This window comes from Bacillus sp. TH22 (assembly GCF_016651015.1).
Classification (GTDB): Bacteria; Bacillota; Bacilli; order Bacillales; family Bacillaceae_G; genus Bacillus_A; species Bacillus_A mycoides.
Genome location: NZ_JAEKER010000001.1, coordinates 4,162,067 through 4,392,752, shown reverse-complemented (window position 1 = coordinate 4,392,752; position 230,686 = coordinate 4,162,067). Strand labels below are relative to the sequence as shown.

Genomic DNA, 230,686 nt, shown 5'->3' with positions numbered 1-230,686 from the left:
ATTACTCTCCCTCCGTAACATCCGAGATTGCTTTATATAAAATGCGTAACATCTCATCAATCTCAGCCACCGTAGATGCAAGAGGAGGCATAAATACAATCGTATTACCGAGTGGTCGCAAAATCATGCCCAGCTCTCTTGAACGTTTACATACTTGAACGCCGACTCTTTCTGTCCATTCAAACGATTCTTTCATTTCCTTATTCTTCACAAGTTCAATACCAACCATTAGCCCACACTGACGAATATCTCCTACGTGCTTATATTCATTAAGATCTTCTAATTGTGCCGCTACATATTCTGCTTTATACGCAACATTTTCTATTAAATTAGTTTTTTCATATAGTTCTAAATTTGCAATTGCTACGGCACACCCTAACGGATTCCCTGTATAACTATGACCATGGAAAAACGTTTTTTGTTCTTCATAGCCTCCTAAAAAGGCATTATAAATTTCATCTGTCGTTACCGTAATTGCCACTGGTAAATAACCACCTGTTAAACCTTTTCCGGCTGTTAAAATGTCTGGCGTTACATCCTCGTGTTCACATGCAAACATTTTCCCGGTACGCCCAAATCCAGTCGCTACCTCATCTGTAATAAATAATACATTGTATTTTGTACATAAATCGCGAAGCCCTTTTAAGTATCCTTTTGGCATTGTAATCATCCCACCAGCACCTTGCATTAATGGCTCCACAATAATAGCTGCTACTTCTTCATGTTTTTCTTGTAGCATTTCTTCCATTTCTTCTAAATGTTTCTTTACAATTTGTTCCTTATTATCTCCATAAGGAGAACGATATGTATATGGATACGGCATTTTAATTGCCTCAAATAATAGTGAACTATACACTTGGTGAAACAAGTCTATTGCTCCTACTGAAACAGCACCTATCGTATCACCGTGATATGCTTCTTTTAATGTAACAAATCTTTGTTTTTTCGGTTTTCCTTTATGCTGCCAATATTGAAAGGCCATCTTAATTGCAATTTCAACGGCGCTAGAACCAGAGTCTGAATAGAATACTTTCTTCAAACCTTCTGGTACAACTTCAATTATTTTTTCTGCTAATAAAATAGATGGAACGTTAGCAAGTCCTAGCATAGTAGAATGAGCAATTTTATTTAATTGCTCGCGAATTGCCTCATCTAGTTCTGGTACTTGATGCCCATGAACATTTAACCAAATAGATGAAACACCGTCCCAATATTCATTTCCATTTACATCGTATAGCTTTCTTCCCTCTCCACGTTCAATAATGACAGGATCTTCTTCTAAATAATCTTTCATTTGTGTAAATGGGTGCCATACGTAATCTTTATTCTTCTTCGATAATTCTTCATATGTATAAGACGATTTTTCACTCGTGTTACTATTAATAGCCACAATTGTCACCCCTAATGTTAACTCATTTATAAATATAGTTAACATTAAAAACAAATGACTGTCAATTATTTTTAAATAAAATAATTCTCAAAAAAGAACAACTTATCATACGATAAGTTGTTCTACTTTCCATGTTGTATCTTTCCAATTTCTAAAATAATCTCTTCATCTTTTTTTCCTTCTGTATCAATTCCAAGTTGCTTAGCATGCTCAATTAACAAATCATGGCGCTGCTCAAATCTAGCGGTATCTACTTCTTTTGTAACCTCTTCTTTTGTTTTCCCCTCAGTAGAAACTCCTAGTTTAGTAGCTGCTTTTTCCATCGATTTCTTCTCTTCAGTTTCTTTCACTTTCTTCACTTCTGACTGCTGTATTTGCTTTTGTTTCGACTGCTCTGATTCAGCTGCAAAAGCTGTGTAAATTCCAGCACTTCCGCCAACGACTAGTAAGGTGGTAAAAAGAATTATTTTTTTCTTCACTCTTTCCTCCCCTTTCAAATTCATTATAACGCACATTTTTACAGTATGAAAAACATTTCTCCTTTATTTCCCTAAAAAAATATCGAATGTTTTTATTGACATGTATGATGAATATATGATAAAAATTTAACTAACATCATATGAATCGGCGTTGATAGGATTTAGTAGTATTTCGTTTTCTGATTTCAGAGAGCTGGTGGTCGGTGCGAACCAGTACAGAGCGATTTATGAATTACCCCCTGGAGCTTCTTTTACGAAACGTGAGGAGTAGTGAAAGACGGTTTAGACCGTTATGTCTAAAGAGTGGTGAAATGAAACTGTTTCACAATTTAGGGTGGTACCGCGAATTTTTCGTCCCTGCATATATTGCAGGGGCGTTTTTATTTTATGAGCGCATATCATATGACCCTTTATTTTGTGATACATTCCTTTCACAAGCTAGGGTGGTACCGCGATTTCTTCGTCCCTGCATAATTATATGCAGGGGCGTTTTTTTATCCAATCATTTCCGTATCATATTGAGATGTTGACAATTACTGGTAATTTGTCACAAAATTCTAAATTCTAGAAGGAAATATACAATATTGGCGAATTTTATATAAAAAAGAGCTATTTTAGATTACTTAGGAGGGAAAAACAATGGTTTCAAAAATTGAATCTGTTCTTTTAACATTATTTATCTTTTTCTGTATTGGCTTTAGTGTTATCCAATTAGAAGTTTCACCACACATCCCAATCTTATTTGGTATCGTTCTTTTATTAGCATTTGGATTTATGAAAAAAATCTCTTGGTCTACTATGGAAAAAGGGATGATCAGTAGTATTTCAGCTGGTATTCCATCTATTTTTATTTTCTTACTTGTGGGCGTATTAATTAGTGTTTGGATCGCTGCTGGAACAATTCCAACTTTAATGGTATACGGCTTCCAGCTTGTATCTCCTAAAATTTTCGTCCCAACCGTTTTTGTTGTTTGTGCAATTGTTGGAACAAGTATCGGTAGTGCCTTTACAACTGCCGCAACTGTAGGACTTGCCTTTATGGGAATGGGTAGTGCTCTCGGGTACGATCCAGCTCTGATCGCTGGTGCAATTATTTCTGGTGCATTCTTTGGAGATAAAATGTCTCCTTTATCTGATACAACAAACTTAGCTCCTGCTGTAACGGGTGTAGATTTATTTGAGCATATTCGTAACATGCTTTGGACAACAGTTCCTGCTTTCATTATTGCTTTTATCGCATTTTTCATTTTAGGAAGCGGTATTAGTGGAGACGTTGACTTCACAAACTTTATTAGCACGTTAGAAAAAAACACAACGATTTCTATCGTTACACTTATTCCAATTTTATTACTGTTCCTATTCGCATTTAAAAAGGTTCCAGCAGTTCCAACATTGCTTGCAGGAATTGTTGTAGGAATTATTATTCTCTTTATTTTTAAACCTAGCACTTCTTTAGCTGATTTAATGAAAATTATGCAAGACGGCTACGTTTCTAAAACTGGTATTAAAGACATTGATAGCTTACTATCTCGCGGTGGTCTACAAAGTATGATGATGTCGATTGCTCTTATTTTCCTAGCTCTTTGTATGGGAGGATTATTACAAGGAATGGGTATTATAGCGCAGCTGATGAATATTATCTCTAGCTTTGTAAAAAATAGCACACGCTTAATTATTTCTACTGCTTCAACTGCAATTGGTGTAAACTTCCTACTTGGCGAACAATACTTATCAATCGTTTTAACAGGACAAGCATTCGCTAACAAATACGATGAAGTCGGTTTAGAACGTCGTAATTTATCACGCGTATTAGAAGATGCAGGTACAGTTATTAACCCGCTCGTACCATGGGGTGTAAGTGGCGTATTCTTAACAAACGTCCTTAGCGTTCCAACATTCGATTACCTTCCATACGCAATCTTCTGTTTAGCTTGCCCAGTCTTAACGATTATCGTCGGCTTTACTGGATTTGGCCTTTCATGGAAGAAAGAAAAAACAGTACCAGTTTCATAATATAATAAAAAGGATTACCTTAATCGGTAATCCTTTTTATATTTCTCCGCTATCTATTCGCTTTCTTTCTTCTAAATAACATAAGTAATCCCGCTCCAACAAACGCCAGACCTGCTCCAATTGTAGAAGCAACACTTGTACCTGTTTTCGGTAAATCACGTTCTTCTTTATTTTCACTTACAGTTGTTGTTTCTTTTGAGTTTTGATTATCCGTTGTAGTTTGTCCAGATCCTGTATTATTTCCATCTTGTTTTGGTTCATTTCCATTATTGCCTTCACCTGTTGGTGGTGTCGTTGGATTTTCTCCGTTATTGCCTTCACCTGTTGGCGGTGTTGTTGGATTCTCTCCGTTATTGCCTTCACCTGTTGGTGGTGTCGTTGGATTCTCTCCGTTATTGCCTTCACCTGTTGGCGGTATCGTTGGATTCTCTCCACCAGTTTCCTTATCATCATTCTTCTTCGTTATATCAATTGCATATTTAGCAAATTCATTTTCAGATGGTCCAACATATGATATCTTTCCATCTTTCTTTATATGGTTTTGTGCATTTGGTGAAGAATCAAATGTTGTATTTAATTTATCTGCAACAATCGGCTTAAATGTCCAGTTTTGATCTGCTGCTGGATCAATAATTGGTGTTTCTTGCATATATTTCACAATGATTTGACGTGTTTCATCTTGTGATTGGTATACAACTTCCCCTTTACTTACACCAGGGAACGTTTGGCTACTTCCACGATAGTTATTTGTAGCGACGATGAACTCTTGATTATCAGCTACTGGCTTCCCTTCATACGTCATATTTATAATACGATTCGTATTTGCATTTACAACTTTTCCATCTCTATCGTATTTCGCCGGTTGTGTTACATCAATTTCGTATTTTAAGCCATCTAAAATATCAAAGTTATATGTAGGATAGCCTATATTTACTAACGGCTGTTCTTCTGTTTTCTTTGAATCAATTTGATTAAACTGACCTGCAGACATTTCAAGCCATTCTTTCACTTGTGCCCCATTTACTTTTACAGCATATAATGTATTTGGATATACATATAAATCCGCTACGTTTTTAATTGCTAATGTGCCTGCTGGAATATCCGTATAATATGTAGCACCGTTTCGGCCACCCGCTTTAAATGGTGCCCCTGCAGATAAAACTGGAATTCCTTTATATTTGCTATACTGTCCATTTTCAGCAAATAACTTTTCTACATACCATTTTTGTGCATTTGTCACAAGTTGTACAGAAGGATCATCTTGTACTAATGAAAAATAACTATTAATTGGTGCTGTCGTTTCACCTACAGCTGTATTTACATAATCGATTGTCGCTTGATGATCATCTTTAATTTCATTAACTAGTTTTTGATCAGATTCTACTAATGGATTACCTTTACTATCAGCAATCGGACGAAGTTGCGGCTTAGACTGATCTTTTTGTACTTCCCATTTTCCATTTACCTTTTTCAATTGCATATCAATAATACCTAAGTTACTACCAAAAACACCAGGCATTACAACTGGAACACCATTAAATACGTCCTTCACTTCAGTATGTGAATGTCCCATTAATACTGCATCTACGCCAGGAACTTCTGTCGCTAAATAAAACGATGCATTTTCCATTCCTTCGTTGTATCCACTCTTATCAACACCTGAATGCGCTAGTGCAACTATAATATCCGCACCTTGCGCCTTCATTTCCGGAACTAATTTTTTCGCTGTTTGCACAATATCTTTTGCTTTTACTTTTCCTTCTAAATTCGCTTTATCCCAATTCATAACTTGAGGTGGAACAAATCCCATTACACCAATTTTCACCTTTTGTTTTTGACCTGATTCATCCACTACTTCTTTCTCAAAAATATGATATGGTTTATCAAAGTAATGCTTGTCATTCTCATCATTACCATCATGATCATCTATATAAACATTTGAGTTAATAACAGGGAACTTAGTTTTTTTAATCACTGACTTTAAATAATCTAAACCGTAGTTAAATTCATGATTCCCAAGAGAGATGACGTCATACTTCATTAAATTCATTACACGATATAATGGATGGACATAGTTAGGATCAACAGAATTCTCCTTCTCCTGATCTTTTATTTTATTCGCTACATAATCTCCAAGCGGTGTCCCTTGTAATGCATCTCCATCATCAAATAGGACAGAGTTTTTCGCTTCTTCACGTGCTTTATTAACGAGTGTTGCAGTTTGCACAAGACCTACTTTATTATCTGTTTTCGTTTGATAATAATCGTAATTCATTAAGTTAACGTGAATATCCGATGTTTCTAGAATTCGTAAGTTAACTGTATTCTCCCCAGCTTTTTCCTCTGCATGAGCTGTTGTTGGCAATACTTGCGGTGCTATAACACCAATAGCAAGTGTTGCTCCAGCTAGCATTTTTTTTGACTTTTTCACAAAAAATCCCCCTTATACAATTACCCCAAAATAATGAAATGAATCTCTATCAGTCTCTAACCACATACCTTTTTACTTCTATTAGAGCGATGATTTTCACTTTATCTGACATTATCATATATAAAGTTCTTTCGTATCGTCAATATTTTTTGACAAACTTCAACAAATTTTCTGTAAAGTTATTGTAAACTTTTCATAAACATATAATATGCCCTTACATTACTTATACTGCTGAATATGATACAATTACCAATTACAAGGAGGATGAATTTATGAAAAAAGTCATCTTAACAATTGTTTGTCTCCTCCTTCTAATCATTTCTTGTTCTAATTTTGAAAAGAACGATGAGACAAAACAAAAAGAAACTGAAGGAAAAGCAGAAAAAACATCTGCTCCGAGTTGGATTTATAAGCAAACGAATGACTCTTTTTATCACCTCGTATTAGGTGATTCACTTGCAAAAGGATATGGATCTACACAAGGGGGATTTGCCGAATTAGCTTCTAAACAATTAGAAGGACAAATTCATAAACCAATTAGGGTAGAAAACCTCGGTGTAAATGGTCTCACTACAGATCGTCTCGTTAAAAAAGTCCAGTCAGAAGAAGTTCAACAAAAAATTAGGGAAGCAAATATAATTACTATTAATATTGGAGCAAATAATTTATTCCGCTTAAATCGTGATGTAGGTGTTATAGATGGTATTAAAATGTTAAATAAAGAAAAAGCCCGTTTTGAAACGGATGTAAAAAACATTGTAAAGACCGTTCGAGATCAAAATCCGAATGCTTTACTCATTCTATCTGAACTCTATAACCCTTTACAACTAGATGACTCCATCGCAAGTTATGCAGATATGTTTTTAGATGGTTGGAATGATTCTATTTATTCTATTTCAAAAGCACATCAACCGTCGATTGTTTTACCAATTCGCAAATTAATATCGAAGGATAAAAAAGATTTACTATTTGACCAAGTACACCCAAATGATAACGGTTATACGATTATTGCCAATACATTTACAAAGCAAGTGTTATCCTACAAATATTAAGGCTACCATGAAACAATTCTATTTTTATACCTTGTCTTTTTTGTTACAATGATAGTGGAAGGGGGCCGTTATATGGAATCACGCGAGTGGGAACGTATTGTTGATCATCTTCTTTCGCTAGTGCCTCTTTTTTATCGCAAATTTATGCTTCCTGGAGAGTTTTCTTCTCAAAGACATATGCCGCCATCACATACGCAAGTGTTACTGCTTTTGCATGAAAATGGTACATTAGCAGTTTCAGAAATTGGCAAGCGGCTAGCGATTTCACGGCCTAACATGACCCCTCTATTAAACAAACTTATTCAAGAAGAGCTAATAGAGCGTCATTATAGCGAAAAAGATCGAAGGGTCATTTTAATTTCCCTAACAACTGAAGGGAAAATGTTAGTAAGTCAGTATCAGCAATTCATTTTAGGCAAACTAAAAGAAAATTTTCAAACATTATCTGAGGAAGAGCGCGAAAAGCTCATTTATTCTCTTAAAACCATTCAAAATTTAATTTTGAAAACAAACGCATAAAGCTGCTTCTAAATAGAAGCAGCTTTATGATTCGTAATAATTACCATAGTATACATTTGAATACGGCCATGTCATTAAATATGGTTTTTGTTCTTGCGTAGGCTGTTGTTGTGGCATTTGTGGCATTTGTGGCATTTGTGGTATTTGCTGTAATTGTTGTTGTCGATATAATTCGTATTGTCTACTCATATCATAAACCGGATAATAATTTACATATGGGTATACTTGCGGTACGTAATAATAATACATTCATTCTCTCCCCCTTTTTCTTAAACATATTCAAAGGAGAAAATGAATGTGACATTCTTTATATTTGAACAAGTGGTTCTCTCACTTGTTTCTTTCTTTTCTTCAAACGTAACTTACGATTCTTTTCATATAAATAATGCACAACGAAATATGAAATTACCCCAAACACAATTCCTATTATCGTCATACCAATTAATACATACACTTCACTCTGTAATAAGCTCTTTAACATCGTAAAAATATGGATCGAAAACAAATCTGATATCGTAAATGGTTCATGATGTATTTTCTGTACATGAAATGGGTAAATCATTTTTCCTAGCGCATAAGCAAACGGAAATAAAAATACTGGGAGAAACAATATTTTCCCAATAATATTACCAATGACTGCGGCTGGAAAAGATCCCTTTGCTAACCTGACAATTGGATAAAATATTAAATATACGAGCGATGCCGTATAAATCACCAACATTTCTAAACCAAATCCAATAGCAAAACCTAGTGACACTTTCTTTGCTCCTTCTGGCGATCGAAGCAACTTAAAATATTGAAACTTTAATATTCTCCACATTCGCTGAAAAAACGAATATGTTTTCTTAGTTGTTTTCAAATTCATCATCTCTTTAACTATATTTTTTATCTAGTATGTCCTTACATGATATGAAAAATAAAATTAGTTTTCTCTTTTTATTATAAATGATATAGAGATAATTAACTAAATATACATCCGACATTTCCATATAAAAAAACCTCCCTTTTAGGAAGGCTCTTCTATATTTTTAAATAAACTCACTAATAAAGCTTTTTGCGCGTGCAACCTGTTACCAGCTTGCTCAAAAACGATAGACTGTGGCCCATCTATAATCTCTCCAGTTACTTCTTCTTCACGATGAGCAGGCAGGCAGTGCAGGAAACGATATGTTTGCTTTGCATGTATAACAAGCTCTTTATTTACTTGGAAAGGCTGGAATAAAGTATATTTTTCTGCTTCTCCTTCTTGGCCCATACTCATCCAAACATCAGTATAAATAAAATCTGCTCCACTTACCGCTAATTCAGGATTATGCAAAATCTCAATTTCAGCCCCTGTTTCATCAGCAATCGCTAATGCTTTTTTAACAATTTCTTCATTCGGCTCATACCCCACAGGCGTTGCCACAGTCATATTCATCCCGACTTTTGCACTCGCTAGCAATAGTGAATGACATACATTATTCCCATCACCTACATAAGCTAATTTAACTCCTTTAAACGTATGAACTTCTTCATATATCGTCATTAAATCTGCCAACGCTTGGCAAGGATGATGATCATCAGTTAAACCGTTAATAACTGGGATACTGGACTCTTTTGCAAGCTCCTCTACATCCGCATGCGAAAATGTGCGTATCATAATTCCATCAATATAATGAGATAGTACTTTCGCAGTATCTGACACCGTTTCTCCTCTGCCAATTTGCATCTCTTTTCCACTTAAAAACATTCCATGTCCTCCGAGCTGTACCATTCCTGCTTCAAAAGAAACGCGAGTACGGGTTGAATGTTTATCAAAAATGAGACCTAATATTTTCCCTTGTAATAAAGGCTCCTGCTTGTTCTTTTTTAAATATATAGCGAACTCAATTAAAGAAATGATTTCTTCTTGCGTCAATTCTTCTAACGTTAAAAGATCTTTCGTATTTAATTTCGGTACTTGTACAGTTGACATGAAATTTCCCCCTTATATTATTGATGCATTTTTTGTACAAACCACTCTTTTTATCATATATATTGCCTGTTCTAGCTCTTCATTCGTTACAATAAGTGGTGGTAATAGTCTTATAACATTAGGCCCTGCTTGTAATACGAGAAGTCCTGCTTTTTCTAGTTGTTCTATGACATTTGCAACCTCATGCTTACATTCGATTCCAATCATAAGTCCCTTACCACGAATATTTTGAACACATTCAACGTGTCGTAATTCTTCTTGCAATTTCTTTAATACGTACTCGCCCTTTTCCTGTACCTCTTTAAAAAACGATTGTTCCTTAATGAATTGCAATACTTCTTTCGCTGCAGTCATAGCAATATAATTCCCACCGAAAGTTGAACCGTGTGACCCGGCAGTAAAAGAAGAACCTAGTTCTTTTCGGCCAATCATCGCTCCAACTGGAATACCATTCCCAAGCGCCTTTGCGATGGTAACGATATCAGGAACTATTCCCATTTGCTCATAAGCGAATAGTGTTCCTGTTCTGCCTATTCCAGTTTGTACTTCATCTATAATAAAAAGAGCATTGTACTGATTACATAGTTTTTCAATTTCCTTCAAAAAGGATGGATCAGCTAATATTACTCCTCCTTCTCCTTGAATAACTTCTACCATTACCGCCGCAACTTCTTCATTCATTACTTCCTCTAATGCTCGTATGTCGTTAAATAGTATATGTAAAAAAGACGGAAGTAATGGACCGAATCCTTCTTTCACTTTATCTTGTCCTGTTGCACTCATCGTTCCAAATGTTCTCCCGTGGAAAGATTGCTCACATGTTACTACGAGAGATTTCCCAGTATGCTTACGTGCTAGTTTTAAAGCCGCTTCATTTGCCTCCGCCCCGCTATTACAAAAAAACACATGATCTAATGCTGTATCTTCTGTTAATAATGATGCGACCTCTTCTTGTAAGGAGTTCGTAAATAAGTTAGATATATGCCATATATTTCCAAGTTGCTTTTCTACTGCCTTTACAACCGTAGGATGACAATGTCCTAAGTTACATACTCCAATACCAGAAGTGAAATCTAAATATTGCTCACCACTTTTATCAATAACTTTCGCCCCATTGCCCTTTAGAAATTCAATTTCTCTTCTTCCATATGTTTGAAAAAGATGGCTTGTCATACGATACTCACCCCTTTTGTTACCGTAGTTCCAACACACTCTCCTGTAACCTCAGTAAAATCCTTTGTACCATTTACGATACTAGCCTTTTTCACTCCCATTTTTAACGATGTAAGTGCCGCCTGTACTTTCGGAATCATTCCACCTGTAATGACGCCTTGTTCTATAAAAGTAAGAATTTCATATTCATCCGTTTTCTTTACCAATCTTCCTTCGTGTAACACTCCATCTACGTCCGTTATAAAAATGAGTTCTTTTGCAGATAGTGCGGCTGCAATTCCAGCTGCAGCGGTATCTGCATTTATGTTATAAACCTCATTACCATTTATCCCAATTGGGGCAATGACAGGAATATAATTCATATCTATCAACCCTTTCAATAGGGCTGTTTCTACATAACTTACTTCTCCTACATACCCTATCGCTTCGCCAACAGGTTGAACTTGAAGTAAATTACCGTCACATCCTGAAAGCCCCACCGCAAGTAAATCATGTTTTTGTAAATTCATTACGAATTTTTTATTCGTACTTCCGCATAGCACCATTTGAACAACATCCATAACCTCTTTCGGCGTTACTCTTAATCCATCTTTCTTTTCTATCTCGATATTAGAGTCTTCTAACTTGGCATCAATTTCTGGGCCACCGCCATGGACAATAACAACCTTATACTTATTTTGCAATTTCTTTATACAATCAAAAAAGACACTATTTAATCGATTCAACATGCTACCGCCACATTTAACTACAATATAATCACTCATCTTCTCTCTCCTTATGTACGATAACAAGCATTTATTTTCACATATTCATAACTTAAGTCGCAGCCCCAAGCTGATCCCGTTTCATCTCCTAAATGTAAACACACATCAATTTTTATTTCATGTTCTTGTAATTTCTTTGTCATTTCCTCTTCAGAAAACATTTGAGGCTCACTATTTTTTAATACGGCGATAGATTGAAGAGTGATATCAATTGTATTTGGGTTAATAATTACTTCACTCTGTCCAGTACTACTAATAATTCGTCCCCAATTTGGGTCCTCACCGTATATCGCTGTTTTCACAAGACTGGAACCGACTATTTGTTTTGCAATTTTCTTTGCTTCTTCATTTGTTCTAGCCCCTAACACGTTTACTTCTATTAACTTCGTAGCACCTTCACCATCTTGTGCAATTTTTTTCGCTAAATCTTCACATACCTTTTGTAAAGCAACTACGAAAGTTTCCCAGTCTTCATGTTCCATATTCATCGTTTTCGTTTCTGATAATCCACTTGCCATAACGATGACCATATCATTTGTAGAAGTATCTCCGTCCACCGTAATTTGATTAAACGTATGATTCGTAATTTGTGATAATGCTGTTTGCAATACTTCATGCTCTATATTGGCGTCTGTTGTAATAAAACTAAGCATCGTTGCCATATTCGGCTTGATCATCCCTGAGCCTTTTGCGACCCCAGCAATGATCACTGCTTCCCCATCAATTATCATCTCATAGCAAGTTTCTTTCGTTATAAGATCTGTCGTTAAAATTGCTTCACAAAAAGAATAAGCTTCACTTACTTCCTTTGTTGGCACAAGAGATTCAATTCCCTTTCGAATGATATCCATCGGTAAAGGTACTCCAATTACACCTGTTGAAGCGACTGCGACGTACTTTTCTTTTACTCCAAAGTGTTCCGCTCCTAATGTTCGCATCTCATAAGCATCTTGCAATCCTTTCATCCCCGTACAAGCATTTGCATTGCCGCTATTTACAACAATTGCTTGTAATATCCCTTCTGCTGCTATGCTATCCTTCGTTACTTGCAACGGCGCTGCTTGTATTTGATTTGTTGTATACACAGCAGCACATGATGCTGGCACCTCACAAACGATTGCACCCATATCCTTTTTCACCTTTTTCAGACCATTTGCAGTACCGATTGCCAAAAAGCCTTTTGGTGTAACAATTGAACCATTTGCTAATTTTGTAATAGACGATGCTTTAATCATAATTTCCCCCTTATGGATAAAGCGGCATATACTGTAAACCCGTTGTCTCTTCTAGTCCCGCTAATAAATTTGCATTTTGAACTGCTTGCCCTGCCGCACCTTTCATCATATTGTCTATAACAGAAACGACCGTAACTCTTTCTGTTCTTTCATCGTAAGCTATCCCAATATCACAATAATTTGAGCCCCTTACTTCTTTCGGACTTGGAAATTCTCCTTGCGAGCGAACTCGAACGAAAGCTGAGTATTCATACGTTTCTTCATACAACTTTTGAAGTTGCTCTATTTTCATTTCCTCTTTCACTTTCGCATAAAGTGTAATCATAATCCCTCGTGATATCGGTATTAAATGTGTACTAAACGTGATTGGCTTCGTTTCACGATTCCACTCTGCAAGCATTTGCTCAATCTCAGGAACGTGCTGATGCTGATTAACTTTATAAATGTGTAAGTTATCGTATAGCTCAGGAAAGTGAGTCATTGTTGTTGGCGTTTTGCCCGCTCCAGATACTCCTGATTTCGCATCAATAATAATCGAAGCTTCTTCAATCATGCCGCTACGTACTAACGGCGCTACCGCTAATAATGCAGCTGTAGCAAAACATCCTGGGTTTGCAATTAAATTTGCATTTTGGATCTCAGGCCTTTTCCATTCACTTAATCCATATACTGCTTTCCTAAGAAATTCTTCCTGTGCAGCTGGCCTTTTATACCACAATTCATATGACGAGGGATCTATCATACGAAAGTCTCCAGATAGGTCAATTACTTTTAAACCTACTGCCAATAATTTTGGTGTTAACTCTGCCGATACTCCCGCTGGAGTTGCTAAAAATACAATTTCAGCTTCCTTCTCTATTTTCTCCGCATCAATTTCTTGTAACGTATGGACAAGAACATTTCGAAAATGCGGGTATACATTTGTTATAAATTCACCGACTTGTGAAAAAGAATGGAGAGATGCTATCGAAAAATATGGATGTTGCTCTAATAACCGAATTAACTCAATACCTCCATATCCAGTTGCTCCAATAATTGCGACTTTCATAAGCTCCTCCTCATATCTATTCTTTAAATTAAGTTTGATTATAATATTGCATAATTATAAAGTCAATTAAATATTTATAATTTTTAAAAACTTCAAAATATCAACCTCGCTATAAAAGAAATATACACAAGTGGATTTTTATGCAAAAATAGTGCATAGTAGTGTTTTCATTTCACTTCAAGTACAATAAAACAATACATGTATACATACAGGCGGGGAAAAACATGAATAAAAAATTAATTGAGAAAATGATTATAAAAAGTTTTCGGCAATATCAATGTAATCCTGTTTCAAAAGAGGATCAGGAAATGCTAATTAAACATATTCAAATGATAATTCATTTAAATACTGAAATTGATGTATACGAGGCTGTTGAGGATATCGTTTACGATTATGTAACTGGAATATAAAAAATAGGAGATTTCCATATGGAAATCTCCTATTTTTTACTTAATGATTTGCCTGCAACGCGTTCAAATAAACCTGGGAATAATGCGTAGAGCTTTGGCCCCATTCCCATCCACTTCGGCAAGTTTACTTCACGTTTTTTCGTTTGCATCGCCTTTACGATTTGTTCTGCTACATATGTTGGTTTTAACATGTAACGTCCCATATTTTTCACATATGTACCTGATTGATCGGCTATTTCAAAAAAGTTCGTATCTATCGGTCCTGGGTTAATTGCTGTTACATATACATTTGTGTTAGATAACTCCATACGTAAACTATTCGTAAATCCTAATACAGCGTGTTTTGTTGCTGCATAAGCACTCGACTTCGGAGTTGCAATTTTTCCAGCCAATGAAGCAATATTAATAATTTGTCCTTCGTTCCTTTTTACCATATTAGGTAATACCGCTTTCGTACAAGCTACTAATCCAAATACATTTACTTGAAACATATCCTTTACTTCATCCATTGAAGCATCTTCAAACGTTTTAAAAATACCAAACCCAGCATTATTTACCAATATATCAATACGTCCTACTTCTTGTAATACCTTTGAAAAAACAGATTGTACTTTCGTTTCTTCACTTACATCTAATACATAGTAATAGCAAGGCGTATTATAAGTTACTTTAATTTTGTCCGCTAATGCTTGTAGCTTCTCTTCTGTTCGAGCCATTAATACCGGCGTCGCCCCTTGCTCTGCAACCTGCATTGCCACTTGCTCTCCAATTCCACTAGAAGCACCTGTAATGACGATTACTTTTTCTTGTAAACGTCCCGTCATTGCTGTCACCTACTTTGCATAATAAATCAATTGTTGTGAAGATTCATCAATCATCACCTGTTGATTATATGCTAAAAAGTCTAATTGTCCAACAGTTTCTGAGATAGTAAGTGGTAATTGCTCTTTATATAATACCGGAAATAGTTTTACACACACCTCAAATGCTGTCATTGGCTTTTCCTTTAATAGTTCAAGCACTTTAAAAGCACGTGTCTCTTGCTTTTGTAATCTTGTTTCAATAAGTTGTTTCACATTCAGAACATCTTCCCCATGCCCTGATAAAATCCGTGAAATATTCATTTCACTTAAACGTTTTAACGTTTGATTGTACTGCAATAAGGGATGCGCTCTTTCTGTTTGCCCTTCATATGGTGGTTCTAATATTGGATTTGAAGAAATATGACTAATGAGAGCATCCCCACCAATTAATATTCCATCAGATTCTCTATATAATGAAATATGAGTGGAAGCATGACCCGGGGTTTCAATCACTGTAAATCCAGGTAACGAATCTATACGATCTCCCTCTCTCACGGTATGTGTTAACGATCTATTACAAGAATATTTAAGTGTCTTCGTCGTCAATAACGCCTCACCATTCAGAAATACTGCTGGAACGCCGAACTGCAAGGCTGTCTCTTTAAAAAATTCATGATACCTCTTTAAAAATTCAGCATTCTGTGTAATCCACGGTTCATTCCAAGGATGTCCGATAATCTTTACTTTTTCAGAAAATGTATTTAAAAGTCCGCAATGATCCGCATGGTGATGCGTAATCACTACCGTTTCAATATCTTCTATCTTATATCCTAATGCACCTAATTGACTTTCTAGTGCTTTCTTTGCTTCTTCTGTATTTGTCCCTGTATCAATTAACGTTAATGTTTCTCCCTCAACTAAAAACACATTCACTGTCTCAACTGCAAATGGAACAGGAATCTCCATTCGATGAATCGCCGTCATGCTTAGCCCCCCTGTCTTTTTCCGGTTCAAAAATGAATACCTCTTCAGTTTACAACTTCCCTATAAATTTGTCATTATTTTCAGATAAAAAGAGGTCTTTTCCATAAAAAAACGAATGTATGTACATTTATAAGTATTTCTAACCAAATTTAAAGGAGGCACATCATGTCTATGCAAAACATTTCCTTTCTCGGTGCAGGCTCTATTGCCGAAGCGATTATTGGTGGCTTATTAAACGCAAATGTTGTTAAGGGAGAACACGTCACTGTAAGTAATCGTTCTAACGAGACAAGATTACAGGAGTTACATAAAAAATACGGTGTCAAAGGTACACATTATAAAAAGGAATTACTTGCTGATGCAAATATTCTTTTTCTAGCTATGAAGCCAAAAGATGTCGCAGAAGCGCTTATTCCTCTTAAAGAATACATAAATAATGACTTGCTTATTATTTCGTTATTAGCAGGTGTTTCTGCTCATTCAATTAGAAACCTACTTCAAAAAGACGTTCCGATTATTCGTGCAATGCCAAATACATCTGCAGCCATTTTAAAATCCGCTACCGCTATCTCACCTTCAGAACACACAACGGAGGAACATATTCGCACTGCAACATCTTTATTTGAAACGATTGGTCTCGTCTCTGTTGTAGAAGAAGAAGATATGCATGCTATCACTGCATTATCTGGAAGTGGACCAGCTTATATTTATTACGTGGTAGAGGCACTGGAAGAGGCAGCAAAAAAAATTGGTTTAAAAGAAGATGTTGCAAAATCTCTTATTCTTCAGACGATGATTGGTTCTGCTGAAATGCTAAAAGCAAGCGAAAAACACCCTTCTATTTTGCGAAAAGAAATTACTTCTCCTGGCGGAACAACTGAAGCAGGTATTGAAGTATTAAAGGAGCATAATTTTCAACAAGCATTAATCTCATGTATTACACAAGCAACGAAACGATCACACGATCTTGGAAAAACATTAGAAGAAATAGCAAAAGAAAAATAAAAAACGGAGCTCAACTTTATTTGAGCTCCGTTTTTACTTTAATCATATGATATGCTTTTAGTTATTACTCTTACCAAAAATCTCTTCTTGCAAACGACGACCTGTCGGTGTTGCTGCAAGGCCACCTTCTGCTGTTTCACGAAGTGCTACTGGCATCGTTTGTCCAATTCTAAACATCGCCTCAATGACTTCATCACATGGAATTGTACTAGTTACACCAGCTAATGATAAATCAGCTGAAATCATGGCATTCGCAGCTCCTGCTGCATTACGTTTTACACAAGGTACTTCTACAAGCCCTGCAACAGGATCACATACTAAACCAAGCATATTCTTTAATGAAATCGCCATCGCTGTAGCTGCTTGATCTTGTGTTCCACCAGCCATCTCAACTGCTGCTGCAGCTGCCATTCCACTTGCTGAACCTACTTCAGCTTGGCAACCTCCTGCCGCGCCAGAAATACAAGCATTATTCGCAACAACCATACCGAAAGCTCCTGCTGTAAATAAAAATTCAATCATTTCTTCGCGTGTCGGCTGTAATTTTTCTTGTAGTGCAAACAGTACACCTGGCACTGTTCCAGCAGATCCTGCTGTTGGTGTTGCACAAATAATTCCCATCGCCGCATTTACTTCATTTGTCGCAACAGCTTTACTCACTGCGTCCAAAATTGTATCTCCAGATAAACCTTTTCCACTCTGCATATACGCTTGGACTTTCACAGCATCCCCGCCAGTTAAACCAGTCGGTGATTTTACACCACGAATACCGCGTTCTACTGCTTGTTCCATCACGACTAAGTTCTTTTCCATTCCAGCAATTACTTCTTCACGTGAGATATTTCTTGTTTGCATTTCACATTGAATCATAATTTCTGCGATTTTTACATTTTGCTCTTTAGCTTGCGCCACTAGTTCCGCTGCGTTCCGAAACATGGTGTGTCCCCCCTGCAATTAATCCATAATAGTTACTTGACAAATATTTTGTTGCCCATTTATTTCCGCAATTACTTCATCTGCTAATAATTCATCTGTTTCAATGACCATAAGCGCTCTTCTTCCTTTTTCTTTACGAGAAACACTCATTGTACTTATGTTAATCTCATGCTTAGCAAGGATTGAAGCTACAGCTGCGATAGCACCAAAGCGATCGTTATTTACAATAAGTAGTGCTGGACTCGTGCCTGTTAATTGAAGATCGAATCCGTTTAATTCTACAACTTCAATTTTACCGCCACCAATTGAGCAAGCAACAACTTCAATTTCCTCTTCACCTTTATACAGACGAATTTTCGCTGTATTTGGATGCGGAGCATTTGCATCTTCTTCAATGAATTCCACTTCAATCCCGCGTTCTTTTGCAATATCTAACGCACTTGGAATACGTAAATCATCTGTTTCAAATCCTAGTATTCCACCGATTAGCGCTACATCCGTACCGTGACCACGGTATGTTTTTGCAAATGAACCATATAATGAAATGCTAACTCTCTCTGGTTCATGACGAAACAGCTGACGAGCAACTTGCCCCATTCTTGCCGCGCCTGCTGTATGTGAACTTGATGGACCAATCATAACCGGACCAATAATATCAAACACTGAGCGATACTTCATCATAACTCCCCCTAAACCTCTATGAAAAAATTATTTACTATTCTATTAAGCTACCGAATCGGTTGCTGTTCCAGTCGTACCACGAATTTGTTCCGCTGTAAGAATTGGATAGTTTTTGAATAACAGTGAAGCAATATATCCTGAAATAATACCAGTTATAATAATAAATAAGAAACTTAGCATTACCTGCATTTAAAAATAATATAAGATAGTCCACAATAAAGTCTGGTAGCAATCCAAAGTTTAACACAGAACCCCCTACAAGCATAGCATAAACAAGTGAAACTCCCATTGCTTTCATACCTTTTGATATTTTAAAGCTAAAAAGGGAAAAAAGACTTAGTACAAATAATAGTAATATCCTTCCTATTATAATTTCCATGTTGCTCTCTCACGATTTAGTCAACTTCACTTGTTATGACAAATGGCTAAAACGCATGTAGCCTACAATAAAGTGAAACTTTAATCAGTGGGGGTTTTGTCCATCCCCCACTGATTATTAGCCCACACCAATCGGGCTTTTACGGGCAGTTATCTCCCACCTAACTTCCTCGCATTCGCCGAATTCTGAGGTGGGAGTCTTACTGTCCGCAAATAGCGGGATAAATTATAATCTGCCCTCATTATAGCTTGTTTTTAATAAAACGCTTACTTTTAATGAATTTTAAAAGTTCTGAATAAAAATCCATTTTTGCTACTTGTACCAATCGTATGTCGTCTGACTTATATAACAGTTTTTCTAAATAATCGTTATTATGTATTTTTATCCTATATCTTCACATCATTAAAACTTTCTGTGTCATCCTATATAAAAACAAAATGATAACAGTTTTATTTTTAATTTTTTTAGAAATAAAAAAAATGGCAACCTATCGTCACCATTTTTTCACAACATTATTATCTTTCTACTGGAAATGATTTTAAATCCGTAGCTATTTCTGTATTAGAAAATAGCTCTCTTGCCTCTTTCAATAATTCCTTATATGTATCTCCTTGATAACGAGAACTAATATGAGTCAATATTAAGCGTTTTGCATTTGCCTGAACTGCAATACTCGCAGCTTGCTTAGATGTGGAATGAAAATAATCATACGCTTGTTGTTCATCTTCTGCCGCAAAAGTTGCTTCATGAACAAGTACGTCAGCATCTTGCGCAAGCTCTCTACTCGCTTCGCAATATCGTGTATCGCCTAAAATTGTAATAACTCTTCCTTTTTGAGGCGGGCCAATAAAATCTTTTCCATCTAACACTGTGCCATTCTCTAATTCAACTACTTCACCATCTTTTAAGCGTTTAAAAACTGGACCAGGTTTCACACCCATTCCCAGTAACTTATCCACTAAAAGAGCTCCCTGTATATCTTTCTCTACAATTCGATATCCGAAGCATTCAATTCCATGTGATAACCTTTTTGTTTCTACACAAAATTCATTATCCTCAAACACAATACCTTCTTCCGTAATCTCAACGATTTCAAGTGGATATTTAACATGTGTCGTACTTACTAATAATGCCACTTCAATAAATTGTTTAATTCCTTTTGGTCCATACACTGTTAAAGGTGTAGTCCCTCCTTGAAACGAACGGCTTCCTAATAAACCAGGCAACCCAAAAATATGATCACCATGTAAATGCGTAATAAATATTTTTTCAATGCGGCGTGGACGTACTGATGTATGCAATATTTGATGTTGCGTCGCCTCGCCACAATCAAATAACCAAGTCTGTCCTCGTTCTTCTAGCAATTGCAGAGCAATTGCTGAAACATTCCTTCCTTTCGAAGGAACACCTGCACCAGTTCCTAAAAATACAAATTCCACTTTCTTTCCTCCAGCTCTTTATATAATCTACCTTTCATCTTACGGAATGTTATTTCAAATGGCAAATCGAATTTACATAACCAATCATCTAGACAACTATATAACACGAACGTTATAATTAAAAACTTAGTAATCGTTCGTGTTTTGTGTTAAAATGATTATACTACATTTTAAGGGAGCGTTTTATTATGAAAGAAGTATTTCGTTTACAAACTGATTTTTCATCTTCATTTGATCGCTGGGTAAGTTCTTTCGTTTCTGATCACCCAGCACAATTAGAATGGACGACTTTAAAAGAATTAATCCATGAATATACAACAACACATACAAATGATTCGTTACCAACATATATTTCTTCAGCTTTAACATATTACGCACAACGCGTTTCAACAACAAGTAATTCAGAGATTGTTATTTTTGAAAATGCTACAATCTCGTAATCTAAAATAAAAAAGCACTGATTACAGTGCTTTTTTATTTTTACTTATTTAACAACCAGTCATCTTCTGTCCAAAAATCTGTATACATACTCCGATCAAATTCATCTAAAATTATCTTTTCACTTGATTTATTAAATAATCCTTTTACTTGTAGCACAATTGAAACAACTATATTGTATCTTTTTTGTAAATATCTTTTCTTTATTTAATATCTATAAGTAAAACAGTTGTTATTGCTTGAAAAACTTTGTGTAATGATATGTTTTACAAGATATTTGTTAAAAAGTTATAGCTAATATTAAAGAAATATTAATATTTGTAAATCTATATATATTATTTTATTTCATGTGCTATATTTTTTAAGGGCTTACAAGTAAAAGAATAGGAGGAGTATAAATGAAAAAAATAACGGTTCTAACTTTAACAGCAGGAATAGCCTTATCAAGCTTTGCAGCATCAGCAGCAGCAAAGTCTAATCATGAAGATAGACCCTGGTCAAATGTATATCGTGTTTACAGTCCTAATGATGAAACACCATCTCAACCCTCATATAATAAAACGGCTTATTATATGAGGGTTGACAACATGTCGGGATTAGATGGATATTTCAATGCCTGGGCTGCATTAAAAGATGGTACTGATGTTTCGGATGGTCATTCATACAAAATGCGTGATGGTCAAGAAGAATTCTTATACAATTTAGCAGTTGAGAAATATAATTCTGGTATCAAGGTTAAAATTGATACCAGAAGATGGGCTGAGGGTACAGCAAGTGGTGTTTGGAGCCCGGATAGTATTCGTAAATAATTATATGAAAAATGAACTTATAAATATAATACTTTATATTCTTGTAAGCCTTTCCTCGTAACATTACATATTTTAAATGTTACGAGGAGTATATTTGAATTTTTAAGAGGTGAAACATGGGTACTTATTTTAATGAAAGAATGAATAATAGGAATTTTTATTTTTCGCTTATGTTAGGAATAGCCTTATCTTGTGTATATATATTATATTATGTAATTCCACTAGCCGATAAAAAGGATGTTATCTTCACTCCATATACAACTTGGATGGGAATTAATAGTATTGTAACACCTTCCTTTTTATTTTTCTTTATACTTCCAGTGATTGCAAGTTTACCTAGTTCATCGATCTTTCAGGAAGATAAAAAAAATGGATCTTTTTTGTTTGTAATTATAAGAAGTAATTATAAAATGTATTTTCTTAAGCTGTTTAGTAAAACCTTTTTTATCGGTGGCTTTGTTGTTATTATTCCATTGATTTTAAACATTTTTTTATCATTTATGTTTCTTCCAAATGTAAATCCTGACGAAGTTTTAAATTCCAATATAGGGATGTATGAGCGAGCGACCTTTTTTATTAACATTTATTTCACTCATCCTTTTATTCATATGATGTTATATACAGTTATTGCTTTTGTTTATGGAGGAGCATTTGCTTTGTTTTCTCTTAGTATGTCCTTTTATGCCAAGCATACTTTTGTAACTTTATTAAGTGCTTTTTTATTACAACTTTTTTTAATGATAATTAATTTATTTTATCCTATGCCCCTCGCTCCTATATATTTCTTATCTGAATCCCATATATATCATGGAGCCAATATTATTGTTTCTATTTTAGTGTTAATAGGGATTTTTATTTTATCGATAATTTTATTTTTAAGAGGAGTAAAAAGACATGTTATTTTATAGCCTTTTGAAAATGTATTTATTAGAGTTGTTTCAAAAACGATGGTTATTTGTGATTAATATTTTATTTCTTATAGTTGGTGTGTCTATTCACCTCATTAGATCATTTTACTTTTTATCTAATGATTCTTTGTTTTCATTTCTTAGTACTTCAAGAGATATGAAAATAGTGTTATTTAGTTATCTTCCATTATTGTTACTTTTTTTCTATTCATTTAATTATACGGATAAGAATGTTTATATGTATTTTAGACATAAAACTCGTCAATCATATTGTTTTCATTTAATCATAAAAATTGTAAGTCTAACAATCATCTATTCAAGTATCTATCTGTTAATTGTAGGAATTAATTTTTTTATTGTAAAAGAAAAAATAGTGATTTGGTTGCTCACATCTTCAAGTTGGTTAGTAATTACATATTTTATAGTATCGTTATGGCTAGTAACTGTAGCAATATGTATTTTTGCACAAATACTAGTTTTTTTCATTAAAAATAAAGCTATTTGTATTTTTACTATCTACTTCCTTATTACGATAGATCAGTTGTTAGAAAAAAATATAATTTCTCTTTATTTTGGTCAAAAGGTTTGATTTTTCAAGAAAAAGATTGGTTTCTAATAGATATAATCTTGATGAAATTGGCTTTTATGTTAGGGATTATTAGTATTTCATTTGCTATATTGAATATTTGTTTACACCGGATGGACTTATATAACGGAAGTGATTAATTACGATGAAAAATAGTGTTTTTTATAAATTATTAAAAAGGGATTTAATATTAAGCATTCATATTATGAAATTAAGATTGATAATAGTATTTATTGTTTATAGTGCATTGGTGGGGGGAGCGGCATTTTTATTAAAGCAATCAGCCCAGTATAGAGAGCTACCTTCAAATGCTATAACGGTTCTTGATGTTTTATATGAATTACTAAAAGGGATATCTTTTAAAGAAGTTGAAATGGGGCGATTCCAGCTTCCAGTAACATGGCTTATATTACAATTATCTTATTGTTTTATATTAGGTACTTATGTAAGAGCTGATTTTATACAACAGACACCGTATCTTTTAGCCAGGAAAGTATCTAGGTATCAAGTATTGTTTAGCAAATTTATTAGTACAGGTATACTAACTATTTGTATAACTTTATTATTTTATATTGCCGTGTTCTTCTGGGGAGGTATTTTTTGTTCTTATCAATTTAACTGGGGGATATATACAGAAAATATTAATCCTAAAATTTATAATCATTTAAAAGAAACCATTTTTGTTATAAAAAGCTTTACTTTACAACTAATAACATCTTCCTTATTAGTTTGGGTTTATTTAATTGTGTCTACTAAATTTAAAAGTGTTATTTCATATATAGTGATTATAGTGATTATTACCATGACTATATTTATACCGGTTATATGTAATCCGTTCGATAGTATGTTAATTCGTAAAAATTTATTTTACGTTAATAATGAACATTTTCTATATTCTATTTCCTATTTTCTTTTGTGCGCTTTTTTTCTATGGATAAGTGGTTATTGGGTAGGGAAAACATTTGAATTTGTTAATAGAAAGGATGATTCTGATGATATACATTGAGGCCAAGCATGTTTCTAAAATGCTAAAAGGTAATATTATTTTAAATGATGTTAATTTTGAATTAGAAAAGGGAAAGATTTATGGTTTTAAAGGGAGAAATGGTTCAGGTAAAACAATGCTTTTTAGAGCTTTATTAGGATTGATGAAAATAGATAGTGGTGAAATATTAATAGATAGAAAAATAATTGGTATTGATCATCCGTTTCCTGAAAATACAGGCATTATCATTGAATATCCAGGATTCATTCCAGACTATACAGGATTTAAAAACTTAAAACTATTAGCTTCTATTCAAAATAAAATAACGGATAAAACAATTAGTGAAACAATGGAGCTCGTAGGATTAAATCCAGAAGATAAAAGAAAAGTAAAAAAATATTCACTTGGAATGAAACAAAGATTGGGTATAGCACAAGCAATTATGGAAGATCCTAAGTTATTAATTTTAGATGAGCCTACAAACGCTTTAGATGAAAATGGAATTAGGGATATAACTAAAATCTTATTAGATTTAAAGTCTACAGGTACAACTATATTAGTTGCGAGTCATGATAGTGAAACATTAAATTTAATTGCAGACAGAATATTCCTAGTTGAAAATGGTAAAGTATCACTATCCTCAGAGATGTAGAGGGAGAAAGATATGAATAAAAAACGATATGTTTTTATGATTATTTGTACATTTTTTATATTAGGGGCATGTTGGAGATATCAGGTAGTAAATAATTTAAATGAATCTTATATTGTGAAATCAGAGAATATTAATCTAGGTCAATCATTTAATACAGATATATTTAAATTTAGCATTAATTCTTTCAAGAAGAAACAAGTAATTGATGATAATGGAAATAAAGAAATTCATTACCTTTTTGATATTGAGGCAACAAATAACACTCAAACGGAACAAACAATTTTTACAGATTTGCATATATTGGCACCTTTAAAAGGAGTTAATAAGACGAATGGAATGTTTAATGAGAGTACAAAGAAAACTATAGTTTCATGGGAGAGGTTACAAAACCATAAAGGCATTGCAACAATGAAAATGAGGGAAAGTTGGGGCGTTGCACTTAATACACCTGCGAAATTAGTATATCTAGGAGAAAAAGATGGTAAGAGAATAAAATACATATTAGATTTACCTAACAATTAAAGGCCTAATTCGATTGTTGATTGCTGAATGAGATAAAATCACCTTTTCGATTAGATGGTTTGTAATATATGACCTAGCTCTTACTATTAAACAAAGAAAATATTCCTACTGTGGTGCAAATATGAAAAATATACGTTATCAATCTAAAAATGCCAATAGAGCCCCGAAAGAGGTTCTATTGGCATTTTAGATTTTAACAAATCCTTTAAGGCAAAAAAGTATAAAAATACTTTTTTACCTCTCTCATCCATGCTCATTTGTGTAATAATCGTTCCATCTACGTTTAAATAATTTTCTCCATGAGAACATAAATCTTCTCGCTCATTAAACAACCACTTCTGATTCTCAGATATTTATTATAAAATTTGGCGGTTTCATTATACATGCACCTCTTACAAAACATTTATTTTCCCACATTATCTATAAACAACATAACCCACTCCATTCCATATATCCATTATAAATCTATTTAATTTTTCAAAAAAACAGATTAAAAAGATATTGACACTACGATTTTACAGTGCTAACATTCAACTTGTAATTGAATATGGTCTCTGTTAGGTGAGGCTCCTGTATAGAGAAACGCTGCTGCCCAAAAATGTCGAGAGACGCCAATGGGTCAACAGGAAAGGTCGGAATGAAGGCCTTTCTTAACGTAGCTGGTTTCAGTACCTATGCTATACAGTGCTAAAACTCAACGAGGGAGAGGTGCGTATGTTTTGTCATACACAAAAACTGTTTTTACCTATGTTTACTAACAGTCTTTGTTGTTGACTCTTTTTGACTACGAATTCAGACCTTTACTCGTTTTGAGTAAAGGTCTTTTTTATATCTTTATGCACCCTACTATGAAACAAACATAGCATATTCAGAAACTACTAATTGTACGGAGGTGAGGAACAGTGGCAAGTGATGATTCGGCCCAGATACCCATATGTTTTACATTTATATTTCATCATGTAGGTAGGAAAGAAGCTGTTCCTCCCTGTTTAAAATAGTCGAGTAACAGATTGTTTCCTCCTTCATGAAAGAGGAGGAACTACCAATGTTAAATTTACAAAGACAAGAAACGAAGCATGCTTACGATCAAGATAGCATGAAAGCAAATAACGAATTATTAGTGGAAGTTGCAACAAAGGATGTAAACTCTGCGTTAAAACTCTTAGAAACAACACAAGATGGACTCTCTAAACAAGAAGCGTCTCGTAGACTTTCTTTATATGGTCCGAACGAAATCGCTCATAATAAAACATTGCCGTGGTACATTCAATTTCTGCTGGCATTTAAAAATCCATTTATTTTTGTTTTGTTAGCTCTTGGAGCACTCTCTTTTTTCACAGATGATATACAAGGAACAATTGTCGTATCTGTAATGGTACTGCTAAGTGCAACGATTCGCTTTTTACAAGAATTCCGCTCTCAGAAAGCGGCGGATAAGTTAAAGGCTATGGTTCGAACAACTGCGAGTGTCTTTAGAATAGATGGATTTGTACACGAAACAAAAAACGTAACAAATTTAAATCGAAATTACACAACAGAAATTCCAATTGAAGAACTTGTACCTGGCGATATTATTTCACTTTCAGCTGGTGATATCGTGCCAGCTGATGTGCGTATTTTATCCGCAAAAGATTTATTTGTTAATCAGTCTTCTTTAACCGGGGAAGCACTTCCTGTAGAAAAATACGAAAACTGCTACCATACGGAAAATAAACATATATTACCGAAAAACATGAAAAAAAATTACAATCCGCTCGATATGGAAAACCTTTGCTTTATGGGTACAAATATTGTTAGCGGTAGCGCAAAAGCTGTTGTTGTTTCAACTAGTACGGATACGTATTTCGGCTCTTTAGCAAAAAAGGTTATCGGAAAACGTGCAGAAACAAACTTTGATAAAGGCGTAAACAAAGTAAGTTGGCTCTTAATCACATTCATGCTTATTATGGCACCCATCGTCCTTCTCATTAATGGATTCACAAAAGGAGATTGGCAAGAAGCTTTTTTCTTTGCTATTGCTGTTGCAGTTGGCCTTACACCTGAAATGCTGCCAATGATTGTAACTGCTAATTTAGCTAAAGGCGCCGTGAACATGTCTAAACAAAAAGTAATTGTAAAACAGCTCAACTCAATTCAAAACTTAGGTGCTATGAACATTCTTTGCACAGATAAAACTGGAACTTTAACAGAAGATAAAGTTGTCCTAGTTCGTCATTTAGATCCTAACGGAAATGAATGCGATCGTGTATTACACTTTGCCTATTTAAATAGCTTCTATCAAACTGGATTGAAAAATTTAATAGATAAAGCTGTTATTGAACATACAGAGGAGAACCATAAATTTGATCCATCAGCTTTTCAAAAGCTAGATGAAATTCCATTCGATTTTGCTCGGCGTCGCATGTCTGTCATCGTGAAAAATATTTTAGGTGAACATACAATGGTTTGTAAAGGTGCCGTAGAAGAAATTTTATCAATTTGTAACTACACTGAAGTTGATGGACAAATTGTCCCTCTCACTGAAGAAATGAGAGTAAATGTAAAACATCTTAGCGAAACTTTAAATAGTGAAGGAATGCGTGTCATCGCTGTAGCATACAAGAACGATAACAAACCTTATCATAAAGCTTATGCAGTACAAGATGAATCCGCTATGATCCTTACTGGATATATCGGCTTTTTAGATCCACCTAAACCATCTGCTGCTTCTGCAATTCAAGCATTGCAAAAACATGGCGTACAAGTGAAAATCTTAACAGGCGATAACGAAATTGTTACAAAAAAAGTTTGTAAAGAAGTGGGATTAAATATAGGTGAGCCTGTCCTCGGTTACGAAATTGATTCTTTACCAGATAAAACATTAGCAACACTGGCAGAAGAAACAACAGTGTTCGCAAAACTAAATCCAATGCAAAAGTCCCGCATCATTCGCGTATTGCAAGGTAATGGTCATACTGTAGGTTATATGGGGGATGGTATTAACGATGCCGTTGCACTACGTGATGCTGATGTTGGAATATCTGTTGATACTGCTACTGACATTGCAAAAGAATCTTCCGATATTATTTTACTTGAAAAAAGTTTAACTATATTAGAAGCAGGTATTTTAGAAGGACGCACTACTTTCGGCAATATTTTAAAATATATAAAAATGACAGCTAGCTCTAACTTTGGAAATGTATTTAGTGTATTAGTGGCAAGTGCTTTCATTCCATTTTTACCGATGCTTGCAATTCATCTCTTAATTCAAAACTTACTTTATGATATTTCACAACTTTCAATTCCATGGGATAAAATGGATAAGGAATTTCTAGAGAAGCCTAGAAAATGGGATACTGCAAACTTGCGTAACTTCATTATTTGCATCGGTCCAATTAGCTCTATATTCGATATTATCACATTCGTTGTCATGTGGAATGTGTTCGGTGCAAATACACCTGGAGAACAATCGCTATTCCAATCTGGTTGGTTTGTCGTTGGGTTGCTAACTCAAACATTAATTGTCCATATGATTAGAACACAGAAAATTCCGTTCATTCAAAGTACAGCATCAATACCAGTTCTTATATTAACCGCTTGTATTATGGCAATCGGAATTTACATTCCATTCTCACCACTTGGTGCAGCAATTGGTTTACAAGCATTACCACTAAGCTACTTCCCGTGGCTCATAGGAATATTATTAGGTTATGCTTTCTTAACACAATTCCTGAAAAAGCTTTATATTAAAAAATTCCACAGCTGGTTGTAAAAATGAGAATGAGTGGGTATTTCTCACTCATTCTCAAAAAATATAACATGTACTTATATGTATGGAGGTAACCATGATGATATGGTATGACATCGTATTAAGGTTATTTATAGCAATTATTGTAGGAGCTTGCATCGGAATGGAAAGACAATGGAGACATCGAATGGCTGGATCCTCTCTTCCATCTAAAAAAGAAGGGTTTAAATCTCTAAAACCTTCTACATAAACTTATTTTCTAATTTTTGCTGAAACGACTTTTCTTGCTTACGCAATAATTGACTACCTCTCTGTAAAAGAGGTGTTCCATACTTTTCATTAATTTGATCAATAACAGCAAGTAACGGCTCTTCTTTCGCATCTTCTTCGAATGAAAACAAATCTAACTGTTTCACTGATTCTGTCTTCCACTCTAATTCAGTAGCTGTAACACCTAACAGACGAACAGAATCACCATCCCAGTGTTGCTTCCATAAACGTGATGCTGCTTGGAAAATAACCCGTTCTTCCCATATTGCATTTTTCAATTGTTTACTCCGTGTTACCGTGCGACGATCATGGTATTTAATCATAATTTGAATGTTATAACTAACGAGAGTTCGTTTTTGTAGCCTTTTGCTTACTGATTTCGATAATCTTTCTAACATATCAAGTAATTCTTTTTCTTCGTCCATATCCTTTGAGAAAGTCATCGAATTTCCAACGCTTTTATGTTGTCCCATTTGATTCGGATCAACTTCCCTGTCATCCATACCTTTTGCACGTTTTTGTAAATCAACACCGTGCTTTCCAATTTTAGCGCGAATGATATGCTCGTCTCCTTTTGCTAACTGTTCAATTGTATGTATATGAATGTCTTTTAGTTTTTCAGCTGTTTTCTCTCCGATTCCATGCATCTCTGCAACTGATCGTGGCCAAATAATTTCTGGGATATCACGTTTTCGAAGTACTGTAATTCCAAGAGGTTTTTTCATATCTGAAGCAGTCTTTGCTAGGAAAAGGTTTGGGGCAATCCCAATGCTACATGGAAGCTGTAACTCTGTTAGTAACGCTTGTTGAATCATCTTCGCTATTTCAAGAGGCGAACCGAGCGCATAGCAATCTGTAATATCTAAATACCCTTCATCTATAGAAAACGGTTGTATTTTTTCTGTAAAACGGGAAAGAATTTGAAACATTTGAAATGAAGCTTCTCGATATAATGTAAAATTAGGGTGCCTCACAACTAATTGCGGGCATAATCGCTTCGCTTCCCATAGAGGCATCGTCGTACGTATTCCATATTCTCTCGCCTCATAACTACATGTTATGATAATCCCTTTTCTCTCTTTTTCATTCCCCGCAATCGCTAATGGCTTTCCTTGTAATGATGGGTCATGAGCAATTTCAACAGATGCGAAAAAACAATTCATATCTACATGTAAAATAACACGTCCATTTTTCGGATACATTTCTCGCATACTACTCACCCCTTAAAGAACATTTGTTCCTTCATTATATCAAATTTCTTTACACGTTATAATAATTATTGGTTTTTCTCTATCTATTTTTTGCTATACTGTACGTAACAAATGGATATTATTGTAAAGTAGGTGAATCGTTATGAAACAACATAATAAACTCAATTATGTATTTATTATTATTATAGTAATCCTTGCGATTAATTATTTGTTACTTCCCCTTTTTAACATTAACATTTACGCTTTAGGAATCTTCTCTCATTTCATACGTTTTACAACAACTTATGTACTTCCGTGGGTCTTCTTATATTGGCTTATCCGCCTTGTGAAAGCAATTGAATCAAAATAAAAAAAGACGTGTAAACCATAATTGGTTCACACGTCTTTTTGACTTTATTACTTACTTCGCTACTTCTTCGATAATAGCTACAACTAATTCTGCTGTTTTCGCTAATTCTTCAACAGGAATTTTTTCATTTGTTGTATGAATTTCTTCATAACCAACTGCTAAGTTAACTGTTGGGATACCATGTCCTGCGATTACGTTCGCATCACTTCCGCCACCACTTTGGTGAAGAGAAGGCGTACGACCAATGTTTTCAGCTGCACGTTTCGCAACTTCTACAACGTGATCACCAGCAGCAAACTTAAATCCTGGATACATAACGTTTACTTCAACGTCTGCATGACCACCCATTTCTTTTGCAGTTGTTTCAAATGCTTCTTTCATTTTTGCAACTTGTGCTTCCATTTTTTCATTTATTAAAGAACGAGCTTCTGCAAAGATTTGAACATGATCGCAAACGATATTTGTTTGTGTACCACCTTCAAAACGTCCAATATTTGCAGTTGTTTCAGAATCGATACGACCAAGTGGCATCTTTGCGATTGCTTTTGCTGCGATAGTAATTGCAGATACACCTTTTTCTGGTGCTACGCCAGCATGAGCTGTTTTCCCGCGAATAATCGTATTCACTTTCGCTTGTGTTGGCGCTGCAACTACAATTTCACCAACTTTTCCATCACTATCTAATGCATAACCATATTTTGCTGTAATGCGCTCGCGATCTAACGCTTTTGCGCCAATAAGACCAGATTCTTCTCCAACTGTAATAATAAATTCAATTTTACCATGAGGAATGTTTTTCTCTTTTAAGACACGAATTGCTTCAAACATAGATGCTAATCCAGCTTTGTCATCGGCTCCTAAAATTGTAGTACCATCTGATACGATATATCCATCTTTAATAGAAGGCTTAATTCCATTACCAGGAACTACTGTATCCATATGAGAAGTGAAATAAATTGTATCAACACCGTCTTTTGTTGCTGGTAAAGTACAAATTAAGTTACCTGCACCATGACCAGTCACACCCATCGTGTCATCCTCAAATACTTCTACACCTAAAGCAGTAAATTTCTCTGTTAACACTTTGCAAATTTCTGCTTCAAATTTCGTTTCAGAATCTACTTGTACTAACTCCATAAATTCATTTACTAAACGTTCTTGATTAATCATAAGACTGCGCCTCCTGCACTACCATTATGTATGTAACAACATTAATTATAACAGAATTTCGCAAAAGTTTCGAAATACAAGACAAAAAACAGATGGTTAACACATCTAGATACCCATCTGCCTTCTATTACTCGTTTAACAATACCCAGCGCATATGATCTTCCCAGATGCCATTTACCATTAGCATTTTTCGAGATACACCTTCATATTGAAATCCTATCTTCGTCACTACTTGTATAGATGCTAAATTTCGTGGCATAATTGGTGCTTCTATACGATGTAAATGAAATTCTTCAAAGGTAACTTGAATTGCTTTTCTAAGCGCTTCTGTTGTGTAACCTTTATTCAATTCTTCCTTATCTAATTTATAACCGAGTACACAAGATTGATAAATTCCACGAACAATTAGATTAAATGAAATACATCCAATAATTTTTGTATCATCACCCTTTTTAAAAATCCAAAGCCTGATAATCTTGCCTTCCGCGAACTCTTTTCTATCCTTTTGTAACTTTTTCTTTTGATAATCTAACGTGAAAAACCCCTCCGGTCTATACTCTTCCCACGCTTTTAAAAATTCACGATTTTTGTCGTAATATTGAAGAACTTTTTCCGCATACGACTCATCAATTTCTCTTAAATGTAAACGATCTGTCTCGTATATTTTCATCATTGTATCTCCATTCTTCAGCTTGCATAAAAAAAAATTAATAATCTATCTTTTAACATATTCTCTACGTATGCTCAAATTTCCTGTAATATTTTGCACCCCCTTCCCGAATTTTGTCCTTTCTCTCCCCTTGTCCACAATTTCATTTCTCGTTACAATGAAATTGTACTGATTTGCAAGGAGGTTTAACGATGCATAAAAAAGCTCAAAAAATTATGGTTTATATAATGCTAATTTCTATGCTTGTAACAACATTACTTACTGGCGCAAGTATGTTTTGGTAAAAAGGACGATTCACTCGTCCTTTTTTTACTGCTTACACATACAAAATAGACCATCTCGAAATCGAGATAGTCTATCTTGTAATGAACATTTTATTTTATATATATTACAATTGCTACAATGCTAAAGGAAAAGGCCATTACAAGTGCTATTACAAAACTTGTATATTGTTTCTGCTGAAATGCCCCAATAACAAAAGTAAGATTGAGTAATGCCATAAATACGATCGCTACAACGTAAGAACATATATTAAAAGTTGCCAATATGAATGTAATAACAAATAGAAAACCAACACAAAACTGCATGTAAGAAATTTTTGGATTTAAATACATATGAGCAACCCCTTTACTCAATTATCTTTATATATTCTCATTAACGCATGGTTATGTACACATGTCAAGACAACTTATAATAAAAGAAAAAGCCAACCGTTTCGTTGACTTTTCCAAATACTATGGCCCCTTTTTCCTTCGCCAATTGCTGAAATGTTTTTTTCGATTTCACAATCGATACTTTCGTTCCAATTGGAATACGATCAAACAAATATTCCACATCATGTTTCTTCATTCTTATACATCCTTGCGAAATATATTTTCCAATTGAACTAGGTTGGTTTGTCCCGTGTATCCCATACTTACTTCCATCCGTGCCTCTTGCATTAAATCCCATCCATCTCGATCCAAGTGGATTTTTGGGAGAGCCCCCAGGAATATCCTTCGCAATATAATAGGGATCCTTCGCCTTCAATACAATGTCAAAGGTTCCTTCTGGGGTTAATTCATTTGTTTTCCCTGTCGCTACTGGAAAAACCTTTTGGATCTTCCCATCATCGATGTAAGCTAGTTTATTCGTTGCTTTATTTACAATTATAAAAGGATCTCCAGCACGTGGGTTATCACCAAGAGGCCAGATCGGTGATAGAGAAAGACATAATAATAAAGAAAGAAGATACGGCATATATAGTTCCTACCTTCTAAATAAGTTCTTTTATATTATCCTTTCCCTTAAAACGACTTTTAATGAGTAAATATTGCTCCATCTCATAAACAAGTTGAACAAGTTTTGCACGTATTTCAAATTCTTCTCGCGAGACTGGTAAAGGCATTTCTCTAAATACTTCTCGCATTTCTTGAAGTTGTCTTAACGAAATGACCCCTGTACTTTCAGGTCGAATAGAATTCCCTATATTTTCAATTACGTCTGCAATCATATCAGCTTGTTCATACGTCCAAGATAGTGATGCAGCTAATGGTATCATGCGCTCCAAAATTTCAAATTGTTGCATACGCATATCAAAATACCGATAATAATAGTCATCTTCACGCATAAATTCATTCTCAATTTTTTTAAATGATAAATCTTTCGCTTCTTTCAGCATCATTTCTGTTTCAATTAATTCGGCCCCACTCCAATTACTATCTCGATTCCGTAAATAAACGACCATTTCAAACAAAATCGTTCTGAAATGCTCTTCTATTTTTCCTTGATACTCTTTCAGTTTATTCTCACTGCTTGGCATGTACATGTTTACTAATAAAGCGACACTAATTCCAATCGTTAATATAGCAATTTCATTACCAACTATAGACCATGTAATTTGCTTTAATGAATACAGATGCATAACGATAACCGAACTCGTGACAATCCCTTCTTGAATTTTGCACATAACTGCAGTTGGAATAAAGGTAAGCAGTAATACGCTAATCGCAAGTGGTGTATAACCAATCGTTTCAAAAATGCAAAACGCAAATACCATCGATAATACACAAGCTAAAAAACGGTGCAACGATACTTGAACGGATTTTCGTTTCGTATTTTGCACACATAAAATGACTAAAATACCAGCTGAACTATAAAATTCTAATCCTAATAGCTGAGCAATAAACACTGCCGCTCCCGTTCCAAGCGCTGTTTTCACTGTTCTATATCCAATTTTAAACATATCATTACTGCTACAAAAAATATAGACAAATGTATATTCTTAGAGTATTCCTGCTTCTATGTGTCCTGTCTCACCACTAACTCGCTACTACAGTTTGATCTAACACTCCACAGGCGTAAATTCCAATGTAGCCCACCGTACATATATACAATCTATTCACGTTAGTATTGTATATTTTTTTGCTTGTAAAAGGTTGATTGACGCGTTCAAATCTCTATCCATTACATTTCCACATTCACATGTATATACTCGGTCAGATAGCTTTATATTCGCTTTCTTTTGACCGCAACATGAACATAGCTTTGAAGATGGATAGAACCTGTCTACTTGACGTAGTTCAATTCCATATTCCTCACATTTCGTCAATAACCATGTTTTAAATGTATAAAAGCACTGCTTAGCAACTGCTTTAGATAGATGTTTATTCTTCATCATACCTTTCACATTCAAATCTTCCACTGTAATAAACGTTGGCTTGATTTTCACCACATCATTTACAATAGACTTTACATACTCTAATCGAATATTTGCTAGCCTGGCATGTAGTTTTTGCACCCTAAGAATATTTTTATCTATATTCGCTCTTTTGTTAGTAACAGATTGTTCACCTCTCTTTTTTATATTTTCAAATTTACGCGATAAAGAACGTTGCTCACGTTTTAAGCGTTTTTCTATCTTTTTTACTTGTATTGTTTTATTAATGTTTTCATGAACGATACCGTCGCTACGTATAGCAAAATCCTTCAACCCCAAATCAATCCCTACACCTGTTTGATTGAGTATTGGCTTCGTTCCTGCTTCTTCCCATTCGCAAAGCACAGACACAAAATATCTTCCTGCTCTTTTACCTATCGTTCCACTTTTTACAATCGCATTTTTGGGGATATGCCCATATTCTTTTAACCTCATCCAACCAATCGTTGGGACTTTTACCCTATGTCTTTCTACTGTCCAATCTGTTTTGTTGTTTTTAGGAAAATAGCATTTCACATCTTGATTCTTCTTTTTCTTATAACGTGGAAATCCAGATAAACCCTTAAAAAATCTTTTAAAAGCTTTATCTCCATTCATAATTGCCTGTTTTACCGCTTTACTAGATACCTTTTTAATCCATTGGCTACATTCTTTTGTATAGACATTGTTTAGCCATTTAGAAAAATCATATCCACTCAAAAACTTTCCCTCTGATTCATACATCTCTTTGTTTTTGGAGAGATACAGATTGTAAACGTACCTACACACTCCAATTGTTTGATTGATCTTGATTATTTGTTCATTTGTCGGTTTCATCTCTATAAAATATGCTCTTCTCATATCTCTTTATCCCTCGACATTTTTTGTATTTTCTCAATCATATATCCTACGACTACATACATGAATGATAGATAGCAAATCTTGAACAAGTTCTTCTTGTGGAGATCGTTTTTCATTTATTTTTTTGATTTCGATAAGCAGTTAAAACACCTGAATTATCCCATCTTTTCAATGTTTCAATAGACATATGAATTATTCCAAAAAATTCTTTCAACATATACTCGTTCATAATTATATTTTAATACATATGTCTATGATGGTTTACTTTTTTGACTACTGTTTAATGCTCCTATATGTATAAACGTATTTACAGTTAGTATAAAAAAAGGATGACGCAATGTCATCCTTTTCTACCTATTATTCACGTACCCTTCACATATTACAATATCTTTTGCAAAAATTCTTTTGCACGGTCACTTTTTGGTGCTGTAAAAAACTCTTCCGGATTACTATCTTCTACGAGCTTTCCACCATCTAAAAAGAGAACACGGTCTGCTACTTCTTTTGCAAATCCCATTTCATGTGTAACGATTGCCATCGTCATTCCTGTCGTAACTAATGATTTCATAACTTCTAACACTTCTTTCACCATTTCTGGATCTAGCGCAGAGGTAGGTTCATCAAATAACATAACTTCCGGTTCCATCGCTAACGCTCTTGCAATTGCTACACGTTGCTTTTGTCCTCCTGAAAGACGATTTGGATATGCATCTTTCTTATCTAATAACCCCACTTTTTCTAGAAGTTTCTCAGCTTTTTTTTCAGCTTCTTGCTTCGTTACTTCTTTTACATTGATAGGAGCATACGTAATATTTTCTAATACAGTCATATGAGGGAATAAGTGAAAATGTTGAAATACCATTCCGACATTTTCACGAACGTGCATAATATTTGTTTTCGGATTCGTTACTTCTTCCGTTCCAATCCAAATGTGACCATCTGTCGGCGCTTCCAATACATTCATACAGCGTAAAAACGTTGACTTTCCAGATCCAGACGGTCCAATAATTGCAACAACCTCTCCTTTCTCAATCGTTGTTGTAATTCCTTTTAATACTTCATTTTTCCCAAATGATTTATGAAGGTTGTCAATTTTAATCACTTTTCTTCATTCTCCCTTCAATGGCTTTCCCGACTAATGTAAGAATAATTACTAATATATAATAAATAAGTCCAACAAAAAGTAATGGCTCAAGATATTTAAATGTTTCACCACCTACAATATAAGCACGGCGCATTAAATCAGTCGCTCCTATTACGGTTACTACAGCCGACTCTTTCGTAAGTGTCGCAAACTCATTCACAAGTGCTGGTAATATATTTTTTAAAGCTTGAGGAAAAATAATATTTCTCATCATTTTACTGTACGGAATACCTAAAGCCATTGCTGCTTCTGTTTGTCCTTTATCGACTGCTTGAATGCCGGCACGAATTACTTCTGACATATATGCACCTGAATTTAAGCTAAATGCAAGTACAGCTGCTAAAAAGGCCGGTATCTCATAACCCATCATTTGCGGAACACCGAAATAAATAATCATTAATTGTAATACTAGCGGTGTGCCACGAAATATTGACGTATAAATATCTGCTGCAATATTTAATACTCGTATTCTAGCAATTTTGCAAAGTGCTAATAACGTTCCTAAAATAAATCCTACCACAGCTGATGCAGCTACAATTTTCAATGTAACTTCTAATCCCTTTAATATATATGGTATTGAAGGCGTAATTGCCGAAAAATCTAGATTCATCCTTTTCATTCCCCTCACAGAAAAGTGAAAGGCAGCTTATTTTCCGCTGCCAAACCATTTCTTCACTAATTTATCCATTTCTCCATTTTCTTGCATTTTCTTAATTACTTTATTAAATTCTTCTGTTTTATCACTATTTTTCGGAAGAGCAATTGCTGCACCTACTTCTTCTGGTGCTTCTTGAATTTCAATTCCTTGTAGTTCTTTCATTTTTTCTAAATATTTTTTTGCAACTGTGTCTTCTATAATTGCAGCGTCAAAACGACCAGCTTTAATTTCTTGTACGATTTCTGGTATACGGTCACGTCCCTCAGCTTTGAAATCGACTTGTTTCTGAAATTCTTTTGCCTTTTCTTCTTGAATTGATCCTGTTTGTACTCCTACTTTTTTCCCTTTTAAATCTTCTAACGATTTAATATTAGAGCCCTTTTTTGAAACGATCATATTTTTTGCAACAAAATATATATCTGTGAAATCAGCATTATTTTTACGCTCTGCAGTTGGCGTCATACCCGCCATAACGAAATCAACTTTTCCTGAATTAAGAGATGCTAATAATCCGCCGAAATCCATGTCTTTCACTTTCACTTCGTATCCAAGTTCTTTTCCGATATATTTGGCAATATCAACATCAAAGCCGATAATTTCATCACTTTTTGAAGCTTCCACGTATTCATACGGTTTATAGTCTGCTGAAGTCCCCATAACGAGTACTTTTTTATTTTTTCCCGTAGCCTTTTCTTCCCCATTACTACAAGCACTGAACATACTTACAATTAAAATAAGTGCAAACGATATTGATAATAACTTCTTCATCTTTCTTCCCCTAATAATGTATATTTAAAAGTTTAATAGAATATTTATTCGATGTTTGTATTGTATCAGCACTTTAATTTTTATGCAATATATAAAATAAAAATAAATATAAAAACAGTATTAAAGCTGTTGTTAATGCATAAAAACATGCATAAAATAACAACTTCCTGCATGTTTAATTATTTTAAAAACTAAATAAAAAAGGCGGTACACCCACTTGATTGTGGACGTACCGCCTTTTTCTCTTCCTTATAGTTCTTCGCAATTATCTTCGAAATAAGATTGTAGTTTTGCAATTACTTGCATTGGTTCATGACCTTCAATTTCATGACGTTCTACCATCGTTACAATTTTTCCATCTTTCAATAACGCAAATGATGGAGATGAAGGTGGATATCCTTCAAAATATTCACGAGCTCTTGCTGTTGCTTCTTTATCTTGACCCGCAAATACCGTTACAAGGTGGTTAGGGCGTTTATCATAATGTACGGAATGTGCAGCAGCAGGACGAGCAATGCCACCTGCACAACCACATACAGAGTTTACCATTACAAGTGTTGTACCATTTCTTTTAAATGCTTCTTCGACTGCTTCTGGTGTCGTCAATTCTGTATATCCCGCAGAGACAATCTCTTCACGCGCTTGACGGACAACATCATTCATAAAAAAGTTAAAGTTAATCAATCTTTTCCCTCCTCTAATTCTACCTATTTGTATCTTACCAGTTAATGTTTATGAAATACAAGTAAGTTTACTTGTATTTAGGCATAGAAAAGGTGTTAGAGCCCTTGCTCTAACACCTTTTTGTCACTTTTCCATAATTTTCATATATTCACCAATCATTTTTTTATGCGATCCTACAATATAGTCAGGTAGTTCTGTTAGTGGGAAGAATGTAAGCTGAACCGCTTCTTCTTTATTCATAACAAAATTCCCTTCGTATTCATCGGTATAATAGGCTGTCGTTACGGATTGAAACTCATCACCGTTTGTTAATTTTGTAAAATAGTTCGCTCCAGAAAATACATTGATTAATCGGAGGTTCTTTACTTCTATTCCTGTCTCTTCATATACTTCACGGTAAGCTGTTTCTTCTGGTGATTCACCAAGCTCCATTAGCCCGCCAGGCAACCCCCATTTTCCGTAAGGCTCTGTTCTTTGCTGTAATAATACATATCCACTTTCATTTATAACGAGTACAACAGCACCAACTAAAATTAAAGGGCGATGACCAACTACTTTTCGTAATTCCTCTACATATCCCATGGAAACACCTCCCATTTTTTCGTTGTCCACACTATTGTATCATATGTATGAAACGACAAAATGCGTATATTTTTCATTTTTTTAACAAAATATTTATTTTATGAGCTTCATCTACTGTAGCTAACATAATGGATTCGACTTCTGCACTCTTCTCTAGAAATTCTCTCGCCCACTCTTCTGTTTTTCCTACTAAAGCTAGAACATCTTGCTGAATCCTCCCATCCTTTACTAATACAAAAGAAACTGGAGATCTTCTTCCCGCCACTTTCAGATCAAGCCGCGAAACTGCTTCATATTCTGGATACCGAAATATAGAAACAACACCATTCGCTTCCCACAATGCTAATTTAATCGTTTGAATATCGCTCACATTTCGCATACGAAGTTCCGAAAATAAATATTCCACCGTAATTCTCGCTTTTTTCAAATTGCTAAAATCAATGGAACCATTTTGTATAAGAATAATAGGTGCTGGCTCTAAAAAGCGTCTCCATCTATCCCATTTCAACATTAAGACTGAGCTTATAATGTGAAGTACAACGAGTATGAACGTTGTAATCATCGAGCCGAGTAACCCCACTTTTTCATCAGATAATGCGTTAGAAATATTCCCACCAAGCAATAATACTAATACAACATCTAAAAAACGAAGTTGCGCGATGGACCTTTGCCCCATCGCTTTCGCAACTAATATTAAAAATATGTATGCTATGATAGCCCGAATAACCCATTCACTATTAGAAAGATGCCGTGCCCCTTCAAAAATATGCATATGCATCACTTTGCACTCCTTACCCGTCTCAAACTGCTATTCTGTTTTAGTTTGCAACGTTTAAGAGCATATATGTAAAAAAGCTAGTTCGTTTTTACACGAACTAGCTTTTTTACTTAACTGAAAACATATATTTTTTATACGTTTTCCGTACGGACAATATGAGCCCCATCATAATCATATTCGAGAATAAGGAACTTCCCCCATACGATAAGAAAGGTAATGCAATCCCTTTTACAGGCATTAATCCGACGATCATACCGATGTTTTGGAATATTTGAACCGTTAATATTCCGATTGATCCAGCACATAATAATGTACCGAATAAATTATCAGCAGAATAACCGATAATAATTGTTCGATATAGTAGTAATAGGAACAAGAATACAACTAACGCGGCTACGATAAATCCACCTTCTTCGGCAATTGTAGCAAAAATAAAGTCAGTATGCTTCTCAGGGATATAGACGTTCCCTTCGCCAAATCCTTTCCCTTCCATACCGCCACTACCTACAGCTAAAATCGATTGCTGTGTTTGATAACCTTGATCTGTATGTTCGAATGGATCTAACCAACCTAAAATACGTGATTGTTGGTGAGGTTTTAGTAACGTAACTAACTTATTAAAGAAGAAATCTTCATACCTTACGTAAATAAATATTAACGCAGATAATATGGTGACTGGAATAACTGTACATAACGCTATCAATTTCTTCTGAATACCTGACATAAATAAAATACATGCAATTGCAGCAGCATATAAGAACACCATCCCTGTATCCGGTTGGCTATATACAACAGCCATAGGCGGAAGGGATACAAGCACAATTTTACCTACTAATTGTAAATCCGTTTGGAATGTTCTTGCCATATACTGTGCATTATGTTTCACTGCTATACTTGCTACTACGAGAAGCAATGAAATTTTGAAAAACTCGGATGGTTGAATTTGTCCAACTAACGGAAATACAAACCATCTTTTTGCACCTAATTTTTCAGGTGTGAAAGTGGAAACCGGTAGTATTTTCAAAAGAATAAGTGAACCAAATCCGACGATATAAAGTGGCCAAGACAATTTTTGTAATTGATCTAAGTCGATGCTTGCAACAAGCAATAACAATACAACTCCAATTATGTAGTTCAAACCCTGTTTCATCGCAAAGTTTGCCTCTCCATATTGGCCAGTTTGCTGACTGCTATATATAGCAGCTATACTCGTAACACATAATGCTAACAAAATTAATATTAATTTTACATCTAAACTTTTTAGAAACTCGGTACTTCTTTTCATGACATCCTCCTGAAACATTGTTACAGCAAAATAAAAAACCAGGAGTCAACATTCTTCATGTTTTGACGACTGATTACACATTATCTATAAAACACTTATATAGAATAACTCTCTTTTTCATACAATACAATATATTATACTACAGTTTCATCAGTAAGATTTGCCAAAAAAATTATTCTTTTCTTATTTTATATCCATATACCATATATCAGCAATGTATTTTCATAAATTCCTAATACATAATCGTTCATTGTAAGATTACTGGGAAAGATATTATACATATAGTAGGATGTAGATGAAGAAATAAGATGATAAAAAGCTCGCATAAGCGAGCTTTTTATTAATATACAGATGTATTATTTTCTGACGTGTTTTCTAGAATTTCTTTTACACGTCCTAAGAACTTACCACAAATTAGGCCATCTAGTACACGGTGGTCAAGTGATAAACATAAGTTAACCATGTCGCGAGCACCGAACATACCGTTATCCATAATTACTGGGCGTTTTACAATTGATTCAACTTGTAAAATAGCCGCTTGTGGGTAATTAATAATACCCATAGATTGAACAGAACCGAATGATCCTGTGTTATTAATTGTAAATGTTCCACCTTGCATTTCGTCCGCTTTTAACGATTTCGTACGTACTTTTCCTGCAAGCTCTGTAATTTCACGAGCGATACCTTTAATCGTCTTCTCATCCGCGTGTTTAATTACTGGTACAAATAGTTCGTCCTCTGTTGCAACAGCGATAGAAAGGTTAATATCTTTCTTCTGAACGATCTTATCGCCAGCCCACATTGAATTGATTTGAGGATACTCTTTTAACGCTTGTGCTACTGCTTTTACGAAGAAAGCAAAGAACGTTAAATTAAAACCTTCGCGCTTTTTGAAATCACCTTTAATTGAATTACGGTATGACACAAGGTTTGTCACATCTACTTCAATCATCATCCAAGCATGTGGCGCTTCGTGTTTACTACGCAACATGTTCGCTGCAATTGCTTTACGCACACCTGTTACTGGAATTTCGATATCGCCAGGCATTGTTGGTACAGAAACTGGTTTTGCAGCTTCTACTTTTTGTGCTACTGGCGCTGCTTTTGGTGCTTCTGGACGCGCTTCTACTACTGCTGCTACCGCTACCGCTTCCTCTTTCTTCGCACCTGCTTGCGGAATATTTCCAGATTCCACTAGCTTTAAAATATCTTTACGAGTGATACGGCCATTTGCTCCCGTACCTTCTACTAAATCTAAATCAACGTTATGCTCACCCGCAAGTTTTAAAACAGCTGGTGAAAAACGTGGTTTTCCATCAGTTGGTTGTTTTGCTTTCGGTGCTTTTTCAGGCGTAGCTACTTCTGCCTTTGGTTCTTCTTTTGTTTTTTCCTCAACAGCTGTCGCTGCTACTTCATCTGCGCCTTCTACTTGAATAACACAAACTACTTCACCTACAGCTAACGTCTCACCTTCACCAGCGATTAATTCTTTCACAATACCAGTGAAAGAAGATGGTACTTCAGCATTTACTTTATCAGTCATTACTTCTGCAAGCGGATCATACTTGTTTACGTGATCGCCAACATTAACGAGCCATTTACTAATTGTACCCTCTGTAACGCTCTCCCCGAGCTGAGGCATTGTGATATTTTCTACAGCCATGTATAGTCCCCCCGATTAAAATTCCGCAAGTTCACGCATTGCTTTTTCAACTTTATCTGGATTTACCATAAAGAATTTTTCCATTGTTGGTGCATATGGCATTGCTGGAACGTCTGGACCTGCAAGACGTGCGATTGGCGCATCTAAATCAAACAGACAGTTTTCAGCAATAATTGCTGCCACTTCACTTATAATACTTCCTTCTTTATTGTCTTCTGTTACAAGAAGAACTTTACCTGTTTTAGAAGCCGCTTCAATAATCGCTTCTTTATCTAACGGATATACCGTTCTTAAATCAAGAATGTGTGCAGAGATTCCATCTTGTGCTAACTTCTCAGCTGCTTGAAGAGCAAAGTGAACACATAATCCGTAAGTGATAACAGTAATATCATCACCTTCGCGTTTTACATCTGCTTTTCCGATTGGTAATACATAGTCATCTTCTGGCACTTCACCTTTAATTAAGCGATATGCACGCTTATGCTCAAAGAATAATACTGGATCTTCATCACGAATTGCAGCTTTTAATAAGCCTTTTGCATCATATGGTGTAGAAGGGATAACAATTTTTAAACCTGGTTGGTTTGCAAACATCGCTTCTACAGATTGTGAATGATACAATGCACCGTGAACACCCCCGCCGAATGGCGCACGAATTGTAACTGGACAAGTCCAATCGTTGTTAGAACGATAACGAATTTTTGCTGCCTCAGAAACAATTTGGTTTACTGCTGGCATGATGAAATCAGCAAACTGCATTTCAGCGATTGGACGCATACCATACATTGCCGCACCAATTGCTACCCCAGCAATTGCAGATTCTGCAAGCGGTGCATCAAGCGCACGATCTTCACCAAATTGATCATACAAACCGTGTGTCGCTTTAAACACGCCACCTTTTTTACCAACATCTTCTCCTAAAACGAATACTTTCTCATCGCGTTCCATTTCTTCGCGCATTGCTAATGTAATAGCATCAATATAAGACATTACAGCCATGAAACGTTCCCCCCTATTCTGCGTATACGTGCTTCAATGCATCTTCAGGTGCTGCATACGGAGCATTTTCTGCATATTCTGTTGCTTCATTTACGATATGCATAATTTCGTCTAGCATTTGTTTTTCAAATTCCTCAGTTAACACACCAACTTCTTTTAAATAAGCTGCAAATGTTATAATTGAATCTTTTTTCTTCGCTTCTTCTACCTCTTCTTTATCACGATAAACACGATCATCGTCGTCACTAGAATGTGCTGTCAAACGATATGATACTGCTTCAATTAAAGTCGGACCTTCACCACGACGACCGCGGTCTGCTGCTTCTTTTACAGCTTTATATACTGCAAGCGGATCGTTTCCGTCTATTGTATATCCAGGCATGCCGTAACCAATTGCACGATCTGATACGTTTTTACATGCTAATTGTTTTTCAACTGGAATAGAGATTGCATATTTGTTATTTTCACACATGAAAATAACAGGTAGTTTGTGTACACCAGCAAAGTTTGCTCCTTCATGGAAGTCACCTTGGTTTGAAGAGCCTTCTCCGAATGTAACGAACGTTACTAAATCTTTCTTCTCCATTTTTCCAGCTAGTGCAATACCAACTGCATGTGGTACTTGCGTTGTTACTGGTGATGATCCTGTAACAATACGATTTTTCTTTTGACCGAAGTGACCAGGCATTTGACGACCACCAGAGTTTGGATCTCCAGCTTTTGCGAAAGCAGACAACATAAGCTCTTTAGCTGTCATACCAAACGCTAGTACAACACCCATATCACGGTAGTATGGTAATGCATAATCTTTCTCTCTATCAAGAGCGAATGCCGCTCCAACTTGTGCAGCCTCTTGTCCTTGACAAGAAATTACGAATGGAATTTTACCTGCACGGTTTAATAACCACATACGTTCGTCAATTTTACGTGCAAGTAACATCGTACGGAACATTTCTAATACTTGCTCATCACTTAAGCCAAGCTCTTCATGGCGCTTTTCTTTTACTTCTGCCATTTTTCATAACCTCCTAAATCCACATTTTTATGCGTGTAACGCTCTTCCATCTACAGCAAGTGCAGCTTCACCAATCGCCTCAGATAATGATGGATGCGGATGAATTGTATGTGCTACTTCCCAAGGTGTTGCATCAAGTACTCTTGCAAGACCAGCTTCAGAAATCATATCTGTTACATGTGGTCCGATCATATGAACACCGAGAATGTCATTTGTTTCTTCATCAACTACAAGTTTTACAAAACCGTCTGATTCTCCGTATACAAGTGCCTTTCCGATTGCACGGAATGAGAACTTACCTACTTTTAACTTATAGCCTTTTTCTTTTGCTTCTTGTTCTGTTAAGCCGACAGAAGCAACTTCTGGACTACTATATACGCATTTTGATACCATAGAATAATCAATTGGTGTAACTTCTTTACCAGCGATATGTTCTACTGCAACAATTCCTTCATGAGAAGCAACGTGAGCAAGTTGCAAGCCACCGATTACATCTCCAATTGCGTAAATATGAGATTCCTTCGTTTGATAAAACTCATTTGTTTGAATGTATCCTTTTTCCACAACAATATCTGTGTTCTCTAAGCCCATATTTTGCGTATTCGCTTGTCTTCCTACAGATACAAGCATTTTTTCTGCTTTAAATGCTTTGTTCTCACCGTTATGTTCAGCTTGAATTGTTACTCCATTATCTTTTACCAATGTTTCTGGTAATACTTTTGCACCAGTTACCACTTTAATACCTTTTTTCTTGAATAGACGTTGCATTTCTTTTGAAACGTCATTATCTTCTAGTGGTAATATGTTTTTCGCATATTCTAATACAGTAACTTCTACACCGAAGTCAGCAAGCATAGATGCCCACTCAATACCAATTACACCGCCACCAACGATAATGATTGAGCTAGGAAGCGTTTCCATTTTTAGGGCATGATCCGAAGACATTACATACTCTCCGTCTAACTCTAATCCTGGTAATGAATTTGGGCGAGAACCTGTTGCAACAAGTACATTTTTTGGAATTAACATTTCATTCTCTTCTCCACTTGCAAGTTCAACTGAAATTGTACCTGGCATTGGAGAGAAAATAGATGGGCCAAGAATACGGCCAATACCTTCAAACACATCAATTTTACCTTGTTTCATTAAATGCTGAACGCCTTTATGAAGCTGCGTTACAATCTTCTCTTTACGCTCTTGTACTTTAGCAAAGTTTAGTTCTACATTACTTGCAATAACTCCGAACTCTTCTCCTTTTTTAGCAGTTGCGTATACTTCCGCACTACGTAAAAGAGCTTTACTAGGAATACATCCTTTGTGTAAACAAGTACCACCAAGATTTTCTTTTTCAACAAGTGCAGTTTTTAATCCTAGTTGTGATGCACGAATAGCAGCAACATATCCACCAGTACCGCCGCCAACGATGACTAAATCATATTCTCTTGCCATTATCTCAACCCCTAGCTACTGTTTGTTTTTCTCGTACAATATATTCTTTTGGAGCTTCTTCTTCACGTAATACACGAAGTGCTCCTTCTGCTAACGCTTGTAATTCATCTTCTCCTGGATGTACGATAACATCTGCAATCCAGTGAACACGTTCTTTTATTTCATCGACAAGAATTTTACTGTACGCAAGTCCACCAGTTAATACGATTGCATCGATTTTCCCGTGAAGTACAGCACTAGCTCCGCCAATCTCTTTTGCAACTTGATACGCCATTGCTTTATAAATAAGAGTTGCTTCAGGATCACCTTTTTCAACCATTTGTTCTACTTTAATTGCATCGTTTGTACCGATAAGACTTACAAGTCCACCTTGTCCGACAAGTTTTTTAACCATTTCGTCTCGGTAATACTCACCAGAAAAACACATTTCAACTAATTGTCCTACTGGTACTGTACCAGCACGCTCTGGACTAAATGGTCCTTCTCCGTTTAAGCCATTATTCACATCGATAACTTTTCCTTTTTTATGAGCACCAACTGTAATACCGCCGCCCATATGTGTAACTAATAAATTTAAATCCTCATATTTGTGATTTAATTCATCTGCCACTTTACGAGCAACTGCTTTTTGATTTAATGCATGGAAGATACTTTTGCGTTCCATACCAGCAATACCACTTATACGAGCAATTGGCTCCATCTCATCTACAACGACAGGATCCACAATGAATGCAGGAATGTTTAATCCAGAAGCAATTTCATATGCTAAAATGCCTCCAAGGTTTGAAGCGTGATGACCGCTAAACCCATTTTTCAAATCTTCTAACATCGCATCGTTTACTGTATACGTACCGCCTTCGATTGGACGAAGTAATCCACCACGCCCACAAACAGCGTTTAATTTTGAAATGTTAATACCATGAGAATGTAGAACTTCTAAAATCGTTTCTTTACGAAACTCATATTGGTCGATAATTCGCTTATATTTTCCAATCTGCTCTACGTCATGACGAATAGTTTCTTCTAGAACGGGTCTTTCATTATCAAAAACACCAATCTTTGTGGATGTACTACCTGGGTTAATAACAAGAATTCGATTTACAGACAATGTTGCTACCTCCACTAATAAATTTAAAAGGAAGTGGAAACCTCATAAGAGGTAACCACACCTTTTGTAAAAGTTATATATGAATGATTAGCGACGGCTAATAATGTCGTGACCGTTGCGTAAGTATGTGCTACGAGTGTTTTTCAAGCTTGCAATGCGCTCTTCAGCTAAACGATCTGCTGCTACATAAGTTGCTATGCCATCACGTTTTGAAATTTCGATTACTTTTGCAATTGTGTCATAAATAGACTCAACACGTTTTAATGCACGTTCTCTATTGTATCCATATAATTCGTCTGCTACGTTAATTACGCCACCTGCATTAATAACATAGTCTGGTGCGTATACAATACCCATTTCATGAATAAGGTCGCCGTGACGATCTTCTTTTAATTGGTTATTTGCAGAACCTGCGATTACTTTTGCTTTAAGTTGTGGAATAGTTTCATCATTAACTGTTGCGCCTAATGCACATGGTGCGTAAATATCACATTCAACACCGTAAATTTCATTTGGCTCAACTGCTGTTGCACCGAATTCTTCTACTGCACGTTGTACAGCTTCTTTATTAATATCTGTAACGATTAATTTTGCTCCTTCAGCGTGTAAATGTTTGCATAGGTGATACGCTACGTTACCAACACCTTGAATAGAAATTACTCTTCCTTCTAGGTTATCTGTACCAAATGCTTCTTTTGCAGCTGCTTTCATACCACGGTAAACACCGTATGCAGTTACTGGAGATGGGTTACCAGAAGAACCGAATGATGGTGAAATCCCTGTTACAAAATCAGTTTCCTCATGGATAATATCCATATCATCTACTGTTGTACCAACATCTTCAGCTGTAATGTAACGTCCGTTTAGTCCTTGAATGTAGCGTCCTAATGCACGGAACATCGCTTCGCTTTTATCTTTACGTGGATCACCGATAATTACTGTTTTTGCACCACCTAAGTTTAAACCAGCTGCTGCATTTTTGTATGTCATCCCTTTTGCAAGACGCAATGCATCTTCAATCGCCGCTTCTTCAGAATCATATGTCCACATTCTTGTTCCACCAAGAGCTGGTCCAAGTGTTGTATCATGGATTGCAATGATTGCTTTTAAACCAGATTCTTTATCTTGACAAAATACCACTTGCTCATAATCATATTTTTCTAAGTATTCGAAGATTTCTAATGTCATTGTCGTTTCCCCCTAATTGTTTTACCCTATTTGGTTTATTTTGAAGCAGTCGCAACTGCCAATGCTAATGAATATACTTTTGTTTCTGCTGAATCAGCACGTGATGTTAAAACAATCGGTGCTTTAGCGCCAGCAATCATCGCTCCTACCTTTGCATTTGCAAAATAGACGAGTGATTTATATAGCACATTTCCAGCTTCAATCGTTGGGACGAGTAAAATGTCTGCCTTACCTGCTACATCACTTACTATGCCTTTATGTTCTGCTGCAATTTGTGATACTGCATTATCTAAAGCAAGTGGTCCATCAACGACACAATTTTTAATTTGTCCGCGGCGATTCATTTGAGTTAACATCGCTGCATCAATTGTCGCTTGCATCGCAGGATTAACAACCTCTACCGCTGCAATTGGCGCTACCTTTGGCAAATCAATTCCTATTGCCTGGGCAACTTCTACAGTATTTTGTATAATAGCAGCTTTTTGTGTTACATCAGGTGCAATGTTCATCGCTGCGTCTGTAACAAAAATAAGACGATCGTAATTTGGAACTTCAAACGCTGCAACATGTGAAAGCACGCTGCCCTTACGAAGTCCCCACTCTTTATTTAATACAGCTTTCAAAATATTTGCTGTTGGGATGTTCCCCTTCATTAGCACATCTGCTTCGCCATTGCTTACAGATTTAACAGAAAGTTCTGCAGCCTCAGCACTTGACGCTGCTGCAATCACTTCAATATGTTCTGAAGTTTGTAACCCATGCTCTTGTAGCATCCCTATTATTTTCTCTTGATTTCCATATAGACGAAATTGAGCTAGCTGTAACTTGATTGCTTTCGCTACAGCTTCAATTACTTCATGATCTTCAGCTACTGCTACAGCCACAGTTTTTTTAGGCTGTCCTGCTGCTTGATCAATTAAGTGTTCTAACTTCATATTTTGTAATCAACCCTTTCCGTCGTCCCTCGTCTATTCATTAAGCAAATACCGTGCCAACTTTCAAAAGTGGTCTTACCAATAATGAAAACGCATTCAAAATGCAGTAAAATCAATACTTTGGAAAACAACGAAATATTCTGTCTCGTTTTGTCGCTTTTTGTATACCATGCAATAAATTGCATGGTACGCAATTTATTGCATGCTATTTTTTGCACAGTCATACTTTTCTAGCTTGTAATATAAGTTTCGAACTGAAATTCCTAACGCTTTTGCAGTCTTCGTTTTGTTCCCATCAAATTTCTCTAAATATTCACGGATAATATTCCCCTCAAATTCTGTCACTAGGTGTTCAAGGGCCTTCTCTTCTAATTCAGGTAATAAATTATTTTGTTTCGTCTCTACTTGTTCTTCTTTATGTAAAGGCGGTAAATGATGTACATCAATATATATTTCGTTATAATTCATAAAGATAATAGCTCGTCCTAAAATATTTTCAAGTTCCCTAACATTCCCTGGCCATTCATATGATTGTAAATACGAAACGGCTGAATCGGTGAGTCCTTCTACATTACGACCATAATCTTGATTAATTTTTTGAATTAACCTTTCTGCAATCGCTGGTATATCTCCTTTACGCTGACGAAGGGAAGGAATTTGAATCGGGATTTTATTTAAACGATAATATAAGTCCTCTCTGAACTCTCCTTCTAGAATGCCCTTTTCTAAATTCACATGTGTTGCTGCAATTACCCGGACATTAATAGGTATCGCTTTCGTTCCCCCTACTTTCACAATTTCTTTTTCTTGTAGCACACGAAGGAGTTTCGCTTGCGTATTTGCAGATAACTCTCCGATTTCATCTAAAAAAACACTTCCATTATTCGCTTCTTCAAAGAATCCTCGTTTCCCGCCTCTTTTCGCTCCAGAAAACGCGCCTTCCTCATAACCGAATAATTCACTTTCTAATAAGGTCTCAGAAATAGCAGCACAGTTTACTCGTACAAACTTATTGTATTTTCGATTACTACTGTTATGAATAGCGTGTGCAAATAACTCTTTCCCCGTACCAGATTCCCCTCTAAGCAATACTGTTGCCGGTGTATTCGCTCCAAGTTTTGCTTGTTCAATAGCTGCCGTCGTTTCATCTGAATCACCAACAATATCATCAAATGAATATTTTGCTTCTAACGTTCGAATAATTTGTCTTGCCCTATTCAATTCATTTGTTAACTTTTGAATTTCTGATACATCGCGAATTACCCCGACGCTCCCTTTCAATATTCCATCGACAATAACCGGTGCTACGTTTACAATTACATCTCGCTTTTTTTGCCCAATCTTCATATGTATTCCTCGTACCGCTCGGCGTGTCCGAAGTACTTTCATATGCATACTTTCACCTTCCACAATATCAGTTGTAGCCGGCTTCCCAATAATTTCTTCTTCAGTCAAACCCGTTAACTTCGTATAAGCAGGGTTTATAACTAGTCCTCTTCCTTTCTCATCAACAACCGAAATTGCTTCCTCAGATGAGTTAATAATCGCCTCAAGTAGCGTTTGAATTTCTTTTAAGTCTGTAACTTCTTCCGCTAAATCTACAACTTCTGTAATGTCTTTAAAAATCGCAAATGCCCCTTGAACCTCTCCACCTTCTTTTAATATCGGAATACGCGTTGTAATAATCTTTTTTTCATTCTCTAACGTCAGTTCATGATTCACTTCTATTTTTTTCGTGCGTATAATACGAAGCAACTTACTCGTTGGAATAACTTCTAAAATATATTTCCCTATTGCTTCCTCTTTTTTATATCCAGTAATACGCTCTGCGCTTTTATTAAACAGACGAACTTGTCCCTCTTGGTCTATAACAATCATACCGTCATGCGTTGAATTTAAAATTAAATTCCCTTGTTGCGTCTGTTCTTCTAGCTTTCCAATTAAGCTTTCCTTCTCATGCGCTAGTCTCGTAACAATTTTTGCAATATCCCCTGGTATAAGAAGGGTGTCTTTATGCTTGCTTCCCAATAAAACTTTATGTAAATCATAATCACCTGTCATATCAAACATTACATCAATATGCATAGAAAGAAACGGAGTTACACTATCACCAATCGGAACCCCATATTCCTTTGCGATTTGTAATCCTTTCGCAATTGGATTAATATCAATAACCCCTATAATTTGAAATATATTCGAATTTTGCAACAGACTCAGCAGTGTACTCCCACCTTCACCTGCTCCAACAATTAACACATTTTGTTTCATACATTACACTTCCTCTCGAAGTATCTCTGCAAAATTTTTCACATTCTTATCTTACTCGTTCAGCAACCTCTTGACAAACCCCCATTCCATATAACATCATTAAAATACACAAAATAATCTGAAAAGGAGCGTTATGTATGCAGCGTTACCTCGCTCTATTATTAGCACTCATCCCCATTTCATTAGCCGTGCTTGGTATTAAACTAATGAGAGATACTGTATTTGGGATTTTGTTCTCCCCAATCCCTATATTATGGTTACAATTTTTAATCGGCGCTCTTTGCTTCGCACTCGGGTTTTATATCTTCGGCGGCTTCGTCTTACACAGAGATCGTAAGAGAAATAAAGTACAAGCACGCTTCAGAAGATAAAACAAAGTTTTCACATATCATAAATAAAAAATGAGACCATTATATTAGGTCTCATTTTTTTATCGGTAATAAAGTTCTTGCTGTTTCAGGATAATCAGTAATAATCGCTGATATATTCATATCAAAATATTTACGCATAAGCGTTTCTTCATTTATCGTGTAAGGACGAACCTCCACACCACTTCCCATCGTTAATTCAGCGATAGCATCTTGAAGATAACGATAATTCGGATGTACTGCAGTAGCACCCATCTTTTTTGCATATGCCCACGGGCTATGCAAACCTTCACGATACAAAATAGCTGTTTGAATATCAGGAGCCATCATATGACATCGCTTCATACTGTAGTGATTAAAAGAAGAAAACACAATCCGATCCTCTAGACTAAACTTACGTACAAGTGTTATAACCTCTTCTTCTAAACCTCTGTATGGGATTTTATTATTTTTCAGTTCAATATTGAGTAGCAATTTCGTTTTTGCGAGCCATTCTAACACCTCTTCTAGAAGAGGTATTTTGCAAAAACCTACTTTGTCACCGAATTTATAACTCGCATCCAACTTACATAAATCCTCATATAAATAATTTCCAACCGCACCTTTTCCATTTGTTGTCCGATCCACTGTTTCATCATGAATAACGACAACTTTTCCATCTTTCGTGAATTGAACATCGAGTTCAATTCCATCTGCCCCGAAAGCCTCTGCTGCTTCAAATGAAATCATTGTATTTTCCGGATACGTTCCCGCCGCACCACGATGCGCAAATATAAGAGTCATCCTCACTCCCCCAATCTTATGCTATACTATACGAAAAAGGAGGTACTTCTATGAGACCATTACAAATTTCTCCAGACACTGCAGTCCGCCTATCAAAAGCGTTAGGTGTTCCACTTGAACAACTTATGCATATGCCACAGCATATTTTAATCCAAAAGTTAGTTGAATTAGAAAAACAAAATAAAGACGAAGAATAATATAGTCCTGTTTTGCAGGGCTTTTTATTATCATCTATTATATCATGGATGACTTCCCCGCTAAAATCCTTTAACAGATGTACTACGATGCGATTTAGCCTTCACTTCATCATTTAATAATGAATTATATATCTTCTTTTTTGTTACAAGTCATAAAGAAAGCAGAATATTTATTCACAAGTCACCATTGCCCCTAAAGCAAGGTAATAAAAAACTAGAAGCCCTTCATATTATTTTTTATTGAACGTGCGGAGTATCCCCTGATTCGTATAGTTCTTTCGCTTTTTCCTCCCCGAATGTAGTTAAAATATAATGTTGCTCTTCTATCGCATCCATCGCTCTAGTGGCTTTACAAACATTATCCTCTTGAGCATCCGAGAAAAAATTGTGATCTTCTACAATTTTACTAAAATCTTTTTTCGCCCATCTATCAGCAATTGCTACAAGCTCATTTTTCTTCGCAAAACTACTCTTATTTATGATTTTTTTTAATTTTTCAGCGTTATTTTGAATCATTGGGATGGATCCCGATTTTCGTTCTGCCACTACTTTTTGATGAGTCATGTGATACATCGCTGTAATGACTTCGCTTTCAGTAGAATTTTCAGTAACATACACATCAACAAAGACTCCATCTACCTCTCTACCTACTATCGTTGGGTCTTCTTTTTTATCTATTTGAGCACTCACTTCTTTATCTACTGGATTATCGGCAAGCTCTAACATTCCAAATGTAACTGCAACAGCAAGAACTCCCATAGCTGCTACTATTCCTAGCCAAGTTAATATTTTGTTTTTCATTTTCCTTCTCCCTCTGTATACCTATTTAATTACCTTAAAAAACTCACTTATATGTAATATTACTAAAAACAGGTTTTATTTTCCATAATATCAAACAACCCTTTTTATCTACCCAAATAATTTTGATAAAATTGATATCACTTCTCCCTCTTTTTCTCAACAAAATAAAAAGACCAACGAATTCTAAAATTCATTGGTCATTAAATAAAAGTTTATTGGTTTTAAAATTGATATCGAGTATAAATTTCAAGAATTATTAAGCTCTACTAAAACTTAAATCCCTTACTACTTTTCCTCTCAGCTAGCCTTATGTTCAAGTCTTAGCTTATCCGCAACCATTGCGATGAACTCAGAATTCGTAGGTTTTGCTTTTGACATGGATACAGTATAACCAAATAAGGACGAAATAGAATCAATATTCCCACGGCTCCAAGCTACTTCAATTGCGTGACGGATTGCACGCTCGACACGGCTTGCTGTTGTATTATATTTCTTTGCAATATCTGGATATAATACTTTCGTAATAGATCCTAGTAATTCGATATCATTGTACACCATAGAGATCGCTTCTCGTAAGTACATGTACCCTTTAATATGAGCGGGTACACCAATTTCATGAATGATACTTGTAATACTCGCATCTAAGTTTTTCGGTTTTCCATCGATTGTTGTTGCTGATCGGAAAGATGGTAATGGACGTTTAATAGTAGCACTTTCCTTACCACTAACTTGACGAATATGACTTGTTAAATTCTCCATATCAAATGGTTTTAATATGAAATATGATGCCCCTAAATCAACCGCTTTTTTCGTCACATCTTCTTGCCCGAATGCTGTCAACATAATAACGCTAGGTTGTCTTAACCTTTCAATATGTCGCATTTTCTCTAGCACAGCTAGACCATCTAAATGTGGCATAATAATATCTAAAACGAGTATATCAGGCTGCTTTTCTTTCAATAAGTTTAAACATTCTTGACCATTGTAAGCAATTCCGATAACTTCCATATCATCTTGGGCAGCAACATAACTCTCTAGCATCGATACCAATTCTTTATTATCATCCACAAGACATACTTTAATTTTTTCCACAGTTTTTCCTCCCTTACCGAATCGATTCTTCCGACATGTGTAAGCTTCTAGGCTACATGAATTGTTCGACAATTGTGTGAAAATTCCCTTTAAAGTTTCTTACTTTCCGATAAAATCACAAAAAAATATGTTTATCGTTCATTTTTTTACTTTCGCAACACATTCCATCATAGAATTACAGCGAAACGTTCAACCCTTTGCTTATATCTTACAACAAAAAACAGCTCTTGCGGAACTTTTACAAAATTTCAACGAATTTTTCAAAAGAAAAGCGAGCTAATATGTATTAGCTCGCTTTTTTCTCTTGATCATAAATATTAATTCCAGCCTCATGTAACATCCATTCAATATGAACACCGTATCCTGACGTTGGATCATTTACAAATACATGTGTAACCGCACCAATTACTTTCCCATTTTGTACAATCGGACTTCCACTCATTCCTTGTACAATACCACCCGTTTTTGCTAGTAAACGTTTATCTGTCACTTTTATAACCATACCTTTTGTAGCTGGGAACTTTTGTGGTACCGTACTAACAACTTCAATATCAAACGCTTCCACCTTATCTTGATCAATAACTGTTAATATTTTCGCTGGCCCTTCTTTTACTTGATGGGATAATGCGATAGGCATTGCTTTATCCATTATGCCGTTTGTCATATCTGTGTTTAATTTCCCAAAAATACCATACGGGCTATTTATTGTAATATTACCAATCACTTCACGATCCGGTGAAAATCTTGCTAATTTTTCTCCCGGGTTCCCGTGACTTCCTCTTTCAATAGACGTTACTGTCGAACGCATAATTTGTCCATCTTCTACTTGAATTGGCTTTTTTGTATCATTATCGGAAATTACATGACCAAGCGCTCCATATTTCATAGAATCTGGATGTACAAATGTCATCGTTCCGATACCAGCTGCTGAATCACGAATATACAGTCCAATTCGGTAAGAGGATTCACCATTGTCTTTTTGTGGTGTTAGCTTAGCACGAATATATTTTCCATCTCTTAATAAAACAAGATTAAGCGGTTCACCTGTTTCTCCACTATTATGAATAAATGGTGCTACATCACTCATTCTTTCAATTGTTTTACCATTGATTTCAGTAATCATATCTCCAATCTGTACACCAGCTGTTTCACCAGGAGATACTTTACCCTTTTCAGTTTGAATTAAATGATGGCCTACAACAAGTACACCTTTTGTGTTCAATTTTACACCAATCGATTGTCCACCTGGAATAACTTTAAAATCTTTTAATACTTTCACATTTACTTTTTTCACTGGAAAACCAGCAAGTTGAAACACCATATCAGCTTCACCATTTTGGTGAGAATTTACCATAAGTTCTTGTTCATTTGAACTTACAGTAAATACATTACGATTTGTAGATGCAGCCTTAAAAACTGGTAATGATGCTATTTCTGATTGTTGTCCTTCAAAAACAACAAGTTGCTTCGGAGATGAAATAAACGTTCGAAGCGGTTTAAAACATCCAATAAAAACTAGAGAAACAAGGAGACAAAGACCTATTATTTTTCGAAATCTTTCTAATTTCAATTTGTTCACTCTCCTCGCTCCTACCCCACATTCAGCCTCTTGGCTTCACTTTTTAATCTCTCCTTGCAGCGCTTTATTTATAACCGGAAGAATTAAGAAATCGTCATTTGAGAAAAAAAAGCTATCCATTACTGGATAGCCTCTGCTGTCTGTTTGAAATGATGCGCTTGCGTAAGTAACTCTTTCGCATGCTCTGTCGTTAAATCTGTAATTTCAACACCAGAAATCATTCGAGCAATTTCTGTTACTTTTTCATCCGTACTTAACACAGTAACCGATGTAATCGTACGATCATTCGCCACTTGTTTTCTAATAAATAAATGAGAGTCCGCCATTGAAGCTACTTGAGGTAAGTGCGTAATACAAAGTACTTGCGAGTTTACTGATACACGATAAATTTTTTCCGCAATAGCCTGTGCAACCCGACCACTCACACCCGTATCCACTTCATCAAAAATAACAGATGCAACACCTTGATGCTTAGAAAAAATGCTTTTTAAAGCTAAAATAATACGAGATAACTCTCCGCCAGAAGCGACCTTTGAAAGTGGCTTTAACGGTTCACCCGGATTCGTTGAAATATAAAATTCCACATGATCGTAGCCATCCGCCGTAAGTTTTACCGGTGTTCCTTCCACGAGAGGTTCTTCTACATTTCCTACCCTCTTCATAATTCTCACTTCAAATTTCGTTTTTTCCATATATAGTTCTTTTAATTCTTGATGAATAGCGCTTGTAAGATGATCTGCAAGCTCATGACGCATAGTACTTAACAACGTTGCTTCTTTTACAATAACACCTTCTAATTTCGTTAACTGCTTTCTCGTCGTTTCAATATGTACGTCTTTATTTTCAATCGTAAAAATTTCTTGTTCAATTTTATCAGCATACGCTAAAATCTCTTCTACAGTATTTCCATACTTTCTCTTTAACATACGGATTTCATTCAAACGTGTTTCAATTTCATCTAGACGTTTCGGATCATATTCCATCATATCTAATTTTTCTCTAAGCTGGTATGCAACTTCTTCTAATAAGTAATAACTATTCGCAATAGAATCATGATTTTCTTGATACGCTTCATCTAAGTGCGTAATACTCTCCATTTGTCCCATTGCATTTCTTACGTGATCCAATCCCTGTCCGTCTCCACTTAACGAACGATACGCATCTCCTAATGCTTTATAAATCTTTTCAAAATTGGAGATTTTTAATCGTTCCTCAGTCAATTCATATTCTTCATCCATTTTTAAATCCGCCTTACGAATTTCTTCATGTTGGAATTGAATTAAATCTAGACGATGGGCCATTTGTTGTTCATTTTCACTTAAAGATTTCAGCTGTTTTTTTAACTTCTCATAGTCTGTATATACATTTTGATATATGCCCAATTGTTTAACAATGCGATTTCCATCAAAATGATCAAGCATAAACATATGACGCTCTTCATTCATTAAATCTTGTGTTTCATGCTGTCCATGAATATCAACTAGCGTTTTTCCAATCTCTTTTAATATGCTGAGTGTAACAAGTTTCCCATTTACACGACAGACACTTTTTCCGTTCGCAGCGATGTCACGCTTCAAAATAATCATGCCATCTTCTATTTCTATATCTAACTCTTCTGCCTTTGCGATACATGGATGCTTGTCATCTTCTACATAGAATAAGCCTTCTATCTCAGCCTTTTCTGTTCCATATCGAACAAATTCTGCTGAACCACGGCCACCAACAAGCAAACTAATTGCATCAATAATAATGGATTTTCCAGCTCCTGTTTCACCACTTAAAACGGTTAAACCTTTTTGAAAAGAAATATTTAATGCCTCAATAATAGCAAAGTTTCTGATCGATAATTCCGATAACAATGCCCCATTCACCTCGTTATAAACTAATCCCCTATTAAGGGCTTTTCTCAGTATTCTTCATTCAAATAGTTATACTATATGTTTGTATGTATAAATTACTCTTCTAACCCGCTCCATTGTACCAAACATTCGTTTTACGGGTCAATCCACCTAGTTTCTAACTTCATTCAAAAAAAATAATGTATTGTATTTGAAAATCCGTATTTTTCGCCAATAAAAATATCTTGTTTACTTTCCACTTTACAGAGGAAAGTAAACAAGATTTTTCTGTTAAAGCATATTTAAGAAACGATCAGAGACAACACCTGTATCTTCAGGTGTACGGCAAATAATTAAGCAAGTATCATCACCACAAATGGTTCCGACGATCTCATCCCACTCTAAATGATCAATGAGTGCCCCAAGTGAATGAGCGTTACCAGGCAATGTTTTTAGCACAAGCATATGTCCTGCCGTGTCTAATTTTACAAATGAATCCACTAGATTTCGTTTTAATTTTTGCAACGGATTAAATCGTTGATCTGCTGGCAAGCTATATTTATAGCGGCCATCATGTAATGGCACCTTCACTAAGTGCAGTTCTTTAATATCGCGCGATACTGTTGCTTGCGTTACATTAAACCCCACATTACGTAAAATATCAACTAGTTCATCTTGTGTTTCAATTTCTTTGTTAGCAATAATTTCCCTGATTTTAATATGGCGCTGACCTTTATTCATACATTTGCACCTCACACTATCTCTTACCATAGTTTAAACATTGGTATACTTCATTTATTTATGTTACCGTATAATCCATTACTTGTACACAATTGTTTTTACAATCATTATACGATTACAACAAAAAGAGGAACAACATATGTTATTCCCCTTTCCCTTTTTGTTTTAGAACATCATGTGCTTCTGTAACAACTTGCTCAATAGAAACCGGAGAATGATTTTCGCCATTCTCACGCTCACCGTGCCACTTTAGATGAATTAAAAATTCAATATTTCCATCCCCGCCTGTAATTGGTGAGAATGTTAAACCTTCGATATTATAGCCTTCCTTAAGAGCAAAATCGACAATCATTTCCACGACAGCTTCATGTACTTTTCTATCACGAACAATGCCTTTTTTCCCGACTTGTTCTCGTCCAGCTTCAAACTGAGGTTTAATCAATGCAGCTACATCACCATTTGGCATAAGCATTGTTTTTAAAACCGGCAATATAAGCCTTAATGATATAAATGAAACATCAATACTTGCAAACTGCGGTAAACCACGCTCTAAATCTGCCGGTGTCACGTAACGGAAGTTCGTTCGTTCCATCACAACAACACGCTCATCTTGACGCAATTTCCACGCAAGTTGATTATATCCTACATCTAATGCGTAGGATAACTTCGCCCCATTTTGAAGCGCACAGTCTGTAAAACCACCAGTTGATGAACCAATATCTATCATAACCTTATCTTGTAAATCAAGTTGAAATGTTTCTAATGCCTTTTCAAGCTTATAACCACCACGGCTTACATACGGCATGACTTGCCCTTTCACCGTAATCTCCGTATCTTGTGAGATTTTCTCCCCTGGCTTATCGAGTCTCATTTCATTCGCATATACAAGACCTGCCATAACAGCACGTTTAGCCTTCTCACGCGTTTCTATAAGTCCTCGCTCTACTAATAGTACATCTACTCTTTCTTTTTTTACGCTCATTTGTTACGCCCTTTTTTGTTTTGATGGAATCATTGTATGAATACGGTCTACAACAGCATCTGTTGTTAAACCAATTTCTTCTAACAGTTTTGTTACACTACCATGCTCTATGAAGCGATCAGGAATACCCATTCGTTCAATTAAAGCACTATGGTATCCGTTCTCAGAAGCAAATTCAACTACTCCCGTTCCAAAGCCACCGATTAAACAAGCCTCTTCAATCGTTAAAATCGGTATATTTTCCCCTAAAAGCTCATGTAAATATGCTTCGTCCATCGGCTTAATAAAGCGAGCATTCACTACTTTCACTGATACTCCAGCTTGTTCAAGACGCTCAGCTGCTTCCATTGCCATCGGGATTGTCGTACCAAACGTTAAAATTGCTGCTTGTGTGCCTTCTTTTAACGTTTCCCATGTACCGATTGGAATCGCCTTTAATTCTTCATCCATTTGAACACCAAGTCCATTTCCGCGTGCATAACGTAAAGCAATCGGTCCATCTTCGTATTGCATCGCTGTATATACTAAATGTTGACCTTCATTTTCATCTTTCGGCATCATAAGCACCATATTCGGCAAGTGGCGTAAAAACGCGATGTCAAATACACCTTGATGCGTTTCACCGTCTGCTCCTACTAATCCAGAGCGATCTATTCCAATGAAAACATTTAAATTTTGGCGACAAATATCATGAACAACTTGGTCGTATGCTCTTTGTAAAAATGTTGAATAAATTGCTAAGAACGGCTTCATCCCTTGTGTTGCCATACCAGCTGCCATTGTTGTAGCATGCTGCTCTGCAATACCTACATCAATCATGCGATCCGGAAATTCTTTTTGGAATTTCTCAAGTTTCGATCCAACAGGCATTGCAGGCGTAATTGCAACGATACGTTCATCCGTTCTCGCTAGCTTAAGCACTGTTTCACTAACAACAGCACTCCATGCTGGTGCAACTTCTTTCGGTTTAACGAAGTCACCTGACTCAATTTTATACGATCCTGTTCCATGCCAAGTTCCAATAACGTCACTTTCAGCTGGTTTATAACCTTTTCCTTTTTTCGTAATAACATGAACAAGTACTGGGCCTTTTGTTTTCTTTGCATATTGCAACGTTTCGAATAACTTTTCATAATCATGCCCATCGACCGGACCTAAATATGTAAAGCCTAATTCTTCAAAAAAGACGCCTGATACTAGTAAATATTTTAGACTATCTTTTATTTTCTCTGCTGTCGCAGCAACTTTCCCGCCGACTGCTGGGATTTTCTTCAATATATACTCTAGTTCATCTTTTACCCAATGGTACTTCCCTGCGGTACGTAAACGACCAAGTACATTATGAAGTGCACCGACGTTTGGTGCAATTGACATTTCATTGTCATTCAAAATAACAATCATGTCCGTTTTTTCATGCCCAATGTGGTTCAATGCCTCTAAAGCCATTCCGCCTGTTAATGCACCATCGCCAATGATTGGTATAACGTATTCTTCCGTTTTCTTTAAATCACGTGCTAGAGCCATTCCCATTGCAGCAGATAACGACGTTGAACTATGACCAGTTTCCCAAACATCATGCTCACTCTCGCAGCGTTTTGGAAAACCACATAGACCTTGGTATTGCCTTAATGTGCCGAATTCTTTCGCACGCCCTGTTAAAATTTTATGTACATAGGATTGATGTCCTACGTCCCATAAAAACTTATCTTTCGGACTATCAAATAATTTATGCAGAGCAATTGTGAGTTCTACTACACCTAAATTAGGTGCAATATGTCCACCTGTTTGAGAGAGCTCTTCAATTAAAAACTTACGAATATCCTCACTCAACCCCTCTAGTTCACTGATAGACATATCTTTCAAAAAACTAGGGTTTTGAATTTGCGTTAGATCCACATGGATCACTCACTTTCATTTCATAATCTGTCAACATGTCAAATATTATAAGAAACATTTACACAACACAAGAAATTATCTTTTCTATTCTTTTTATCTTGTCCTGCTTTCAGAAAACACTTCCATTTTTTCACTTATCATATTATACATCATATTTCTTTACGTGATGAAAAAAATAGCCGCTAACACGAAGTGATAACGGCAATGTAATCTACATATATTTTTGCCAATAACAAGAAAAGAAAAACCTTTCCTACATTTATATCATAAAATGATGAATGACTCAACAAATGGAAACGCTGTTATATTAGTTATTACGTTTTGCGATTAAATCACAAATAGATAGTAAATATTCATCTTGTAATTGTAAGGAGCTAATAGAATCTTTTGCTTTTGCAATTTTCTCCTCTAAAATAGATTTTGCTCTATCTACAGTAAATAACGTCGTATATGTGCTCTTCTCGTTGGAAGCATCACTACCAATCGGTTTTCCAATCTCTTCTTCTGTTCCTTCTACATCCAAAATATCATCTCTAATTTGGAAAGCTAGACCGATATATTTCGCAAATGCAAGTAACTTCTCTTCTTGCTCTTCTGTAGCATCAGAAAGTATCGCGCCTGCAAGTACAGCAAACTCAAGTAGTTTACCTGTCTTATGATTATGAATGTACTCTAATTCATTAATTGTAAGTCGTTTTCCTTCAGCTTCCATATCTGCCACTTGCCCAGCAACCATTCCTTCAGGTCCTGCTGCTTTCGCAAGCTCAAGTACAAGTCTTACTTTTTTTTCAGCAGAGATTTCTTTTTGCTCATATGCCATAATAACTTGAAAAGCATATGTCAACAAACCATCTCCCGCTAAAACTGCCATTGCTTCACCAAATACTTTATGATTTGTAGGCTTTCCTCGTCTTAGATCATCATCATCCATACAAGGTAAATCATCATGAATTAACGAATATGTATGAATCATTTCAAGGGCACAAGCTGCACCCACTCCAAGATTTCTTTCTTTCCCAAACGCTTGTAACGTTGCAAATAAAAGTAACGGGCGGAGACGTTTCCCACCCGCTTCCAAAGAATATGCCATCGCTTCACGAAGCACATTTGGACATTGTAATTCATTTGCATAGCTTACAAGCTTTTCTTCTACGAAAGTTTTACTCTCTTTCAAAAAAGCATCAAAAGCTATATGTGTCACTATGCTTCATCTCCTAAAGCAGTAAACGGTTTAAGCTCTCCATCTTCCCCAAGGATAACTGCCATTTGTTCTTGTACATCTTTCAATTTCTCATCACAAAGCTTAGATAATTCCATGCCTTCCTTAAAATAAGAAATTGCTTCCTCTAAAGGTACATCACCTTGTTCAAGCTTAGAAACGAGATGCTCAAGCTGCGAAATTGCTTCTTCAAAGCTTAACTTATTTTCCATTATTCAATTCACGCTCCTCTATGCTTGATACGCTACAATCTAGTATTCCATCTTGTAATTGAACCGAAACAGCATCTCCAAGGCTAACATCTTTCACGCTTTTTAATACTTGTTTCTCTTCATCGTATACAAGCCCATACCCTCTCATCATTACTTTAAGCGGGCTTAATACCTCAAGCTTTTGAGCCGCTCTCACAAATACGAACTCCTTCGTTTGAAGTAATGTTTGCATTTCACGTTGCAACTGCTTTTGCAACGTTTCAATTGCCGTTTTCGTTTGTATAATTTTTTGAGATGGGTGGTGCTTTTCTAAATAAAATGAAAGTTGCTTTAATTGATTTACTTTTTTATCTATATAACGCTCTTTCGCTAAAACAAGTTGTTCAAGAGCCCTGTCTAACTGCTCTTCTTTTTGCTCGTACACTTGCCTTGGATAACGGAACGCATAAGATTTTTGTAACACTTGCAGTTTTTCTTCTTTTTTATGTACTCTCTCTCTCATTGCTCTTTGCAATCTCAGAGTTCTTTGTAATACCTTTTCTTGTAACTCTATAGTATTAGGTACCGCCAACTCAGCTGCTGCAGTCGGTGTTGGTGCACGTAAATCCGCGACAAAATCTGCAATTGTAAAATCTGTTTCATGGCCTACAGCCGAAATAATCGGAATCTCACTTGTGAAAATTTCTCTTGCAACTACTTCCTCATTAAAGGCCCATAATTCTTCAATAGAGCCTCCACCACGTCCAACAATTAAAACATCAATATCTCCCATTTCATTCGCTGTACGAATTGCTTGTACAATCGAGGGAGCTGCTGACTCCCCTTGTACAAGTACAGGAAACACAATAACATTTCCAATTGGATAACGACGTTTAATTGTTGTTATAATATCGCGAATTGCTGCTCCTGTTGGCGACGTGATTACACCTATTGTTTTAGCATACGGAGGAATTATTTTTTTATAAACTTGAGAAAACAAGCCCTCTTCCTCTAAACGAACTTTTAATTGCTCATAAGCTAAATGCAAGTTTCCAATTCCGTCAGGCTGCATGTCTTGAATATAAATTTGATAAGAACCACTCGCCTCATAAACAGAAATCTTTCCTTTTACAAGTACTTTCATTCCATTTTCCGGTCTGAATTTAATGTTACGATTATGACCCGCAAACATAACCGCTGCAATTCTTGCATTTTCATCTTTCAATGTAAAATACATATGACCACGACTATGATATTTAAAGTTGGAAATTTCTCCTTTTAACCAAACAGACTGCAAATGCGGATCATACTCTATTTTTGTTTTAATATAGCGTGTTAATGCTGTAACGGTTAAATATTGTTTCTCCATTTCTCTCTCCTCATAGCCGATTCAAATTATTGACAAACAACACCTGCACGCTTTGCAGACTCCACAGTGTTGTGAAGAAGCATTGTAATAGTCATTGGGCCGACTCCTTTTGGCACAGGCGTAATGTAACCTGCAACGTCTAATACATTGTCAAAATCAACATCACCACAAAGTTTGCCTGTTTCTAAACGGTTAACACCAACATCAATTACAACCGCACCCTCTTTAATATAGTCAGCTGTTACCATTTTCGGTCGTCCAACGGCTACGATTAAAATATCAGCTAACTTCGATAATTCTTTTATATTTTGCGTCTTAGAATGACAATATGTGACAGTTGCATTTTCATTTAAAAACAGTTGCCCCACTGGTTTACCAACAATATTACTTCTTCCAATTACAACAACATGCTTTCCAGAAATATCAAGATTCGTTTCTTTTACTAATTCTAAAATGCCATGCGGTGTACATGGAAGGAATGTGTCTTGTCCCGTCATCATACGTCCTACGCTGATTGGGTGAAATCCATCTACATCCTTTTCCGGTGAAATTCTTTCAATGATAGCTTTTTCTTCAATATGTTTTGGTAAAGGTAATTGTACCAATATGCCATTAATGCGGTCGTCTCCATTTAAGCGATCGATTTCAGCAAGCAAACGCTCCTCAGTAATCGTTTCAGGAAGTTCAATTAGCTCTGAATAGATTCCTACTTGCTCACAGCCTTTTTCTTTTCCTTTTACATAAGAACGAGATGCTGGATCTTCTCCAACTAAAATAACTGCTAATCCTGGTACAATCCCTTGCTCTTTTAACTTCACAACTTTTTCTTTTAATTGTGCTCGTTTTTTCTCCGCAACTTCATTTCCTTTGATGATTACTGCTACCATTTTAAGTTTCCCCCTTAAAGAAATTACAGTGTATCTTTTATATTAGATAAAACGCCGTTAATAAAACGACGAGATTCCTCATCCCCAAATGTTTTTGCGATTTCAATTGCTTCGTTAATTGTTACATTGTGCGGAATTTCTTCCATGTATTTCATCTCACACACAGCTACACGTAAAATACTGCGATCAACAATACTAATACGCTCAAGCTTCCACTTTTTTAAATTTTGACGAATTGCTGCGTCAATCTCTTCTTTGTTGTCTACAAATCCTACAACAAGTGATTCTAGAAACTCATTTGTTTCTTCGCCTTCATCTAGCGTATTTTCCACCGCTACTTTCGGTTCTAATTCACCTGTAATATCCATTTGGTATAATGCTTGCATTGCTCTTTCTCTAGCCGTCCTACGTTTCATTGTAACTCTCCTTTATACTTCAAGTCTTTCCTTATGTTTTGTTATATTATTATAATTTATAAGCCGTCAATTCACTTACTCTTGCAGTTTTCATTGATTTTCCAACCTTATAATACAATGATAATAACACAATTTATCGTTTCACACACGGGGTACAAGGCTGAAAAATAATAAAAAGATTAACTTCAAGTTCCATATCTTATCACAATGTACGTTTTTTGGAAAAATGAAACATACCGTTTTATTTTTCTTTTTTTTGAAATAGTATAATAATTAGAGGGTTTTAATTTGTGAAGAAATGAAACGATAAAAAAGATGCCTATTTTACTAGGCACCTTTTTCCACTCTTACACTGGTTCGATTTCTGTTTTTTGTGTTTCGAATGTTACGCCAACGATGTGAACGTTCACTTCTTTTGGCTCAAGTCCTGTCATTGTAAAGAGTGCTTGGCGAATATTGTCTTGAATTTTTTGTGCAACAACCGGAATCGCTACACCAAAATACATCACAACATAAAGGTCAACAATAATATCTTCGTTTGCTAATTCAACCTTTACACCTTTACCATGATTTTTCTTACCTAACTTCTCAACAACATCTGTAGCAAAATTACCACGCATTGCCGCTACACCTTCTACTTCAGCAGCTGCAATACCTGCAATTACTTCGATTACTTCTGGTGCAATTTCTACTTTTCCAAGAGTTGTATCTTGACCCATATCTAACATATGTTCAGCCATGAAAAAAACCTCCTTTAATGTATCACTGCGTCACAAGTTCATGCTCTTCCAAAAATTTCGTGTTAAACTCACCTTTTACAAAATCAGGGTGCTCTAGCAATTGCAAATGGAACGGGATTGTTGTATGTACGCCTTCAATGACAAACTCACTGAGCGCTCGCTTCATTTTTGCAATTGCCTCTTCACGTGTTTTTCCGTGAACAATTAATTTAGCAACCATCGAATCATAGAAAGGTGGTATTGAATATCCCGGATATACAGCTGAATCGACGCGAATACCAAATCCGCCTGGTGGTAAGTACATTTCTACTTTACCTGGAGATGGCATAAATTTTTTGGCAGGGTTTTCCGCATTAATTCGACATTCCATTGCCCAACCATTAAATTGTACTTCTTCTTGCTGTAACGATAACTTTTCTCCAGAAGCAACAAGAATTTGTTCTTTAATTAAATCCATCCCTGTTACCATTTCAGTAACTGGATGTTCAACTTGGATTCTCGTATTCATCTCCATGAAATAAAAGCTTTTCGTTTTATATTCATAAATAAACTCAACCGTACCAGCACCTGTATAATCAACCGCTACCGCCGCTTTAACTGCTGCCTCACCCATTTGCTTGCGAATATTCTCATCAAGTGCAGGTGATGGACTTTCTTCTAATAGTTTTTGCAGACGGCGCTGAATTGTACAATCACGCTCTCCTAAATGAATGGCATTTCCATGTGTATCTGCCATTATTTGAATCTCAACATGGCGGAAATCTTCAACGTACTTCTCCAAGTATACACCAGGGTTCCCAAAAGCGGTACTGGCTTCTTGCTGTGTAATTTGAATTCCTTTTACAAGCTCTTCTTCATGGCGTGCAACACGAATACCTTTTCCGCCGCCACCTGCAGTCGCTTTAATGATAACTGGATATCCAAGTTGATTAGCAAGCTCGATCGCTTCTTCGGTATTTTTAATAATACCTTGTGAACCTGGTACAATCGGAACCCCTGCTTCTTTCATTGTATCACGTGCAACGTCTTTTGTGCCCATCTTTGAAATGGCTTCTGGGCTTGGACCGATAAAAATCAAGTTACACTCACGGCATAATTCTGCAAAATCTGCATTCTCTGCTAAAAATCCATATCCCGGATGAATTGCATCACAACCTGTTAATTTCGCAACACTAATAATGTTCGTCAAATTTAAATAGCTTTCTTTTGAAATCGTTGGTCCAACACAATACGCTTCATCTGCAATTTGCACATGAAGTGACTCTTTGTCTGCTTCTGAATAAATTGCAACTGTTTCAATATCCATTTCTTTACAAGCACGAATAATTCGTACAGCAATTTCCCCACGATTGGCTATTAATACTTTTTTTATCATCACAAAGACTCCCTTATTACGCTTTTACAAGAAATAGCGGTTGTCCATACTCAACAAGCTGTCCGTTATTAACAAGAATTTCAACAATTTCGCCCTCTACATCTGCGTCAATTTCGTTAAATAATTTCATAGCTTCAACAATACATACGATAGAATCTTTCGATACTCTGTCCCCAACACTTACATATTGAGGTGTATCAGGCGAAGAAGAGGAATAAAATGTCCCTACCATCGGTGATGTGATTTTATGTAGGTTTTCATCTTGAACAACTTTCTTCTCTTCTTGTTTTTGCACTTCTACTTGCGCTGCCGCTACTGTTGTTTCTACTTCAACAGATGCTGCTGGCTGTACTACCTGTTTCGTCACCGGTGCTTGCACAGTAACTACTTCATTACCACGTTTTTTCATTTTGATTGTTGTACCGTCTTTTTTGTATTCAAATTCATCAATATTAGAGCTATCAATTAATTTAATTAATTCACGAACTTCTTGAATTTTAAACATGTAAAATCCACTCCCATACTCTTGTTTGTCCCGTTTTTACAGATTGGCATCAAACTGATTTACTGTAAAAATACGATGTATTCTATTAGAAAATTTATTCCTATGACATTTACTAATAGAAATATTTACTATTCCCATCTTACGCTAAATTTTTTAAACATTCCAATTTATATTTCTTTATTATAAATCGAAACTCCTGTAAAAATATTATTCCACCAAAAAATTATTACCTAGTAATAATACCAAGTTTCACACAAAATTGGCAAGACCACTTCCTAAAAAACATTCTTTACTTTTTCAAAACTGCAAAGTGTAAAAACGTAATTCCCTCAGCATTCTTCATTTTATCCACGGTAAAAAAACATATTTTTACCAAATATTATTTTTTTGTTTACGCGCCGTTCATTCTTCCTTCATAAAAGAATAGTATGTTCAAAGTGTAGCAAATTTATTGTAGTGAGGTGCGGACATATGATATGGCTCATCCTGTTCTTGCCTGCCGTAGTGATTTGGACATTGGTCCTCTTCATTCACGTCAAATCTGGAAAAACTAATCACCATCATCACGAACCATTAATCTTTTACTCACAGCGTATTTCCCCGTTTCCAATTGAAAATACTAAATACAACTGCAAAGATGAAATAGAAAAAAGCTATCGAAAACGATAGCTTTTTTCTATTATTCTTTTATCTAATTTGAAGCAGCAACACCTATTATAATTTCAATTTATTTTACTGATGGATCAAATTTCACACCTACATCTTTTGAACCACCTTCACTTCTTACGAGCTGAATAATTTTATTCGCTTCTTTTTGTGAATGCTTTGCCGATTTAACTGTTACTTTAATGTCTGTTCCATCAGCTCTTACAAGAGCATCCTTATATCCGCCTTGAGATTTAATCACTGTCTCAAGTAATTGTTGCTTCGTTTCCATCGTAGTGATTGCATCAAGATTATCTTTCGCTTTACTCTTTTCTTCTGCTGAAGATTTTGATGACTTCATTACATTTTGTAACTTTTCTTTCTCTACACTACGCTGATCTTCCATTTGCATACGTAGCGCTGTAAAATTCTCATCGCTTGATTGAACTGTTACGCTAGCCTCTTTTTTACTTGTTTCTTTTTTGTCATTCTCTTTCTTGTCTGTTTCTTTATTTGTAGTTTCCTTGCTTGTATTTTCTTTTGTTGTCTCTTTATTTGTAGTTTCTTTCGTTGTTTCTTTTGTAACTGCTTTATCAACACCTTGCTTTTCTTGTCCCATCTTTTCACCCGTTGCCGGTGCTGCTGTATTCATTTTATCAGGAGTTGTTACGTAATAAACAGATAGTACAACCACTAAACTTAACATCGTTAATAGCCAAACCGTTTGTTTTTTTAACACTTTATTTCCTCCCTATCAATTTTTCGGTGATACTGAAACGCGATGAGCTGGTACATCTAATAATCGCGTCACAGCTTCTTTTACCATTGCTTTTATTTGTATATTATCCACTCCCTTTGCTACGACCAGAACACCTCGTACTTTCGGTTTCTCTGTTCGCAAAACAATTGGAGTTTCTTTATCACCTTCACGTATAATGACTGTCTTTTCATCAAGAGACTCGTCTTCTACTTCCCTTTTCCCGCCTGCTTTATCAGTTTCACCTGTCGTTTGTGAACGTTTTACTGTATTTTTCTCGAGTATTTTTTCTTCAGATGAATCTAAGTTCACTTTAATAGTCACATCTTTTACTCCGGCTATCTCTTCTAAAGAAGCTTTCAATTCTTGTTCATACGCTTTTTCGTATTTTTCTACATTTGACATATTATCATTGTTTTTTTGACCGAAAGTTGGTACATCTTTATCTTGGCTTTGACTTGTCTTTTCTTTAAACACAGGCACTTCTTCTTTTTTAGGTGATAAGAAATTACTAGAAAACATAAGCGCAATCCCAAGTATGAGTAGGACAAGCAAAAACTTAGGTGTTACCTTTTTCCCCTTCTCATTACTTTCTTTTCCATCCCCATTTAATAGGTTTCGAAAAAATGAGAACCTCGAATTTTTATCTTTATTGTCCATTTACGCTACCTGTCCTCCCTTCCATCTGAACTTGGATTTGTTTATCCTCTAGTTGCCACCTGCTTGAAAAGAAATCTTTCATTTCTACATTCGTTTCTTCTATTTTTTTTGGAGGTTCTTTCATATTAATTTCAATTGGCTTTACTGTTTCGATTGCATCATTTTTACTACGTTCTTTTTCTTTCAACGTCACAACAACAGATTGAATATCTTTCGCTGACTTTACTTCTTCTGCATGTTCCACTGCTACTATTTGTATTTCAGAGACTGTCATACCATACTTTTTCTCAAACTCTTTTCCTACGTCTTTTTTCATTTTGGTAGCCATCTCTTCTAAACTATATGCACGTGTTAGAGCTTGTATTTCTTTTTTCTTCGAATCTATCGAATTTTTTACAGATCCATCTGCTACGTACTTTTCCTCATTGAAATTTGCGATAACTTCATTTACATCTGTTTGTAACAACTTAAATAGAGGCGTTAAAATTAATACGACTAACAATAGACTTACAACGAATTTAACGTACTTTTGCAAATTTGAATTTGGAAGAATAAGATGAAGCATTGTCGCTAAGAGTAAAAAAACGATAATATTTCTAATCCACTCTGTAACAAATTGCATACTCTTCACCTCCTACCGCATCATGAGAGTAATGTTCCCGGCAGCAATAATAATTGTGATACTTAAAAAGAACATAAATGATACGATAGCTAAGCAAGCAAATACGTAAATGATACTTCGTCCAATGATATCTAAACATTGAATAATTGCTCCTCCGCCTACCGGTTGCAATACTGCTGCTGCGAATTTATAAATAAACGCGATACAAAAAATTTGAATCGCTGGGAAAGCGACAATTAAGCATAAGATAACGAGCCCGATAATTCCGACTGTGTTTTTTAATAATCCAGATGCACTAATAACAGTATCCGCCGCCTCAGTAAACATCCTTCCTACTACAGGAATGAAATTTCCTGTTACAAATTTAGCCGTTTTCACAGCTATACCATCAGCAACGGCTGACGCTGTTCCCTGTACAGATAATACGCCTAAAAAAACCGTCAAAAAGATACCAATAATCCCAACACTAACGTTTTGCAAAAGCTTGGACAATTTCGTAACTTTATATTGATCACTCATCGTGCTTACAATACTTAATATAGTTGCAAGTAATAAAAGTGGTAGAACGATATAGTTCATAAGAAGCCCACTCGTATTCATTAAGAAAATGATGATTGGATGAAAAAATGATACAGAAACAACACCGCCACCTGTTGCTACGAGTGCAAGTAAAATTGGTAATAGCGCTAGTATAAAATCTACCATTGTTTGTATCGTCTCTCTTGCATATGTCATAACGACATAAAAACTATTTAAAGCGAAAATAATAAGTACCATGTATACGACTGCATCAGCGATTTTACTCACGCTACTCTTTGAAAAAGCAGATTGCAACGATTGCAACAATGCACTGAAAATCGTGAGCATAATGAGCGTTCCAAGTAACTTTCCATTTGCAACAAGCTCATGAAATAAATATTTTAGTAGACCTATCATCCACTCTTTTATGGAGAACTCTTTTTCTCCCTTTACAAACTCCATAAAGCTTCCTTTTTGACTCTCTGGTAAATAGCCTCCATACTTTGTAACAAGCCCGTCCCAAAATTGCTTCACATCTTCAATTCCGAGCTTATCCAATTGTTGATCAACGACGTTTGTTTCTATAGGAGAAGCTTGTACAACAATCGGTAAAGAAAAGAAAAGGAAGCAAGCAAATAATAGCTTAGCTCCAAACTTCCTCAACATTCACTCCCCCTTATCCCGTAGGTAAAAAACCGAGAATTGTTTCAATTACAACCGTCAAAATAGGAATTGCCATGACGAGAATTAAGATTTTCCCAGCTAATTCAATTTTCGAAGCGATTGCACCTTGACCAGCATCCTTTGTAATTTGCGCACCAAACTCAGCGATATAAGCAATCCCTATAATTTTCAATAACGTTTCTACATATACGTTGCTAACCTTCGCTTCACTCGCCACTCTCTCAATCATTTGTAAAATAGAATGAATTTGATCGATTAAGAGAAGAAACATCATGCTACCAATGAACACAATAAATAACGATGTAATACTAGACTTATGCTGATTTAAAACAGCAGCTAAAAATGTAGCAACGAGGCCTAATCCGACAATTTGTATAATTTCGATTCGAACCGCCTCCTTTACTGGAAGAGAAAGACACTTTTAATCTTGTCGAATAGAGTATTAATTAAAAATGCAACATGAAACAAAATAACGACAAAACCGACAAGGATAACCCAATTTGCAATATCCTCTCGCTTTAATTCTTTTAGTACAGTATGAATGAAAGCTAAAACAATGCCGATTCCGGCGATTTGAAATATTAATCCAACATCAATGGACATCGCCTTTCTCCCCCCTATAGCAGTAAAATTACGATAAGTAGCCCTGCTAGTACCCCTAAACTCTTTATCATTTTTTCATATTGTAGTTGTAATGCTTTCGCTTCTCCTTCTTCTCTCTCCAAATGTGTAATACATAAGCGAATATGTTTTTGCTGTGATTCACGATCATGTTGTCCAAGTGTTTCACCAAATTGTTGTAAGATTTCATACTCGGTTTGTTTAAACGCCGTTAACGTCCAGTTCTCCTTCAAACTATCAATCCAAGCTTCTCTAACTGTTTGCTCCCCGTCCTCTAGCCGTTTCGAAAAGCTTTGAAATATCCAATTTAACGGCTTCGGCATTTGTTTAACTAAACGCTCTGCAGCCTCAGATAACGGCGTGTGTCCATACATAATTTCAGCTTCTAATGATTGCAATGCTGCCTTCAATAACCTAAGTTGCCGCGGTCTCTCACTGTACCTTTTAGCGTATGAAAATCCGAAAAAAGTGCTAACAGCAACTATTAATACCGCACCAAATATTTTCACCATACGCCTTGAACCTTTCTATGGGATAATACTGGTTTTCCATCTCTATCTTTCACTTGCATAACTGTTCCTGGCCCTCTCGCTTTTGATAATTCCACAAACCTATCAAATACACCAAGTTCCAGCACCGCCTGTAACGATGGACGTTTCACAACATCATCATAAGAAAATCCATGTGCACTTATAAAAAGCTGAACACCTGCATGTACCGCCTCCATAATCGCTTCACTATCTTCTTTACGTCCAATTTCATCTACGATTAATATGTCTGGGCTCATAGAACGAATCATCATCATCATTCCTTCAGCTTTTGGACAAGCGTCTAATACATCTACTCGCACGCCAAAGTCATATTGCGGGATTCCTTTCACACAGCCCGCAATTTCTGATCGTTCATCAACAATCCCCACTTTACATGAAGGAATTTTCGAAGCACTTACACCTTGACTCATACAGCGTGCTACATCTCTTAAAAGTGTTGTTTTCCCCGTTTGCGGTGGGCCAATTACCATCGTGTTTAACCATCGCGATTCATAAAGATATGGCAGAAGCGGCTCAGCAATCCCTATTTTTTGACGGGCAATACGAATATTAAAAGAAGAGACATCTCGAATCATTTTCACTGCGCTTTTTTCTGTAATGACTTTTCCAGCTAGGCCAATTCTATGTCCTCCTCGTAGTGTCACATATCCACGTTTCAATTCCTCTTCCATCGTATAAATTGAGAATTGACTTAATTTATTCAATAAATGGATTGCATCTTCCGCTGTAGCGATATAGTCATAGAAAAACACTTCTCCATGTGCGATACACTCTAGTGGCCTTCCAATTCGAACGCGAATTTCCTCTAGAGTATCGTATTGTTTACAGCCTTCAACTAACTGTCTCATCGCTTTCGGTAAAACTTCTAATACTTCTTTCATAAGCTTCTCCCCACTATACTCGACTTACTATTTCAACAACGCGATAAAAATGCAGCCAATTCCAAGCGCTAGAAAAAAGAGTTTCAAGAAAGAAATCTCACTTGCTACACTCGCTATGCCAATTGTCATTGTTAAAATTAATACGGTCGGTCCAACAAACGCCAACATACCATTTATAAACAATGCTTTCTTCGCATCATTCACGTAAAGCATAAGCAGAGCGGCGAATATTTCCGCGCTTCCTGAAAACAACCGAAGTAATCCCATAACAAGCACGGATGTTTCCATTGCCGCTAGCCACTGTTTCATTCTCCCACCTTCTCCCATAACAGTTACTACTTCCTTATTCTGAAAAAGAATATATTTGTACAACCATATGCAGAGGTTGTCTATTTCAGAAGTAAAAACATAATTTTTCTCTATCGACTTAACCTAAAACTGAATATTCTAATTAATTTATGGTATATTTAATAGAAAAGGAGCATAGATGATGAAGCAAGTTACTTTATTACCGCTCGATTTACGATATGCAAATGTGATTTTTGAGCTATCAAGCAATCCACATGTAAAAAATGCATTAGGGCTAAAAGTAGAATCAGTGGAAGATACAAAAACATTCATTCTTTTTGCAATTGAAGAGGAACGAAAAAAGCACTCCTTATCAAGAGTGATTGTAAATGAAGAAAATGAAATAATTGGCCTCACCACACTTAAACATATTAATTATGAGAAAAAGCAATCTCACATTGGCAGTTGGATCGGCTATTCATACTGGGGAAAAGGATATAACGAGGCCGCTAAAAAAGAAATCTTTAAAGTTGCTTTCTTAGACTTACAACTCACATACGTATTCGCCGGTGCTAAAACGAATAACATTCGCTCTTTAAAAGCACAAGAGAAACTATCTTACATTTCATTACATGTGGAAAAACAATTTCCAGACGTACACGCTGCACTTGAGAAAGAAGTAAAGTCACCTTGCTCACTACATGTCGTATCACGCAAGAATTTTTCAAATTGGCTGGACGTACAAAATGAGGGGGAAAAATATGAAAGCATTAAAAATTAGTTTAACAATTGTAGTAGAATTAGCTATTATTTATCTTTTTTCAAAAATGGTCGGCTGGTCATTTTTGGAGAGCTTTTTCCTTGGCAGTCTAGCAATATTTGCAATTATGTGGTTAATTATTATGAGTAACTTTAGAAATAACAATATGGATCATGTAACGAATAAAACTTTTACCGGTATTGAAACTGGTGAAATACGCCCGTTTCAAATTGTTTTGACTCCATATATTATGGGTACCCTTTCACTCGTCACAGTTAGTTTTGTTATAACTGCAATTTACTATCTGCCCTATTTCCTATAAAAAAAGCACTCGTGATAATCACGAGTGCTTTTCTACTATGCACGAGAAACGTATTTACCTTCACCAGTGTTGATGATAAGCATTTCGCCTTCGTTAATGAAGATTGGTACTTGTACAACAAGACCAGTTTCTAATTTAGCTGGTTTTGTTACGTTAGAAGCTGTGTCACCTTTAATACCAGGTTCTGTTTCTGACACTGTTAATTCAACTGTGTTCGGAAGTTCAACACCAAGTACTTCATCTTGGTATGTCATAATAGATACTCCCATGTTTTCTTTTAAGAATTTTAATTCGCGCTCGATTTGGTTTTCGCCAAGTTCGATTTGCTCATAAGTTTCGTTATCCATAAATACGTGAGACTCACCGCTCGCGTATAAGTATTGCATACGACGGTTTTCGATGTGTGCTTTTTCTACTTTTTCACCTGCACGGAATGTTTTCTCTTGAACAGATCCTGTGCGAAGGTTACGTAGTTTAGAGCGAACGAATGCAGCACCTTTACCTGGCTTTACGTGTTGGAAATCCATTACTTGCCAAAGGGCATTGTCCACTGAAATTGTTAAACCTGTACGAAAATCGTTTACTGAAATCATGTAAAAAAATCCTCCTGTGTATTACAAAATAATAAGTTCTTTTGGTGATTTCGTTATTACTTCATTGCCTTCACTTGTTACAATGATATCATCTTCAATACGTACCCCGCCAACACCTGGAATATAAATACCTGGTTCTACTGTTACAGCCATACCTGGTTCAAGTACTGTATCAGAACGGAACGCTAAACCTGGTGCTTCATGGATTTCAAGACCGATTCCATGACCAGTAGAGTGTCCGAAGTATTCACCATATCCTTTTTCCGTTATGTAATCACGCGTTAATGCATCAGCCTCACGACCCGTTAAACCAGCTTTAATACCGTTCACACCACGTAGTTGTGCTTCTAAAACGATATTATAAATTTCTTTTAATTTATCAGATGGTTCACCGACTGCAATCGTACGAGTAATATCAGAGCAATATCCTTTGTAATAAGCACCGAAGTCTAATGTGACGAAATCTCCTTTTTCTATCACTTTTTCAGATGCCACGCCGTGCGGTAATGCCGAACGAAGACCTGAAGCAACGATAATATCAAACGAAGAAGATGTTGCTCCTTGTTTTCTCATGAAAAATTCAAGTTCATTTGACACTTCAATTTCAGATACTCCCGGGCGAATGAATGATAGAATATGCTCAAAGGCAGCATCTGCAATCTGTGCAGCTTCCTTTAATATCTTAATCTCTGAATCAGTCTTTATCAAGCGTAACTTTTCTACAAGCCCAGAAGTTGGGATGAATTCAGCTTCGATCGCTTCATTATGCGTTACGTAAGAGCTATATGTAAGAGTATCTTGCTCAAATCCTAGCTTTTGAATTCCAAGTTCTTTAACTTGTTTCGCAACTTCATCAAGAATTAATCCTGCATGCTGCACTATTTCGTATCCAACCGCTTGCTTACTAGCTTGCTCTACATAACGGAAATCTGTAATAAATAGAGCACGCTCTTTTGAAATCAGTACAACACCAGCTGTTCCTGTGAAATTCGCCATATATCTACGGCTATGTTCATTCGTTAATACGATACCGTCAATACCAGCCTCATCAAACGCACTTCTTAATCTCTCGATCTTTTCCATTACTTTATGCCTCCCTCAATTTCTCCATTAATGCAAATAACGCTAGCTTATAACCATAAAAACCAAATCCAACAATTTGTCCCGCACAAACAGCCGCTGTCACAGATTCATGACGAAACGACTCACGCTGATGAATGTTAGAAATATGTACTTCAATAACTGGAATCGAAACACTTGCTATAGCATCTCGAATCGCATAGCTATAATGCGTAAATGCTCCAGGATTTAAAATGATCCCTTCATATATATGTTCAGCCTCATGAAGACGATCGATAATAGCACCTTCATGATTCGATTGGAAACATTCTAACTCCACTCCCATTTTCTCTGCTTCGTGTTTCATATCTGTTTCAAGCGTCGCTAACGTTCCTTTTCCGTATACATTTACTTCCCTAACGCCAAGGCGATTTAGGTTAGGACCATTTACGAGGAGTAACTTTTTCATTTTCTTAAAACTCCTTAATATTAAAAAATGTCTATACGACATTTTAACATAGGAATCACTTATTTGAATAGTTTGTCTTCTCGACCCCTTCTCCTCTATTTGTATTATTCGATTCGAATGCTACAGAATACGAAATAAAAACACCATATAATATAAAGATACATATTGTCGTTACAATTGTTTCTTTCGGTAAATGGAGTGCACTTTTAATAACAGGTGCCATTAGCCCCATCCCCAAAAATAATAATGCCCACCAAAACAAACCGTATAGTACGCCAGGGAATACTCCTTCAAACTTTTTAAAAAGGGCTTTATAGAGAAATGCCACTAAAATTGAAAGAAGTCCCATACAAACGATACCTAGTACATTTCCCCAAACCCCTTCTTTCCAATCTCCAAATGCAAACGGTAAAAGTAAATAGTTAGGTCCAGCTTCTGTAAATGAGAATATATGAAGGAAATACCATATACCTCCCCAAAATAAGCCACCAAATAAACCAATTTGTACAAAGTTTCTTATTGTTGATTGTTCTTGATTCACATTGACACCTCCGCTCACTAGTATGCCCGAAACTATTTTGAGGCATGTTTAAATCCTGCAAAATTTGTCTATAAAAAGAATAAGAAATGTCCGACTCTCGTAACATTTTCCCTTGTCATCTGCCTGTATTTGTCGATAAAATAAAGGAAACTCGGTGATTGTCTTATTTCAAGATGACAAAACCAAGTATGACAATTGCCTCTTTTTCTACATAAGAGAGAAACAAATACAGGTTGGTGTTAACATGGCAGAAGAGTCAAAACAAATATATGGCGGGCAGGCAGTCATAGAAGGAGTTATGTTTGGCGGTAGAGAATATACTGTTACAGCGGTTCGTCGTAAAGATAAATCGATTGAATTTTATCGTTTACCACGCGTTCGTAATAAAGCATTGTCTCTACTAAAGAAAATTCCATTTTTACGAGGTATTGCCGCTATTGTGGATGCAAGTGCGAATGGAGCGAAACATTTAAACTTTGCTTCAGAACGATTTGATGTCCACCCAGAAGAAGATGAACAACTTGCAAATAAAAAAGAAGAACAATCAAAATTAACGATGGTATTAGGAGTTGCAGCAGTTGGTGTTTTATCGTTCATATTCGGTAAAGTAATTTTCACAGCAGTTCCTGCACTTTTAGCTGAATTAACGAGACCGATTTTCCCATCTCATACAGGGCAAATCATTGTCGAAAGTGTCATTAAGCTCATGCTATTATTGAGCTATATATACTTCATTTCTTTAACCCCACTTATTAAGCGGGTATTTCAGTACCACGGTGCGGAACATAAAGTAATCAATGCTTATGAGAATAATCTTCCACTGACTGTAGAAAATGTTCAAAAGCAAACTCGCCTCCATTATCGCTGTGGCAGTAGCTTTATTATATTTACAGTCATTATTGGAATGTTTGTCTATTTCCTCGTCCCTACAGATCCGCTTTGGGCAAGGGTAGTAAACCGAATTTTATTAATTCCAGTTGTTCTCGGTATTTCTTTTGAAGTATTACAATTTACCAATCGATTACGAGATGTCCCTGTTTTACGAGTACTTGGATATCCAGGATTATGGCTGCAACTATTAACAACGAAAGAACCAACAGATGATCAAGCGGAAGTTGCAATCGCATCGTTTGAAGAATTATTACGTTTAGAAAACAAACAATAATTATTTAAAAATGGTGTTCAACTCCTTTCCTCATCGTTAATATACTAATTTTAATATATGTTTTTAGGAGGTGTCCCTTATGAACGGTCGTTCGTTTACATTCGCTATATTTGTGCTTATTATCGGATTAGCAATATTCGGCCTTGTTTCATCTGTTATTACAAATCCAATGGAAGTATTGAAAAACATTGGTATCATGTTAGCTGTCGTCGGTATCTTTTACTTACTCTACAAAATGTTTACAAACTCTAGTGGTTCTGCAAATTCGCAAAGCTCATATAAGCGTGCAGCGAAACAATCGAACCGCAAACACGGGAAACAAAATGTAGCACCCCTAAGCAATTCTTTCTTGAAACGAAATGCTTCTGATGACAAGGGGAAAAAGGGTAATTCTCCATCGTTGAAAAGAAAAAGAAAACAATCTCATTTAACTGTCATTGAAGGTAAAAAAAACAAAAAGAAAGACCGTGCTTCCTTTTAGGAAATACGGTCTTTTTTTATCCCAGTTGGTGCGGGGCTAATAATCAGTGGAAGATGCGAAAAATCTTACTGATTAAAGTTTCACTTTATATGTTGAAGCACTTCTTTCAAACTTTTCTCTTTCATACTGTCGATACGAAGGTGATGGTTTTCAAATTGCAAATTTCTTGTCACATCATTAGGTACGACGACACACTTTAATCCTGCTGCCACCGCTGCTTTCAATCCATTTAATGAATCTTCAAATACAACAGCTTCTGATGGTTCAATTCCTAATTCTTCTATCGCAACTTTATAAAGAGCTGGATCTGGTTTTACCTTCTCTACATCTTCTCGCGTTTTAATCACTTCAAAATAATCTCTAATTTGTAGCTCTTCTAAAAAATGAACGACCCACTCCCTAGATGAACTAGAGGCTAATGCGATTTTCAATCCAAGTTCTTTCGCTTCTTCTAAATATTCTTTTACCCCGTCACGCGCTTTTGGTATTTTCATTTTCTCTTTATGTAAAGTTGTTACTTTTCCCTTTAATGCATGCTCGTTAAATTTTTCTTTTAATTGCTCTTTTAAATATGCATAAAGCACTTCATCTGTCGTTCCAATACATTTTGCAAATTCCTCTAAAGGTAACTCGCCGCCGTATTCACGAACAGCATCTCTGAAAGAGTGAAACCATATTGTTTCTGTGTCCACAATTAATCCATCAAAATCAAAAATAATTGCTTTCATTATTCTCCCGTCCTTTTCGATTGAAATAAAAAAGGAAACGCCACACGTTCCCCTTAATTACTTTTCTCTTCATTTGCTTTTTGAACACCACGAAGTGTTTCTACTCGAACTTCATCTTGTTCAAAGTATTGTACTAAATCACCGATACGGTCAATTGATTCCCAACTTAAATGATGTTCAATTCCTTCTACATCATTATAAATTTTGCTTTCATCCACACCGATAATGCGCATAAACTGTTCTAACAATTCATGACGATATACGAGACGTTCTCCGATTTTTTTACCTTTTGATGTTAATACAAGCCCTCTATATTTTTCATAAATTAGATATTCGTCTTTGTCTAATTTTTGTACCATTTTTGTTACAGAGGATGGATGTACACTAAGCGCTTCAGCAATATCAGATACACGGGCATAACCCTTTTCATCAATCAACAAATAAATTTGTTCAATATAATCTTCCATACTAGGGGTAGGCATCGGTTTCCTCCATCCAATTTCATTTTGCTTATTCCGTACGAAGCAATCAATAAAATGATACACCAGAAAGAATAACGTGACAAGGTGGAAACGAGCCTAAATATATAAAACAAAAAAAGAATCCAGATTCCCCTTATGTAAAATATTGAATTTCTGCATCGGGAAAATACTCATATATATAACCTCGTATTGTTTCTTCCAATACTTCTGCATCATCCTTTTGATATACATATTTCCCAATACCGTATCGTCCCCATCTATATTTCCGCTTCTCTTCATCCATTTCAAGTTTCGTATTCGGATAACGTTCTTGAATGACTTTTTTGGCTGGTTTCGTAAAACGATGTTGAATTAATTCGAACGTTAAATCTGGTATCGTCATGTCTTTTAACTCATTGTACAATCGTTCAAACAATTCACGGTACCCTTCTTCCCACCCTTCATGCATATAAATTGGCGCAACAATAAAACCAAGAGGATAATTAGCCCTCGCTACTTTACGAGCAGCCTCAATTCGCTCTTCAAATGGCGATGTCCCTGGTTCAAAATTTTTAATAACATAACGTGAATTAATACTAAATCGAAAACGCGTTTTCCCATTATGCTTTGCATCTAATAAATGATCAACATGCGAATATTTGGTAACGAAGCGTAAACGTCCATGTTCACTTTCTCCGATAAACTCTATCGCCCGCTTTAATGCATGTGTCAAATGATCAATTCCAACGATGTCTGATGTACACGCCGCTTCAAATCTTGTTATTTCAGGGGCCCTTTCATCCATATATTGCTTTGCCTTCTCAAAGATTTCATCTAGATTCACATACACCCTTACGTAAGGTTTACTCCCAAGTGTCGTTTGCAAATAACAATAATGACAATGTCCCATACACCCTGTTGCAAGCGGAATTGCATATTCAGCTGAAGGTTTTGATGTATCGAACTTTAACGTCTTCCTCACCCCAACGACAAGTGTTGCTTTTGCATTACGATACTTTTGCAATTCATTTTCCCCTGGAAAATTTCTAATTTGATTGTGTGATGTCGTTTCACAGATTTCTAATCCCATCTTCGTAAACTTCTCATAAAGCTCTTTTCCAAGCGGATATTCGAGTGCCCTCGGTTCAAAGTAAACGAGTTTTGGCATAAATGGTTTCATGTGCTTCCCTCCTCTCATTAGTATGGGAAGCACATGAAAATTAACACAGATTAAAGTTTTCCACTTCAGTAACTTGCGTTGCAAGTTACTGACTGTTATAATTCGGATAACAGCTACCTTGCAAGGCAAGTTACCTGGATAAAAGGTGGTGAAATCATGCACAGTCAAATGTTAAAAGGTGTACTAGAAGGTTGCATTCTATATATCATTTCACAAGAAGAAGTGTACGGATATGAACTAAGTACAAAATTAAATAAACACGGCTTTACATTCGTAAGTGAAGGAAGCATCTATCCTTTATTGTTACGCATGCAAAAAGAGAAACTTATTGAAGGTACATTAAAGGCTTCCTCTCTTGGACCGAAGCGAAAATATTATCACGTAACTGATAAGGGATTAGAACAACTTGAAGAATTTAAAAAAAGTTGGGGAATGGTTTCAACGACGGTAAACAACTTATTACAAGGGGAGTGATAGGGATGAAAGCGAAAGACATGGTTGAATTGAACAATAAAAAACGCGAACTTCTAACACCTGAAAACGAAGCTGCTTACGGTGATATGCTAGTATATCTCCGATTATCTAACGTACCCGAACAAAAATTAGAAGAACTTTTATTAGAAATATTAGATCATCTCATCGAAGCACAAGCAGAAAATAAAAATGCTTATGATATTTTCGGAAATGATTTACGATCTTACTGCGATGAACTTATATCAGCTTTACCAACCCAAACAAAGCTAGAACAAACTTCTTTAATCGGTTTTGTTATTAGCTTACTTCTTGCTATACAGTTTGGAATAGATGCACTTGTTTCGACTTTCATTTTAATCTTCGGGAAGAATATCGAACAATTAAGCCCAGCTTTTAGCATCCCTGGAACCACTTTGTTCGTTTCACTTATTATACTAGGTATACTTTTCATTTTATATTTATTAAAGCGCTATTCCTTTAATCAAAAGATGAATTGGAAAAGAAGGATTCTATTTGGATTCGCATTTGCTACTCCATTTTGTTCAGCTGTATTTTTAAATGTCTATTTTAAAAAACAACCTTATCTCATTTATCATCTAACCTTTTGGCAAAACGCCTTAATCGCTATCCTATTTTTTATTTTATATAAATTACTATACAAAAAATCAAATTTTTAACAGCCCTTCAAACGGCTGTTTTTCTTCTGTATAATTTTACAAATTGAAAAATTTCATAAAGAAAATAAGAAAAATGCAAAATAATTAAAGTTAATTGTTGACGTGATGCTTTTATTATCGGTATCATAAATCTTCGTGAGCAATTATTTTTCGTTATACGATTTTTTTATTATTACTGAATTTTTGAGAGGAGAAATTAGATGTCAGTTAAGAAGAAAACGCAAGTACGCACCGGCAAAATGGTACGTGAACTAATGTTAGCAGACGAAGATGTAAATGCTTCGCTAATTATGGTATATAGTGAAAACGGTGTAAACGCAGAAATTAAAATCGAGGGCTTAACGCCAAAATGTAACGAAGAATTATTTTTGAGCGGAAACGTGGATTGGAACAAGAGTGTTATTTATAAAATTGTTGATTTCACTGGGAACGCTGAGGTTGGTAAAGTTACATTAACAGCGATGAACAAAAACAATGTTTCTCTAGAAGTTGAACGCGTTATGTGGAGCAAAGAAAATAAAGAAGCTGCTGAGCAAGAAGAAACAGTTGTAGAAGCTACTCCGAAAAAAGAAGTAGTTGTAGAAGCTCCAAAAGCAGTTATACCTGCTCCAAAGCCTATTACGCGAGTAGAAACACCTGCTGCACCTAAACCTACTCCGGTACCAACGCCGAAGTCAGTAAATGTTGAAGCAGCTATAGAACTATCTACTCCAGCACCTGTGAAAAAAGCAGTACCTACTCCAGTTACAAAGCAAGAAACAGCACCGGTTACTCCTACAAAACCGAAGCAACCTGCTTTGACTGAAACAAATACAAAACTACAAGAAAATTATGTTAAACTTGTGAAAAAGACAATTGAAGTTTGTCAAGATTACGAGCTTGGCATCGACATAGATGATTCTATTGAAGGATTAAAAAAAGAGCTACAAAGCCAAGGTATTAGCGTTACATTCGACAAAGAAATTATGGACGTTGTAAATCGCCTTCGTTCTTTACAAGATAAAGGAATCAAAGTAGAAAAAGTACTTAATTTACTATAAAAATAAGGAGATGGCGGTCGCCATCTCCTTATTTTTTATAATTCCATTCATTACTTTCATACTTCTCTTTTGCTAAAGTTTGAACTTCATGAAGCTGTTCTTCTGTTAGTTCATACGGCACAAGCTCTATATCTAAACCTTTTTCAAATCCAGTTTCAAACGCTTTAATTAACTGTTCAATCGTAAATGTGCGGTCTGTTAATTCATTAATCGCTACCGCTTTAGAAGAAAACATGTTTTTCATACGCTCTTTTACTCGCTCATTTTGGAATAAAAATAGGTCGTATAACTCATCTAAATCTATTTCTAACGGAATAGAACCGTGTTGTAAGATAACACCTTTTTGACGTGTTTGGGCACTACCCGCGATTTTTCTTCCTTCAACTACAATCTCATACCAAGATGGCGCATCAAAACATACTCCTGAACGCGGATTTTTTAAATTCTCACGATCCGCTTCTGTTTTCGGAACTGCATAATACGCTTCTAATCCTAATGCCTTAAAACCGTCCAATAAGCCTTGCGAAATAATTCGGTATGCTTCTGTAACTGTTTTTGGCATATTCGGATGATCTTCAGACACAATAACACTGTACGTTAATTCTTTGTCATGTAGTACACCCCTGCCGCCTGTTTGACGACGAACGAATCCATATTTTTTTTCGTTAACTACATCCATATTTATATCTTTTTCAACACGCTGGAAATACCCGACTGTTAATGTTGGTACTTCCCATTCGTAAAAACGAATTGTTGGTGGCATTTTCTTTTCACTTTGCCAATTTAATAAACATTCATCTAACGCCATATTAAATGCTGGTGAACATTGACCAGAGTTAATATAACACCATTTTTCTTTTCCCATCCTGCACCTCATATAACCAATTATTTTTCACATTCTCTAGTCTACCAAATTCGACAAAATTTGTGAAAGAATACGAAATTTCTTCTTATATACAAATGAATCTGTTGCATAAATACATACGGGCATTATAATATTGAAAGTAGGATAAGAAAAAAGGAGCGATAGAATCGTGTCAACAAACTTGATTATTATACTAGCCGCAATTGCAGCATTCATCGGCTACACTGTATGGATGTATTTCTATCAGAAAAAATTAATTAAAACACTTTCAGAAGAAGAATTTCGCGCTGGCTACCGTAAAGCACAGCTTATCGATATTCGCGAAGCAGATGAATTTAACGCGGGACATATTTTAGGTGCGCGTAACATTCCATTATCACAAATTCGCCTTCGCCACAAAGAACTTCGCCAAGATCAACCGGTTTATTTATATTGCCAAAGCGGATTCCGTACAGGTCGTGCAGCTCAATACTTAAAAAAACAAGGCTACACAGATTTCTACCAATTAAAAGGTGGATTTAAATCTTGGTCAGGAAAAATTAAAAAGAAATAACATACAAAAACTAGCTGCACGATACAGCTAGTTTTTTATTCCATATTGTTCGCAATGTACAGTAGATTTTGTTTAATCACATCTTCATCTTTCTCATCTACATTACGGTATAATAGCTGATATTCAATCCCCTTCTCTTTCCATATAAGTGTAGCAAATTCGTCCCCTCGCTCGTAATCATCCTTATTTTTAAAATAAGCAGGTGCTCCATTATTCAATTTCATTTGTTCTTGAAATCGATTTTCTTCTACGAGGTATGGAAAACTGTAAGAAAAGTTGGCCACTGTTAATTCTATATAATCGTGCCTTCCTTTCTCTTGTTGCTTATATTTAATCGTTAAGACAGCATTCTTCTTTCCCATCGTTCTTACCTCTCCCTGCACATCACTCGTAATGTCATAAGGTAAAAACGTTGGAACTTTAAACTTTGCCGGAAAATATTTTGGAAGTTCCTTTAGCGGAATCGGATCAGTAACACGGTCCTTAGCCCCTCCTGTTGTTCCTACAAATGTTTTTTCTTCTTGCATCGTTTGCTGAAATGAACATGAGCTAAGTATTACACTAGAAAACACGAAACAAATGATTCCTTTTTTCAATTTGTTTCCGCCCTTTCATACCGCTCTCTTAACGAGTGAAGCGTTTATACTCTCTACTATTCGCTTCGTTATCAAACGCCTCCTCCGAAAACTTTCCACGTTATTCTCACACATTCTGACAAAAATTCTTTGCAGACATACAAAAAAGACCCCACTATTCTTACGCCCAAATAAAAAGGTTACGCGAACAACAGAAGTCATGCTTATAACATAGATTGTGAAAAGCTTTTCAGGTCAAGATTTTTTTCATTCTTATTATTTTCCCCTTATAATTAAGGAAAGAGGTGATACATATGGCCAATATAAAACAAATTGCAAAAACTGCTGGTGTATCTATATCAACTGTTTCTCGTGTCCTTAATAATCATCCTTACGTAAAAGAAGAAAAGCGTAAGCGTGTTTTAGATGCAGTTGAAGAATTAAACTATGCAAAAAATATAAATGCTATCCATTTAATAAAGGGTAAAACATATACAATTGGCGTTATGCTACCTTTTATTAATCTTCCGTACTTTAGCACGATCATTGAAGGAATCGGAAACGAAGCGTTAGCAGCTGGATATCATATTAATTTATGCCAAACGAATTACGATAGTATTGAAGAAATTCGCGTTCTTGAAATGATGAAAATGAAGCAATTTGACGGGATGATTATTTGCTCTCGTACGAGTTCATGGGAACAAATTGAACCGTTCGCAAAATTTGCCCCTATTATTTCATGTGAAAAAATGAAACATCCCCTCATTTCATCTGTCTATGTAGATCATTACGAAGGATTCCGCCTTGGTACTTCCTATTTACTCAGTAAAGGTCATGAAAAAATCGGCATTTGTTTAGCAAGAAAAACAAGTGTTAATTCAATCGAGCGTGAAAAAGCTTTCGCCGATACTCTTCGTCACGAAGGAAAAACAGTACACCCTGATTGGATTTTCCATCAATGTTATACGATGCAGGACGGGGCAAAAATACTTCATCGTATTTTAAACATGAAAAATCATCCAACCGCTATTTTTACAGCGAACGATCAAGTAGCTGCTGGTTTATTAACAGAGGCAAAAAAACATGGCATTCGCATACCTGAAGACCTCGCTATCCTGGGATTTGATAACCATGAAATTTCAAAAGCATTAGAAATTACAACTATTGAGCATCCCGGGCTCACAATGGGATCACGTGCTTTTTCTTTATTTCATAAACAGATACAAAACGAACACATTATTGGAAACTCAGAAGAACTTTCATTCCATTTAATTGAGCGAAAAACAGTCTAGAAAAGAGTGCCAACCATAGCACTCTTTTTTCAGTTCTTCACCTATTGACTTTATATTTTTTATCTCATATAATGAACCTAACGAACGGTAGGTAGGGGATGAAAATGACAGCAAACCGCATTAAAGCTGTAGCACTTTCTCATTTCGCACGCTACGGCTACGAAGGAACTTCATTAGCAAATATTGCTCAAGAAGTTGGGATTAAAAAACCATCGATTTACGCACACTTTAAAGGAAAAGAAGAGCTATATTTTACATGCTTAGAATCCGCTCTTCAAAAAGATTTACAAAGCTTCACTGACGATATCGAAAATTTTTCAAAATCGTCTACTGAAGAATTGCTAGTAAATCTGTTAAAAGGTTATGCAAAACGATTTGGTGAAAGTGAAGAATCAATGTTTTGGTTACGAACTTCTTATTTTCCGCCGGATGCATTTCGCGAACAAATTATTGATAAAGCGAATGTACACATTGAAAATGTCGGAAAACTTTTATTCCCTGTGTTTAAAAGAGCAAGCGAACAAGATGAACTGCATAACATTGAAGTAAAAGACGCTTTGGAGGCTTTTTTATGCTTACTTGACGGTCTTATGGTTGAACTACTATACGCAGGTTTAAATCGTTTTGAGACACGTTTAGAAGCTTCTTGGAAAGTATTTTGGCGCGGACTTTCAAACTGACGGATTGCTCCTTTGCAATGCGTCGTTTTTAAGCCCTTTGCCTAACGACTGGTAGGAAGGAGAAATGACATATGGCATGGATTTATGTAATCATAGCTGGTATTATTGAAATCTTTTGGGTGATTGGACTAAAAAAAGCGGAGGCACCACTTGAGTGGGCTGGTGTTGCTCTATTAATTACAATTAGTTTCGTCTTATTATTTAGAGCTTATAAAGATTTACCTGTTGGTACTGTTTACGCAGTCTTCACTGGAATTGGAGCAGGTGGAATCGTTCTTACCGAGATTTTCATTTTCGGAGAACCATTCTCTATTGTAAAAGTATTATTAATTGGTTTAATCTTCTTCGGAGTAATCGGCTTAAAACGAGTAACAGAAGAAAAAGAATCGAAGGAGGCTGCATAAAATGGCTTGGGTATTTTTAATTCTAGCTGGTATTTGTGAAATTGTTGGTGTACTCTTTATGAAAGTAGCCACTGAAAAGAAAGGCTGGGCACCAAAAGTTATTTTAATCGCTAACTTCGGCGTAAGTTTCTTCTTCTTATCACTTGCGATGAACACATTACCGATGGGAACTGCTTACGCAATTTGGACTGGAATCGGAACTGCTGGAAGTGCACTTCTAGGTATTCTTATTTTCCGCGAGTCAGCGGATTGGCGCCGCCTTGCCTTCTTAAGCTGCATTCTGTGCGGCGCTGTTGGCTTAAAATTATTAGGCTAACGTGAGGTGAATGTCATGTGGAAAGAAAAAGGAAAACAAATCTTAACATGGATCACACTTGGGATTATCATTCTATTGCAAATAAGTTTTCATATAATAGAATGGTTGTTTCATAAAGTAATATCCATTCTTACATTCCTTCCTAACATGGCACTTGAAATTGCATCTATCGTTTGGTCAATTATTGCCTCCATTACTATCGTAATTATATGGATCATCGCCAAGCTTTGGAACAAGTTATTTAAAAAGGACAGTTCTTCTGAAAAGAAGTAACTGTCCTTTTTTATCCCGCTATTCGCGGGCAGTAAGACCCCCACCTCAAAATTCGGCGAATGCGAGAGAGTTAGGTGGGAGATCAACTGCCCGTAAACGCCCGATTGGTGAAGGCTAATAATCAGTGGGGATGGACAAAACCCCCACTGATTAAAGTTTCACTTTATATTCATTCAGATTTTCTATAGAAATTTGATGCGATCAGACAAAGCAGACCAGCTATGACAACACTCATACCAATCCCTTTATGCAAATTAGGAAATGGCGATGGTATATCTGAGTAAAAATTTGCTAATATGAGACCAATTGAAAATAAAAGGACTCCTATTCTATATAACCATTTTCTTTTTTTCATCATTCTCCCTCCTAAAATTTTTCATACCCTTCTTTCTTTGGGACATACTACCTAAAAAAGGAGTGGGTTATATGCAAAATTCTATACATAAGCAGATCCTGTTTTTATTTTTCCTCTTTCTCATTTTCGTTATCGTTTTCAGCTTTATATTACATACTCCGAAAGATGTTGTACCGAATAGCCTCTCTGTTTATAAACTCTTACTTTCATATTGTCGTTATTAAAGAAGGTGCCTTTTATGAGGCACCTTTTAAAATTCTCTCTTCTCATACAATTTCACTGAAACGAAGATAGATACTATGAACATGCATATTGAACTAACGAATAACACGCTGTTGTATAGTTGAATTTGTTCCAGGTTGATTTGAAACAAAGTTTCTAAAATAACAATCGGCGCCATGAATATTACTATCGTAATAAAAATAGTTTTTTTATACCCTAGCCAAAACGATATCGGTAAAACAAAACTTAAATACACTAAAATAAAGCTAATACTAGCAACCATTGTCGTTTCAATAAATTCAAATAGGTTAACCCCATTCTTCATTCCCATCGTGAAACAACCGACCGTTACGCTTATAAAAAGAATAATAATTGCTACTATATATTTCGCAAATACAATTTGTTTTCTCAATATTGGTAAACTATTTACTATAACTTCACTCTCATTTTTACTATCTGCTTCAAATGTTTTTACTGTTGCCCCAATTGTAATAATTACTGACATAATTATGAATAGATTTTCCGTATCTGTTAAAGCCATATAAAAGAGAATAGGATAGAGTATGTACCAAATTAAAAATTTCCATTGAATGATGAAATCTTTTAAAATTAATTGCTTGATCATGTATTACACCTCCTAATATGAAAATGTCCCTTCTATAACTCTGCCTCCTGAAACATTTTCATTGAGAGAAACATTGATATGACTATACTTACTAACACTCCGATACCAAGAACACCCATTGCTAGTGTAGCCTCTTGAGAGTGGAGTACTTTTAACATAATTGTTTTATCACCAAAAATATTGCACATAAGACCAATCATACCCATTAAAGGAAATAGCATAATCACATTCAAGACAGTAATAGCTTTATATCCCCCAATGTAATTAGCAGGTATCGTTACTACACAATAAATTAAAGTTGCTACTATTGCTGAAAACACTGCATATCCAGGCATAACTATATCTCTGTTCAACAAAATATTTCCTAATATTACGACTATAGAAGTTATACTCAAACCGACTATACTAAATAATGTGCTTGAAATATATTTAGCTATAACTATCTCTTTTCTCATTATAGGCAAGCTCACTAATACTTTTTCTGCTTTACTTTTCTCGTCATAATAAAAAGAAATATATATAATCGTACTACATGTTATAAATAATCCTATTGCAATCCCCATCGGGTCGACGAAATTCTTAGAAATAGATAAAATAGGTATTAAAAAATAGAAAGGAAACATCTTCTTCTGTAAGAAAAACTCCTTCAAAATCAACTGTTGCATCTGAATTCTCCTCTCTATAAATCACGCGCTTCATAAATTTTGATCGTAAGAAACATAGAAGCTATATAAATACTAACTAATGTAATGAATCCAATTATAAATACACCAATATGAATAGGATTCATAATCCACTCAATGAATGAAGGTGTTGTTTCATTCAGCCCATCACTAATAAATATCCAAAGTATCCCCCCAACTATTATTGACGCTGCTGCTATTATACTTATTACCGCCTTCGATTTTGTAACATAATAAATAGGGAAAAAGGTGACCATCCAAAATACGGCGTAAACAGCCCCATTTACTACTCCATACCACGGAATTTCAATATACAAATTAGGATGATATGCACCGATATCATCAATAACAGCGATACCTCTTATAAGAAAAACAACTAGCATAGTGGAAACCATGCCCCCTACAATGAATATTGCACAGGAAATATATCTAGCAATAATGATATCCTTTCTGCTTAACGGTAAACTATTTATAATAATGTCACTTTTATTCCTTTCATCCATAAAGATTAACGTCATAACGGAGGAAAGAGTTATAAATAGACAGCTCATCGGAAATAACATTTCACCATCTGGCTCTAATATAAAGAATAAAAGAGGCATACTCAGATTCACTAACCAAGTTACCCGAAAAAAGAACAAATCTTTATATATGAGCTGACGCATAAGCACCTCTCCCTTTCGCGGTGTAAACGATAATATCATCTAATGTAGGCTTTTCTATTACAACCTCATTTCCAAACCAATCGATAATTGCTTGTTTATCCTTCGCTAAACCTTCGAAACCAAATTTATTTTTTCGTAATCCAACAAATAGCTCTTTTCCTTCTCGGTCTAATAAATCATTACTTCCCTTTACGATTACGTAGTTCCCCATTAGTTCATCTTTCTCACCAGTAAATATAATTTCTCCATCGTTAATGAACGTAATATAATCTGCGATGCGCTCTAAGTCTGTTGTAATGTGTGTTGAGAATAATACAGATACTTCATCTTCCATTACAATCTCTTGCAGCATATCAAGTAATTCACTTCGAACAACTGGGTCTAATCCTGCTGTTGGTTCATCCATAATAATGAATTCCGCATGGTGTGAAAGTGCGATTGCAATCGCAAATTTCATTTTCATCCCTTTGGATAACTCTTTAATCTTTTTATACGTTGGAACTTGTAATCTCTGCATATACGATTGATACTGCTTTTCGTCCCACTTTTTATATAACGGTGCAATAATCCGTTTCATTTGCTCACACGTTAAATCTTCGTAATAATGATTTTCATCATATACAAAACCAATATTTTGTTTTATTTCCTTTTCGGCTTTCTTATTGTCCTTACCAAAAATTTTTATATCACCGCTCTCTTTTCTGATTAAATTCATAATCATTTTGATCGTCGTACTTTTTCCAGCTCCATTCGGTCCGATAAATCCCATAATATATCCACGTGGCAATGTAAAACTTACATTTTTCACTGAGAAATCTTGATAAGTTTTACAAACGTTTTTTAGCTCTAACATCTCTTATTCCCCCTTGTATAAACACGCAATCATCTGTTGCAACTCTTCCAGTGAAAGCTGCAACACTTTACTTTCATTCACAATCTCTTCTACTTTACTTTCCAATAGACGTAGCCGCTGTTCTTTTAATAGTTCATTATTTTTATGTGAAACATAAGTCCCCTTCCCAGCAACAGTTTCTATATATCCTTCTTTTTCAAGCTCCTCGTACGCACGTTTCGTTGTAATTACACTAATTTGTAATTCCTTCGCTAAGCTACGAATAGACGGTAATTGGTCTCCACCCTTTAAACCACTATTTAAAATAAGCTGGCTTAATTGTTTCCTTATTTGCACATAAATAGGGTCTTGGGAAGAATTCGAAATAATAATATTCATGTTTTCCTCCAGTGTGTATATACTGTATATACCTTATATACACAGTATATACAAAACATCCTATTTTTGGCAAGAAAAAAAGACCAACATTTTTCTGTTGGTCTTTCGTATATGTATCACTTTTCAAAGCGATCTAACATTTCGTCTCTCATTCCGAAACTAACAACCGCAATTCCTACATACATAAAAAGAAGGAATGCTGGATGAACTGTATTGTACCAGCTGCTATCAACAATTAAATAAATCGTTAATGCCACAACAAGAACAAACGCTAAAATAAACATATAAAAGTGTCTTGTATTACCCATGATAAACTCCTCTCTTCTCTCTTCACCATTCAACAGTATATTGTATCGAATAATTCGATATGACTCAAGGTTAACTTTCTGTTATGTAATCAAGTTCTACCTTTACAATGTCCTCACACGCTATTGAAATGATTGTTCCTTGTTTATCAATCGCTGTCACTTCTCTATTATCCATTACACGGTGCGCTACTCTTTCTAACACTTTCCCTTGGTCTCGGTAACAAAATTCTTTTACATCTTTAATTGTTTCTCCATTTTCTAAATGGTATACCATTCTATAACATCGATATCCCACGCTTCCACCCCCGTCTTGCTCGTTTTTTCACATATACATAAAAATGAGTAATTTCTACCTCATCACATCTTCTTAATTTCAATAAAATTCTAACAAAAATAAATACTTTTATCAAACCGACTTTTTCAACAAAAACACCTATAAAACCGCATCTTTACAGCAATATGAAACAAAAAATATAAATTTTTAACATTTTTTTCATTCTATCCGCACCAATGTTGCAAAAAAAAGAACCCGCATGTAGCGAGTTCTTTTTTTTCCAATCACACTTGTACAGGTGCTAGCTTTTCATAACGTAAAACTGGTTTACGAGCAGCCAATGTTTCATCTAAACGTTTTATTACTGTTGTATGTGGTGCTTCTTGTACAACTTCTGGATTTTCTTCTACCTCTTTAGCAATTTGAATCATCTTATCAATGAAACCATCTAATGTTTCTTTTGATTCTGTTTCTGTTGGCTCAATCATAATACATTCTTCCACATTTAATGGGAAGTAAATTGTTGGTGGATGGTAACCGAAATCAAGCAGACGTTTTGCAATATCTAATGTACGTACACCAAGTTTCTTTTGACGACGACCTGATAATACAAATTCATGCTTGCAATGTCTATCGAACGGAAGATCATAGAATGGTGCTAATCTTCTCATCATATAGTTCGCATTTAATACAGCATACTCAGTTACTGCACGCAAGCCATCTGGGCCCATAGAACGAATATATGTGTATGCACGAACGTTAATTCCGAAGTTACCATAGAATGGTTTCACACGCCCAATTGCTTCTGGACGATCATAGTTAAAGTGATAGCCATTTTCTGTTTTCTCTAAAATCGGTTTTGGTAAGTACGGAATTAAATCAGCTTTCACACCTACTGGACCAGAACCTGGGCCACCGCCGCCATGCGGACCTGTAAATGTTTTATGAAGATTTAAATGCACAACGTCAAATCCCATATCTCCTGGGCGTGCTTGGCTTAATACCGCATTTAAGTTTGCACCATCATAGTATAATTTACCGCCTGCGTTATGGACGATTTCTGCCATTTCTAAAATATTTTCTTCGAATAGGCCTAATGTATTTGGATTTGTTAACATAAGTGCTGCTGTTTCTTCGTTTACAACACGTTTTAAATCATCTAAGTCAACAAGACCATGTTCATTTGATTTCACCGTAATTGTTTCAAAACCAGCTACTGTTGCAGACGCCGGGTTTGTTCCGTGAGCAGAGTCAGGAACAATTACTTTCGTACGGTTAAAGTCACCGTTCGCTTCATGATATGCACGAATCAACATTAATCCTGTCCATTCTCCGTGTGCACCAGCTGCTGGTTGTAACGTAACAGTATCCATACCTGTAATTTCAATTAAATGTTCTTGTAAGTCATACATTAATTCCATTGCACCTTGCACTGTTTTTTCATCTTGAAGTGGATGAATATTTGCAAAGCCTGCGAAACGAGCTACGTTTTCATTAATTTTCGGATTATATTTCATCGTACAAGACCCAAGTGGATAGAATCCAGAATCCACACCGTGGTTACGGTTTGAAAGCGCTGTGTAATGGCGCATAATATCAAGTTCAGATACTTCTGGAAGCTCTGCATCTTCTACTCGAATATAATCACTCTCAAACACATCTTCTAATTTTACTTCTTCTACATCTAATTTGGGTAAGCTATATCCTACGCGTCCTTCTTTAGTCACTTCAAAAATAAGTGCTTGGTCTTGGTTCTTCATTGGATAGCCCCCATTTCGTTTACAAGTGTGTCAATTTCCTCTTTTGTACGAAGCTCTGTTACCGCTACAAGCATATGGTCTTCATGCTCTTTATAATCACGGCCTAGGTCGTAACCACCGATAATATTCTTTTGTATTAATACATCATTTATTTCTTTAACTGGACGTTTACAATCTACAACAAATTCATTAAAGAATGGTCCAGCGAACGTTACTGTGAAACCTTTCGCTTCAAATTGACGTTTTGCATATTGTGCTTTAGAAATGTTTTGACGTGCCATTTCTTTTACACCTTGTTTGCCAAGTGCCGTCATTGCAACAGAAGCTGCTAATGCATTTAACGCTTGGTTTGAACAAATGTTAGACGTCGCTTTATCACGACGAATATGCTGTTCACGTGCTTGTAACGTTAATACAAATCCACGTTTACCATCTGAATCTACAGTTTGTCCGACAAGACGTCCTGGAATTTTACGCATAAATGCTTTCGTTGTTGCAAAGTAACCACAGTGCGGTCCACCAAACTGCGTTGGGATACCGAATGGTTGTGCATCACCGATTACAACATCAGCACCGAATTTTCCTGGCGGTGTTAATGCGCCTAATGATAATGGATTTGAAGAAACGATAAATAATGATTTTTGTTGATGAACGATTTTTTCGATATCAGCTAACTTTTCCACTTGTCCGAAGAAGTTTGGATATTGAACGATTACACAAGCAACTGTATCATCTACTTCACTTTGTAATACTTCTAAATCTGTTACACCGTTTTTATGATCAATTTCAACAACTTCAAGATTTTGACCTTTTGCATATGTTTCAAGTACTGCTCTTGATTCTGGATGAACTGCCTTAGATACAAGAATTTTCTTTTTACGAGTATGACCAGCTGCTAGCATTGCCGCTTCAGCTAAAGCTGTACCTCCGTCATACATAGAAGAGTTTGCTACATCCATTCCTGTTAATTCACAAATCATTGTTTGGAATTCAAAAATTGCTTGTAATTCCCCTTGTGAAATTTCTGGTTGGTATGGTGTGTAAGCTGTATAAAACTCTGAACGAGAAATAACATGATCAACAATTACTGGAGCGTAATGATCGTATACACCTGCTCCTAAGAAAGAAGCATATTCTTTTAAGTTCGCATTTTTGCTAGCCATTTGAGATAGCTCTTTTAAAAGCTCTGGCTCTGATTTTGCTTCTTTAATTTTTAAATCCCCTTTAAAACGAACACTCTCTGGAATATCAGAGAATAACTCATCAATCGTTTGAACGCCGATTGTTTGTAACATTTCTTTTTTGTCTTCTTCTGTCATTGGAAGATAACGATGCAACATGAAATCTACCCCTCTCCCCGTTACTTTGAACGTTTATAAAATGGTGTTGGAACAACTACTGCTTTGACGCGTTTATTACGAATTTCAATTTCTACTTCTGTATCAACTGCTGCGTATTTTACATCAATTAGTGCTAAACCAATGCTTTTCTTTAACGTTGGAGATTGTGTACCACTCGTTACTTCCCCGATTTTTTCTTCTCCTATAAATACAGGGTAATGCGTACGAGGAATACCGCGTTCGATTACTTCGATGCCGACTAATTTACGAGATGCACCGTTTTCTTTTTGCTCTTTTAACGTTTCTTTTCCAAAGAAATCTGCTTCTTTATTTGGTTTTACCGCAAAACCAATTCCCGCTTCAATCGGTGTAATATCTTTTGATAACTCTTGTCCGTATAACGGAAGTGTTGCTTCGAAGCGAAGTGTATCACGAGCACCTAAGCCACATGGTTTTAAGCCCTCTTCTGCTCCCACTTCAAGAAGTTTCTCCCAAAGTTTTGCTGCATCTTCACTCTTACAGTAAATTTCGAATCCATCTTCACCTGTGTAACCTGTACGAGATACAAGTGCAGGAATTCCATCTACAAGAATATTATTTTTAAATTTAAAGAACTTAATTTCTTTCAAATCTTCTGACACAACTTTTTGTAAAATGCCTTCTGCTTTTGGTCCTTGAATTGCAAGCTGCGCAACTTCACTAGAAACATTGACTACTTTCGCATCGCCAATTACATGGCTAGCTAACCATTCGTAATCTTTCTCGATATTTGATGCATTGATTACTAATAAATAGTCTTCTTCACCACGTTTGTAGATTAATAAATCATCTACTGTGCCACCATTTTCATAGCACATAGCTGTATATTGTGCGCCCCCTACCTTTAAGGTAGATACGTCATTTGTAACAACACGTTGTAAAAATGCTAAACTATCTACACCTTTTACCTCTACTTCTCCCATATGAGATACATCGAACAAACCTGCTCCTGTACGTACAGCTTCATGTTCCTCTTTAATGCTTGAAAATTGAACTGGTAATTCCCAACCACCGAAGTCGACTGTTTTCCCACCATACTTCGCGTATACATCAAATAACGGTGTACGTTGTAATGTAATCATGCTCTTTCCCCCTTATGCTCTGACAAATCAATAAAAGTTGCTTCCCATATCTAAACATTTTCATTCTGAAAAGATAAGGTTATACGGAATCTCAGTATATTTTTTTATGAAAGCGTAAATAAAAAGTTACTTTCTTGGATAAAATACGAAAGATTCCACACATTTCACACCATTATCCTAACATTATTCGCTATATTTCATCAATATTCTAGCATAAAAAATAATTTAGAATTTTTCATTCTTAATCTTATTAAATACAAATTTTGAAATTTAGCCCTTTATCATTGCCTATTCTTTAACTTTTAGTAATTGTGATAGCGCCTTATTACGAGGCTTATAATAAAGATTTTTTAAATAATCACTTTAGTTTATAAAAGGTGGGAGAGTCTTAATGAATGTCGATATTTCCGTAGATCGAACGTGGCAAAACAATTTTTTAAAAAGAATTGATGAAGATGGTCCTTGGACAAATTGGGATTTATATCATTTAGCTTATAAAACAGAGAAATCGTTACTCGTCCCTACTTTTGATGGATTGCAAGCACCGAAACATTTATCACATTTCACGCCGCTTCCACATCAATTAGAGGTCGCTCAAAATGTCATTGAACAAATGAATGGTAAAGCGATTCTAGCAGACGAAGTTGGACTTGGAAAAACGATTGAAGCTGGACTTATTTTAAAAGAATATATGGTTCGAGGACTTGTAAAAAAGGTACTCATTCTCGTTCCAGCTTCTCTCGTATCTCAGTGGGCGTATGAACTAAACACAAAATTTTTTATTCCTGCGGTCGCTCAAAAGAAAAGTTATTCTTGGGAACAAGCTGATGTCATCGTTTCATCAATCGATACTGCGAAACGTTCACCGCATCGCGATATCGTTTTAAATCTAGAGTATGACCTTATTATTATCGATGAAGCACATAAACTAAAAAATAATAAAACAAAAAACTATGAATTTGCACAGCGATTAAAAAAGAAGTTTTGTTTATTACTAACTGCAACTCCTGTTCAAAATAAAATCGATGAAATCTTCAACCTCGTTTCTTTATTAAAACCAGGTCATTTAGGCAATCAATCTAATTTTGAAGAATATTACGCTTCCAAAAATCGTTCCACTGAATCCGATGAAGATTTAAAAGCTCTTATCAATAAAGTAATGGTTCGAAATAGACGCAATAACACTGGCATTGATTGGCCGAAGAGGCATGTACGAACAATCTTCGTTGAATTCAATGAAGAAGAACAAGCTTTGTATAATGAAATTGAAAATTGGCGTGGACAAGATGCCGTCACATCTGCTTTCTCATCCTTAACTTTAAAACGGGAAGCATGTAGTAGTCGTGAAGCTGTTTACTATTCATTAAAAAAACATGTAGAAAAAAGACAGAAAGAAAATGAACACTACATAAAGGACCCACATATTGATGTGCTGATGGACAAAATTAATCATATTCCGTTCAACTCCAAAGCAAATAAAGCACTAGAGCTTATAAAAGAAGTTGACGATAAAGTCATTATCTTCACTGAATATAGAGCTTCACAAATGTATCTACAATGGTTCTTACAACAACATGGCATTTCCTCTGTTCCATTTCGCGGTGGATTTAAGCGCGGGAAGAAAGATTGGATGAAGGAGCTTTTCCAAAATCATGCCCAAGTATTAATTGCGACCGAAGCTGGTGGTGAAGGAATTAACTTACAATTTTGTAGCCATATGATTAATTACGACTTACCGTGGAATCCAATGCGACTCGAGCAAAGGATTGGACGTATTCACCGTCTTGGACAAAAAAATGATGTTCATATTTATAACTTAGCAACAAAGCACACTGTTGAAGAGCACATTTTAAAACTACTATATGAAAAAATTAATTTATTTGAACGTGTAATCGGTGAACTCGATGAAATTTTAACGAGAATCAACATGAAAAATATTGATGCGCATATTCAAGAAATTTTCGCGCAGTCAAAAAGCGAAGGTGAAATTCGAATCAAGATGGAAAATTTAACATCTATTATCGATTTTGCGAAGCGCAATGAAGCAGAGGTGCAAGACTATGCAGCAAAATGAAATTCATAATTACTTATATAACTTTTTTGAGGCGAATAACTGCGAAATTTTAGAACGTTCCCCTCACCTATTAGACGTGCAGTTAACAATTGAAATGGATAAATTACTAATGAACCGCCCTTTCTATTGGCACTATCTTGAAAAAACAGGAGGCATTCCGAACCCGATGCGCCTTACTCTTATTACAAATCCAGAAAACGAAGAAAACGACGGTGAACTTATTCATTACGGTTCACCCCGTTTGCATCAAATATTTGAAACAACAAAAGAACTAGGTTCATACATACGTTTATATGAGGAAGTGAAACATAGCGGGGCAACTCATACCCCCCTTCATCCTTGGCTTGGTGTAAATATAAAAGTATCTTATCAATGCGACCGCAAAAAAGACATACTTCATTCCATCGGTATTCATCTTATTTCCGGGACAATGATTGCGAACTTTCATGACACTTTAGCAGAGATCAAACTCACACCGAAAATACCTGACTTTTGTTTTACCCTCTCACCTATCATTAAGCCACAAAGTGGCTTACAACGTATAGAGGATGCTTTAAAAAATATAATCGCTGAAGATGACCACACGTGGGCAAAAGAAGCGAGAGTGCGTTGGAATCACGATTTAGACCTTTTAAATCGATTTTACGAAGATAGCGATGAACTTCCAGAAAGCTATGAAATTGAAAAGCAAGCATTACAAGAACAATACGAACCACGCATTACAATACAAATTATAAACGGTGGTCTCTTTTATGTTACCGCAAATCATTTTCTATCTTAAAGAAAGCTCCTTCAGATTGAAGGAGCTTCTTTTAAGATATGTTTCCAGCCTATTCTCTATCTTCATTACGCTCTTGCTGTTTTTTCTCTGTCATACGTTTCTGATATGCACGATCCTTTGCACTTACATGGTTTGCATCAGTTGGAAGATTCTCTTTTGAACGACCAATTCCATTACTCATCTTTTTCGCCTCCTTTTTGCATGTTTCAAAATGCATCTTTATTTTCAGCTAGAGGCACAATCCTTATACAAAAAAATAAGAGCAGCCAGTAGCTGCTCTTACTCATTCACGTATTTTTGAAACATATCATGGATGCCTTGATTTACGAGGTTCGAGATCTGTTCGTCAGATTTATTCGGATAACGATCACGTAATCTGATAGATGCCTTCACCATTAAATTTTCTAATACAGAACGGCCACCTTCTCCATAAATAATTTCAGCATACTTAACCAGTCTTCCATCCTCTAATGTTGCTGGATTATGATTGAAGAAAAATTTACTCATTGTCTCCACCTCTCTTTTGATAACGTTTACATTTATATAGATTATTTATGTTATTTATTTCACAATATTGTATGCATGTATATTTAATTAGTTTCATTATAAAGTAACATATCAATAGTAAATATGTGATTTTCCATCCATTTTGTGAACAAACCAAAAATGAAAGCGTTTCCTTTATTATATACTAAAAAAACTTACTACGCTAGGGACAATTTTTTTAATCTACTAATCATCTACTTTTCTTTTTTTTATTAAACCTTATACAATTTTCAGAAATTATATTATAAAATATATGTATGACTTAAGGAGGATTTGTATGAATCAAAATAAAAAAGCTATATTAGATCTTGTCTTTTATCTCGTATTCCCATTCCTCATTTGGAAATTTGCAAAACCTTATATCGATCCTTATTACGCAATGTTAATTTCCTCTGTTCCGGGGATTATTTATACACTGTATACCTTTAAAAAGGAAAAACAGCTTAACGTTACAGGGTTCTTTATTTTAATTACACTCATTTCTAATACAACGGTAGACTTAATATCTGGATCAGCGGAACGAATGCTATGGAATGATGCATATTATCATATCGTACTTGGCTGCATCGTTATATGTACAATCTTTATAAAAAAACCACTTATGTTATATTTCGCAGCGGATATTTCAGCTCTGCAAGGTCATGATCGTGATAAAAGTCGTGAGCTTTATCGTGATAGTCGTATATATCCAGCACTGCAATATTTAACACTATTTTTCGGCCTTCAATTTATATTAAAAAGCTTCTTGAAAATCTATTTCATCTCTGTTTTCGGTGTAGATGGATATGGTGAAATGAGAGCTATTATGACTGCTGTTGGCTGGGGTATTTCTATTTGCATCGGAATAGGGTTTGTATGGGTAAATAATAAGATACATGCGGTTACTGAAGAAAAAGAATCTGTGCAACAATAAATAAAGATCCCCTAGTGCAACAAGCTGCTAGGGGATCTTTATTTTGCCAGACATATTACGAAAAAGTTAGCTTGATTTTTTTCTTTTATTTTTTACATTTCGATAAAACAAAGCAGCGCTCAGTGGCATAACACCAAACCATTTATTTAAGAATGGCTCTTTCTCCGCACGACGTTGTTGTTTCTGTTGTTTTCGATCCTCTTTTGGAGCATCCATATATGACACAAATTGCTGTGTCACAAAGCGTACATAATCATTAGTAGACATATTATCATCACCTCTACTTGATTAGTATGTCCACTTTTTTATTCATTAATCTTTTGCTTTAATTCATTCATAATTTGCTTTACCGACTTATTTGTCGTATCGATATGAATATCAGCCTCTTCATAATAAGCTCGGCGCGATTCAAATTTCGTTATAAATGCATCTATATCTTTCTTCTGAAATAGTGGACGTGTCGTATCTTCACGAAGCCTTTCTGCAATTACATGTGGATCGCAATATAAATACACAACAGTTCCATTTTCCTTCATCCACTTTCGATTTTCCTCCCGTTCAATAATCCCTCCACCCGTTGTAATAATTACATTCTGAACCGGTAGCGAACGTAACATTTCACTTTCATATTCCCGAAAAGCCATTTCGCCTTCTTCGGCAAAAATATCACGAATTGCCTTCTCTTGCTTCTCTTCAATTTTTTGGTCTGTATCTACAACATCCATATGAAGTTCTTTACTTAACACTTTTCCAATTGTTGTTTTCCCGGCTCCCATATAGCCAGTTATGTATATAGATTTCATTTTCGTTCCTCTCAATCATCCGTTATTATTTGTTATTATAACGAAAGATGTTACTTTATTTAATAAAAAAACGTTTTGTTCTTCTTATGCTATGAAGAACAAAACGTAACATACTCACTATTTTCTCGTAATCAAACAAGCTGGCTCACTTTTACTTATAAGTACCTCTTCTCACCCACTGCGTTGCAATCCATTTCTCACCTTTCGTTACAGGTGCTCCTCCATGTAACGTAAGCTCATTTAGTAATTGATCTTGATAAAAATACTCAAAGTATACTGCCATTCCCTTTCTAGGGTGTACAGAAAGATTTAATTTCGAAAAGAATGTTTCCCCGCCTTCTTCTACATCATTTAAGTACATCACAAGAGTACTTATACGATTATTAGCAGCTGACCTGCTATGTTCTGCAAAATAATCATAGTGCGCTTTATATTCTTGATCCACTTCATAATTTAAAATGTGCAATCCTTCTCCATGCGCTACAGGAACATTCGTGATAGATGAAATTCGTTTTTCAATCTTCGAAGTAAGTTCATTCTCTTCCAAAAATGCACCACTACTCGTTCGAATATCATTTACATCACGTGATGAACCAACTTTAGAACGTTTCATATTACTTTTAGACATTTCAATCAATTCAGCGCACTCTTCATCACTTAATACATTTGCTAATACAACAATAAGAGGTTCTTCGAATTTTGAAATAATTTGTATTTCTCTATCCTCTGTCATAATCGTATTTCCTTTATGATCAAAAATAGTTTGTTCCTTATTTTCACCTATTTGATTGTTATTTGTCATTTTCTTATCTCCCTAGAAAAAATGATTGGATAGCATGAATATATCATATTCTTTCTACCTTTCTCTTTTTTGAGAAAATTTAAACTTTTGAACATCGTTCTTATCCCTTTCCTCAAAGAAATTGAATCCCTCCACAATAGAAACTCATGGTTCTTCTCCATATATTTTACATATTATCCTTCTACCCAATCAAATATTTTATTATCCTTTTTCCTATAGTGAAAGCTCACTGTATAGAAAACTCTCTGTTTTGTAACACATTGCAAAGAAATGATAATAACATCATTTTCAAAGACGTACTTTCCACTCACTTCTCCTCTTTCATACTGAAATAAAAAAACATCCTCTTTTTCTTTTTGCTGTAAGTCTCTTTTTATATCTGAAATAGCTCGATCAACAAGTTCCTCCATGAAAAAACTTTGTTCTATTTCAGAATAAAATTTTTTATCCGAAAGTAACATATTCGTTTCGTACATCAAAAATGAAATGAATAAAATAAGAAAAATAATTGTTCCTGGCATTACAAATCCATCTTGTTTTCTCATGTTTCTATCTCAATTTCACTATAGCGCACAGCCACGCCTTCATATATTTCACCACTTATATCTTTCACATATATATATAACAAATGAGGTGTTAATTTATACGAAATCGCTTCAATCCTTTGTAATATAAATTCCCTTCCGCGCATATTTACTTTTCTTATTAAATTACTATTCAACTTTTCATACGTCACCTGATCACCATTACGAAGTTGGAAGCGTAAAATATTCCCACCATTTTCTAGCTCTATCTTCCTCCCACTTAATACTTCACGAAACTCTAATTGCATTTGTCCTAAAAACACATCCCACTCCCAGTCATTTAATCCTTTTGAATGTGTATTTTCTATCCCCATAATATGAAGACGCGGTAAAAGTAAAAAGAACATTGATAAAAGCAACAAACATGCAATCATTTCTATTAATGTAAATCCCGCTTCTTTTTTATTTTTCCTTTGCATAAAGGCATTGCTCCATCGCTTTTCCTCTCATATCTTTCCACATCGTACAAACTTCATCTCCTCTCCAATATGTGTAATATACAATTCCTTTTATGACTTGCTCTTTTACTCGCTTTTCCTCATTCTCATACTTAAATAAGGCCGCTTCTTTTTTTAATAATATTAATGCTTTATAGCTCATTTTTATATTTTTTCTTTCTTGCATAATTAATAATGTTTGCGGGAGCAATAACGATGCCGCCATCATTATTAAACTTAACGCTACAACCATTTCAACCATTACTGATCCTTTTTGACACTTCACGATACGTAAATCTCCCTCTTCCAAGCTGAAATACAATCTCATATTTATACCCTCGATAGGAAAGTAAAATCGCACCACCCCTATTAATATTCCCGCTCGGATTATATGTCATTGGATTTGGAAAGGTATGCAAATCCATTTGGACATCCTTATCATATTCTCTCTTAACAATTAAAAGGTCTGTCTCCGATTCCGAAATATAATACATATGTTTCTCTTTAAACCAGCGTAACGTATAATGTTTTTGACGCTTAATCGCTAACTGCTGCATATACAAAATATCATTTGAAAACTGTTTCAAAAACTGCTCAACTTTTTGTTTTTCATGTAATGAAGTAACGTTAAAATGCGTAACAACACTCAGTACAGAAATAGCAAATAAGACAAGTAGCATTTCTAAAAGAGTAAAACCTTTTTGCTTCACGATTTCCCAGCTGATACCGTACCATCATCGGAAATATGGATTGGTTCACCTTTCGGGCAAGTTTTTGAAGTAATATACTTTCCTGTTTCAAGTTCCTCTATTGATGGAATCTTATTATGTTGCAAGTGATATGCTTGTATTTGTGCTTCTATAGATTTCACATAGGCTGCACATCCTTTTCCTTGGACGGATGAGCGCTGTGTAACTACATTTGGAATAATTAATAGTAATAATACAGTTATGACAACCATAACTAATAACATTTCTAAAAGAGTAAAACCCTCCTCATTCTGCATGTAAATGCCCCCTATATAGAATTCATCATTTGAAACATCGGCATAATCATCGCTAAGTACATCAAAATGACTATAACCCCAAGACATGTAAATAAAATGGGTTGAATCACAAATAACATACGTTTAATTTTTTGTTCTACCTTTTCAATAATGAGCTCACTGTAATCACCAAGCTCATTTGCTAAATTACCGTTTGCTTGTCCATGCGTAATGATATAAGAAAGTTCTTTCTCGTAATAACCGCTTTTATCAATAATAGATTGTAACGGTTCTCCTGCAATTAATTGCCGCTCAATCCGGTCTGCTTCATACTGAAAGAACGGATGATACTTTTGCTTCATCATTATTGTTAATGCTTCGTGTACCGACAATCCACCGTGTAATAAACCACTTAATTGAGTGGAAAAATAATGCGAATGATTTAAAATAAGAAATGTTTTCATAAGGGGAATACGGATCATAATCTTTACCTTTTGAGTAGGCGGAAGTTTTCGGAAATAAAATATATATAAACTAAATCCCGTTATAACGATAAGAACAATCATATAAACGAAGTAGGGTAATAATTTAATTGCAACTAAAATTTGCTCCGTAAGTGGTGGTGCTGTAGAACGTAAAGAACTATACATCATTTCAAACTGAGGCAATAAAATGAGGTTAAAAACAGAAAGCATAATCATTAAAAAAAATGATAAAAACATAGGATATCGCATTACTTTCATCATATCTTTCCTATATTTATCTTTCTTGTAAAGAAGTACGCTCCCTTGTTGCAAAGCAAAAGAAATGTCACCATGTCGCTCTGCATAAAACAAATAACTTAACATCTCAGAGTGAAACATTAATTGGTGAAAAGAAGCGTGCAAACTTTGTCCATTTTTCAATCCCTCGATCATACGCTGTAACTGTAATTTCTTCCCTAATGGTAGTTGCAACTGCAAAAATTCTAACGCCTGCAAAAGTGAGTAACCTTTCTCTAATAAATCACTTAATCTTTTACATAATAATGCTTGATCACTTAAACTCCATTTTCTCTTAAACATATACATCTTCTTCTAAAAAGCCTAAAGCATACCCTTTTCGAACCGACGATTCCAACGTTTTATAGTGATACGTAACATGTTCTCCACTTGCTTCTTTAATCGCTTGTTTTAATTCATATCCATATAACAGTTCATAAATGCTTGCCTGTCTCACTTTCCTCATTGATTTACATAAAGTTGCACACTTCCCTCTGCAAAATGGACATTTTAATTCGACGAGCCGCTGAGCAGCTACTGCTAATAATGATTGTTCAATTTCTTGCCTTGTAATACCATAATCCATAAATCGTAGTATCGCTCCTTTTGCATCATTTGTATGCAAGGTTGTCATTACTAAATGTCCCGTCAAACTGGCCCTTACAGCTACTTTTGCTGTTTCTTCATCACGAATTTCGCCAACTAAAATAATATCTGGATCATGACGCAAAATAGCCTTTAATCCTGTTTTATATGTGATACCAGCTTTTTCATTTATTTGAATTTGTAATAAACCGTCTTTTCTTTGCTCAACTGGATCTTCCAGTGTAATGATGCGACGTGTTTGCCATTTTCTAGCTACTTCTAATAATGCATACATTGTTGTTGTTTTTCCAGAACCAGTCGGCCCAGTAAATACGAGTAACCCATGCGAATGCTTTAAAAAAGAGAGTAATTTTTCCGCTGAACTTGGAAATAACGAAAGGTGAGACAACGGCTGTACAGATGCTTGTAAATGGAGGCGAATAACGAGACTTTCTTGATATACTGTTGGAAGTGTTGAAAGGCGTAAATACACTTCTTGTCCATCAATTTGTAAGTACAACGAACCATTTTGAGGTTTTCTCCTCTCTCCTATATCCATTGATGCTAAAAATTTAAAGTGCGAAACAAGCTTTTCTCCAAATCCCTTTTCAATACACCGTTTCGTAATTAAATCTTTTCCAATACGTAATTGAATCGCCACATCCTTCTGCCTGGGCACAATATGTAAGTCCGATGCTTGCACCCCACAAGCTTCTTTCATAATCATATTTGCAAAAAGCTCGACACTATTCATCAAGTTTCCCTCCTCACTATGTATATATCATGAAAAAATGCACAAGAAAAATTAGAAATTTTGTATTTTCACTAGGAGAAAAAGGGAAAATATGTTTGTGAAATTATGAACAATTTCTGAATTATTGTCTGAAATTACCTATATGGAAGTTTATCTGTATTATAATGTTAATATCTTGGATAAAGTGATAAAGGTGGAGATCCTAATGGAACAAGCTTTAAAAATTACAGGTGTGTTATCTGACCCTACTCGTTATTACATTTATAAATATATTTCGCAAAAGCATAATTACGTAACTGTACAAGAAATTGCAGATGAGTTTAACATTCATCCAAACGTAGCGCGTTTACATTTATCTAAATTAGAAGATGTTAATATGCTCAAATCAGAAACAAAAAAAACTGGGAAAGGCGGCAGACCAAGCAGACTATACGTCTTGTCTCAAGATGTCATCCAGTTACAATTCCCATTTCGCGATTATCAATTATTAGCGCAGATAGCATTTAATTCACTGCTAAGCTTAGGTAGTGCTGGTGAAAAAGCGCTATATGAAACAGGGAAACAATTCGGCAAAGAATTAATGCAACAACATATGCATCGCTTAAATGTAAGTGCAGAAGCATTGACGATAGAACAAAAAATGCTAATCGCAAAAGAAGCATTCTCAACAGCTGGCTTATCCCCTGCTTTTGAATTAAGTACAGATGGCACAAAAATTTTCTATGATGTACACAATTGCCCATTTAAAGAAGTTGCTGCGCATCATCCGACTGAAATTTGTAATATGCACGGAGATATGATGAAGGGGATTTTTGAAATCCTATTCCCGAACGTGGAATTAACACGAAACGATAGTCTACTAGATGGATGCAAATCTTGTAACTATAAAGTGAAACTTTAATCAGTGGGGGGGTGTTCTTCCCCCACTGATTATTAGCTTTCACCAATCGGGCTTTTACGGGCAGTTATCTCCCACCTAACTTCCTCGCATTTGCTGAATTTTGAGGTGGGAGTTTTACTGCCCACAAATAGCGGGATAAAGTTCAAATTTAGTTTTTCAACTAAGAAGAAGTCAATATTATAATTGGCTTCTTTTTTATATGAATGAATATTTACAATAGTTAGAAAAATAAACTATAATGAAAAGAGGTTTTACTTTTTTAGAAAAGGAGGGAGATGGCATGGAGCGCATGTTTCGCGTTCTCGGCTTTTGGACTGGAATTTTCTCGGTTATGTTTTACGTAGGGGATATGCATTCGACCGCACTACTATTTTTAGGACAAACAGGATTCTTCGTACTTTTAAGTTATTTAAAATTAACAGAGCGTATGTATATATACGTATTCGGGGCATATTTAACCGTTTTCTTCATCGGATTTACATGGTACACAACATTTTTACTTGTCCCTGGAGCTGGGCATTAAGAGATGGCAAATTGCCATCTTTTTTTTAATCCCGCAATTCCCTAGTTGACTTATAGGTTTTATTACCTTATATTCTATATAACACATTGGAATTAGGGGGAATCAACATGAATACACTGCTTGTCGGGATTAACATCACAGTCATGCTCATTTTAGTTGGCGTATTGTATTATATGCAACGTAAGCATGTATCTTTTAATAAACGTGTATTTACTGCTTTAGGAGTCGGAATTATCTTTGGTCTTATATTACAATTTATTTATGAACCTACTTCTAAAGTAATTATCGAATCAAATACCTGGTTTAGTTTAATTGGTAACGGTTATGTGAAATTACTTCAAATGATCGTTATGCCACTTATTTTAGTATCTATTATTTCAGCATTTACAAAATTACAATTAACGAAAAACCTTGGTAAAATCAGTGGTCTTATTATCGGAATTTTAATTCTTACTACAGGAATTGCCGCAGCTGTCGGTATAGCTGCAAGCGCAGGATTTGATGTATCAGCAGCAGGATTACAACAAGGTGATGCAGAATCTGCTCGTCTGAAATTAGTAGAAGAAAGATTTACCTCTATTGAAAAGACAACAATTCCAGACAAATTGTTAGAACTGTTGCCTACGAATCCTTTTCTTGATTTAACAGGTGCTCGTCCAACATCAACAATTTCTGTTGTAATATTTGCAGCCTTTATCGGGATTGCCTTTATAGGTGTAAAACGAAAATATCCAGAACAAGCAGAGCTATTTAAGAAAATGCTTGATGCTGTATATGCAATCGTAATGCGTATGGTAACATTAATTTTACGTCTTACTCCATACGGCGTATTAGCTCTTATGGCAAAGACAGTTGCTGGTAGCGATATTAACGCTATTTTAAAACTTGGTAACTTCGTGTTAGCATCTTACGTAGCTCTTATCGTAATGTTTATCATTCACTTATTATTAATCGCATTATCTGGTTTAAATCCAATTCAATATTTGAAAAAAGTGTTCCCTGTATTAACATTTGCATTCACATCTCGCTCTAGTGCTGGTGCAATGCCATTAAATATTGAAGCTCAAAAAGAAAAGCTTGGTATTTCTGAAGGAATCGCTAACTTCGCTGCATCCTTTGGGGTATCTATCGGTCAAAACGGTTGCGCAGGTATTTATCCAGCAATGCTTGCTATGATGGTCGCTCCAACTGTAGGAATTGATCCATTACAACCACAATTCATTTTAACTTTAATCGCTGTCGTTGCTATTAGCTCATTCGGTGTTGCCGGTGTTGGTGGCGGTGCAACATTCGCAGCGTTAATCGTACTATCTACAATGAACTTACCAATCGGCATTGTCGCTCTTGTTATCTCAGTTGAACCATTAATCGATATGGGTCGTACAGCTCTTAACGTAAGTGGTTCTATGACAGCTGGTCTTATTTCTAGTAAATGGCTTGGTGAATTAGATCAGGATACGTACAATCAAGATGATGTAAAAACTGGTGAGATTGCTTCATAATAAAAAAGGACGCTAACAATTTATACTGTTAGCGTCTTTTTTATTATGTTCCATCTCTATACATCTTCTCTTGAAAGTTATCACTCCAAGTATTCTTCTAGTTGCTCTTTTAACTCTTCCTCAATCTCATAACAAGATTCGTCAACAAGTTCCCCTACTTTCTTACTTCCCCAAATGCTTAATTGAATTTGCATTCCTAAAAAGATTCTTTCGCATTTCCAAATTGGAATATTATAAAATCCAATCATCTCTTTTTCTTCATCTAATATAGCTATGGCAACTGATGAATAATAACCCACCTCAAAAGGATGCTCTTTATCTTTAACAAGTTCCATAGATAGTTCCATGTTTTTCTCTATGTATAAATATGAATATTCTTTAAAAAGTTCAAGTGATATTCGCTCTATTCCATTCTCCATACATTGAATCTTCTCTTTCAACTCCAATGTAAGCTCCTGTGCTTTATATTTCATTTCCGCCTCCTTAAACATAGAAAAAGAGAATACAATAACATATTCTCTTTTCTCAAATATATTTCATTATCTCACAGCCCGTCCCTTTCACAAATAACCATTTTGCTCGCACCATGTATGAAATTGTCCTACATCTACTCCAACTAACACGATATCCTTTAGCTCTACATCAATACTTTGTTCTCCAATTACAATAGCAAAATGGGATTCTAATTGTTTTTCATTTTTCTTTACAGTTCCAATTCGGTTCCGATGCGGCCCATTTTTTATATATGCTTTTTGTCCTACAATATCAAAGTTCAAGATTCTCACCTCTTTTACTGCGCTCAAATTGGAAATACAATCTCCACCTCGGAAAATTTCCTTTCATTGCACTATTTCTCTATATATATGACGAAACAATAAAAGAGTCCTTCCTTCTTTACAATTATTTTTTCTTTGTTTCATTTTTATGATTGAAACGTAAAGTTTATAATAAAATACACTTGGAAGCGCTTTCTACGTAATTTTTTATGTTATAATATAAAAGTAGAACTTCGTAAAGAGGGTTAAAAAATGAATATAAACATGATTAACAAAGTAATTGAAGCATTAAAAGTATATGGCTTTCAGGATGTATCATTCTGTGAAGAAACGAAGCAATTTTTATTTCATAACGAAACCGATATTATGAGCGGCTATGCAGAAATAACATATAGTAGTCAATTCGAAAAATTTAACGTACAAATTCATCCAATTGAAACGCATCACCAAGCAGAGTTACAAGAGGTTGAAAGACATATACAAGCTTGCATACGAAAAGTAGAGTATTTAAATGCACTTCTTACTGGACAAACAAAGCTAGATGATAAAATTATTATTATGTAAAAAAAAAGAACGTGAAGCTATCACGTTCTTTTTCATTATACGTTCATTTTCCCCTTCAGCTGTAATCCTGTAACAGATTCTAATACATCCATCGCTTCTTCAAACGTCATATCAAAAATTGTCTTCTCTTCTATATATGGAAACTGTCTAAAGCGCTTTTCTAACATTTTCACTGCATCCGATGTGAAGTTTGCGCTATCAATGCCAAATTCTGTTTCAAGAAGCACAATCCAATCTAACACATGAAAACCTAATCCATTTACGAATGAAATAAGTTTTTCTTCTGGCTGTGGAGATAAGAATACGTTTCGCTCCAGCTCACTGAAAAGTTCTTCTCCTAAAATTCCTGCTAACTCATCATCATGTTCGCGTTCAATAATCTCTTCATAACCGTAATCATCAACAAGCTCTTCTACTTCTTCACTATCCGCAAAAAGCAATTGACTAAGAATTGCATCTTTCTTAAATTCACTGTTTTGTACAACCTCTAAAAAACTTGTTTCCCATCCATTTTCTAATTTCATATTTATAACTCCTTTATATGCTTTACTTATAATAACTGTGCCCAAAATAGCCTAATGGTAACCTTCACTCTTTTTTTGCAAGAAATATTTCTCGCTGCATTCCCACGTCTAACATTCCACTTTATTCAATATATATGAGACAAGCCCCTCAATTTCTCCTTCGAAAATATCAACTTCTCGTAAATGGTAGAATGTCGTTTGCAACTCATTGCCCTTGTGATATATATAAATTTTCTTTTCTAAAGCAATTGCCATCCCTAATTCTGTATGACTTCCATTCCCACCCTCTAGTATGAGTAAGAAAACATCAGCTTCTCGTATCGCTTCTTGTTCTTCTTCACCAATCTTTTGCAATTGTTCTCTATTGGTTGCTCTTTCATTTTTCGTCCAATCATATGTATGCTGCCATCCCACTTCTTTCAACTGGCTTGATACGAAACGAACAAGATGTTTATTTTGAAATCCTGAAGCAATATAAAATTTCATTTATATTCACTCCTTAAATATGTATGGGGAAACTCCTTTTTTAGCGTTAATGGGATTTTTTCAAAAAAAATCCCCATCCTTAGAACTTATTTGCGTTTCAATGATGGGGTGCCTCATGATCTTCTTTTATTTTTTGTTTTTTATAACTTTCATCAGCTAACATTTCTAGTTCAGCTGTTATTTCTGATTTTTCAAGCTCTCGTTCTTGTGAAAATTTCCGTGAAATATAAACAATAACACTACCAACGTACAACACAAAGCATATAATAAGTGCAGTATTTTCATAGAGACTTAGCTCCAACACAGTCACTCCTAATCCATTCGTATTTTCACGCTTAATCAATTGGAATTTCCCTATTAACCATTTGTTACCCCGCTATTTGAGGGCAGTAAGACCCCCACCTCAAAATTCAGCGAAAACAAAGAAGTTAGGTGTGGGATTAACTGCCCGTAAAAGCCCGATTGGTGAGGGCTAATAATCAGTGGGGATGAACCCCCCACTGATTAAAGTTTCACTTTATTGTAACATAAAAATATCAATTCTTGGAATCTTTCATCCTACTAAAAAAGACATGATTGTTTAATCATGCCTCTGAAATATGTTGAATGATAGTTTTAATCGCTTCTTTTCCATTATATTTTTTTAATGCTATTTTATACGTCTCATTATTATGAGATAGCTCTTCTATATGCTTTATAAGTGAGTTCACCGTTACATCCTCTTCATATAATACCGATGCATACCCTTGTCTTTTAAAGGATTCAGCATTTAAAATTTGATCTCCACGGCTTGCAAATTTCGATAACGGAATTAAAACCATCGGCTTTTGCATTGTTAAAAATTCAAAAATCGCGTTGGATCCCGCACGTGAAATAACAAAATCTGTTGCTGCTAATATATCCGGCAACTCTTCATGTACATATTCAAATTGTCTATATCCTTCTTTATTTTGTAAGGATTCATCAAGATTTCCTTTTCCGCAAAGATGCACAATTTGATAATTTTTCAGAAGATTTGGAAGTGCCGATCGAACCGTTTCATTAATTTTCTTTGCGCCTAAACTTCCTCCCATAACAGTAATAACTGATTTCTTCCGGGAAAACCCTAGAAACTTTAAACCTTTTTCAAGATTTCCTCTTAGTACGTCTTCACGTACAGGCGATCCTGTATATATTACTTTTTCTTTCGGTAAATGTTTCGCTGCTTCTTCAAATGTAACAAATATTTTCGAGGCAAAACGGAGCGCAATTTTATTTGCTAGTCCAGGTGTCATATCAGATTCATGTAATAAAACTGGCACCCTATTTAGCCACCCTCCTATTACGACTGGTACGGATACGAAACCACCTTTTGAAAAAATAACATCCGGTTTTAGTTTACGAATTGTTACGTACGCATCCATAACACCCTTCATCACGAGAAAAGGATCTTTTATATTTTTCAAATCAAAATAACGACGTAGCTTCCCGCTTGCAATACTATGGTATGGGATTCCTTCTTTTTCTATAATCGTTTTCTCAATCCCTTGATGAGAACCAATATAAGAGATATCCCAGTTCTGCTTTTGTAAATGTGGAATAATTGCTAAATTAGGTGTTACATGCCCGGCCGAACCGCCACCTGTAAAGACTATTTTTTTCATACGTCTCCCCCTTCTACACTATAGTACACTAAAATACCTTGCCTCAGGGTGAGAAAATACCATAGCCGTTACAGACGCTTCTGGCTCCATCATAAATCCTTCTGTTAATGAAATACCTATTTCTTCTGGATGAATTAAGCGAAATAATTTTTCTTGATCAGCAAGTTCTGGGCATGCTGGATAACCAAATGATACGCGTATTCCTCTATATTTTGTACGGAATCTCTCTTCCATCGTCAGTTCAGGTGAATCTGGAATTCCCCAACGATCACGAATGAGCATATGTGTTTTTTCAGCAAGTCCTTCTGCTAATTCAAGTGCTAACGACTGAATCGCATGACTGCGTAAATAATCTCCCTTCGCCTTCCATTCCTCTGCAATATCTCGAACCCCTTCTCCAACGGTAACAGATAAGAAAGCGACATAATCCATCTCATCTCCAATCGGGCGTATATAATCTCCTAAAGTACGGTATGGTGCTTTCCCTTGTCTCGGAAATTCAAATCGCTCTATAATACGTGTGTGATCTTCCGGATCGTATATAATTATATTTTGTCCATCACTTTGCGCCGGGAAAAATTGATACACCGCTTTTGGGCGTAACCAAGATTGTCCTTCTTGTAATAATTCATCAATTAAATCATTTAGCTCATGTGCTCTTTTATCCCCTTCTTGCAAGAGTTTTTTTACGTTTCCTTTTAATCCAAGATGGTGTCCAATTAACATTTGTCTATTTAAAAACGGTGCAAGATGAAGGGCAGGAATATCCCGTAATACAACTCGTTTCGTCGAATCTGGCACTATAACAGTTGCTTTTGGCAACGGCTCAATAACTGCGGGAATTTCTATTTTTTTCTCCTCTTGTTTCACAATATGAAGATGGCGTTCCTTTTTATCTCGCTTCATCTTTTCACGTTCTTCTTCTTTTTGTAATTTGTTAATAATATCAAGACCTGTCATTGCATCACTTGCATAACATACGAGCCCTTTATAAGATGGAGAAATACGATTATCTGTAAATTTCCTCGTTAGTGCTGCACCACCTACAACAATTGGAATATCAATATTCGCTGCTTTTAAATCTTCAGCAGTCGTTACCATTTGTTGCGCTGATTTTACTAACAAACCCGAAAGGCCAATAATATCAGGTTTCTTTTTTTGTACTTCTTGAACAATTCGATCCGAACGAACATTAATTCCTAAATTAATAATTTCATATCCGTTATTTGATAAAATAATTTCAACAAGGTTTTTCCCAATATCATGTACGTCTCCTTTAACAGTCGCTAATAATACTTTCCCTTTTTTTGCACTCTCACTAGATTCCATATGTGGCTCTAAATAACTTACGGCAGCTTTCATACTTTCAGCACTTTGCAATACTTCAGCAACGATAAGCTCATTACCATTAAATAATCGCCCCACCTCATCCATTCCTGTCATAAGCGGCCCGTTAATAATATCCAGAGGTTTTCGTCCTTCTGTAAGCGCGAGACTTAGATCTTCTTGTAGTCCTTGCTTCGTACCTTCTACAATATAATTTGCCAGTCGTTCATCAAGTGTTAGCGTTTCTTGTATAACGACATCTTTCTTTTTGGCAACACGATAAAAGTTTGTAAATTTTTCTAACGTCTCTTTCGTCGTTTCAAATAATAATGCATCCGCAAGACGTTTTTCTTCCTCTGGAATTAACGCATAGCGTTCTAATTTTTCCGTATTAACAATCGCATAATCTAATCCTGCTTTCGTTGCATGATATAGAAAGACAGAGTTTAATACTTCACGTCCAGCTGGTGGTAAACCAAAAGATATATTACTCACACCTAGAATCGTTAAACATTCTGGTAACGCTTCTTTAATAAGACGAATTCCTTCTATAGTCGCTGCCGCTGAACCTATATATTCTTCATCACCTGTTCCTACAGGAAACACAAGCGCATCAAAAATAATATCAGATGGGCGTATACCATACTTTTTCGTTAGTAATTCATAGCTTCTTTTAGCAATCTCTATCTTTCTTTCTGCACTAACTGCCATACCATCTTCATCAATTGTCCCTACAACTATCGCAGCACCGTATTTCCGAAGAAGGGGTGTCACTTTTTCAAAACGTTCTTCTCCATCCTCTAAATTAATAGAATTGATAACACCTTTTCCTTGAATATAAGTAAGAGCTTTCGCCATAACATTTTCATCTGTTGAATCAATCATAATCGGTACTTTTAACACTTTCGTAACTTCTGCCAAGAATCTTTCCATATCTTCTATTTCATCACGATCAGGGTCTGCCATACAAATATCAATAATATGAGCATTTTTCTTCACTTGCGCTCTTGCCACTTCAGCAGCCTCTTCAAATTTCCCTTCTGCTACTAATCTTTTAAACTTACGCGATCCAATTACATTCGTCCTTTCTCCAACAAATAAAGGCCTCATAGAATCATCGTATTGCAACGCTTCTAGTCCACTAATTCCATGTCCAACCCTTTCATGATGCTCACGAGGATTAATCGAGGCAAGCGCCGATTTCATTACACGTATATGTTCTGGTGTTGTGCCACAACAACCACCAATAATATTAATCCATCCTTCTTCAGCAAAACGTTTTACTTTTTCAGCAAGTGACGCTGGAGATTCGTGATAATGCCCATCTTCATCAGGAAGACCAGCGTTTGGATAACACGAAATATAACACTCCGATAAATCAGATAGGGAACGTATATGTTCCCTCATAAATTCTGGACCAGTAGCACAGTTTAATCCAACCGATAATGGCTTCATATGCTCTACCGATAAATAAAAGGCTTCGATCGTTTGACCCGCTAAAGTCGTTCCCATCGGTTCAATTGTTCCAGAAATCATAATAGGTACTATTTTGTTTAGTTCTTCAAACGCCGATTGAATTCCAATGTACGCAGCTTTCACATTACGCATATCTTGACTCGTTTCAACGAGTAATACATCAACTTCTCCTCTTAATAGTCCTCTCGCTTGCCTTGTATAGGCTTCAATTAACTCTTCAAAAGTCACACCACCTGTAACACTAATCGCTTTCGTCGTTGGTCCCATCGCTCCCGCAACATACACTTCTTTCCCACTTTCTTTAACCGCTTGCTTCGCCAAAAGCGCTGCCCTTTCGTTTAACTCTTCATCTAAATGAGACAATGCATAATCACTTAATACAATATTTGTTGCACCAAACGTATTCGTTTCAATAATATCTGCTCCAGCTTCAATGTAGACTTTATGAATATTTAAAATAACATCCGGTCTTGTTTTTACTAAATATTCATTACAACCTTCGTATTCTTCTCCTCCAAAATCTTCCGCTGTTAAGTCTTCTTGCTGGATCATCGTTCCCATTGCACCATCTAATATTAAAATTTCATGTTGTAATCTCTCTTCTATTCGTTTCATCAATTAATACCTTCTTTCACTTCTTGCTTTTCTCTCACATATTTCACGAGATGTTCTGTAATTTCATATTTTAAAAACGGTGTAATAAGATAAATACCGTTAAAGTATTTCATCGCCGCATCGATCAACTCTTGTGAAATACGAATCCCTTCCTCTATAGCTGCCTCTTTCGTTTCATGTCCATCCATTCTTTGTCTTATCTCTTCAGGGAGAGTAATACCCGGCACTTCAAAATGAAGAAAATCTGCGTTCCGCTTACTTACTAACGGCATAATTCCAATAAAGATAGGTTGTTCCAAATGCTTTGTCGCTTCATATACTTCTTCTATTAAAGCAACATCATATATCGGCTGCGTTAAGAAATATTCAGCACCAGCATCAATTTTTCGTTCCATTCGCTTGACCGCTGCTTTTAAATGCCTTACATGAGGATTGAATGCACCTCCAACAGAAAATCTTGTTGCCGGACCAATTGATTTCCCTAAAATAGAGCGTCCGTCGTTCATCTCTTTAATCATTTTAATGAGCTCTATCGATGACAAATCATATACAGAAGTTGCACCTGGGAAATCACCAACGCGCGCTGGATCACCAGTTAAAGCTAGCACTTCCTCCATACCTAATGCTGATAATCCAAGTAAGTGAGACTGTAGTCCAATGACGTTATGGTCTCTACACGTTAAATGCGTCAATACTGGAATATCATGCTTCGTTAATAATGCACCCATAGCCATATTCGAAACACGAGGAGATGCTAATGAATTATCTGCTAGAGTAATAGCATCCGCTCCAGCCCTTTTCAGTGCTCTTGCCCCTTCAAAAAAACGCTGCGTGTCTAACGTTTTCGGTGGATCTAATTCCACTACAACTGTCGTTTGTTTCTTTGCCTTTTCTGCTAGAGTAACATGAGCTCTCGAACGCTTCTCATGTGTATGGACCACTTTAGGCCTTTGAATCGTCTCCTTTGCTATTACAGGTGCAACATTTAGAGTAGCACGTTTCATTCCTTCAATATGTTCCGGGGTAGTACCACAACAACCACCTAATAAACGAATACCTTGTTCAATAAATTTCGGTGTCATTTCTTCAAAATACGCTGGACTTCCCTCATATACGTAACGCCCTTCCACATAATTCGGGAGACCTGCATTCGGATATGCTGATAAATAGCCATTTTGAGGAATCGATATCATTTTGAAAGCTTCCGTCATGTGAAGCGGGCCTAGTTGACAGTTCAACCCAACAACATTGGCACCGTAATCTAAAAGCTGTTTTAATATTTCATTGACATCATTCCCATTTTGAGTCGTACCTGCCTCATGTAACGCTAACTGAGCAACAATCGGAATATTCGTTTGTTTACGCAATACTTTAACCGCATGCAATAATTCAAATTCATCATAAAAAGTTTCTAATAGTAATCCATCAACCTGTTCTTCTAGTAAAGCACCTGCCTGCTCAAGTAACATAAATTCTCGCTCTATATCAGTCGTTGTAACAGCACCAATATGTTTCATACCTCCAATTGTCCCTAAAATTGCATTCCGATCTGTTACTGATGCTTTCGCAATATTCACTGCCGCTTTATTAATTTGGACAACTTGATTTTCTAGACCATACATGCGGAGTTTCGCTTCATTCGCACCATACGTATTCGTTTGAATAACATCTGCTCCAGCAGCTACATATTGTTTATGGATCGATATAATTAAGTCCGGATCAGACAAATTCAATTCTTCAAAACTACTTTGTAAACCATGCGAATGTAATAACGTTCCAACCGCACCATCACCTATTACAATTCCTTTTGATAATAAATCTAGTAATTTCACGAATCTCCCTCATTTCTATCAATATAAAAACCCCCTCTTCACTTTGAAGAGGGGGACATAATTGTTCCTCCTCTTATTATGCAAAACACACGTTTTGCAGGTTTTAGCACCGTTTCAAACATTTAGTTTGAAGGTTGCCGGGTTTCACAGGGCCTTTCCCTCCACCGCTCTCAATAAGAGTTTGTCTTTATTATTTTATTTATGTAGCTAAAAGGAAATACGTTCCCCTTTTAACAATGTTTGTTAATTTTTTATAAATTTAGCACGCACTAAAATAAAAGTCAATGACACTTGCGGAAAAATAAAAATTATTTAAAATAAAGTTGCAATTCAAATATCTTTTGTTGTAAAGTTAAAACCATAATAAAATTTCATACGCACATTCTTATCTAGAGAGGTAGAGGGACTGGCCCTTTGACGCCTCAGCAACCATTAACATTCATTCGTTAATAAGGTGCTAATTCCAGCAAATTGTGAAAGATTTGACAGATGAGAAGAAGACTCTATTCAATCCGAAAGCCTTCTTCTTAGAAGGCTTTTTTTATTTTCACTTAGTCGTTCACTTTAAAAAGGGGGAATTTTTACATGTCAACAATCGAAACAAAACTAGCACAAATCGGGAACCGTAGCGAAGCTACAACAGGAACGGTTAATCCACCTGTTTATTTCTCAACTGCTTATCGTCACGAAGGAATTGGTAAATCTACTGGATTTGACTATTCAAGAACTGGAAATCCGACTCGCGGCCTTTTAGAACAGGCAATTGCAGACTTAGAAAGCGGTGAGCAAGGGTATGCCTGTAGTTCAGGAATGGCGGCTGTTCTCCTTGTCCTTTCACTATTCCGTTCCGGAGATGAGCTTATCGTATCTGAAGACTTATACGGGGGAACATATCGTCTATTTTCCGAACATGAAGACAAGTGGAATATTCGATGTAGATACGTAGATACACAATCTATTAAACAAATTGAGCAAGCAATCACATCTCAAACGAAGGCTATTTTCATAGAAACACCGACTAATCCATTAATGCAAGTAACTGATATCGTAAGTGTAGCAAGTGTAGCGAAAAGGCACGGACTACTTCTTATTGTAGATAACACGTTCTATACACCTTATATACAGCAACCATTAACAGAAGGTGCAAACATCGTCCTTCATAGCGCAACTAAATATTTAGGCGGTCATAACGATGTACTAAGCGGACTTGTCGTTGCGAAAGGGAAATCTCTTTGCGAGGAGCTTGCTCATTATCATAATGCCTCTGGTGCTGTCTTAAGCCCGTTTGATTCATGGCTATTAATTCGAGGCATGAAGACTTTAGCACTTCGCATGAAACAGCATGAAGAAAACGCTCATGCAATTGTTGCTTATTTAAATGATGAAGATGGTGTGACAGATGTATTTTATCCAGGAAGAGGTGGTATGATTTCATTTCGCCTTCAAGATGAAACTTGGATTAATCCTTTCTTACAATCTTTATCCTTAATTACATTTGCTGAAAGTCTTGGCGGTGTCGAAAGTTTAATGACTTATCCAGCAACGCAAACTCATGCCGATATTCCAGAAGATGTTCGAACAGCACGTGGTGTGTGTAATCGTCTTCTCCGTTTTTCAGTCGGCATCGAAAATAGCAACGACTTAATTCAAGACTTAAAGCAAGCAATTAAACTTGTAAAAGAAGGTGTAAGAATATGAGTTATTCCATAGATACGCTTTTACTGCATAATCAATACAAGCATGACTCACACACAGGAGCTGTTAACGTTCCCATCTATAACACATCAACATTCCATCAGTTTGATGTAGATGCTTTCGGAAAGTATGACTATAGTAGATCTGGAAATCCAACACGTGAAGCTCTTGAAGATATCATTGCTTTATTAGAAGGCGGGACAAAAGGATTTGCCTTTGCATCAGGCATTGCAGCCATTTCTACTGCATTTCTCCTTCTTTCACAAGGTGACCATGTTCTTATTTCAGAAGATGTATATGGAGGTACTTATCGAATTGTTACTGAAGTTCTCTCCCGTTATGGTGTTTCACATACATTTGTTGATATGACCAATGTGGAAGAAGTAAAAGAAAACATTAAACCAAATACGAAGCTCTTTTATGTAGAAACACCTTCTAACCCACTTTTAAAAGTGACAGATATTCGTGCTGTTTCTAATCTTGCAAAATCTATTGGTGCTCTTACATTTGTTGATAATACATTTTTGACACCACTATTCCAGAAGCCACTTGACCTTGGCGCCGATGTCGTTCTTCATAGTGCCACAAAATTCATTGCCGGTCATAGTGATGTTACTGCCGGATTAGCAGTTGTAAAAGATGCCGAACTCGCTCAAAAACTTGGATTTTTACAAAATGCATTCGGCGCTATTTTAGGACCGCAAGATTGTTCTCTCGTGCTTCGCGGCATTAAAACATTGCATGTACGTCTCGAACATTCAGCTGCAGGTGCCAACAAAATCGCACATTTTTTACAAGAGCACTCTAAAGTTCAAAATGTCTATTACCCTGGATTACAATCACATCTTGGCTATAGTATTCAACAAACTCAAGCAACATCAGCTGGGGCTGTTTTATCTTTCACCTTACAATCCGAAGATGCACTGCGCCAATTTTTATCAAAAGTTAAACTACCCGTTTTTGCGGTTAGTCTAGGAGCTGTTGAATCTATTCTTTCATATCCAGCAAAAATGTCACATGCAGCTTTATCACAGGAAGCACGTGATGAAAGAGGGATTTCCAATTCATTACTCCGTTTATCGGTTGGTCTTGAAAATGTTAACGATTTAATATCCGATTTCGAAAATGCTCTATCTTATGTAGAAGAACCTATTAATGCATAGAGAGAAAAGAAGATATGAAATTAAGTTTTTATATCTTCTTTTTATGCTGTCTAGCATATTCATTTTAATGTTTCTCTTTCTGTTATAGTCCATAAAAAAATAAAAATGCATTATCTATTTCCAAGTAATGGACTAATTGATATATTAAGAAATAAAAAAGGGGTAAAAATAATGGATACTTGTGCAGATATTTTAATCGTTATCGATTTGCAAAATGGGGTATGTTATAGCGAAGAGCATTTATTCGATTTACAAAATTTACTTACAAAAGTAAATAAAAGAATTTCTTCATACAGAAAATCAAATAAACCAATCATTTTTGTTCAACATTGTGATGATGATTTGGTACCCGAAAAAGAACTTTGGGCTATTCATACCGATCTAGATGTTCAAGAACAAGATTTTTTTGTAAGAAAAACACATGCAAATTCATTTTATAAAACGAACTTAAAAGAGATTTTAGACCAATTATCTGTACATCGTATTGAATTTTGTGGTGCCCAAACAGAGTACTGTATGGATGCTACGATTAAATTTGCCCATGGACTAGGATACGAAAACTTCATGGTACAGAAAACAACCTCTACGTTAAATAATCCATTTATGTCCGCAAAAGAGACAATTAATTTTTATGAGAATATATGGAATCACAGATTTTTAAAATTGATACAAGATGAACTCTAGAATAAATGACTAATGACTTGATTATTCTAAGATGTATCAGTTACATCCAAACATTTCATTATCATCATAAAGAAGCTGATCATAATCAGCTTCTTTTCTTTTAACCTGTTATATATTCTATATATAACATTATAATTCCTTTGTCATATTATTTTAAAAATTTTGTATATTCATTTGAAAGAATAAGAAAATCATGATAAAATTGTGTTACGAATATATCTATATCTTTCAATTTTTGAAACGCATCAAAATTTTCACTCAAAAATGTCATTTTACAAAACTGTGCAAATTTATCTATTTTATTTACATCAGGGTCTCTTTTCTTACAATTTCTTTACTTTAGGACTTTTTTTCTGCAACAACTGTTTTCTTTTCTTTGATTTTTTGGTATGTATAGTATGGTATAACAGCTCACACGGAGGTGGAAAAGAACATGTTAGAAACCTTTCAAAAAGAAATAGAACTATATGAAAGCAATGCAGAATTATTGAAAGTGCTTGCTCATCCTGTTCGCTTATGTATTGTAAAGGGATTAATTGAACGTGGCCCAAGCAACGTTTCTACAATGTACACAGGCTTAAACATGCCACAATCTACAATTTCACAGCATTTAGCAAAGTTAAAAAGTGCTAAAATCGTTTCTAGTGAAAGAAAAGGATTGGAAATTTACTACAAAGTAGAAAACGAAACAATCATTCAACTCGTTCGCGTATTATTAGGTTAGGGACCTATAGACAGAGAAAAAGAGTGTATTCTATATTTTTCATCTCATATCTTTAATATAAATATATATCATGAGAGAAAATATATAATGCTACATAATTAAAAGTCGTATTAAAAAACAAGACACAGAAAATACTGTGTCTTGTTTTTTTTCATATTGTTAAATATTGATTCAAAAGTAAATTCTTCATATCTTTTGTGTGTATAACAACATCGAAAGCATTACCTAATCCTCCGTTCAAAATCATAGAGCGAATAGCTCTATTTAGTTTTTGAGTTTCAGAAAAAGGGTTGGTATCTTGATGGCTAGCAAGCTGATCTAATATTCCTGCTGCTAACAAAAACTCTGATTGCTTCCTATGCCATATCGTATTAATTCCTTGTAGCTCAAAATTCATCTTCAACTCATCCCAATGAACATGCGTAGTAAGGTCCATTTCTCCTGGATATGCAAGAGGATTACGAATTAGCTTGTGCTTATAATATCCTCTTAAACTTCCTTCACGATGTGCAGGATGCATCCATTCTTCTTTTGTATATCCATAATCAACTATAATACATATACCTTTCTGAAACCATTTCGCAATCTCTTCTATATACTCTTCCATTGCAATAGGCACTTCAAAGCGCTGTCCCTCAGCAATATGAATGTTATATTTCAATAAGTAACGACCGACTCTTTTCTCTATCGGTCTAAATACTTCTGTAAGGTTTCCCTCATCTGTATACGTGATACGTACTTCATACAAAATTCCATTTCTTTTCTCAACTATCTCAACAGGAAACGCATCAAATAATTCATTCGAAAAAATAATTCCTTCGAAAGACTCTCCCATTTCAATATAAGATGTATAATACGACACATTATCAAATAAGCAAAGCCTCTCCTGTTGTAGCCTTCTATGAAAAGGGCTCACTTCAATAATTGAATAGTTTAAATTGATAAAGGTTTCCGGAGATAATTGTTTCCATTCTTGTAAAACATCATAGGCAAACTTTCCTGTTCCCCCACCAATCTCACAAATATTTGGAAAAACTTCTCCCTTTTCAACAAGCCGAATAAAAAACTTAGCAAAAGTCTTCGCAAATACAGAAGATACATTGCTACTCGTAAAAAAATCTCCCTGTCTTCCAATTTTTTCACGTTCTCTCATATAATACCCATGTTCCTCTGCATATAATACGAGGTTCATATACGTACTATATGAAATCGAATGATCCTTTTCTTTTTCCATCCATTGTCTTAAAATGAGCTCCATCCCCATAATGACTCCTTATTGTAAAAATGGATTATTTTCTTTTTCAAATCCAATACTTGTTTCTGGACCGTGTCCACATAGCACTGCTGTTTCATCTGGTAATACAAATAGCTTCTCTTCAATACTTCCAATTAATTCAGCAAAACTTCCACCAGGTAAATCCGTTCTTCCAATACTCATTTGGAACAATACATCTCCAGAAAATACAGCATTCGCTTCTTTACTGTAATAAGAAATACTTCCTGGAGAATGTCCTGGTGTCTCAAAAATTTCAAAACTAAAAGAACCGATCGTTAATGTACCCTCTCCGTCAATAATATGATCTGCTGGTTTTGCTGTAATACTGCGGTTCATCATAAAAATTTGCGAGCCATTCACAGTTACATCTCCTAACCAATCCGCTTCTTCTTTATGTACGTATACAGGAATATGAAAAGCGTCTCTCACGGCATCAACAGCACCAATATGATCAAAGTGAGCATGTGTTAATAAAACCGCAAGTGGCTTTAACTGCGCTTCCTGTAAATATGTAACAAGTTTCTCTCCTTCATGACCAGGATCAAAAATAATACACTCATTTTGATCATTCGTTAAAATATAAGCATTTGTTTGTAATGGGCCTAAAGGCATTTGTATCCATTTCATATGAAAATCTCCTCCAGTTATTTAATTTACTTTTAATGATACAACATTTCTTTCTCTTAGGAAAAGAAGGCGTGTCATCTCGACAATCATTTTTAAAACATGTACAATATAAAAGAGTAAATATTCTAAAAACTCATTCTAAGGAATGAGTAGACAGAGGAGGATATTGTATGGGCCTTGTTATTATTTTTACGCTAGTCACTCTGTTAGCTGTATTTGCTACGCTTAGAACACTTCGCGAAAAAAACTTATTCGCGGGCGGCTTCGCTATTGCAACCGTACTTGTTTTCGGATGGTTTACAATCATGACTGTTCTATATAATGGGTACCCACCAACAGCTTAATCCATTTACATTTTTATTCTCCAACAAGATCTTGCATAAAAAGAGGAAGGGGGCCCCTTCCTCTTTTCATTATTCACAACTTATATCATCTTCGCCTCGTATTTGTGCTTTTTTACAAGCCACGCTCCTCCAATTACACCTGCATCATTACCAAGTATTGCAATTGCTAACTTCGTACTCTTTACAGCACGAGAGAAAGCATATTGCTCGAAATAACGTTGAATTGGCTCTAATAGTGAATCTCCAGCTTTAGATACGCCACCACCAATTACGATTTTCTCTGGGTTCAACGTACTAGCAAGGTTCGCTACAGCTAATCCTAAATAAGAAGCTACTTTTTCCACTACTTCACCTGCTAGTTCGTCACCTTGTCCAAGCGCTTCAAACACATCTTTTGATGTAATAAGCCCTTCTTCTGCTAACATAGAACGTAAAACACTTTCTTTATCTGTCTCTTGTATTTGTTGCATAGCAACACGCACAATACCTGTTGCAGAGGCTACCGTTTCTAAACAACCCGACTTCCCGCAATTACATGGAAAAGCGTTCTCTGTAACAACTGTAATATGTCCAATCTCACCAGCAGCACCGCTTATACCATGTACAATCTCACCATTGGCGATAACACCACCACCAACACCAGTGCCAAGTGTCATACAAATTAAATCTTTTGCTCCTTCACCAGCACCTTTCCACATTTCACCAAGCGCCGCTAAGTTTGCATCATTATCAATAACAACAGGTAATCCCGTTTCTACTTCTAGTAAATCTTTTAACGGATAGTTTTTCCATCCTAAATTAACCGCTTCATAAATCATTCCAGATGCCACATGTACAGGACCAGGAGCTCCCATACCAATACCAATTAGCTTACTTTTTAATTCACCTAATTCTTCTAACTTTTTATCAATAGCTTTCGCTACATCAAGTGTAATATGTTTTCCTTGTTCATTTGTATTCGTAGGTATTTCCCACTTATGTAAAATTTCACCATACACATTAATAAATGCTAATTTAATCGTTGTACCACCAAGGTCAACACCAACTAACCATTTCTCTTCCATGTTACGTACCTACCTTTATCTAATTCTTATTTAGCTCTTTTTGAATTTCTTGCTTCAATAAAAATAAAGCTGTTTGATAGTCTTGTGGGTCGATTAGCTGTGATTGATTTAATTCACGCAATTCATCTTGCATTAATTGTAAATCTGCAATTCGATCACCCGTATAAATAATCGTACCAAATTTCTTTAGCAATTGCTGAATATCATAAATAGATACCATTTCATCACCCTCTATGCTCACTTACTATAAAAAATTATAATAAGAAAACGTTCACATATTTTATTATAATCACGAAGAAAAAGTCTCGTCAATTTTTATTTGTCTATACAAGCCCATTTTTAACCATTGTTCCTTTTTCTGTAATAATTTTTTCTACATTTTTATCAAATGGCTCTACTGGAATATGTTCTACCATTTGAAAACTATAAGCTAATGATAGCGCTTTCCCTTTATAATGCACGAGATAACGATCATAATAGCCACCGCCATATCCAATCCGTTCTCCTCGCTCTGTATAAGCTACGCCTGGCACGATTTGAAGATCAATTTCATCTGCATTCACTTCTTCCGTAAGCGCTGGAATTGGTTCACGTAAATTCATATACACTGTTTCTAATTGATCAAAATTACTAATTTTCCGGAAAGACATCGTTCGTGTTCCTTTATTACACTTCGGAACAACAACTTTCTTTCCTTCTTCCCAAGCCTTTTCGATAATAGGATATGTATTCACTTCATTTTCCATTGAGAGGGTGATTCCAATTGTTTTAGCTTCAACCCACTCTTTTTGCGCATACAACGAAGCTGCAATTTGCTCTGATAAAGTTGTATACCGTTCTTCTGATAAAGAATTCATGTGTTCTATTATTTGTTTACGTAAACGTAGTTTCTCTTCTCTCACACATTTTCCCCCTCACAGTGACACTTTGCTCTACGATGATAGTGTATCACTTTTAACAGAGGAACCGAATAAAAAAAGAAACAGTAGGAAAATATTCCTACTGCTTACTTTGTTTCACGGTGTAACGTAGACTTCTTGTCACGCTTGCAATACTTTTTAAGCTCGATACGCTCAGCGTTGTTACGTTTGTTTTTCTTTGAGATATAGTTACGATCTCCGCATTCTGTACATGCTAGAGTAATATTCACACGCATTCTTATTTCCCTCCAGTACTAATAACTTAAATCAGACTATACTATAATACCACTTTTAAAATAAAAATTCTACACCTTTTGATATTGTCTAATTTTTTCTATAAGATTTTTCATGTTTTCCCTTGCTATTACTGGGTTTCTAGCATGCGAATACACTAAAAATTTCGGTTGTTTTGTGTCAGAAACGATATAAGACCACTCTTTTTCGGTATATTTGAACTGTACTCCTTCAAATATACCTTCTTCCTTTCTTTCCATATCAGCCAATAATTTCCTCATTACTTTCCCTTTTTCATTCCATGAACATACAACTTCATCACAAAGTAGATAGAGCGGAGGTGATTGCTCTACTATGCTGAGAAATGTTTTTCCCTGCAATGCTATTAGCTCGAATAATTTTCCAATTCGATATAAAATATCTCGCTTCCATCTCGCTTGAAACGACTTTTTTTCATCCTGCGTATAAAATAGAAGGTAACATTCTCCTAATTTCAAAGACATCGGGTAAATATTTCCTGCCGATTCAAGTAATAAATCTGGAATATCTACCTCTTCAAAATCTGTTCCCTGGTAAATATTACTATGATTATCATATAACTCGAAATAATTTCCTTGCTCTGAAAACATAAGTGCCATATTTGCTTTACTTGATTTCATCAAGGCTTTCACATGATGCTTTTGTTCGCCCGCATAAATCCATGTAACTGTGCATCCGAGCCTTTGCAAAAAAATCATAAGTAAATGTTGTAACATATCATTTCTCTTATTAATAAGAAGATGAAACTTCTGTTTTTGTATCGTTTCAATATCAATACGCTCTAACACAGCTTCTACATAATTATTTGCAGAAACGTGAACTAGCTTATTTCGCCCCAGTTCTTTCTCAGAAGCGTAATAAAACGACTCAGACATATATACTTGTTCTATCTCTTTTTGCTGCTTATACGTTAAAAACGAGCCCTCCTTGCCATACAGTTGTATAACAATCCCTCTTTCGCTTTCCACTTGAACGAAAACTCCACCTGCACATTGCAAATTATGAATGGCATACTGAAAAAGCGACTCATTCATTTCTTTACATTCCATCGTATGAATCCCGCTGCCATGAATGGCATGGAGGAATAAATTTTTAAAGGAAGTTGTTTCTATATTTTCCTGACTTCCAATCAATATACTCTCCCCTTTGGCAAAAAGAGATCCATAAGCCATTGCAACTTTCACAATAAATTGAGGAGTAATTTCAACATTACCCCTTCCTACAATTCGGCTTTTTTGTAACCATCCTGCACTCTTTTCACTCTCTTTAACACCGGCAGAACCTACTATCGAATGACTATCTATCTCCTTATATGGCCATATTTTTCCTTTTTGCTTAATTACTGTACTTTTCCCTATATGACAATGATCCGCTACAATACTTTTTTGAAAAAGTGTAACATCATCTTCGACCATTGTATGATCTCCTATTGTTGTTTCTAACAACTCACAATTTTTTCCTATATGAGAATTTGCAAAAATGATGCTTTTTTGCAAATGAGAATAACTTGAAACGATACTATTTTTCCCGATAATAGAGTACGGTTCAATTACAGCCCCTGCACCAATCATTGCTCCTTCTCCAATAAAAGAAGGGCCATGAATTTTCGTCCCTTTTCCTATCGTTACACCTTCTCCCATCCACACCATCGGTAATACTTCTGTATATGGAATAGGCACCTTCAACTTTTTCGTCAACAAATCGAATTGAGCTTGCCGATATTGATCAAATGTACCAATATCTAGCCAATAGTCTTCTGATAAATATGCAAATAAAGCATTTTTATTTGCCAATAAAGGAAACACATCATGACTGAAATCCGAAAATTCCATGGATGGTATGTAAGAAAAGATTTCTGGCTCCATTATATAAATACCTGTATTCACAATATTAGAAACTACCTCATTCCAGCTCGGCTTTTCTATATATCGTATAATTTCTTGTTCTTTATTCATTACAACTAAGCCAAATGAGAGTGGATTTTCTACTTCTTTCACAAACATCGTTACCATTCTCTTCTTCTGTTCATGAAATGCAATTCCTTCTGATAATTGAAAGTCAGTTAGTGCATCCCCACTAATAACAACAAATGTTTCATCTAAAAAACTTTCCGCTTGCTTAATACTCCCTGCTGTTCCAAGCGGAGGAGAATCTTCAAAATAATACAAGTTAACTCCCCACTTACTACCATCACCAAAGTATTGCTTAATGGCAGTACTCATATATTGAACTGTAATTGCAATTTCACGAATACCATGCTGACGTAATAATTCAATATTATATTCAAGAACTGGTTTTTCTAACAATGGTAACATCGGTTTTGGAGTATTACATGTTAATGGTCTAAGGCGTCTCCCTTTTCCTCCAGCTAAAATAACCCCCTTCATATACTTCAGCCTCCACTTATATAATGTTCAAGAACTCCGTATATCATTTACCCCACATTAACTGCAGTAAAAGTCCGGTTTGGTACGATCTAACAATCAGCGAGAGACAGCCCCACTAATTAAAGCCTCACTTTATAAATAAATGTACCTTTTAACTCCCACCAAAAAGAAAGCGCTTACCATTAACTTGGTAAAATAATTAATAACACGTAACTAACATATATGTACTTATTTTTCCATTAATTATGATACATCTTATCATCATAGACTAAAGGAAACAACGAGCTTTTTTTGTCATGTTTTGACTAAAAAAAGCAGGTGATTTCTCATCACCTACTTTTCCCCCTACTCATTCAATAAATAATGCTTTCCTTTTACTACATAAAATACATTCTCGGCAATATTTGTAACATGGTCTGCTACACGCTCAATATATCTTGCAACAAAGGATAGTTGTGTAATTTGTGTAATCGCTTCTGGTTGTCCAGGGATAGATGAAATAAATTCACGAATCGCCTTCCCATAAATTTCATCAACTGAATCATCCATTTCAGCAATTTGTTTAGCAAAAGTTAAATTTTCTTGCTCATATGCTTCTAATGCTAAATTTAACATCTTATGAGCAATCTCAAACATTTCCTCAAGATTATGTAAACTAACAACCACTTCTTTTTCACCAAGACGAATTGTTGATTTCGCAATATTAACAGCATGGTCTGCAATACGTTCTAAATCTGTCGCTGTTTTAATTGAAATGAAAATTCTTCTTAAATCACTTGCTACAGGCTGCTGCTTTGTAATAAGCATAAGCGCAAGGTCATTTATTTCCTCTTCTAAATTATCCATGCGATAATCCCCATCAATGACTTCTAACGCTTTCTCTACATCCCTGTTGTGAAGACCTTCCATAGCAATCAATAAAGCTCCACTTGCTAACTCACCAAGCTCGATCACCTTTTGCTGTAACGTTTTTAAATCACATTGAAACTGTTCTCTTACCATCATTTCTTCCCCCTCAATATTATGTGCCATTATATATAAATCCCCTACCCAGCCTCTTGTACGTTTATTAAGCCTTGAGAAAAGAGAAATATTACTCCCCTATTTAAAATGAGAAATGCCCTCTGTTAAGAGGGCATTTACTCTTAGCCTTGCTAGCGATATCAACCAAATCGTCCTGTAATGTAGTCTTCTGTACGCTTATCTGCAGGTGTTGTAAATAATTTGTTCGTATCTGTATATTCCACAACTTCTCCACTTAAGAAGAAAGCAGTTTTATCTGAAATTCGTGCTGCTTGTTGCATGTTGTGCGTTACGATAACAATACTAAAATCTTTCTTTAACTCCTGAATTAATTCTTCTACTTTTGATGTTGAAATTGGATCTAGCGCCGATGTTGGCTCATCCATTAAAATTACGTCTGGCTCAATCGCTAAGCAGCGTGCGATGCATAGACGTTGTTGCTGACCACCAGATAAACCGTATGCATTATCATGCAAACGATCTTTTAACTCATCCCAAATAGCTGCGCCGCGCAAGCTATTTTCAACAATTTCATCAAGTGTTTTTTTGTCACGAACACCATGGATTTTCGGACCATATGCTACATTTTCATAAATAGATTTTGGGAATGGATTTGGCTTTTGGAACACCATACCCACATGCGTACGTAATTCTTCAACTGGATATGATTTATCAAATATGTTTCGTTCTCTATATTCGATAACGCCCGTAGTTCGAACGATAGGCACTAACTCTACCATACGATTTAGCGTTTTTAAGTATGTTGATTTCCCACAACCACTTGGACCGATAATCGCTGTTACTTCATTCTCATGAATACTTAAGTTGATATCTTTTAAAGCATGGTCTTCTCCGTACCATAAATTTAAATTTTTCGTATCAAATACTATTTTTTTTGGTGCTGTCTCAATCTTTTTCTCATTTTTCACCTGTACATTTACTACTGTTGCTACCATTTGAATTCCCCTTTCATCCACTTCCAACTTATTTTCGATTTCGTAACCATAAGACAAATATATTTATAAAGAGCAACAATCCTAGCAAAACAATCATCCCAGCTGCTGCTACATACTGAAATTCTTCTTGTGGTCTACTCATCCAATTAAAAATTTGAATTGGTAAAACCGTAAATCTATCAAACATACTGAACGGAACATAATTTGCAAAGGCAAGTGCCCCAATAACTAATAATGGTGCTGCCTCACCAATTGCTCTCGATACCGCTAACGTACATCCCGTTACAATCCCTGGCAAAGCGACTGGCAATACAATTTGATACATCGTTTGCCATTTCGTAGCACCTAATCCGTAAGAAGCCTCTAGTAATGAGCTCGGCACAGTTCTAATCGCTTCTTGACTAGCTACAACAACAGTTGGTAAGACGAGTAAACTCATCGTCAGTGCCGCTGCCATTATGCTCTCTCCCAAATGGAGAGCGTATACGAAAATAGTTAACCCGAGTAAACCAAACACAACGGAAGGTACCCCTGCTAATGTTTGATTATTTAATTCAATTAACTTTTTAAAAACGGACTCCTTCGCATAATGCTCTAAATAAAGAGCTGTCCCGACTCCAAATATAAAAGAGACTGGTATAACAATGCTCATAAATAGTATTGTTCCTGACAAAGCAGCGACAATCCCAGCTTCTCTCGGATTACGTGAGGCGAAGTTTGTAAAGAAATCTATTGAAAGATAACTTATACCTTTTTCAAAAATTTGAAAAAGCAATATAAAAAGTATTACTACCGAAAACAAAATTGCTATATAAAACAAACACTTGTAAATCCGATCCTTTAAAAAACGCGATGCCATATTTTCTTGTATGTTCTTATGGTTTAACATTCGCATATTATGTCAACCTCCTAAAACGGCGCATAATATATTGCGAAATGATATTCATAATAAAAGTAAACATAAATAACGTTGCACCTACAGCATACATGCTGTAATAAGTAATCGTTCCGTGCGGAGCATCACCTAAACTCACTTGTACAATATAGGCTGTTAATGTTTGAATAGAATGAGTCGGATCTATCGATACATTAGGTGTTGATCCAGCTGCAATAACAACAATCATCGTTTCACCAATTGCCCTGGAAGCTGCTAATATAATCGCTGCCATTATGCCCGTAAAAGCCGATGGAAACACCACTTGTTTTACCATCTCAAAACGAGTTGCTCCTAGCGCTAATGAGGCTTCTTTAATTCCTTTCGCTACAGCTCTCATCGCATCTTCAGAGAGAGACGCAATCGTCGGTATCATCATAAACCCTATAACAATACCTGGACTAATAGCATTAAAAAACTGCAAATCTGGTATAACTCGTTGTAAAAGTGGTGTGACAACTGTTAACGCGAAAAAACCATATACAATTGTCGGGATGCCTGCTAGTAGCTCTAACAACGGTTTTAATATTTTCCGAGCGCCATTCGAAGCGTATTCGCTTAAAAACACGGCACAACCTAAACCAATAGGAATTGCTACGAACATGGCAATTGCTGTTACAAGGATTGTTCCACATATAAGTGGTAATATACCGAATTTTGGATCTTCAAAAAAAGGTAACCATTCCTTCTCTGTCAAAAAAGAATACAATGATATCTTTTGAAAAAACATGATTGTTTCATTTGCCAACGTAATAATAATTCCAAGTGTCGTTACAATGGAAACGCTAGCAATAGCTTTTAGTATTAACGGAACAATTCGATTGATTCGTTGCGTTTTTTTTCTTCTATTTGTATTTCTCTCAATCAAATGTTGTACAGAAAATGTAATTTGACTTTTGTCATTATGAGCCAAAGATGAAAACCCCTTTCCACCCTGACATTACCTTTTTATTTCTGTTAACATTCGCAGCTGTTCATTATATTTTTCTTTTGGTAATTTTACATATCCGACCTCTTCAGCAAGGCTTCCAACATGCTTAATCATAAACTCCATATAATTTGCTACATTAATTTTATTCCTGATAGATGCATGATTCACATACGTAAATAGCGGTCTAGATAATGGCTTATACGTACCCGACTGAATGGTCTCTTTCGTTGGAAATACACCATCCACCTGTATTGCTTTTACCTTATCTCGATTGGCCATATAATAAGCATATCCTACAAAAGCAATGGCATTTCTATCATTCATAACCCCTTGCATAATAACTTGATCGTCTTCAGACAAAGAAACCGTTTTTACAAGGCGATTATTTTGTAAGACAACATTTTGGAAATAATCATAAGTACCAGAGTCTACGCCTGGCGCATAAAATTTAACTTGTTCACGAGGCCATGATGAATGAATTTGTGACCATCGTTTCAATCTTCCATTTTCACTCCATAATAGACGTAACTCGTCTATCGTCATATTGTTTACCCACGTATTTTGACGATTCACAACAATCGTTAGACCGTCATAAGCAACCTCAAATGGTGTAAATTGAATGGATTTTTTCTGCATTGCATTTTCTTCTACCGGTTTCATCAATCTCGAAGCATTGTTTATATCTACTTCTCCTTTACTGAAACGATTAAATCCTCCCCCTGTCCCAGAAATACTAATAGAAATTTTCACGTTTGGATGGGCCTTTGTATATTCCTCTGCTACTGCCTCTATAATGGGGAAAACCGTTGAGGATCCATCAACTCTCACTTCTCCCATTTCATTTGTAGCGAATGCAGTAGACATATTAAAACAAAGGAAACATGTCGATAATGTCAAAACTTTAATCGATGCGCTCATCCATTTCACGTGTTCTTCCTCCTAGAAGTAACCGGAAATAACAGGATTACAGATATAAGAATACTGCTAAACTATTAATTCGGTTTTAATTATTTGTAAAAGTTTTGTAAAGTCCCACAAAAACAACTGTATACACATACTTTATTTTCACTTTTGTACTTTAGATGCAGGAAATTTTCTAATCATCCATAAAGCGAAACTTTAATCAGTGGGGGTTTTGTTCATCCCCACTGATTATTAGCCTTCACCAATCGGGCGTTTACGGGCAGCAGGGCTCCCACCTAACTTCTTTGCTCCAGCTGAATTTTGAGGTGGGAGTTTTACCGCCCTCAAACGCGGGATAAAACTGCTATCGCCTATCACACACAACAAACTTAGAGCGTATGCACTAATCTTGTTGTGTTCATCGTTTTTGAAACTACATGTTTTTTTCAATATTTTATGCTTGTCCACATTTACTAAACCATATGCGTAAGGCATAAAAAAAAGCACACTATCTTTTCAGATAGTGTGCTTTTTTTACAACTTTTTTATTCATCATCTTGATTTTTATTTTTTTTCGCTTTTTCATCTTGCGGAGCTTCACCAGTTAATGCTTGTTTTTTCAAATCAAAGTAAGCGTCCATTATTTCACGACTGATATATCCATTAATCCCTGTTTTATCATCATGTACCCATGGCACAACAACAGAAAATGCTACTTCTGGATCTTCGAGCGGGGCATAACCTACTAATGTTAAGTTATATGTTTCAACACGCTCACCCTTTGCATTTCTACCAATCTCTTTATCTCCGCCATATACAGTTTGAGCTGTACCTGTTTTCCCAGCGGCTTTATATGGTGCACCTGCAAAGTATTTTGTAGCTGTACCACCTGTATCGTTAAACACTTGTCTAAATCCTTCTTGAACACGTTTAATTTGTGATTCAGGCATATCAACACGATTTAATACTTTCGGTTCCATGGATTGAACCACTTTTCCAACTTCCTCTGGCTTCGCCGATGGCTGACGAATTTCCTTTACAACTTGTGGTTGCATACGGTATCCACCATTTGCAATCGTCGAAATATATTGCGCTAATTGAAGCGGTGTATACGTATCATACTGCCCGATTGATAAATCTAATAAGAAACCTGGTTGATTTCCTTTACCTATTTGACCAGCAGTTTCATTTGGCAAATCAATGCCTGTTTTCACACCAAGTCCAAACTGACCAAAATAGTAACGCATAGTATCGAACGCACTTTTCGGAATATCTAACGTACCGCCTCGTACATATGGAACCCCAGCGATATTCATCGCTGTTTTAAACATATAAACGTTTGAAGACTGTTTTAACGCTGTAAGGTCATTAATATACCCCATCTGTTTCCAAGATGACTTCGTAGGTGTCCCTTTTAATTTAATTGGTTCATCTAACTGTACAGATCCAGGTTGAATCGCACCAGTTTGATACCCCGTAAGTACTGTCGCACCTTTTACAGTTGAACCCATCGGATAAGAACTTGTCATCGTTCCTAATGCAAAATCCTCTACTTTCGTTTCGCCGTCTTTGTTCACTAATTGTTTCCCCGCCATAGATAAAACTTCACCATTTTTCGGGTTCATCATTACAACGAATGCACGGTCTAAAAGAGGTTCGCTCCCTTTAAAACTCATTAAGTTTTTTGTAAGAATTTCTTCTACGCGCTTTTGTAATTTCATATCAATCGTTAAATTCAGATCGTTACCTCGTTGTCCTTGTGACACATTAATAGTTTCTAAAATATTACCGTCTTTATCTGTAACATTTCTAACTTCAGCTTTTGTGCCGTGTAAACTATCTTCGTACTGTTGCTCAAGGTAACTTTTTCCTACGCGATCGTTACGATTATAATCACGAACAAGATAGTGATCTAATCTTTCTCTCGGTAACCCTTCATCAGAAGAAGTTACACCACCAAGTACACTTCGGAACATATCGTCATACTTATATTTTCGCTCCCAGTCAACATTTGTATCTACACCTGGTAATTTCGCTAAATTTTCACTAATAATCGCGTATTCTTCCGGTGTTGCATTTTTTTTAACGATTTGCGGCGTCATTGCATATCCGCTTTCCATCTTGCTTTTGATCGCCAATATTTCTAAATCTTTTGCTGACAATTGATTAATCTCTTCTTCTGTTACACGATTTCGTTGACGTTCATCTAGTTCTTTATCGTCAATTTTATTCACTTTAAACTCTTCACGATCTTTTTTTGTGATTTTTGCTTCTGCTTCTTCTTTATGTAAAGCAAGCCAATAATCTTTCTTATCGCGATCTGTTAACTTATCTGTTGGGACTTCAATTAAATCTGCTAACTTTTTCGCCGTCTCTAAGCGATCTGCTGCAGTTGATCCCTTCATTTTTGTAAATGTAATTGTACGAATAGGCTCATTATCTACGACCGCTTCTCCATTACGATCAAATATTTTCCCGCGTGGTACAGGATTACTTATCGTTGAGTTTTCTTTTTTCTCAACTTCATTTTTATATTCCTCACCACGAACAATTTGTACGTATCCAAGCCTTACAATAACCGCGGAGAACATTAAAAACACGCAAAAAAACAACACGTTTAACCGAAAAGGAACGTGGGTCTTTTTCTTTTGTTGTTTCTGCTTCTTGCTCATACAAACCCCCTCTACCAACAGCTATGTAATGTGAAAGGGACACCTTCATAAAGGTGCCCTCACTGCTGTCTTACATCTTTTTCTATTCTAGCATAAAACACGCGATAAGTTAACCTTCTGGTTCAGTTTGATTCTGCGTGCTTCCTTGCGCTACAACACTGGTTTTGTTCACATTCCCCTCATCATATTTGACATTTTTAACTGCAAAATAAATAAGAAAATGTCCAGCTCCTAAAATACATAGTAAGAAAGGTAAACTTTTTTCAGGCGGAAAAAATATGACAGCACATAAAAAACTTAAAATGGAACAAATTCTTCCGGCATTTAACCATAATTCCCTGACCACTATATATTCTACACGCCATTCTCTCGCCTGTTTTGCTCTACCAATTACATCGTATGTCATTGAGCCGTACGGAACGAGTAAAATCGGATATGCAACCGCAATACATGCTGCATAAATAAGTAATTTCGTATATGTAACATTAAAAATAACTAAAAATACGACCGCATATAAAATAATGCCACCAAGTAAAATTGCTTTTTTTCGCCATTCTTTCTTTAACATACGAGCAACTAAATAATAGCATACAAATGATACTGCAGAATTCACTAAACTATATTTCCCTAGTGCTAACTCGCTACCAGATGCTAAATAGACATATACCGAAATAACGAAAATAAACGTTCCCTCTCTCAAACCTTGGAAGAAATGAGCGCGCGTAATTCTTCCCCAGTTTTCATCAACTTGCCGCTCTTTCAATACTTGCACAATTTCATAGCGTCCTTCACATTCCCTCTTCGATAAAAAAAAGCTTAGAACGACTGCAACCGCAAATAGCATTAACGAGAGGAAGAAAACGATAGTATAACCACTCCATTTTTCCATACGTGAAATTGTATATCCTGCTGCTATCGGTCCAATCATTCCAGAGAACGATGTAAGAAGTCCTAGAAAACCGTTAAAAAAATCTCTTGTTTCTGGTTCTGTAATCTCAAATGTTAACAAGTTAAAAGCGAGCCAATAAAAACCATAACCAACTCCTAAAAGGGCTCCCATTAATAAAATATAGTGAGATGCACTTTTTCCCGCTACTAAAACGACGATAAAAAAAACAGCTAACGTGCCTACACCGATTCTCAATAAAATCGAGCGATCAATACGTTTCGCTAATTTCCCGCCCACAAGAAATGTTAGAGGCTGCAATACAACGCTGGCCAAATTATACAAGCCCAGATTCACATAATTTTGTGTTTGCTTCCATAAATAAATGTTTACAAACGTATTCGATAAAGAAATTGCGAGCGTGTATAAACCTCCTATAACGAGCAATAATACTAAATCCCGATTCACTTCAACATCACCGATTACATGTTTCCACTTCATACACAACTCTCCTTTACTTCATGTTCTAGTCTTCCAAAGACAAGCTCAATTATGTAAAAGGAGAACATAGAAAAAAGCTAGGAGAAAACCCCCTAGCTTTTTTCTAGCTGTATTAACTTTAATTATTTTGCTTCTTGGTAAAGTTTTTCAGCAACGTTCCAATCTACAACGTTCCAGAATGCACCGATGTAGTCAGGACGACGGTTTTGGTAATTTAAGTAGTAAGCATGCTCCCAAACATCTAAACCGATAACTGGAGTTTTACCTTCAGTTAGAGGAGAATCTTGGTTTGGAGTGCTTGTTACTTCTAACTCACCATTGTTTACTACTAACCAAGCCCAACCAGAACCGAAGCGAGTTGCGCCAGCTTTTGCGAATTCTGCTTTGAATGCATCGAAGCTACCGAATTTCGCTTCAATCGCAGTTGCAAGTTCGCCTACTGGTTGTCCCCCACCGTTTGGAGATAGGATTGTCCAGAAGAATGTATGGTTAGCATGTCCGCCACCATTGTTACGTACTGCTGTACGGATTGCTTCAGGTACTTCGTTTAAGTTTGCAACTAATTCTTCAACGCTTTTGTCAGCTAATTCTGCATGACCTTCTAAAGCAGCGTTTAAGTTTGTAATATACGTGTTGTGATGTTTTGTATGATGGATGTTCATTGTTTCTTTATCAAAGTGAGGTTCTAAAGCATCATACGCATAAGGTAAATTTGGTAATTCGTGTTTTGCCATTGTTATATTCCTCCCGGTTTATGTATTGTCACTTAAGTGACATACAACTTCATTCTACCCTAATTGCCATAGGGTGCAAACAAATAAATCGCTTTGTCTTGCTATCATTAAAGTAGCAAAATTCCCACTTCTTTTCAATTAAAATGCTCATATATTCCGAAAAAAAGCTTCCTTCTACAAGGAAGCTTCCTGCTGACATAATAAACATATGAAATGGATATGGACCCTGTAGGACTCGAACCTACGACCGGACGGTTATGAGCCGTCTGCTCTAACCAACTGAGCTAAGGGTCCACGATTATATATGTACCATTAAAAATAACTAAATTCCAATCGGATATATCGTTTGAAAAATGTAAGATAAATTTACCATATACGAAAGAAAAGTGTCAATTGTATTTTTCTCTACTAAAAGAAGTAAATTAATAAGAAGGAATTTAGTCCTCTCTACTATATGTAAATATAATATATCTTGAGCTTCTCTAGATTCGTACGTTACAATGATTTTATACATACATAAAGGAAGTGAATCTATGTCCATTTTTAAACAGCTAGCAAAAAGCGTATATTCGCCTAAAGATATGGCGCTTTTCCGTTTTCAAAAAATCGGTAAAACCATTTTGTATATTATGCTTCTTTGCCTAATCACTACTATTCCAAGAACTTTCTTGTACGGTAGCGTTATTCAAGATGGTGTTAACATGGTAAATAAAGTAATCGAAAAAGATTTACCTGATTTTAAAATTGAAAATGGCGAGCTAACAGCTGATATTGATCAACCTATCGAAAAAGAAGATGGAAATGCCCTTTTCGTATTTGATCCAAATTCAACAGACTTAGAAAAATATCAAAATAAAACAGGTTTATTTGTTTTAAAAGATAAAGTAGTCTCCATGGGGAATGGTCAAACACAAACATACTCCTATAATGACTTATTAGGCGCATCTCTTGAGAAAAAAGATTTACAAGATTTCATTTCGTTATTTGACAGTATTTATCCAATCTTATTATTCGTTATTGGGTTCTTACTGTACTTGTTCCAATTATTTATTACCTTTGTAGGAGTTACATTGCTTGCCTTCATCGGTTCTGCGATGAGCGGTCAACGCAAATTATCTTATAAACAAGTTTGGACATTAACTGCTTACAGCTACACAATTCCAACAATCTTCTTTATGATTATGGATTTATGCAAAATAAACGTACCTGGCGCAACATTCATTTACATTGCAGTTGTTTTAATCGTTCTATACTTAACAATTAAAGAAGTTCCAAAGCCGAAAGAAAAACAAGAACTATAAAAAAATGCCTAAATAGGCATTTTTTTTTTGGACAAGCATATATTCCTAGCAAAGGAGTGAAGGATATGAAGAGATTAGGTGTACTCTTATTCGTGCTTGTCCTCGGTTATATATTTTATTACGACATAAAAATCGGTACTTTACCGATGTTAAGTTCATACAAAAAAACATCTGCTGCCCAAACGATAAAAAAAGAAAATACAGATACAAAACAAAATAAAGAGAAAGAAACAGAAAAAGAAACGGATACAGCTTATAAAGCAATCGAAGTAAAAACTGGCGATACAGTTCTTTCTATTACAGAAGCGATTAATAAGAAAAAAATTCCTTCTATTGAAAAAGTAATTGATGATTTTAAGCAATTAAATAAAAATACATCTGCTACAAAAATCCAAGTTGGAAAGTCTTATAAATTCCCCTTATATCAATAAGCAATCACTTAATCCTTGTCAATTACATAAAGGCGCTGATACAATAGTAAAAGTGAAACCGAGTACTTTGGTTTCTATAGCCCTTTCTCACACATACTATCATTGATGTAAGGGACTAAAATAAGAAACTTCTTTTATAAGGAGAGCGATCAATTCGTGAATGAAATGACTCAACGCACAAAAACACGTCCAGTTAAAGTCGGTAATTTAACAATTGGCGGTAACAATGAATTAATTATACAAAGTATGACGACAACAAAAACGCATGATGTTGAGGCTACAGTTGCTGAAATTAAACGTTTAGAAGAAGCTGGCTGTCAAGTTGTTCGTGTTGCTGTTCCAGACGAACGCGCAGCAAATGCTATTGCTGATATTAAAAAACAAATCAACATTCCACTTGTTGCTGATATTCATTTTGATTATCGCCTTGCTTTAAAAGCAATTGAAGGTGGCATTGATAAAGTACGTATCAATCCAGGTAACATTGGACGTCGCCATAAAGTAGAAGCTGTTGTAAATGCAGCGAAAGAGCGTGGCATTCCAATCCGTATCGGTGTAAATGCCGGCTCATTAGAACGTCATATTTTAGAAAAGTATGGATATCCAACTGCTGATGGTATGGTCGAGAGCGCACTGCACCATATTAAAATTTTAGAGGACTTAGATTTCCACGATATTATCGTATCAATGAAAGCCTCTGATGTTAACTTAGCAATTGAAGCATACGAAAAAGCTGCTCGCGCTTTTGATTATCCATTACATTTAGGTATTACAGAATCAGGAACATTGTTTGCTGGGACTGTAAAAAGCGCCGCCGGTCTTGGAGCAATTTTAAGTAAAGGCATCGGAAATACACTTCGTATCTCTTTAAGCGCTGATCCAGTTGAAGAAGTAAAAGTTGCACGTGAACTATTAAAATCATTCGGTCTTGCATCTAATGCCGCAACACTTATTTCTTGTCCAACTTGTGGTCGTATTGAAATCGACCTAATTAGCATTGCTAATGAAGTCGAAGAATACATCTCTACACTTAAAGTTCCAATTAAGGTTGCAGTACTCGGCTGTGCCGTAAACGGTCCTGGTGAAGCTCGTGAAGCTGACATCGGTATTGCCGGTGCACGCGGAGAAGGTTTATTATTCCGTAAAGGGCAAGTCGTTCGTAAAGTACCAGAAGAAACAATGGTAGAAGAACTGAAAAAAGAAATTGATGTAATCGCTGCTGAAATGGCTGCCGAACGAGAAAAAGAAAAAGAAAAAGAAAAACAAGAACAATAAAAAGAAGGTTGCCACAATTTTTGTGAGCAACCTTTTTTTACATTCAAATTAAAAACTCGTCAGTTATATAACTGACGAGCCCTCTCATTTTGCACATTTTGGGCAACGACCATATATTTCGAACTTATGCCCCGTTACCTCATAACCTTTAAAATCTTTATTCATAAAATCCATCGGGCAGGAATTAATCTCTTTCGTACCACCACAATCTAAACAAATGAAATGATGATGATGTTCCATAATGGAGCATGTAAAACGGAAATGCTTTTCACCATTTAATTCCGTTTGCTCTAAAACACCGACTTCAGCAAAAACCGTTAAGTTACGATAAATCGTATCAAAACTAAGTCCTGGATAATCACCCTTCATATGCTCTAAAACATCTTTCGCAGTTAAATAACGATTATGAGCTGCGAATAATCTCAGCATCTCTTCCCTTTTCCCTGTATGTTTGTATCCCTTTTCCTTCATTAGGCGTAAAGCTTCTGTTAGATTCATACCTATCCCTACTTTATGCAGTTTTTTTCTTCTTCCATAAAATTGCACCAATTAAAATAAGAACCGCTATCATAACAATTGTACCACCTGGAGCTAAATCAAGTTGATACGAAGCAAACATTCCACCAATTACTGCAATTTCACCAAATAAAATGGAAAAGAAAATTGTTTGTTTAAATCCTTTTGCAATACGAATACTTGCTGCAACTGGTAACGTCATTAAAGATGATACGAGAAGAACACCTACAACACGCATTGATACCGCAATTACAAGAGCAACTAATATAATGAAGATAAAGTGAATCCACTTTGCACTTAAACCGGTTGATACAGCGTATTCCTCATCAAATGATAGTAAAAACAACTCTTTGTATAATAAAACAATCGTCGCAATAACAACAATTGCTACTATACTAATAATAATTAAATCCGCACTTGTTACAGCACTTACACTACCAAATAAATAACTAAATAAATCCGTATTGAATCCATTAGCAAGTGAGATGAAGATAACTCCAATCCCCATCCCTGCTGAAAGTATAATCGGGATTGCTAACTCTTGATAATGTTTATATACAGTACGTAATTTTTCAATTAGCAATGCTCCACCGATTGAAAAAAACATCCCCATATATAAAGGGTTTAAAAACCCACCGGTAAAGATTGTCTTTTCAAGTAATAAACTCGCTGCAATTCCTGATAACGTCACATGACTTAATGCATCCGCAATAAGCGACATGCGGCGAATTACAACGAACACGCCGATAAGTGGTGCGACAAGCCCTATTAAAATACCAGCGTATAAGGAATTACGTAAAAAATCATATTGTAAAAAATCCTGTATCATTATATCCTCCCGTGATGCCCATGTTCATGTTCTAAGCGATGAACATGATGTCCATATAAAATCGACATTTCTGCATCTTCTAACTCTCGGAATTTCTCTACATTCCCATGGAAATGTAAATGCTGATTCAAACATGCAACATGCGTCACCTTCTCTGTTACAGCACCCATATCGTGCGTAACAAGAATTAACGTAATTCCCAATCTTTTGTTTAAATCCTCTAGTATCTCATAAAAACTTGCCACATTCTTCACATCAATCCCAACAGTAGGCTCGTCCAAAATAAGCAATTCCGGATCACTTACAAGTGCACGAGCAATAAATACACGCTGTTGTTGTCCACCAGAAAGTTCTCCAATGTTGCGACCTCGAAATTCGCTCATACCTACATCAGCAATCGCTTTTTCTACTTTCGCATTATCGTCTTTCGTAAAAAAGCGAAAAAGCCCTTTTTTCGAAACGAGCCCCATTGAAACAACCTCGAAAACAGTTGCCGGGAAACCTGAGTTAAAGCTACTTGCCTTTTGGGATACATAACCAACTTTATTCCACTCTTTAAATTTCTTACTATCAATGCCAAACAATCTAATACTTCCTTGCTTTGGTTTTAAAACACCCAATAAGCATTTAAGTAAAGTCGATTTCCCTGAACCATTCGGTCCAACTAAACCTAAAAAAGCTCCCTTCGGAACTTGCAAATTAATATCTTCTAACACGTTGCGATCTTCATACCGAAACGTTAATCCTTCTATTTCCAATATATTATTCATAGCATCTCACCTATTTTAATTCAGAATGATTCCGATTTATCTCTATTTGAATTATAGTACAGCTTATTATAGTTGTAAACCAATCTGCCTAAAATATATTCTTTATTTCAAGAAACCTTATTATTATAACAAAAAGCAGAGAATAATTCTCTGCTTTCAAAAGATATTACAATTAACTTTTTAGTGAATTGCTGATTTAAACTTACCACCATTTGTCTCTTGTGTATTCATAATCGTAACAAATGCGTTTTCATCAATTTCATGCACAATTGATTTTAACTTCGTCACTTCCAGACGTGTTACAACTGCATAAATAACTTCTTTTTCTTTATCTGTATAGCCACCTTTAGCAACAAGTTTTGTTGTTCCACGACCAAGGCGGTGTAAAATCGCATTTGATACTTCCTCATATTGATCCGATACTATTAAAACTGCTTTCGTTTCGTCTAATCCTTGAATTACCGTATCAATTGTTTTGAATGCGATATAGTACGTCATAACAGAATACATCGCTTGTTCGACACCAAAAACAAATGCTGCCCATGCAAAAATGAATAAGTTCACAAACATTACGAATTCACCAACAGAAAACGGTAATTTCTTCGTTAATAGAATTCCCATAATCTCGGTCCCGTCTAACGATCCACCATGACGAATAACAAGTCCTACACCAATCCCTAAAATAAGACCGCCGAAAACTGTTGCTAAAATCGGCTCTGTTGTAAATGGCGGGATAGCATGCAACGTTGATTCAATAAATGCTAAAGCTACAATTCCAAATGCTGAAGATAACATGAATGTTTTTCCAATTTGCTTATACCCGGAGTACATAAAAGGAATGTTGAGGATAACAACTAAAGTAGAAAAGCTTAACCACCAAATATTAGGAGTAAGATAATCTAATATAAGAGAAATACCAATAATTCCACCATCAATAATTTTATTTGGCATTAAAAACAGTTCAATCGCTACCGCCGCACACGCTGCCCCAAAGACAATCATAACTAAACGATATACAAGATGAATAACACTTTCTTTTCGATGTTGCTTTTTTTCCATAAGTCCTCCTTATAGTCTTTATCTATAGTTTTGTTCTTATATTATAACATAAGCTTCTTTTCCCCATTGAAAAAATGCACCTTGATACGAATATGTACAAGCTATGCGTACATATATTTCGATAGAAGAACGTGTGAAGGAGGACAACACGATGAACCTCATTAAACAAATTGTGAACAAAAAATTAAATCATATTTCTACAAAAGAACTATTGAAATATAGTAAAGAATACGAAGTTCCAATCACAACTGCACAAGCTGATAAAATCGTTTTACTTATGAAAGGGAAAAACATTAACATTTACGATAATACCGAGCGACTAGATTTGTTAAAACAAATCGCTAAAGTAACTACTCCTGCCACTGCCCAACAAGTAAATATTTTATTTCAGCAGCTATTAAAATAAGGAGGGGAAAATCCCCTCCTTATTGTGCTTTAATTTTTTCAAGAATTCCTTCATCAAAAGTACCATTTTTCAGCATTTCGATTTCTAATTTATATGGTGGCTTCTTATCTTTTTTATCTTCACCTACATACGGTGTTTCAAGAATTTTTGGTACGTGCGTAAGTTGTGGGTGATGCACAATGTGATGCAATGCCTTATAACCAATATGACCAAAACCAATATTCTCATGACGGTCTTTTCCAGCTCCGCGTACATTTTTGCTATCGTTAATATGAAGTACTTGTAAACGATTTATCCCAACAATTTTATCAAATTCGTTTAACACACCGTCAAAATCATTTACAAGGTCATAACCTGCATCATGCGTATGACACGTATCAAAACATACAGATAGTTTTTCATTATATTTCACACCATCAATAATTTTCGCAATTTCTTCAAAGCTACGACCGCATTCCGTTCCTTTTCCTGCCATCGTTTCTAACGCAATGTTAACCGTCTGCTCTGGCGTTAATACTTCATTAAGCCCTTTAATAATTTGTTGAATACCAGCATCCGCTCCTGCACCAACGTGCGCACCTGGGTGAAGAACGATTTGTTTCGCTACACCTAATGCCGATGTTCTTTCAATTTCCATGCGAAGGAAGTCTACACCTAATTGGAACGTCTCAGGTTTCGTCGTATTCCCAAGATTAATAATATATGGCGCATGTACGATAATTTCCTCAATACCGTTTAGTTCCATATTTTTTCTTCCCGCTTCTATGTTCAATTCTTCAATTGGTTTTCTTCGTGTATTTTGCGGTGCACCTGTATAAATCATAAACGTCGTTGCACCGTATGAAACAGCCTCTTCACTTGCTGCTAATAACATTTTCTTACCACTCATAGAAACATGAGATCCAATCTTTAACATACAATCACCTCTTCAATATACAATAGATATAATGATAGCATAATTTGTAGAAATATGTAGCGAATTGTTTGTTCACACAAAAGGCACTACATAAATTAAACGGACTATTCGAACAATCTGAACTCTATACTTAAATTAACCCAATAAAGCGAAACTTTAGTCAACGTTTTTTCTACCCCTCACTAATTATTAGTCTACATTAATCGACTTTCTCTCAAGCAGTGAGATAAAAAAAAGATAAGGGAAATCCCTTATCTTTTTTTATTGCTATATTTTTTCTTCACTTTGTCACGTTCTGTTGCAAGTTTTCGTTTATAGTTTGGTTTTACTTTTTTCGGCTTCTTAACAACTTTTGTTGCCATAACATCTAGTCCATCACTTGGTTTTTTACGGCTCTTACGACGACGACGGTCACCTAAATCCGCCCATTCATCTCCGCGTAAATCTACATGTTTAAACTCGATATGACGTTGTTTTTCCAAACTATCTAACGCTTCTTCATTTGCTGGATCATAAATCGTCACTGCAATACCTGAATGACCCGCACGTGCAGTTCTTCCAACACGGTGAACGAAGAAATCTAAATCTGGTGGAAGTTCATAGTTAATAACATGGCTAATTCCTTCGATATCAATACCGCGTGCCGCCAAATCTGTTGCGACAATGTATTGGAACTCTAAATCACGAACTTGTTTCATCATTTTTCTACGATCACGTGGTGATAAATCACCGTGTATACGCCCTACTTTTAATCCACGTTCTGCTAATCCATCGGCTACTTCGTCAGCCTTCTTCTTTGTGTTTGTAAAGACAATTGCTAAATATGGTTTAAATTGAAGTAGCATATTTTTCACTAATTCAGTTTTATTACGGTGTCTTGAAGGCACAAGGTAATGATCAATATTTCCTGCTGCAACTTGCTTCGGATTAATATGAATATGTTCTGGATTCTCCATATATTTCTTCAAAAATGGTTTTAATTTTTGAGGAATTGTTGCAGAGAAAACTAACATTTGCAGATTTTTAGGCATACGTGCCGCAATTTTATCTACATCTTGAATGAATCCCATATCAAGCATTAAGTCCGCTTCATCGACAATAATAGTATCCGCTTTATAAACAAATAGCGCCTTTTCTTCTACTAAATCTTTAATACGCCCTGGCGTTCCAACTACAATATGAGGTTGTTTTTTCAACTTTTCAATTGATCGTTGTTTATCAGTTCCACCAATTAAACAGCGTGCTGTAATCATTTGATCTTCTGCACAGAACTTTGTTAGTTTCACAATTTCTTCGTAAATTTGTTGTGCTAACTCACGAGTAGGCGCTGTAATAACAAGTTGTACCTCTTCACGACTTGCATCAATTCTGTTTAATGTAGGAAGTAAGTATGCATGTGTTTTCCCAGAACCAGTTTGGGATTGTCCAATTATACTCACACCTTTTTTCACGACCGGGAAAATTTTCTTTTGAATTCCTGTTGGCTCTGTAAAGCGTAGTTCACGAACTGCATCTATTAAAAATGGTTTAAAATCATACTGTGTAAAAGTTTGTAGTGTCATAAGTTACACCTTCTTTCTAAAATTTCTACTGCGCACAAATCAGTCAAGTCTACATTATATCGAAATCTACAAGTAAAATCCATCTTTAGTTTAGGTTTTTATCTCAAAAACTAACCTTCTTTCCTTCCATTGCATATTGTATGTGTATATACCTAACTGAAGAAAGGAGGATTTCCCACATGTTTCCGAAATCCCCTATAAGACAAATGTATCCGAATCGAGGACAACAATCTTACACACCATATCCGATTCCACAACTACCACCGATGGCTCAAAAAAAGAAAGGTTTCCTTGCTAAACTCTTTAAAAAACACGATCCAACCGAACCTTTCATGCAAATGGTCCCTCCTTATCGACAAATGGAAGGGCCACCGATGATGCACCAACAACCGCCGCCCCAATATCAACAGCAACAGCCATACCAACAACAATATACACAACAATATCAGCCATACATGCAGCAATATCCAGAGCAGATGATACCACCTCAAATGTATGAATCAAATGATACACGTGGTGCTGCGTCAGCTACAACTGCAGCGGCATCTAGCAGCGGCATCGGTAGTTTTTTTTCAAATTTAATTTCGAACCCAACTAATATGATAAATAATATCGAAAAAGTATCTCAAGTCGTGCAATCTGTCGGTCCTGTTGTCGAACAGTACGGTCCCATTATGCGTAGTCTACCAAGCATTGTTAAAATCCTCACCTCTGGAAAAAGTACGGAAGAAAATCAAACTGAAGATGCAACAGAACAGGTTGAGGTAGCAACTCCACCTCCTCCACCTCCAAAAAGGAAACGAAAAAAAATAGTGCTTGAACCGGTAATAGAAAAAGAGGTTCCGAAAGAACCCGTTCAACAATCAGTAACAAAACCAAAACTATATGTGTAACAATCCTTTGTTTTCTATCCACTCCTCCTTTATAATGTAATGGACTATGCACAAAAGTATCCCTTGTTTAGAAGGAGAGGATTACTCACATGAAGATTGTTAAAATTTCCCCTCGTGGTTATTGCTATGGTGTTGTTGACGCAATGGTTATTGCACGTAATGCCGCATTAGATAAATCATTACCGAGACCCATTTATATTTTAGGTATGATTGTTCACAATAAGCATGTCACAGATGCTTTCGAAGAGGATGGCATCATTACATTAGACGGTCCAAGTCGATTAGAAATTTTAGATAAAATCGATTCTGGTACTGTTATTTTCACTGCACACGGTGTTTCTCCAGAAGTTAAACAACGTGCAAAAGAAAAAGGTTTAACGACAATTGATGCAACTTGTCCAGATGTTACAAAAACACATGACCTTATCGAAGCAAAGAAAGCTGAAGGATACCATGTCATTTATATCGGCAAAAAAAATCATCCAGAACCAGAAGGCGCAGTTGGTATCGCACCTGATATCGTTCATCTTATCGAAAAAGCTGATGATTTAAAAACACTAGAAATTCCAACGGATAAAATTTTAGTTACGAATCAAACAACAATGAGTCAATGGGATGTTCAACATTTAATGGAGGACATTCAGAAAAAATTCCCAACAGCAGAATTCCACAAGGAAATTTGTTTAGCAACTCAAGTTCGCCAAGAAGCTGTCGCTAAACAAGCTGATGTTGCAGATTTAACAATTGTTGTCGGTGATCCGAAAAGTAACAACTCAAACCGTTTAGCACAAGTATCACAAGAAATCGCTGGTACGACAGCATACCGCGTTGCAGACGTAAGTGAAATCCAATTAGAATGGCTACAAGGTGTAGAAAACGTAGCTGTTACAGCAGGTGCTTCTACTCCAACGCCAATTACAAAAGAAGTTATTGCTTTCTTAGATCAATATGACCCAATGAATCCAGCTACATGGGACAGAATTCGAAAAGTACCACTTCAAAAGATACTACCTCGTGTAAAAGTGAAAAAAGAACAATAATAAAAACCGTTGCCTACATGAGCAACGGTTTTTATTTTTCTTATACAAATGTGAATGGATCTGTATGTAACTGCGAAGCGTGAATGTGTACATTGAATTTCTTCACATCTACTTTTTCTTGCAATTGTTTTTGTACACCTTGCTTCATTACTTTTTCAACGTTATGTCCTGGATCGACTATATTTAAACCAATCATCATCGCATCGTGAGCAACATGATAATACATATCACCTGTTACATATACATCTGCTCCTTTAAATTTCGCTTGGTTTATATATTTATTACCGTCACCACCAAGTACAGCTACTTTACGCACCTTATCATCTAACTTTCCAACAACTCTTGCACCCTTTACATGTAATGATTGTTTCACATGTAAAGCAAACTGCTCAAGCGTCATTTCTTCTTGTAAATACCCTATTTTACCAAGACCTAATGTTTCACCTTTATTATCAAGCGGATATACATCATATGCCACTTCTTCATATGGATGGGCTGCCAACATCGCTTTAATAACTTTTCTTTGTAATGAAGCTGGAATAATCGTTTCGACACGTATCTCTTCCACACGTTCTAACTGCCCAGTTTCTCCGATATAAGGATTTGTACCTTCTTGAGGGATAAACGTACCTACCCCTTCGCTACCGAACGTACAGTGGCTATAATTACCGATATGACCTGCATCCGCATCTCCAAGAGCTTTGCGCACTTCTTCTGCATGGGTTACTGGAACAAATACAACAATTTTTTTCATTTCTTCTGCATATGTAGGAGCTAATACTTCTGTATTTTGTAACCCTAACGCATCAGCAAGTAAATCATTTACCCCGCCCTTAGCAATATCTACATTTGTATGCGCCGCATAAACCGCAATATCATTTTTAATACACGTTTCAATAATTCTTCCGTACGCCTTATCTGTATGAATCGCTTTTAATGGATTAAAGATTAAAGGATGGTGCGCTATAATGATATTCGCTCCTAATTGGATCGCCTCGTCCACAACTTCCTCAGTTACATCTAACGCGATTAATACGTGCTGGGCAGGTTTATTAAGCGCTCCAATCTGTAAGCCAATCTTATCCCCTTCCATCGCTAAATGCTTCGGATACATACCTTCAAACAAAGAAATAATTTCATGACCATTCGGAATCTTACTCATGATAAAACCTCTCCTATCATTTTCATTTTCGCTTCTACTTCTGCACGCTTCGCTTTTGTCTCTTCAGACTCTGCTGCACGTTCTAACTGTTTTAAAATATTTTGGAAGTTTTTCAATTCCCCTTCCCACTTTTCAATAAAAGCTTCACTTTTTTCTTTTATTAAAAATGGACCCATAAACAATTCAGCTTGTTTATTTTCAGAGTAAGGTACTGCTGTATCTCCTCGCTCTCCGACTAAAATCTCGTAAATCTTTCCGTCTTCTATTACAATTTTCTCACGGATAAGCTCCCATCCATTTTCAATAAACCATTCACGGATATGGTGTGCTGCAATATTCGGCTGTAAGATTAAACGTGTTACACCTTCTAATTTTTCTTTACCACTTTCTAAAATGTCACGAATTAACGCTCCACCCATACCAGCAATCGTAATAACATCTACTTCTCCTGGCACTATAACAGCTAATCCATTCCCTTTACGAACGTCTACTTTATCTTGTAAGCCACTTTCAGCTACAGTTGCTTGTGCAGAGCGAAACGGTCCATCTACAACCTCTCCTGCAACTGCTTTTGTAGCAATATTATTTATAATTGTATAACACGGTAAATACGCATGATCCGATCCAATATCAGCTACTGTCGAGCCTACCGGAATCTCCCTCACAACTTCTTCTAATCGTTTCGAAAGCTTTACTTCATTCATGTATTTCCATTACTCCTTCTCTTCTCAGTCTGTCTCCATGATAATGAATTTATAGTAGTTGTTGCAAGTCCATAACAATACTTCAATTCTCTATTACTAATCGTATTTTAGATAGTATAGAAAAACAAGCCTTTTGCAAAAAGCAAAAGGCTTGTTTTTCTATACTTTATTTTTTCTTCGATAACCAATCAGCTACTTTTGCCGCTTGATCAGCTGGAACTATATTTGGCGGCATATTTCCTTTTCCTTTTGAAATAACTTCTTTAATTTCATCTTTTGAAAGTTTCCCACCAATTTTTTGTAAATTAGGGCCTACCGCTCCTTGTAACTGATCACCATGACAGCTCGTACAGCTTTGCTTTACAATATCCTCTGGCTTTGATGCTGTTTGTGCTGGTTTCCCACCATTTTTTGCATCAGCTAACTCTTTAGATTTATTTAGCCCCTGAAATGAAAATACAAACATAACGATAATACCTAATGCTGCAATAAGAGCGAACGGAATCAACGGATTACGTTTCATATCTCTTCTCCCCCCTCTATACCGCTAAATAGTTAGATGATTCAGTCATTTATATTGTACTTGAAAACGCCCTATCAGAAAAGAGCAAACTACTACTTGTTAAAAATATTCCGTAAATTCATTTTATTGATTTTCACTATTATATCGCATATTATTTCGATAATTACTAACGTTTCTCATCATATTTTTTACTTTTCTACATATTATTTTGTATATAATAAACAAAATAAATCGAAAAATCGAAAAATGAGCATTTGCAAATCAAAAGACAATTCTGTAAAATAAATTACAAGAAATTGTAATCGTTGCCGATAGCTAAATTTTAACAAAAATTAACAAAACAAAAAAGTTTACTTCACAAAAGTGAAGTAAACTTAAAGGTAGCCTATTCTAAGAAATCCTTAAGACGCTTACTACGGCTTGGATGTCTTAATTTGCGAAGTGCTTTCGCTTCAATTTGACGAATACGTTCTCTCGTTACGCCGAATACTTTCCCAACTTCTTCAAGCGTACGAGTTCGTCCATCATCTAAACCAAAACGAAGACGCAGAACATTTTCTTCACGATCTGTTAGTGTATCTAACACATCTTCTAATTGTTCTTTTAGCAATTCATACGCTGCATGGTCCGCAGGCGATGTTGCTTCTTGGTCTTCGATAAAGTCACCTAAATGGGAGTCGTCTTCTTCACCAATTGGTGTTTCAAGAGAAACTGGCTCCTGTGCAATCTTTAAGATTTCGCGTACTTTTTCTGGAGCAAGATCCATTTCTTCACCAATCTCTTCAGGAGATGGTTCGCGTCCTAAATCTTGTAATAATTGACGTTGTACACGGATTAACTTATTAATTGTTTCAACCATATGAACTGGAATACGAATTGTTCGCGCTTGGTCTGCAATCGCACGTGTAATAGCTTGGCGAATCCACCAAGTTGCATACGTACTAAATTTAAAACCTTTACGGTAGTCGAACTTTTCAACTGCCTTAATTAGACCCATATTTCCTTCTTGGATTAAGTCTAAGAAAAGCATACCACGGCCCACGTAGCGCTTTGCAATACTTACTACAAGACGTAAGTTTGCTTCCGCAAGACGGCGTTTTGCTTCTTCATCGCCTTCTTCAATACGTGTCGCAAGTCGAATTTCTTCTTCAGCAGATAGTAAGTCTACACGACCAATTTCTTTTAAGTACATACGAACAGGGTCATTGATTTTCACACCTGGCGGCACACTTAAATCATTAAGGTCAAATTCTTCTTCCGTTTTTGTAATTTGACGATTATTAGGACCTTCGTCGTTGTCATTGTCACCAACTAAGTCAATCCCTTGTTCACCTAAATATTCATAGTATTCATCCATTTGATCGGATTCAATTTCAAATCCATTCATGCGTTCTGCAATCTCTTCATATGTAAGAACGCCACGTTTTTTTCCGAGCTCAGTGAGTTGTTCTTTCACTTGCTCAAGGGTCATTTCAGTTTCAATTTGTTTAGAACGAGCTGGTTTATCAGCCATCTGTTCCCCTCCTTACGCGAGATACAAACATTCATTATACTAAAACTTTATCGAAAAAGCTATTTTCTTGCTTTTTGACTTTGTAAATATGCCACATAATATTTAGCAGCCTCTACAGGATCTGTTTTTTCCATTTGTTTTACTTTAAAGATAATTTCCATCTTTTCAAGTTTTTCTTTATGGCGTCTTAGCGCCTCCAAATGACCTTGTAACGCTTCTTCTGTGTACTCTGGATTAATAAATTCATCCGTCGAAATATCAGTAATAATATTTTTCAACTTTTCATCAGAGAGCCAACTTAAAAATGTTCCGACTGAAGGTTCATTTCCCTTTTCATAATATGCGTATAGTTCATATAAAATCCCTTTATGTTCTTCTGTATAAAAATCTTCTATATGAGGTTCCATACGCACTGTCACTTCTGCACTTTGCAACATATGGTAAATAATTTCTCTTTCTGCCCTTTCAAAACCTGTTAATTTCGGTTTCGTTTGAACAATTTGAGATGGCTTAGAAACCTGCTTTATTTGTTTTTGCTGTACCTTTTGTTCTTTGCGATATTGGTGCAATTGATTCAAAAGTGTTTCCATTGAATACGAAAATTCTTGCGATAATGATTTTAAATATGATTCCGCCTGCATCGCATCCTGTAGCAATGATAACTCTTTTAAAACACTTTTTACATATTCTTCTTTGCCAGACTCATCTTGCAAATTTTTCCCTAAACGCAAATAATTTATTTTGAAACCAACAAAACTTATACTTGATTTCACAAGATTTTCAAAAGCGGTTGTCCCATATTGTTGCACATATTCATCAGGGTCAAGCTTATCTGGCAAGGATGTAACTTTCACTTGGCAACCAACTTGCAATAGTAATTGCCCTGCTTTCATCGTCGCTTCTCGCCCTGCTTTATCACCATCATAGCAAAGAACAACAGTTTCAACGTTACGTCGCAGAAGTTTCGCTTGTTCTTCAGTTAAAGCTGTTCCCATTGTCGCAACAGCTTCTTCCACACCACTTTTCACCGCGGCTAGTACATCGGCATAACCTTCAAAAAGGACAACCTGCCCACGTTTTCTAATAAATGGCCTTGCTTGGTGGAAATTATACAACAGCTTACTTTTGTAAAAAATCGGTGTTTCAGGACTATTCAAATATTTCGGAGTATCATCTCCTAATGCCCTTCCACTAAACGCTATCACCTTACCTTGTAAAGTATAAATCGGAAACATAACTCTTCCGCGGAAGCGGTCATAATGACTGCCATCCTTCTCACTTCTTACAAGAAGGCCAGCCTGTTCCATACTAGATAGCGACAAACCTCTTTTTTGTAAAATTTTCGTTGCTGCATCCCAAGCTTGTGATGCATAACCAATTTCAAATTTCTCAATCATCTCTTTTGTAATACCACGTTTTAATAAATATGAAAGTGCTTCATTTCCTTCTTCTGTATTTACTAATAAATGATGATAATACTTTTTCAAAAGTTCATGAGCCTGTTGCATGATGACAGTGTCATCAGATATGTCTTCTTGTTGTTGTTGTCCTTGCCCTGATGTATATTCTGCAACTGCAATTCCATTTCTTTCGCCAAGCTTTTGAACAGCCTCTGTGAAAGCAAGTCCTTCCATTTTCATAAGAAAAGAAAATACATTTCCACCTTCTCCACATCCGAAACAATGAAAAATTTGCTTATCAGATGAAACAGAGAATGAAGGAGAATTCTCACCATGAAATGGACAAAGGCCGAAATAGTTACGCCCCTGCTTTCTAAGTTGAACATACTCACCAATCACTTCTACAATATCGGATGATGTCCGAATCTGTTCAACAACTTCTTCAGGAATTCTGTTCCCCATAACTCCATCTCCGTGTCGTATTTTGTATTCGATATAAATTAAAAGATTCCTTTATAATTCGACAATATTTTTCTAAATTTGTTAGAAAGTACTGTCGATCACATTGTGTAAACGATTTTGGACCTTTCGTATAAGTCCCCAGTCTGCGTAAATTCGCAGATACATACTACTATATAAAATTGTATACATTTGCTCATCTGTTACAAATGTATCTCCTGGAGACAATACATATACTCCTTTTTCACAAGAAGACTAGCAAGAAGCACTATAGCCTGTATGATCATGAGATCTGTAGCTTTTGCATGTTAATAAATATAACAATCAACTTCATCTTGCTCAGAATCTACATAGACCCAATTACCTTGCTGTTTTCTTGAACGATGAGCATAGGATACGACAAACAAAATTTCGACATAAAATTTTGTTCCAACTTGCACAATTGCATTCTTCACGGGATACGCATCTGCATCAAATAATATCTTATCTGATGTTTTGCATATTTCTGTATTCTACATCCCTTCTGTGAATCCTTCCATAATGTGCGTTTTCTTGTCTAGATTTTGTCGATTTAACGTAAATACATGTCTTTTTCGAAAATCCTATCCCTAGTTTATTCTGAAAAATTAAAGTCTAAACGTAAAATATAGGTTTTTATCACAATTTTTTATTATAATATATTTTCTTCAACTACGCTACATATCCCTTTAATTTTCATCTTACACTTAAAGATAACGAAATCGTTCCTTTAGCATAATTAAAAAACAGAAGAATATAAGTATAACCATTCCGCTATATTCTATTACTAAGCCGAAAGTTCATGCTCTACTTCGCATCTTCCTCTAACGCCTTCTCACGAGCGAAAAAAGCACATTCACCTTTGGTAAATGTGCTAAAACATTTTTTGGTTTTGCACTGCATTCACAATAATATTTGCTGTTTCTTCAATTGCCTTATTTGATACATCAATCACTTGACAATTTATTTTACTAATTACTTCCTCAAAATGATCAATTTCTTCTTGAATACGATTAATATTTGCATATGTTGCTCCATCACTTAATCCAAGTGACTTCAATCGTTCTTTTCGAATATGATTTAACTTATCTGGTATAATTTTCAAACCGAAACATTTCTCTTTTGCCACTTGATATAATTCCTCAGGCGGATCCACTTCCGGTACAAGTGGTACATTAGCAACTTTCAAACGTTTGTTATGCGCTAAATATTGTGAAAGTGGTGTTTTTGATGTACGTGAAATTCCAATCAACACGATATCAGCTTTTAAAATACCACGTGCATCTCTACCATCATCATACTTAACTGCAAATTCAATCGCTTCAATTTTTTTAAAGTACTCTTCATCTAATCTTCGAACGACACCTGGCTCATACCTTGGTACTTGCCCTGTAATTTCTTCAATTTGATCGATAAGAGGTCCGATAATATCGTATGCCTCTACTCCTTCTTTTGCCGCTTCTGTCAATAAATATTGACGCATATCAGGCTTTACTAACGTAAAACAAATAAGCGCTTGATTGTTCTTGGCAATCGAGATTACTTCTTTTAATGTCCCTGTATCTTCTACATACGGTACACGCCTAATATCAGGAGCGAATGGGAACTGTCCCATTGCCGCTCTAACAACCAAATCAGCCGTTTCTCCTACCGAGTCAGATACGACATATACGATTTTATTATCCATTACATTACCTCACTTTAAACAAATTACACTTATTCGTTATTTACTAAATTTACAAACGCACGTGTAATATTTGTTTTTGTAATTCGTCCAATCACTTCTAAACCTTGTTTCGTATCCTTCACAACTGGCAACGCATCAATCTGTCTTTCTATTAATTCCATCGCAATATCATATAAAGAATCCTCCCTGCGACACATCGCAATGTTTGGCATCCTTGTCATGATAATATTAACCGGAAGAGAGGTTAAATCCTGCTTTCCTAAGCTAGCTCGTAATAAATCTTTACGAGATACAACGCCAACTAATAAAGTAGCTTGATCTACAACAAATAATGTACCAACGTCCTCTAGAAACATAGTACAGATTGCATCGTATACTGATACATTTTTATCAATTACAGCCGGTCTAGATTGATAATCTTGCACTTTAATTTTCTTAACAGCTTCAGATAATAGCTGTCCCCCGGTTTTACCCGTATAAAAATAACCTACACGTGGACGCGCTTCTAAATAACCAGCCATCGTTAAAATTGCTAAGTCTGGTCTTAGCGTTGCACGTGTTAAACCCAATTGCCCAGCAATTGACTCCCCTGTAATAGGACCGTGATCTTTTACAATCTGAATGATATGCTCTTGCCGTTTATTCAGCTCTATGATAATCACCACCTTTAATGCACAACGAAAAAAGTTATACTATCTCTTAAATATTATATACTAAATATGCTATTCGAAAAAGAAAGTATGTAAAAAGGACCGTATACGGCCCTTTTTATATTTGAAACTTATCAAGTTGTTCCAAGAAACGCCTTGTTTTCAAATAAATCCCACAATATTCATCATAATATGTATTCAATACTGTGCGCATTTGTTTTTTTGTACTATCCTTCACCGATACATTACCGAGTCGGTGTAAATCAAAATGAAAAAAGAGACGTAATAATTTATGAACAGCCTCTCCCACCGGAATACGATACGGATCTTGTTCCGCATGACGAGAGCACAGAAAACCGCCTTCCCGGACAGAGAAGGCGACAAAATCTGTTTCTTGATGACAAATAGCACATGTATCAAAGTACGGGTGCATCCCTAATACCGGAAGCATTTTCGTTTGATAAATTAATGATAATACTTCTGGGTCAACACCCTCACACATATAATGCAACGTTTGATATAACATTTCAAATAAATACGGATTATGCTTCTTATCTTCTGTTGCTTTATCAGTTAATTCGATAATAAATGATGCATAAGCAGTTAAAAATATATCCTCGCGAATTTCTTTCATAGATGAAATAATCTCGCCTTGTTGCAAAGTTCCAAGTCCAGATCCCATTTGAATAAGAAAATGACCATGTGTCATAAGTTGCGAAATAGCTGCTAACCGACTCTTCGGCTTTTTCGCCCCTCTTGCCATTGCACTTACCTTACCAAATTCCCGTGAGTATATTGTAACAATCTTATTTGTTTCTCCGTAATCTGTCGTACGGATAACAATGCCCTCAACTTTTTGAAACATGTTCGTCACCATCCAAGGTTTGAACAAAACGGGTCAAGAAATTGGAGAGTCTAGATGCGCTAACTCCTCTTCATGTTGATCCATCTCATCGTTTACGTCTTTTTCCATTTCTTTCAAAAGCAAATACGTTTCAATGCTTCCTGTTTTGGAGAAAAACTTCCAGGTAAAATCTAGCATAAGAATCCACCTTTCTCAATAAGCGTAGCCTATAAACCAATTTCTTTTGTTGTTATTAAGTTGACCCATTTTGTTCATTTTCATGTGAGAAAAATTTTTCCTAATTTATCAAGGTTCATAAAAACCAATAATCAGCGGATGAACAAAACATCCACTGATCACAACTTTACTTCATATTAATACTCGTCTTCACGGAAACCAAGGTCACGAAGCTGTGACATCTTATTACGCCAATCTTTTTGCACTTTCACCCATACTTCTAAAAATACTTTAGAACCAAGAAGTGCTTCAATGTCAAAACGAGCTCTCTTACCGACTTCTTTTAACATCTTCCCTTGCTTACCTATAATAATTCCTTTTTGTGATGCACGTTCAACAACAATCGTTGCGTTTATATAAACCGCTCCGCCCTCACGCTTTTGAATTGCATCAATAACAACCGCTACAGAATGTGGTACTTCTTCACGTGTTAAATGTAATACTTTTTCACGAATAAGCTCTGAAATAATAAATCGCTCTGGATGATCCGTTACTTGATTATCCGGGTAATATTGCGGTCCTTCTGGTAAATACTTTTTAATTGCTCCGATTAACGCTTCAACGTTATTACCGTCCAATGCAGAAATTGGCACAATCTCCGCGAACTCATATAATTTACGATATTGATCAATCAACTCCAGCAATTGCTCTGGATGAAGTTGGTCAATTTTATTAATTACCAAAAATACCGGTTGTTTCGTTTCTTGTAATTTCTCAATAATAAATTCCTCACCACGACCATATCCTTCAGTTGCATTGACCATAAACAAAACAATATCAACTTCTTTTAATGTCGTTTGAGCCATCTTCACCATGAAATCGCCTAGTTTATGTTTAGGTTTATGTATTCCTGGTGTATCAATGAAAACTACTTGTGAATCATTTTCTGTATATACACCTTGAATTTTATTACGAGTTGTTTGTGGCTTATCGCTCATAATGGCAATTTTTTGGCCAATAATACGATTTAAAAATGTAGATTTCCCAACATTCGGTCTGCCAATAATAGAGACAAAACCTGATTTATAACCTTTTCTATTCATGTAAATCCTCCGCTAAAAATGCTCCTGGTAACAATTCTCCGACTGTTGTCTCTTGAACATCACCATGTAAGTTTGATAGGTATACTTTCGTATCCTGTTTACATAATTCTATCATAACTTGTCGACATGCTCCACAAGGAGGTACTGGACGCTTTGTATCCGCTACGACTGCAATAGCTACAAACTCGTTATCCCCTTCAGAAATTGCCTTAAATAAAGCTGTTCGTTCTGCACAGTTACATAAACCATATGATGCATTTTCAACATTACATCCACGATATATTTTTCCATCCTGAGTTAGTAAAGCTGCACCTACTTGAAATTTAGAATATGGTACGTACGCTCGTTTACGCGCTTCGGTTGCTTCTTGAATTAATTGTTTGCTATTCATATTCCCGCATCCTTTCCGTTCATAGATGTGAATAGATACACTCTTTCATTAAAGGCCTTCACGGCGCTCCCAAAGCTTAATAAAAGCTTCGGAATGCAACTATACCATATACGGTAAAAAGATAATAGCACCAATTACAGCAGCTATAATTGCAAATAATAAAACTGCCCCTGCTGCAACATCCTTTGCAATTTTTGCAACCGGATGAATATCGGCGGTTGCTAAGTCTACTGTTTTTTCAATAGCCGTATTCACCATCTCTAAACTCATTACAATCCCTATCACAATAAGTACGACAATCCATTCCATTGTTGTAATATGGAAATAAAAGCCGCAGCATATAACGATGACTGCGGCTAAATAATGAATTTTCATATTTCGTTCATGACGAAGACAAAAGTATATACCAGCTATAGCATATCCAAAACTATCTAAAAGTTTTCCTGTTTTCATCGTCCTAATCCAAAGGCCTCTAAAATTTCTTTTTGTCTTCCAAACATTTCTTTCTCATCTTCTTCTGTCATATGATCATAACTAAGCAAATGCAAAAAGCCATGTAGTGCTAAAAACCCAAGTTCTCGATCAAAAGAATGCCCATATTCTTCAGCTTGTTCTTTTGCTCTTGGAATAGAAATAATAAGATCTCCTAACATACGCGGCATCTCTGCACCGACAATTTCCATTTCGCCTTCTCCCATTTCTTCCATAGCAAAAGAAATAACGTCCGTAGGCTGATCCTTATCTCGGTAATCACGGTTTATTTCACGAATACGTTCATTATCTACAAATGTAACCGATAATTCTGCGCCTTCTTCTATGTTCTCCATTTGGGCTGCTTTCTCTACTAAACCTCGAATCAAACTTATATATTCATCTTTCACTTCTTCTGTTTCATCAATAAAATCAATTAATAAACTCATTCTTTCTCCTTTTCTTCCGGCGGTTCCGGATATGTAATACGGGAATGGAAAATACCATTTAACGTTTCACATAACGTTTTTCCAACGATTTGTAGTTCCTTAAATGTCAAATCACATTCACTAAATTGACCATCTTGCAGGCGATCTTTAATAATACTTTGCACTAAATTATTAATCTGATCTGGTGTTGGATGGTTCATCGAACGTACCGCCGCTTCCACACTATCAGCAATACCAACGATCGCCGACTCTTTAGAAGTTGCTTTCGATCCTGGATAGCGGAACATTTCCTCCGTATATTTCTCTTTATCTTCTTTAATCGCATTATAATAAAAATATTTAAGTAACGTTGTACCATGATGCTGTCCAGCAATATCGATAATTTCTTGAGGTATATGGTGTTCTTCTAACATTCTCACCCCATCGGTTACATGAGCAATTATAATATCTTTGCTCGTTACAGGGTCTAATCTATCATGCGGGTTTTCAATACCCATTTGGTTTTCAATAAAAAACTGTGGTTGTACCGTTTTCCCTACATCATGATAATACGCCCCTACACGCGCTAATACTCCATTTGCTCCAACTGCTTCACAAGCAGCTTCTGAGAGATTAGCCACCATTACACTATGATGATATGTACCTGGTGCTTCTAATAAAATTTTACGCAAAAGCGGGTGATTCGGACTTGAAAGTTCCATCAATTTCATACTCGATACAATCCCAAGACCACTTTCTAAATACGGTAAAATCCCCATAGCTAGAACAGAAGAGATAATACCCGAAACAGCAGCCATTAATAATTGCACCCCAATTTCAAGAGGCGAAAAATTCCCGTTACGTAATAATAGCAAAGCCGCTAATACGACTACATTTAATACAGAAACGAGTATACCCGCTTGTAAAATCATCGTACGACGATTTTTTTCTCTCAAGAAAATACTAACTGATAATGAACTTAATAAAACATAAATCCCCACACTATAATTCAGTGTACTCGTTACACCTTCATTAAACATAATACTTCCGCATACAGAAAAGATCATACTCGTTAAAAATACAAATCGATCACCAATCATTAATTTTACAAGTATTGTTCCCATTGCAACTGGAACAACATACGCGATTCCTGCATACTCAAGCTTTTGAAACAAACTAATGATTTTCATTAAAACAATCGTGATAGACAAAATTGTAATATACGCTAGGACATACGGCCTATCTTCCCTTTTCCGCTGTAAAAACACTTCAAACTGCTTATGCATAAAGTACAATAGCACACCAATGAGTACCGCTAACCCAACATAGGGTTGAAAACTGTTCCCTTTTTCTAACAGGCCAACTAATTTCAACTGATTGTACATATCACTTGAAATCGTTTCACCTTCTCTAACAAGGACTTGCCCTTGAAGAATATAAACAGGTGGAACTAAATCTTCTTCCGCTTTTCTCTTCTCTTTTGTTAAGGTCGGATCATAAAAATAGTTTGCAGAAATCGCATATTTCCCTAACGCCTTAATAGATTCCTTTAAACCATTATCAACATTAACACTATTCATCTCACTTACATATCGTTCCTTCGCATCCTTCAATTCATCCATTTTAACATGCTCAGTCATGATACTATTAATAGCTGTAACTGTTGCATCTTTCGCTAATACTAATTGGTTCGAATCTGCATTAATTAAGTTTAGTAAGTTTGAATCAGATAATTCTTTCGTTAAATCAGTAGGCAATTTTTTTTTCAACTTGTCCACTTTTTCAGCATCAGTAATCTTTTTTTGCTCATCCGGTCCAACCGCTTTAATCTCTTGTATCACTTCATCTACTTTAGCAAAGACGTCATTCACAATATCCACTTTATTTTGTTTATACTCACTTTTATATGTATATTGATCTTCAACTTTTGTAGCGGCTTCTTTTTTCTTTTTGTCCGTTGTAACTTTATCTTCAATTTTAATAGGAGAATGGATTGTTTTTTTCGCAATAGAATATGTTGTAACATCTAATTGCTCTGGTTTTACATTATTCATAAGTGCAAAAAACAGCACTGCCCCTAATAAAACGTAAGAAATCCAACTTAGTTTTTTCGAATGTTGTAAATTACGAAACCACTTAGAAATTTCTTGAGATCTTGACATGATTTCAATACCTTCTCCTCTCCAGAAATAAAGTGAAACTATTTATAGCTTTCATTTCTTCTAGGTAACGATACTTTTTGGACAACATTTTTATCCACTATCACCTATAGTTTATTTCCCTCGTCTTTAATGATAGTAAAAAATATGTCATTCGCCAACCTTATCATACAAAAAGAAATGATCCTGACAAATAGGATCATTCCATTTTATCATATGCCTCAATAATACGTTGCACTAATGGGTGTCTCACAACGTCTGTTTGTTCCAGTGTTATGAACGAAAGACCTGATACACCAGATAAAATATTAGCAGCAATAGAAAGACCTGACTTTACCCCTTTTGGCAAGTCTACCTGTGAGGGATCCCCCGTAATAACCATTTTAGAACTAAAACCTAATCGTGTTAAAAACATTTTTATTTGAACACCAGTTGTATTTTGCGCCTCATCTAATATAACAAATGAATCATCCAGAGTACGCCCTCTCATATAAGCAAGAGGTGCAATTTCAATTACACCACGTTCCATCATACGTTGTGTATATTCTTGTCCAAGAATATCATGTAACGCATCATATAGTGGACGTAAATACGGATCTACTTTTTCTTTCAAATCACCTGGTAAAAACCCTAAGCTCTCTCCAGCTTCTACAGCAGGTCTTGTTAAAATAATTTTCTTTACATACCCTTGCTTTAAAGCTCTCACAGCCATTACTACGGCTAAGTATGTTTTTCCTGTCCCAGCAGGTCCTATCCCAAATACAATATCATTCTTTTTCATTGCATGAATATATCGTCTTTGCCCCATCGTTTTCACACGAATGGATTTACCTTTTGCCGTTTTAAAAATTTCCTCTTCATATAATTCTTCGAATTGAGCAATTTTCCCTTGTTGCCCAAGCTGAATCGCATACGCAACATCTCTTTCCGAAATTGATACACCTTTACGGATAACAACAAGTAACTGTTGTAAGATTTTTTCTACGAGCACCACAGTTTCATCTGCCCCAGATACACGAACAGATTCTCCTCTAGTCACAATCGATACACTAAGTTCTCGTTCAATTACTTTTAAATGAGCATCATTTACCCCAAAAAGAGCGATTGCTTCGTTGGGATTTTCCAATTGTTGGTTCATTTCTACTAATTGTTCTGCCATTACTCAGTCTCCTTGAATATCGGATTCAGATATTGGTTGTGGCTCTGCAATATTTTCAATCACTGTATAATGTAATGTGACCTTTAGGTGATCCGCCTCAACCTCTTTACTCAAAATGTTATCACTTACAATCATAGCATGTTCATCCAATTTTTTCTTCAGTTCTTTTTCTGCCATCTCTTTCGCTACTTTCATTGCTTGTTTTTCGGTATATTCTCGGTTCGCTTCTTCCTCTTCTCGTACAATATCTTTCTCGTATGCAATTGGTAATGTAAATCCAAATAATTTCACATCATGTTTTACACTTTCAGTACGAGAGCGCTTATACTTATCCTGTTGAAATCCCCATATTTTTATTTTAGTACTCCCAAATTTAAGGAAATGTTCATTGTATGAATTACCAGTATACACTTGAAATTGTGTCTTTAACGGAACATCCACCTCAGATTTATACCACGTTTCTCCATATACAATCCCTTTAGCCGAAACAACTGTCGGATTCTCCTCATTACCATACATCCCGGATACGAGAAGTTGCCCCTTTTCCACATGGTCATTTTTCATGACAACCGGCTTCCCAACTTCCACAAATGTTTTTGTAATAATCCCTTCTTTTTTTGCTACTAAGTTTTGTGGCTGTTGTTCACTTTCTTTTTTCGGCTCATTTTTTTCAACAATCTTAAAATGATATGTTGTCCCTCTTATTTCTAATCCCGCCCAAGTAATTGCATTAATATTGTCTGTCAAATGACGTTGAACATCTTCTACACTCGGCATTTGGAATTGTAATTTACCTTTTTTTATACCCATTTTGTCCAATTCTTTCATCAATATATATTCTGTTTCCGGTTTTGCTCCTGTAATTTCAATTTTCCACACCATATTTGACAATGCGATCATTCCGAAAAAAAATATTAAAAACCCAATTAAAAATCCACTATTTTTAATTACACGCTTATTCCAAAAAGGAAAACCGTAACGTCCAATAAAATATAATTTAAATTCATTTTTTCTATAAATTGGTTTTATCTTTTTCACATCTCGTAATAACATACAAAAAACTAACGTTTCATCAGCTATCTTCTTTACATCCCAAACGAGTAATTTCTTCCGCACACACTCGTTAACAAAGCGTTCCGCTCCTCTACCTTCAATTCGCACCTTTACATACCCAAGCCATTTTATAAACCATTTATTTTTCATCGACTATCTCCACTACCTTTCTAAAAGTAGATACACTACTTTTCAATTCGATTATCAAACTAGCTCGTACTAAAATTTTAATTAGCAGATTCCTTGATCCTCACTAATTATTAACCTTCACGAGCCAGTTTTTTACGTGGAACTCAATTCCCACCTATCCTCTTTGTACGAACCGAATATTGCGGCCAGAACGTTACCACCTGTTAATACAAGGTAACGAAGAAAAACTTCACAAACGGAAGTTTCTCCTCACTCCTCTTTCTTTTCATTTTCTAAAAACGTCACTTGTTCAATAATCCCTTCAAGCAACAGTTCTTCTGGAAGGATTGTTTTAATAACAAAGGATTGACCTTTAATTAATAATTGACCATGTTTCAATAGCAATCTTACCTCTTTATCTGAAAACACTAATAATCCTCGATGATTTTCTATATAGATATGTACTTGCCCAACAAGCGTGATCCGAGGTAGATCCATTAACACATCCACTGGCAGGTCTATTTGCTTCGTTAACCAATTCTTCATTTGTTCTATTTTTTTCATCTCAAAAGACCCCCTCTCATCCCATATGTATGAAAAAAGAGCTTGTAATATCACGTCCAAACTGAAAAAAGCATAAAAAAACGTCTCATACGAAATGAGACGCTTTTTTATGCTAATAGCTGGATAACCAGCTTATTCACAAGTGATCCGTCTGTTTTACCTTTTACTTTCGGCATAACAGCAGTCATCACTTTACCCATATCTGCTTTAGATGTAGCACCAACTTCAGAAATAACTTGCTTAATTATATCCGCTAGTTCTTCTTCTGTTAATTGCTCCGGCAAATATGCGCTTAAAATCTGAATTTCACTTTGCAGTTTATCAACAAGGTCTTCACGACCAGCTTTTTTAAATTCAAGGAGGGAGTCCTTATACTGTTTTACTTCACGAGCTAAAACTGTTAATTCCTCTTCTTCAGTAAGAGTATGTTGCAGTTTAATACCTTCATTTTGTAAAGCAGCCTTAACCATACGAATAACGGTTAATTTTTCTTTTTGTTTATTCTTCATCGCTTGTTTCATATCATCGTTTAAACGACCGAGAAGACTCATAACTTACACCCTCTCTTAGAACTTACGCTTTCTTGCCGCTTCAGATTTCTTCTTACGTTTTACACTTGGCTTTTCATAAAACTCGCGCTTTCTTGCTTCAGCAAGTGTACCAGTTTTAGAAACCGATCTTTTAAAACGGCGAAGTGCATCCTCCAAAGACTCGTTTTTACGAACGACTGTTTTTGACATTCTCTTTCCCTCCCTCCGAAACATCACACTTACATACTAATTTCAGCATGCAAAAAGAAACCCTTCTTCAGCATGTCTTTTACGATTATAATACATTTTATCACTTCAGGTCAACTATTTGGCAGAATAAAAGAAGAATAGATGCCCTTACCTGTTCAAAAGCTATGTAGATAGCTATTATCCTTTTCCCCTGAAGACAACTATATTTTTTATCATTACACCTTTTTTAATACAAGAAAGCATTAAATAACTACTCATTCAACGTACCTGCCTTTTCAGTACTTAACTTCTCCACAAAAAAAAAAAAAAGAAAGCATGCAAATCGTTTCCGTTTGCATGCTTTTTTATCCCGCTATTTGCCAGGACAGTAAGACCCCCACCTCAAAATTCAGCGAAAGCAAAGAACTTAGGCGGGGGTCAGGCTGATAATCAGCGGGGATGAACAACCCCCCACTGATTAAAGTTTCATTTTATGCGCTTGCTGATTCTTTTTTTACATCATCTTCAAGAACACGAACAAACTGCGCTTCGTTATATGGATAACCAGCTTTTGTAATTTTCACTTTTACTAGCTTACCAATCAATTCTTCAGATCCTTCAAACACAATTTTTAAGTAGTTATCTGTATAACCTACATATAAACCTTCACGGTCACCATCTTTAAATGTCTCTTCCGGAATGATTTCAAGTACTTCACCTTCAAATCTAGAAGCATACTCTTTCGCTAATTGATTTGATAGCTCAATTAGACGGTGAACACGATCGTTCTTCACGTCTTCAGGAACTTGATCTTCCATACGTGCTGCTGGAGTACCTGTACGTTTCGAATAAGGGAAAACGTGTAATTCAGAGAAACGATTCTCTTTAATGAAATTGTACGTTTCCATGAATTCCTCTTCTGTTTCGCCTGGGAATCCAACAATTACGTCTGATGTAATCGCAAGACCTGGTAACGCTTCTTTCAAACGATCTAAACGCTCTTGGAAAAATTCCATCGTATACTTACGGCGCATACGTTTCAATACAGTATTAGATCCTGACTGTAATGGAATATGCAAGTGACGTACAACTACTTCTGATTTATCTAACACTTCAATTACTTCATCAGAAATTTGACTTGCCTCAATAGAAGAAATACGAAGGCGTTTCAATCCGCCTACTTCCGCTTCCATATCGCGCAGTAATCCAGCTAAGTTATACTCTTTTATATCTTCACCGTACCCACCTGTATGAATACCTGTTAATACGATTTCTTTATAGCCAGCATCTACTAATTGCTGCGCTTGTTTAATAACTTCTTTTCCATCACGAGAACGCATTAAACCACGCGCCCAAGGAATGATGCAAAATGTACAGAAGTTATTACAACCTTCTTGTATTTTTAAAGATGCACGTGTACGGTCCGTGAAATATGGTACATCGAGCTCTTCATATACACGTGTTTTCATAATATTACGGACAGCATTAATTGGTTGACGTTCTTTACGGAATTCTTCGATGTATCCTAACATCTTCTCACGATCTTGCGTACCAACAACAATATCTACACCTGGAATTGCCATAATTTCCGCTGGAGATGTTTGTGCATAACATCCAGTTACACAAATTACCGCATCTGGATTTTGACGTACAGCACGTCTAATTACTTGACGGCTTTTTTTATCTCCAGTATTCGTTACTGTACATGTGTTAATAACGTATACATCAGATTTTTTTTCATATTCAGTTCTTTCATAACCACCTTGTTTAAACAATTGCCAAATCGCTTCTGTTTCATAGTGGTTTACTTTACAACCTAACGTGTGGAACGCAACAGTTGCCATTGATTATCACCCCATCAATTCAAAATGATAAGAAGCGGCACTTAACGCATAAAGCGGAGCCGTTTCTGTTCTTAAAATTCTTGGTCCTAAACTACATGGTACAAATTTATGTTCACGAAGTGCGGTTATCTCTTCCTCCGCTAAACCGCCTTCTGGTCCAAATACAATCAGCAGTTTTTGGCCTGGTTTAATCGTCGCTAAAGCTTTCGCAAAATTAGATTTCTCACCTTGTTTCGCTTCTTCTTCATACGCAACAAGGCAAACATCATACTCGCTACTCATCGACAGCAGTTGTTTAAATGATGAGGGAACGTGTACTTCTGGAATTTCACTTCTATGCGATTGTTCCGCAGCTTCTTTTACAATTTTTTTCAAACGCTCAACTTTTTTATCTGCTTTTTTCGCATCCCACTTTACAATAGATCGAGATGCTTGAAATGGTAAAAATGCAGCTGCCCCAAGCTCAGTTCCTTTTTGAAAAATTAACTCTAGCTTGTCTCCTTTCGGCAGTCCACTTGCAATCGTCACGAACACAGGAAGTTCGCTTGACGCCTCTACCCATTCTACAATAGTGGTATCCACAAATTCACTGGTAATTTCAGCAATTGAACACTCTGCTGTTTTACCATTTACACAGCAATAAATGTGGTCACCAACTGACATACGCATCACTCTTGCGATGTGATGGACATCATCACCCATTATGCGAATACTTGTCTCATTTACATATTTCTCTTCTACAAAATAACGTTGCATATAATCACCTTAGTAGAGTTTCGTTCCTTTCGTAAGTCAACACTTACGAAAAGAACGAAACGTTATCATTTTCATATAACAAACGGCAAGTCCCTCACCTTATACGGTGAGAGACTCCCCTGTTCTTTATAGACTAAAATCTATATTACGCATTTCGTGCAATAATTGCTACCCAATCTTCCATTCGAAGTACTTCTTCAATTGAAAATCCAGCTGTTTCTAACGCTTCAGAAATTACTTTTTCTTTCGCCCCAATAATACCAGATGTAATAAATAATCCACCTGGCTTCACAACTCTCGCTGCATCTTCAGGGAATAGAAGAATAATTTCCGCTAGTAAATTTGCTACGATTAAATCAACTGGACCTTCGATACCTTCTAATAGACTATTCTGTCCAACATTGACAATGTCATCTGTTTTATTTAAGCGCACATTCATTTCTGCACTTTCAACTGCAACTGGGTCTAAATCATACGCTTGAACAGAAGCCGCACCTAATTTTGCCGCAGCAATACTAAGTACCCCCGAACCTGTCCCCACATCAATCACAGTATCACCTGGCTGAACCGTTTTTTCTAACGCACGAATACACATCGTCGTTGTTGGATGTGTCCCTGTACCAAACGCCATACCTGGATCTAATTCAATAATTTTTTCATCTGGAGAAGACGGTGTATACTCTTCCCACGTCGGCACAATTGTGAATGTATCAGAAATTTGAACTGGATGATAATACTTCTTCCAAGCAGTAGCCCAATCTTCCTCATCGACTTCATTAATTGTAATAGTTCCTTTACCAATTTCGATGTCGAAAGATGGTAGTGCATCAATAGATGATTTTACACCTGCAACCGTTTCGTGTAAAGAATCCGTTTGCGGAAAATATGCTTTTACCAAAACACCCTCACTTGGATATTCATCTGGGTTAAGTGCATAAATCTCACCGTATTGTTGCTTGCGCTCTTTCGTCAACTCCGCTGGGTCCTCAATCGCAACCCCGCTAGCGCCTGCTTCATGCAAAATATGAGAGACAGCTTCTACTGCTTCTTCTGTTGTATGAATACTAATTTCTGACCATTTCACAATTTACCAACTCCATTTTTTATTTCCATTATTCCCCTTTGAAAGCACGTTTAAGCTTTCTGAATAAGCTATCATCCTGCTCTTCTTGCCCTGCAAATTCACGCAATAAATCTTTTTGATGTGAAGTTAATTTCGTCGGCACAACAACACGAACGACTACATATTGATCTCCTTGACCATATCCACGTACGTTCGGAGCACCTTTTCCTTTTAAGCGGAATTCTGTTCCTGTTTGTGTTCCTGCTGGAATTTTCAGCTTCACTTTGCCATGAACGGTAGGAACTTCTACTTCCGCACCAAGTGCCATTTGCGCAAATGTTATTGGCATTTCGCAAATAATGTGATCCCCTTCGCGTTCAAAGAATTCATGATTTCTCACATGAACAACAACATATAAGTCACCTGCCGGTCCGCCATTTACGCCTGCTTCACCTTTTCCAGATACACGAATTTGTTGACCATTATCGATACCCGCTGGAATTTTAACATTGATTTTTTTACGTTTACGAACTTTACCAGAACCATGGCATGTCGTACATTTCTCTTTAATCATTTGACCTGTTCCTGAACAATGTCCACAAGCTTGACGGTTTACAATACGCCCAAATGGTGTATTTTGTTCTACACTTACTTGCCCTGATCCTGAACAATGTTTACATGTTTCTTTTGAAGTCCCTGGTTTTGCTCCACTACCCTTACAAGTATCACATGGATCCTCCACTGGAATCTCAACGTTTAATTCTTTACCAAAAATAGCTTCTTCAAACTCTAAAGTAACTTGATATTGTAAATCAGCACCTTGACGTGGAGCATTTGGATCACGACGTCTTCCGCCGCCACCGCCAAAGAATGAACTAAAGATATCTTCGAAACCGAAGCCACCGCCGAAGTCTCCTCCGCCACCGAAACCTTGATTCGGACCAGCGTGACCAAATTGATCATACTGCGCGCGTTTTTGATCGTCACTTAATACTTCGTATGCTTCTTGTACTTCTTTAAACTTTTCAATTGCATTTTCTTCTTTACTTACGTCTGGATGGTACTTTTTAGCCAAACGACGATACGCTTTTTTAATTTCATCTTTTGAAGCGCCCTGGCTAAGTCCAAGGACCTCATAATAGTCTCGTTTATTCATAAATTTACAACCCCCGAATCTTTCACATAAACGTAATTTTAACACCGAAAGAAAGTGCTTTGCAACAAAGTTTCCTCACTTACAGTATGCAAAATAAAAAACTTAAGATCCTCACACATTTCTTCTTATTCGTGAAAAAAGCCAAAGCCAAGGCACGCTTGACTTTGACTTTTTGTCATCTTACTTATTTTATTTCACTGTATTACTTGTCTTCTTTTACTTCTTCAAACTCAGCGTCTACTACATTATCTTTTTTCGCGCCAGCGTCTTGTGCTCCTTGTGCACCTTCTGCTTGCCCTGCAGCCGCTTGAGCTTGCTCGTATAATTTAACAGTTAATTGTTGTACGATTTCTTGAAGAGCATCTTTTTTCACACGGATTTCTTCAAGTTCGTTTTTCTCGATTGCCGCTTGTAATGCTTCTTTCGCTTCCGTTGCTTTCGCTACTTCAGCTGCATCTACTTTACCTTCTAAATCTTTTACAACTTTGTCTGTTTGGAATACAAGTTGGTCAGCTTCGTTACGAAGTTCAACTTCTTCCTTACGTTTTTGGTCAGCATCAGCATTTGATTCAGCTTCTTGTACCATACGATCTACTTCTTCATCAGAAAGACCTGAAGAAGATTGGATTGTAATAGTTTGCTCTTTGCTTGTACCTAAGTCTTTTGCACGTACGTTAACGATACCGTTCGCATCAATATCGAATGTTACTTCGATTTGTGGAATTCCACGTGGTGCTGGCGGAAGGTCTGTTAATTGGAAACGACCTAACGTTTTGTTGTCAGCTGACATTGGACGCTCACCTTGTAGTACGTGAATGTCTACCGCTGGTTGGTTATCAGCAGCTGTTGAGAATACTTGTGACTTACTTGTCGGAATTGTAGTGTTACGCTCGATTAGTTTCGTGAACACACCGCCCATAGTTTCGATACCTAAAGAAAGTGGAGTTACGTCTAATAATAGAACGCCCTCTACATCACCAGTAAGTACGCCACCTTGAACTGCAGCACCTAATGCTACAACTTCATCTGGGTTTACACCTTTGTATGGCTCTTTACCAGTTTCACGTTTAATTGCTTCTTGTACAGCTGGGATACGAGTAGAGCCACCAACAAGGATAACTTTATCTAATTCGCTTGGAGCAAAACCAGCGTCTTTTAATGCACGACGAGTTGGCTCTAATGTTCTTTCAACAAGACCAGCTGAAATTTCTTCGAATTTAGCTCTTGTTAACGTTAATTCTAAGTGTAATGGGCCAGCAGCTCCAGCACTAATGAATGGTAATGAAATTTGTGTTTGTGTTACACCAGAAAGATCTTTCTTCGCTTTTTCAGCTGCATCTTTCAGACGTTGAAGTGCCATTTTATCTTGGCTTAAATCAATGCTATTTTCTTTTTTGAATTCAGCTACTAAATGATCGATGATAACTTGGTCAAAGTCATCTCCACCAAGACGGTTGTCACCAGCAGTTGAAATAACTTCGAATGTGCCGTCTGCTAACTCAAGGATAGATACATCAAATGTACCGCCACCTAAGTCATATACTAAGATTTTTTGTTCTTCATCTTGTTTTTCTAAACCGTAAGCAAGTGCTGCGGCTGTTGGTTCGTTAATGATACGCTCAACTTCTAAACCAGCGATACGACCAGCATCTTTCGTTGCTTGACGCTCTGCATCGTTGAAGTATGCAGGTACTGTAATAACAGCTTTCGTTACTGTTTCACCTAAGTATGCTTCAGCAGAAGCTTTTAAGTTTTGTAAAATGATTGCAGAAATTTCTTGAGGTGTAAAATCTTTACCTTCAACTTCTACTTTGTAGTCTGTACCCATATGACGTTTAACAGACATGATTGTATTTGGGTTTGTAATTGCTTGACGCTTCGCAACTTCCCCAACTTGACGCTCTTCATTTTTGAAAGCTACAACAGAAGGTGTTGTACGATTTCCTTCTGGATTTGGGATAACCTTTGGTTCTCCACCTTCCATAACAGCTACACAAGAGTTTGTTGTACCTAAGTCAATACCGATAATTTTACTCATGGCGAATCCTCCTACTTTTATGTAAATTATTGATTTACTTTTACCATTGATGGGCGAATCACACGGTCTTTTAGTTTATAACCTTTTTGGAATTCTTCAACTACCGCGTTTGATTCAAATTCACTGTCTTCCACTTGCATAATAGCTTGGTGTTCATTCGGATCAAACTGTTTACCAACAGCTTCAATCGCTTCAACACCTTCCTTAGTCAACGCTTCTAGCAATTGACGATGCACCATTTCCATACCTTGTAACAAGGATTGCGTTTGCTCGTCAGTCGCTTCCACTTGCATCGCTCTTTCAAAATTATCAAGAGCTGGCAAAATATCTGAAACTAGACTTTGTGCTCTATATTTATCAGCAGCCTGTTTATCCATTTGGACACGGCGCTTATAATTTTCAAAATCAGCTTGTAGACGTAATGTGCGACCTTCCGTTTCCGTTAGTTTCGCTTGTAACTCATCTACTTTTTCTTGTAAAAGAGCAGCCTCACTTTTTTCTTCTACAGTTTTTTCACTGTTTTCTGGCGTGACAGCTTCTTCAACTTGCGCTTCTTTCACTTCTTCTACCACTTGTTCGTTACGCTCTTCCACAATTTTCACCTCCTTAAAAGGTATTAGGTATCATGCTTAGCATGATTACCTAAGCATTATATATTACACACAGCAATGAAAATTTCATCACTTGAGCGAATGTATTACTCTCATTTACTTTTTAAGTCCGTCTGTAAATTGTCTTGTAAATAACTGCAGTAAACTAATTACACGAGAGTATTGCATTCTCGTCGGACCTAAAATTGCAATTGTTCCAAGTTGCTCTTCTCCAATCGAATACGTTGCAGAAATCAAACTGCAATCCTCCATTGCCGTAGAAGAATTTTCTCTACCAATTTTCACTTGAATTCCGACTTGTTTATGACGCAAAATGTCATAAAACGCAGCCTCATTATCGATCATCGTCAGCAAAGATCTTACTTTGTGAATGTCATGGAACTCTGGTTGCGAAAGCATATTTGCTTTTCCTCCAAAGTATATCTTTTCCGATAAAGGGACTTGAAATGTACCATCTAACATTTTTATTGCACTATCGTAATTATGAACATACCCACGCAAGACTGTAACAATCTCTTTAAAGATTTTATTATGAAGTTCTGCCATAGGTATACCAGATAGCTTTTCATTTAAAATATTAACCATTTTTTCTAAATCTGATAAATCAACAGATTCCGGAACGGTAATCGTTTTACTTTGCACATGCCCTGTATCTGTTACAATAATAGCGACTGCTGTTTGACGATCAAGCGGTACAATTTGTACATTTTTAAGTTTATTTGTGCTCAATTTGGGACCAAGAACAATGGCCGTATAATTCGTAAGCTCTGATAAAATTTGAGCTGATTGTTGTGCAATTTTTTCTGCTTCAAAAATTCTTTCAGCAAATAAATCTTTAATTTGTACAATTTCATCGGTCGGTAAGTTTTGCGGCGCTAAAAGATGGTCTACATAAAATCGGTATCCTTTTTCAGAAGGAACACGCCCAGAAGAACTATGCGTTTTTTCAATAAATCCTAATTCTTCTAAATCAGCCATTTCATTTCGAATAGTAGCTGAACTAAACGTAATTTCATCTTTCTTAGCCAACGTCCTCGAACCAACTGGTTGCGCTGATCCAATAAAGTCATCAACAATTGTTTGTAAAATTAAGAGCTGACGTTCCGTAAGCATCTCATCATCACCTCTGTTAGCACTCTTTGTCTTCGAGTGCTAAATCTATTAATAACTTACCAAAATTGACATTCAATTGTCAACGGAAACGTCACGAAATAACAAAAATTTTTCGCGCTTATGGCACATTTAATTAATCAATCAAAAATGACTGGAATACTTCATTCCCTAATAGTTTCCCTTTCCTCGTTAAACAAACATGTCCATCTCTGTTTTCAAGTAATCCTTGTTCTTGATTACTTTGTAACTGCTTTGCAAAAACATGGTCCATCTCCACATTAAATTTCTTTTGGAATTCTAACTTAGAAACACCTTTTGTTTTTCGAAGTCCTAAGAACAACTCTTCTTCCATTTTTTCTTTCTCTGTCACTGGGTGAACATCTAAATATGGAAATCCTGTCTCATCAATTTTAGTGAAATATTGCTTGAGCGGACCTACATTTTGAATTCGTTCCCCGTTCACATAGCTATGCGCTCCAGCTCCAAATCCATAATACTCTTCATTATTCCAGTATGTGAGATTGTGTCTACTTTCATTATTACCTTTTGAGAAGTTACTAATCTCATACTGGTTATAACCATGTTTCTCCATTTCATCCATTACCATTTCGTACATTTTCGCTTCATGATCTTCACCTGGTAGTCTTAATTTCCCTTTATTCATTAAGTTATAAAATACAGTTTTCGGTTCCACAATTAAGGAATATGCCGAGAAATGTTGTACACCAAGCGTAAAGGCAATGTCTAATGTTTCCTTTACATCTTCTATCGTCTGTCCTGGCAGAGCATAAATTAAATCTACATTAATATTTGTAAAACCGACTTCCTGCGCTTCTCGAATTGCTACGAATGCATCTTCTCTCGTATGCCTGCGTCCAATCTTCTCAAGTAGCTCATCACGAAACGTTTGCACACCAAAACTAATTCGGTTTACTCCACCTTCTAGCAATACGTTCAACTTCTCTTTCGGTAAATCACCTGGATTCGCTTCAAATGTTAATTCACAATTCGGCGCAAATGGGCGCAAACGACGGTTAATGATGTCGAGTAGTTTTTTTGTTTGCTCCATATTTAAAGCTGTCGGAGTTCCTCCGCCAACAAAAATCGTTTTCATACTTTCAAACGGTACTTTTTGAACCGTATTTATTATTTCTTTCTCCAAATATTGTAAGTATTGATCAACCGGTTGGCGTTCAATAAATACTTTATTAAAATCACAATAGTGACAAATATGCTGACAAAATGGAATATGAATATATGCAGCTTGTACCAAATATAACTCCTACCTTTCTAAAAAGAAAACCTCCGCACTCCGGAGGATTCTTTACTTCTCTACTGTATTACGGATTTGTTCCATTCGCATTTTTCCCCAATCATACATCATTTCAACGATCGGTAAAAGCGACATACCTAATTCCGTCATATAGTACTCAACACGCGGAGGAATTTCCGGGTATACCGTTCGATCAACAATCCCGTCCTCCATTAACTCTTTCAATTGATTTGACAACACTTTATGAGAAATGCTCGGGAACAGACGTTGCAATTCACTAAAACGATGCGGACCTTCCACACCTAAGTGCCACAATATCACAACTTTCCACTTCCCACTAATTATAGAAAGCGTCAGTTCCTTTTCGCAATTAAAATTACCTTTTTGTATTTTCTCTCGAATATCTTTTCGAATATTTTCGGACATTAATAGTCTCCTAACTCTATATCAATCACTAAAAAGCTCTCTCACTATTGTAAATGAGAGATCATAAGATGTCTAAAAAGTAGCATATAAAAAAAGAAGCCGAACGAACGGCTTCTACTTTTATCACGATTGGTGCGGGCTAATAATTAGCGAAGAATAGAAAAATCTCCACTAATTATAGTTCACTCCATTAGTTATCATCCATTTTCAGTACAGCCATGAATGCTTCTTGCGGCACTTCTACAGAACCAACAGACTTCATACGTTTTTTACCCTCTTTTTGCTTATCAAGAAGTTTACGCTTACGAGAAATGTCACCACCGTAACATTTTGCAAGTACGTTTTTACGCATCGCCTTAATTGTAGAACGAGATACAACTTTATTTCCGATAGTCGCCTGAATTGGCACTTCAAACTGTTGTCTTGGAATTAATTTCTTTAATTTCTCTACAATTACTTTACCACGGTCATACGCTGAATCACGATGTACAATAAATGATAAAGCATCCACTTGTTCATTATTTAAAAGAATATCCATTTTCACAAGTTTAGATGGTTTATAACCAATTAACTCGTAGTCAAATGATGCATATCCTTTCGTATTTGATTTCAATTGATCGAAGAAATCATATACGATTTCTGATAACGGGATTTCATATGTCAATGTAACACGTGTTTCATCTAAATATTGCATATCAATAAACGTTCCACGTTTCCCTTGGCAAATTTCCATTACAGCTCCAACATAGTCATTCGGAACCATAATTGCAGCCTTCACAAACGGCTCTTCTACACGATCGATAGTCTGTGGATCTGGCATATTAGATGGATTATCAACAATAAAATCTTCACCGTTTGTTAAATACACTTTATAAATAACGCTTGGCGCTGTTGTAATTAAGTCAATCTTGAATTCACGTTCAATACGTTCTTGAATAATCTCCATGTGAAGAAGCCCTAAGAAACCACAACGGAAACCAAAACCTAAAGCTTGAGATGTTTCAGGCTCAAATTCAAGAGCAGAATCATTCAATTCTAGTTTTTCTAACGCATCACGTAAGTCGTTATAACGTGCAGAATCGATTGGATATAAACCACAGAATACCATTGGGTTTAATTTTCGATACCCTTTTAACGGCTCTGCAGCCGGACGTTTCGCATGTGTGATCGTATCACCTACGCGTGTATCACCTACGTTTTTAATAGATGCTGCCAAGAAACCTACATCACCTACCGTTAACTCGTCACGTTGCGTCGTTTTCGGTGTAAACACACCTACTTCTGTTACTTCAAATTCTTTTCCAGTTGCCATCATACGTACTTTATCGCCAACTTTTACCGTTCCATTTACAACACGGATATATGCAATTACACCACGGTACGGATCATATAAAGAATCGAAAATCATACATTGTAACGGCTCTTCTGAATCACCTGTTGGAGCTGGTACCTTTTCAACGATTTGTTCTAAAATTTCTTCAATACCAATGCCAGCTTTCGCTGAAGCAAGTACAGCTTCCGATGCATCTAAACCAATTACATCTTCTACCTCTTGACGTACGCGTTCTGGGTCTGCACTTGGTAAGTCGATTTTATTAATAACTGGTAAGATTTCTAAATTATTATCAAGCGCTAAATATACGTTCGCTAATGTTTGCGCCTCAATTCCCTGCGCTGCATCCACTACAAGAATTGCACCTTCACAAGCCGCTAAACTACGAGATACTTCGTACGTAAAGTCGACGTGTCCTGGAGTATCGATTAAGTGAAGAATATACTCTTCACCGTCTTTCGCTTTATACGTTAGTTGTACTGCATTTAATTTAATTGTAATACCACGCTCACGCTCCAACTCCATAGAGTCAAGCAATTGCGCCTTCATTTCGCGCTGTGCCAACGCGTTTGTTTTCTCCAAAATACGGTCTGCCAACGTTGATTTCCCGTGGTCAATGTGAGCAATGATGGAGAAGTTACGAATTTTGGACTGTCTTTTTGCTCTTTCTTCTTTATTCATCTATGTTCTCAACTCCTAATAGTCTCGCCAATATACACTAGCACTGATTATATCAATAGAGCAGCAAAGATTCAATGAAAACTCGTGCTGCTTACAATACAAATCACTCTATCTATATCTTATGCGAACAAACCATAAGAGACAAACCTTTTTCAAATTAAAAGACAGCTCTCTTACAAACATAAGACAACCATCCTTCCCGCTACCCTTAACTAAAAATTCCTTTTATTGCCCCAACAACTATATCCGTTCCAAACTTTGTCATATCACGAGCAACACTCGCTATCGCCATACCGATACCTTCTACAACATTAAAACTTCTTAAGCTTTCTAACTGTTTTTGTTTTTCAATAGTCGAAAACGTCTCTCCCGAAATTCCGGGTTCAGCCCCATCGCCTTCTGTTCCTGTCATATGAGCAATTTGTTCATATGACAGCTGACGATATCCCTTCATACTTTTTAGACCATGATTAGCGAGTCCCACTCCAGCTATCATCATAAGCAAACATAAGACTGTACCGCATATACATAACAGCGTAAATTGACTCAAGCTATTTCTGCCTCTTTCCATCAATGTGTATATGCCCCTGTATTATCCTGATCAATCTGATGATGCAGCGCTGCATTTAAACCGCTGGCTATTACATTTGCCATATCCTCAATAAACGCATCTACTTCTTTTGGAGTTACCATTAAATTATGACCAAGAGGAGATAACACTTCATAAATTAACTTTCTCTTTTCTTCTTCTTCTAACGTACCAATAGCTCCTAAAAACATATTTCGACTCTTTTCATCTGGCATATCTTCTTCTGTTAATTTTTTCTTTTCTCCAAATGTAAAACCTGCTGGCAATAAAGAGCGTGACGGTTTGTTTCCTTCTTTCAGTTCCCGGCCAAAATGTTTCAAAATAAAATCAATTGTATCACTCGTAATCGAAACAGCATCTACCACAGTTGGCACACCAATTGCGATAACAGGAATACCTAATGTTTCTTTACTTAGTTCCTTACGCTTATTCCCAACACCAGATCCTGGATGAATTCCTGTATCAGAAATTTGTATCGTACTATTTACTCGTTCAATAGAACGCGCAGCTAATGCATCAATTGCGATGACAAAGTCTGGTTTTGTCTTCTCAATAATTCCGTAAATGACATCGCTCGTTTCAATCCCTGTAATTCCCATTACCCCTGGACGAATGGCACTAACAGGTCTAAACCCTTCTTCCACACTTTCAGGCTGCAATTTAAACAAATGTCTCGTCACCAATACGTTCTCTACAACTATCGGTCCGAGTGCATCCGGCGTTACATTCCAATTCCCAAGACCTACGATTAAACAACTCGCTTCTTTTGAAACTCCAACCTCTTCTAAGAAATAAGAAAATTCTTTTGCAAAAATACGCTCTACCTTTTGCTGAAGTTCCGTATCTTGTTGCCTTATACCTTGCACCTCAAGAGTTAAATAACTTCCAGGTTTTTTCCCCATCGACTCAGATGCAATTTCATCAATAGTTACTTTTGTAATTGTAACTCCCTCTTCTTCCCTCTCTTTTACAATAACTCCCTGTATCCCTTTTTGTTCTTCTTGGCGCTCTTGTAGCATTTGGTGCGCCTCTACAGCAAGGTCAGTTCTAACACTATATTTACTTAAATCTAATGGTTCTTTCATCGTATCTCCTCCGTAATTCATAGTAAATATCGTTAGATTTCCCCAAGTTATATTAGGTCATTCTTTCCTTTACGTGAAATTTCATTGATATACTATTGCAATTCTCTTCACCGTTTGATAAAATATCACTTGTTCTATGTAAGAATCGAGTCATTCGATTGCACCAGGGAGGTGAAAAGTATGGCAAACATCAAATCTGCTATCAAACGCGCTAAACTTAGCGAAGAGCGTCGTTCACATAACGCTTCTATCAAGTCTGACATGCGTACTGCTGTTAAAACTGTAGAAACTTTAGTTACTAATAACGATCTTGAAAATGCTAAAGAAGCTTTCAAAACTGCTTCTAAAAAACTTGACAAAGCAGCTCGTAAAGGTCTTATCCACCAAAACGCTGCAGCTCGTCAAAAATCTCGCTTAGCGAAACAAGTAAACGCGTAAGGCGTTTAAAAAACGATCCATTCGGATCGTTTTTTATATACACAAAAAAGTTCACGTACTAAGTACGTGAACTTTTTTGTGTCACTACATATGATTTAACCGCATTAAGAAAAACTCAAGCACAAGTTTCTTATCCATCTTTCCAGTCTTCATACTATAATCAGCTTCCGCCAATTCTATAATAACTTTTTTTAATTCTTCAAAAGAGAAAAACTTCGTTTGATTCATCGCCAACTTTACCCGGTACGGATGTACACCAATATGGGACGCGATTTGATTTTGTCCGTAACCACGCTGTTGCAACTCTTTCACTTGATGTAGCAAGCGGAACTGACTTACTAATAAAGCGAGCAGTTTAATCGGTTCTTCCTGCTGTGTAAATAATCCGTCTAAAATTTGCATCGCACCAGCGATATCTTTTTTCACCACTTTTTCTGTTAAAGCAAACACGTTTTGCTCAACAGATTTCGGCACAAGTTCCGTGACAAGTTTTGGCGTAATTTCTCCGCCCATACCGACGTATAACGTTAACTTGTCCATTTCCTTCGCCAACATTGTTACATTACTTCCCACAAGCTCTAACAATAAACTAACAGCTGCATTATCAATATGCACATGCACCTCATCCGCACGAGAAACAATCCACTTCTGAACATCCTGCACTTGCATCGCATTTGCTTCTATTACATCCGCTGTTTTCTTTAATAGTTTTGTAATTTTTTTTCGTTCGTCTAATTTTTCATAAGGCGCAACAAAAACAAGAATAGAAAAAGGAGAGGGCTCCCCAATATATTCTTCTAAAATTTTTATATTTTGTTCTAATTTTTCTTTTTGTGCCGTTAAAAATAGTGGTGATTTTATTAATATAACTTTACGCTCTCCAAAAAAAGGAAGCGTATGCGCATCCTCAACTACATCTTCTAAATACGCTTCTTCCAAATCGTATGTCACAACATTAAACTCTCGATCTTCCTCTTCAAGCGCGTACGTTGTAATAAGCTTTATCGTTTCATTTATAAAATAGGCTTCCGTTCCATACAGTACATACAACGGAGCGAACTGTTTCTTTTTAATCTTCTTATGTATATCACTCATATTTTTTCCTACTCCCTAACTTGGCAATATATATTTATACTAATGCCCTAGCTTTTGTTTTACAAGTACAAAGGGACGGTCTTTATAACCCGCCCCTTTATTTATATAAAACGCCACGCAATAAGCCCCGGATTTCTTATTGGTGTGCGGTAATCACCTTCCCTTTATTATTTACAATAATAATCTTAGTATAAGTGCCAACTGTTAACATGATTGGAAATGAAAAATTCACGCTACTTAACTAACTAAAAAAAGTATACAAATACTCTATTTCACTTCATATAGAAATTGTAGATTTTTTTCTGACAATATTTTATACTAAAATGGAATGTTGGGGAGGGATTCTAAATGAATGATTTTGAACAAAACGTTCAAAGTAAACGCAATGACGCTATTGATTCAGGGGTAGGATTTATCGTCTCATTTGGTTTTTTCGCAACACTTTTCATTATTGCAACTGTTATTAAATTCATCGGTTCTTAAAGGCTGCTGCTTAACGGCAGTCTTCTTTTTTTCATCTTCTATGTGTTTCATCATATGTGATTTTACTTTGAAAGGTTCCTTTTTCTCCATTAAAAACATAGGAAATAGCACCTTGCTTATCCGTACGCCATATATCAATACCCATCTTCTTAAAACGCTCTATAACTTCCTTATGCGGGTGCCCATACCTATTACGCTCCCCCCACAGAAATAATCGCTACAGCAGGCTGTACAAGGCTTAAAAATGGGTCTGTAGACGATGTTTTACTCCCATGGTGGGCAACTTTTAAAATATTAGCCCGCAAATCAGGATATGTTGATACTATAAACTTTTCTCCTTCTTCTTCTAGATCACCCGTAAATAGCCATGTTAGTCCCCCTAGTCTGGCCCATAGTACAATCGAAGAGTCATTTTCTCCCTTTTCTTTCCCCTTTGGAGCTAATACGAAAAATTCCGCTTCATTTACCCTCCAACCTTCCCCTTCTCCTACTACACTTATCTTCACGCTCTTTTCTAACGCCTTTTTCTTCACCACTTTTTCCAATACAGCATCTTGTTCCTTTCTCCCAAATACAACTTCTTTTACAATAATAGATGACAGCAAATCCAGCGCAGCACCTATATGATCCGCATCTCCGTGCGTTACAATTAATTTATCAATCGTTTTTATACCTTCTTTTTGTAAAAAAGGAACAAGAATATCATGCCCAACAGAAAATTCATGCTTTTTCTGTTGCCACGCTTCCTTCTTGACAGAAAGGGCTCCTCCTGTATCAATAAGATAAACCTCTTTATCGTATGGAAGACGAATTAATATCGCATCTCCCTGTCCAACATCAAGAAATGTAACACTCCCACTTTCGCGAAAATATGGATATACATAATGACAAGTACTAATAAAAAGAAACACACCCACAACTATGCACAAAATTTTTTTCGTTATTACCCTTTCCCAAATCACAAATATACTAACGATACTAAAACAATATATAGCCACAAGAAATAAAGGAGTTTGACCAAAAGTAAGTCGGATGAAAGGGAAACTTTCACAGTAACTTAGAAAATCATTAGAAATGGTTAAACATAGTGAAAGTACATATGCAATTCCTTTTGCGAAAAATGGAATAACCGGCATACATATAAGAATAATGATGCTACATGGCAATACAATAATGGATAGAAAAGGAACATATATAAGATTGAGGAAAATGCTATAAGGAGAAAAATAACCAAAATGATATAACAAGATGGGGGTACTAGCGAGCTGTGAAATTATAGAAATGTAAATAGAATTTCGAACTATCCCATTACTACGCCCTAATAATATTGGCGCAGATAGTAGTAAAGAAAAACTACCTACAAATGAGAATTGAAATCCAATGTTGAAAATAAGATACGGATCGTATATAAGCATACATATAGCCGTTATACTTAAGGCGTCTAGACTAGATAAGCGAACAGAGCATATGAAAGCTACCAATAATAAAACTCCTGTTATAGAAGCCCTCACAACAGATGGCGACGCCCCAGCTATGATCATATACAGAGGAATGCAAACTATAAGGCATACTGTTGCTATCTCTTTCGTCACACCACTTCTTAGCAAAACAAAATACATTATAACCATTAATAATACGATATGCGATCCTGAAATTGCTAACAAATGTATAAGACCAAATTGTTGATATTGCTCTTCTACTTCAAACGTCATTTGTTGTCGATCTCCAAATAATAATGCGTTCATAAATGCACCTGATTGTTCCGGGAACATTTCTGTAACTTTCGAGATTGTTTGTTGCCTGAGAAGGAAAATCCATTGCACGAGTGACAACGATGTTTTTTGACATTCAGAAATGTATGTCACATCAAATATAAAATGTATTTTTTGCTGATATAAATAATTACGATAATCAAAAACATGAAAATTCCGGGCAGTTTGTGGTTCTTTCACCTCCCCTTTAAATGTACACGATATACCTGCATGTAATTGTTGCAACTGCTTCTTTTCCGAAGCAGATTGTATTTTATAATTTAACTGCACTAAGTTTTTATTCTGATCTTCAATTTGAAAAGAGAGACGATCCCCATTAATTAGAGGTGTATTTTGCACGACCCCTCGTGCAACTTCATAGGACTCCCCTAGCGGCTTATTTAGACTCTGAACATACGTGGTGTACATAACGCCACTAAAACACGCTATTATACAAAATATGAAGGTTTTACGCGAAGTACGATATAAACAAAATAAAACATAACAAACGAAACAACAAGCAGCCAACAAATGCGATGCGGAAAAGGTAATTGCAATCCCAATTATAAACGAGATTGCAACATAGCCCCATTGCCCATTCAACTCATACTCACTCCTTATAGCATCATTTTTGCTTTAGTGAATACACGCTGTAATTCTTCCATTGATAAATTATCTTTTTCTAAAGCTGCGAATAATTCCTTTAGCTGTAAATGACGCTCTTGTTCCTCTAGCGATGTAATATCGTATTCTAGCGGAACGTGCTTTACTGTTACACTCGCTTGTTCAAATAACTCTACGGCATACGGATGATTTTTATAGTCCTGTGCATAATAAACCGCTGTAACACCACTTTGAATAATCGCCTTACAGCACTGCAAACAAGGAAAATGTGTGACATAAATTTCCGCTTCCTCTGTTTTTGCACCAAATTTCGCACATTGCAATAAAGCATTCATTTCAGCATGAATTGTACGAACGCAATGATTATCAATGACATAGCAACCATCGTCTATACAATGGACACCACCTTTAATTGAACCGTTATATCCACCAGCAATAATTCGTTTATCACGAACGATTGTCGCTCCTACCGCAAGCCTTGTACATGTACTACGTAAAGATAGTAGATGGCTTTGCGTCATAAAATATTGATCCCATGAAATTCGTTCCATATTTTTCACCTTCTTTTTTGTCTACTTGTAGTGTAGCGAAAAAAGAAAAACTTCGTCAATCTTTTATGGAATAATAATTTGATCTTTTATTTTCTCTAAAGACTTCGCACCAATCCCATCAATTTCTAATAAATCTTCTATTTTCTGAAACGGACCATGTTCTTCTCGGTATTTCAAAATACTTTCCGCTTTCCGAGAACCAATGCCTGTTATTTTTTCAAGTTGCTCTTTAGAAGCTGTATTTATTTGCACTTTACCCTCGCTTTTTGAAAAAGTAGTCCCTTCTTGCACTGGCTCATTCTTGTTAGGAACATACAGAAGCATTTGGTCTTGGACCATTTGCGCCAAATTCACTTTCTTCACATCTGCATCCGGCAACAAACCACCAGCTTTTTCAACCGCCTCCTTCACCCGGTCCCCTTCCTTCATTTCATACACACCCTCTTTAAAAACCGCCCCTTTCACATCAATTATAATTATTTTTTTCTGCTCCTTTGTATCCAATACTTTCGGTTTACTTTTTTTCTCCACATCTTTTACTTGAACTTCCGTTGTAATGAGCGATCGCTCTGTTTGCTGATTCGTTTTCCAGAAAAAAAGAAAAATCAAAGTGCCAATAATAACCACTAATCCCAACCATTTTTTCGGAAAATCCCACATCATTTTACACCTCTAATCATAAATTTATAACATCATTCATATTGTTTAGGAGAAAGCTGTTACGAAGGAGGGATGAAACATTGAACATAGGAATTATAGGGACAGGGAACATGGGGAATATACTAATCGATGCATTTTTAGAAACCCGTGCTGTCAAACCTTCTTGCCTTACTATTATTAATCGGACGCCTGCCAAAGCATATCATATAAAAGAAAAATACCCTTCTGTTCATATAGCCAAAACAATCCAAGAGGTAATCGAACAATCCCAGCTTATTTTCATTTGCGTAAAACCGATAGACATATACCCTATTCTACAAAAATATGCTGACCATTTTTCAGACGAAGATTGCTTAGTTTCTATCACAAGCCCCATATCTCCATCACAATTAGAAACACTTATACCTTGCCAAGTTGCTCGTATCATTCCAAGCATCACAAACCGCGCCTTATCCGGCGCATCACTATTTACATTTGGAAATAATTGCTCTCTAGAATGGCAACAAAAACTACTTCGTCTATTCAAAAACATTTCTACTCCCCTTGTTATAGAAGAAGATATAACGCGCGTTTCATCTGATATAGCAAGCTGCGGCCCTGCTTTTTTTAGTTATTTATTACAATGTTTCATTAACGCTGCTGTAGATAAAACAAATATTACACATGAAGAAGCCACTACTTTAGTAAGTGAAATGGTCATTGGAATGGGGAAATTACTCGAAAAAGAAATTTTCACATTACCTACTTTACAAGAAAAGGTATGCGTTAAAGGCGGTGTTACAGGAGAAGGTATTCGTATTTTAGAAGAGCACGTTGGGGATATGTTTCATAAATTAATCGAACGGACACATGAGAAATTTGATGAAGATTTAAAATGCGTTGAGCAGCAATTCGATAAACACACATAATAAATACGCCATCGTAATCCCAAACCCTTTTTATTAATACTTATCTTTTTCATGCTACATTTTCACTAAAACTAGCATTTTTACACTTTACACATATCATCTTTTTATTTTTCTAGAACTAAAACTACATCTTTTCTATAAAACAAAAGCAACCTTATCGGTTGCTTTTCTTTTATCCATTCTTCTTCGCCATAAAAAAGATGCGCTCTGTTTGTTCTGTCACTTCAATTCGTTCAAAGTCACCTGTGACGCGAAGCACTGTAAACCCAGCTTCTTCAAGCCATTTTGTTAACACTTCAACCGAATACGCACGTTGCACGTGACATTCGTCAAAACGATGATACACATCTTCTTCTGAATCTTGTACAAAGAATGTCAAATCATGTTCCACACTATCTGATTCTTCTCCAGGGAAGCAGTTCCAAATAAGTGATATTTCTTCGCCGTTCACTGTATATGTTTCATTTTGAAATACGTGATGTATTTTATATAAAGAGTGTACATCGAATAAAAACAAGCCATCCTGACGTAAATGGTGGAAAACTCTTCTAAATGTTTCTTGCACTCCATCTTCTTGCAATACGTAATTTAATGAGTCACAAAAGATTGTCACACAATCAAATTCACCAGGAACATCGAGCTCTCTCATGTCTTGTTGGTAAAAAGGAATAAAATATCCTTCTCCCCCCAATTTTTGCTGCGCGACAGTTAACATTTCTTCCGAAAGATCTACACCAATTAAGTCATAACCTTTTCGCACAAGCGGAAGTGTTACGTTACCAGTTCCACATGCTACGTCAAGGATTCTTGCCTCTTTCATAGATGCCTGTTGTAAACTTTCCTCTGTGAATTCCACCCATTTATCATAAGGGACATCATTCATCAGTTCGTCATACAGCAAAGCAAATTGTTCGTATTTCATTGATCTAGCTCATCTGCAATATCTTCACGCGGCACATCGCCCCATAGACGCTCTAAATTATAGTGATTACGCTCATCTTTATGGAATACATGAGCAACCACATCACCAAGGTCTACTAAAACCCAACGTGCTTCATCAAAGCCTTCCATACGTTGTACGTTAATTTCGAACTCATGTGCCTTCGCTTTAATTTCACGTGCAATTGCTTGTACTTGCTTGTCTGAATTTCCGTGACAAATAATAAAATAGTCTGCAATCGGTGAAATACCTTGCATATTTAGTACAACCATATCTTCTGCTCTCTTATCATCAGCTGCTTTTGCCGCTAATACTAATAACTCTTTATCTTTCATTTATTAATTTCCTCCTTGATAACTTCATTGTATGTTTGGAATGTTAATGGATAAATCGTTTGATCTTTTTCCATTAAAAATTGAATTGTTCGCTTTAAAGCAAACAGTAAAGCTTGATTTATATCTTTATATGCGAGTTTCCTCGCTTCTTCCACACCAGGAAACTTACGTCCTGGTTCAATGTAATCTGCTACATAAATAACTTTATCTAACATTGTCATTTTTTCATGACCACTTGTATGATATGTAATAGCTTGTAGAATTTCAGGATCAGTAATGCCTACTTCTTTTTCTACTAAGTATGCCCCAACAGGTGCATGCCATAACTCTTTGTTATAGTGCAGTAGATCCTTTGGCAAAGCTTCTCTCTTAATAATCTCTTCCATTTCTGGAATCGCTCTACATTTTGCATAATCGTGAAATATAGCAGCCGTCTCTGCCTTTTTCTCATCTACACCATATAACCTAGCAAGTTCAATCGCTGTTTCCATTACACCAACCGTGTGTATATAACGTTTTTCATGCATTTGTTGTTTGACAATACTAAGTGCTTCCTCACGATTCATACAACCCATTCCTCTCGATATATACCTGTACTTTTTCGGGGAGTAAATATTTGCACGTTTTCTTCGTCATATATCTCTCACGTAACAGAGAAGAAGAAACTGCAAACTCTGGAATTTCCACTTTTACGATATCATAAGGCGTATGTAATGTATAACCTGGCCTTGCAACTCCAACGAAAGTCACAAGCTTAAGTAACTTTTCAATGTTATACCACTTCGGCAAATACTCAACCATGTCTCCGCCAATAATAAAGTGAAACTGCACATCCGGATACTTCTCCGTTAATTGTACCATAGTATCGTACGTATAAGATGGGCCTTCTCTGTCTAGCTCTTCTAAACAAATTGAAAAGTATGCTTCTTCCTCAATCGCTATTTGCAGCATGTTTAATCGACTTTTCACACTCGTAATGTTACGTCCTTGCTTGTGCGGTGGAATTTGATTCGGCAAAAACCATACCTCTTCCAACCCTAAAGCATGATACACTTCATTTGCAATTAACAAATGTCCATTATGAGGTGGATCAAACGTGCCACCAATAATGCCAATTTTTCTCAAAAGAAACGCCCCTTCCTTTTACATACAGCAACTCTCCCCATACAAATTCGAAGAGAGCCCACTGTTAATAAAAGTTCAATTGGTTTCGCTTTCTACATATCAAGCGTCCATTACGAAATAACTCACGTATATCTTTTATCGAGGAAGCTTAATCTGCTTATTTTCTCTTGATTCTTTGTATAAAACAATTGTGCTTCCGATTACTTGAACGATTTCAGCTCGTGCACCTTGTGCAAGCTCTTCTGCAATTTCACTACGATCAAATTCACAGTTTTGTAATACGCTCACTTTAAATAGTTCACGAACTTCTAATGCTTCTCCAATTTGTTTCACCATATTTTCATTCACGCCACCTTTTCCAACTTGAAAAATCGGTGTTAAATGATGTGCCTTTGCACGTAAAAATCTTTTTTGTTTTCCTGTTAACATATAATTAGCCTCCAAGCTCTCTCATTACTAATTGTTTCATTCTATCAATATTCGGCACACACCCTGTCCACATTTCAAACGCAAGTGCACCTTGATAAACGAACATATCGATTCCATTTTGAATTATTGCACCTTGTTCTTTCGCATCGCCTAAAATTTTCGTCTCAAATGGATTATAAATAATATCAGAAACAATCGTTCCTTGTTTCAATGAACGAATTTCCAGCGGCGTATACTCAACATGTGGATGCATACCTATCGTTGTTGTTTGGATGATAATATCATATTCCCCTTGATTTTCTGCTGCACATTCTAACGATAGAGCATGCGAATTAACATTTGCCATGCACCCAGAGATAAGGTTTTTCGCCTTATCTCTCGTACGATTAGCAATATCAATTTCTTTCACACCTACATCGGCAAGCGAGAAGTAAATAGCTCGGCTAGCACCACCTGCACCGATTAATAAAATACGTTTCTCTTGAAGTGGATCTTCACTAATTGACTGCAGGGCACGAACAAAACCAATTCCATCTGTATTATACCCAATCAATTTTCCATCTCGATGAACTACTGTATTTACCGCACCGATTTGCCTTGCTAACGGGGCAATCTCATCCAAGTACTCCATAATTGCAACTTTGTGCGGAGTCGTTACATTAAATCCTGAAATACCTAATGCTTTCAAACCTTTTACTGCTTCCCCTAGCGCTTCTTCTTCTACAAGAAACGCATGGTAATGGGCATCCATATTCAAGTGTTCAAATGCATCGTTATGCATAACGGGTGATAATGAATGTCCAATTGGATTTCCGATTACACCATATAATTGTTTCATAAATCCCTCTCCATATTAAATTAAAGATTTACGTAATGAAACACTTACTCCTTTTGGTACATGAGCAACAATTTTCGCTCCTGATTCATTTACAGTAACCCAGCCCAATCCAGAGAATACAACATCCGTTTTCGGCTCACGAATATTAAATTCATATTTCACAAACTTAGGCATATTTTCTAATTCTTCTGGTGTCGGTGGATTCAATAATTCTCCAGCGTGTTTTTCGTACAATTCATCAGCCTTTTCAAGCTTTGTACGATGGATTGTTAAACGGTTTGAGAAATGACAAGTGAATGCACGACGGCCCCCACTTACATAATCAAATCGTGCTAATCCACCAAAGAATAATGTTTGTTCTTCATTTAATTGGAATACCATTGGCTTAACTTCTGTAGTCGGTGTAATAAGCTTTAAGCTTTGTTTCCCAACATAATGCGCCATTTGATGATGATTAATAATACCTGGTGTATCGTATAAAGATGACGTTTCGTCTAATGGGATATCAATTAAATCAAGCGTTGTTCCTGGGAAATGTGATGTTGTAATTACATTCTCAGTCTCATCACTAAACTCTTTAATCATACGATTAATAAATGTTGATTTACCAACATTCGTACATCCAACAACATAAACATCTTTACCCTCGCGGTAATGCTCAATTGCATCAGCAAGTTCAGCGATTCCTTGTCCTTTAGCTGCACTAATTAAAAAGACATCTTCTGGTTTTAAACCAAGTTGCTTTGCACTATAGCGCATCCAATGTTTTACTTTATCATGCTTAACTGACTTTGGAATTAAGTCAGCCTTATTCCCTACAAGTAATACTTTATTGTTCCCTACAAAACGATGTAAGCCCGGTAACCAGCTACCATTGAAATCGAAAATATCTACGATTTTAACCACTAGTGCGTCTGATTGTCCAATTCCGTTCAAAATACGAAGGAAATCATCATCTGTTAAAGATACATCTTGAATTTCGTTATAATGTTTCAAACGAAAACAACGTTGGCAAATTACTTGTTCTTTTTCTAAAGATGATACAGGAGCGTATCCTACTTCATTTTTATTTTCTGTTTGAATTTCTACACCGCAACCAATACATTTAATTGTTTCAGTCAAACTTTATTCCTCCCAGTTAATTAAGCCTTTTTTCTTCATGTTTCTCATAATTCTTCGTTCAATTTTCCGATTAAATCGTGTCACCAATCCGTCCGTTTGCGCTACCGGTACAACTAAAATTGTATGAAGTCCCACACGATTCCCGCCGAGCACATCCGTTAGTAACTGATCTCCAATTACTACAACTTCATCTGGCTGCAGGTGCATCTCATGTATCGCACGCTTAAATGCGCGAACAAACGGTTTGCGCGCACTATGAATAAACGGAATACCTAATGGGTCAGCGAAGTCTTTAACGCGTTGCTCGTTGTTATTTGAAACGACCGTTACTTGAATATCATTTTCTTTCATTTTCAAAAACCACTCTTCAAGCTGTGGCGTTGCGTTTGGACGATCCCATTCAATTAAAGTGTTATCTAAATCAGTAATAACTCCTTTAATTCCACGTTTTTTCAAATCTTCTGGTTGAATATGATATATATTTTTCACATATTCATTTGGTAAAAATAACTTCAATTTCTTTCACCTCTTTGAGGATTTTTCATAAAATTTTTCGACAACATTTTTCGATAGATAACCTGTGGATAAACTTGTACACACTTTCCACGTTAATTTTTCAGTCAATTTGGAATTTACTAACAATCTATCCACATTTTATCCACTGAGTTATGTGGATAACCTCTTGTTTGTGACTGTCATATTTTTTTGGTACATTAAATGCAACAACGAATCAATCCTTATATTATTAGGAGGTGACTCACCTTGAAAACAAAACATATGGAACAGTTATCTACTGATTTACTCACTGAGTCTTATTATAAAGCAAAAGAACTAAAATTAAATCCCGACTTCATTTTACTTATAAAACAAGAAATTATTAGACGCTCGTTAGAGGACAAGCTCGTCAAATCTTCTTGAGTACATATAGATTGCTGATTGACCTGTAAAAAGAGCCATCCTGCGATGGCTCTCGAATAAACAAGTACTCCCATCTAGGGGATTTCTTCATTAAGCATCTTTGTCCACATTTCTTAATTAGAGCTTCATAAGTATATTATAAAACCTTTTCTTTACTTATGAGATACTCGGGTTGCAATTTTTTCACCAAGACGCAGCTCTTGCCCACTTGTCAATTCCTGCACTGCTTTAATCATATCTTTTTCAAATAATAAAACAACTGTTGAGCCAAATGTAAAGTATGCCATCTCTTCACCTTTTTGAACAGTACTTCTTTCATGAAGGAGCTCGATACTATTAACAAACATAGCACCTACTTTTACAAGTGCCATATGTTCGCCGTCACTATTTACTTCTGTAACAGAGCGATAATTTTTTGACAATGGTTCTTTCCCATACTCCATACCCGCTGCATTTACCGGATATGATTTTCTACCGAGTACAAATCTTTCAGTCACAGAGCCAGAAAGCGGGCTATGAATGCGATGATAATGACTTGGACTCAAATAAATCACCATATATGTACCGCCTGCATATCGCTTTGCACGCTCTTCATTACCTAGCATATCCACAATTGAATAACGCTTTCCTTTTATATCGAATGTTTTTGTATCCTCAATAGGACCTTGATCAGCAAAAACACCATCAACAGGACTAACGATACTCGATGCATCAGTATCAATACTACGCTTTCCTTCTTTTAGCCTACGTGTAAATAAATCATGCAATGTTCCATATTCCTTCAAACCCTTTTCCATCTCATCTTGATTAATTTGAAAAACTTTCACATACGATGGAATAATGATAGAGCTCAAACGAGATTGTGCAAATTTACGTAATATATAAGAAGTAAAACGACCATTTGTAAGTTCGATCATAAGTCGATATAATGTCCGTCGCAAATTACGAAACCTCCTAATCAGCCTATAACTTTAGTTTCCCCTTCTTTTCTCTCTATATCATATGTAAAATTGGTTCTTATTCCCACATATAGAATGGAGCCGTCTCGTTATACACGAAGAAAAACTAAGTATAATTTTTATTCTTAAATTGTTTAGCACCTTCTAATATTACAGATAGAACCCGCCATTTTCAACAGTGAACATGTATTTCTTCTTAGAACAGCTCGTTTTCTTTCCGTTTTCCCGAAAGAAAAGCAGCCACTTTTAAAGTGTAGCTGCTTACAATACACATTATTCTTTTGCTTTTTTCTCTTTCTCAGCCCGCACAAATTCATGGAACATTTTCATTAAAGCACGCTTTTCAATTCGCGATACGTAGCTTCTTGAAATACCGAGTGCCTTCGCAATCTCCCTCTGTGTTTTCTCTTTATCAAGCCCAAGTCCAAAACGCTTCACAATTACTTCTTTCTCTCGTTCGTCCAAAATATCGATATACTCTTTAATTTTTTCTAACTCCATACTAAGCTGAATCATATCAATTACATCTTCAGATTCTGATTTTAATATATCAATAAGCGATATTTCATTACCCTCTTTATCTTGCCCAATCGGATCATGAAGTGAAACGTCTTTTTTCGTTTTCTTCAGCACACGTAAATGCATCAAAATTTCATTTTCGATACAGCGCGCTGCATATGTTGCAAGCTTAGTTCCTTTCCCTGCTGAATAGCTTTCAATCGCTTTAATAAGCCCAATGGTACCAATTGAAATTAAATCTTCTGCATCTTCACCAGTGTTTTCGAATTTCTTAACAATATGAGCTACAAGCCGTAAATTATGTTCAATTAAAAGATTTCTCGCTTGAGCATCACCTTGCTCCATTAACTCTAAGTACTTTCTCTCATCATCTGATGATAACGGCTGCGGGAACGCATTGTTCTTCACATAAGAAACAAATACAAACACTTCTCGAACCATATATCCAATTGCGGCGAATAGACTCAAACCTTTCACCTCCGCCAAAATAGTGGTCTTTACTATGTGTATGTGGGCATGAGGTTGTTTGTGTCTGTACGATGTAAATATGGAACTCTTAACTTAATGGCATTCTTAAACCACTCAACGCTAATCATTAAATTTTTCTATAAACATAGTAAAAGCCAATCGAAACGTATCGATTGGCTTTTACTAATATTCACTCCAAATTTTCTCTCCAGTATGCGCATCTATGTAACGAATTTTCCGACTACAATCGACGGATTCTTTATGATTTTCACTCCTCGTTTGTTTATACAGCAGTTTATATTTCATTTCCTCTGCATCATGATCTATACACCATTCTAATTTTACTCGAATGACCTCTTTATATATTTCTAACGCTTTTTCTTTTGTTACTTTTGGTGCTGTTTCATGTGCAAGTAACTCTTCTATTATATTGCTAGGTTTTCCCGAGTAATGCATCACAGCACCATTTTCTGTATTAATGTTGACCATGAATTCCCTATACTCTACCGGAATTTCATTCACATATACTGAAAAGACAAATCTTTCAATCCCTTCATCTTCGTCACGTTCATCCCAAAGGCGAAGATATTGTGTAACATCTGGAATAACATGTTCTAAAAATTGAAGTGCTTTTTGTAAACATTCCTCTCTAGACAGTATTTGTTTTACTTCTTTATCGTCTGCCAGTTTTATAAAACCAATTAATTCCTTGGTTGATTTATCAATCGTAATGCCAACTAAATTATTATATTTTAACATCGGTAAATGCTTTTTTAAAAATTCATTCATTAAATATGGATTCTTTTCTTCTTTCTGTTTTTGTAATTCCTCTTTCGAAACAAATTTCATCCTTATTCCATCTTCATTTTCTGTCTCAGCCACTTTTGTAAAACTTTCTTTATCCCATTCAAATAAATCGAATATATCATCTTGTTGACTATCTTTTTTCGGTTTTTCAACAGCTACAGTTGGAGGCAATTTATAATGATCTGGGTCAAATAAATCTTTACCTGTACTTGCATCAATAAACGCATGACTAGGTTCTGGTTCATATACAAGATGATAGCCTTTTACTTCCTCACCATTTTCATATTTACATGAAGAATGTGTTAAATCCACAAATACAAGTCTCATATCTTGTCTAGCTCTCAAAGTTTCTAAAACGACGTTCTCCTCAACAATTTCAATTGGCCATAACGGTTTTTTCCCTATAGCTTTTTGTCCATTGTAATGAAAATGCACAACATTACCTGAAGGATGAATTCGTACAACACATCCTGTATTCGGCAATGGATATCCATTCACTTCCTGCATATAATTTATTTCTTTCCAACCACGCCAGTCATCCTTAACTGACACATATGTATAAAATTCTAATTCTTCTTCCACATATTTTTTTATAAATACATTTGCAATCTCTCTTGCCTTATTCTCCTCTATCACTTCTTTATCACTCGAAAAATAATTTTCATCATCTATCCTGAATTCGAATAAATTACCAGTATGCCTATTTAATGTAATTTGTATCTTTTTCTCCTCATCCTCTTTATGCCCCCACCATAATAGATGATACGGATCATCCACTCCTTCTTGATCATCTACAACAAGCCTATATTCATCTGGAATTTCAATAATATGGGCCACTTGCTCTTTTCTTTTTTTATCTTTTGGATTCATCATACCCTCTCCTTTATTACAATTTAAGGTAATTATAACAAACAAAACCAAAAGTCATTAACAAAAAGACAAAAAACTGAAACAATTAGTTCATACGAATTTCACATGAATCTATTACTATAAGAATTGTACATAGTGAAATTACTAACAATGACGTTTATTCATATATAATTTCATTTGAAAGGGGTTGAAAAGATGAAAACTAAATATCGCTTTATGATCTCATCATTTGCTGCTTGCGCCTACATGATTTGGTGTTTAGTATAATAACAACTTCACTTGTAAATAAGAAAAGGTGTGTATAGAAATGGAATATAACCAATCAACAGTTAACTACTGGAAAGCTTTTGTATTACCTTATACATTCGCTTTAGAAGAGTTAAAAACTAAATTTGAAATTATGAACCGGGAAGCTCAATTTTTAGAAGACTACAACCCGTTTGAACATATAAAAACAAGACTTAAACAACCCGAAAGTATCATTAGGAAGCTTGAGCGTAAAAACTTATCACCAACAGTTGAAAATGCTCAAACACAATTACAAGATATTATTGGCATCCGTATTACATGTTGCTTTGTAGAAGATATTTATCATTTAAAAGAAGTTATTGAAAATCGTGGAGACATGGAAATTGTAGAAGTAAAAGATTATATTGCTAATCCAAAAGGAAATGGCTATAAAAGTTTGCATATGATTATTAAATATCCATTGTCACTAAATTCTGGTACGAAAGATGTCTTTGCAGAAATTCAATTACGTACACTTGCCATGGACTTTTGGGCAAGTTTAGAACATAAACTTTACTACAAATATGAAGGAAATATACCTGACTATTTGAAAGATGAACTACATGACGCTGCTATGAAAGCTGAAGACCTCGATAATAAGATGGCAACAATCCGTCAAGATATTGATGACATTGAAGCATGTTCAAATCAAATTTTATTACCACTATAAAAAGGTTCTCTCCTATGAGAACCTTTTTATCCCGCTATTTGCGGGCAGTAAGACTCCCACCTCAAAATTCTGCGAATGCGAAGGAGTTAGGTGGGCGATCAACTGCCCATAAAAGCCCGATTGGTTCAACTAATAATCAGTGGGGGATGGACAAAACCCCCACTGATTAAAGTTTCACTTTATTTCTTCTCTATCGTACGAACCTCTTCAATCTTCCACCCTTCTTCTTCTTTTCCAAGTGCATACTGCATTTTCTTTTGGAGAGTAACCCCTCCATCTACTTCTTTTTCCTCCGTTTCAACAATAACAAGCCCATCTTTAAGAGCTTTCATATTCATATGTTCCAATTCTATTTTCTTATTTCCCTTTTGAAATGCCGCTTCCTTTTGTGTTTTTAAGTCTTCAGCACTAGGCATCTTCTTTGAAAATAACTCCATATGCTCAGCAAGATTTTTTTCATTCGTCGTCCGTACAAATGCCTCAATAACATCTTGAATGGATTTCTCTTCTTCTTTCGTTATATGTACCTTTTCCTCAGTTTTCCCAGCAGATTTTTGTTCTATATTATTCTCTTGAGATTGACATCCAACTAGCAATAATACGAATACTAGAAGGAATCTTAATTTCCCTAAAAAAACGCTCATCTTTCCATCTCCTAAAAAGAAAAGTGAGGCATTTCGCCTCACTTTCATTTATAATTAGCGTCTTCCTTTATTCGGATCGCCGCCGCCAACGATGTCAAAGACACGTTTAGCTATATTTGTATTCTCTTGAACGCCAGAGAATAAGTATTTACCTGGTCCGAATGCATATACGTTCACATCTTCACCTGTATGTCCACCCGTTGTCCAACCTGTAACCGAACGCTTATTGAAGATATCTTCAATTGCATTATCAATCTTTGTTACATCTTTTGATGGAGCTATATCATTTACAGCTTTAATTTCTTCTGGTGTTAATTGTAGATCAATATACTTTTTCAATGTTTCTTCTACATTTGCACCTTTTACAATCTCACTTGCCATAAAGTCTGGCGTACGTTTCGCAGCTTTAATCGGATCTACTTTAAAATTATACTCACCATTCGCACCTAAAGATAATCCGCCAGTAGCATGATCTGCAGTTGCAACAACTAATGTGTTCTTATCTTTTTTCGCAAACTCAATTGCTGCTTTAAACGCTTTTTCGAAGTCTTCCATTTCACTCATTGCACCGACAATATCATTATCATGTCCAGCCCAATCAATTTGACTACCTTCGACCATTAAGAAGAAACCGTCTTTATTTTTGTTCAAGCGCTCAATCGCTGCATTTGTCATCTCTTCTAATGAAGGTGTTTTGTCAGTACGGTCAATCATTTTGTCTAAACCACCTGGTGCAAATAAGCCAAGAACTTGATCGCTTTTATCATTTAATAATTGATTACGATCTGTTACATAACTATAACCAGACTTCTTAAATTCTTCTGTAAGATTGCGGTCTTTTCTAACAAAGTTCTTTACGCCCCCGCCAAGCATAACATCTATTTTATGCTTACCTTTAATTTTTTCATCAAAGTAATCATTTGCAATTGCGTCCATATTTTTACGACTAATATCATGTGCACCGAATGCAGCTGGTGTTGCATGCGTAATTTCAGAAGTTGCAACGAGTCCCGTTGACTTCCCTTTTTCTTTCGCTTGCTCCAATACTGTTTTCACTTCAGCTTTATCATTATCTACTGCAATAGCTGCGTTATATGTTTTTATACCTGCTGACATCGCAGTAGCTGCCGATGCAGAGTCTGTAATATTTTCATGTTCATCTTCTGGATATGTTTTTTGTGTTCCTACAAGATGCTTATCAAATTCTGTAGATTCCATCTCAAATGTTTTTGGATTATCTTTCATATAACGATGAGCTGTCATATATGAAGGCCCCATACCGTCCCCAATTAATACAATGACATTTTTAATTTTTGCATTGTTTCCGTTCTCATCTGCATTAACCTCACTAGAACGCGTAAAATTCCATGTTGCTACCGAAGTAACTGCTAACGACGCCACAACTGCAAATGGCCATGCTTTTTTTACAAACTTTTTCACTGTCTTGTCCCCCTAATTAGGTTATTCATTTCCCACTATCAAATTTAATAGAAGACTGTTAAGAGAAAATGAGTTATATGTAAATTTTTTGTTAACTTATGTAAATTTAAGTTATAATTTGTATAAGTTTGTCTTTTCATATCAAGCATACTCCCCTTTACAAAGATAAATATAAACATGTTGGATTTCTTTTAATACGAACCTATTATTTTACATTTCTTAATATTATTCTTATTTTTTCTAATTTAAATAGAAATATGGTGAACTTTATGAAAACAGTAAAACTAGACGAATCTTCCATTCCAGATTTACTCTCTCTTTGCGAATCAGTTGGGTGGTTACAGTATGAGAGTTTTATGAAAGAGCAATTCCATATGTACCTTTCCATTGGCACAATTTTTGGCTATGTACATGAGAATAAACTTATTGCAGCGGGCGGGGTCTTTTCGTTTGCCCCTGGATTTTCTTCTATCGGTATGTTAATCGTGCATCCTGATTTTCAAAGAAAAGGAATTGGCCGTATTTTGTTAAACAATAGCTTAAAAGTAACTTATCCATCGCTCCCTATTACGCTCATTGCAACAAAAGCTGGTGAATCCTTATATGAATCTTATGGATTTCAATCAATAACAACAATTCATCGTTTCGAAAAACAAGCGGCTCATATAAGTACAAATTCTTTTCCCATAAAACAAATTCAGCAAGCCGATCTTCAATCTCTCATTTTTCTTGATCAAACTGCGACTGGTGCAGATCGTTCTAAGCTTTATTTATCACTACTATCGAGAGCAACTTACTCCTTTAAAATAGAGCGGGATAATCAAATAGATGCTTTTGCTTTATGCATACAAAAAGGAAATGTACTATGTATCACTCCGCTTATTTCAAAAAAAGAAAAAGACGCTATTCAGTTATTAGAAATAATTTGCAACTCGTGGAATGGGACAATACGCATTGATGTTCCGCACTCACAATTCATTTTCCGTCAATTTCTTCAAACAGAAAATTTCCAGGAAACGCTCCTTTCACCTCTTATGATAAAGAACGGTAATCAACTTCCTGGAAATCGTAATATACTATTTGCTATGATAGATGCAGCGTTATGTTAGAAAGGGGACACCTAATTGAAGCGATTTAGCTATTTTATGGTAGGTTGTCTTACTCTTACACTATTAGTAGGATGTAGTGCAGCAGAAAAGCCAGTAGAACAAGTAAAACAAGTTAAAAATACAATTACAGCGAAACTAACTACCGAGGAAAAAATGGTAGAGATAGATGGTCAAACGATTTACTTTAAAAAGATTGGTGATGAAAAACCACCTTTACTTATGATCCATGGATTTGGAGGATCATCCAATGGTTTTCAAAAGGTTTACTCAGATTTAGCAAAAGATCATACGATTATTTCTGTTGATGCTTTAGGATTCGGACGTTCCTCTAAACCGATGGATTTTTATTATTCTTTCCCAACTCATGCAAATTTGTATTATAAGTTAATGAAAAAATTAGGGTACGACTCATTCGCAATACTGGGACATTCTATGGGCGGAGAAATTTCTCTTAATTTAACATATTTATACCCCGAAGCGGTTACCCACCTTATTTTAACTGATGCTACAGGCGGCCCTCATACGTTCGTTAATAAACAAGGTTCACCAAAACCAAAGTTGTCGACTGATTTAAGTGCCGTTTCTTCTATTGCAGATTATGATGAGAGCAAAGTTAAATTCAAGCGTAATGATGAAGAGCATTATAATAAAATGAAATTATGGCCTAGGCGTCTTCAAATCAATGCAACTGAAATCAAGCAACCAACTTTAATTATATGGGGAAGAAATGATAGTAGCGTTTCTTGGAAAGAAGGAGAAACTTATCATCAATTCTTAAAAAACAGCACTTTCCATATTATTGAAAAAGGTTATCATGCTCCATTTCGTCAAGAGCCACAAGAATTTGTAGGGTATGTAAAAGATTTCTTCGAGAAAAATCCTATAAGTGCTGAAAAATAAACGGGTATCTCATTTTGAGATACCCGTTTTCATATATTAAGCAGCTTGCTTTTGGCGTTTTTGAATTTTTGATCCTAGTACTTTTGGAATAACTAAGCCATCAATTCCAAGTTTTCCAGCATTCATACCAGAAACAAGAACGAACATGGATAAGATAACCATTTCAGGGTTTACACCAATTGACCCACTAAACATATAGGAAAAGTTCATTACAAGACCGAAAAAGACCGCTGTTTTTGTTAAACAGCCTACAATTAAACCAATTCCGACTAAAATTTCTCCCCACGTCACAAGTGTATTAAATAAATCAACGTTTGGAATTGCAAAATCTTGTAAAAATGATGCCCACCAAGATTGAACAGCTGGTTGTGCTCCTTTAGATTTTTCAATTGCACCTTGTAAATAACCAGTTGCATCGAAGCCTTTTCCTTGTAGTTTACCGATTCCAGCCATTACCCATGTGTAACCAAGATACACTCGAATTATCGCTAATACAAAAGAAACTGCTTTGTTTTCTCTTAAAAATTGAATAATCATATCTTCCTCCTAAAGTTGTAATTAAATCAGTTACAGATAATATAATAACATTAGTTACTTACTTTTAAAACGTTAATCGTGAATAATTTGTGACATACATAAAAAACATTACATACTAACGTTTATATAGTAACTTTTATTACCTGTAAAAACTTGAACATATCATACCACAGGTGATAATCATTTTCATTGAAAAAAATGTAAAAAAACTGTGAGTTAAATGTGAAACGCATTCATTCGAATATAGAATAAATTCGTTTCATATTGTTTATATACTCGAAATGTACATGTCTCCTCATCGGTTAATCTCGCTTCTCGAACAACTTCTTCTAACGTTTTGTCATGGTTAATAAACCCGTAAAATAGGCGTATTGTAAACATAAGTGCTACATTTCCATCTACATAATCTATCAATCCAACATATGATTTTACACCACTATGTAAAAAGGATTCTACTAGTTTCAACTCCCCAAACTTATACCAACCATTTACAATATGTGTAATATGCAATTTTGCATATTACTTAATTTCTGCTACGCTAAAGTATACTCCCGGCCCATTTAAGTCGTACACATCTTCTCCTAACTCTTCCATTACAAATTTTCTCTCCTATAAGTCCATTTCATATATACCCGTTTCTTTCAAAAAATCAGCTCTAGTTAAAGCGACTTTCTGTAAATATTGCCTATACGCTGTAATTGTTCCATCGTGTGCAACGATACAAATTTTTTCTGCTTTTAACTGATAGCACCAGTGCAGAAATTCATCTACTATTTGCTGAAATTCCATCTCCGAGATGATATTGACTCCCTCATTCCATAACAATTCATTTCTACTTTCTTCTAATGAAAAATGTGGAAATAAATTTTGTATTATCTTTCGATCTAACAATTGATCGCACGGTAATGTTTTGGCGGATTCCCGATAAGGAAAAATACGTGGGGATATATATGGGTGAACAATTTTTTGACAAGCAACTTCCGCACTCCATATTGTCGCAGTTTGTAAAGTTCGAAGTGTAGGACTAGCGATTAATATATCCTTTTCTTGTAATGGTACATCGCACTGAAGCAATTCAGCCTGCTTATTTCCCACGCCCGTCAATGGCGGATTCACTGCTTGTAAACTTAATGGTAAATCTTTCGTATGTTCACCTTCACCATGCCGAACAAAAATAAGTTTCATTCTCCTCTTCCTCTCACTAGAAAATGGTCTCACATATTTCTTCCCTATTTTTTTCTTTACTCCTGCTATTTTAAAAAGTAGAATGTAAAAAGTGTTTGACACCAACATTTGAAAAATATTACAATCATATATGTAAAATACTTTTTACAAGAAGAGGAGGATTACAAATATGAAATGGATTATCGTCTTTATGGGAATGATCATATGGGGATACATAAATGGCTTTTTTAATAGTGATAAAACTGCTAATCCTTGGATTACAGATGATGAGCGTGAAACAAAAATTAAACAAAAAGCAATTATCGCAAGCTGGTCTGGTGTTTTCATATTTTGTATCATGAACCTCTTAAACAAATGGTTAAGTTTAGGAACGAGCGATACATCACCTTACTTACCATCTTCTGTCGCAACTATTTTAAAAGAAAATGTAGAGTTACAAGTTTTACTTATGTTATTCATTACATATGGCATATTTTACGTATACTACCGAAGAAAACTAAGCGCTTAACTTTTATCTCATGATTATCCTCCTAAATGGTTATAGTAACTAGGACGCAATGAAAAAAGGAGAGATATAAAAATGAGTAACTCAAATGACTTTTTAGATACATTACATGAAAAACAAGCAAAAGATGAACAAAATAGAAAGCGCCAAGGGAACGGAAACCCTGCGAAAAAAAAGCCAAATAAAACACATAAATAACATTGAAAAACCTGCCTAAAAATTATATTTTAGGCAGGTTTTTTTTACTCGTCTTTAACCGAAACGACATCTTTCCAATTCCATTTCTCATAATACCACTCTGGCACATCTATATTTTCAATCCACTTCTTTTCATGTTTTCCATCGCTATGAGCAAACCATACATCAGCTTTCTTACGATTTGAACGGAGCCACATTAATTGGTTGCTTTTCTTACTAAAAATAGGGTTATAATCGCCTTTGCTATTGGATGGCTTTGTAATTTGATGTTGTTCATCTGTTGTACTATTTATTTCATATAAAGATGGTAGTGGTCTTTTTTCTAGAGGGACCGATAGCTCTGCTTCCTTTGCCCTTGAAACGATAATTACATTATCGTTCTTCCATGTGAAATCCCAATCAACATAGCCTTTTGGAGTAAATGTATTTTGCTGGAGAACCGGCAATTCTTTTATTTTTAAATGCTTATTCTCTAAAGCCACTCTCCCGCTTCCTTCAATATAGGCTAATATATTCTTTGATGGCGCCCATTTGAACCATTGTGTGTTTAATAACATTTGATCTACTGTTTCAAAACGACTGCCCTCTGCTCGAATTAAGCAAAGGGTATTACCATCAGCTGACAAAGAAGCTGTTGGTACTGCCAAAAACGAAATCCATTTTTGATCTGGCGACCACTTAAATCCACTTCCAACTAATGCTAAAAAGTCATCATGCTCATTCGGTAGTGCATATAAATGTTTCATCTTATGAGGATTCATATTTGCATCCTTTTGTATTTCATATAACTGAGCACCTGTCCATCCTGTTGGAAGCAAGTACGCTTCTGATGATACAAGAAACTTCTTACCATCAGGATACCATGCATAGTCACCTACACCATTAGCTACGTTTTCAAAATCTGCTTTCTTTTTTTCAGCATCAAATGTATTTAATGTGCGTGCAAATACAAATGCAATTATATTCTCTGTTGGTGACCATTGATAATTCGATGCTTCTGATTGAGATGGCGTAACTTTCTTTCCATCTTTCAGCCGATACAGTTCAAAGTGATTTCGCTTCTTTCCTTTTGCATATGCAAGCCATTCTCCATTGTGTGACCATTTCGGCCCTGTTATGTACTCTCCTTTTGTAATTTGTTTTTCTTTTTCACCGACTTTAATCCATAGATTATGATTACGAATAAAGGCAACTTTTACTCCATTGTTTTCTGCGCTAGTAATAGAACTTGAACAGAAAAAAAGGAACAAAATCATGATTCCACTTACTATAAACCTTTTCATATAGCACCCCCATTTCCCCCTTTAGCATTCCTCATATTCCGCTTACTATATGCAAATATTATCCATTCGACATAATTCCAAAAAATTTCCCAAGAAATTTTTAATTCAAAGAGGTTTGGTATGAATTATGTCGAATGTATAGTTTAGCCAACATCCGTTCCTATAATTAACGATAAAAATGCAATATTTATTTTCGGGAAATTGGCACTTTTTGTTAGGGGGAGTTTCAATGAAGAAAACTACATCAACACTATTAAGTATGGCGCTCGTCTTTTCGAACTTTGGAGCATTAAGCGCCCATGCTGAATCACTGCAAAAAGAGAAGCAATTTAGCCCACAGTTAAAAGCAAATATTGAACAATGGGGAGAAAACAAAATCGCGCAAAATGTTGAAACAAAAACATCAAAAGAAATTTCAGTTATTGTAGAATTGCAACATGCTCCACTCGCTTCACAAAGTAACATTCAACATGCTCCGGACCTACAAAATAGCAATGTGCAATCATACCATGCACAACTAAAAAAAGCACAAGAGGATACAACAAAGAAAATAAAAGAAAAAGCACCGAAGGCAACCATAAAAGAAACGTATAGTACGTTATTTTCTGGATTTTCTATTTCTATCCCAGGGGATCAAATTGCCGCTCTAGCTTCTTTACCTGAAGTAAAAGCAATTTATCCGAACTTAACATATAAATTACATGAAACGTCAAAAAGCCTAGCAGATCAAGAAACACCAAACGTTGGAGGCCCTACAGTTGGTGCACCTGAAGCTTGGAATTTAAAAGATCCGACTGGCAAATCCCTTGATGGAAAAGGGATGAAAGTCGCTATTATCGATTCAGGTGTCGACTATACCCATCCTGATTTACAAGCAAATTATATCGGTGGCTATGATACAGTCGATGAGGATAATGATCCGATGGATGGAAACGTTCACGGTACCCATGTTGCAGGAATTATTGCTGGTAACGGAAAAATAAAGGGGATTGCTCCGAATGCTTCTATACTTGCTTACCGTGTCATGAATGATGGTGGTACTGGTACGACCGAAGATATTATTCAAGGTATTGAGCGCGCTATTCAAGATGGTGCCGATGTTTTAAATCTATCTCTTGGTCAAGATTTGAATGTACCTGATCAACCTGTAACAATGACGTTAGAACGCGCAGCAAAACTTGGTGTTACTGCAGTCGTCTCAAATGGAAATGATGGACCAAAACCTTGGTCTGTTGACGCTCCTGGTAACGCAAGTAGTGTCATCTCTGTTGGTGCATCTACTGTATCTATTCCATTTCCAACATTCCAAGTAGCTGGTTCCAATAAATCTTACCAAGGATTACCGTTATCAAAATCAGATTTCCAAGTAGGCAACGATGCTCAGCTTATATATGTTGGCTACGGTAATTCAAGTGATTACGCTAAACAAGATGTGAAAGGTAAGTTCGCCCTTGTTTTACAAGGAACTTCAAGCACGTTAGTAAAAGCAGAACAAGCGAAACAAGCTGGTGCTCTTGGCGTGCTACTAATTTCTAACGAAAAAGAAATTAATATTATGCCCGAATATTTTGCACGTGAAGATGTAGCTCTTCCAGTTATGCAACTATCAAATACAAATGGCGAAGAGTTAAAAACTTTAATTACAAAACGAAAGAAAAATATAAAAATTGGACAACCAAAGCAAACAGAACTTATTGGTAACTTTAGTTCAAGAGGACCATCACAAGGTAGTTGGCTTATAAAACCTGATATAGTTGCACCTGGAGTGAAAATTACTAGTACAGTGCCGAGAGGTGGCTATGAATCTCACGACGGAACAAGTATGGCTGCGCCACAAGTAGCGGGAGCCGTTGCCCTGCTGCGTCAAATGCATCCTGATTGGACGACAGAACAATTGAAAGCAGCTCTTGCCAACACTGCAAAAGCATTAAAGGATGTCAATGAAAATGCATATCCTGTCATGGCACAAGGATCTGGTTTAATTAACATTCCAAAAGCAGCCCAAACAGATGCATTAGTGAAACCTAACAATGTAAGTTTCGGTCTTATTAAACCAAATAGCGGCAAAGTGAAGTTAACACAAAATATTACGTTACAAAATCTTTCTAACAAAAAGAAAAACTTTTCAACTCGCATTGAATTACTAGATACAAAAACAAAAGTCCAGACTTCTTTCTCTTCTTCTATTAGTGTGAAACCTAATAGTAACATCGAAAAGCCTTTTACTATTACTGTAGATAGCTCCTTACCACAAGGTGTATATACGGGAAATCTATATGTGAAAGAGCAAGGTAAGACTGAAGAAATGCGTATTCCATTTACGTTTAGCATCGATCCAAAAGAATACAAACGTATTGATGGTCTTGAAATCGTTAATTCTACTTTCAGTCCAAATAATGACAAAATACTAGATGACAACCTGATTAATTACTATTTAGTTACACCAGTTGAGGATGTAACGTTTCACGCTAATTTAATTACGAAAGAACGTGTAACATATCAAGGCATGATACATCAAGGAAAAAACGAAACACCTGGTTATAAATCTTTCAAATGGAATGGTACGAAAACTGACGGATCTCCTCTACCTGATGGCTTATACCAAATCGAAGCTGTTGCTTCTAACTCTGGTGGAGAAACAAAGCAAACAGGAGCTGTGTTTGTCGATCGCACTGCACCGAAATTATCGTCTGAAGTAGATCAAGAAAACCTCATAATTAGAGGGAAAGTAGATGATATACTTTTAGATTGGATGACGGAATCCGGATGGGTTGCTCCAGGACATCCCGTAACGATACAGTATGAAATTAATGGAAATGGCGTATGGGAGAACGCATTCCTGAACCATTGGGAGAAAAACTATGAAATTTATTTCGATCGTAATCAATTACAACAAGGAAAGAATACAATTCATATTGTAGCAACCGATGCAGCTGGAAATAAGTCTAATTTAAACGTCGATTTAGAAGTGAGATAATAAAATTATTGTTGACAAGCTTTTAAATATAGTTTTATAATACAAAACATAGTTTAGTTGAACGAATTATATATCGGCTTTGAAGGAATACTAGTAGCGACTTATATCCCTGTCTCAGAGAACTGATGGTTGGTGCGAATCAGTACATATACAAGCGTGAATTACAATTCTGGAGCTTCTTTCCCGTAATGCTTTTTATGCATGAAGAGAAAGACGGATCTTTCCGTTATCTTAAAGTAAGTGGTAAACAATTAATTGTTTACAAATAGGGTGGTACCGCGATTTTTATCGTCCCTATCGGATTTTCCGATAGGGGCTTTTTTGCGTCCTTCCCTTTTAAATAACTTCATATATACGCGTTGAAAGAATCGCAGTAGTATCTTGTATCCCTGTTTCAGAGAGCTAATGGTCGGTGGGAATTAGCACATATATAAGTACGAATTACAATTCTGGAGCTTCTTTTTCGTAGTGCTTTTATGCATGAAGGAAAAGACGGGATTTTTCCGTTATCATTAGTTGAGATGTAAGTATATTTCCACTTACAAATAGGGTGGTACCGCGATTTTTTCGCCCCTATCGGATTTTCCGATAGGGGATTTTTCTATTTCTCACGCAAACAGTTGTTAAAGAATTTCGAATGTTATGATAAAATTTTATAAGCGCTTACAATTCTGAAAGGAGGTGGTACAAGCTATACAAAACTGGTATTCATTTTTATAGAGAAAAAGGAGGACGTCTAAATGACAAAGAAAAAAGAAATTCCATCACATTTAAAACCATTCGTATCCACACAGCATTATGATCAATACACACCGGTGAATCACGCTGTTTGGCGTTACATTATGAGACAAAACCATAGCTTCTTAAAAGATGTTGCTCATCCATCCTATGTTAACGGACTACAATCATCTGGTATTAATATAGATGCAATTCCAAAAGTAGAAGAAATGAATGACTGTTTAGCACCAAGCGGCTGGGGTGCCGTAACGATTGACGGACTTATTCCCGGCGTCGCATTCTTCGATTTTCAAGGTCATGGATTACTACCAATCGCAACAGATATTCGTAAAGTAGAAAATATCGAGTATACACCCGCTCCTGATATCGTTCATGAAGCTGCAGGCCACGCACCGATTTTGCTTGATTCTACATATGCAAAATATGTGAAACGCTTTGGACAAATTGGAGCGAAAGCTTTCTCCACAAAAGAAGAACATGATGCTTTTGAAGCCGTTCGTACATTAACGATCGTAAAAGAAAGCCCTACTTCTACACCTGAAGAAGTTGCAGTTGCTGAAAATGCTGTAATCGAAAAACAAAACTTAGTTTCTGGTTTATCAGAAGCAGAACAAATTTCACGTTTATTCTGGTGGACAGTGGAATACGGCTTAATCGGCAATATAAATGATCCGAAAATTTACGGTGCTGGTCTCCTTTCCTCTGTCGGTGAAAGTAAGCATTGCTTAACAAACGCTGTAAAGAAAGTCCCATTCTCAATTGAAGCTTGCACCGGGACAACTTATGATGTAACAAAAATGCAACCACAGCTATTTGTTTGTGAATCATTTGAAGAATTGACTGAGGCCCTTGAGCAGTTCTCTACAACGATGGCATTTAAAACAGGTGGAACAGAAGGATTAGAAAAAGCAATCCGCTCCGAAAATCATGCTACAACTGAGCTAAGTAGTGGATTACAAATTACGGGTACATTTACAGAGACAATTAAAAATGGTACTGGTGAAGTTATTTACACACGAACAAGCTCACCAACTGCATTAGCAATTCATAATAAACAACTAGCAAATCATTCTACATCTGTGCACAGCGATGGATTCGGGACACCAATCGGATTACTAGATGGAGATATTGCATTAGAAAATTGTACAGAAGAACAATTACAATCATTAGGCATTACAATTGGAAGCAGTGCAGAGTTTACTTTTGCAAGTGGCATTCATGTAAAAGGAACAGTAACAGACATTGTAAAGAATGATAAAAAAACTGCTCTTATCTCCTTTATAAATTGTGCAGTTACTCATAAAGATCGCTTATTATTTGATCCTTCATGGGGAGCATTTGATATGGCTGTCGGCTCACAAATCACTTCTGTATTCCCAGGAGCGGCAGATGCGGCTGCATTTTTCCCGATGAATGAAGAAGTACAAGAAACGCCTGATCCACTTGTACTGAATAAGCTTGAACGTATGTATCAAACAGTTCGAGATATACGTAACGATAGTATTTTACACGATACTCATACTGATCAATTAATAGCTATTCAAGAAGTATTAAATAAATTTTATCCGAAAGAATGGTTGCTTCGTCTTGAAATTTTAGAATTGCTTTTAGAACATAACAAAGGTCACGAAGCATCAGCAGCATTATTACAACAACTTTCTACTTTCACAACTGAAGAATCTGTAACACGTCTTATTAACAATGGTCTTGCGTTACTGCAGGTAAAGGATGTGAAAAATGATGCTACGATTAACTAATGAAGAAGTACAAGAGGAATTAACAAAGCTGGATAAATGGACAGTGAAAGATGAAAAATGGATTGAAAGAAAATATATGTTTTCCGACTACTTAAAAGGAGTCGAATTTGTCTCTGAAGCCGCCAAACTATCAGAAGAACATAATCACCACCCATTTATCCTTATCCAGTATAAAGCAGTCATTATTACTTTGTCATCATGGAATGCAAAAGGTTTAACAAAACTAGATTTTGACCTTGCAAAGCAATTTGATGACCTATTTTTACAAAATGAAAAAGCTATTATAAGAAAGTGAAAAAAGAGAAGCCTTTTTAGGCTTCTCCTTTCACTTTAAAATGTATACAATGTCCAAACGGATCCTTGGCCTGTAATATTCCATCTTTATACGTAGCAACTACGCCAATATATTTTAAACTTTCACACACTTGCTCTTTTTGTTTTTCATCTGCTAGTACAATTGTGAAATATTTCAAACCAACGGAATTTGGCATTTGTGGTGGTATACCTTCACCCTGCCATGTATTTAAACCGATATGGTGATGATAACCACCTGCTGATACGAACAACGCTCCATTACGAGCTGGAATCGTTACATCAAAACCAAGGCCATCAACATAGAAACGTTTCGCTTCTTCTAAGTCAGCTACATGTAAATGAATGTGTCCCATCACAGTACCAACCGGGAACCCATTCCATGTACTTCCTTGCTGTAATAATCCTTCGCCGTCTAACGGGTTACTAACAAATGGTAACTCTCCATTTTCATCATGCCAAACTTCTTTTTGGCGATCATGATAAATTTCAATCCCGTTTCCATCTGGATCAGCTAAATAAAGAGCTTCACTAAAGTAATGGTCAGCCCCACCATGTAATGGGTGTACTCTCTCAACAAAATGACGAAGAATATTTGCTAAGTCTTGTCTGTTTGGTAATAAAATTGCATAGTGATATAAACCAGTTCGACCTCTTTGCTTCGGAAGAGCGTCTTCCTTTTCTTCTATTATGAGAAGTGGCTCATTGTCCTCATTACCAAACGTAACGATTGTACTTTTTTCTTCCAGTACCTTCATACGCAATACTTCTGTATAAAACTTTAGCGATTTCTTTAAATTTGATACATATAAATGAACAACCCCAAGTGTTGTTTCGGGATGAAGTGGAAAGCCCATTTTGTTATACCCCCATTTTAATTAATTCTTCTTTAACATTTTCTCTTTTAAGAAATTATCTACAAAACCATTAGCTTTCGCAACAAATAAGTAAGCACCCATCGCTAATAATGCAAGTTCTAACTCAAATCCAGGATTTTTCCCGTCTCCTAACAAACCAGCTGACCATTTTACTTTCACAATCGCTCCAACCATAACAAGTGCAAATAATAAGCCAATATACCTTACGCCTAAACCTAGAATTAACAATAGACCTCCAACTAATTCAACTGTTGCTACACCGTATGCAAGTCCTCCTGGTAAACCAATGCTTGTAAACCACCCTGCAATATTGTCAATTCCTGATTGGAATTTTGTTAAACCGTGCATAAAGAACGTTACCCCTAACACGATACGAATAATTAAGTTACCAATATGTTGATTCATTTCTTTCTCTCCTTTATAGTTTTGTTATACAAAACTTTTATTTACATTACAAAACATACACTAATTATTTTTATTCGTCAATTCATTTTTCATGAGAAAAAATATTTTTTTTTTGCTATGATACAAATAGTTGTTTACAAAAAGGAGCATGATTTTATGAATATCGGTTCTGCGATTCGTGAAATTCGTCAACGTAGAGGAATTACGATTGCCCAAATTTGTGAAGGAACAGGTCTTTCTAAAGGCTTTATGAGTCAGGTTGAAAACAATAAAACATCACCATCTATCTCAACTTTAGAAATGATCGCTAATTTTTTAAATGTTCCCCTTCCATATTTATTGTTAGAACAAAAAGATCGTTTGAAAATTGTAAAAAAAGAAGAGCGTAAATACAGTGTGTATGGAAAAGATGAACAAAGAATTGAACATGTTGCGGAGCAAGGTGGTCTCCGCCTATCTCTAGTAGAAATTTCTGCCGGATTCCCGAAAGAAAACTCACCAAATGCTCATGAAGGTGAAGAGTGTCATCTTGTATTACGCGGAAAACTAGAAGTTCAACATGGAGAAGATATTGCGATTGTAGAAGAAGGTGATTCTTTCTCTTGGAATGCATGCGTTCCTCATATTGTTCGCAATATAGGTGAAGAATCTGCATTATTACTTATCTCTAGTCATGCGGAAAATCGAAAACGTGTTTACTAAACGATAAAAAAGAAGCCTGTTTCGTAACAGGCTTCTTTTTTATTCCCTTATAATTCCATAACTCGTCCCAACTAGTACGGTCTTTTCATGTTGATTGCGATAAACTGACTCAATTGAAACTTTTTTATATCCTTCCATTTGCTCAATATTTGTTAAAGTTAATTCACAAGTAACCGTATCCCCTGTAAAAACTGGTCTAATAAACTCACTTACTAATTCCCTCGCTATGTAATGTAACTCTTCGCCTACTTTCGTCCCAATGCTAGCAGTCAATAAACCATGGACCATTAATCGTCCATTCTCATCATATTCCATATGATGTCTACCTTTATCGCCTGTAATATTTGCAAATTCAAAAACTTCTTCCTCGGTAAATCTTCTTTCGTATTTAAATATATCCCCAACTTTTACATTCATTTTTATCCCCCGTTTAATAAACTGAATTTTCTTTTATTTTATCACAAAATGAGTCTCAGTTCAGTTTATATTATTAAAATAGCAATCCTTTTTCTTTATTACCTTATAAGTTATCGATGCCCTTCCTTTTTTGCCACTTGATACCCATAGTACGCACATGTTCCATTTCTTGATAACTCTCTTACTTCAAAATCACAACTTCTATAAAAATCAAAATTGTTAGCGGACGTATGCGCAAACCAATCGCCATGCGGAAGCTTTTGTAAACAAAGAGCTACAAGTTTCTTACCTAACCCTTTCCCCCTATACTCACACTTCACAACTAAATTTACTATGTTAGCAACCATGATTTGATCAGAAATAACTCTAACCATCGCGACCATTTCTTCTTCATCCCAAATTGTGAAAGCCCATGTTGAATTTTCAAATGCAATCGTAAACTTTTCAATTTGCCAAGAAGGGATATTATCATTACTCCAGCCAGCATCTTCAAATAATGTCTTAATCGCATATGCTGGCACTCCATTCGTTCCTTCACGAATAATTAGTCCATTATGATAAATATACATGTAATCCCTCCCTTTATTTTTTATATACCATTCTCCAAAAAATGCAATTCACCTTTTTTCATCCAACCCGCTTAATGGAATAAACGAGAACATCCATCTCATGAAATGAAGTTGTTTTCTCATAACTAAGCCCTGTTTTTCTAGCAACAAATATTGAAGCTGGGTGGTTCGGATTAATAAGTGAAATTAATTTATTCATTTGTAATGCTTGAAAACCATAGTCTCGAAATGCCGCCGCAGCCTCTTTCGCATACCCTTTCCCCCAATACTTAGGAAGTAGCCAATAGCCAATCTCAATTTCCTCTTTTCCATCTACCTTCTGCTTGACAAGTCCTGCATGACCAATTCTTATCCCTGTTTCCTTTTCAATCATTACAAATAAACCGAGACCATTTTTATAATTTGGAAGTACCCTCTCCTCCAAACTTTTTTTACATTGCATAAATGTTTTTAACGTTCCATTTCCAATATAGCGCATTACCTTCTCATCCCCCCATAAAGAAGCATAAAATGGTAAATCATCCATTGTATATTTGCGAAATTGTAAGCGATCTGTATGGAACACTCTTTTATTCACTCCCATCATTTTGAACCTCATTACATAACAACATATTTCAAACTACGTAAGTGTTGAATAATTCATATCAAGAAAGTTACCAAAAATAAAGAAAATTCAATCTTATAAAAGTGTATTATATCAAAAAAAAGCAGTAGACAAAAGAGTGTCTACTGCATCCATATCATAACTAGTATAAAGAAAACTACAATTGAGGGGGTGTAGGATTTTCAAATATACTAGATACTTATCCCGTTCTAACGGGCGGTAAACCTTCCAATCCTTTGAGTGGAAAGTTTACCGCACATAAGAACTTTGCGGTCATTAAGAAAGCACTGTTAAGTACTCAAATACACGCTGAGCTTTTTCTCCACCCATTCGTGCATGTTGAAGAAGAGAGATGCCATGTGGGCCAGATGCACGTAATGCTTCTGGTTGTGCTACTAAAATGGCTTGTACGACTTCAAGTTCACCCAGCATAGCTGCTGCAAAAATATCCATCCGAGCTCCCTTTTCCAGTAAATAAAGAGCAATATCTTTACGGCCTACATGGGCCGCTGCTCCTAAGGCACTTTCCCAATCTGAGCCACCCCAATTATAAGAAGCATGAAGTAAGCTCGGTGATTCGGCCAAAAGCTCCTGTACTCTTTCTAGATCTCCGTGAGCTGCCATAACAAATTCCCTTACTAACTCAGTGGTAATACGCTCGTCTGTTTGCATCTCTCTTCTCCCTTTTCACAAATTCGTTTCGGTGTAAAAAATGGCTTGTCACTCCCTTGGAATATATCAACTTCAATTCCAAATACACGCTGAAACATTTGATGACATAGTACTTCTTCTGGTACGCCATCATACTGAATCTTCCCTTGTTTTAATACGAGTAAACGATCGCTATATTGAGCCGCTTGATTAATATCATGTAAAACCATTACAATCGTCATACCAAACTCTTCGTTTAATCGTTTAACAAGTTCCATTACTTCTAACTGATGGACGATATCTAAAAAGGTTGTTGGTTCATCTAATAGTAAGACATTTGTGCGTTGTGCAAGCGTCATTGCAATCCAAGCACGTTGCCTTTCTCCTCCTGATAAGGATTGTAAAAGACGATATTCATACCCTTCAAGCTTTGTAACAGACAATGCCCAATCAACAATTTCTTCATCTTCTTTATTTAAGCGACTACTCCATGATTTATGAGGACCTCTTCCGAACTCTATTAGTTCTTTCACTGTTAAATCTAATTGATGATCGTGCATTTGTGGTAACATCGCTAATTGCTTCGCTACATCTGCACTCTTCATCGTATAAATATTTTCCCCATCTAAAATGATGTCTCCTTCGCTTTGTTTAAGTAGCCGTGCTATTAAACGAAGCAAAGTAGATTTCCCCGATCCATTCGGGCCGATTAAACTAACGATTTCTCCAGCTTTAATATGTACATTCATATTTTGCATTTGAAATCTTTCAGAATGTGCGTAAAACACTTTGTTAACGGAAATCACGTTGTTTTCCTCCTCTATGGATTAAATATAAGAAGAACGGACCACCTAAGAAGGACAATAAAATACCAACAGGCAATTCGATTGGATCGAACCAACTTCGAGCTATCGCATCCGCAAAAACAAGTAATATCCCACCGCCAAGGCATGATAATGGCAGTAAATATTTATAGTCATTTCCAACTAATAAACGTAACATATGCGGTACAACAAGACCGACAAATCCAATAAGACCAGAAACACTAACTGCTATTCCAGCTAACATTGTACTTACTACTATTAAATAAAACCGACTTCTTTCCACGTTATACCCTAATAATTTTGCCATTTCATCCCCAAGCATTAATACTCGAATATGTTTAATACCGAAGAAAGCTAATATAATAGCGAATATCGCATAGTAAATAATCATATTTAAATGTGCCCAACTAACACCACCAATACCACCAGCTAACCACGGTAAAACTGATTGTACTTTGTCGCTATGTAATAACATTAGCGCCGAAGTCGCTGCACCAATTAAGGCGTTTATTGAAACACCTACTAATACAATTCGTGAAGGTGGCGCCCCCTTTTGCCATGATAGTGCGTAAATGACCATTGCTGTAATAAAAGCTCCTAAAAACGCTCCTAGTGGTAAGAATGCCATATGTTGAGGAAATAAAATCATGATTATAATTGCTACAAGACCTGCTCCTGATGAAACTCCGATAATTCCAGGATCTGCAAGAGGATTTCTCATAACCCCTTGCAATAATGCTCCTGATGCAGCTAAACACGTTCCTACTATAAAACCAACGAGCACTCTCGGTATACGAAGATCCCATACAATTCGATGAACTGTCGAACCTTCATCTTGTATACCTTCTATAATGTCTCGTAAAGAAAAAGATAAGCTCCCTGCAAAAAGGCCATAAAAAAGACCTAGAACAGTTAATACGACTAAAGTAACTGTTATTATCCACCTTTTTCTCGCAAAAGGATGTTCCTTTTCTCTTACTATTTCACTACTCTCCATACTTATCATTTCCTTACATCTTGTATACTTTTATACATAAAGTCCATCGCTTCTGTAACTTTTGTCCCAGGATTTGATCCAAATAAATCTGGTGGTAAAATAACTACACGATTTTGTTTTACTGCATCTAAATTTTTCCATGCTTCATTTTTCATCATTTCGCCTTCAAATGCTTTTTTCACACTATTGGGATCTCCATGTGTAATTAAATAAATCACATCTGGATTTGCTTCAATAATACGTTCTACACTTAGCTGTGCATATTGCGGATACTCTTTCATTTCTGGAAAACTAGCTGCGATATTTTTCCCGCCTGTTTTTTCTAAAATATCCCCTGATAGAGATGTTGGTAATGCTGCTAAATAAGTGCCTGGTGCTCCATAAACTAGCAACGCTTTAACATCACTCTTTTTCTCATATTTCTTCATTTGATCATTAATTTTTTGGTTAAGCTCTTTTGCTTTATCTTCTTTCTTCATTACTGTTCCATACATTTCAATACCCTTTTGAATATCTTTTACAGAGTTGGCTGAAGAAATGATTACTTTTGTTCCTTGTCCTTCGACCGTTGGAATGTTCTTTTGGAATCCATTGTTAGCAACAAGTACATCCGGTTTTAAACTAGCAATTTGCTCAAAATTCGGTTGATGTGCATTCCCGATTACTTGTGCTTTCTTTAATTCCTCTGGGAGAGTTAATTTTGTATCAGGACGACCTACTATTTTTCCACCTAAAGCATGAATAATATCCATGTCTCCCATACTCAACGTAGCAAAACTTTCAGGAACTTTATTGAATGTTATCTTTCTGTCTGAGAGATCGGTAATTTCGATTTTGTCTGTTCCTTTGTCTGTTTTTGTTGCGGATGCTTTTTCGTTTTCTTTTGCACTGCAACCTATTAATAAGAAAAAAATAGATAAGATCGCTGTGAACAGCGTAATAGATTTGTTCATTCTTCCACCTCTAATTGATAATAATAATCATTAACTACTACTCTACTTTAATTGATAAGGATTATCATTGTCAATATGAAACGCATACATTTTCTACAAAAATGAAAAAACGCTACAAAAAGATTTCTTCTTTTCGTAGCGCCCTATTTAACAATTTTCTTCATATTCGCTCTCCTCTAATTGATCACGCATCGTTCTAACACGCTTAAAGAAGAAAAAAGCAAGAACTAAAAATACAATAATACTCCCCATCATAACAAAAGACTGTACCATACTTTTTATTCCACTTGGAATTAATAAACCGATCATTAAAAACGTACTTATAGCTAAAAGTACTTGTGCAAACCGGGTATAATCTGCTATTTTTTCTTGTAATTCTTTCATCTGCTTATCACTCCCATCCTCACTTTATCACATTCTATCAAGCTTAAAGACAAGTAAATAGAACCAATCTGGGAGATGTTTTCCAAAGTAAAAAAGAGCCGCTTACTCGCGGCTCTTTTTTATCTATTATACGCCTTTATATGCTTCCATATAGATTTCTTTCAGCTCTGAAATGAGCGGTAATTTTGGATTAGCTGTTGTACATTGATCTTCAAAAGCTCTTTCTGCTAATAATCCAACAACCCCTTCAAATTGGTCTTTAGCAACTCCTTGTCCTGCAATACTCATATTTATATTTAAGCTTTTTCCAAGCTCAATAATTGCTTGGACGAGTGATTCCACACCTTCCGCCGCTGAACTTGCTGGAAGCCCGAGCATTCTCGCAATATGTGCATAGCGTTCATCAGCCACAAAGTGCTCATATTTTGGGAACAATGCGTGTTTTCTTGGCTTAATAGCATTATAGCGAACTACGTGCGGCATAAGAATTGCATTCGCACGTCCATGCGGAATATGGAATTCCGGTCCAATTTTATGCGCTAAACTATGAGTAATACCTAGGAAAGCATTTGCAAATGCCATCCCTGCGATTGCGGAAGCATTATGCATTTTTTCTCGTGCTTCTTCATCATTTCCATCTTTATATGCTCTCGGTAAATATTTAAATACGAGATCAATTGCTTTTAATGCTAAACCATCAGTATAGTCATTTGCCAGAACAGACACATACGCTTCAATTGCATGTGTTAATACGTCCATACCAGTATCTGCCGTCACATGAGGTGGTACTGTCATTACAAATTGCGGATCAACAATCGCTACATCTGGTGTTAATTCATAATCCGCAAGCGGGTATTTAATATTATTTTTCTTATCTGTAATAACCGCAAATGGCGTCACTTCTGATCCCGTCCCTGATGTTGTTGGAATGGCAACAAATTGTGCTTTATTTCCCAAGTTCGGATACTTACATGTACGTTTTCTTATATCCAAAAACTTCTGTTTTATTCCATAGAATGTCGTTTCTGGGTGCTCATAGAATAGCCACATCCCTTTTGCTGCATCCATAGCTGAACCGCCACCAAGCGCGATAATTACATCTGGTTTAAAGCTTTTCATCATGTCCGCACCTTTAAATACAGTTTCATCTGATGGATCTGGCTCAACTTCAAAGAAAACTTCAACTTTCACATCATTTGCATGCTTACGTAAATAGTGCGTAACTGTATCTACATAACCGTGCTCAACCATCCCTGGATCCGTTACAATAAATGCGCGGGAAATGTTAGGCATGTTTGCTAAATATGCTGTCGCATGTTTTTCAAAATAAATTTTGGGTGGTAATTTGAACCACTGCATATTCTTTTTTCTATTTGCCAACCTTTTTATATTTAATAAATGAGTCGCCGTTACGTTTTGGGAAACTGAGTTTTTCCCGTAGGAGCCACAACCAAGCGTAAGTGATGGAATAAATCCATTATATATATCACCAATTCCACCTTGTGATGAAGGTGCATTTACAATGAGACGACAGGCTTTCATACGTAACCCAAATTGTTTTTGTACTTCTTTATTTGTAGAATGGATAACCGCTGAATGCCCTAGGCCACCAAGCTCTAACATTTCTTCGCAATATGTAAATCCTTCTTCTAATGAATTTGCTTTTACACAAGCTATCACTGGGCTCAGTTTCTCACGAGATAGTGGATACGCTGCTCCGATGCCTTTAATTTCAGCTACAAGCATTTTTGTATGTTCAGGTACAGTAATTCCTACTAATTCAGCAATATACTGTGCTGATTTCCCCACAATATCACTATTTACTGCACATGTATTTTCATTAATAACAAGCTTTTCTAATTTCTTTCTCTCTTCCTCTGTTACAAAATAACAATTATTTGCAATCATTTCTGCTTTAACATCATTATAGATTTCCTTATCTACAATGATGGCTTGTTCTGACGCACAAATCATACCGTTATCAAATGTTTTCGATAAAATTAAATCATTAACAGCGCGTTTTACATGTGCCGATTTCTCTATATAACATGGTACATTACCTGGCCCTACACCTAGCGCGGGTTTACCAGTAGAATAAGCCGATTTCACCATACCAGCCCCTCCAGTTGCTAGAACGAGTGCGACACCATCATGGTTCATTAATTGTTTCGTTGCTTCCACAGAAGGTCTTTCAATCCATTGAATACAATGCTTTGGTGCACCAGCTTTCACTGCTGCATCATATACTGTTTTTGCCGCTGCAACGGAACAGTTTTGTGCAGAAGGATGAAATGCAAAAATAATTGGATTTCTCGTTTTTATCGCGATTAATGCTTTAAACATTGTTGTCGATGTTGGGTTCGTTACTGGCGTTACACCAGCTACTACACCGACAGGTTCTGCGATTTCTATTATTTCTTCATGAGGATCTTCATGAATAATTCCTACCGTTTTATCTTTCTTTATACTATGCCAAATATATTCAGTGGCAAAAATATTTTTTATGCATTTGTCTTCATAGACACCACGGCCCGTTTCTTCAACAGCCAATTTCGCAAGCGGCATATGTTGATCGACACCCGCAAGCGCCATTTCATGAACAATGTTGTCAATTTGCTCTTGTGTAAAACTTTCTAATGCTTGTAAAGCTTCTTGACCGTTATTTACTAACGTATCAATCATCTCTTTTACCTCTTGCATTTCATTTACAACTTTCTCTTTGACTACCATGTAAATTTCCTCCTATTCTGTTATCACGGTCTTTATAAGTCCCTATAGGTCATAACAAGTCCCGATTAGCGAAAAAAAATAGAGTTACCGTCCTACATGAATCTCATTATTTGTGAAACATTTCACAAGTTTGTTCGTGAATAACATTTCATGAATTCAATATACATGAAATCATTTCATTTGTGTATGTCTAATTTGTGAAAAATTTCACAAATTAATATAATAAAATGCACTGCTCTATATTAGCAGTGCATTTTTTATCCTTTTCGGCAAGAAGGCTCCATCTAATTTGTGTTACGGGTGAAACCCAACAATTCAGATGGAGATGAATTGCCGTCAGAAGGTAGGCTAAACTCTTTTGTTTCGGTCATAACAATTTTCCCGGGGCGAATATTTGTTTCCTTTTTTCTTACGATATAATCTGTCGTAGATAAGGAGGGAATATATCTTAGGACAACGAAATTGGATAATAATAATCATTCGGTTACTTGAACCAAAAGGAATTACGATGAAGACCATGTTCACATTTTGTTCCGTTTAGTTCCAAATATTGATTTGTTAAAAGTAATGAACCTTCTAAGAAAGGTGGTGAAAACAATGGCTAAAAAGAAAGCAGTGAAAGTATTACGTAAACTAAAGAAAAGAGAAAACCTGCAACGATTCACTCAAAAACAAAATATCGGACGAGCTTGCTTTACTGCAAAAGAATACCGTTTACTTCAGCGCATGTCACATAGTTCAAAAGCATTGCGAAATGTTGGATTGTACACTATTAAACAAAGTTATTTGAAACATAATAAAATGGCTACTGTAAAAGAAGTGGACACTGCTATGCAAGCCGATATGAATTACTCGGGCATTCAATCAAACTCTGTTCAAGCGATTCGTAGAGCCTTATTTACAGAAGTGAAGAGCTTTTTTAAAGCACTGGAACAGTGGAAGAAAAAACCTGAAACATTCGCAGGTCGTCCTAGGTTTCCGAATTACTCTGGTCCAACTGACAAACGAATCATTGAAATCTATCAAGTTCCAAAAGTGGATGATAACGGGTATTGGATGATTCCGATGAATGTTGCATTCAGAAAAAAATTCGGTTCCATTAAAATACGTATGCCTAAAAATTTAAGAAATAAAAAAATCTCCTACATTGAGATTGTACCGAAGCAAAAAGGTCGGTTCTTTGAGGTGCATTATACATATGAGATGCACGTTTCTCAAATGAAGAAACAATCCACGACTACTAGTAACGCTTTGAGTTGCGATTTAGGTTTAGACAGATTATTAAGTTGTGTAACAAATACAGGTGATACATTCTTAATTGATGGGAAAAAATTAAAATCTATTAACCAATACTTCAACAAAATGATACGTAATCTACAACAGAAAAATATGGACAATGGAATTTCAAAACGTATTGTAACGAATAAAATGGCTGCACTTTGGCATAAACGAGAAAGACAAATAAATGGTTACATTTCACAAACTGTAGGCCTGTTGTTCAAAAAAGTGAAAGCATGCAACATAGATACGGTTGTCGTAGGGTATAACGCTGGTTGGAAACAAAAATCTGATATGGGGAAAAAGAATAATCAAAAATTTGTGCAAATCCCATTTCATAAACTGATTGCAGCAATTGAGAATAAATGTGTAAAAGAAGGCATCCGATTTTTAAAACAAGAAGAAAGCTATACTTCAAAAGCTAGTTTTCTTGATAAAGATAGGGTTCCAGTTTGGTCTAAGGATGATAGGACACATTATCGCTTTAGTGGCAAACGAATCACTCGTGGTCTGTACCAAAGTAAAACAGGAACATGTATCCATGCTGATATTAATGGTGCGCTGAATACATTGAAAAAATCAAGAGTTGTACAATTAGATGAAAATCTCAAAGTGAAAACGCCAATTCTATTAGAAGTGCAAAAACGTAAGGCTGTTGCTTCGTGCATAGCTTAGTGGGTGTGTCAACCATCCATGTGTACTCGACTTTTCGGGGCTTGTAGCACACGCCGGGGTAATCTGAGTGGTGGCTTCTTCCATAAGGAAGAATTGCTCTTTTTCGAAAGGGTGGTGCAAGTGGGAAAACAATAGTTCGTTGCCAGTACCAACCAAAAACTTACTTGGGGTGTTACCGTAAGGTGGCATGCATTCTAGAGCGTCAAACTGTCTAGCGATAGACGAAAAGACCTAGAGTTCTAACTCAAAGCCCCCACTGAAACGCTTCATCTCAGCGGGGGTAGTTGACTATGCTAGTGCTTGTGCCAAATCTTCAATTAAATCTTCTCCATCTTCAATACCAACAGAGATTCGAATTAATGTATCTGTAATTCCTAATTCTTTACGGCGATCTGCTGGGATTGATGCATGTGTCATTTGTGATGGGATAGAAATTAAACTTTCTACTGCTCCTAAACTTTCAGCAAGTGTAAAGTACTGTAACTTCTCAAGTACTCTATTTAATGTTTCTTCACTATCTACATCGAATGAGATGATTGCACCAAATCCGTTCGCCTGTTCTTTTGCTAATTCATGATTTTGATGTGATTCAAGACCTGGATAATATACTTTATTTACTTTCGGATGGTTATTTAAAAACTCAGCAATTGCGCGTGAATTTATTTCATGCTCCTCCATACGAATTCCTAATGTTTTTAAACCACGAAGTAGTAAGAAGCTGTCTTGTGGTCCAAGAATACCTCCTGTTGAGTTTTGTACGAAATGAAGGTCTTCTGCTAGTTGCGGGCTATTTACAGCTACTAGGCCTGCAACTACATCACTATGCCCACCTAAATATTTCGTTGCACTATGAAGTACAATGTCTGCTCCTAAAGAAATTGGCGACTGCCAATATGGCGTCATGAATGTGTTATCAATAATTGTTAATAAATCGTTTTCTTTAGCAAGAGCAGATATTTTCTTAATATCAGTAATTTTTAGTAATGGGTTCGTTGGTGTTTCTACATAAATCGCTTTCGTATTTGGACGAATCGCTTCTACAACTTCCTCTAGGTTTGTTGTATCTACAAATGTATGCTCAATACCGAAGCGGTTTAATACTTTCGTAATAACACGGTACGTTCCGCCATAAACATCATCTGTTAAAATGACGTGGTCACCTTTTGAGAACAACATAATTGTTGCTGTAATAGCAGCCATTCCTGAACCAAATGCAAATCCAGCATGACCGTTTTCTAATACAGCAATCATTTCTTCTAAAGCTGCACGTGTTGGGTTGCCTGTACGTGAATATTCATATCCTTGATGCTTACCAACTGCTTCTTGTTTGTACGTACTTGTTTGATAAATCGGTACGTTTACAGATCCAGTTGAAGGTTCTCCTATGCGAATACCATGAATTAATTTTGTCTTTGCTCTCATTTTTTATTCCCATCCTTTGTATATGTCTTTACTTAAATAGCGCTCACTACTATCAGGAAAAATCGTTACAATATTCGTACCTGGTGCTGCTTTCTCTGCCTCAAGTAAGCTTGCATGAAACGCTGCTCCTGAAGAGCTCCCAACGAGAAGGCCTTCTTTTTGCGCTAACTCTTTCACTCGTAAAAATGCATGTCGATCAGAAATTGTATGAATTTCATCAAAATAAGATGTTTTTAAAAATGGCGGGATGAATTCAAGACCAATCCCTTCTGTTTCATGTGAACCAGCTTTACCACCATTTAAAATAGATCCTTCTGGTTCTACAATAACCGTCTTAATATCAATGTTTTTCTCTTTTAAATAAGACGCAGTTCCCATAAACGTACCGCCAGTTCCTGCCCCTGCAACAAATATGTTAATTTCTCCATTCAATGCATCCCAAAGTTCAGGACCTAATGTTTTGAAATAAGCACGAGGGTTTGCTTCATTCGCAAACTGACTTGGAGAGTATGAATTCGGTATTTCATTTACTAATTCTTTTGCCTTTGCAATTGCGCCGGTCATTCCTTGCTCAGTCGGTGTATGCACGACCGTTGCACCTAGCGCTTTCATTAATTCTTGTTTTTCAATACTAAATTTCTCTGGTACACAAACAATGACGCGTAAATCATGTTCTAACGCTGCAAGTGCCAGTCCAATGCCAGTATTCCCAGCCGTCGGTTCAATAATTGTTCCGCCCTCTGCAACAAGCCCTTTTTCTAGTGCATCTTCGATTAATTCTCTTCCTAAACGATCCTTAACGCTTCCGCCTGGGTTGTAAAATTCAAGCTTTGCAAATAAACGGACTCCTTTCGGAAGTGAAAAACGAGTAATTTCTACGATTGGTGTATGGCCAATCAACTCATGAACTCCACGATATACATTCATCGTGTTCTCCCCCTTATTTGCCAATAAAGAAAAGGCAACTGTATGTATTTTCTTTATATGAGACAGTTGCCTTTTTGTTACATTACTTTAACTCTTCTAGTACTTTTACGATAAAGTTTGTAGAATGAAGAGCTGCTTGATCTAAAAATTGATCAAATGAAACATTTGATTCTTTACCAGCAATATCAGAAAGTGCGCGAATAATAACAAACGGAACTTCATATTGGTGGCATACTTGCGCAACAGCTGCTGCTTCCATTTCTACTGCATAAAGGTCTTCAAATTTATCACGAATTGCTGCAACGCGGTTCGGATCACTCATAAATGAATCACCTGTTGCAATCATACCTTTTACGACTTGAATATTTTCTTCTGCCTGCATACATTTCTCAGCTAATGCAACTAATGCCTCATCAGCTTTAAATCCAGGTGGCATTCCTGGCACTTGACCATATTCGTAGTTAAATGCTGTTACATCTACGTCATGGTGACGAACTTCTGTTGAAATAACTACATCACCAACATTTAGAGAGTGATGGAATCCACCAGCTGAACCAGTATTAATTACTTTTTCAGGCTTATATTTTTCTAATAAAATTGTCGTTGACATCGCTGCATTTACTTTACCAATACCAGACTTTAGCAAGATTACTTCATGTCCTGCCAATAGCCCTTTCGTAAATTCACAACCTGCAACAGTTTCTGTTTCTGCTTGTTCTAGTTTGTCACGTAAAATACGTACTTCTTCTTCCATTGCTCCAATTACAGCAATTCTCAATCTAATCCCTCTTTCTATTGCTTAGTTGCCTCCATTACCCAAACGAAATGATTTAATCTCGTAAACGTTACGTGGAAGCCATTGTTTTCAAAAATAGATTGCATGATCGGAATACGTGTATAGTATTCTGTTTGCAAATCGTTTGATAACTGATGAAAACCTCTTTGTTTTGCTACTTCGACAG

At 35.9% G+C, this 230,686-nt stretch carries 254 protein-coding genes, 1 tRNA gene, 3 pseudogenes, 3 riboswitches and 3 other annotated features (2 of these 264 cut by a window edge); of the genes and pseudogenes, 64 read left to right on the top strand and 194 right to left on the bottom strand.

The genetic code is table 11. The features are described from left to right. The 3 genes from bioD to JFU18_RS22460 all read right to left on the bottom strand — a co-directional run. Positions 1 to 2, bottom strand: a 2-nt sliver of a protein-coding gene (gene bioD / locus JFU18_RS22470; RefSeq protein WP_201031742.1) for a dethiobiotin synthase. 727 nt of this gene lie to the left of the window's left edge; a 2-nt sliver of its 729-nt coding sequence is all that appears in the window; the start codon is cut by the window's left edge — 2 of its three bases fall inside, at positions 1 to 2; its stop codon lies beyond the left edge, outside the window. Next, positions 2 to 1,435 carry an adenosylmethionine--8-amino-7-oxononanoate transaminase gene (gene bioA, locus JFU18_RS22465; RefSeq protein WP_201034296.1) on the bottom strand — a complete coding sequence of 478 codons (1,434 nt, stop codon included), beginning with the start codon at positions 1,433 to 1,435 and terminating at the stop codon, positions 2 to 4. The genes bioD and bioA overlap by 1 nt, the downstream gene beginning before the upstream one ends. Before the next feature lie 77 nt (positions 1,436 to 1,512). Continuing rightward, entirely contained in the window at positions 1,513 to 1,869 is a 357-nt protein-coding gene (locus JFU18_RS22460) for a hypothetical protein (protein ID WP_002128995.1), read from the bottom strand. Between the two features lie 142 nt (positions 1,870 to 2,011). After that, positions 2,012 to 2,231: a binding site (T-box leader), on the top strand. 277 nt (positions 2,232 to 2,508) lie between these two features. Between JFU18_RS22460 and nhaC the strand changes: the two genes are divergently transcribed. Further along, entirely contained in the window at positions 2,509 to 3,882 is a 1,374-nt protein-coding gene (nhaC, locus tag JFU18_RS22455; protein WP_201031744.1) for a Na+/H+ antiporter NhaC, read from the top strand. 49 nt (positions 3,883 to 3,931) lie between these two features. On the opposite strand, the gene cpdB is transcribed toward nhaC, so the two are convergent. Further along, positions 3,932 to 6,313 (bottom strand): bifunctional 2',3'-cyclic-nucleotide 2'-phosphodiesterase/3'-nucleotidase, encoded by a 2,382-nt coding sequence (gene cpdB, locus JFU18_RS22450; protein ID WP_201031745.1) that lies wholly within the window; start codon positions 6,311 to 6,313, stop codon positions 3,932 to 3,934. 272 nt (positions 6,314 to 6,585) lie between these two features. On the opposite strand from cpdB, the gene JFU18_RS22445 reads away from it, so the two are divergent. After that, positions 6,586 to 7,365: a GDSL-type esterase/lipase family protein gene (locus JFU18_RS22445; protein WP_201031746.1), complete on the top strand. Its 780-nt coding sequence runs from the start codon at positions 6,586 to 6,588 to the stop codon at positions 7,363 to 7,365. A gap of 72 nt (positions 7,366 to 7,437) precedes the next feature. Next, positions 7,438 to 7,884: a MarR family winged helix-turn-helix transcriptional regulator gene (locus JFU18_RS22440; protein ID WP_002088507.1), complete on the top strand. Its 447-nt coding sequence runs from the start codon at positions 7,438 to 7,440 to the stop codon at positions 7,882 to 7,884. Positions 7,885 to 7,908: 24 nt separating this feature from the next. Here the strand turns inward: JFU18_RS22440 and JFU18_RS22435 are convergent, their stop codons facing one another. From JFU18_RS22435 to argC, 7 genes are all read right to left on the bottom strand, one after another. Then, a complete protein-coding gene (locus tag JFU18_RS22435; RefSeq protein WP_201034297.1) occupies positions 7,909 to 8,133 on the bottom strand; it encodes a hypothetical protein in 225 nt (74 codons plus the stop codon). A 58-nt stretch (positions 8,134 to 8,191) separates the two neighbouring features. Then, entirely contained in the window at positions 8,192 to 8,743 is a 552-nt protein-coding gene (locus tag JFU18_RS22430) for a DUF2062 domain-containing protein (RefSeq protein ID WP_085312312.1), read from the bottom strand. Positions 8,744 to 8,890: 147 nt separating this feature from the next. Further along, positions 8,891 to 9,841: an ornithine carbamoyltransferase gene (argF, locus tag JFU18_RS22425; RefSeq protein WP_002014968.1), complete on the bottom strand. Its 951-nt coding sequence runs from the start codon at positions 9,839 to 9,841 to the stop codon at positions 8,891 to 8,893. A 12-nt stretch (positions 9,842 to 9,853) separates the two neighbouring features. Beyond that, positions 9,854 to 11,014 carry an acetylornithine transaminase gene (locus JFU18_RS22420; RefSeq protein ID WP_201034298.1) on the bottom strand — a complete coding sequence of 387 codons (1,161 nt, stop codon included), beginning with the start codon at positions 11,012 to 11,014 and terminating at the stop codon, positions 9,854 to 9,856. Next, positions 11,011 to 11,778: an acetylglutamate kinase gene (argB, locus tag JFU18_RS22415; RefSeq protein WP_002143074.1), complete on the bottom strand. Its 768-nt coding sequence runs from the start codon at positions 11,776 to 11,778 to the stop codon at positions 11,011 to 11,013. Before argB ends, JFU18_RS22420 begins: the two co-directional genes overlap by 4 nt. 11 nt (positions 11,779 to 11,789) lie before the next feature. After that, positions 11,790 to 13,013 carry a bifunctional glutamate N-acetyltransferase/amino-acid acetyltransferase ArgJ gene (gene argJ, locus JFU18_RS22410; protein ID WP_201031750.1) on the bottom strand — a complete coding sequence of 408 codons (1,224 nt, stop codon included), beginning with the start codon at positions 13,011 to 13,013 and terminating at the stop codon, positions 11,790 to 11,792. A 10-nt stretch (positions 13,014 to 13,023) separates the two neighbouring features. Then, positions 13,024 to 14,061: an N-acetyl-gamma-glutamyl-phosphate reductase gene (gene argC, locus JFU18_RS22405; RefSeq protein ID WP_201034299.1), complete on the bottom strand. Its 1,038-nt coding sequence runs from the start codon at positions 14,059 to 14,061 to the stop codon at positions 13,024 to 13,026. Positions 14,062 to 14,285: 224 nt separating this feature from the next. On the opposite strand from argC, the gene JFU18_RS22400 reads away from it, so the two are divergent. After that, positions 14,286 to 14,471, top strand: a complete 186-nt coding sequence (locus tag JFU18_RS22400) for a YqzH family protein (protein WP_201034300.1) — start codon at positions 14,286 to 14,288, stop codon at positions 14,469 to 14,471. Between the two features lie 29 nt (positions 14,472 to 14,500). Here JFU18_RS22400 and JFU18_RS22395 read toward each other — a convergent pair whose 3' ends face one another. Further along, on the bottom strand, positions 14,501 to 15,295 hold the full coding sequence (locus tag JFU18_RS22395; protein ID WP_002143077.1) for an SDR family oxidoreductase: 795 nt from the start codon (positions 15,293 to 15,295) through the stop codon (positions 14,501 to 14,503). A gap of 9 nt (positions 15,296 to 15,304) precedes the next feature. After that, positions 15,305 to 16,258, bottom strand: a complete 954-nt coding sequence (locus JFU18_RS22390) for an MBL fold metallo-hydrolase (RefSeq protein WP_002014957.1) — start codon at positions 16,256 to 16,258, stop codon at positions 15,305 to 15,307. Between the two features lie 165 nt (positions 16,259 to 16,423). On the opposite strand from JFU18_RS22390, the gene proI reads away from it, so the two are divergent. Next, positions 16,424 to 17,263 carry a pyrroline-5-carboxylate reductase ProI gene (proI, locus tag JFU18_RS22385; RefSeq protein WP_201034301.1) on the top strand — a complete coding sequence of 280 codons (840 nt, stop codon included), beginning with the start codon at positions 16,424 to 16,426 and terminating at the stop codon, positions 17,261 to 17,263. Between the two features lie 57 nt (positions 17,264 to 17,320). Here the strand turns inward: proI and sdaAA are convergent, their stop codons facing one another. From sdaAA to rnz, 4 genes are all read right to left on the bottom strand, one after another. Next, on the bottom strand, positions 17,321 to 18,199 hold the full coding sequence (gene sdaAA / locus JFU18_RS22380) for an L-serine ammonia-lyase, iron-sulfur-dependent, subunit alpha (protein WP_002033842.1): 879 nt from the start codon (positions 18,197 to 18,199) through the stop codon (positions 17,321 to 17,323). Positions 18,200 to 18,217: 18 nt separating this feature from the next. Beyond that, complete coding sequence (sdaAB, locus tag JFU18_RS22375; RefSeq protein ID WP_002088527.1) at positions 18,218 to 18,877, bottom strand: L-serine ammonia-lyase, iron-sulfur-dependent subunit beta; 660 nt, start codon at positions 18,875 to 18,877, stop codon at positions 18,218 to 18,220. Positions 18,878 to 18,922: 45 nt separating this feature from the next. After that, a complete protein-coding gene (locus JFU18_RS29930; RefSeq protein ID WP_002066987.1) occupies positions 18,923 to 19,060 on the bottom strand; it encodes a hypothetical protein in 138 nt (45 codons plus the stop codon). 714 nt (positions 19,061 to 19,774) lie between these two features. Then, positions 19,775 to 20,698: a ribonuclease Z gene (gene rnz / locus JFU18_RS22365; RefSeq protein ID WP_201031753.1), complete on the bottom strand. Its 924-nt coding sequence runs from the start codon at positions 20,696 to 20,698 to the stop codon at positions 19,775 to 19,777. Between the two features lie 188 nt (positions 20,699 to 20,886). Between rnz and JFU18_RS22360 the strand changes: the two genes are divergently transcribed. Further along, the gene (locus JFU18_RS22360; protein ID WP_201031754.1) at positions 20,887 to 21,138 is read left to right on the top strand and encodes a DUF3932 family protein; all 252 of its coding nucleotides are present in this window, start codon (positions 20,887 to 20,889) and stop codon (positions 21,136 to 21,138) included. A 40-nt stretch (positions 21,139 to 21,178) separates the two neighbouring features. Here the strand turns inward: JFU18_RS22360 and JFU18_RS22355 are convergent, their stop codons facing one another. Next, positions 21,179 to 21,295 carry a hypothetical protein gene (locus JFU18_RS22355; protein ID WP_002067056.1) on the bottom strand — a complete coding sequence of 39 codons (117 nt, stop codon included), beginning with the start codon at positions 21,293 to 21,295 and terminating at the stop codon, positions 21,179 to 21,181. A gap of 239 nt (positions 21,296 to 21,534) precedes the next feature. Between JFU18_RS22355 and JFU18_RS22350 the strand changes: the two genes are divergently transcribed. The 7 genes from JFU18_RS22350 (at position 21,535) to JFU18_RS22320 (ending at position 29,575) form a co-directional block, all read left to right on the top strand. Further along, on the top strand, positions 21,535 to 21,945 hold the full coding sequence (locus JFU18_RS22350; RefSeq protein WP_201034302.1) for a hypothetical protein: 411 nt from the start codon (positions 21,535 to 21,537) through the stop codon (positions 21,943 to 21,945). Between the two features lie 116 nt (positions 21,946 to 22,061). Further along, positions 22,062 to 22,853: a hypothetical protein gene (locus JFU18_RS22345; RefSeq protein ID WP_002143079.1), complete on the top strand. Its 792-nt coding sequence runs from the start codon at positions 22,062 to 22,064 to the stop codon at positions 22,851 to 22,853. A gap of 731 nt (positions 22,854 to 23,584) precedes the next feature. Further along, positions 23,585 to 24,445 (top strand): hypothetical protein, encoded by an 861-nt coding sequence (locus JFU18_RS22340; RefSeq protein ID WP_201031756.1) that lies wholly within the window; start codon positions 23,585 to 23,587, stop codon positions 24,443 to 24,445. Beyond that, on the top strand, positions 24,432 to 25,076 hold the full coding sequence (locus tag JFU18_RS22335) for an ATP-binding cassette domain-containing protein (RefSeq protein WP_201031757.1): 645 nt from the start codon (positions 24,432 to 24,434) through the stop codon (positions 25,074 to 25,076). The genes JFU18_RS22340 and JFU18_RS22335 overlap by 14 nt, the downstream gene beginning before the upstream one ends. Before the next feature lie 12 nt (positions 25,077 to 25,088). Then, on the top strand, positions 25,089 to 25,598 hold the full coding sequence (locus tag JFU18_RS22330) for a hypothetical protein (protein WP_201031758.1): 510 nt from the start codon (positions 25,089 to 25,091) through the stop codon (positions 25,596 to 25,598). A gap of 546 nt (positions 25,599 to 26,144) precedes the next feature. After that, positions 26,145 to 26,312: riboswitch (M-box (ykoK) riboswitch) on the top strand. A gap of 331 nt (positions 26,313 to 26,643) precedes the next feature. Beyond that, complete coding sequence (gene mgtA / locus JFU18_RS22325) at positions 26,644 to 29,349, top strand: magnesium-translocating P-type ATPase (RefSeq protein ID WP_201034303.1); 2,706 nt, start codon at positions 26,644 to 26,646, stop codon at positions 29,347 to 29,349. A gap of 76 nt (positions 29,350 to 29,425) precedes the next feature. Further along, complete coding sequence (locus JFU18_RS22320; RefSeq protein ID WP_162014387.1) at positions 29,426 to 29,575, top strand: hypothetical protein; 150 nt, start codon at positions 29,426 to 29,428, stop codon at positions 29,573 to 29,575. Here the strand turns inward: JFU18_RS22320 and JFU18_RS22315 are convergent. Further along, entirely contained in the window at positions 29,568 to 30,806 is a 1,239-nt protein-coding gene (locus JFU18_RS22315) for a DNA polymerase IV (protein WP_002088539.1), read from the bottom strand. The two genes, JFU18_RS22320 and JFU18_RS22315, sit on opposite strands and share 8 nt — an antisense overlap. Before the next feature lie 142 nt (positions 30,807 to 30,948). On the opposite strand from JFU18_RS22315, the gene JFU18_RS22310 reads away from it, so the two are divergent. Further along, complete coding sequence (locus tag JFU18_RS22310; protein WP_000809197.1) at positions 30,949 to 31,155, top strand: hypothetical protein; 207 nt, start codon at positions 30,949 to 30,951, stop codon at positions 31,153 to 31,155. Positions 31,156 to 31,206: 51 nt separating this feature from the next. Here JFU18_RS22310 and JFU18_RS22305 read toward each other — a convergent pair whose 3' ends face one another. Then, a complete protein-coding gene (locus JFU18_RS22305) occupies positions 31,207 to 32,325 on the bottom strand; it encodes a tripeptidase T (protein WP_201034304.1) in 1,119 nt (372 codons plus the stop codon). 127 nt (positions 32,326 to 32,452) lie between these two features. Further along, positions 32,453 to 32,998, bottom strand: coding sequence for a GNAT family N-acetyltransferase (locus JFU18_RS22300; RefSeq protein ID WP_002015105.1), 546 nt, complete (start codon positions 32,996 to 32,998; stop codon positions 32,453 to 32,455). 188 nt (positions 32,999 to 33,186) lie between these two features. On the opposite strand from JFU18_RS22300, the gene prli42 reads away from it, so the two are divergent. Then, a complete protein-coding gene (prli42, locus tag JFU18_RS22295) occupies positions 33,187 to 33,279 on the top strand; it encodes a stressosome-associated protein Prli42 (protein WP_000549036.1) in 93 nt (30 codons plus the stop codon). A 90-nt stretch (positions 33,280 to 33,369) separates the two neighbouring features. Here the strand turns inward: prli42 and JFU18_RS22290 are convergent, their stop codons facing one another. The 19 genes from JFU18_RS22290 to JFU18_RS22200 all read right to left on the bottom strand — a co-directional run bounded on the left by JFU18_RS22290 (position 33,370) and on the right by JFU18_RS22200 (position 53,057). Further along, complete coding sequence (locus JFU18_RS22290; protein WP_002088543.1) at positions 33,370 to 33,609, bottom strand: DUF3894 domain-containing protein; 240 nt, start codon at positions 33,607 to 33,609, stop codon at positions 33,370 to 33,372. 64 nt (positions 33,610 to 33,673) lie between these two features. Beyond that, on the bottom strand, positions 33,674 to 34,234 hold the full coding sequence (locus tag JFU18_RS22285) for a L,D-transpeptidase (RefSeq protein WP_002015103.1): 561 nt from the start codon (positions 34,232 to 34,234) through the stop codon (positions 33,674 to 33,676). 16 nt (positions 34,235 to 34,250) lie between these two features. Continuing rightward, entirely contained in the window at positions 34,251 to 35,219 is a 969-nt protein-coding gene (locus JFU18_RS22280) for an aromatic acid exporter family protein (RefSeq protein WP_201031762.1), read from the bottom strand. A 156-nt stretch (positions 35,220 to 35,375) separates the two neighbouring features. Continuing rightward, entirely contained in the window at positions 35,376 to 36,533 is a 1,158-nt protein-coding gene (locus tag JFU18_RS22275; protein WP_201031763.1) for an RNA-guided endonuclease InsQ/TnpB family protein, read from the bottom strand. 379 nt (positions 36,534 to 36,912) lie between these two features. After that, positions 36,913 to 37,635 (bottom strand): amino acid ABC transporter ATP-binding protein, encoded by a 723-nt coding sequence (locus tag JFU18_RS22270; RefSeq protein WP_002088545.1) that lies wholly within the window; start codon positions 37,633 to 37,635, stop codon positions 36,913 to 36,915. Then, entirely contained in the window at positions 37,628 to 38,287 is a 660-nt protein-coding gene (locus JFU18_RS22265; protein ID WP_002067073.1) for an amino acid ABC transporter permease, read from the bottom strand. The genes JFU18_RS22270 and JFU18_RS22265 overlap by 8 nt, the downstream gene beginning before the upstream one ends. A gap of 36 nt (positions 38,288 to 38,323) precedes the next feature. After that, on the bottom strand, positions 38,324 to 39,103 hold the full coding sequence (locus JFU18_RS22260; protein ID WP_201050340.1) for a transporter substrate-binding domain-containing protein: 780 nt from the start codon (positions 39,101 to 39,103) through the stop codon (positions 38,324 to 38,326). A 249-nt stretch (positions 39,104 to 39,352) separates the two neighbouring features. Further along, positions 39,353 to 39,766: a BrxA/BrxB family bacilliredoxin gene (locus JFU18_RS22255; RefSeq protein ID WP_002015097.1), complete on the bottom strand. Its 414-nt coding sequence runs from the start codon at positions 39,764 to 39,766 to the stop codon at positions 39,353 to 39,355. A gap of 144 nt (positions 39,767 to 39,910) precedes the next feature. Next, complete coding sequence (locus JFU18_RS22250) at positions 39,911 to 40,369, bottom strand: NUDIX hydrolase (RefSeq protein ID WP_201031764.1); 459 nt, start codon at positions 40,367 to 40,369, stop codon at positions 39,911 to 39,913. A 73-nt stretch (positions 40,370 to 40,442) separates the two neighbouring features. Beyond that, positions 40,443 to 41,147, bottom strand: coding sequence for a DUF421 domain-containing protein (locus tag JFU18_RS22245; protein WP_201031765.1), 705 nt, complete (start codon positions 41,145 to 41,147; stop codon positions 40,443 to 40,445). Between the two features lie 106 nt (positions 41,148 to 41,253). Next, positions 41,254 to 42,432, bottom strand: a complete 1,179-nt coding sequence (locus JFU18_RS22240; protein ID WP_000831201.1) for an FtsW/RodA/SpoVE family cell cycle protein — start codon at positions 42,430 to 42,432, stop codon at positions 41,254 to 41,256. A 340-nt stretch (positions 42,433 to 42,772) separates the two neighbouring features. Further along, positions 42,773 to 44,095 carry a dihydrolipoamide acetyltransferase family protein gene (locus tag JFU18_RS22235; protein ID WP_033731239.1) on the bottom strand — a complete coding sequence of 441 codons (1,323 nt, stop codon included), beginning with the start codon at positions 44,093 to 44,095 and terminating at the stop codon, positions 42,773 to 42,775. Between the two features lie 15 nt (positions 44,096 to 44,110). Continuing rightward, positions 44,111 to 45,094, bottom strand: a complete 984-nt coding sequence (bfmBAB, locus tag JFU18_RS22230) for a 3-methyl-2-oxobutanoate dehydrogenase subunit beta (protein WP_000290070.1) — start codon at positions 45,092 to 45,094, stop codon at positions 44,111 to 44,113. A 13-nt stretch (positions 45,095 to 45,107) separates the two neighbouring features. Then, a complete protein-coding gene (gene bfmBAA / locus JFU18_RS22225; RefSeq protein WP_002033961.1) occupies positions 45,108 to 46,109 on the bottom strand; it encodes a 3-methyl-2-oxobutanoate dehydrogenase subunit alpha in 1,002 nt (333 codons plus the stop codon). A 27-nt stretch (positions 46,110 to 46,136) separates the two neighbouring features. Next, a complete protein-coding gene (gene lpdA, locus JFU18_RS22220; RefSeq protein WP_002033960.1) occupies positions 46,137 to 47,558 on the bottom strand; it encodes a dihydrolipoyl dehydrogenase in 1,422 nt (473 codons plus the stop codon). Positions 47,559 to 47,562: 4 nt separating this feature from the next. Next, complete coding sequence (buk, locus tag JFU18_RS22215; RefSeq protein WP_002088555.1) at positions 47,563 to 48,666, bottom strand: butyrate kinase; 1,104 nt, start codon at positions 48,664 to 48,666, stop codon at positions 47,563 to 47,565. An 87-nt stretch (positions 48,667 to 48,753) separates the two neighbouring features. Beyond that, positions 48,754 to 49,854, bottom strand: coding sequence for a leucine dehydrogenase (locus JFU18_RS22210; protein ID WP_113734247.1), 1,101 nt, complete (start codon positions 49,852 to 49,854; stop codon positions 48,754 to 48,756). A 35-nt stretch (positions 49,855 to 49,889) separates the two neighbouring features. Then, positions 49,890 to 50,789, bottom strand: a complete 900-nt coding sequence (gene yqiS, locus JFU18_RS22205; protein ID WP_002033959.1) for a phosphate butyryltransferase — start codon at positions 50,787 to 50,789, stop codon at positions 49,890 to 49,892. Between the two features lie 195 nt (positions 50,790 to 50,984). Further along, positions 50,985 to 53,057, bottom strand: coding sequence for a sigma 54-interacting transcriptional regulator (locus JFU18_RS22200; RefSeq protein ID WP_137058392.1), 2,073 nt, complete (start codon positions 53,055 to 53,057; stop codon positions 50,985 to 50,987). Positions 53,058 to 53,194: 137 nt separating this feature from the next. Between JFU18_RS22200 and JFU18_RS22195 the strand changes: the two genes are divergently transcribed. Further along, the gene (locus JFU18_RS22195; RefSeq protein WP_001190193.1) at positions 53,195 to 53,428 is read left to right on the top strand and encodes a DUF2627 domain-containing protein; all 234 of its coding nucleotides are present in this window, start codon (positions 53,195 to 53,197) and stop codon (positions 53,426 to 53,428) included. A 51-nt stretch (positions 53,429 to 53,479) separates the two neighbouring features. Here the strand turns inward: JFU18_RS22195 and JFU18_RS22190 are convergent, their stop codons facing one another. Continuing rightward, the gene (locus JFU18_RS22190) at positions 53,480 to 54,208 is read right to left on the bottom strand and encodes a glycerophosphodiester phosphodiesterase (RefSeq protein ID WP_201031766.1); all 729 of its coding nucleotides are present in this window, start codon (positions 54,206 to 54,208) and stop codon (positions 53,480 to 53,482) included. A 50-nt stretch (positions 54,209 to 54,258) separates the two neighbouring features. On the opposite strand from JFU18_RS22190, the gene JFU18_RS22185 reads away from it, so the two are divergent. Further along, on the top strand, positions 54,259 to 54,405 hold the full coding sequence (locus JFU18_RS22185) for a YycC family protein (RefSeq protein WP_001247671.1): 147 nt from the start codon (positions 54,259 to 54,261) through the stop codon (positions 54,403 to 54,405). Positions 54,406 to 54,642: 237 nt separating this feature from the next. On the opposite strand, the gene JFU18_RS22180 is transcribed toward JFU18_RS22185, so the two are convergent. The 15 genes from JFU18_RS22180 to accB all read right to left on the bottom strand — a co-directional run bounded on the left by JFU18_RS22180 (position 54,643) and on the right by accB (position 70,036). Beyond that, positions 54,643 to 55,206 (bottom strand): PRK06770 family protein, encoded by a 564-nt coding sequence (locus tag JFU18_RS22180; RefSeq protein WP_201034305.1) that lies wholly within the window; start codon positions 55,204 to 55,206, stop codon positions 54,643 to 54,645. A gap of 297 nt (positions 55,207 to 55,503) precedes the next feature. Further along, positions 55,504 to 56,298 carry a sporulation transcription factor Spo0A gene (gene spo0A / locus JFU18_RS22175; protein ID WP_002015081.1) on the bottom strand — a complete coding sequence of 265 codons (795 nt, stop codon included), beginning with the start codon at positions 56,296 to 56,298 and terminating at the stop codon, positions 55,504 to 55,506. Between the two features lie 286 nt (positions 56,299 to 56,584). After that, a complete protein-coding gene (gene spoIVB / locus JFU18_RS22170) occupies positions 56,585 to 57,877 on the bottom strand; it encodes a SpoIVB peptidase (RefSeq protein ID WP_002015079.1) in 1,293 nt (430 codons plus the stop codon). Positions 57,878 to 57,996: 119 nt separating this feature from the next. Next, complete coding sequence (recN, locus tag JFU18_RS22165) at positions 57,997 to 59,736, bottom strand: DNA repair protein RecN (protein ID WP_002088564.1); 1,740 nt, start codon at positions 59,734 to 59,736, stop codon at positions 57,997 to 57,999. 270 nt (positions 59,737 to 60,006) lie between these two features. Then, positions 60,007 to 60,456 carry an arginine repressor ArgR gene (argR, locus tag JFU18_RS22160; RefSeq protein WP_002015076.1) on the bottom strand — a complete coding sequence of 150 codons (450 nt, stop codon included), beginning with the start codon at positions 60,454 to 60,456 and terminating at the stop codon, positions 60,007 to 60,009. A 142-nt stretch (positions 60,457 to 60,598) separates the two neighbouring features. Further along, positions 60,599 to 61,438: a TlyA family RNA methyltransferase gene (locus JFU18_RS22155; RefSeq protein ID WP_002015074.1), complete on the bottom strand. Its 840-nt coding sequence runs from the start codon at positions 61,436 to 61,438 to the stop codon at positions 60,599 to 60,601. A gap of 3 nt (positions 61,439 to 61,441) precedes the next feature. Next, positions 61,442 to 63,334: a 1-deoxy-D-xylulose-5-phosphate synthase gene (gene dxs, locus JFU18_RS22150; protein WP_002190646.1), complete on the bottom strand. Its 1,893-nt coding sequence runs from the start codon at positions 63,332 to 63,334 to the stop codon at positions 61,442 to 61,444. A gap of 307 nt (positions 63,335 to 63,641) precedes the next feature. After that, positions 63,642 to 64,535: a (2E,6E)-farnesyl diphosphate synthase gene (gene ispA, locus JFU18_RS22145; protein WP_002015072.1), complete on the bottom strand. Its 894-nt coding sequence runs from the start codon at positions 64,533 to 64,535 to the stop codon at positions 63,642 to 63,644. Beyond that, on the bottom strand, positions 64,535 to 64,765 hold the full coding sequence (gene xseB / locus JFU18_RS22140) for an exodeoxyribonuclease VII small subunit (protein WP_000428422.1): 231 nt from the start codon (positions 64,763 to 64,765) through the stop codon (positions 64,535 to 64,537). The genes ispA and xseB overlap by 1 nt, the downstream gene beginning before the upstream one ends. Next, on the bottom strand, positions 64,755 to 66,113 hold the full coding sequence (gene xseA / locus JFU18_RS22135) for an exodeoxyribonuclease VII large subunit (protein ID WP_002015068.1): 1,359 nt from the start codon (positions 66,111 to 66,113) through the stop codon (positions 64,755 to 64,757). Before xseA ends, xseB begins: the two co-directional genes overlap by 11 nt. 26 nt (positions 66,114 to 66,139) lie before the next feature. Further along, positions 66,140 to 67,000, bottom strand: a complete 861-nt coding sequence (folD, locus tag JFU18_RS22130) for a bifunctional methylenetetrahydrofolate dehydrogenase/methenyltetrahydrofolate cyclohydrolase FolD (protein ID WP_002067081.1) — start codon at positions 66,998 to 67,000, stop codon at positions 66,140 to 66,142. Positions 67,001 to 67,023: 23 nt separating this feature from the next. Next, positions 67,024 to 67,416 (bottom strand): N utilization substance protein NusB, encoded by a 393-nt coding sequence (gene nusB, locus JFU18_RS22125; RefSeq protein ID WP_002067080.1) that lies wholly within the window; start codon positions 67,414 to 67,416, stop codon positions 67,024 to 67,026. A 347-nt stretch (positions 67,417 to 67,763) separates the two neighbouring features. Beyond that, positions 67,764 to 68,156, bottom strand: a complete 393-nt coding sequence (locus tag JFU18_RS22120; RefSeq protein WP_000807630.1) for an Asp23/Gls24 family envelope stress response protein — start codon at positions 68,154 to 68,156, stop codon at positions 67,764 to 67,766. A gap of 22 nt (positions 68,157 to 68,178) precedes the next feature. After that, positions 68,179 to 69,531, bottom strand: coding sequence for an acetyl-CoA carboxylase biotin carboxylase subunit (accC, locus tag JFU18_RS22115; RefSeq protein ID WP_002015065.1), 1,353 nt, complete (start codon positions 69,529 to 69,531; stop codon positions 68,179 to 68,181). Between the two features lie 16 nt (positions 69,532 to 69,547). Further along, positions 69,548 to 70,036, bottom strand: a complete 489-nt coding sequence (gene accB / locus JFU18_RS22110) for an acetyl-CoA carboxylase biotin carboxyl carrier protein (protein WP_201034306.1) — start codon at positions 70,034 to 70,036, stop codon at positions 69,548 to 69,550. Positions 70,037 to 70,507: 471 nt separating this feature from the next. Here accB and JFU18_RS22105 point away from each other — a divergent pair, with 471 nt between their 5' ends. Next, on the top strand, positions 70,508 to 70,705 hold the full coding sequence (locus JFU18_RS22105) for a hypothetical protein (RefSeq protein ID WP_012261697.1): 198 nt from the start codon (positions 70,508 to 70,510) through the stop codon (positions 70,703 to 70,705). Positions 70,706 to 70,763: 58 nt separating this feature from the next. Here JFU18_RS22105 and JFU18_RS22100 read toward each other — a convergent pair whose 3' ends face one another. From JFU18_RS22100 to JFU18_RS22060, 9 genes are read right to left on the bottom strand one after another with little or no spacing between them, the layout of a single operon-like run. Further along, on the bottom strand, positions 70,764 to 71,420 hold the full coding sequence (locus JFU18_RS22100; RefSeq protein ID WP_002015062.1) for a SpoIIIAH-like family protein: 657 nt from the start codon (positions 71,418 to 71,420) through the stop codon (positions 70,764 to 70,766). A gap of 15 nt (positions 71,421 to 71,435) precedes the next feature. Beyond that, positions 71,436 to 72,098, bottom strand: coding sequence for a stage III sporulation protein AG (gene spoIIIAG / locus JFU18_RS22095; protein WP_002088572.1), 663 nt, complete (start codon positions 72,096 to 72,098; stop codon positions 71,436 to 71,438). Next, positions 72,088 to 72,720 (bottom strand): stage III sporulation protein AF, encoded by a 633-nt coding sequence (gene spoIIIAF, locus JFU18_RS22090; RefSeq protein ID WP_002015059.1) that lies wholly within the window; start codon positions 72,718 to 72,720, stop codon positions 72,088 to 72,090. The genes spoIIIAG and spoIIIAF overlap by 11 nt, the downstream gene beginning before the upstream one ends. Before the next feature lie 12 nt (positions 72,721 to 72,732). After that, positions 72,733 to 73,905, bottom strand: coding sequence for a stage III sporulation protein AE (gene spoIIIAE, locus JFU18_RS22085; protein ID WP_002067101.1), 1,173 nt, complete (start codon positions 73,903 to 73,905; stop codon positions 72,733 to 72,735). A gap of 10 nt (positions 73,906 to 73,915) precedes the next feature. Beyond that, on the bottom strand, positions 73,916 to 74,299 hold the full coding sequence (gene spoIIIAD, locus JFU18_RS22080; protein WP_078172833.1) for a stage III sporulation protein AD: 384 nt from the start codon (positions 74,297 to 74,299) through the stop codon (positions 73,916 to 73,918). 23 nt (positions 74,300 to 74,322) lie between these two features. Next, entirely contained in the window at positions 74,323 to 74,526 is a 204-nt protein-coding gene (spoIIIAC, locus tag JFU18_RS22075) for a stage III sporulation protein AC (protein ID WP_000020914.1), read from the bottom strand. Between the two features lie 14 nt (positions 74,527 to 74,540). Continuing rightward, entirely contained in the window at positions 74,541 to 75,056 is a 516-nt protein-coding gene (gene spoIIIAB / locus JFU18_RS22070; protein ID WP_002088574.1) for a stage III sporulation protein SpoIIIAB, read from the bottom strand. Continuing rightward, a complete protein-coding gene (spoIIIAA, locus tag JFU18_RS22065) occupies positions 75,050 to 75,976 on the bottom strand; it encodes a stage III sporulation protein AA (RefSeq protein ID WP_002143102.1) in 927 nt (308 codons plus the stop codon). Before spoIIIAA ends, spoIIIAB begins: the two co-directional genes overlap by 7 nt. Before the next feature lie 27 nt (positions 75,977 to 76,003). Further along, the gene (locus JFU18_RS22060) at positions 76,004 to 76,285 is read right to left on the bottom strand and encodes a YqhV family protein (RefSeq protein WP_000816054.1); all 282 of its coding nucleotides are present in this window, start codon (positions 76,283 to 76,285) and stop codon (positions 76,004 to 76,006) included. Between the two features lie 178 nt (positions 76,286 to 76,463). Here JFU18_RS22060 and JFU18_RS22055 point away from each other — a divergent pair, with 178 nt between their 5' ends. Then, complete coding sequence (locus JFU18_RS22055; RefSeq protein ID WP_201034307.1) at positions 76,464 to 77,045, top strand: GNAT family N-acetyltransferase; 582 nt, start codon at positions 76,464 to 76,466, stop codon at positions 77,043 to 77,045. Continuing rightward, complete coding sequence (locus JFU18_RS22050) at positions 77,026 to 77,346, top strand: hypothetical protein (protein WP_201034308.1); 321 nt, start codon at positions 77,026 to 77,028, stop codon at positions 77,344 to 77,346. Before JFU18_RS22055 ends, JFU18_RS22050 begins: the two co-directional genes overlap by 20 nt. 35 nt (positions 77,347 to 77,381) lie before the next feature. Here the strand turns inward: JFU18_RS22050 and efp are convergent, their stop codons facing one another. Genes efp through JFU18_RS22030 form a run of 4 tightly spaced genes read right to left on the bottom strand, consistent with a single transcriptional unit; the run spans position 77,382 to position 80,008 of the window. Next, positions 77,382 to 77,939 (bottom strand): elongation factor P, encoded by a 558-nt coding sequence (efp, locus tag JFU18_RS22045; RefSeq protein ID WP_002033989.1) that lies wholly within the window; start codon positions 77,937 to 77,939, stop codon positions 77,382 to 77,384. Between the two features lie 21 nt (positions 77,940 to 77,960). Beyond that, complete coding sequence (pepQ, locus tag JFU18_RS22040; RefSeq protein WP_002015050.1) at positions 77,961 to 79,022, bottom strand: Xaa-Pro dipeptidase; 1,062 nt, start codon at positions 79,020 to 79,022, stop codon at positions 77,961 to 77,963. 4 nt (positions 79,023 to 79,026) lie between these two features. Further along, positions 79,027 to 79,467 carry a type II 3-dehydroquinate dehydratase gene (gene aroQ, locus JFU18_RS22035; protein WP_002138298.1) on the bottom strand — a complete coding sequence of 147 codons (441 nt, stop codon included), beginning with the start codon at positions 79,465 to 79,467 and terminating at the stop codon, positions 79,027 to 79,029. Between the two features lie 55 nt (positions 79,468 to 79,522). Next, on the bottom strand, positions 79,523 to 80,008 hold the full coding sequence (locus JFU18_RS22030) for a YqhR family membrane protein (protein WP_002015048.1): 486 nt from the start codon (positions 80,006 to 80,008) through the stop codon (positions 79,523 to 79,525). A 244-nt stretch (positions 80,009 to 80,252) separates the two neighbouring features. On the opposite strand from JFU18_RS22030, the gene JFU18_RS22025 reads away from it, so the two are divergent. Both JFU18_RS22025 and JFU18_RS22020 read left to right on the top strand, forming a co-directional pair. Continuing rightward, complete coding sequence (locus JFU18_RS22025; protein WP_002015047.1) at positions 80,253 to 81,173, top strand: DUF1385 domain-containing protein; 921 nt, start codon at positions 80,253 to 80,255, stop codon at positions 81,171 to 81,173. Positions 81,174 to 81,252: 79 nt separating this feature from the next. Next, on the top strand, positions 81,253 to 81,654 hold the full coding sequence (locus tag JFU18_RS22020; RefSeq protein ID WP_002015046.1) for an SA1362 family protein: 402 nt from the start codon (positions 81,253 to 81,255) through the stop codon (positions 81,652 to 81,654). Between the two features lie 80 nt (positions 81,655 to 81,734). Here JFU18_RS22020 and JFU18_RS22015 read toward each other — a convergent pair whose 3' ends face one another. The 3 genes from JFU18_RS22015 to splB form a co-directional block, all read right to left on the bottom strand. Beyond that, positions 81,735 to 82,382, bottom strand: a complete 648-nt coding sequence (locus JFU18_RS22015) for an HAD family hydrolase (RefSeq protein WP_201034309.1) — start codon at positions 82,380 to 82,382, stop codon at positions 81,735 to 81,737. Between the two features lie 53 nt (positions 82,383 to 82,435). Next, positions 82,436 to 82,864, bottom strand: coding sequence for a transcriptional regulator MntR (gene mntR, locus JFU18_RS22010; RefSeq protein WP_001143080.1), 429 nt, complete (start codon positions 82,862 to 82,864; stop codon positions 82,436 to 82,438). Positions 82,865 to 82,997: 133 nt separating this feature from the next. Next, positions 82,998 to 84,023, bottom strand: coding sequence for a spore photoproduct lyase (gene splB, locus JFU18_RS22005; protein WP_242488454.1), 1,026 nt, complete (start codon positions 84,021 to 84,023; stop codon positions 82,998 to 83,000). Positions 84,024 to 84,179: 156 nt separating this feature from the next. Here splB and JFU18_RS22000 point away from each other — a divergent pair, with 156 nt between their 5' ends. From JFU18_RS22000 to JFU18_RS21990, 3 genes are all read left to right on the top strand, one after another. After that, the gene (locus JFU18_RS22000) at positions 84,180 to 84,497 is read left to right on the top strand and encodes a PadR family transcriptional regulator (protein ID WP_000556081.1); all 318 of its coding nucleotides are present in this window, start codon (positions 84,180 to 84,182) and stop codon (positions 84,495 to 84,497) included. A gap of 5 nt (positions 84,498 to 84,502) precedes the next feature. After that, positions 84,503 to 85,174: a DUF1129 family protein gene (locus tag JFU18_RS21995; protein ID WP_002015041.1), complete on the top strand. Its 672-nt coding sequence runs from the start codon at positions 84,503 to 84,505 to the stop codon at positions 85,172 to 85,174. Between the two features lie 200 nt (positions 85,175 to 85,374). Further along, complete coding sequence (locus JFU18_RS21990; RefSeq protein WP_201034311.1) at positions 85,375 to 86,214, top strand: hypothetical protein; 840 nt, start codon at positions 85,375 to 85,377, stop codon at positions 86,212 to 86,214. Between the two features lie 28 nt (positions 86,215 to 86,242). Here the strand turns inward: JFU18_RS21990 and JFU18_RS21985 are convergent, their stop codons facing one another. Beyond that, complete coding sequence (locus JFU18_RS21985; RefSeq protein ID WP_201031776.1) at positions 86,243 to 87,079, bottom strand: lipoate--protein ligase family protein; 837 nt, start codon at positions 87,077 to 87,079, stop codon at positions 86,243 to 86,245. A gap of 169 nt (positions 87,080 to 87,248) precedes the next feature. Between JFU18_RS21985 and JFU18_RS21980 the strand changes: the two genes are divergently transcribed. After that, entirely contained in the window at positions 87,249 to 87,632 is a 384-nt protein-coding gene (locus tag JFU18_RS21980; RefSeq protein WP_002034000.1) for a rhodanese-like domain-containing protein, read from the top strand. Between the two features lie 35 nt (positions 87,633 to 87,667). On the opposite strand, the gene JFU18_RS21975 is transcribed toward JFU18_RS21980, so the two are convergent. Beyond that, positions 87,668 to 88,204: a hypothetical protein gene (locus JFU18_RS21975; RefSeq protein WP_016100627.1), complete on the bottom strand. Its 537-nt coding sequence runs from the start codon at positions 88,202 to 88,204 to the stop codon at positions 87,668 to 87,670. A 317-nt stretch (positions 88,205 to 88,521) separates the two neighbouring features. On the opposite strand from JFU18_RS21975, the gene JFU18_RS21970 reads away from it, so the two are divergent. The 5 genes from JFU18_RS21970 (at position 88,522) to JFU18_RS21950 (ending at position 91,172) form a co-directional block, all read left to right on the top strand. Beyond that, the gene (locus tag JFU18_RS21970) at positions 88,522 to 89,499 is read left to right on the top strand and encodes a LacI family DNA-binding transcriptional regulator (protein ID WP_201034312.1); all 978 of its coding nucleotides are present in this window, start codon (positions 88,522 to 88,524) and stop codon (positions 89,497 to 89,499) included. Positions 89,500 to 89,597: 98 nt separating this feature from the next. Further along, the gene (locus JFU18_RS21965) at positions 89,598 to 90,179 is read left to right on the top strand and encodes a TetR/AcrR family transcriptional regulator (protein ID WP_002034003.1); all 582 of its coding nucleotides are present in this window, start codon (positions 89,598 to 89,600) and stop codon (positions 90,177 to 90,179) included. 71 nt (positions 90,180 to 90,250) lie between these two features. Then, positions 90,251 to 90,583 (top strand): DMT family transporter, encoded by a 333-nt coding sequence (locus JFU18_RS21960; protein WP_002111782.1) that lies wholly within the window; start codon positions 90,251 to 90,253, stop codon positions 90,581 to 90,583. A 1-nt stretch (position 90,584) separates the two neighbouring features. Next, entirely contained in the window at positions 90,585 to 90,899 is a 315-nt protein-coding gene (locus JFU18_RS21955; protein WP_002015033.1) for a DMT family transporter, read from the top strand. 15 nt (positions 90,900 to 90,914) lie between these two features. Further along, on the top strand, positions 90,915 to 91,172 hold the full coding sequence (locus JFU18_RS21950) for a DUF3975 family protein (protein WP_201034313.1): 258 nt from the start codon (positions 90,915 to 90,917) through the stop codon (positions 91,170 to 91,172). A gap of 169 nt (positions 91,173 to 91,341) precedes the next feature. Here JFU18_RS21950 and JFU18_RS21945 read toward each other — a convergent pair whose 3' ends face one another. The 11 genes from JFU18_RS21945 to gcvT all read right to left on the bottom strand — a co-directional run bounded on the left by JFU18_RS21945 (position 91,342) and on the right by gcvT (position 99,756). Further along, a complete protein-coding gene (locus tag JFU18_RS21945; protein ID WP_016096117.1) occupies positions 91,342 to 91,527 on the bottom strand; it encodes a hypothetical protein in 186 nt (61 codons plus the stop codon). 250 nt (positions 91,528 to 91,777) lie between these two features. Next, positions 91,778 to 92,374, bottom strand: a complete 597-nt coding sequence (locus JFU18_RS21940) for an ABC-2 transporter permease (protein WP_060749616.1) — start codon at positions 92,372 to 92,374, stop codon at positions 91,778 to 91,780. Positions 92,375 to 92,406: 32 nt separating this feature from the next. Next, entirely contained in the window at positions 92,407 to 93,039 is a 633-nt protein-coding gene (locus JFU18_RS21935; RefSeq protein ID WP_201034314.1) for an ABC-2 transporter permease, read from the bottom strand. Between the two features lie 14 nt (positions 93,040 to 93,053). Beyond that, positions 93,054 to 93,722: an ABC-2 transporter permease gene (locus tag JFU18_RS21930; RefSeq protein ID WP_201034315.1), complete on the bottom strand. Its 669-nt coding sequence runs from the start codon at positions 93,720 to 93,722 to the stop codon at positions 93,054 to 93,056. Then, on the bottom strand, positions 93,703 to 94,575 hold the full coding sequence (locus JFU18_RS21925) for an ABC transporter ATP-binding protein (protein ID WP_201034316.1): 873 nt from the start codon (positions 94,573 to 94,575) through the stop codon (positions 93,703 to 93,705). Before JFU18_RS21925 ends, JFU18_RS21930 begins: the two co-directional genes overlap by 20 nt. Before the next feature lie 3 nt (positions 94,576 to 94,578). Beyond that, positions 94,579 to 94,953 (bottom strand): GntR family transcriptional regulator, encoded by a 375-nt coding sequence (locus JFU18_RS21920; RefSeq protein WP_044442613.1) that lies wholly within the window; start codon positions 94,951 to 94,953, stop codon positions 94,579 to 94,581. A 116-nt stretch (positions 94,954 to 95,069) separates the two neighbouring features. Beyond that, positions 95,070 to 95,261 carry a hypothetical protein gene (locus tag JFU18_RS21915; RefSeq protein WP_002088608.1) on the bottom strand — a complete coding sequence of 64 codons (192 nt, stop codon included), beginning with the start codon at positions 95,259 to 95,261 and terminating at the stop codon, positions 95,070 to 95,072. Positions 95,262 to 95,331: 70 nt separating this feature from the next. Continuing rightward, positions 95,332 to 95,535, bottom strand: coding sequence for a DUF3929 family protein (locus tag JFU18_RS21910; protein ID WP_000262495.1), 204 nt, complete (start codon positions 95,533 to 95,535; stop codon positions 95,332 to 95,334). A 284-nt stretch (positions 95,536 to 95,819) separates the two neighbouring features. Further along, positions 95,820 to 97,295, bottom strand: coding sequence for an aminomethyl-transferring glycine dehydrogenase subunit 2 (gene gcvPB, locus JFU18_RS21905; protein ID WP_002122485.1), 1,476 nt, complete (start codon positions 97,293 to 97,295; stop codon positions 95,820 to 95,822). Beyond that, the gene (gene gcvPA, locus JFU18_RS21900; RefSeq protein ID WP_002034012.1) at positions 97,292 to 98,635 is read right to left on the bottom strand and encodes an aminomethyl-transferring glycine dehydrogenase subunit 1; all 1,344 of its coding nucleotides are present in this window, start codon (positions 98,633 to 98,635) and stop codon (positions 97,292 to 97,294) included. The genes gcvPB and gcvPA overlap by 4 nt, the downstream gene beginning before the upstream one ends. Positions 98,636 to 98,655: 20 nt before the next feature. After that, positions 98,656 to 99,756 (bottom strand): glycine cleavage system aminomethyltransferase GcvT, encoded by a 1,101-nt coding sequence (gcvT, locus tag JFU18_RS21895; RefSeq protein WP_002034013.1) that lies wholly within the window; start codon positions 99,754 to 99,756, stop codon positions 98,656 to 98,658. Positions 99,757 to 100,147: 391 nt separating this feature from the next. On the opposite strand from gcvT, the gene JFU18_RS21890 reads away from it, so the two are divergent. Both JFU18_RS21890 and JFU18_RS21885 read left to right on the top strand, forming a co-directional pair. After that, complete coding sequence (locus JFU18_RS21890) at positions 100,148 to 101,830, top strand: DEAD/DEAH box helicase (RefSeq protein WP_002015016.1); 1,683 nt, start codon at positions 100,148 to 100,150, stop codon at positions 101,828 to 101,830. Then, the gene (locus JFU18_RS21885; protein WP_201031781.1) at positions 101,817 to 102,611 is read left to right on the top strand and encodes a YqhG family protein; all 795 of its coding nucleotides are present in this window, start codon (positions 101,817 to 101,819) and stop codon (positions 102,609 to 102,611) included. Before JFU18_RS21890 ends, JFU18_RS21885 begins: the two co-directional genes overlap by 14 nt. Before the next feature lie 49 nt (positions 102,612 to 102,660). On the opposite strand, the gene JFU18_RS30240 is transcribed toward JFU18_RS21885, so the two are convergent. Together JFU18_RS30240 and JFU18_RS21880 are read right to left on the bottom strand one after the other, a co-directional pair. Next, positions 102,661 to 102,792: a hypothetical protein gene (locus tag JFU18_RS30240; protein ID WP_002088613.1), complete on the bottom strand. Its 132-nt coding sequence runs from the start codon at positions 102,790 to 102,792 to the stop codon at positions 102,661 to 102,663. A gap of 98 nt (positions 102,793 to 102,890) precedes the next feature. After that, positions 102,891 to 103,118 carry a hypothetical protein gene (locus tag JFU18_RS21880; RefSeq protein ID WP_000032698.1) on the bottom strand — a complete coding sequence of 76 codons (228 nt, stop codon included), beginning with the start codon at positions 103,116 to 103,118 and terminating at the stop codon, positions 102,891 to 102,893. A 71-nt stretch (positions 103,119 to 103,189) separates the two neighbouring features. Here JFU18_RS21880 and JFU18_RS21875 point away from each other — a divergent pair. Together JFU18_RS21875 and JFU18_RS21870 are read left to right on the top strand one after the other, a co-directional pair. Next, positions 103,190 to 103,306: pseudogene (locus tag JFU18_RS21875) on the top strand (GTP pyrophosphokinase). Between the two features lie 128 nt (positions 103,307 to 103,434). Continuing rightward, on the top strand, positions 103,435 to 104,070 hold the full coding sequence (locus tag JFU18_RS21870) for a VC0807 family protein (protein WP_002138325.1): 636 nt from the start codon (positions 103,435 to 103,437) through the stop codon (positions 104,068 to 104,070). Positions 104,071 to 104,136: 66 nt separating this feature from the next. On the opposite strand, the gene JFU18_RS21865 is transcribed toward JFU18_RS21870, so the two are convergent. From JFU18_RS21865 to comGA, 10 genes are all read right to left on the bottom strand, one after another. After that, complete coding sequence (locus tag JFU18_RS21865; protein WP_002015009.1) at positions 104,137 to 104,337, bottom strand: YqzE family protein; 201 nt, start codon at positions 104,335 to 104,337, stop codon at positions 104,137 to 104,139. A gap of 38 nt (positions 104,338 to 104,375) precedes the next feature. Continuing rightward, positions 104,376 to 104,873, bottom strand: coding sequence for a shikimate kinase AroK (aroK, locus tag JFU18_RS21860; protein WP_137057331.1), 498 nt, complete (start codon positions 104,871 to 104,873; stop codon positions 104,376 to 104,378). A gap of 151 nt (positions 104,874 to 105,024) precedes the next feature. Then, positions 105,025 to 105,675: a 2OG-Fe(II) oxygenase gene (locus JFU18_RS21855; protein WP_201034317.1), complete on the bottom strand. Its 651-nt coding sequence runs from the start codon at positions 105,673 to 105,675 to the stop codon at positions 105,025 to 105,027. Positions 105,676 to 105,848: 173 nt separating this feature from the next. After that, positions 105,849 to 106,220, bottom strand: coding sequence for a competence type IV pilus minor pilin ComGG (comGG, locus tag JFU18_RS21850; RefSeq protein ID WP_016096113.1), 372 nt, complete (start codon positions 106,218 to 106,220; stop codon positions 105,849 to 105,851). Continuing rightward, positions 106,217 to 106,678, bottom strand: a complete 462-nt coding sequence (comGF, locus tag JFU18_RS21845) for a competence type IV pilus minor pilin ComGF (protein ID WP_002088620.1) — start codon at positions 106,676 to 106,678, stop codon at positions 106,217 to 106,219. The genes comGG and comGF overlap by 4 nt, the downstream gene beginning before the upstream one ends. Then, positions 106,662 to 106,958, bottom strand: a complete 297-nt coding sequence (locus JFU18_RS21840) for a hypothetical protein (protein WP_002088621.1) — start codon at positions 106,956 to 106,958, stop codon at positions 106,662 to 106,664. The genes comGF and JFU18_RS21840 overlap by 17 nt, the downstream gene beginning before the upstream one ends. Continuing rightward, positions 106,951 to 107,406, bottom strand: a complete 456-nt coding sequence (comGD, locus tag JFU18_RS21835) for a competence type IV pilus minor pilin ComGD (RefSeq protein WP_137059084.1) — start codon at positions 107,404 to 107,406, stop codon at positions 106,951 to 106,953. The genes JFU18_RS21840 and comGD overlap by 8 nt, the downstream gene beginning before the upstream one ends. Beyond that, entirely contained in the window at positions 107,403 to 107,702 is a 300-nt protein-coding gene (comGC, locus tag JFU18_RS21830) for a competence type IV pilus major pilin ComGC (protein ID WP_002088623.1), read from the bottom strand. Before comGC ends, comGD begins: the two co-directional genes overlap by 4 nt. Before the next feature lie 11 nt (positions 107,703 to 107,713). Continuing rightward, positions 107,714 to 108,751, bottom strand: a complete 1,038-nt coding sequence (gene comGB, locus JFU18_RS21825) for a competence type IV pilus assembly protein ComGB (RefSeq protein ID WP_274606770.1) — start codon at positions 108,749 to 108,751, stop codon at positions 107,714 to 107,716. Then, a complete protein-coding gene (comGA, locus tag JFU18_RS21820) occupies positions 108,738 to 109,781 on the bottom strand; it encodes a competence type IV pilus ATPase ComGA (RefSeq protein WP_002138337.1) in 1,044 nt (347 codons plus the stop codon). The genes comGB and comGA overlap by 14 nt, the downstream gene beginning before the upstream one ends. Before the next feature lie 205 nt (positions 109,782 to 109,986). Here comGA and JFU18_RS21815 point away from each other — a divergent pair, with 205 nt between their 5' ends. From JFU18_RS21815 to JFU18_RS21805, 3 genes are all read left to right on the top strand, one after another. Beyond that, complete coding sequence (locus JFU18_RS21815; RefSeq protein ID WP_002014995.1) at positions 109,987 to 110,682, top strand: helix-turn-helix transcriptional regulator; 696 nt, start codon at positions 109,987 to 109,989, stop codon at positions 110,680 to 110,682. Between the two features lie 280 nt (positions 110,683 to 110,962). Further along, the gene (locus JFU18_RS21810) at positions 110,963 to 111,205 is read left to right on the top strand and encodes a DUF2626 domain-containing protein (protein ID WP_002015110.1); all 243 of its coding nucleotides are present in this window, start codon (positions 110,963 to 110,965) and stop codon (positions 111,203 to 111,205) included. Positions 111,206 to 111,312: 107 nt separating this feature from the next. After that, positions 111,313 to 112,707, top strand: a complete 1,395-nt coding sequence (locus JFU18_RS21805) for an L-cystine transporter (protein ID WP_201031783.1) — start codon at positions 111,313 to 111,315, stop codon at positions 112,705 to 112,707. Between the two features lie 80 nt (positions 112,708 to 112,787). On the opposite strand, the gene JFU18_RS21800 is transcribed toward JFU18_RS21805, so the two are convergent. Continuing rightward, on the bottom strand, positions 112,788 to 113,198 hold the full coding sequence (locus JFU18_RS21800) for a hypothetical protein (RefSeq protein WP_165689457.1): 411 nt from the start codon (positions 113,196 to 113,198) through the stop codon (positions 112,788 to 112,790). 69 nt (positions 113,199 to 113,267) lie between these two features. Next, positions 113,268 to 113,483 (bottom strand): DUF3912 family protein, encoded by a 216-nt coding sequence (locus JFU18_RS21795; RefSeq protein WP_002034026.1) that lies wholly within the window; start codon positions 113,481 to 113,483, stop codon positions 113,268 to 113,270. Positions 113,484 to 113,735: 252 nt separating this feature from the next. Between JFU18_RS21795 and JFU18_RS21790 the strand changes: the two genes are divergently transcribed. Then, on the top strand, positions 113,736 to 114,047 hold the full coding sequence (locus JFU18_RS21790) for a hypothetical protein (protein ID WP_002165070.1): 312 nt from the start codon (positions 113,736 to 113,738) through the stop codon (positions 114,045 to 114,047). Positions 114,048 to 114,082: 35 nt separating this feature from the next. On the opposite strand, the gene JFU18_RS21785 is transcribed toward JFU18_RS21790, so the two are convergent. The 6 genes from JFU18_RS21785 to JFU18_RS21760 all read right to left on the bottom strand — a co-directional run bounded on the left by JFU18_RS21785 (position 114,083) and on the right by JFU18_RS21760 (position 121,949). Beyond that, entirely contained in the window at positions 114,083 to 114,571 is a 489-nt protein-coding gene (locus JFU18_RS21785) for a hypothetical protein (RefSeq protein ID WP_002015119.1), read from the bottom strand. Positions 114,572 to 114,679: 108 nt separating this feature from the next. Further along, the gene (locus JFU18_RS21780; RefSeq protein ID WP_002034029.1) at positions 114,680 to 115,057 is read right to left on the bottom strand and encodes a nucleoside 2-deoxyribosyltransferase; all 378 of its coding nucleotides are present in this window, start codon (positions 115,055 to 115,057) and stop codon (positions 114,680 to 114,682) included. A 97-nt stretch (positions 115,058 to 115,154) separates the two neighbouring features. Beyond that, positions 115,155 to 115,397 carry a DUF3966 domain-containing protein gene (locus JFU18_RS21775; RefSeq protein ID WP_085960924.1) on the bottom strand — a complete coding sequence of 81 codons (243 nt, stop codon included), beginning with the start codon at positions 115,395 to 115,397 and terminating at the stop codon, positions 115,155 to 115,157. A gap of 244 nt (positions 115,398 to 115,641) precedes the next feature. Next, positions 115,642 to 116,700 (bottom strand): undecaprenyldiphospho-muramoylpentapeptide beta-N-acetylglucosaminyltransferase, encoded by a 1,059-nt coding sequence (locus JFU18_RS21770; RefSeq protein WP_063218900.1) that lies wholly within the window; start codon positions 116,698 to 116,700, stop codon positions 115,642 to 115,644. An 18-nt stretch (positions 116,701 to 116,718) separates the two neighbouring features. Beyond that, positions 116,719 to 120,117 (bottom strand): methionine synthase, encoded by a 3,399-nt coding sequence (gene metH, locus JFU18_RS21765; RefSeq protein WP_201034319.1) that lies wholly within the window; start codon positions 120,115 to 120,117, stop codon positions 116,719 to 116,721. Further along, on the bottom strand, positions 120,117 to 121,949 hold the full coding sequence (locus tag JFU18_RS21760) for a bifunctional homocysteine S-methyltransferase/methylenetetrahydrofolate reductase (RefSeq protein WP_016100611.1): 1,833 nt from the start codon (positions 121,947 to 121,949) through the stop codon (positions 120,117 to 120,119). The genes metH and JFU18_RS21760 overlap by 1 nt, the downstream gene beginning before the upstream one ends. Before the next feature lie 70 nt (positions 121,950 to 122,019). Continuing rightward, a riboswitch (SAM riboswitch) is annotated at positions 122,020 to 122,129 on the bottom strand. A 202-nt stretch (positions 122,130 to 122,331) separates the two neighbouring features. After that, a riboswitch (SAM riboswitch) is annotated at positions 122,332 to 122,445 on the top strand. A gap of 89 nt (positions 122,446 to 122,534) precedes the next feature. On the opposite strand from JFU18_RS21760, the gene metI reads away from it, so the two are divergent. From metI to JFU18_RS21740, 4 genes are all read left to right on the top strand, one after another. Beyond that, complete coding sequence (metI, locus tag JFU18_RS21755; RefSeq protein WP_002143142.1) at positions 122,535 to 123,647, top strand: cystathionine gamma-synthase/O-acetylhomoserine thiolyase; 1,113 nt, start codon at positions 122,535 to 122,537, stop codon at positions 123,645 to 123,647. Further along, a complete protein-coding gene (gene metC / locus JFU18_RS21750) occupies positions 123,644 to 124,807 on the top strand; it encodes a cystathionine beta-lyase (RefSeq protein WP_201031787.1) in 1,164 nt (387 codons plus the stop codon). The genes metI and metC overlap by 4 nt, the downstream gene beginning before the upstream one ends. A gap of 171 nt (positions 124,808 to 124,978) precedes the next feature. Beyond that, positions 124,979 to 125,491: a cysteine hydrolase family protein gene (locus JFU18_RS21745; protein WP_137057952.1), complete on the top strand. Its 513-nt coding sequence runs from the start codon at positions 124,979 to 124,981 to the stop codon at positions 125,489 to 125,491. A gap of 433 nt (positions 125,492 to 125,924) precedes the next feature. Continuing rightward, positions 125,925 to 126,215, top strand: a complete 291-nt coding sequence (locus JFU18_RS21740; protein ID WP_000894375.1) for an ArsR/SmtB family transcription factor — start codon at positions 125,925 to 125,927, stop codon at positions 126,213 to 126,215. Between the two features lie 151 nt (positions 126,216 to 126,366). Here JFU18_RS21740 and JFU18_RS21735 read toward each other — a convergent pair whose 3' ends face one another. Together JFU18_RS21735 and JFU18_RS21730 are read right to left on the bottom strand one after the other, a co-directional pair. Further along, on the bottom strand, positions 126,367 to 127,479 hold the full coding sequence (locus JFU18_RS21735; RefSeq protein ID WP_201031788.1) for a class I SAM-dependent methyltransferase: 1,113 nt from the start codon (positions 127,477 to 127,479) through the stop codon (positions 126,367 to 126,369). Between the two features lie 9 nt (positions 127,480 to 127,488). Further along, positions 127,489 to 128,118 carry an MBL fold metallo-hydrolase gene (locus JFU18_RS21730; protein ID WP_201034320.1) on the bottom strand — a complete coding sequence of 210 codons (630 nt, stop codon included), beginning with the start codon at positions 128,116 to 128,118 and terminating at the stop codon, positions 127,489 to 127,491. A gap of 170 nt (positions 128,119 to 128,288) precedes the next feature. On the opposite strand from JFU18_RS21730, the gene JFU18_RS21725 reads away from it, so the two are divergent. Next, positions 128,289 to 128,462, top strand: a complete 174-nt coding sequence (locus JFU18_RS21725) for a DUF2759 domain-containing protein (RefSeq protein WP_002015138.1) — start codon at positions 128,289 to 128,291, stop codon at positions 128,460 to 128,462. Positions 128,463 to 128,542: 80 nt separating this feature from the next. Here the strand turns inward: JFU18_RS21725 and glcK are convergent, their stop codons facing one another. From glcK to JFU18_RS21655, 14 genes are all read right to left on the bottom strand, one after another. After that, the gene (gene glcK / locus JFU18_RS21720) at positions 128,543 to 129,526 is read right to left on the bottom strand and encodes a glucokinase (protein ID WP_002088641.1); all 984 of its coding nucleotides are present in this window, start codon (positions 129,524 to 129,526) and stop codon (positions 128,543 to 128,545) included. 19 nt (positions 129,527 to 129,545) lie between these two features. Continuing rightward, positions 129,546 to 129,746, bottom strand: coding sequence for a YqgQ family protein (locus tag JFU18_RS21715; protein ID WP_000253699.1), 201 nt, complete (start codon positions 129,744 to 129,746; stop codon positions 129,546 to 129,548). Between the two features lie 103 nt (positions 129,747 to 129,849). Next, a complete protein-coding gene (locus tag JFU18_RS21710) occupies positions 129,850 to 130,428 on the bottom strand; it encodes a 5-formyltetrahydrofolate cyclo-ligase (protein WP_002034038.1) in 579 nt (192 codons plus the stop codon). A 104-nt stretch (positions 130,429 to 130,532) separates the two neighbouring features. After that, positions 130,533 to 130,682, bottom strand: a complete 150-nt coding sequence (gene rpmG / locus JFU18_RS21705; RefSeq protein WP_001265616.1) for a 50S ribosomal protein L33 — start codon at positions 130,680 to 130,682, stop codon at positions 130,533 to 130,535. 69 nt (positions 130,683 to 130,751) lie between these two features. Then, complete coding sequence (locus JFU18_RS21700; RefSeq protein ID WP_002088642.1) at positions 130,752 to 133,106, bottom strand: sugar phosphate nucleotidyltransferase; 2,355 nt, start codon at positions 133,104 to 133,106, stop codon at positions 130,752 to 130,754. Between the two features lie 345 nt (positions 133,107 to 133,451). Further along, the gene (gene phoU, locus JFU18_RS21695; RefSeq protein ID WP_002015145.1) at positions 133,452 to 134,108 is read right to left on the bottom strand and encodes a phosphate signaling complex protein PhoU; all 657 of its coding nucleotides are present in this window, start codon (positions 134,106 to 134,108) and stop codon (positions 133,452 to 133,454) included. A gap of 161 nt (positions 134,109 to 134,269) precedes the next feature. After that, positions 134,270 to 135,085, bottom strand: a complete 816-nt coding sequence (pstB, locus tag JFU18_RS21690) for a phosphate ABC transporter ATP-binding protein (RefSeq protein ID WP_002088644.1) — start codon at positions 135,083 to 135,085, stop codon at positions 134,270 to 134,272. Between the two features lie 28 nt (positions 135,086 to 135,113). Then, positions 135,114 to 135,980: a phosphate ABC transporter permease PstA gene (gene pstA / locus JFU18_RS21685; protein ID WP_002088645.1), complete on the bottom strand. Its 867-nt coding sequence runs from the start codon at positions 135,978 to 135,980 to the stop codon at positions 135,114 to 135,116. 1 nt (position 135,981) lies between these two features. Further along, positions 135,982 to 136,932, bottom strand: coding sequence for a phosphate ABC transporter permease subunit PstC (pstC, locus tag JFU18_RS21680; protein WP_002088646.1), 951 nt, complete (start codon positions 136,930 to 136,932; stop codon positions 135,982 to 135,984). A 27-nt stretch (positions 136,933 to 136,959) separates the two neighbouring features. Beyond that, positions 136,960 to 137,877: a PstS family phosphate ABC transporter substrate-binding protein gene (locus tag JFU18_RS21675; RefSeq protein WP_063218895.1), complete on the bottom strand. Its 918-nt coding sequence runs from the start codon at positions 137,875 to 137,877 to the stop codon at positions 136,960 to 136,962. Between the two features lie 521 nt (positions 137,878 to 138,398). Next, the gene (locus JFU18_RS21670; protein ID WP_201031790.1) at positions 138,399 to 140,525 is read right to left on the bottom strand and encodes a peptidoglycan D,D-transpeptidase FtsI family protein; all 2,127 of its coding nucleotides are present in this window, start codon (positions 140,523 to 140,525) and stop codon (positions 138,399 to 138,401) included. A gap of 109 nt (positions 140,526 to 140,634) precedes the next feature. Next, positions 140,635 to 141,912 (bottom strand): MFS transporter, encoded by a 1,278-nt coding sequence (locus JFU18_RS21665; protein WP_201031791.1) that lies wholly within the window; start codon positions 141,910 to 141,912, stop codon positions 140,635 to 140,637. Between the two features lie 122 nt (positions 141,913 to 142,034). Next, positions 142,035 to 142,646: a superoxide dismutase [Mn] gene (gene sodA / locus JFU18_RS21660; RefSeq protein WP_001052029.1), complete on the bottom strand. Its 612-nt coding sequence runs from the start codon at positions 142,644 to 142,646 to the stop codon at positions 142,035 to 142,037. A 220-nt stretch (positions 142,647 to 142,866) separates the two neighbouring features. Further along, a tRNA-Ile gene (locus tag JFU18_RS21655) sits at positions 142,867 to 142,940 on the bottom strand. Positions 142,941 to 143,179: 239 nt separating this feature from the next. Between JFU18_RS21655 and JFU18_RS21650 the strand changes: the two genes are divergently transcribed. The 3 genes from JFU18_RS21650 to ispG all read left to right on the top strand — a co-directional run bounded on the left by JFU18_RS21650 (position 143,180) and on the right by ispG (position 145,653). Beyond that, positions 143,180 to 143,947, top strand: a complete 768-nt coding sequence (locus JFU18_RS21650) for a DUF1189 domain-containing protein (protein WP_002129119.1) — start codon at positions 143,180 to 143,182, stop codon at positions 143,945 to 143,947. 65 nt (positions 143,948 to 144,012) lie between these two features. Beyond that, on the top strand, positions 144,013 to 144,378 hold the full coding sequence (locus JFU18_RS21645) for a hypothetical protein (RefSeq protein ID WP_002129120.1): 366 nt from the start codon (positions 144,013 to 144,015) through the stop codon (positions 144,376 to 144,378). A gap of 165 nt (positions 144,379 to 144,543) precedes the next feature. Further along, positions 144,544 to 145,653: a flavodoxin-dependent (E)-4-hydroxy-3-methylbut-2-enyl-diphosphate synthase gene (gene ispG, locus JFU18_RS21640; RefSeq protein WP_162208025.1), complete on the top strand. Its 1,110-nt coding sequence runs from the start codon at positions 144,544 to 144,546 to the stop codon at positions 145,651 to 145,653. Positions 145,654 to 145,737: 84 nt separating this feature from the next. Here the strand turns inward: ispG and JFU18_RS21635 are convergent, their stop codons facing one another. The 4 genes from JFU18_RS21635 to JFU18_RS21620 form a co-directional block, all read right to left on the bottom strand. Further along, a complete protein-coding gene (locus JFU18_RS21635) occupies positions 145,738 to 146,151 on the bottom strand; it encodes a Fur family transcriptional regulator (RefSeq protein ID WP_002015164.1) in 414 nt (137 codons plus the stop codon). A 13-nt stretch (positions 146,152 to 146,164) separates the two neighbouring features. Continuing rightward, on the bottom strand, positions 146,165 to 146,998 hold the full coding sequence (locus tag JFU18_RS21630) for a metal ABC transporter permease (protein WP_201031792.1): 834 nt from the start codon (positions 146,996 to 146,998) through the stop codon (positions 146,165 to 146,167). Next, positions 146,998 to 147,768, bottom strand: a complete 771-nt coding sequence (locus tag JFU18_RS21625) for a metal ABC transporter ATP-binding protein (protein WP_002015167.1) — start codon at positions 147,766 to 147,768, stop codon at positions 146,998 to 147,000. Before JFU18_RS21625 ends, JFU18_RS21630 begins: the two co-directional genes overlap by 1 nt. Positions 147,769 to 147,948: 180 nt before the next feature. Beyond that, entirely contained in the window at positions 147,949 to 148,827 is an 879-nt protein-coding gene (locus JFU18_RS21620; protein ID WP_002015168.1) for a YitT family protein, read from the bottom strand. Positions 148,828 to 148,978: 151 nt separating this feature from the next. Here JFU18_RS21620 and JFU18_RS21615 point away from each other — a divergent pair, with 151 nt between their 5' ends. Beyond that, on the top strand, positions 148,979 to 149,233 hold the full coding sequence (locus tag JFU18_RS21615; protein WP_002088657.1) for a DUF2624 domain-containing protein: 255 nt from the start codon (positions 148,979 to 148,981) through the stop codon (positions 149,231 to 149,233). Positions 149,234 to 149,252: 19 nt separating this feature from the next. Here JFU18_RS21615 and JFU18_RS21610 read toward each other — a convergent pair whose 3' ends face one another. Beyond that, positions 149,253 to 150,149, bottom strand: a complete 897-nt coding sequence (locus JFU18_RS21610; protein ID WP_201031793.1) for a deoxyribonuclease IV — start codon at positions 150,147 to 150,149, stop codon at positions 149,253 to 149,255. A gap of 251 nt (positions 150,150 to 150,400) precedes the next feature. After that, a complete protein-coding gene (locus JFU18_RS21605; protein WP_002015172.1) occupies positions 150,401 to 151,711 on the bottom strand; it encodes a DEAD/DEAH box helicase in 1,311 nt (436 codons plus the stop codon). 179 nt (positions 151,712 to 151,890) lie between these two features. Between JFU18_RS21605 and vrrA the strand changes: the two genes are divergently transcribed. Both vrrA and JFU18_RS21595 read left to right on the top strand, forming a co-directional pair. Then, positions 151,891 to 152,604, top strand: coding sequence for a VrrA/YqfQ family protein (gene vrrA, locus JFU18_RS21600; protein ID WP_063218892.1), 714 nt, complete (start codon positions 151,891 to 151,893; stop codon positions 152,602 to 152,604). A gap of 89 nt (positions 152,605 to 152,693) precedes the next feature. Beyond that, on the top strand, positions 152,694 to 153,644 hold the full coding sequence (locus JFU18_RS21595) for a 4-hydroxy-3-methylbut-2-enyl diphosphate reductase (RefSeq protein ID WP_002015175.1): 951 nt from the start codon (positions 152,694 to 152,696) through the stop codon (positions 153,642 to 153,644). 40 nt (positions 153,645 to 153,684) lie between these two features. Here the strand turns inward: JFU18_RS21595 and JFU18_RS21590 are convergent, their stop codons facing one another. The 31 genes from JFU18_RS21590 to gpr all read right to left on the bottom strand — a co-directional run bounded on the left by JFU18_RS21590 (position 153,685) and on the right by gpr (position 184,925). After that, a complete protein-coding gene (locus JFU18_RS21590; protein WP_201031794.1) occupies positions 153,685 to 154,806 on the bottom strand; it encodes a Nif3-like dinuclear metal center hexameric protein in 1,122 nt (373 codons plus the stop codon). Next, entirely contained in the window at positions 154,803 to 155,510 is a 708-nt protein-coding gene (locus JFU18_RS21585) for a tRNA (adenine(22)-N(1))-methyltransferase (protein ID WP_002190695.1), read from the bottom strand. The genes JFU18_RS21590 and JFU18_RS21585 overlap by 4 nt, the downstream gene beginning before the upstream one ends. Before the next feature lie 166 nt (positions 155,511 to 155,676). After that, a complete protein-coding gene (gene cccA, locus JFU18_RS21580; protein ID WP_002129130.1) occupies positions 155,677 to 156,033 on the bottom strand; it encodes a cytochrome c550 in 357 nt (118 codons plus the stop codon). A gap of 385 nt (positions 156,034 to 156,418) precedes the next feature. Beyond that, positions 156,419 to 157,546 carry an RNA polymerase sigma factor RpoD gene (gene rpoD / locus JFU18_RS21575; protein WP_000764062.1) on the bottom strand — a complete coding sequence of 376 codons (1,128 nt, stop codon included), beginning with the start codon at positions 157,544 to 157,546 and terminating at the stop codon, positions 156,419 to 156,421. A 59-nt stretch (positions 157,547 to 157,605) separates the two neighbouring features. Continuing rightward, positions 157,606 to 159,408, bottom strand: a complete 1,803-nt coding sequence (dnaG, locus tag JFU18_RS21570; protein ID WP_002015179.1) for a DNA primase — start codon at positions 159,406 to 159,408, stop codon at positions 157,606 to 157,608. A gap of 889 nt (positions 159,409 to 160,297) precedes the next feature. After that, the gene (locus JFU18_RS21565) at positions 160,298 to 161,110 is read right to left on the bottom strand and encodes a pyruvate, water dikinase regulatory protein (RefSeq protein ID WP_085312390.1); all 813 of its coding nucleotides are present in this window, start codon (positions 161,108 to 161,110) and stop codon (positions 160,298 to 160,300) included. Positions 161,111 to 161,139: 29 nt separating this feature from the next. Continuing rightward, the gene (gene ccpN, locus JFU18_RS21560) at positions 161,140 to 161,772 is read right to left on the bottom strand and encodes a transcriptional regulator CcpN (RefSeq protein ID WP_088034669.1); all 633 of its coding nucleotides are present in this window, start codon (positions 161,770 to 161,772) and stop codon (positions 161,140 to 161,142) included. Between the two features lie 106 nt (positions 161,773 to 161,878). After that, on the bottom strand, positions 161,879 to 162,625 hold the full coding sequence (recO, locus tag JFU18_RS21555) for a DNA repair protein RecO (protein ID WP_002088669.1): 747 nt from the start codon (positions 162,623 to 162,625) through the stop codon (positions 161,879 to 161,881). A gap of 33 nt (positions 162,626 to 162,658) precedes the next feature. Beyond that, positions 162,659 to 162,802 carry a YqzL family protein gene (locus tag JFU18_RS21550; RefSeq protein ID WP_000883924.1) on the bottom strand — a complete coding sequence of 48 codons (144 nt, stop codon included), beginning with the start codon at positions 162,800 to 162,802 and terminating at the stop codon, positions 162,659 to 162,661. A gap of 176 nt (positions 162,803 to 162,978) precedes the next feature. Then, positions 162,979 to 163,884, bottom strand: a complete 906-nt coding sequence (gene era / locus JFU18_RS21545; RefSeq protein WP_002088672.1) for a GTPase Era — start codon at positions 163,882 to 163,884, stop codon at positions 162,979 to 162,981. Further along, positions 163,877 to 164,275 (bottom strand): cytidine deaminase, encoded by a 399-nt coding sequence (locus tag JFU18_RS21540; RefSeq protein WP_002015184.1) that lies wholly within the window; start codon positions 164,273 to 164,275, stop codon positions 163,877 to 163,879. The genes era and JFU18_RS21540 overlap by 8 nt, the downstream gene beginning before the upstream one ends. Before the next feature lie 99 nt (positions 164,276 to 164,374). Then, complete coding sequence (locus tag JFU18_RS21535) at positions 164,375 to 164,728, bottom strand: diacylglycerol kinase family protein (RefSeq protein WP_002190697.1); 354 nt, start codon at positions 164,726 to 164,728, stop codon at positions 164,375 to 164,377. Beyond that, positions 164,725 to 165,195 carry an rRNA maturation RNase YbeY gene (gene ybeY / locus JFU18_RS21530; RefSeq protein WP_201031795.1) on the bottom strand — a complete coding sequence of 157 codons (471 nt, stop codon included), beginning with the start codon at positions 165,193 to 165,195 and terminating at the stop codon, positions 164,725 to 164,727. The genes JFU18_RS21535 and ybeY overlap by 4 nt, the downstream gene beginning before the upstream one ends. After that, the gene (locus tag JFU18_RS21525) at positions 165,192 to 167,336 is read right to left on the bottom strand and encodes an HD family phosphohydrolase (RefSeq protein WP_002015188.1); all 2,145 of its coding nucleotides are present in this window, start codon (positions 167,334 to 167,336) and stop codon (positions 165,192 to 165,194) included. Before JFU18_RS21525 ends, ybeY begins: the two co-directional genes overlap by 4 nt. Positions 167,337 to 167,532: 196 nt before the next feature. Next, the gene (locus JFU18_RS21520) at positions 167,533 to 168,492 is read right to left on the bottom strand and encodes a PhoH family protein (protein ID WP_002015189.1); all 960 of its coding nucleotides are present in this window, start codon (positions 168,490 to 168,492) and stop codon (positions 167,533 to 167,535) included. Between the two features lie 3 nt (positions 168,493 to 168,495). Continuing rightward, positions 168,496 to 169,695 carry a sporulation protein YqfD gene (yqfD, locus tag JFU18_RS21515; RefSeq protein ID WP_201034321.1) on the bottom strand — a complete coding sequence of 400 codons (1,200 nt, stop codon included), beginning with the start codon at positions 169,693 to 169,695 and terminating at the stop codon, positions 168,496 to 168,498. A 249-nt stretch (positions 169,696 to 169,944) separates the two neighbouring features. Continuing rightward, positions 169,945 to 170,238 carry a sporulation protein YqfC gene (gene yqfC, locus JFU18_RS21510; RefSeq protein ID WP_002067170.1) on the bottom strand — a complete coding sequence of 98 codons (294 nt, stop codon included), beginning with the start codon at positions 170,236 to 170,238 and terminating at the stop codon, positions 169,945 to 169,947. A gap of 107 nt (positions 170,239 to 170,345) precedes the next feature. Beyond that, on the bottom strand, positions 170,346 to 170,789 hold the full coding sequence (locus JFU18_RS21505; protein ID WP_000054578.1) for a GatB/YqeY domain-containing protein: 444 nt from the start codon (positions 170,787 to 170,789) through the stop codon (positions 170,346 to 170,348). Between the two features lie 15 nt (positions 170,790 to 170,804). Continuing rightward, positions 170,805 to 170,978, bottom strand: a complete 174-nt coding sequence (gene rpsU / locus JFU18_RS21500) for a 30S ribosomal protein S21 (RefSeq protein ID WP_000048061.1) — start codon at positions 170,976 to 170,978, stop codon at positions 170,805 to 170,807. A 470-nt stretch (positions 170,979 to 171,448) separates the two neighbouring features. After that, entirely contained in the window at positions 171,449 to 172,801 is a 1,353-nt protein-coding gene (mtaB, locus tag JFU18_RS21495; protein WP_002015193.1) for a tRNA (N(6)-L-threonylcarbamoyladenosine(37)-C(2))-methylthiotransferase MtaB, read from the bottom strand. Between the two features lie 6 nt (positions 172,802 to 172,807). Then, positions 172,808 to 173,557: a 16S rRNA (uracil(1498)-N(3))-methyltransferase gene (locus JFU18_RS21490; protein WP_201034322.1), complete on the bottom strand. Its 750-nt coding sequence runs from the start codon at positions 173,555 to 173,557 to the stop codon at positions 172,808 to 172,810. 145 nt (positions 173,558 to 173,702) lie between these two features. Continuing rightward, positions 173,703 to 174,641, bottom strand: a complete 939-nt coding sequence (gene prmA / locus JFU18_RS21485; RefSeq protein ID WP_002067162.1) for a 50S ribosomal protein L11 methyltransferase — start codon at positions 174,639 to 174,641, stop codon at positions 173,703 to 173,705. A gap of 28 nt (positions 174,642 to 174,669) precedes the next feature. Beyond that, positions 174,670 to 175,776 carry a chaperone protein DnaJ gene (gene dnaJ / locus JFU18_RS21480; RefSeq protein WP_002015197.1) on the bottom strand — a complete coding sequence of 369 codons (1,107 nt, stop codon included), beginning with the start codon at positions 175,774 to 175,776 and terminating at the stop codon, positions 174,670 to 174,672. 202 nt (positions 175,777 to 175,978) lie between these two features. Next, a complete protein-coding gene (dnaK, locus tag JFU18_RS21475) occupies positions 175,979 to 177,814 on the bottom strand; it encodes a chaperone protein DnaK (protein ID WP_002015198.1) in 1,836 nt (611 codons plus the stop codon). Positions 177,815 to 177,840: 26 nt separating this feature from the next. Then, entirely contained in the window at positions 177,841 to 178,407 is a 567-nt protein-coding gene (gene grpE / locus JFU18_RS21470) for a nucleotide exchange factor GrpE (RefSeq protein ID WP_002165061.1), read from the bottom strand. 114 nt (positions 178,408 to 178,521) lie between these two features. After that, complete coding sequence (gene hrcA / locus JFU18_RS21465; RefSeq protein ID WP_002015201.1) at positions 178,522 to 179,538, bottom strand: heat-inducible transcriptional repressor HrcA; 1,017 nt, start codon at positions 179,536 to 179,538, stop codon at positions 178,522 to 178,524. 133 nt (positions 179,539 to 179,671) lie between these two features. Continuing rightward, positions 179,672 to 180,811 (bottom strand): radical SAM family heme chaperone HemW, encoded by a 1,140-nt coding sequence (gene hemW / locus JFU18_RS21460; protein ID WP_002015202.1) that lies wholly within the window; start codon positions 180,809 to 180,811, stop codon positions 179,672 to 179,674. Between the two features lie 51 nt (positions 180,812 to 180,862). Beyond that, complete coding sequence (locus JFU18_RS21455) at positions 180,863 to 181,237, bottom strand: winged helix-turn-helix transcriptional regulator (RefSeq protein WP_002015203.1); 375 nt, start codon at positions 181,235 to 181,237, stop codon at positions 180,863 to 180,865. Positions 181,238 to 181,427: 190 nt separating this feature from the next. Continuing rightward, complete coding sequence (gene lepA / locus JFU18_RS21450; RefSeq protein ID WP_002015204.1) at positions 181,428 to 183,251, bottom strand: elongation factor 4; 1,824 nt, start codon at positions 183,249 to 183,251, stop codon at positions 181,428 to 181,430. 208 nt (positions 183,252 to 183,459) lie between these two features. After that, positions 183,460 to 183,801, bottom strand: coding sequence for a DUF3679 domain-containing protein (locus tag JFU18_RS21445; RefSeq protein WP_307838305.1), 342 nt, complete (start codon positions 183,799 to 183,801; stop codon positions 183,460 to 183,462). A 20-nt stretch (positions 183,802 to 183,821) separates the two neighbouring features. Then, on the bottom strand, positions 183,822 to 184,925 hold the full coding sequence (gene gpr / locus JFU18_RS21440) for a GPR endopeptidase (protein WP_002088693.1): 1,104 nt from the start codon (positions 184,923 to 184,925) through the stop codon (positions 183,822 to 183,824). 180 nt (positions 184,926 to 185,105) lie between these two features. On the opposite strand from gpr, the gene rpsT reads away from it, so the two are divergent. Beyond that, a complete protein-coding gene (gene rpsT, locus JFU18_RS21435; RefSeq protein WP_002088694.1) occupies positions 185,106 to 185,363 on the top strand; it encodes a 30S ribosomal protein S20 in 258 nt (85 codons plus the stop codon). A gap of 84 nt (positions 185,364 to 185,447) precedes the next feature. Here the strand turns inward: rpsT and holA are convergent, their stop codons facing one another. Further along, positions 185,448 to 186,458 carry a DNA polymerase III subunit delta gene (holA, locus tag JFU18_RS21430; RefSeq protein WP_002067332.1) on the bottom strand — a complete coding sequence of 337 codons (1,011 nt, stop codon included), beginning with the start codon at positions 186,456 to 186,458 and terminating at the stop codon, positions 185,448 to 185,450. A gap of 348 nt (positions 186,459 to 186,806) precedes the next feature. On the opposite strand from holA, the gene JFU18_RS21425 reads away from it, so the two are divergent. After that, positions 186,807 to 186,941 carry a YqzM family protein gene (locus JFU18_RS21425; RefSeq protein ID WP_000997609.1) on the top strand — a complete coding sequence of 45 codons (135 nt, stop codon included), beginning with the start codon at positions 186,807 to 186,809 and terminating at the stop codon, positions 186,939 to 186,941. Positions 186,942 to 186,972: 31 nt separating this feature from the next. On the opposite strand, the pseudogene JFU18_RS21420 reads toward JFU18_RS21425, so the two are convergent. The 3 genes and pseudogenes from JFU18_RS21420 to JFU18_RS21410 form a co-directional block, all read right to left on the bottom strand. Continuing rightward, positions 186,973 to 189,295 (bottom strand): annotated as a pseudogene (locus tag JFU18_RS21420) (DNA internalization-related competence protein ComEC/Rec2). Between the two features lie 14 nt (positions 189,296 to 189,309). Next, positions 189,310 to 189,867, bottom strand: a complete 558-nt coding sequence (locus JFU18_RS21415) for a ComE operon protein 2 (RefSeq protein WP_002088698.1) — start codon at positions 189,865 to 189,867, stop codon at positions 189,310 to 189,312. 63 nt (positions 189,868 to 189,930) lie between these two features. After that, the gene (locus tag JFU18_RS21410; RefSeq protein WP_063218883.1) at positions 189,931 to 190,530 is read right to left on the bottom strand and encodes a helix-hairpin-helix domain-containing protein; all 600 of its coding nucleotides are present in this window, start codon (positions 190,528 to 190,530) and stop codon (positions 189,931 to 189,933) included. A 77-nt stretch (positions 190,531 to 190,607) separates the two neighbouring features. On the opposite strand from JFU18_RS21410, the gene comER reads away from it, so the two are divergent. Further along, on the top strand, positions 190,608 to 191,435 hold the full coding sequence (gene comER / locus JFU18_RS21405) for a late competence protein ComER (RefSeq protein WP_201034324.1): 828 nt from the start codon (positions 190,608 to 190,610) through the stop codon (positions 191,433 to 191,435). Positions 191,436 to 191,607: 172 nt separating this feature from the next. Here the strand turns inward: comER and JFU18_RS21400 are convergent, their stop codons facing one another. The 8 genes from JFU18_RS21400 to JFU18_RS21365 all read right to left on the bottom strand — a co-directional run bounded on the left by JFU18_RS21400 (position 191,608) and on the right by JFU18_RS21365 (position 196,740). Beyond that, a complete protein-coding gene (locus tag JFU18_RS21400; protein ID WP_002088700.1) occupies positions 191,608 to 192,357 on the bottom strand; it encodes a class I SAM-dependent DNA methyltransferase in 750 nt (249 codons plus the stop codon). Next, a complete protein-coding gene (rsfS, locus tag JFU18_RS21395; protein ID WP_000653209.1) occupies positions 192,354 to 192,710 on the bottom strand; it encodes a ribosome silencing factor in 357 nt (118 codons plus the stop codon). The genes JFU18_RS21400 and rsfS overlap by 4 nt, the downstream gene beginning before the upstream one ends. Beyond that, positions 192,707 to 193,276, bottom strand: coding sequence for a bis(5'-nucleosyl)-tetraphosphatase (symmetrical) YqeK (gene yqeK / locus JFU18_RS21390; RefSeq protein WP_002143180.1), 570 nt, complete (start codon positions 193,274 to 193,276; stop codon positions 192,707 to 192,709). The genes rsfS and yqeK overlap by 4 nt, the downstream gene beginning before the upstream one ends. Next, positions 193,266 to 193,835 carry a nicotinate-nucleotide adenylyltransferase gene (locus JFU18_RS21385; RefSeq protein ID WP_002067321.1) on the bottom strand — a complete coding sequence of 190 codons (570 nt, stop codon included), beginning with the start codon at positions 193,833 to 193,835 and terminating at the stop codon, positions 193,266 to 193,268. Before JFU18_RS21385 ends, yqeK begins: the two co-directional genes overlap by 11 nt. Positions 193,836 to 193,970: 135 nt before the next feature. Continuing rightward, the gene (yhbY, locus tag JFU18_RS21380; protein WP_201034325.1) at positions 193,971 to 194,264 is read right to left on the bottom strand and encodes a ribosome assembly RNA-binding protein YhbY; all 294 of its coding nucleotides are present in this window, start codon (positions 194,262 to 194,264) and stop codon (positions 193,971 to 193,973) included. A 4-nt stretch (positions 194,265 to 194,268) separates the two neighbouring features. Further along, positions 194,269 to 195,102 carry a shikimate dehydrogenase gene (aroE, locus tag JFU18_RS21375; protein WP_002015222.1) on the bottom strand — a complete coding sequence of 278 codons (834 nt, stop codon included), beginning with the start codon at positions 195,100 to 195,102 and terminating at the stop codon, positions 194,269 to 194,271. Between the two features lie 15 nt (positions 195,103 to 195,117). Beyond that, complete coding sequence (gene yqeH / locus JFU18_RS21370; RefSeq protein ID WP_002015224.1) at positions 195,118 to 196,224, bottom strand: ribosome biogenesis GTPase YqeH; 1,107 nt, start codon at positions 196,222 to 196,224, stop codon at positions 195,118 to 195,120. Between the two features lie 3 nt (positions 196,225 to 196,227). Beyond that, a complete protein-coding gene (locus JFU18_RS21365; RefSeq protein ID WP_002015225.1) occupies positions 196,228 to 196,740 on the bottom strand; it encodes a YqeG family HAD IIIA-type phosphatase in 513 nt (170 codons plus the stop codon). A 246-nt stretch (positions 196,741 to 196,986) separates the two neighbouring features. Here JFU18_RS21365 and sda point away from each other — a divergent pair, with 246 nt between their 5' ends. Continuing rightward, positions 196,987 to 197,142, top strand: a complete 156-nt coding sequence (gene sda, locus JFU18_RS21360) for a sporulation histidine kinase inhibitor Sda (protein WP_002015226.1) — start codon at positions 196,987 to 196,989, stop codon at positions 197,140 to 197,142. Positions 197,143 to 197,294: 152 nt separating this feature from the next. Here sda and JFU18_RS21355 read toward each other — a convergent pair whose 3' ends face one another. The 3 genes from JFU18_RS21355 to JFU18_RS21345 form a co-directional block, all read right to left on the bottom strand. Continuing rightward, positions 197,295 to 198,083, bottom strand: coding sequence for a phosphatidylserine decarboxylase (locus JFU18_RS21355; protein ID WP_002129166.1), 789 nt, complete (start codon positions 198,081 to 198,083; stop codon positions 197,295 to 197,297). A gap of 291 nt (positions 198,084 to 198,374) precedes the next feature. Continuing rightward, positions 198,375 to 199,088 (bottom strand): RNA polymerase sporulation sigma factor SigK, encoded by a 714-nt coding sequence (sigK, locus tag JFU18_RS21350; protein WP_000051382.1) that lies wholly within the window; start codon positions 199,086 to 199,088, stop codon positions 198,375 to 198,377. A 183-nt stretch (positions 199,089 to 199,271) separates the two neighbouring features. Further along, complete coding sequence (locus JFU18_RS21345) at positions 199,272 to 200,768, bottom strand: YcdB/YcdC domain-containing protein (RefSeq protein WP_201034326.1); 1,497 nt, start codon at positions 200,766 to 200,768, stop codon at positions 199,272 to 199,274. 304 nt (positions 200,769 to 201,072) lie between these two features. On the opposite strand from JFU18_RS21345, the gene JFU18_RS21340 reads away from it, so the two are divergent. Continuing rightward, on the top strand, positions 201,073 to 201,723 hold the full coding sequence (locus JFU18_RS21340) for a GTP pyrophosphokinase (RefSeq protein ID WP_002015229.1): 651 nt from the start codon (positions 201,073 to 201,075) through the stop codon (positions 201,721 to 201,723). A gap of 179 nt (positions 201,724 to 201,902) precedes the next feature. On the opposite strand, the gene JFU18_RS21335 is transcribed toward JFU18_RS21340, so the two are convergent. After that, positions 201,903 to 202,367, bottom strand: coding sequence for a hypothetical protein (locus tag JFU18_RS21335; protein ID WP_201031801.1), 465 nt, complete (start codon positions 202,365 to 202,367; stop codon positions 201,903 to 201,905). Between the two features lie 54 nt (positions 202,368 to 202,421). Continuing rightward, on the bottom strand, positions 202,422 to 203,807 hold the full coding sequence (locus JFU18_RS21330) for an alkaline phosphatase (protein WP_002143184.1): 1,386 nt from the start codon (positions 203,805 to 203,807) through the stop codon (positions 202,422 to 202,424). Between the two features lie 269 nt (positions 203,808 to 204,076). Between JFU18_RS21330 and JFU18_RS21325 the strand changes: the two genes are divergently transcribed. Next, positions 204,077 to 204,916 (top strand): GNAT family N-acetyltransferase, encoded by an 840-nt coding sequence (locus JFU18_RS21325; protein ID WP_201031802.1) that lies wholly within the window; start codon positions 204,077 to 204,079, stop codon positions 204,914 to 204,916. A gap of 15 nt (positions 204,917 to 204,931) precedes the next feature. Beyond that, positions 204,932 to 205,816, top strand: a complete 885-nt coding sequence (locus tag JFU18_RS21320; RefSeq protein ID WP_137076034.1) for an alpha/beta fold hydrolase — start codon at positions 204,932 to 204,934, stop codon at positions 205,814 to 205,816. Positions 205,817 to 205,852: 36 nt separating this feature from the next. On the opposite strand, the gene JFU18_RS21315 is transcribed toward JFU18_RS21320, so the two are convergent. From JFU18_RS21315 to JFU18_RS21305, 3 genes and pseudogenes are all read right to left on the bottom strand, one after another. Then, positions 205,853 to 206,353, bottom strand: coding sequence for a DoxX family protein (locus tag JFU18_RS21315; RefSeq protein WP_002015237.1), 501 nt, complete (start codon positions 206,351 to 206,353; stop codon positions 205,853 to 205,855). Positions 206,354 to 206,569: 216 nt separating this feature from the next. Further along, positions 206,570 to 206,962, bottom strand: a pseudogene (locus JFU18_RS21310) (hypothetical protein); the annotation flags it as partial. After that, positions 206,963 to 207,538 (bottom strand): histidine phosphatase family protein, encoded by a 576-nt coding sequence (locus JFU18_RS21305; RefSeq protein ID WP_193662504.1) that lies wholly within the window; start codon positions 207,536 to 207,538, stop codon positions 206,963 to 206,965. A gap of 169 nt (positions 207,539 to 207,707) precedes the next feature. On the opposite strand from JFU18_RS21305, the gene JFU18_RS21300 reads away from it, so the two are divergent. After that, a complete protein-coding gene (locus JFU18_RS21300; RefSeq protein WP_061674802.1) occupies positions 207,708 to 208,046 on the top strand; it encodes a hypothetical protein in 339 nt (112 codons plus the stop codon). A gap of 72 nt (positions 208,047 to 208,118) precedes the next feature. Then, positions 208,119 to 208,241, top strand: a complete 123-nt coding sequence (locus JFU18_RS21295) for a DUF4023 domain-containing protein (protein ID WP_000071861.1) — start codon at positions 208,119 to 208,121, stop codon at positions 208,239 to 208,241. Between the two features lie 44 nt (positions 208,242 to 208,285). On the opposite strand, the gene JFU18_RS21290 is transcribed toward JFU18_RS21295, so the two are convergent. After that, entirely contained in the window at positions 208,286 to 209,524 is a 1,239-nt protein-coding gene (locus JFU18_RS21290) for a TolB family protein (protein ID WP_201034328.1), read from the bottom strand. Between the two features lie 229 nt (positions 209,525 to 209,753). Here JFU18_RS21290 and JFU18_RS21285 point away from each other — a divergent pair, with 229 nt between their 5' ends. The 3 genes from JFU18_RS21285 to JFU18_RS21275 all read left to right on the top strand — a co-directional run bounded on the left by JFU18_RS21285 (position 209,754) and on the right by JFU18_RS21275 (position 215,291). Continuing rightward, on the top strand, positions 209,754 to 212,501 hold the full coding sequence (locus tag JFU18_RS21285; protein WP_201034329.1) for a S8 family peptidase: 2,748 nt from the start codon (positions 209,754 to 209,756) through the stop codon (positions 212,499 to 212,501). Between the two features lie 70 nt (positions 212,502 to 212,571). Further along, positions 212,572 to 212,800, top strand: a binding site (T-box leader). A 51-nt stretch (positions 212,801 to 212,851) separates the two neighbouring features. Further along, positions 212,852 to 213,079 (top strand) — a binding site (T-box leader). 162 nt (positions 213,080 to 213,241) lie between these two features. Then, entirely contained in the window at positions 213,242 to 214,996 is a 1,755-nt protein-coding gene (locus JFU18_RS21280; RefSeq protein WP_201034330.1) for an aromatic amino acid hydroxylase, read from the top strand. After that, a complete protein-coding gene (locus tag JFU18_RS21275) occupies positions 214,977 to 215,291 on the top strand; it encodes a 4a-hydroxytetrahydrobiopterin dehydratase (RefSeq protein WP_002143198.1) in 315 nt (104 codons plus the stop codon). Before JFU18_RS21280 ends, JFU18_RS21275 begins: the two co-directional genes overlap by 20 nt. A gap of 16 nt (positions 215,292 to 215,307) precedes the next feature. Here the strand turns inward: JFU18_RS21275 and JFU18_RS21270 are convergent, their stop codons facing one another. Then, positions 215,308 to 216,165, bottom strand: a complete 858-nt coding sequence (locus JFU18_RS21270; protein ID WP_201034331.1) for a VOC family protein — start codon at positions 216,163 to 216,165, stop codon at positions 215,308 to 215,310. Between the two features lie 21 nt (positions 216,166 to 216,186). Then, positions 216,187 to 216,591 carry a DoxX family protein gene (locus JFU18_RS21265; protein WP_002015248.1) on the bottom strand — a complete coding sequence of 135 codons (405 nt, stop codon included), beginning with the start codon at positions 216,589 to 216,591 and terminating at the stop codon, positions 216,187 to 216,189. Between the two features lie 156 nt (positions 216,592 to 216,747). Here JFU18_RS21265 and JFU18_RS21260 point away from each other — a divergent pair, with 156 nt between their 5' ends. After that, complete coding sequence (locus JFU18_RS21260; protein WP_002015249.1) at positions 216,748 to 217,293, top strand: helix-turn-helix domain-containing protein; 546 nt, start codon at positions 216,748 to 216,750, stop codon at positions 217,291 to 217,293. A gap of 39 nt (positions 217,294 to 217,332) precedes the next feature. On the opposite strand, the gene JFU18_RS21255 is transcribed toward JFU18_RS21260, so the two are convergent. The 9 genes from JFU18_RS21255 to adhE form a co-directional block, all read right to left on the bottom strand. Beyond that, a complete protein-coding gene (locus tag JFU18_RS21255) occupies positions 217,333 to 217,710 on the bottom strand; it encodes a hotdog family protein (RefSeq protein ID WP_002015250.1) in 378 nt (125 codons plus the stop codon). Between the two features lie 110 nt (positions 217,711 to 217,820). Continuing rightward, complete coding sequence (locus JFU18_RS21250) at positions 217,821 to 218,279, bottom strand: GNAT family N-acetyltransferase (RefSeq protein WP_002015252.1); 459 nt, start codon at positions 218,277 to 218,279, stop codon at positions 217,821 to 217,823. 58 nt (positions 218,280 to 218,337) lie between these two features. Beyond that, positions 218,338 to 218,865, bottom strand: a complete 528-nt coding sequence (locus JFU18_RS21245) for a GNAT family N-acetyltransferase (protein WP_002015253.1) — start codon at positions 218,863 to 218,865, stop codon at positions 218,338 to 218,340. A gap of 294 nt (positions 218,866 to 219,159) precedes the next feature. Continuing rightward, a complete protein-coding gene (locus tag JFU18_RS21240) occupies positions 219,160 to 219,555 on the bottom strand; it encodes an ankyrin repeat domain-containing protein (protein ID WP_002129192.1) in 396 nt (131 codons plus the stop codon). Continuing rightward, positions 219,522 to 220,340, bottom strand: a complete 819-nt coding sequence (locus JFU18_RS21235; protein WP_002129193.1) for an ABC transporter ATP-binding protein — start codon at positions 220,338 to 220,340, stop codon at positions 219,522 to 219,524. Before JFU18_RS21235 ends, JFU18_RS21240 begins: the two co-directional genes overlap by 34 nt. Continuing rightward, positions 220,327 to 221,355, bottom strand: a complete 1,029-nt coding sequence (locus tag JFU18_RS21230; RefSeq protein ID WP_002015259.1) for a FecCD family ABC transporter permease — start codon at positions 221,353 to 221,355, stop codon at positions 220,327 to 220,329. The genes JFU18_RS21235 and JFU18_RS21230 overlap by 14 nt, the downstream gene beginning before the upstream one ends. 5 nt (positions 221,356 to 221,360) lie before the next feature. Further along, positions 221,361 to 222,308: an ABC transporter substrate-binding protein gene (locus JFU18_RS21225; protein WP_002015260.1), complete on the bottom strand. Its 948-nt coding sequence runs from the start codon at positions 222,306 to 222,308 to the stop codon at positions 221,361 to 221,363. Between the two features lie 147 nt (positions 222,309 to 222,455). After that, positions 222,456 to 222,692, bottom strand: a complete 237-nt coding sequence (locus tag JFU18_RS21220; RefSeq protein ID WP_002034123.1) for a YrhC family protein — start codon at positions 222,690 to 222,692, stop codon at positions 222,456 to 222,458. A gap of 126 nt (positions 222,693 to 222,818) precedes the next feature. Continuing rightward, a complete protein-coding gene (adhE, locus tag JFU18_RS21215) occupies positions 222,819 to 225,422 on the bottom strand; it encodes a bifunctional acetaldehyde-CoA/alcohol dehydrogenase (RefSeq protein ID WP_201034332.1) in 2,604 nt (867 codons plus the stop codon). Positions 225,423 to 226,019: 597 nt separating this feature from the next. Here adhE and JFU18_RS21210 point away from each other — a divergent pair. Then, positions 226,020 to 227,375, top strand: a complete 1,356-nt coding sequence (locus JFU18_RS21210) for an RNA-guided endonuclease TnpB family protein (RefSeq protein WP_201034333.1) — start codon at positions 226,020 to 226,022, stop codon at positions 227,373 to 227,375. A 288-nt stretch (positions 227,376 to 227,663) separates the two neighbouring features. Here JFU18_RS21210 and JFU18_RS21205 read toward each other — a convergent pair whose 3' ends face one another. The 4 genes from JFU18_RS21205 to JFU18_RS21190 form a co-directional block, all read right to left on the bottom strand. Beyond that, a complete protein-coding gene (locus JFU18_RS21205) occupies positions 227,664 to 228,797 on the bottom strand; it encodes a bifunctional cystathionine gamma-lyase/homocysteine desulfhydrase (RefSeq protein WP_061689589.1) in 1,134 nt (377 codons plus the stop codon). 3 nt (positions 228,798 to 228,800) lie between these two features. After that, positions 228,801 to 229,724 (bottom strand): O-acetylserine dependent cystathionine beta-synthase, encoded by a 924-nt coding sequence (locus JFU18_RS21200; protein WP_002067263.1) that lies wholly within the window; start codon positions 229,722 to 229,724, stop codon positions 228,801 to 228,803. A gap of 82 nt (positions 229,725 to 229,806) precedes the next feature. Continuing rightward, entirely contained in the window at positions 229,807 to 230,502 is a 696-nt protein-coding gene (mtnN, locus tag JFU18_RS21195) for a 5'-methylthioadenosine/S-adenosylhomocysteine nucleosidase (RefSeq protein WP_002015266.1), read from the bottom strand. A 14-nt stretch (positions 230,503 to 230,516) separates the two neighbouring features. Further along, a protein-coding gene (locus JFU18_RS21190; protein ID WP_201034334.1) for a class I SAM-dependent DNA methyltransferase crosses the window boundary here: on the bottom strand, positions 230,517 to 230,686 show its end. Its footprint extends 469 nt past the window's final position; only the last 170 of its 639 coding nucleotides appear in the window; the start codon falls outside the window, past its right edge — the gene reads right to left on this strand; the stop codon is at positions 230,517 to 230,519.

Excerpts from the sequence above, each read along its gene's own strand:
- JFU18_RS21855 (WP_201034317.1), bottom strand. The coding sequence starts at position 105,675 with ATGACAAATAACAATCAAATAGGTGAAAATAAGGAACAAACTATTTTT.
- JFU18_RS21630 (WP_201031792.1), bottom strand. The coding sequence starts at position 146,998 with ATGATACAGGATTTTTTACAATATGATTTTTTACGTAATTCCTTATAC.
- JFU18_RS22105 (WP_012261697.1), top strand. The coding sequence starts at position 70,508 with ATGATATGGCTCATCCTGTTCTTGCCTGCCGTAGTGATTTGGACATTG.
- JFU18_RS21305 (WP_193662504.1), bottom strand. The coding sequence starts at position 207,538 with ATGAAACTTATTTTTGTTCGGCATGGTGAAGGTGAACATACGAAAGAT.
- comGB (WP_274606770.1), bottom strand. The coding sequence starts at position 108,751 with ATGTATATGTTTAAGAGAAAATGGAGTTTAAGTGATCAAGCATTATTA.
- JFU18_RS22025 (WP_002015047.1), top strand. The coding sequence starts at position 80,253 with ATGGCAGAAGAGTCAAAACAAATATATGGCGGGCAGGCAGTCATAGAA.
- JFU18_RS22185 (WP_001247671.1), top strand. The coding sequence starts at position 54,259 with ATGAGACCATTACAAATTTCTCCAGACACTGCAGTCCGCCTATCAAAA.
- ispG (WP_162208025.1), top strand. The coding sequence starts at position 144,544 with ATGACTCAACGCACAAAAACACGTCCAGTTAAAGTCGGTAATTTAACA.
- JFU18_RS21265 (WP_002015248.1), bottom strand. The coding sequence starts at position 216,591 with ATGAATCAACATATTGGTAACTTAATTATTCGTATCGTGTTAGGGGTA.
- JFU18_RS21520 (WP_002015189.1), bottom strand. The coding sequence starts at position 168,492 with ATGGCAGAACAATTAGTAGAAATGAACCAACAATTGGAAAATCCCAAC.
- spoIIIAE (WP_002067101.1), bottom strand. The coding sequence starts at position 73,905 with ATGTTGAGGAAGTTTGGAGCTAAGCTATTATTTGCTTGCTTCCTTTTC.
- JFU18_RS22155 (WP_002015074.1), bottom strand. The coding sequence starts at position 61,438 with ATGAGCGTAAAAAAAGAAAGAGTAGATGTACTATTAGTAGAGCGAGGA.
- JFU18_RS22445 (WP_201031746.1), top strand. The coding sequence starts at position 6,586 with ATGAAAAAAGTCATCTTAACAATTGTTTGTCTCCTCCTTCTAATCATT.
- JFU18_RS22275 (WP_201031763.1), bottom strand. The coding sequence starts at position 36,533 with ATGAGAAGAGCATATTTTATAGAGATGAAACCGACAAATGAACAAATA.
- JFU18_RS21665 (WP_201031791.1), bottom strand. The coding sequence starts at position 141,912 with ATGAAGTGGAAACATGTAATCGGTGATGTTGAAGTGAATCGGGATTTA.
- JFU18_RS21290 (WP_201034328.1), bottom strand. The coding sequence starts at position 209,524 with ATGAAAAGGTTTATAGTAAGTGGAATCATGATTTTGTTCCTTTTTTTC.
- dnaG (WP_002015179.1), bottom strand. The coding sequence starts at position 159,408 with ATGGGGAACAGAATTCCTGAAGAAGTTGTTGAACAGATTCGGACATCA.
- JFU18_RS22310 (WP_000809197.1), top strand. The coding sequence starts at position 30,949 with ATGAAACAACATAATAAACTCAATTATGTATTTATTATTATTATAGTA.
- JFU18_RS21940 (WP_060749616.1), bottom strand. The coding sequence starts at position 92,374 with ATGATCAAGCAATTAATTTTAAAAGATTTCATCATTCAATGGAAATTT.
- JFU18_RS21960 (WP_002111782.1), top strand. The coding sequence starts at position 90,251 with ATGGCATGGATTTATGTAATCATAGCTGGTATTATTGAAATCTTTTGG.
- xseB (WP_000428422.1), bottom strand. The coding sequence starts at position 64,765 with ATGGAAAATAAGTTAAGCTTTGAAGAAGCAATTTCGCAGCTTGAGCAT.
- gcvT (WP_002034013.1), bottom strand. The coding sequence starts at position 99,756 with ATGATTACATTACAACGTACACCGTTATTTGATGTATACGCGAAGTAT.
- JFU18_RS21785 (WP_002015119.1), bottom strand. The coding sequence starts at position 114,571 with ATGAAATTAGAAAATGGATGGGAAACAAGTTTTTTAGAGGTTGTACAA.
- JFU18_RS21400 (WP_002088700.1), bottom strand. The coding sequence starts at position 192,357 with ATGAAATACGAACAATTTGCTTTGCTGTATGACGAACTGATGAATGAT.
- JFU18_RS21995 (WP_002015041.1), top strand. The coding sequence starts at position 84,503 with ATGAAAGCGAAAGACATGGTTGAATTGAACAATAAAAAACGCGAACTT.
- JFU18_RS21200 (WP_002067263.1), bottom strand. The coding sequence starts at position 229,724 with ATGAATGTATATCGTGGAGTTCATGAGTTGATTGGCCATACACCAATC.
- argC (WP_201034299.1), bottom strand. The coding sequence starts at position 14,061 with ATGAAAGTCGCAATTATTGGAGCAACTGGATATGGAGGTATTGAGTTA.
- JFU18_RS22360 (WP_201031754.1), top strand. The coding sequence starts at position 20,887 with ATGAAAGAAGTATTTCGTTTACAAACTGATTTTTCATCTTCATTTGAT.
- JFU18_RS21345 (WP_201034326.1), bottom strand. The coding sequence starts at position 200,768 with ATGATGAATCCAAAAGATAAAAAAAGAAAAGAGCAAGTGGCCCATATT.
- dnaK (WP_002015198.1), bottom strand. The coding sequence starts at position 177,814 with ATGAGTAAAATTATCGGTATTGACTTAGGTACAACAAACTCTTGTGTA.
- bioA (WP_201034296.1), bottom strand. The coding sequence starts at position 1,435 with ATGTTAACTATATTTATAAATGAGTTAACATTAGGGGTGACAATTGTG.
- hrcA (WP_002015201.1), bottom strand. The coding sequence starts at position 179,538 with ATGCTTACGGAACGTCAGCTCTTAATTTTACAAACAATTGTTGATGAC.
- JFU18_RS22265 (WP_002067073.1), bottom strand. The coding sequence starts at position 38,287 with ATGAATCTAGATTTTTCGGCAATTACGCCTTCAATACCATATATATTA.
- pstB (WP_002088644.1), bottom strand. The coding sequence starts at position 135,085 with ATGGTAGCAACAGTAGTAAATGTACAGGTGAAAAATGAGAAAAAGATT.
- proI (WP_201034301.1), top strand. The coding sequence starts at position 16,424 with ATGTCTATGCAAAACATTTCCTTTCTCGGTGCAGGCTCTATTGCCGAA.
- JFU18_RS22255 (WP_002015097.1), bottom strand. The coding sequence starts at position 39,766 with ATGAATGATGTTGTCCGTCAAGCGCGTGAAGAGATTGTCTCTGCGGGA.
- JFU18_RS21865 (WP_002015009.1), bottom strand. The coding sequence starts at position 104,337 with ATGTCTACTAATGATTATGTACGCTTTGTGACACAGCAATTTGTGTCA.
- JFU18_RS21605 (WP_002015172.1), bottom strand. The coding sequence starts at position 151,711 with ATGACACTACAAACTTTTACACAGTATGATTTTAAACCATTTTTAATA.
- sodA (WP_001052029.1), bottom strand. The coding sequence starts at position 142,646 with ATGGCAAAACACGAATTACCAAATTTACCTTATGCGTATGATGCTTTA.
- JFU18_RS21625 (WP_002015167.1), bottom strand. The coding sequence starts at position 147,768 with ATGAATAATATATTGGAAATAGAAGGATTAACGTTTCGGTATGAAGAT.
- JFU18_RS21410 (WP_063218883.1), bottom strand. The coding sequence starts at position 190,530 with ATGATGTGGGATTTTCCGAAAAAATGGTTGGGATTAGTGGTTATTATT.
- JFU18_RS21645 (WP_002129120.1), top strand. The coding sequence starts at position 144,013 with ATGAAGAGATTAGGTGTACTCTTATTCGTGCTTGTCCTCGGTTATATA.
- spoIIIAA (WP_002143102.1), bottom strand. The coding sequence starts at position 75,976 with ATGAAAGAAGTATTAGAAGTTTTACCGAAAGCGATGAGACAGTTAGTT.
- JFU18_RS21920 (WP_044442613.1), bottom strand. The coding sequence starts at position 94,953 with ATGAATATTATTATTTCGAATTCTTCCCAAGACCCTATTTATGTGCAA.
- accB (WP_201034306.1), bottom strand. The coding sequence starts at position 70,036 with ATGTTTAAAATTCAAGAAGTTCGTGAATTAATTAAATTAATTGATAGC.
- nusB (WP_002067080.1), bottom strand. The coding sequence starts at position 67,416 with ATGAAACGTAGGACGGCTAGAGAAAGAGCAATGCAAGCATTATACCAA.
- JFU18_RS21325 (WP_201031802.1), top strand. The coding sequence starts at position 204,077 with ATGAAAACAGTAAAACTAGACGAATCTTCCATTCCAGATTTACTCTCT.
- folD (WP_002067081.1), bottom strand. The coding sequence starts at position 67,000 with ATGGTAGCAGTAATCATCAAAGGAAATGAAGTTGCGGAGAAAAAACGA.
- rpoD (WP_000764062.1), bottom strand. The coding sequence starts at position 157,546 with ATGGCTGATAAACCAGCTCGTTCTAAACAAATTGAAACTGAAATGACC.
- JFU18_RS21210 (WP_201034333.1), top strand. The coding sequence starts at position 226,020 with ATGGCTAAAAAGAAAGCAGTGAAAGTATTACGTAAACTAAAGAAAAGA.
- JFU18_RS21650 (WP_002129119.1), top strand. The coding sequence starts at position 143,180 with ATGTCCATTTTTAAACAGCTAGCAAAAAGCGTATATTCGCCTAAAGAT.
- rpsT (WP_002088694.1), top strand. The coding sequence starts at position 185,106 with ATGGCAAACATCAAATCTGCTATCAAACGCGCTAAACTTAGCGAAGAG.
- spoIIIAF (WP_002015059.1), bottom strand. The coding sequence starts at position 72,720 with ATGCAATTTGTTACAGAGTGGATTAGAAATATTATCGTTTTTTTACTC.
- yqfD (WP_201034321.1), bottom strand. The coding sequence starts at position 169,695 with ATGAAAAATAAATGGTTTATAAAATGGCTTGGGTATGTAAAGGTGCGA.
- argF (WP_002014968.1), bottom strand. The coding sequence starts at position 9,841 with ATGTCAACTGTACAAGTACCGAAATTAAATACGAAAGATCTTTTAACG.
- accC (WP_002015065.1), bottom strand. The coding sequence starts at position 69,531 with ATGATAAAAAAAGTATTAATAGCCAATCGTGGGGAAATTGCTGTACGA.
- comGA (WP_002138337.1), bottom strand. The coding sequence starts at position 109,781 with ATGAATAGTGTCGAGCTTTTTGCAAATATGATTATGAAAGAAGCTTGT.
- JFU18_RS21550 (WP_000883924.1), bottom strand. The coding sequence starts at position 162,802 with ATGCTAGATTTTACCTGGAAGTTTTTCTCCAAAACAGGAAGCATTGAA.
- JFU18_RS21780 (WP_002034029.1), bottom strand. The coding sequence starts at position 115,057 with ATGAAATTTTATATTGCTTCAGGATTTCAAAATAAACATCTTGTTCGT.
- splB (WP_242488454.1), bottom strand. The coding sequence starts at position 84,023 with ATGAAACCATTTATGCCAAAACTCGTTTACTTTGAACCGAGGGCACTC.
- JFU18_RS21300 (WP_061674802.1), top strand. The coding sequence starts at position 207,708 with ATGAAATGGATTATCGTCTTTATGGGAATGATCATATGGGGATACATA.
- aroQ (WP_002138298.1), bottom strand. The coding sequence starts at position 79,467 with ATGAAAAAGTTACTCCTCGTAAATGGTCCTAACCTAAATCGCCTTGGC.
- JFU18_RS21610 (WP_201031793.1), bottom strand. The coding sequence starts at position 150,149 with ATGTTAAAGATTGGATCTCATGTTTCTATGAGTGGTAAGAAAATGTTA.
- JFU18_RS22440 (WP_002088507.1), top strand. The coding sequence starts at position 7,438 with ATGGAATCACGCGAGTGGGAACGTATTGTTGATCATCTTCTTTCGCTA.
- gcvPB (WP_002122485.1), bottom strand. The coding sequence starts at position 97,295 with ATGAAGAACCAAGACCAAGCACTTATTTTTGAAGTGACTAAAGAAGGA.
- cccA (WP_002129130.1), bottom strand. The coding sequence starts at position 156,033 with ATGAAACGTAATCCGTTGATTCCGTTCGCTCTTATTGCAGCATTAGGT.
- rpmG (WP_001265616.1), bottom strand. The coding sequence starts at position 130,682 with ATGCGTGTGAATATTACTCTAGCATGTACAGAATGCGGAGATCGTAAC.
- JFU18_RS21790 (WP_002165070.1), top strand. The coding sequence starts at position 113,736 with ATGAATATAAACATGATTAACAAAGTAATTGAAGCATTAAAAGTATAT.
- JFU18_RS22280 (WP_201031762.1), bottom strand. The coding sequence starts at position 35,219 with ATGTTTAAAATTGGATATAGAACAGTGAAAACAGCGCTTGGAACGGGA.
- JFU18_RS21295 (WP_000071861.1), top strand. The coding sequence starts at position 208,119 with ATGAGTAACTCAAATGACTTTTTAGATACATTACATGAAAAACAAGCA.
- lpdA (WP_002033960.1), bottom strand. The coding sequence starts at position 47,558 with ATGGCAAGAGAATATGATTTAGTCATCGTTGGCGGCGGTACTGGTGGA.
- JFU18_RS22260 (WP_201050340.1), bottom strand. The coding sequence starts at position 39,103 with ATGAAGAAGTTATTATCAATATCGTTTGCACTTATTTTAATTGTAAGT.
- JFU18_RS22190 (WP_201031766.1), bottom strand. The coding sequence starts at position 54,208 with ATGACTCTTATATTTGCGCATCGTGGTGCGGCGGGAACGTATCCGGAA.
- JFU18_RS22055 (WP_201034307.1), top strand. The coding sequence starts at position 76,464 with ATGATGAAGCAAGTTACTTTATTACCGCTCGATTTACGATATGCAAAT.
- JFU18_RS21255 (WP_002015250.1), bottom strand. The coding sequence starts at position 217,710 with ATGAATGTAAAAGTTGGGGATATATTTAAATACGAAAGAAGATTTACC.
- JFU18_RS22335 (WP_201031757.1), top strand. The coding sequence starts at position 24,432 with ATGATATACATTGAGGCCAAGCATGTTTCTAAAATGCTAAAAGGTAAT.
- JFU18_RS29930 (WP_002066987.1), bottom strand. The coding sequence starts at position 19,060 with ATGCTAAGTTTCTTATTTATTATTATAACTGGTATTATTTCAGGATAT.
- argR (WP_002015076.1), bottom strand. The coding sequence starts at position 60,456 with ATGAATAAAGGTCAGCGCCATATTAAAATCAGGGAAATTATTGCTAAC.
- adhE (WP_201034332.1), bottom strand. The coding sequence starts at position 225,422 with ATGGTAGTCAAAGAGAAAGTTGTAAATGAAATGCAAGAGGTAAAAGAG.
- JFU18_RS21670 (WP_201031790.1), bottom strand. The coding sequence starts at position 140,525 with ATGAGCAAGAAGCAGAAACAACAAAAGAAAAAGACCCACGTTCCTTTT.
- JFU18_RS21915 (WP_002088608.1), bottom strand. The coding sequence starts at position 95,261 with ATGGGTAATACAAGACACTTTTATATGTTTATTTTAGCGTTTGTTCTT.
- comGF (WP_002088620.1), bottom strand. The coding sequence starts at position 106,678 with ATGCAAAGGAAAAATAAAAAAGAAGCGGGATTTACATTAATAGAAATG.
- JFU18_RS21800 (WP_165689457.1), bottom strand. The coding sequence starts at position 113,198 with ATGTTTAAGGAGGCGGAAATGAAATATAAAGCACAGGAGCTTACATTG.
- metI (WP_002143142.1), top strand. The coding sequence starts at position 122,535 with ATGTCAACAATCGAAACAAAACTAGCACAAATCGGGAACCGTAGCGAA.
- yqiS (WP_002033959.1), bottom strand. The coding sequence starts at position 50,789 with ATGAAGTTAGAACACTTAATTGATCAAGCAGCAGGACAGCCTAAAAAA.
- spoIIIAG (WP_002088572.1), bottom strand. The coding sequence starts at position 72,098 with ATGGACAATAAAGATAAAAATTCGAGGTTCTCATTTTTTCGAAACCTA.
- bfmBAA (WP_002033961.1), bottom strand. The coding sequence starts at position 46,109 with ATGGCAGAAGTAAAAGAAAAGCGCCATGAAGAGCTTGGCTTAAGTGAT.
- holA (WP_002067332.1), bottom strand. The coding sequence starts at position 186,458 with ATGAGTGATATACATAAGAAGATTAAAAAGAAACAGTTCGCTCCGTTG.
- argJ (WP_201031750.1), bottom strand. The coding sequence starts at position 13,013 with ATGATTAAAGCATCGTCTATTACAAAATTAGCAAATGGTTCAATTGTT.
- JFU18_RS21205 (WP_061689589.1), bottom strand. The coding sequence starts at position 228,797 with ATGAGAGCAAAGACAAAATTAATTCATGGTATTCGCATAGGAGAACCT.
- nhaC (WP_201031744.1), top strand. The coding sequence starts at position 2,509 with ATGGTTTCAAAAATTGAATCTGTTCTTTTAACATTATTTATCTTTTTC.
- xseA (WP_002015068.1), bottom strand. The coding sequence starts at position 66,113 with ATGGAGAAACAATATTTAACCGTTACAGCATTAACACGCTATATTAAA.
- JFU18_RS21725 (WP_002015138.1), top strand. The coding sequence starts at position 128,289 with ATGGGCCTTGTTATTATTTTTACGCTAGTCACTCTGTTAGCTGTATTT.
- mntR (WP_001143080.1), bottom strand. The coding sequence starts at position 82,864 with ATGCCTACCCCTAGTATGGAAGATTATATTGAACAAATTTATTTGTTG.
- JFU18_RS21730 (WP_201034320.1), bottom strand. The coding sequence starts at position 128,118 with ATGAAATGGATACAAATGCCTTTAGGCCCATTACAAACAAATGCTTAT.
- JFU18_RS21285 (WP_201034329.1), top strand. The coding sequence starts at position 209,754 with ATGAAGAAAACTACATCAACACTATTAAGTATGGCGCTCGTCTTTTCG.
- JFU18_RS21770 (WP_063218900.1), bottom strand. The coding sequence starts at position 116,700 with ATGAAAAAAATAGTCTTTACAGGTGGCGGTTCGGCCGGGCATGTAACA.
- JFU18_RS21930 (WP_201034315.1), bottom strand. The coding sequence starts at position 93,722 with ATGCGTCAGCTCATATATAAAGATTTGTTCTTTTTTCGGGTAACTTGG.
- JFU18_RS21715 (WP_000253699.1), bottom strand. The coding sequence starts at position 129,746 with ATGGTATCTATTTATGATATTCAGCAATTGCTAAAGAAATTTGGTACG.
- aroK (WP_137057331.1), bottom strand. The coding sequence starts at position 104,873 with ATGAAATCTATATACATAACTGGCTATATGGGAGCCGGGAAAACAACA.
- JFU18_RS21955 (WP_002015033.1), top strand. The coding sequence starts at position 90,585 with ATGGCTTGGGTATTTTTAATTCTAGCTGGTATTTGTGAAATTGTTGGT.
- JFU18_RS21275 (WP_002143198.1), top strand. The coding sequence starts at position 214,977 with ATGATGCTACGATTAACTAATGAAGAAGTACAAGAGGAATTAACAAAG.
- comGC (WP_002088623.1), bottom strand. The coding sequence starts at position 107,702 with ATGCAGAATGAGGAGGGTTTTACTCTTTTAGAAATGTTATTAGTTATG.
- JFU18_RS21260 (WP_002015249.1), top strand. The coding sequence starts at position 216,748 with ATGAATATCGGTTCTGCGATTCGTGAAATTCGTCAACGTAGAGGAATT.
- metC (WP_201031787.1), top strand. The coding sequence starts at position 123,644 with ATGAGTTATTCCATAGATACGCTTTTACTGCATAATCAATACAAGCAT.
- JFU18_RS22420 (WP_201034298.1), bottom strand. The coding sequence starts at position 11,014 with ATGACAAGCCATCTTTTTCAAACATATGGAAGAAGAGAAATTGAATTT.
- phoU (WP_002015145.1), bottom strand. The coding sequence starts at position 134,108 with ATGGTAAGAGAACAGTTTCAATGTGATTTAAAAACGTTACAGCAAAAG.
- JFU18_RS22435 (WP_201034297.1), bottom strand. The coding sequence starts at position 8,133 with ATGTATTATTATTACGTACCGCAAGTATACCCATATGTAAATTATTAT.
- JFU18_RS21250 (WP_002015252.1), bottom strand. The coding sequence starts at position 218,279 with ATGTATATTTATCATAATGGACTAATTATTCGTGAAGGAACGAATGGA.
- JFU18_RS21590 (WP_201031794.1), bottom strand. The coding sequence starts at position 154,806 with ATGAGTAAGATTCCGAATGGTCATGAAATTATTTCTTTGTTTGAAGGT.
- pepQ (WP_002015050.1), bottom strand. The coding sequence starts at position 79,022 with ATGGAAAAGATCGAGAGATTAAGAAGTGCGTTTGATGAGGCTGGTATT.
- JFU18_RS22120 (WP_000807630.1), bottom strand. The coding sequence starts at position 68,156 with ATGGCTGAACATATGTTAGATATGGGTCAAGATACAACTCTTGGAAAA.
- comGG (WP_016096113.1), bottom strand. The coding sequence starts at position 106,220 with ATGAGAAAACAAGATGGATTTGTAATGCCAGGAACAATTATTTTTCTT.
- JFU18_RS21595 (WP_002015175.1), top strand. The coding sequence starts at position 152,694 with ATGAAGATTGTTAAAATTTCCCCTCGTGGTTATTGCTATGGTGTTGTT.
- JFU18_RS22015 (WP_201034309.1), bottom strand. The coding sequence starts at position 82,382 with ATGAAAGCAATTATTTTTGATTTTGATGGATTAATTGTGGACACAGAA.
- JFU18_RS22050 (WP_201034308.1), top strand. The coding sequence starts at position 77,026 with ATGAAAGCATTAAAAATTAGTTTAACAATTGTAGTAGAATTAGCTATT.
- JFU18_RS21985 (WP_201031776.1), bottom strand. The coding sequence starts at position 87,079 with ATGGGAAAAGAAAAATGGTGTTATATTAACTCTGGTCAATGTTCACCA.
- JFU18_RS21490 (WP_201034322.1), bottom strand. The coding sequence starts at position 173,557 with ATGCAACGTTATTTTGTAGAAGAGAAATATGTAAATGAGACAAGTATT.
- JFU18_RS22315 (WP_002088539.1), bottom strand. The coding sequence starts at position 30,806 with ATGCGAGAAATGTATCCGAAAAATGGACGTGTTATTTTACATGTAGAT.
- JFU18_RS22210 (WP_113734247.1), bottom strand. The coding sequence starts at position 49,854 with ATGACATTAGAAATCTTCGAATACTTAGAAAAATATGATTATGAGCAA.
- JFU18_RS21870 (WP_002138325.1), top strand. The coding sequence starts at position 103,435 with ATGAATCAAAATAAAAAAGCTATATTAGATCTTGTCTTTTATCTCGTA.
- JFU18_RS21810 (WP_002015110.1), top strand. The coding sequence starts at position 110,963 with ATGGAGCGCATGTTTCGCGTTCTCGGCTTTTGGACTGGAATTTTCTCG.
- era (WP_002088672.1), bottom strand. The coding sequence starts at position 163,884 with ATGAATAGAAAAGGTTATAAATCAGGTTTTGTCTCTATTATTGGCAGA.
- JFU18_RS21425 (WP_000997609.1), top strand. The coding sequence starts at position 186,807 with ATGAATGATTTTGAACAAAACGTTCAAAGTAAACGCAATGACGCTATT.
- JFU18_RS21970 (WP_201034312.1), top strand. The coding sequence starts at position 88,522 with ATGGCCAATATAAAACAAATTGCAAAAACTGCTGGTGTATCTATATCA.
- JFU18_RS21990 (WP_201034311.1), top strand. The coding sequence starts at position 85,375 with ATGTCAGTTAAGAAGAAAACGCAAGTACGCACCGGCAAAATGGTACGT.
- JFU18_RS21535 (WP_002190697.1), bottom strand. The coding sequence starts at position 164,728 with ATGAAAACAGGAAAACTTTTAGATAGTTTTGGATATGCTATAGCTGGT.
- JFU18_RS21965 (WP_002034003.1), top strand. The coding sequence starts at position 89,598 with ATGAAAATGACAGCAAACCGCATTAAAGCTGTAGCACTTTCTCATTTC.
- argB (WP_002143074.1), bottom strand. The coding sequence starts at position 11,778 with ATGAGTGATTATATTGTAGTTAAATGTGGCGGTAGCATGTTGAATCGA.
- ybeY (WP_201031795.1), bottom strand. The coding sequence starts at position 165,195 with ATGAGTTTATTAATTGATTTTATTGATGAAACAGAAGAAGTGAAAGAT.
- JFU18_RS21910 (WP_000262495.1), bottom strand. The coding sequence starts at position 95,535 with ATGGTATACCATTTAGAAAATGGAGAAACAATTAAAGATGTAAAAGAA.
- JFU18_RS22395 (WP_002143077.1), bottom strand. The coding sequence starts at position 15,295 with ATGACGGGACGTTTACAAGAAAAAGTAATCGTCATTACAGGTGCTTCT.
- JFU18_RS21740 (WP_000894375.1), top strand. The coding sequence starts at position 125,925 with ATGTTAGAAACCTTTCAAAAAGAAATAGAACTATATGAAAGCAATGCA.
- recO (WP_002088669.1), bottom strand. The coding sequence starts at position 162,625 with ATGTTTCAAAAAGTTGAGGGCATTGTTATCCGTACGACAGATTACGGA.
- JFU18_RS21745 (WP_137057952.1), top strand. The coding sequence starts at position 124,979 with ATGGATACTTGTGCAGATATTTTAATCGTTATCGATTTGCAAAATGGG.
- JFU18_RS22345 (WP_002143079.1), top strand. The coding sequence starts at position 22,062 with ATGGGTACTTATTTTAATGAAAGAATGAATAATAGGAATTTTTATTTT.
- JFU18_RS22000 (WP_000556081.1), top strand. The coding sequence starts at position 84,180 with ATGCACAGTCAAATGTTAAAAGGTGTACTAGAAGGTTGCATTCTATAT.
- dnaJ (WP_002015197.1), bottom strand. The coding sequence starts at position 175,776 with ATGAATAAACGAGACTATTATGAGGTCCTTGGACTTAGCCAGGGCGCT.
- JFU18_RS21240 (WP_002129192.1), bottom strand. The coding sequence starts at position 219,555 with ATGCAAACAGACGAGCGTATTACCACTGAGTTAGTAAGGGAATTTGTT.
- vrrA (WP_063218892.1), top strand. The coding sequence starts at position 151,891 with ATGTTTCCGAAATCCCCTATAAGACAAATGTATCCGAATCGAGGACAA.
- sdaAB (WP_002088527.1), bottom strand. The coding sequence starts at position 18,877 with ATGAAGTATCGCTCAGTGTTTGATATTATTGGTCCGGTTATGATTGGT.
- JFU18_RS21340 (WP_002015229.1), top strand. The coding sequence starts at position 201,073 with ATGGAATATAACCAATCAACAGTTAACTACTGGAAAGCTTTTGTATTA.
- JFU18_RS21735 (WP_201031788.1), bottom strand. The coding sequence starts at position 127,479 with ATGGGGATGGAGCTCATTTTAAGACAATGGATGGAAAAAGAAAAGGAT.
- JFU18_RS22245 (WP_201031765.1), bottom strand. The coding sequence starts at position 41,147 with ATGCATATGCATATTTTTGAAGGGGCACGGCATCTTTCTAATAGTGAA.
- prli42 (WP_000549036.1), top strand. The coding sequence starts at position 33,187 with ATGCATAAAAAAGCTCAAAAAATTATGGTTTATATAATGCTAATTTCT.
- JFU18_RS21885 (WP_201031781.1), top strand. The coding sequence starts at position 101,817 with ATGCAGCAAAATGAAATTCATAATTACTTATATAACTTTTTTGAGGCG.
- aroE (WP_002015222.1), bottom strand. The coding sequence starts at position 195,102 with ATGAAACAATTATATGGTGTAATCGGAAATCCAATTGGACATTCATTA.
- lepA (WP_002015204.1), bottom strand. The coding sequence starts at position 183,251 with ATGAATAAAGAAGAAAGAGCAAAAAGACAGTCCAAAATTCGTAACTTC.
- mtaB (WP_002015193.1), bottom strand. The coding sequence starts at position 172,801 with ATGGCAACTGTTGCGTTCCACACGTTAGGTTGTAAAGTAAACCACTAT.
- JFU18_RS22340 (WP_201031756.1), top strand. The coding sequence starts at position 23,585 with ATGAAAAATAGTGTTTTTTATAAATTATTAAAAAGGGATTTAATATTA.
- JFU18_RS21270 (WP_201034331.1), bottom strand. The coding sequence starts at position 216,165 with ATGGGCTTTCCACTTCATCCCGAAACAACACTTGGGGTTGTTCATTTA.
- JFU18_RS21280 (WP_201034330.1), top strand. The coding sequence starts at position 213,242 with ATGACAAAGAAAAAAGAAATTCCATCACATTTAAAACCATTCGTATCC.
- gcvPA (WP_002034012.1), bottom strand. The coding sequence starts at position 98,635 with ATGTTGCATCGTTATCTTCCAATGACAGAAGAAGACAAAAAAGAAATG.
- JFU18_RS22235 (WP_033731239.1), bottom strand. The coding sequence starts at position 44,095 with ATGGCTGTAGAAAATATCACAATGCCTCAGCTCGGGGAGAGCGTTACA.
- JFU18_RS21700 (WP_002088642.1), bottom strand. The coding sequence starts at position 133,106 with ATGAAGGGGGTTATTTTAGCTGGAGGAAAAGGGAGACGCCTTAGACCA.
- JFU18_RS22350 (WP_201034302.1), top strand. The coding sequence starts at position 21,535 with ATGAAAAAAATAACGGTTCTAACTTTAACAGCAGGAATAGCCTTATCA.
- JFU18_RS21635 (WP_002015164.1), bottom strand. The coding sequence starts at position 146,151 with ATGAATCTAACAGAAGCTTTACGCCTAATGAAGGAAAAGGGATACAAA.
- JFU18_RS22290 (WP_002088543.1), bottom strand. The coding sequence starts at position 33,609 with ATGTATTTAAATCCAAAAATTTCTTACATGCAGTTTTGTGTTGGTTTT.
- yqfC (WP_002067170.1), bottom strand. The coding sequence starts at position 170,238 with ATGAAAAAAATAGAACAAATGAAGAATTGGTTAACGAAGCAAATAGAC.
- JFU18_RS21620 (WP_002015168.1), bottom strand. The coding sequence starts at position 148,827 with ATGGAAAAAAAGCAACATCGAAAAGAAAGTGTTATTCATCTTGTATAT.
- JFU18_RS21220 (WP_002034123.1), bottom strand. The coding sequence starts at position 222,692 with ATGAAAGAATTACAAGAAAAAATAGCAGATTATACCCGGTTTGCACAA.
- JFU18_RS22285 (WP_002015103.1), bottom strand. The coding sequence starts at position 34,234 with ATGCCGTATCTTCTTTCTTTATTATTATGTCTTTCTCTATCACCGATC.
- JFU18_RS22390 (WP_002014957.1), bottom strand. The coding sequence starts at position 16,258 with ATGACGGCGATTCATCGAATGGAGATTCCTGTTCCATTTGCAGTTGAG.
- JFU18_RS21950 (WP_201034313.1), top strand. The coding sequence starts at position 90,915 with ATGTGGAAAGAAAAAGGAAAACAAATCTTAACATGGATCACACTTGGG.
- rsfS (WP_000653209.1), bottom strand. The coding sequence starts at position 192,710 with ATGAAAGATAAAGAGTTATTAGTATTAGCGGCAAAAGCAGCTGATGAT.
- JFU18_RS22240 (WP_000831201.1), bottom strand. The coding sequence starts at position 42,432 with ATGAAAAGAAGTACCGAGTTTCTAAAAAGTTTAGATGTAAAATTAATA.
- JFU18_RS22180 (WP_201034305.1), bottom strand. The coding sequence starts at position 55,206 with ATGAAAAACAAAATATTAACTTGGCTAGGAATAGTAGCAGCTATGGGA.
- JFU18_RS21315 (WP_002015237.1), bottom strand. The coding sequence starts at position 206,353 with ATGATTATTCAATTTTTAAGAGAAAACAAAGCAGTTTCTTTTGTATTA.
- efp (WP_002033989.1), bottom strand. The coding sequence starts at position 77,939 with ATGATTTCAGTAAACGATTTTCGTACAGGTTTAACAATTTCAGTGGAC.
- metH (WP_201034319.1), bottom strand. The coding sequence starts at position 120,117 with ATGAAACGAATAGAAGAGAGATTACAACATGAAATTTTAATATTAGAT.
- JFU18_RS21565 (WP_085312390.1), bottom strand. The coding sequence starts at position 161,110 with ATGGATAATAAAATCGTATATGTCGTATCTGACTCGGTAGGAGAAACG.
- yhbY (WP_201034325.1), bottom strand. The coding sequence starts at position 194,264 with ATGTTAACAGGAAAACAAAAAAGATTTTTACGTGCAAAGGCACATCAT.
- rpsU (WP_000048061.1), bottom strand. The coding sequence starts at position 170,978 with ATGTCAAAAACAGTCGTTCGTAAAAACGAGTCTTTGGAGGATGCACTT.
- JFU18_RS21335 (WP_201031801.1), bottom strand. The coding sequence starts at position 202,367 with ATGAGCGTTTTTTTAGGGAAATTAAGATTCCTTCTAGTATTCGTATTA.
- gpr (WP_002088693.1), bottom strand. The coding sequence starts at position 184,925 with ATGAAAGAACCATTAGATTTAAGTAAATATAGTGTTAGAACTGACCTT.
- JFU18_RS22320 (WP_162014387.1), top strand. The coding sequence starts at position 29,426 with ATGATATGGTATGACATCGTATTAAGGTTATTTATAGCAATTATTGTA.
- JFU18_RS22060 (WP_000816054.1), bottom strand. The coding sequence starts at position 76,285 with ATGAAACAGTGGCTAGCGGCAATGGAAACATCCGTGCTTGTTATGGGA.
- JFU18_RS22020 (WP_002015046.1), top strand. The coding sequence starts at position 81,253 with ATGAACGGTCGTTCGTTTACATTCGCTATATTTGTGCTTATTATCGGA.
- JFU18_RS30240 (WP_002088613.1), bottom strand. The coding sequence starts at position 102,792 with ATGAGTAATGGAATTGGTCGTTCAAAAGAGAATCTTCCAACTGATGCA.
- JFU18_RS22305 (WP_201034304.1), bottom strand. The coding sequence starts at position 32,325 with ATGATTAATCAAGAACGTTTAGTAAATGAATTTATGGAGTTAGTACAA.
- JFU18_RS21840 (WP_002088621.1), bottom strand. The coding sequence starts at position 106,958 with ATGGTTGAAATGGTTGTAGCGTTAAGTTTAATAATGATGGCGGCATCG.
- JFU18_RS21945 (WP_016096117.1), bottom strand. The coding sequence starts at position 91,527 with ATGAAAAAAAGAAAATGGTTATATAGAATAGGAGTCCTTTTATTTTCA.
- JFU18_RS21525 (WP_002015188.1), bottom strand. The coding sequence starts at position 167,336 with ATGTCAAGATCTCAAGAAATTTCTAAGTGGTTTCGTAATTTACAACAT.
- JFU18_RS22400 (WP_201034300.1), top strand. The coding sequence starts at position 14,286 with ATGAATAAAAAATTAATTGAGAAAATGATTATAAAAAGTTTTCGGCAA.
- JFU18_RS22330 (WP_201031758.1), top strand. The coding sequence starts at position 25,089 with ATGAATAAAAAACGATATGTTTTTATGATTATTTGTACATTTTTTATA.
- JFU18_RS21925 (WP_201034316.1), bottom strand. The coding sequence starts at position 94,575 with ATGTTAGAGCTAAAAAACGTTTGTAAAACTTATCAAGATTTCTCAGTG.
- yqeK (WP_002143180.1), bottom strand. The coding sequence starts at position 193,276 with ATGAATCGTGAGGAAGCACTTAGTATTGTCAAACAACAAATGCATGAA.
- spoIIIAC (WP_000020914.1), bottom strand. The coding sequence starts at position 74,526 with ATGTCCATTGATGTTGGATTAATATTTCAAATCGCCGGAATCGGCATT.
- JFU18_RS21880 (WP_000032698.1), bottom strand. The coding sequence starts at position 103,118 with ATGAGTAAATTTTTCTTCAATCATAATCCAGCAACATTAGAGGATGGA.
- JFU18_RS21815 (WP_002014995.1), top strand. The coding sequence starts at position 109,987 with ATGGAACAAGCTTTAAAAATTACAGGTGTGTTATCTGACCCTACTCGT.
- spoIIIAB (WP_002088574.1), bottom strand. The coding sequence starts at position 75,056 with ATGGTGAAAATATTTGGTGCGGTATTAATAGTTGCTGTTAGCACTTTT.
- JFU18_RS21455 (WP_002015203.1), bottom strand. The coding sequence starts at position 181,237 with ATGTCCGAAAATATTCGAAAAGATATTCGAGAGAAAATACAAAAAGGT.
- JFU18_RS21230 (WP_002015259.1), bottom strand. The coding sequence starts at position 221,355 with ATGGAGAGTAGTGAAATAGTAAGAGAAAAGGAACATCCTTTTGCGAGA.
- pstA (WP_002088645.1), bottom strand. The coding sequence starts at position 135,980 with ATGCGAATGTTAAACCATAAGAACATACAAGAAAATATGGCATCGCGT.
- JFU18_RS21225 (WP_002015260.1), bottom strand. The coding sequence starts at position 222,308 with ATGAACAAATCTATTACGCTGTTCACAGCGATCTTATCTATTTTTTTC.
- sdaAA (WP_002033842.1), bottom strand. The coding sequence starts at position 18,199 with ATGTTTCGGAACGCAGCGGAACTAGTGGCGCAAGCTAAAGAGCAAAAT.
- JFU18_RS22300 (WP_002015105.1), bottom strand. The coding sequence starts at position 32,998 with ATGATGAAAATATACGAGACAGATCGTTTACATTTAAGAGAAATTGAT.
- JFU18_RS21890 (WP_002015016.1), top strand. The coding sequence starts at position 100,148 with ATGAATGTCGATATTTCCGTAGATCGAACGTGGCAAAACAATTTTTTA.
- JFU18_RS22250 (WP_201031764.1), bottom strand. The coding sequence starts at position 40,369 with ATGGGATATGTAGAGGAATTACGAAAAGTAGTTGGTCATCGCCCTTTA.
- JFU18_RS21505 (WP_000054578.1), bottom strand. The coding sequence starts at position 170,789 with ATGAGTCTTCTCGGTCGTTTAAACGATGATATGAAACAAGCGATGAAG.
- JFU18_RS22195 (WP_001190193.1), top strand. The coding sequence starts at position 53,195 with ATGCAGCGTTACCTCGCTCTATTATTAGCACTCATCCCCATTTCATTA.
- glcK (WP_002088641.1), bottom strand. The coding sequence starts at position 129,526 with ATGGAAGAGAAATGGTTAGTTGGTGTTGACCTTGGTGGTACAACGATT.
- JFU18_RS21805 (WP_201031783.1), top strand. The coding sequence starts at position 111,313 with ATGAATACACTGCTTGTCGGGATTAACATCACAGTCATGCTCATTTTA.
- JFU18_RS21615 (WP_002088657.1), top strand. The coding sequence starts at position 148,979 with ATGAACCTCATTAAACAAATTGTGAACAAAAAATTAAATCATATTTCT.
- JFU18_RS21585 (WP_002190695.1), bottom strand. The coding sequence starts at position 155,510 with ATGAATGAAGTAAAGCTTTCGAAACGATTAGAAGAAGTTGTGAGGGAG.
- mgtA (WP_201034303.1), top strand. The coding sequence starts at position 26,644 with ATGTTAAATTTACAAAGACAAGAAACGAAGCATGCTTACGATCAAGAT.
- JFU18_RS21245 (WP_002015253.1), bottom strand. The coding sequence starts at position 218,865 with ATGATGGGAGTGAATAAAAGAGTGTTCCATACAGATCGCTTACAATTT.
- bfmBAB (WP_000290070.1), bottom strand. The coding sequence starts at position 45,094 with ATGGCTGTAATGTCTTATATTGATGCTATTACATTAGCAATGCGCGAA.
- JFU18_RS21415 (WP_002088698.1), bottom strand. The coding sequence starts at position 189,867 with ATGGAACGAATTTCATGGGATCAATATTTTATGACGCAAAGCCATCTA.
- JFU18_RS21935 (WP_201034314.1), bottom strand. The coding sequence starts at position 93,039 with ATGCAACAGTTGATTTTGAAGGAGTTTTTCTTACAGAAGAAGATGTTT.
- JFU18_RS22200 (WP_137058392.1), bottom strand. The coding sequence starts at position 53,057 with ATGAAACAAAATGTGTTAATTGTTGGAGCAGGTGAAGGTGGGAGTACA.
- JFU18_RS21540 (WP_002015184.1), bottom strand. The coding sequence starts at position 164,275 with ATGAATAGCAAACAATTAATTCAAGAAGCAACCGAAGCGCGTAAACGA.